This is a genomic window from Armatimonadota bacterium (genome assembly GCA_022563855.1).
Taxonomy (GTDB): Bacteria; Armatimonadota; Fimbriimonadia; order Fimbriimonadales; family Fimbriimonadaceae; genus JADFMN01.
This window is the reverse complement of record JADFMN010000002.1, coordinates 173015-388636: the sequence shown is the minus strand read 5'-3', so window position 1 is coordinate 388636 and position 215622 is coordinate 173015. Positions and strand designations below refer to the sequence as shown.

The 215622-nt window shown below is 59.4% G+C and carries 197 protein-coding genes, 2 tRNA genes and 1 other RNA gene (1 of these 200 running past the window's edge); 99 read left to right on the top strand and 101 right to left on the bottom strand.

What is annotated here, in order from left to right; genetic code table 11:
- On the bottom strand, window positions 1-1729 hold a 1729-nt coding region (locus IH944_04215), incomplete at its 3' end, for an FG-GAP repeat protein (protein ID MCH7903755.1).
- A gap of 535 nt (window positions 1730-2264) precedes the next feature.
- Between IH944_04215 and IH944_04210 the strand changes: the two genes are divergently transcribed.
- Together IH944_04210 and IH944_04205 are read left to right on the top strand one after the other, a co-directional pair.
- Complete coding sequence (locus tag IH944_04210; protein MCH7903754.1) at window positions 2265-3017, top strand: ATP-binding cassette domain-containing protein; 753 nt, start codon at window positions 2265-2267, stop codon at window positions 3015-3017.
- A complete protein-coding gene (locus IH944_04205) occupies window positions 3014-4201 on the top strand; it encodes an ABC transporter permease (protein MCH7903753.1) in 1188 nt (395 codons plus the stop codon). Before IH944_04210 ends, IH944_04205 begins: the two co-directional genes overlap by 4 nt.
- On the opposite strand, the gene fliD is transcribed toward IH944_04205, so the two are convergent.
- The 4 genes from fliD to IH944_04185 all read right to left on the bottom strand — a co-directional run bounded on the left by fliD (window position 4198) and on the right by IH944_04185 (window position 10024).
- The gene (fliD, locus tag IH944_04200) at window positions 4198-6432 is read right to left on the bottom strand and encodes a flagellar filament capping protein FliD (GenBank protein MCH7903752.1); all 2235 of its coding nucleotides are present in this window, start codon (window positions 6430-6432) and stop codon (window positions 4198-4200) included. The genes IH944_04205 and fliD overlap by 4 nt on opposite strands.
- A gap of 80 nt (window positions 6433-6512) precedes the next feature.
- On the bottom strand, window positions 6513-7385 hold the full coding sequence (locus IH944_04195) for an HDOD domain-containing protein (GenBank protein ID MCH7903751.1): 873 nt from the start codon (window positions 7383-7385) through the stop codon (window positions 6513-6515).
- A gap of 30 nt (window positions 7386-7415) precedes the next feature.
- Window positions 7416-9506 (bottom strand): chemotaxis protein CheA, encoded by a 2091-nt coding sequence (locus IH944_04190; protein ID MCH7903750.1) that lies wholly within the window; start codon window positions 9504-9506, stop codon window positions 7416-7418.
- Window positions 9507-9544: 38 nt separating this feature from the next.
- Window positions 9545-10024, bottom strand: a complete 480-nt coding sequence (locus IH944_04185) for a purine-binding chemotaxis protein CheW (protein ID MCH7903749.1) — start codon at window positions 10022-10024, stop codon at window positions 9545-9547.
- A gap of 442 nt (window positions 10025-10466) precedes the next feature.
- Between IH944_04185 and IH944_04180 the strand changes: the two genes are divergently transcribed.
- Genes IH944_04180 through IH944_04165 form a run of 4 tightly spaced genes read left to right on the top strand, consistent with a single transcriptional unit; the run spans window position 10467 to window position 15044 of the window.
- Window positions 10467-11531 carry a hypothetical protein gene (locus tag IH944_04180; GenBank protein MCH7903748.1) on the top strand — a complete coding sequence of 355 codons (1065 nt, stop codon included), beginning with the start codon at window positions 10467-10469 and terminating at the stop codon, window positions 11529-11531.
- Between the two features lie 29 nt (window positions 11532-11560).
- A complete protein-coding gene (locus tag IH944_04175) occupies window positions 11561-12703 on the top strand; it encodes a hypothetical protein (protein ID MCH7903747.1) in 1143 nt (380 codons plus the stop codon).
- Complete coding sequence (locus IH944_04170; protein ID MCH7903746.1) at window positions 12703-14082, top strand: caspase family protein; 1380 nt, start codon at window positions 12703-12705, stop codon at window positions 14080-14082. Before IH944_04175 ends, IH944_04170 begins: the two co-directional genes overlap by 1 nt.
- A gap of 23 nt (window positions 14083-14105) precedes the next feature.
- On the top strand, window positions 14106-15044 hold the full coding sequence (locus IH944_04165; GenBank protein ID MCH7903745.1) for a hypothetical protein: 939 nt from the start codon (window positions 14106-14108) through the stop codon (window positions 15042-15044).
- Here the strand turns inward: IH944_04165 and IH944_04160 are convergent.
- The 4 genes from IH944_04160 to der all read right to left on the bottom strand — a co-directional run bounded on the left by IH944_04160 (window position 14994) and on the right by der (window position 19097).
- Window positions 14994-15761: a type III pantothenate kinase gene (locus IH944_04160; GenBank protein MCH7903744.1), complete on the bottom strand. Its 768-nt coding sequence runs from the start codon at window positions 15759-15761 to the stop codon at window positions 14994-14996. The genes IH944_04165 and IH944_04160 overlap by 51 nt on opposite strands.
- A complete protein-coding gene (gene glmM / locus IH944_04155) occupies window positions 15745-17127 on the bottom strand; it encodes a phosphoglucosamine mutase (GenBank protein MCH7903743.1) in 1383 nt (460 codons plus the stop codon). Before glmM ends, IH944_04160 begins: the two co-directional genes overlap by 17 nt.
- Window positions 17124-17687: a nucleotide exchange factor GrpE gene (grpE, locus tag IH944_04150; GenBank protein ID MCH7903742.1), complete on the bottom strand. Its 564-nt coding sequence runs from the start codon at window positions 17685-17687 to the stop codon at window positions 17124-17126. The genes glmM and grpE overlap by 4 nt, the downstream gene beginning before the upstream one ends.
- Before the next feature lie 66 nt (window positions 17688-17753).
- Window positions 17754-19097: a ribosome biogenesis GTPase Der gene (der, locus tag IH944_04145; protein ID MCH7903741.1), complete on the bottom strand. Its 1344-nt coding sequence runs from the start codon at window positions 19095-19097 to the stop codon at window positions 17754-17756.
- 72 nt (window positions 19098-19169) lie between these two features.
- Between der and tgt the strand changes: the two genes are divergently transcribed.
- A complete protein-coding gene (gene tgt, locus IH944_04140) occupies window positions 19170-20264 on the top strand; it encodes a tRNA guanosine(34) transglycosylase Tgt (protein MCH7903740.1) in 1095 nt (364 codons plus the stop codon).
- A gap of 48 nt (window positions 20265-20312) precedes the next feature.
- Window positions 20313-21884, top strand: coding sequence for a dicarboxylate/amino acid:cation symporter (locus tag IH944_04135; protein MCH7903739.1), 1572 nt, complete (start codon window positions 20313-20315; stop codon window positions 21882-21884).
- A 422-nt stretch (window positions 21885-22306) separates the two neighbouring features.
- Here IH944_04135 and IH944_04130 read toward each other — a convergent pair whose 3' ends face one another.
- Genes IH944_04130 through IH944_04120 form a run of 3 tightly spaced genes read right to left on the bottom strand, consistent with a single transcriptional unit; the run spans window position 22307 to window position 24428 of the window.
- Window positions 22307-22621, bottom strand: coding sequence for an MGMT family protein (locus IH944_04130; protein MCH7903738.1), 315 nt, complete (start codon window positions 22619-22621; stop codon window positions 22307-22309).
- Window positions 22594-23757 carry an amidohydrolase family protein gene (locus IH944_04125; protein MCH7903737.1) on the bottom strand — a complete coding sequence of 388 codons (1164 nt, stop codon included), beginning with the start codon at window positions 23755-23757 and terminating at the stop codon, window positions 22594-22596. The genes IH944_04130 and IH944_04125 overlap by 28 nt, the downstream gene beginning before the upstream one ends.
- Window positions 23754-24428: a prepilin-type N-terminal cleavage/methylation domain-containing protein gene (locus tag IH944_04120; GenBank protein MCH7903736.1), complete on the bottom strand. Its 675-nt coding sequence runs from the start codon at window positions 24426-24428 to the stop codon at window positions 23754-23756. Before IH944_04120 ends, IH944_04125 begins: the two co-directional genes overlap by 4 nt.
- 219 nt (window positions 24429-24647) lie before the next feature.
- Here IH944_04120 and IH944_04115 point away from each other — a divergent pair, with 219 nt between their 5' ends.
- Window positions 24648-25589 (top strand): LCP family protein, encoded by a 942-nt coding sequence (locus tag IH944_04115; protein ID MCH7903735.1) that lies wholly within the window; start codon window positions 24648-24650, stop codon window positions 25587-25589.
- Window positions 25590-25610: 21 nt separating this feature from the next.
- On the top strand, window positions 25611-26438 hold the full coding sequence (locus tag IH944_04110) for a hypothetical protein (protein MCH7903734.1): 828 nt from the start codon (window positions 25611-25613) through the stop codon (window positions 26436-26438).
- On the opposite strand, the gene pckA is transcribed toward IH944_04110, so the two are convergent.
- Window positions 26435-27970, bottom strand: a complete 1536-nt coding sequence (pckA, locus tag IH944_04105) for a phosphoenolpyruvate carboxykinase (ATP) (GenBank protein MCH7903733.1) — start codon at window positions 27968-27970, stop codon at window positions 26435-26437. The genes IH944_04110 and pckA overlap by 4 nt on opposite strands.
- Window positions 27971-28092: 122 nt before the next feature.
- Window positions 28093-28740, bottom strand: a complete 648-nt coding sequence (locus IH944_04100; protein ID MCH7903732.1) for a phosphoribosyltransferase — start codon at window positions 28738-28740, stop codon at window positions 28093-28095.
- A 26-nt stretch (window positions 28741-28766) separates the two neighbouring features.
- Here IH944_04100 and IH944_04095 point away from each other — a divergent pair, with 26 nt between their 5' ends.
- Both IH944_04095 and aroC read left to right on the top strand, forming a co-directional pair.
- On the top strand, window positions 28767-29060 hold the full coding sequence (locus IH944_04095; GenBank protein MCH7903731.1) for a 4a-hydroxytetrahydrobiopterin dehydratase: 294 nt from the start codon (window positions 28767-28769) through the stop codon (window positions 29058-29060).
- Window positions 29061-29079: 19 nt separating this feature from the next.
- On the top strand, window positions 29080-30171 hold the full coding sequence (gene aroC, locus IH944_04090; GenBank protein ID MCH7903730.1) for a chorismate synthase: 1092 nt from the start codon (window positions 29080-29082) through the stop codon (window positions 30169-30171).
- On the opposite strand, the gene IH944_04085 is transcribed toward aroC, so the two are convergent.
- The 8 genes from IH944_04085 to IH944_04050 all read right to left on the bottom strand — a co-directional run bounded on the left by IH944_04085 (window position 30137) and on the right by IH944_04050 (window position 39598).
- Window positions 30137-31813: a ribulokinase gene (locus IH944_04085; protein MCH7903729.1), complete on the bottom strand. Its 1677-nt coding sequence runs from the start codon at window positions 31811-31813 to the stop codon at window positions 30137-30139. The two genes, aroC and IH944_04085, sit on opposite strands and share 35 nt — an antisense overlap.
- 58 nt (window positions 31814-31871) lie before the next feature.
- The gene (locus IH944_04080) at window positions 31872-33617 is read right to left on the bottom strand and encodes a hypothetical protein (GenBank protein ID MCH7903728.1); all 1746 of its coding nucleotides are present in this window, start codon (window positions 33615-33617) and stop codon (window positions 31872-31874) included.
- A 312-nt stretch (window positions 33618-33929) separates the two neighbouring features.
- A complete protein-coding gene (locus IH944_04075; GenBank protein ID MCH7903727.1) occupies window positions 33930-35639 on the bottom strand; it encodes a hypothetical protein in 1710 nt (569 codons plus the stop codon).
- Window positions 35636-36205: a prepilin-type N-terminal cleavage/methylation domain-containing protein gene (locus IH944_04070; GenBank protein ID MCH7903726.1), complete on the bottom strand. Its 570-nt coding sequence runs from the start codon at window positions 36203-36205 to the stop codon at window positions 35636-35638. Before IH944_04070 ends, IH944_04075 begins: the two co-directional genes overlap by 4 nt.
- Window positions 36202-36618: a hypothetical protein gene (locus tag IH944_04065; GenBank protein ID MCH7903725.1), complete on the bottom strand. Its 417-nt coding sequence runs from the start codon at window positions 36616-36618 to the stop codon at window positions 36202-36204. Before IH944_04065 ends, IH944_04070 begins: the two co-directional genes overlap by 4 nt.
- A gap of 290 nt (window positions 36619-36908) precedes the next feature.
- A complete protein-coding gene (locus IH944_04060; GenBank protein MCH7903724.1) occupies window positions 36909-37586 on the bottom strand; it encodes a hypothetical protein in 678 nt (225 codons plus the stop codon).
- Window positions 37583-38110, bottom strand: a complete 528-nt coding sequence (locus IH944_04055) for a sigma-70 family RNA polymerase sigma factor (protein ID MCH7903723.1) — start codon at window positions 38108-38110, stop codon at window positions 37583-37585. Before IH944_04055 ends, IH944_04060 begins: the two co-directional genes overlap by 4 nt.
- Before the next feature lie 102 nt (window positions 38111-38212).
- Window positions 38213-39598, bottom strand: a complete 1386-nt coding sequence (locus IH944_04050) for an MBL fold metallo-hydrolase (GenBank protein ID MCH7903722.1) — start codon at window positions 39596-39598, stop codon at window positions 38213-38215.
- Window positions 39599-39618: 20 nt separating this feature from the next.
- Between IH944_04050 and IH944_04045 the strand changes: the two genes are divergently transcribed.
- A complete protein-coding gene (locus IH944_04045; GenBank protein MCH7903721.1) occupies window positions 39619-40362 on the top strand; it encodes an MTAP family purine nucleoside phosphorylase in 744 nt (247 codons plus the stop codon).
- Window position 40363: 1 nt separating this feature from the next.
- Complete coding sequence (locus IH944_04040; GenBank protein ID MCH7903720.1) at window positions 40364-41257, top strand: hypothetical protein; 894 nt, start codon at window positions 40364-40366, stop codon at window positions 41255-41257.
- Here the strand turns inward: IH944_04040 and IH944_04035 are convergent.
- The 6 genes from IH944_04035 to IH944_04010 form a co-directional block, all read right to left on the bottom strand.
- Window positions 41246-41935 carry an SOS response-associated peptidase gene (locus tag IH944_04035; protein ID MCH7903719.1) on the bottom strand — a complete coding sequence of 230 codons (690 nt, stop codon included), beginning with the start codon at window positions 41933-41935 and terminating at the stop codon, window positions 41246-41248. The two genes, IH944_04040 and IH944_04035, sit on opposite strands and share 12 nt — an antisense overlap.
- Window positions 41936-42019: 84 nt before the next feature.
- Window positions 42020-42673, bottom strand: a complete 654-nt coding sequence (locus IH944_04030) for a tetratricopeptide repeat protein (protein MCH7903718.1) — start codon at window positions 42671-42673, stop codon at window positions 42020-42022.
- A gap of 75 nt (window positions 42674-42748) precedes the next feature.
- Window positions 42749-42913 (bottom strand): redoxin family protein, encoded by a 165-nt coding sequence (locus tag IH944_04025; GenBank protein ID MCH7903717.1) that lies wholly within the window; start codon window positions 42911-42913, stop codon window positions 42749-42751.
- Between the two features lie 18 nt (window positions 42914-42931).
- Window positions 42932-45187: a hypothetical protein gene (locus IH944_04020; GenBank protein MCH7903716.1), complete on the bottom strand. Its 2256-nt coding sequence runs from the start codon at window positions 45185-45187 to the stop codon at window positions 42932-42934.
- Window positions 45188-45329: 142 nt separating this feature from the next.
- Window positions 45330-47588, bottom strand: a complete 2259-nt coding sequence (locus IH944_04015) for a hypothetical protein (GenBank protein MCH7903715.1) — start codon at window positions 47586-47588, stop codon at window positions 45330-45332.
- A 38-nt stretch (window positions 47589-47626) separates the two neighbouring features.
- The gene (locus IH944_04010; protein MCH7903714.1) at window positions 47627-48895 is read right to left on the bottom strand and encodes an adenylosuccinate lyase; all 1269 of its coding nucleotides are present in this window, start codon (window positions 48893-48895) and stop codon (window positions 47627-47629) included.
- 44 nt (window positions 48896-48939) lie between these two features.
- Between IH944_04010 and IH944_04005 the strand changes: the two genes are divergently transcribed.
- Window positions 48940-49398, top strand: a complete 459-nt coding sequence (locus IH944_04005) for a DUF4870 domain-containing protein (protein ID MCH7903713.1) — start codon at window positions 48940-48942, stop codon at window positions 49396-49398.
- Here IH944_04005 and IH944_04000 read toward each other — a convergent pair.
- The 14 genes from IH944_04000 to trpD all read right to left on the bottom strand — a co-directional run bounded on the left by IH944_04000 (window position 49340) and on the right by trpD (window position 62813).
- Entirely contained in the window at window positions 49340-50596 is a 1257-nt protein-coding gene (locus IH944_04000; protein MCH7903712.1) for a hypothetical protein, read from the bottom strand. The genes IH944_04005 and IH944_04000 overlap by 59 nt on opposite strands.
- Window position 50597: 1 nt before the next feature.
- Window positions 50598-51785 carry a hypothetical protein gene (locus tag IH944_03995; GenBank protein MCH7903711.1) on the bottom strand — a complete coding sequence of 396 codons (1188 nt, stop codon included), beginning with the start codon at window positions 51783-51785 and terminating at the stop codon, window positions 50598-50600.
- Window position 51786: 1 nt separating this feature from the next.
- Window positions 51787-52992, bottom strand: coding sequence for a hypothetical protein (locus IH944_03990; GenBank protein MCH7903710.1), 1206 nt, complete (start codon window positions 52990-52992; stop codon window positions 51787-51789).
- Between the two features lie 21 nt (window positions 52993-53013).
- On the bottom strand, window positions 53014-54261 hold the full coding sequence (purD, locus tag IH944_03985; protein MCH7903709.1) for a phosphoribosylamine--glycine ligase: 1248 nt from the start codon (window positions 54259-54261) through the stop codon (window positions 53014-53016).
- Window positions 54261-54854 (bottom strand): recombination protein RecR, encoded by a 594-nt coding sequence (gene recR / locus IH944_03980; protein ID MCH7903708.1) that lies wholly within the window; start codon window positions 54852-54854, stop codon window positions 54261-54263. The genes purD and recR overlap by 1 nt, the downstream gene beginning before the upstream one ends.
- A gap of 6 nt (window positions 54855-54860) precedes the next feature.
- Window positions 54861-55193 (bottom strand): YbaB/EbfC family nucleoid-associated protein, encoded by a 333-nt coding sequence (locus tag IH944_03975; GenBank protein ID MCH7903707.1) that lies wholly within the window; start codon window positions 55191-55193, stop codon window positions 54861-54863.
- Between the two features lie 24 nt (window positions 55194-55217).
- Window positions 55218-56840, bottom strand: a complete 1623-nt coding sequence (gene dnaX / locus IH944_03970) for a DNA polymerase III subunit gamma/tau (protein ID MCH7903706.1) — start codon at window positions 56838-56840, stop codon at window positions 55218-55220.
- Window positions 56841-56857: 17 nt separating this feature from the next.
- An RNA gene (gene ffs, locus IH944_03965) (signal recognition particle sRNA small type) lies at window positions 56858-56956 on the bottom strand.
- Window positions 56957-57013: 57 nt separating this feature from the next.
- Window positions 57014-58501 carry a hypothetical protein gene (locus tag IH944_03960; GenBank protein MCH7903705.1) on the bottom strand — a complete coding sequence of 496 codons (1488 nt, stop codon included), beginning with the start codon at window positions 58499-58501 and terminating at the stop codon, window positions 57014-57016.
- A 3-nt stretch (window positions 58502-58504) separates the two neighbouring features.
- On the bottom strand, window positions 58505-59296 hold the full coding sequence (locus tag IH944_03955; GenBank protein ID MCH7903704.1) for an ABC transporter permease: 792 nt from the start codon (window positions 59294-59296) through the stop codon (window positions 58505-58507).
- On the bottom strand, window positions 59293-60261 hold the full coding sequence (locus IH944_03950) for an ABC transporter ATP-binding protein (protein ID MCH7903703.1): 969 nt from the start codon (window positions 60259-60261) through the stop codon (window positions 59293-59295). Before IH944_03950 ends, IH944_03955 begins: the two co-directional genes overlap by 4 nt.
- Window positions 60262-60433: 172 nt before the next feature.
- The gene (locus IH944_03945) at window positions 60434-61012 is read right to left on the bottom strand and encodes a phosphoribosylanthranilate isomerase (protein MCH7903702.1); all 579 of its coding nucleotides are present in this window, start codon (window positions 61010-61012) and stop codon (window positions 60434-60436) included.
- Between the two features lie 20 nt (window positions 61013-61032).
- Window positions 61033-61815 carry an indole-3-glycerol phosphate synthase TrpC gene (gene trpC / locus IH944_03940; protein MCH7903701.1) on the bottom strand — a complete coding sequence of 261 codons (783 nt, stop codon included), beginning with the start codon at window positions 61813-61815 and terminating at the stop codon, window positions 61033-61035.
- On the bottom strand, window positions 61812-62813 hold the full coding sequence (gene trpD, locus IH944_03935) for an anthranilate phosphoribosyltransferase (protein ID MCH7903700.1): 1002 nt from the start codon (window positions 62811-62813) through the stop codon (window positions 61812-61814). Before trpD ends, trpC begins: the two co-directional genes overlap by 4 nt.
- A gap of 55 nt (window positions 62814-62868) precedes the next feature.
- On the opposite strand from trpD, the gene ndhC reads away from it, so the two are divergent.
- The 6 genes from ndhC (at window position 62869) to IH944_03905 (ending at window position 67603) form a co-directional block, all read left to right on the top strand.
- Window positions 62869-63294 (top strand): NADH-quinone oxidoreductase subunit A, encoded by a 426-nt coding sequence (ndhC, locus tag IH944_03930; protein MCH7903699.1) that lies wholly within the window; start codon window positions 62869-62871, stop codon window positions 63292-63294.
- Between the two features lie 2 nt (window positions 63295-63296).
- On the top strand, window positions 63297-63899 hold the full coding sequence (locus tag IH944_03925; GenBank protein ID MCH7903698.1) for an NADH-quinone oxidoreductase subunit C: 603 nt from the start codon (window positions 63297-63299) through the stop codon (window positions 63897-63899).
- Between the two features lie 241 nt (window positions 63900-64140).
- A complete protein-coding gene (locus IH944_03920; protein ID MCH7903697.1) occupies window positions 64141-65034 on the top strand; it encodes a prepilin-type N-terminal cleavage/methylation domain-containing protein in 894 nt (297 codons plus the stop codon).
- A gap of 16 nt (window positions 65035-65050) precedes the next feature.
- Window positions 65051-65245 (top strand): hypothetical protein, encoded by a 195-nt coding sequence (locus IH944_03915; protein MCH7903696.1) that lies wholly within the window; start codon window positions 65051-65053, stop codon window positions 65243-65245.
- Window positions 65246-65397: 152 nt separating this feature from the next.
- Complete coding sequence (gene nuoD / locus IH944_03910) at window positions 65398-66615, top strand: NADH dehydrogenase (quinone) subunit D (protein ID MCH7903695.1); 1218 nt, start codon at window positions 65398-65400, stop codon at window positions 66613-66615.
- Window positions 66616-67075: 460 nt separating this feature from the next.
- On the top strand, window positions 67076-67603 hold the full coding sequence (locus IH944_03905; protein MCH7903694.1) for an NAD(P)H-dependent oxidoreductase subunit E: 528 nt from the start codon (window positions 67076-67078) through the stop codon (window positions 67601-67603).
- On the opposite strand, the gene dgt is transcribed toward IH944_03905, so the two are convergent.
- A complete protein-coding gene (dgt, locus tag IH944_03900; GenBank protein MCH7903693.1) occupies window positions 67600-68874 on the bottom strand; it encodes a dNTP triphosphohydrolase in 1275 nt (424 codons plus the stop codon). The genes IH944_03905 and dgt overlap by 4 nt on opposite strands.
- A 330-nt stretch (window positions 68875-69204) precedes the next feature.
- Here dgt and nuoF point away from each other — a divergent pair, with 330 nt between their 5' ends.
- From nuoF to IH944_03875, 5 genes are all read left to right on the top strand, one after another.
- On the top strand, window positions 69205-70533 hold the full coding sequence (gene nuoF / locus IH944_03895; protein ID MCH7903692.1) for an NADH-quinone oxidoreductase subunit NuoF: 1329 nt from the start codon (window positions 69205-69207) through the stop codon (window positions 70531-70533).
- Window positions 70534-70626: 93 nt separating this feature from the next.
- Window positions 70627-73239 carry a tetratricopeptide repeat protein gene (locus IH944_03890; GenBank protein MCH7903691.1) on the top strand — a complete coding sequence of 871 codons (2613 nt, stop codon included), beginning with the start codon at window positions 70627-70629 and terminating at the stop codon, window positions 73237-73239.
- A gap of 23 nt (window positions 73240-73262) precedes the next feature.
- Window positions 73263-73679 (top strand): hypothetical protein, encoded by a 417-nt coding sequence (locus IH944_03885; GenBank protein MCH7903690.1) that lies wholly within the window; start codon window positions 73263-73265, stop codon window positions 73677-73679.
- A 541-nt stretch (window positions 73680-74220) separates the two neighbouring features.
- On the top strand, window positions 74221-75108 hold the full coding sequence (locus tag IH944_03880; protein MCH7903689.1) for a prepilin-type N-terminal cleavage/methylation domain-containing protein: 888 nt from the start codon (window positions 74221-74223) through the stop codon (window positions 75106-75108).
- 234 nt (window positions 75109-75342) lie between these two features.
- A tRNA-Arg gene (locus tag IH944_03875) sits at window positions 75343-75418 on the top strand.
- Window positions 75419-75588: 170 nt separating this feature from the next.
- Here IH944_03875 and IH944_03870 read toward each other — a convergent pair.
- The 3 genes from IH944_03870 to IH944_03860 all read right to left on the bottom strand — a co-directional run bounded on the left by IH944_03870 (window position 75589) and on the right by IH944_03860 (window position 78639).
- Window positions 75589-75906 (bottom strand): type II secretion system protein, encoded by a 318-nt coding sequence (locus IH944_03870; protein MCH7903688.1) that lies wholly within the window; start codon window positions 75904-75906, stop codon window positions 75589-75591.
- A 245-nt stretch (window positions 75907-76151) separates the two neighbouring features.
- Entirely contained in the window at window positions 76152-76538 is a 387-nt protein-coding gene (locus IH944_03865; protein ID MCH7903687.1) for a prepilin-type N-terminal cleavage/methylation domain-containing protein, read from the bottom strand.
- 220 nt (window positions 76539-76758) lie between these two features.
- Window positions 76759-78639 (bottom strand): threonine--tRNA ligase, encoded by a 1881-nt coding sequence (locus tag IH944_03860; GenBank protein MCH7903686.1) that lies wholly within the window; start codon window positions 78637-78639, stop codon window positions 76759-76761.
- Between the two features lie 92 nt (window positions 78640-78731).
- On the opposite strand from IH944_03860, the gene IH944_03855 reads away from it, so the two are divergent.
- The 4 genes from IH944_03855 to IH944_03840 all read left to right on the top strand — a co-directional run bounded on the left by IH944_03855 (window position 78732) and on the right by IH944_03840 (window position 82891).
- Complete coding sequence (locus IH944_03855) at window positions 78732-79520, top strand: hypothetical protein (protein MCH7903685.1); 789 nt, start codon at window positions 78732-78734, stop codon at window positions 79518-79520.
- Between the two features lie 155 nt (window positions 79521-79675).
- Window positions 79676-80695 carry a hypothetical protein gene (locus tag IH944_03850; GenBank protein MCH7903684.1) on the top strand — a complete coding sequence of 340 codons (1020 nt, stop codon included), beginning with the start codon at window positions 79676-79678 and terminating at the stop codon, window positions 80693-80695.
- Window positions 80696-80937: 242 nt separating this feature from the next.
- A complete protein-coding gene (locus tag IH944_03845) occupies window positions 80938-82383 on the top strand; it encodes an MATE family efflux transporter (protein ID MCH7903683.1) in 1446 nt (481 codons plus the stop codon).
- Between the two features lie 40 nt (window positions 82384-82423).
- A complete protein-coding gene (locus IH944_03840) occupies window positions 82424-82891 on the top strand; it encodes a hypothetical protein (GenBank protein MCH7903682.1) in 468 nt (155 codons plus the stop codon).
- Here the strand turns inward: IH944_03840 and folP are convergent.
- From folP to IH944_03815, 5 genes are read right to left on the bottom strand one after another with little or no spacing between them, the layout of a single operon-like run.
- Window positions 82845-83669 carry a dihydropteroate synthase gene (folP, locus tag IH944_03835; protein MCH7903681.1) on the bottom strand — a complete coding sequence of 275 codons (825 nt, stop codon included), beginning with the start codon at window positions 83667-83669 and terminating at the stop codon, window positions 82845-82847. The two genes, IH944_03840 and folP, sit on opposite strands and share 47 nt — an antisense overlap.
- 44 nt (window positions 83670-83713) lie before the next feature.
- Window positions 83714-85057 carry an aspartate kinase gene (locus tag IH944_03830; protein ID MCH7903680.1) on the bottom strand — a complete coding sequence of 448 codons (1344 nt, stop codon included), beginning with the start codon at window positions 85055-85057 and terminating at the stop codon, window positions 83714-83716.
- Window positions 85054-85608, bottom strand: coding sequence for a hypothetical protein (locus IH944_03825; protein ID MCH7903679.1), 555 nt, complete (start codon window positions 85606-85608; stop codon window positions 85054-85056). Before IH944_03825 ends, IH944_03830 begins: the two co-directional genes overlap by 4 nt.
- 47 nt (window positions 85609-85655) lie before the next feature.
- Window positions 85656-86612 (bottom strand): aldo/keto reductase family protein, encoded by a 957-nt coding sequence (locus IH944_03820; GenBank protein ID MCH7903678.1) that lies wholly within the window; start codon window positions 86610-86612, stop codon window positions 85656-85658.
- Between the two features lie 11 nt (window positions 86613-86623).
- A complete protein-coding gene (locus IH944_03815; protein MCH7903677.1) occupies window positions 86624-88552 on the bottom strand; it encodes a hypothetical protein in 1929 nt (642 codons plus the stop codon).
- Between the two features lie 39 nt (window positions 88553-88591).
- On the opposite strand from IH944_03815, the gene IH944_03810 reads away from it, so the two are divergent.
- On the top strand, window positions 88592-89377 hold the full coding sequence (locus IH944_03810; GenBank protein MCH7903676.1) for an ABC-2 family transporter protein: 786 nt from the start codon (window positions 88592-88594) through the stop codon (window positions 89375-89377).
- Here IH944_03810 and IH944_03805 read toward each other — a convergent pair.
- The 6 genes from IH944_03805 to IH944_03780 are packed head-to-tail and all read right to left on the bottom strand — an operon-like array spanning window position 89374 to window position 97488.
- Complete coding sequence (locus IH944_03805) at window positions 89374-91623, bottom strand: LPS-assembly protein LptD (protein ID MCH7903675.1); 2250 nt, start codon at window positions 91621-91623, stop codon at window positions 89374-89376. The genes IH944_03810 and IH944_03805 overlap by 4 nt on opposite strands.
- Window positions 91620-92693, bottom strand: a complete 1074-nt coding sequence (locus IH944_03800; protein MCH7903674.1) for an LptF/LptG family permease — start codon at window positions 92691-92693, stop codon at window positions 91620-91622. Before IH944_03800 ends, IH944_03805 begins: the two co-directional genes overlap by 4 nt.
- Window positions 92690-93496: a zinc ribbon domain-containing protein gene (locus IH944_03795; protein ID MCH7903673.1), complete on the bottom strand. Its 807-nt coding sequence runs from the start codon at window positions 93494-93496 to the stop codon at window positions 92690-92692. The genes IH944_03800 and IH944_03795 overlap by 4 nt, the downstream gene beginning before the upstream one ends.
- On the bottom strand, window positions 93474-94124 hold the full coding sequence (plsY, locus tag IH944_03790) for a glycerol-3-phosphate 1-O-acyltransferase PlsY (GenBank protein MCH7903672.1): 651 nt from the start codon (window positions 94122-94124) through the stop codon (window positions 93474-93476). The genes IH944_03795 and plsY overlap by 23 nt, the downstream gene beginning before the upstream one ends.
- A complete protein-coding gene (locus IH944_03785; protein MCH7903671.1) occupies window positions 94121-96766 on the bottom strand; it encodes a hypothetical protein in 2646 nt (881 codons plus the stop codon). The genes plsY and IH944_03785 overlap by 4 nt, the downstream gene beginning before the upstream one ends.
- Window positions 96763-97488, bottom strand: coding sequence for an endonuclease III (locus IH944_03780; protein MCH7903670.1), 726 nt, complete (start codon window positions 97486-97488; stop codon window positions 96763-96765). The genes IH944_03785 and IH944_03780 overlap by 4 nt, the downstream gene beginning before the upstream one ends.
- Before the next feature lie 58 nt (window positions 97489-97546).
- On the opposite strand from IH944_03780, the gene IH944_03775 reads away from it, so the two are divergent.
- On the top strand, window positions 97547-98602 hold the full coding sequence (locus IH944_03775; GenBank protein ID MCH7903669.1) for a mannose-1-phosphate guanylyltransferase: 1056 nt from the start codon (window positions 97547-97549) through the stop codon (window positions 98600-98602).
- A 2-nt stretch (window positions 98603-98604) separates the two neighbouring features.
- Here the strand turns inward: IH944_03775 and IH944_03770 are convergent, their stop codons facing one another.
- The 3 genes from IH944_03770 to IH944_03760 all read right to left on the bottom strand — a co-directional run bounded on the left by IH944_03770 (window position 98605) and on the right by IH944_03760 (window position 100942).
- On the bottom strand, window positions 98605-99117 hold the full coding sequence (locus IH944_03770; GenBank protein MCH7903668.1) for an HAD family hydrolase: 513 nt from the start codon (window positions 99115-99117) through the stop codon (window positions 98605-98607).
- Between the two features lie 221 nt (window positions 99118-99338).
- Window positions 99339-100007 carry an exosortase-associated EpsI family protein gene (locus tag IH944_03765; protein MCH7903667.1) on the bottom strand — a complete coding sequence of 223 codons (669 nt, stop codon included), beginning with the start codon at window positions 100005-100007 and terminating at the stop codon, window positions 99339-99341.
- Entirely contained in the window at window positions 100004-100942 is a 939-nt protein-coding gene (locus IH944_03760; protein ID MCH7903666.1) for an exosortase/archaeosortase family protein, read from the bottom strand. The genes IH944_03765 and IH944_03760 overlap by 4 nt, the downstream gene beginning before the upstream one ends.
- Window positions 100943-101263: 321 nt before the next feature.
- On the opposite strand from IH944_03760, the gene gmd reads away from it, so the two are divergent.
- Genes gmd through IH944_03745 form a run of 3 tightly spaced genes read left to right on the top strand, consistent with a single transcriptional unit; the run spans window position 101264 to window position 104304 of the window.
- Window positions 101264-102358, top strand: a complete 1095-nt coding sequence (gene gmd / locus IH944_03755; protein ID MCH7903665.1) for a GDP-mannose 4,6-dehydratase — start codon at window positions 101264-101266, stop codon at window positions 102356-102358.
- Window positions 102333-103268, top strand: coding sequence for a GDP-L-fucose synthase (locus IH944_03750; GenBank protein MCH7903664.1), 936 nt, complete (start codon window positions 102333-102335; stop codon window positions 103266-103268). The genes gmd and IH944_03750 overlap by 26 nt, the downstream gene beginning before the upstream one ends.
- A 4-nt stretch (window positions 103269-103272) precedes the next feature.
- Window positions 103273-104304, top strand: coding sequence for a glycosyltransferase (locus IH944_03745; GenBank protein MCH7903663.1), 1032 nt, complete (start codon window positions 103273-103275; stop codon window positions 104302-104304).
- A 21-nt stretch (window positions 104305-104325) separates the two neighbouring features.
- Here IH944_03745 and IH944_03740 read toward each other — a convergent pair whose 3' ends face one another.
- The 6 genes from IH944_03740 to IH944_03715 form a co-directional block, all read right to left on the bottom strand.
- Window positions 104326-104814 (bottom strand): FkbM family methyltransferase, encoded by a 489-nt coding sequence (locus IH944_03740; GenBank protein ID MCH7903662.1) that lies wholly within the window; start codon window positions 104812-104814, stop codon window positions 104326-104328.
- Window positions 104815-104941: 127 nt separating this feature from the next.
- Window positions 104942-105832 carry a hypothetical protein gene (locus tag IH944_03735; GenBank protein MCH7903661.1) on the bottom strand — a complete coding sequence of 297 codons (891 nt, stop codon included), beginning with the start codon at window positions 105830-105832 and terminating at the stop codon, window positions 104942-104944.
- A 185-nt stretch (window positions 105833-106017) separates the two neighbouring features.
- On the bottom strand, window positions 106018-107526 hold the full coding sequence (locus IH944_03730) for a polysaccharide biosynthesis protein (protein MCH7903660.1): 1509 nt from the start codon (window positions 107524-107526) through the stop codon (window positions 106018-106020).
- A complete protein-coding gene (locus tag IH944_03725) occupies window positions 107519-108943 on the bottom strand; it encodes an O-antigen ligase family protein (GenBank protein ID MCH7903659.1) in 1425 nt (474 codons plus the stop codon). Before IH944_03725 ends, IH944_03730 begins: the two co-directional genes overlap by 8 nt.
- A gap of 3 nt (window positions 108944-108946) precedes the next feature.
- Entirely contained in the window at window positions 108947-109792 is an 846-nt protein-coding gene (locus tag IH944_03720; GenBank protein ID MCH7903658.1) for a glycosyltransferase family 2 protein, read from the bottom strand.
- A 15-nt stretch (window positions 109793-109807) separates the two neighbouring features.
- On the bottom strand, window positions 109808-111901 hold the full coding sequence (locus IH944_03715) for a hypothetical protein (GenBank protein MCH7903657.1): 2094 nt from the start codon (window positions 111899-111901) through the stop codon (window positions 109808-109810).
- A gap of 446 nt (window positions 111902-112347) precedes the next feature.
- Between IH944_03715 and IH944_03710 the strand changes: the two genes are divergently transcribed.
- Entirely contained in the window at window positions 112348-113214 is an 867-nt protein-coding gene (locus IH944_03710; GenBank protein MCH7903656.1) for a glycosyltransferase, read from the top strand.
- Between the two features lie 26 nt (window positions 113215-113240).
- Here the strand turns inward: IH944_03710 and IH944_03705 are convergent, their stop codons facing one another.
- Together IH944_03705 and glmS are read right to left on the bottom strand one after the other, a co-directional pair.
- On the bottom strand, window positions 113241-113918 hold the full coding sequence (locus tag IH944_03705; GenBank protein MCH7903655.1) for a sugar transferase: 678 nt from the start codon (window positions 113916-113918) through the stop codon (window positions 113241-113243).
- 164 nt (window positions 113919-114082) lie between these two features.
- Window positions 114083-115909: a glutamine--fructose-6-phosphate transaminase (isomerizing) gene (gene glmS / locus IH944_03700; protein MCH7903654.1), complete on the bottom strand. Its 1827-nt coding sequence runs from the start codon at window positions 115907-115909 to the stop codon at window positions 114083-114085.
- 58 nt (window positions 115910-115967) lie between these two features.
- Between glmS and IH944_03695 the strand changes: the two genes are divergently transcribed.
- From IH944_03695 to IH944_03665, 7 genes are all read left to right on the top strand, one after another.
- Entirely contained in the window at window positions 115968-116873 is a 906-nt protein-coding gene (locus IH944_03695) for a decaprenyl-phosphate phosphoribosyltransferase (protein MCH7903653.1), read from the top strand.
- A 29-nt stretch (window positions 116874-116902) separates the two neighbouring features.
- Window positions 116903-118213: a UDP-glucose/GDP-mannose dehydrogenase family protein gene (locus IH944_03690; protein MCH7903652.1), complete on the top strand. Its 1311-nt coding sequence runs from the start codon at window positions 116903-116905 to the stop codon at window positions 118211-118213.
- Entirely contained in the window at window positions 118210-119226 is a 1017-nt protein-coding gene (locus IH944_03685; protein MCH7903651.1) for a bifunctional oligoribonuclease/PAP phosphatase NrnA, read from the top strand. The genes IH944_03690 and IH944_03685 overlap by 4 nt, the downstream gene beginning before the upstream one ends.
- Window positions 119208-120080 carry a tRNA pseudouridine(55) synthase TruB gene (gene truB, locus IH944_03680; GenBank protein ID MCH7903650.1) on the top strand — a complete coding sequence of 291 codons (873 nt, stop codon included), beginning with the start codon at window positions 119208-119210 and terminating at the stop codon, window positions 120078-120080. The genes IH944_03685 and truB overlap by 19 nt, the downstream gene beginning before the upstream one ends.
- Window positions 120067-120540, top strand: coding sequence for a DUF2752 domain-containing protein (locus IH944_03675; GenBank protein ID MCH7903649.1), 474 nt, complete (start codon window positions 120067-120069; stop codon window positions 120538-120540). The genes truB and IH944_03675 overlap by 14 nt, the downstream gene beginning before the upstream one ends.
- A gap of 80 nt (window positions 120541-120620) precedes the next feature.
- Window positions 120621-121193, top strand: coding sequence for a hypothetical protein (locus tag IH944_03670; GenBank protein MCH7903648.1), 573 nt, complete (start codon window positions 120621-120623; stop codon window positions 121191-121193).
- Window positions 121194-121233: 40 nt separating this feature from the next.
- A complete protein-coding gene (locus IH944_03665; protein MCH7903647.1) occupies window positions 121234-122010 on the top strand; it encodes a class I SAM-dependent methyltransferase in 777 nt (258 codons plus the stop codon).
- Window positions 122011-122238: 228 nt separating this feature from the next.
- Here the strand turns inward: IH944_03665 and IH944_03660 are convergent, their stop codons facing one another.
- On the bottom strand, window positions 122239-123267 hold the full coding sequence (locus IH944_03660) for a pyridoxal-phosphate dependent enzyme (GenBank protein ID MCH7903646.1): 1029 nt from the start codon (window positions 123265-123267) through the stop codon (window positions 122239-122241).
- Window positions 123268-123359: 92 nt separating this feature from the next.
- Here IH944_03660 and IH944_03655 point away from each other — a divergent pair, with 92 nt between their 5' ends.
- The 7 genes from IH944_03655 to IH944_03625 all read left to right on the top strand — a co-directional run bounded on the left by IH944_03655 (window position 123360) and on the right by IH944_03625 (window position 129521).
- Window positions 123360-125327: a 2-oxoisovalerate dehydrogenase gene (locus tag IH944_03655; protein ID MCH7903645.1), complete on the top strand. Its 1968-nt coding sequence runs from the start codon at window positions 123360-123362 to the stop codon at window positions 125325-125327.
- A 191-nt stretch (window positions 125328-125518) separates the two neighbouring features.
- Complete coding sequence (locus IH944_03650; GenBank protein MCH7903644.1) at window positions 125519-125782, top strand: hypothetical protein; 264 nt, start codon at window positions 125519-125521, stop codon at window positions 125780-125782.
- A gap of 273 nt (window positions 125783-126055) precedes the next feature.
- Window positions 126056-126502, top strand: a complete 447-nt coding sequence (locus IH944_03645; GenBank protein MCH7903643.1) for a dTDP-4-dehydrorhamnose 3,5-epimerase family protein — start codon at window positions 126056-126058, stop codon at window positions 126500-126502.
- Window positions 126499-127527 (top strand): dTDP-glucose 4,6-dehydratase, encoded by a 1029-nt coding sequence (gene rfbB, locus IH944_03640; GenBank protein ID MCH7903642.1) that lies wholly within the window; start codon window positions 126499-126501, stop codon window positions 127525-127527. Before IH944_03645 ends, rfbB begins: the two co-directional genes overlap by 4 nt.
- A 66-nt stretch (window positions 127528-127593) precedes the next feature.
- Window positions 127594-128616: a DnaJ domain-containing protein gene (locus IH944_03635; GenBank protein ID MCH7903641.1), complete on the top strand. Its 1023-nt coding sequence runs from the start codon at window positions 127594-127596 to the stop codon at window positions 128614-128616.
- Window positions 128616-128987, top strand: coding sequence for a hypothetical protein (locus tag IH944_03630; protein MCH7903640.1), 372 nt, complete (start codon window positions 128616-128618; stop codon window positions 128985-128987). Before IH944_03635 ends, IH944_03630 begins: the two co-directional genes overlap by 1 nt.
- Before the next feature lie 33 nt (window positions 128988-129020).
- Window positions 129021-129521 (top strand): hypothetical protein, encoded by a 501-nt coding sequence (locus tag IH944_03625; protein ID MCH7903639.1) that lies wholly within the window; start codon window positions 129021-129023, stop codon window positions 129519-129521.
- Between the two features lie 389 nt (window positions 129522-129910).
- Here IH944_03625 and IH944_03620 read toward each other — a convergent pair whose 3' ends face one another.
- Window positions 129911-130690 (bottom strand): hypothetical protein, encoded by a 780-nt coding sequence (locus tag IH944_03620; GenBank protein ID MCH7903638.1) that lies wholly within the window; start codon window positions 130688-130690, stop codon window positions 129911-129913.
- An 87-nt stretch (window positions 130691-130777) separates the two neighbouring features.
- Here IH944_03620 and IH944_03615 point away from each other — a divergent pair, with 87 nt between their 5' ends.
- Window positions 130778-131812: a hypothetical protein gene (locus IH944_03615; GenBank protein MCH7903637.1), complete on the top strand. Its 1035-nt coding sequence runs from the start codon at window positions 130778-130780 to the stop codon at window positions 131810-131812.
- Between the two features lie 191 nt (window positions 131813-132003).
- Window positions 132004-132231, top strand: coding sequence for a hypothetical protein (locus IH944_03610; GenBank protein ID MCH7903636.1), 228 nt, complete (start codon window positions 132004-132006; stop codon window positions 132229-132231).
- A 213-nt stretch (window positions 132232-132444) separates the two neighbouring features.
- Here IH944_03610 and IH944_03605 read toward each other — a convergent pair whose 3' ends face one another.
- Window positions 132445-133473, bottom strand: a complete 1029-nt coding sequence (locus IH944_03605) for a hypothetical protein (protein MCH7903635.1) — start codon at window positions 133471-133473, stop codon at window positions 132445-132447.
- Window positions 133474-133926: 453 nt separating this feature from the next.
- The gene (locus IH944_03600) at window positions 133927-134565 is read right to left on the bottom strand and encodes a hypothetical protein (protein MCH7903634.1); all 639 of its coding nucleotides are present in this window, start codon (window positions 134563-134565) and stop codon (window positions 133927-133929) included.
- Between the two features lie 136 nt (window positions 134566-134701).
- Here IH944_03600 and IH944_03595 point away from each other — a divergent pair, with 136 nt between their 5' ends.
- Window positions 134702-135268, top strand: a complete 567-nt coding sequence (locus tag IH944_03595) for a DoxX family membrane protein (GenBank protein MCH7903633.1) — start codon at window positions 134702-134704, stop codon at window positions 135266-135268.
- 63 nt (window positions 135269-135331) lie between these two features.
- Complete coding sequence (gene eno / locus IH944_03590; GenBank protein MCH7903632.1) at window positions 135332-136624, top strand: phosphopyruvate hydratase; 1293 nt, start codon at window positions 135332-135334, stop codon at window positions 136622-136624.
- Here the strand turns inward: eno and IH944_03585 are convergent.
- On the bottom strand, window positions 136621-137094 hold the full coding sequence (locus tag IH944_03585; GenBank protein ID MCH7903631.1) for a DinB family protein: 474 nt from the start codon (window positions 137092-137094) through the stop codon (window positions 136621-136623). The two genes, eno and IH944_03585, sit on opposite strands and share 4 nt — an antisense overlap.
- Before the next feature lie 138 nt (window positions 137095-137232).
- On the opposite strand from IH944_03585, the gene IH944_03580 reads away from it, so the two are divergent.
- From IH944_03580 to msrB, 5 genes are all read left to right on the top strand, one after another.
- Window positions 137233-137835, top strand: coding sequence for a superoxide dismutase (locus IH944_03580; protein ID MCH7903630.1), 603 nt, complete (start codon window positions 137233-137235; stop codon window positions 137833-137835).
- Between the two features lie 110 nt (window positions 137836-137945).
- The gene (locus IH944_03575; GenBank protein ID MCH7903629.1) at window positions 137946-138446 is read left to right on the top strand and encodes an RNA polymerase sigma factor; all 501 of its coding nucleotides are present in this window, start codon (window positions 137946-137948) and stop codon (window positions 138444-138446) included.
- Window positions 138443-138739, top strand: coding sequence for a hypothetical protein (locus tag IH944_03570; protein ID MCH7903628.1), 297 nt, complete (start codon window positions 138443-138445; stop codon window positions 138737-138739). The genes IH944_03575 and IH944_03570 overlap by 4 nt, the downstream gene beginning before the upstream one ends.
- Window positions 138718-140388, top strand: coding sequence for a hypothetical protein (locus tag IH944_03565; GenBank protein MCH7903627.1), 1671 nt, complete (start codon window positions 138718-138720; stop codon window positions 140386-140388). Before IH944_03570 ends, IH944_03565 begins: the two co-directional genes overlap by 22 nt.
- A 46-nt stretch (window positions 140389-140434) precedes the next feature.
- The gene (gene msrB / locus IH944_03560; protein MCH7903626.1) at window positions 140435-140836 is read left to right on the top strand and encodes a peptide-methionine (R)-S-oxide reductase MsrB; all 402 of its coding nucleotides are present in this window, start codon (window positions 140435-140437) and stop codon (window positions 140834-140836) included.
- A gap of 150 nt (window positions 140837-140986) precedes the next feature.
- On the opposite strand, the gene IH944_03555 is transcribed toward msrB, so the two are convergent.
- Window positions 140987-141976, bottom strand: a complete 990-nt coding sequence (locus IH944_03555; GenBank protein ID MCH7903625.1) for a glycosyltransferase family 4 protein — start codon at window positions 141974-141976, stop codon at window positions 140987-140989.
- Between the two features lie 3 nt (window positions 141977-141979).
- Entirely contained in the window at window positions 141980-142927 is a 948-nt protein-coding gene (locus tag IH944_03550) for a MoxR family ATPase (GenBank protein ID MCH7903624.1), read from the bottom strand.
- A 100-nt stretch (window positions 142928-143027) separates the two neighbouring features.
- On the opposite strand from IH944_03550, the gene IH944_03545 reads away from it, so the two are divergent.
- The 13 genes from IH944_03545 (at window position 143028) to IH944_03485 (ending at window position 154818) form a co-directional block, all read left to right on the top strand.
- Window positions 143028-144209, top strand: a complete 1182-nt coding sequence (locus IH944_03545; GenBank protein ID MCH7903623.1) for a hypothetical protein — start codon at window positions 143028-143030, stop codon at window positions 144207-144209.
- Window positions 144206-144910 (top strand): hypothetical protein, encoded by a 705-nt coding sequence (locus IH944_03540; GenBank protein MCH7903622.1) that lies wholly within the window; start codon window positions 144206-144208, stop codon window positions 144908-144910. The genes IH944_03545 and IH944_03540 overlap by 4 nt, the downstream gene beginning before the upstream one ends.
- Window positions 144911-144919: 9 nt before the next feature.
- Complete coding sequence (locus tag IH944_03535) at window positions 144920-145678, top strand: hypothetical protein (GenBank protein ID MCH7903621.1); 759 nt, start codon at window positions 144920-144922, stop codon at window positions 145676-145678.
- On the top strand, window positions 145678-146298 hold the full coding sequence (locus tag IH944_03530; protein MCH7903620.1) for a hypothetical protein: 621 nt from the start codon (window positions 145678-145680) through the stop codon (window positions 146296-146298). The genes IH944_03535 and IH944_03530 overlap by 1 nt, the downstream gene beginning before the upstream one ends.
- 11 nt (window positions 146299-146309) lie before the next feature.
- On the top strand, window positions 146310-146954 hold the full coding sequence (locus IH944_03525; GenBank protein MCH7903619.1) for a hypothetical protein: 645 nt from the start codon (window positions 146310-146312) through the stop codon (window positions 146952-146954).
- Window positions 146951-148057, top strand: coding sequence for a rod shape-determining protein RodA (locus IH944_03520; protein ID MCH7903618.1), 1107 nt, complete (start codon window positions 146951-146953; stop codon window positions 148055-148057). Before IH944_03525 ends, IH944_03520 begins: the two co-directional genes overlap by 4 nt.
- A 114-nt stretch (window positions 148058-148171) precedes the next feature.
- On the top strand, window positions 148172-150373 hold the full coding sequence (locus IH944_03515; protein MCH7903617.1) for a DNA translocase FtsK 4TM domain-containing protein: 2202 nt from the start codon (window positions 148172-148174) through the stop codon (window positions 150371-150373).
- 36 nt (window positions 150374-150409) lie between these two features.
- A complete protein-coding gene (locus IH944_03510; GenBank protein ID MCH7903616.1) occupies window positions 150410-150874 on the top strand; it encodes a hypothetical protein in 465 nt (154 codons plus the stop codon).
- Complete coding sequence (locus IH944_03505; protein ID MCH7903615.1) at window positions 150871-151344, top strand: hypothetical protein; 474 nt, start codon at window positions 150871-150873, stop codon at window positions 151342-151344. Before IH944_03510 ends, IH944_03505 begins: the two co-directional genes overlap by 4 nt.
- A gap of 503 nt (window positions 151345-151847) precedes the next feature.
- On the top strand, window positions 151848-152324 hold the full coding sequence (locus IH944_03500; protein MCH7903614.1) for a hypothetical protein: 477 nt from the start codon (window positions 151848-151850) through the stop codon (window positions 152322-152324).
- A 32-nt stretch (window positions 152325-152356) separates the two neighbouring features.
- Window positions 152357-152842, top strand: coding sequence for a hypothetical protein (locus tag IH944_03495; protein ID MCH7903613.1), 486 nt, complete (start codon window positions 152357-152359; stop codon window positions 152840-152842).
- 126 nt (window positions 152843-152968) lie between these two features.
- Window positions 152969-153607: a DNA-3-methyladenine glycosylase gene (locus IH944_03490; GenBank protein ID MCH7903612.1), complete on the top strand. Its 639-nt coding sequence runs from the start codon at window positions 152969-152971 to the stop codon at window positions 153605-153607.
- The gene (locus IH944_03485) at window positions 153607-154818 is read left to right on the top strand and encodes a hypothetical protein (protein MCH7903611.1); all 1212 of its coding nucleotides are present in this window, start codon (window positions 153607-153609) and stop codon (window positions 154816-154818) included. Before IH944_03490 ends, IH944_03485 begins: the two co-directional genes overlap by 1 nt.
- A 23-nt stretch (window positions 154819-154841) precedes the next feature.
- On the opposite strand, the gene IH944_03480 is transcribed toward IH944_03485, so the two are convergent.
- From IH944_03480 to IH944_03470, 3 genes are all read right to left on the bottom strand, one after another.
- Window positions 154842-155255, bottom strand: a complete 414-nt coding sequence (locus IH944_03480; protein ID MCH7903610.1) for a YbaN family protein — start codon at window positions 155253-155255, stop codon at window positions 154842-154844.
- 129 nt (window positions 155256-155384) lie between these two features.
- The gene (locus IH944_03475) at window positions 155385-156077 is read right to left on the bottom strand and encodes an ABC transporter ATP-binding protein (GenBank protein MCH7903609.1); all 693 of its coding nucleotides are present in this window, start codon (window positions 156075-156077) and stop codon (window positions 155385-155387) included.
- 53 nt (window positions 156078-156130) lie between these two features.
- Window positions 156131-157402 carry a TolC family protein gene (locus IH944_03470; GenBank protein MCH7903608.1) on the bottom strand — a complete coding sequence of 424 codons (1272 nt, stop codon included), beginning with the start codon at window positions 157400-157402 and terminating at the stop codon, window positions 156131-156133.
- Window positions 157403-157607: 205 nt separating this feature from the next.
- On the opposite strand from IH944_03470, the gene IH944_03465 reads away from it, so the two are divergent.
- On the top strand, window positions 157608-158693 hold the full coding sequence (locus IH944_03465; protein ID MCH7903607.1) for a class I fructose-bisphosphate aldolase: 1086 nt from the start codon (window positions 157608-157610) through the stop codon (window positions 158691-158693).
- A 35-nt stretch (window positions 158694-158728) separates the two neighbouring features.
- The gene (locus IH944_03460; GenBank protein ID MCH7903606.1) at window positions 158729-160021 is read left to right on the top strand and encodes a hypothetical protein; all 1293 of its coding nucleotides are present in this window, start codon (window positions 158729-158731) and stop codon (window positions 160019-160021) included.
- A gap of 1 nt (window position 160022) precedes the next feature.
- Here the strand turns inward: IH944_03460 and IH944_03455 are convergent, their stop codons facing one another.
- Together IH944_03455 and IH944_03450 are read right to left on the bottom strand one after the other, a co-directional pair.
- A complete protein-coding gene (locus IH944_03455) occupies window positions 160023-161078 on the bottom strand; it encodes a response regulator (protein MCH7903605.1) in 1056 nt (351 codons plus the stop codon).
- 3 nt (window positions 161079-161081) lie between these two features.
- Window positions 161082-162638, bottom strand: coding sequence for a response regulator (locus IH944_03450; GenBank protein ID MCH7903604.1), 1557 nt, complete (start codon window positions 162636-162638; stop codon window positions 161082-161084).
- Between the two features lie 329 nt (window positions 162639-162967).
- Between IH944_03450 and lpdA the strand changes: the two genes are divergently transcribed.
- The 4 genes from lpdA to IH944_03430 all read left to right on the top strand — a co-directional run bounded on the left by lpdA (window position 162968) and on the right by IH944_03430 (window position 167922).
- Window positions 162968-164383: a dihydrolipoyl dehydrogenase gene (lpdA, locus tag IH944_03445; protein ID MCH7903603.1), complete on the top strand. Its 1416-nt coding sequence runs from the start codon at window positions 162968-162970 to the stop codon at window positions 164381-164383.
- A 70-nt stretch (window positions 164384-164453) separates the two neighbouring features.
- Complete coding sequence (locus IH944_03440) at window positions 164454-165437, top strand: hypothetical protein (protein ID MCH7903602.1); 984 nt, start codon at window positions 164454-164456, stop codon at window positions 165435-165437.
- Between the two features lie 552 nt (window positions 165438-165989).
- Window positions 165990-166670 carry an actin-binding WH2 domain-containing protein gene (locus tag IH944_03435; GenBank protein ID MCH7903601.1) on the top strand — a complete coding sequence of 227 codons (681 nt, stop codon included), beginning with the start codon at window positions 165990-165992 and terminating at the stop codon, window positions 166668-166670.
- A 241-nt stretch (window positions 166671-166911) separates the two neighbouring features.
- Window positions 166912-167922, top strand: coding sequence for a hypothetical protein (locus IH944_03430; GenBank protein MCH7903600.1), 1011 nt, complete (start codon window positions 166912-166914; stop codon window positions 167920-167922).
- A gap of 39 nt (window positions 167923-167961) precedes the next feature.
- On the opposite strand, the gene arsM is transcribed toward IH944_03430, so the two are convergent.
- The 4 genes from arsM to IH944_03410 form a co-directional block, all read right to left on the bottom strand.
- Window positions 167962-168696 carry an arsenite methyltransferase gene (gene arsM / locus IH944_03425; GenBank protein MCH7903599.1) on the bottom strand — a complete coding sequence of 245 codons (735 nt, stop codon included), beginning with the start codon at window positions 168694-168696 and terminating at the stop codon, window positions 167962-167964.
- A gap of 82 nt (window positions 168697-168778) precedes the next feature.
- Window positions 168779-169333, bottom strand: a complete 555-nt coding sequence (gene sigZ / locus IH944_03420; protein MCH7903598.1) for an RNA polymerase sigma factor SigZ — start codon at window positions 169331-169333, stop codon at window positions 168779-168781.
- 6 nt (window positions 169334-169339) lie between these two features.
- A complete protein-coding gene (locus IH944_03415) occupies window positions 169340-170002 on the bottom strand; it encodes a hypothetical protein (GenBank protein ID MCH7903597.1) in 663 nt (220 codons plus the stop codon).
- A 75-nt stretch (window positions 170003-170077) separates the two neighbouring features.
- Window positions 170078-170539 carry a hypothetical protein gene (locus tag IH944_03410; protein MCH7903596.1) on the bottom strand — a complete coding sequence of 154 codons (462 nt, stop codon included), beginning with the start codon at window positions 170537-170539 and terminating at the stop codon, window positions 170078-170080.
- 163 nt (window positions 170540-170702) lie between these two features.
- On the opposite strand from IH944_03410, the gene IH944_03405 reads away from it, so the two are divergent.
- The 3 genes from IH944_03405 to IH944_03395 are packed head-to-tail and all read left to right on the top strand — an operon-like array spanning window position 170703 to window position 172414.
- Window positions 170703-171014, top strand: a complete 312-nt coding sequence (locus IH944_03405) for a hypothetical protein (protein ID MCH7903595.1) — start codon at window positions 170703-170705, stop codon at window positions 171012-171014.
- A 2-nt stretch (window positions 171015-171016) separates the two neighbouring features.
- Complete coding sequence (locus tag IH944_03400; protein MCH7903594.1) at window positions 171017-171790, top strand: hypothetical protein; 774 nt, start codon at window positions 171017-171019, stop codon at window positions 171788-171790.
- Between the two features lie 39 nt (window positions 171791-171829).
- Window positions 171830-172414, top strand: coding sequence for a GNAT family N-acetyltransferase (locus IH944_03395; protein ID MCH7903593.1), 585 nt, complete (start codon window positions 171830-171832; stop codon window positions 172412-172414).
- Here IH944_03395 and IH944_03390 read toward each other — a convergent pair.
- From IH944_03390 to IH944_03375, 4 genes are all read right to left on the bottom strand, one after another.
- A complete protein-coding gene (locus IH944_03390; protein ID MCH7903592.1) occupies window positions 172411-172788 on the bottom strand; it encodes a DUF559 domain-containing protein in 378 nt (125 codons plus the stop codon). The genes IH944_03395 and IH944_03390 overlap by 4 nt on opposite strands.
- 139 nt (window positions 172789-172927) lie before the next feature.
- Window positions 172928-174997: an excinuclease ABC subunit UvrB gene (gene uvrB / locus IH944_03385; protein ID MCH7903591.1), complete on the bottom strand. Its 2070-nt coding sequence runs from the start codon at window positions 174995-174997 to the stop codon at window positions 172928-172930.
- A gap of 8 nt (window positions 174998-175005) precedes the next feature.
- Window positions 175006-175335 (bottom strand): DUF5615 family PIN-like protein, encoded by a 330-nt coding sequence (locus IH944_03380; GenBank protein MCH7903590.1) that lies wholly within the window; start codon window positions 175333-175335, stop codon window positions 175006-175008.
- Entirely contained in the window at window positions 175332-175556 is a 225-nt protein-coding gene (locus IH944_03375) for a DUF433 domain-containing protein (GenBank protein MCH7903589.1), read from the bottom strand. The genes IH944_03380 and IH944_03375 overlap by 4 nt, the downstream gene beginning before the upstream one ends.
- A 342-nt stretch (window positions 175557-175898) precedes the next feature.
- Between IH944_03375 and IH944_03370 the strand changes: the two genes are divergently transcribed.
- Together IH944_03370 and IH944_03365 are read left to right on the top strand one after the other, a co-directional pair.
- Entirely contained in the window at window positions 175899-177908 is a 2010-nt protein-coding gene (locus IH944_03370) for a hypothetical protein (protein ID MCH7903588.1), read from the top strand.
- Window positions 177909-178297: 389 nt separating this feature from the next.
- The gene (locus IH944_03365; GenBank protein MCH7903587.1) at window positions 178298-178636 is read left to right on the top strand and encodes an SRPBCC domain-containing protein; all 339 of its coding nucleotides are present in this window, start codon (window positions 178298-178300) and stop codon (window positions 178634-178636) included.
- A 752-nt stretch (window positions 178637-179388) separates the two neighbouring features.
- On the opposite strand, the gene IH944_03360 is transcribed toward IH944_03365, so the two are convergent.
- Window positions 179389-180681 carry a sulfatase gene (locus tag IH944_03360; protein MCH7903586.1) on the bottom strand — a complete coding sequence of 431 codons (1293 nt, stop codon included), beginning with the start codon at window positions 180679-180681 and terminating at the stop codon, window positions 179389-179391.
- A gap of 100 nt (window positions 180682-180781) precedes the next feature.
- Here IH944_03360 and IH944_03355 point away from each other — a divergent pair, with 100 nt between their 5' ends.
- The gene (locus IH944_03355; GenBank protein ID MCH7903585.1) at window positions 180782-181075 is read left to right on the top strand and encodes a hypothetical protein; all 294 of its coding nucleotides are present in this window, start codon (window positions 180782-180784) and stop codon (window positions 181073-181075) included.
- 36 nt (window positions 181076-181111) lie between these two features.
- Entirely contained in the window at window positions 181112-181375 is a 264-nt protein-coding gene (locus tag IH944_03350; GenBank protein MCH7903584.1) for a TlpA family protein disulfide reductase, read from the top strand.
- A gap of 154 nt (window positions 181376-181529) precedes the next feature.
- Here the strand turns inward: IH944_03350 and IH944_03345 are convergent, their stop codons facing one another.
- Window positions 181530-182024 (bottom strand): hypothetical protein, encoded by a 495-nt coding sequence (locus IH944_03345; GenBank protein MCH7903583.1) that lies wholly within the window; start codon window positions 182022-182024, stop codon window positions 181530-181532.
- A 253-nt stretch (window positions 182025-182277) separates the two neighbouring features.
- Between IH944_03345 and IH944_03340 the strand changes: the two genes are divergently transcribed.
- A complete protein-coding gene (locus IH944_03340) occupies window positions 182278-182436 on the top strand; it encodes a hypothetical protein (GenBank protein MCH7903582.1) in 159 nt (52 codons plus the stop codon).
- Between the two features lie 39 nt (window positions 182437-182475).
- Complete coding sequence (locus IH944_03335) at window positions 182476-183066, top strand: hypothetical protein (GenBank protein ID MCH7903581.1); 591 nt, start codon at window positions 182476-182478, stop codon at window positions 183064-183066.
- 291 nt (window positions 183067-183357) lie between these two features.
- Here IH944_03335 and IH944_03330 read toward each other — a convergent pair whose 3' ends face one another.
- The 4 genes from IH944_03330 to IH944_03315 all read right to left on the bottom strand — a co-directional run bounded on the left by IH944_03330 (window position 183358) and on the right by IH944_03315 (window position 186372).
- A complete protein-coding gene (locus IH944_03330; protein ID MCH7903580.1) occupies window positions 183358-183831 on the bottom strand; it encodes a hypothetical protein in 474 nt (157 codons plus the stop codon).
- Window positions 183832-183858: 27 nt separating this feature from the next.
- Entirely contained in the window at window positions 183859-184164 is a 306-nt protein-coding gene (locus tag IH944_03325) for a hypothetical protein (GenBank protein ID MCH7903579.1), read from the bottom strand.
- Window positions 184165-184394: 230 nt separating this feature from the next.
- On the bottom strand, window positions 184395-184817 hold the full coding sequence (locus IH944_03320) for a hypothetical protein (protein MCH7903578.1): 423 nt from the start codon (window positions 184815-184817) through the stop codon (window positions 184395-184397).
- A gap of 178 nt (window positions 184818-184995) precedes the next feature.
- Window positions 184996-186372, bottom strand: coding sequence for a Gfo/Idh/MocA family oxidoreductase (locus tag IH944_03315; protein MCH7903577.1), 1377 nt, complete (start codon window positions 186370-186372; stop codon window positions 184996-184998).
- Window positions 186373-186445: 73 nt separating this feature from the next.
- On the opposite strand from IH944_03315, the gene IH944_03310 reads away from it, so the two are divergent.
- Both IH944_03310 and IH944_03305 read left to right on the top strand, forming a co-directional pair.
- Window positions 186446-187312, top strand: coding sequence for a mechanosensitive ion channel (locus IH944_03310; GenBank protein MCH7903576.1), 867 nt, complete (start codon window positions 186446-186448; stop codon window positions 187310-187312).
- A 42-nt stretch (window positions 187313-187354) separates the two neighbouring features.
- Entirely contained in the window at window positions 187355-187801 is a 447-nt protein-coding gene (locus IH944_03305) for a cyclic nucleotide-binding domain-containing protein (GenBank protein MCH7903575.1), read from the top strand.
- On the opposite strand, the gene IH944_03300 is transcribed toward IH944_03305, so the two are convergent.
- Both IH944_03300 and IH944_03295 read right to left on the bottom strand, forming a co-directional pair.
- On the bottom strand, window positions 187798-188751 hold the full coding sequence (locus IH944_03300; GenBank protein ID MCH7903574.1) for a hypothetical protein: 954 nt from the start codon (window positions 188749-188751) through the stop codon (window positions 187798-187800). The two genes, IH944_03305 and IH944_03300, sit on opposite strands and share 4 nt — an antisense overlap.
- A gap of 27 nt (window positions 188752-188778) precedes the next feature.
- Window positions 188779-189456 (bottom strand): hypothetical protein, encoded by a 678-nt coding sequence (locus tag IH944_03295; protein MCH7903573.1) that lies wholly within the window; start codon window positions 189454-189456, stop codon window positions 188779-188781.
- A gap of 69 nt (window positions 189457-189525) precedes the next feature.
- Here IH944_03295 and IH944_03290 point away from each other — a divergent pair, with 69 nt between their 5' ends.
- Together IH944_03290 and IH944_03285 are read left to right on the top strand one after the other, a co-directional pair.
- Window positions 189526-191307, top strand: coding sequence for a family 10 glycosylhydrolase (locus IH944_03290; protein MCH7903572.1), 1782 nt, complete (start codon window positions 189526-189528; stop codon window positions 191305-191307).
- 532 nt (window positions 191308-191839) lie between these two features.
- The gene (locus tag IH944_03285; GenBank protein MCH7903571.1) at window positions 191840-193609 is read left to right on the top strand and encodes a protein kinase; all 1770 of its coding nucleotides are present in this window, start codon (window positions 191840-191842) and stop codon (window positions 193607-193609) included.
- On the opposite strand, the gene IH944_03280 is transcribed toward IH944_03285, so the two are convergent.
- Window positions 193606-194382 (bottom strand): SDR family oxidoreductase, encoded by a 777-nt coding sequence (locus IH944_03280; GenBank protein MCH7903570.1) that lies wholly within the window; start codon window positions 194380-194382, stop codon window positions 193606-193608. The two genes, IH944_03285 and IH944_03280, sit on opposite strands and share 4 nt — an antisense overlap.
- Window positions 194383-194475: 93 nt before the next feature.
- Here IH944_03280 and IH944_03275 point away from each other — a divergent pair, with 93 nt between their 5' ends.
- The 6 genes from IH944_03275 to IH944_03250 all read left to right on the top strand — a co-directional run bounded on the left by IH944_03275 (window position 194476) and on the right by IH944_03250 (window position 203433).
- A complete protein-coding gene (locus IH944_03275) occupies window positions 194476-196131 on the top strand; it encodes a choice-of-anchor B family protein (GenBank protein MCH7903569.1) in 1656 nt (551 codons plus the stop codon).
- Window positions 196132-196375: 244 nt separating this feature from the next.
- Window positions 196376-196463, top strand: a tRNA-Ser gene (locus tag IH944_03270).
- Between the two features lie 188 nt (window positions 196464-196651).
- Window positions 196652-197326, top strand: a complete 675-nt coding sequence (locus IH944_03265) for a sigma-70 family RNA polymerase sigma factor (protein MCH7903568.1) — start codon at window positions 196652-196654, stop codon at window positions 197324-197326.
- Window positions 197319-200477, top strand: a complete 3159-nt coding sequence (locus IH944_03260; GenBank protein ID MCH7903567.1) for a tetratricopeptide repeat protein — start codon at window positions 197319-197321, stop codon at window positions 200475-200477. Before IH944_03265 ends, IH944_03260 begins: the two co-directional genes overlap by 8 nt.
- 305 nt (window positions 200478-200782) lie before the next feature.
- Window positions 200783-201769 (top strand): PD40 domain-containing protein, encoded by a 987-nt coding sequence (locus IH944_03255; protein MCH7903566.1) that lies wholly within the window; start codon window positions 200783-200785, stop codon window positions 201767-201769.
- Window positions 201770-201864: 95 nt separating this feature from the next.
- Complete coding sequence (locus IH944_03250) at window positions 201865-203433, top strand: FG-GAP repeat protein (GenBank protein ID MCH7903565.1); 1569 nt, start codon at window positions 201865-201867, stop codon at window positions 203431-203433.
- Between the two features lie 265 nt (window positions 203434-203698).
- Here IH944_03250 and IH944_03245 read toward each other — a convergent pair whose 3' ends face one another.
- Together IH944_03245 and IH944_03240 are read right to left on the bottom strand one after the other, a co-directional pair.
- Window positions 203699-205618 (bottom strand): prolyl oligopeptidase family serine peptidase, encoded by a 1920-nt coding sequence (locus IH944_03245; GenBank protein ID MCH7903564.1) that lies wholly within the window; start codon window positions 205616-205618, stop codon window positions 203699-203701.
- 19 nt (window positions 205619-205637) lie between these two features.
- Window positions 205638-206537, bottom strand: a complete 900-nt coding sequence (locus IH944_03240) for a PD40 domain-containing protein (GenBank protein ID MCH7903563.1) — start codon at window positions 206535-206537, stop codon at window positions 205638-205640.
- 342 nt (window positions 206538-206879) lie between these two features.
- On the opposite strand from IH944_03240, the gene IH944_03235 reads away from it, so the two are divergent.
- On the top strand, window positions 206880-208556 hold the full coding sequence (locus IH944_03235) for an amidohydrolase (protein ID MCH7903562.1): 1677 nt from the start codon (window positions 206880-206882) through the stop codon (window positions 208554-208556).
- Between the two features lie 95 nt (window positions 208557-208651).
- The gene (locus IH944_03230) at window positions 208652-210163 is read left to right on the top strand and encodes a hypothetical protein (protein ID MCH7903561.1); all 1512 of its coding nucleotides are present in this window, start codon (window positions 208652-208654) and stop codon (window positions 210161-210163) included.
- A gap of 77 nt (window positions 210164-210240) precedes the next feature.
- On the opposite strand, the gene IH944_03225 is transcribed toward IH944_03230, so the two are convergent.
- Together IH944_03225 and IH944_03220 are read right to left on the bottom strand one after the other, a co-directional pair.
- Window positions 210241-213384 (bottom strand): efflux RND transporter permease subunit, encoded by a 3144-nt coding sequence (locus tag IH944_03225; protein ID MCH7903560.1) that lies wholly within the window; start codon window positions 213382-213384, stop codon window positions 210241-210243.
- A 285-nt stretch (window positions 213385-213669) separates the two neighbouring features.
- Window positions 213670-215622 carry the 3' portion of an efflux RND transporter periplasmic adaptor subunit gene (locus IH944_03220; GenBank protein MCH7903559.1) on the bottom strand. Its footprint extends 132 nt past the window's final position, so only the last 1953 of its 2085 coding nucleotides appear in the window; the start codon falls outside the window, past its right edge; its stop codon occupies window positions 213670-213672.

The window sequence follows — 215622 nt, the reverse complement described above, 5'->3', positions numbered from 1 at the left end:
CAGCTTCTTTGTAGCTGACCTTGGCCCTCATCTCCTTCGTGCCCGCCTCGATGAAGCGCTCCGGATTCGTCGTGATGCTCACCTCGACTATCGAGTCCGCCAACGTCGCGATCATGAAGTCGACCTGCTCGTAAGAGTTCGTGTCGTAGTTCCACAGCTCGATCCACTGGCCGATGTTGTTGATTTCGGCGTGCGCCTCCACTCTGAACTTCAGCTCTGTCGGCGTTTCAGTCGGAGCGGTGCCAGTGACGATGAGCTGCACTTGCCGCTCAGATTGGTTCAGCGTGATCCCCGGCAGCACCGTCATCCAGCTGTCGTCGCTCGCAAAAAGATCGCTCAGCCCGCCGCCGGTAAGAATCCCGCGGAACAGCGAGAAGCTGTCGGGCCGAATGTCGCGGTTGCCGTCGAGGAACAGCACCCATGCCGCGCCACGATCCTGGCCCCGTCGATCCCCGTCGTCGTCGTTGGGTGCCCCCACGGCCAGGTCGACAACGCCGTCGCCGTCGAGATCGCCCAACGAGGCCACCGAGTTGCCGAACAGATCGCCATTATCAAGCGTGCCAGTGAAGCCACCTTCGGTGTCGCTGATCTTCTGGTCGGACTTGACCGTGCCGTCGGTGTTGAGAAACAGCACCCACACTGCGCCACGGTTCGTGCCGCCGTCGCCATCGGTTTCCGCACCCACGGCCAAATCGCCCACGCCGTCGCCGTCGAGATCGCCCAGGAAGCCCCCCGAGCTGCCGAAGTGATCGCCATTATTCAGCGTGCCGGTGAAGCCGCCTTGAATGTCGCTGATCTTCTGGTGCGATCTGACCGTGCCGTTTGTGTTAAGAAACAGGATCCACACTGCGCCGCGGTCCGCGCCCCCGTCGTCATCGTTGATCGCCCCGACTGCAAGGTCGCCGACGCTGTCGCCGTCGAAATCGCCGAGCGAGGCCACCGAGAAGCCGAACAAATCGGCATTGTCCAGGATGCCGGTGAAGCCACCTGCAGTGTCGCTGATCTTCTGATGGAAATTGACCGTACCGTCGGTGTTGAGGAATAGCACCCACACTGCACCGCGGTCGACGCCCCCGTCGTCGTCGAACCATGCCCCCACTACCAGGTCGCCCACGCCGTCGCCGTCGAGATCACCCAGTGAGGCAACCGACCAGCCGAAGAGATCGCTATCGCCTAGGATGCCGGTGAAGCCGCCCTGGGTGGAGCTGATCTTCTGGTGCGACTTGACCGTGCCGTCGTTGTTGAGAAACAGGATCCACACCGCGCCGCGGTCGGTGCCGCCGTCGTCATCTGTGGGTGCCCCCACAGCGACGTCGCCGACGCCGTCGCCGTCGAGATCCCCCAGCGCAGACACCGAGTTGCCGAAGAGATCGCTATCATCCAGGATGCCGGTGAAGCCGCCCTGGGTATCGCTGATCTTCTGGTGTGCCCTGACCGTGGCGTTGGCATTGAGGAACAGTACCCACACTGCGCCGCGGTCGAAGCCCCCGTCGTCATCCGAACGTGCCCCCACGACCAGGTCGCCCACGTTGTCGCCGTCGAGATCGCCCAGCGAGGCCACCGACTTGCCAAACCAATCGCCATCGTCCAGGATGCCAGTGAAGCCGCCTTCGGTGTCGCTGATCTTCTGGTGCGACAGCACCCAGCCGGACTGGGCCAGAGCGCTCGCTGCGACCAGCGCGGCGAGCGCGATCGTCATTGCCCCTTTAGAAACAACGCGAGTATCCATCTTTCCTCTCCAGTACAGATTCACAGTACCGAGCATTCAAATTACCACAGACTGCAACTGTCCAAACTCGGACGCAATGCGCAATCCCGGTATTTTCACCGGGGGCGTGTCGCTCGCTGCGCTGACTCTCGTGTCTGTCTCTTGCTCATGGCTGACACACGCTGTCGCTGGGGACAGGCGAAGCGTGTAACGCGTAACGGGAAACGTGTAGCGTGTAACGAGCATGCACCCCCGAACCCCCCGAACTTCCGAACCCCCGAACCTCCGCGCTCGGCAAAGAAGAAAGCCGCCCGCGACCAGACGAGCGGCGAAGAACCAAGTGACCGAGCCGCTAGGAGCAAATACTCCTCTCCTACAGTTCCTGGTCCAACTGTACGTGATCGCAAACCGCAACCAAACGTCCTGCGGCCCGGTACAGGAACCATTTTATCGAACGGCGAAGAAAAAGCAATCCCTATCGCCGACTTTTTCTCCTAATCTAGCAATGTTGCCGTGCCACGCATCTATGACAGGCGGGGGCGGCTAAAATGGCGGCGTGGTCGAGACGATAGGTATAAGCAAGTCGTTCCGCGACGCCAAACGCGGGACGATCCAAGCGGTCGATTCTGTTTCTATCACGGCCCGGCCTGGTCGAATCTTCGGGCTCCTCGGCGTCAACGGCGCCGGCAAGACCACTCTGGTGAGGGTTCTCGCGACGCTGCTGAATGCCGATTCCGGAAGCGCGACGGTGTGCGGGCACGATATAAACAGAGAGCCCGAGGCAGTGCGAGCGTGCATCGGATTCCTATCCAGCACGGCGGCGCTGTACGGAAGGCTCACTGCGGAAGAGATGCTCCGCTATTTCGGTGGGCTGTACGGGCTGAAAGGAGAGCGGCTGGCGCAAAGGCTCGATTACGTCGTCGAGAAGCTCGCGCTCTCCGAGTTTCTCGGACAGCTGTGCGACAAGCTTTCCAGCGGCCAGAAGCAGCGGGTCTCCATCGCTCGCGCGATCTTGCACGACCCGCAAGTTCTGTTCTTCGACGAGCCGACTGTCGGCCTCGACGTCGTCACCGCGCAGACGATACTGGAGTTCATCGAAGAGTCGAGAGACAGCGGAAAGACGATCATCTTCAGCACCCACGTCATGTCCGAGGCCGAGCGTCTTTGCGACCACATCGCCATCATCCACGAAGGGCAGATTCGCGGCGAGGGAACGCTGGACGACCTGTTCTCGAAGACTGGGACAGACCGGCTTGAGGCGGCTTTCTTGCAGCTCGTCGGATACGGTGAGTCAGAGGAGGCTTCATGAGGGCGGCGCTCTGGGTGTTCCGCAAAGAAGCGCGAGAGATCATGCGCGACCGGCGCGTGATGGTCGGAGCGTTCATCACGCCGGTCTTCATCATCATCCTGTTCGTCGTTCTGGTCGGGTTCATCGAGCAGAAGGTCAAGACAAGTCCTGACCTGAGCATCGTCATCGTGGGGGAGACGGACAACCTCCTGGTTTCCGCTCTTGAAAAGGCGGAGGACGTCACCCTTAGATATGTCGATTCGGTCGACGAAGGGCGCGAGCTGTTGGCGAAAGGGAGGGCACGAGTCGTTCTCGAATTTAGCGAGCAGTTCGAGCAGGAACTGCTGACGGGCGAAGCGACCATAACCGCGCACTACGACTCCTCGGAGACCCTCTCGTCGATAGCGTTCTCGGCAATCCGGGGCATCGTCAACGAAGCGAACAAGGCCAGCGCAAAGCAAGCGCTGGAGCGGGCCGGACTGCCAGCCTCGTTGGCCGCACCGATGCAGGTCGTGCCTTCCGACATCGCTAAAGCCGAGGGGCTCGGCGGCTCGATGCTCGCCGGTCTGCTTCCGTACTTGATCGTTCTCTGGGCGTTCTACGGCGGATTCAGCACGGTAACGGACCTGGTCGCCGGCGAGAAGGAGCGCGGCACGATGGAGACGCTGCTCATCAGCCCGATTTCGAGATGGCAGGTCGCGTTCGGCAAGTTCCTGTCGCTCGCGGCTATCTGCTTCATCAGCAGCATGACCACGCTCGTGGCGATTCTCATAGTCGGCTTGATGAACTTTGAACTCACGAAGGCTGTCTTTCCGACCGGCGTGCACATCTCGGCGTCCTCGGCGCTTTCGATGCTCGCGATTCTCGTGCCTTTGGTTCTGTTCTTTGCCGCGCTGCTGATCTCGATCAGCGCCTACGCCAAGAACATCCGCGAGTCGCAGACGTACCTGACGGTCGTGAACTTCGTCGTGCTGATGCCAGTGATCTTCAGCCAGTTCATCGGCTTTACGGGCGTCGAAAACTCGGCTTGGGTCCGTTGGACTCCGATACTGAACTCAGCGATCGCTTTGAGAGAGGCGCTGCTGTCCAAGTTGACTCTCGGCCATCTGGGCAGCTCGGTGGGTGTCAGCCTTGTCTTGGCGGTTGCGATGATGGCTGTGGCGTTCTACCTGTTCAACCGAGAGCAGATCCTGTCCCGTTCTTAGTTGAAGGTGGAGAACGTAGCCAGCAGCGCCATCTGAGACTGCATCGCTGCCATGGCGGTCTCCATGGCCAGGAACTTGCGTTCGAGGTAGCCGCGACGAAGCACCAGATTGGCCCGGAACTGTGTGATGCGGTCTGCGATGTCGTCGATCTGTCCCTGAATCGCTTTGTCGGTCGTCGTCAGCAAACCACTCACCACATCTGTAAACGTCTCCAGGCCGTAAACGAGCTCTGCACCGATGCCGCGCGTCAGCGTGACTGTGCCAGCAGCGCCGGTGCTGGACCCGGTGTACTGGATTTGCAGGCCTTCGACATCCGTGTCTTCATCTCCAGTGAGATACTGTCCACTGCCGGTCGCAGCCAGGCCGCCGATCGTTCCCGCAACGTCTAGCCCGTCGGTAACCGTTCCGCCGGTGAGGCCGATGCCGCTGTTGTCCGCCGATGCGGTCTTGTCGCTGAAGACCGTAAAGTTCCCGGCTGTGCCGTACCTCTTACTCTCGATCTTCAGCATGCCGGAACCATCGACTGAAGCCACGACGAGATCCTTCAGAGTTGCGTCTGCATTGATCTGCGCTACGAGTTGGGCCTGCGTCGAGCTGATCGGAATGCTCAAGTTGAAGGAGCTGTTCCCGAACAGGTCTCCGTCGAACGTCAGCGTCTCTTGGTCGATGTTGAGACCGGTCTGCGCAACCGTGGCGACTGAATTCCCGAACGTCGCGACTTGAGTGATGTCTACGAGGTAGTTCCCAGCCTGCGACTTCGAGGTGCTCGAGATGAACAGCATGTCGTTCGACGTCGTTTCACCGACGGCCATCATCAGCTTGCGAACGCCCTCAGGATCATCTGAAATAGCTTGCTCCAGGATCGCCGTGTCGATATCGACCTTCCCGTCGTCATCGAAGGAGAAGCCGATCTGCGCCAGGTTCTTGATGTCGCCAGTTCCGACGTTGTCGAAGAGAATCGACGTCAGCCGCGATTCGACCTGGGCGGCGATCGAGTCACCGAACAGCGGGCCGCTCCGGAACGTCTCATCATCGAACTGACTGTACGTATCGAGGAAACTGATGATGTCGTTGAACGAGTTCTTCAAGTCCTCGAACGAGGATGAAATCTTCGCGACGTCCTTAGTGAGGGTCAGCGTCGCCGTCTCGGGAGTCGCTACGTCAGCCTTGATGAGCGTCAGCGTTACGCCCGGAATTACGTCTGTCACGGCGTTCTTGTAACTCGTCAGGGTGAAACCGTCCAGCGTGAATTCAGCGTCCTGCGCGACAACCAACTCGTTCGAGTCGGCTCTGTCGTACACGCCGATGGCTTCGAGCAAGCCGTCTGTGTCTGTGATGCTGGGCAGCCCGCTGTTGCCGGTGATCTCAAGCTTTTGGAACGTCTTGCCGTTCTCCTCGACCTCGACGACTATCGCAGTTGCGTTGGAGTTGACGTCGTTGTTGATACTGTTGGCGATGGTCTGCAGGCTGTCCGTCGAAAAGTCGACGGCGATAACTGCAGTTCCGATCGTGAAATTGCCTGTCGCTGTCGTGCCGGTCAGCGTCTGCAGCGTCGATGACGCGCTGCTGAATCCGTAGCTTCTTACCGAGTCCGAGTCGACCTGGTCGCGAAAGCTCGTCCCTCCAGTTTGGAAGCCGAGCGATGACAGCGCCGTGCCCGTAACGTTTGCAATCTGAATATCGCTGAAGAGACCAGAGCCTTCGGCCGTGAGCGTTAGGTACGCAGCGCCGGCGCCGCCGTCGATGAGACTCGCCGTCACTGTCGCACCAGAGGAGTTTATCTTCTGAGCAATCTGGGTGAGCGTGTCCGAAGAGACGACATCGACCGCGCGCCCGTTGATGATGAACGTGCCGCTGTATCCGAGTTCGGTGTCTACGGAGCTCTGCGCCGTGCTGGCCAGCTTGTTGGACGCTGCCAGCTTTGAGACCGTAAGATCAAAAGTGCCTGGAGCAGCAGACGACGTCGCAGACACCGTGGCGACTTCGTCGTCGCTCGAACTCGTTTTGATCGGATTGAAAGTAGCGGCGACGTTGAGCGCGCTAGCGGACGAGTTCAGGCCGATAAGATTCGACCGCAGTAGCGCGTATATGTCGAGTCGCTGCTGCAGAATAGCTTGATTCTGCTGCATCCGATTGATCGGAAAGGCCTCGATCTGCATCAACTGCGCGACGATGCTTTGCGCGTCGATGCCGCTCGCCAGGCCCGAGAATGATATGCCCGAAAGACTCATGATTCGCTACTCTGCCAGTCCTATTTTCGGAAAGTTTCGTCGTATCAACATGCTGCGAAGGCAGGATTCTGCCGTAACGGCTAGGCAATCATGCCGAGAAGCTCCTTGGCCTTCAATATCTGTTCTTGCACATCGGCTCTGACCTCGTCTTTCTCCTCATCGGTCAGGTTCAACCATTCGGCCATTTCTTGGCTCAGTTCGCCGCCGCACGACGATATCGCTGATTCGACGGCGTTGCCAACGAGTCGATCTGCACAGTGAACGCACGCAGTAACTGGCTCGTCTGTTGGTCGCTTGGGCTCCTCGTGGTTTGCAATAACCTCTTGCAGAGCGACTGGAAAATTCCACTTCTCGGCCAGTACGCCACCAATCTCAGCGTGGGTGACCCGAAGTACTCTGAGCTCTATCTCTATTAGCGGCTCGCTGCTATTCTGCGAGTGCTGCAATACCTCCATGTAAGGCGAGGTGAAGAACGTGATCAAGAAAAGCTGACCAATGTCGTGCAAGAGCCCTGAGACGAAGACTAGATCGCGAGCTTTCGGGGGCATCCCCTTACGGGCCGCGATGTGGCTCGCACACGTTGCAGTTCCAAATGACTTCTCCCAGAATTCCCTTTGCAGCGCGATCAATCTCGGGCTGTCTGATCGCAGAGCGTTGAGCACGCCAATGGATAAGACTAGGTTTCGAACCTGTTGCAGCCCAAGGAATGAAATCGCCTGGCTGATGCTCGATATCTGCTGCGGCAAACCGAAGTACGCCGAGTTGACAACTTTGAGCAGCTTCACGGTGATTGCTGCGTCCAGAGCCACGATCTCCTCGATCTGACTCGAACTCACTCCTTCACGCTCGATTGCTTCGACGACTTCAACGATGACCGTCGGAAGCGACGGTATATCAACCATCGCTTTATCGACGTAGGCCTGTAACAGCCCGTTTGACTCAAGATTAGACATTCATCTCCTTTTTCGGCTCTGCTATCTGCGTCATGACTGCGGCACGACACCGTTGACGTCCACGATCAGGGCAACGTTTCCGTCGCCGAGAATCGTCGCTCCGCTAATACCCGAGATATGGCCGCAGAACCGGCTCAGCGAGCTGATGACGACCTCTTGCTCGCCAATCAGCGAATCTACGACCAGCCCCACTCTCTGATTTGCAATTCCGACGACAACAACGTAGATCTTAGCCTCGGCAATCTCCTCCTTCTCCGATTGGCGGCACAGCGTCTCACCTAGCCGAAGCAACGGCGTCGAGACTCCGCGTATCACGATCACCTCGCACTTGTTCACGTACTGGATATCGTCTTGTGCTACGAGCAAGGTCTCGATCACGTTTCCGAGCGGCAGCACGTAAACGTTGTCCTTCACGTTGACCAGCAGCCCGCGAATGATTGCGAGCGTCAGCGGCAAGCGCAGGCGGACCGTCGTTCCAACGCCGACCGTCGATTCTAGATCGATGACTCCGCCGATCTTGTGCATGTTCGACCGGACGATGTCCATCCCGACGCCGCGACCTGACACCTCGCTGATTTCCTTCACGGTGCTGAAACCGCTTCCAAAGATGAACTGCAAACTCTCCTTGTCGCTGAGCCGCTCCGCCTGCTCCTTCGTGACGATGCCCTTTTCAACCGCGAGATTTCGGATTGCTTCGGGATCGATGCCATTGCCATCGTCGACGATCTCGATGACGATATGGTTCTCCTCGTGGCGCGCTGAAACAACGATGCGGCCTTCCTCCGGCTTGCCAGCTCTCACTCTTTCCTCTGGCGACTCCACGCCGTGATCGACGCTGTTCCTGAGGATGTGCAAGAGCGGATCGCCGATGATCTCGATCACGCTGCGGTCAAGCTCTGTATCGCCTCCAACCAACTCCAGGTGAACTTGCTTGCCCATTTTCTTGGCAAGATCGCGCACGACCCGAGGGAACCGGTTGAAAACGGTTTCGATCGGCAGCATCCGGACCTTCATGATTTGATCTTGCAGATCGCTAGTGATGCGTCCGATGTGCCCGAGCGTTTCGTTTAAATCGTCGATGTTCTGATCGGAGAACTTCTCTTTGAGATTCGATCCGATCTGCGCCATTCTCGTCCGATCGATAACCAGTTCGCCGACCAGATTCATCAAGTTGTCCAAGCGTGCGACGTCGACGCGCACCGTTTGGCCGGTGTCGCTCTTTCTGCCGCTCTGCGCATTCCCATTGCGTGGTCCAGAGGCGCTCTCTTCCGAGGTGGCAGGCGGCGGGGTTGTGCTCGCTGCGTCAGCGGGGGGAGCAGGGCTAGGAGCGCTCTCACGGGCTGCCTGGCTCGCACGAACCTGCTCCTCATCCCACGGGCACAGGTCGAGCTTCTTCACTTCGCTAATGGACGCCAGCTTGGACCGCACCTCTTCAAACGGTGCGTCGGTCTGGAACACAAGCTCGAAATCCAGTTCGAACGACTCTTCCTCGAGCAATTCCTGGTTCGGTTCGCACAGCAAGAGCTCACCTTGCTCCCGGATTATGCTGATCGCCATGAAGGCTCGGACGAACTTCATGACGCATTCGTCGTCCAGCCGGAAGTGTGCGTGATAGACCGGCGCCTCCTTCGCCGCTTCGGCGAGTGCCTCAAAGTGAACCGGGTCGATCGCCGAACAGAACGTTTCAGCCGCCTTGGCCGACTTTTTCGCACCGTGCTCGATCTGTATCGGCGGCTGCCCGTGGAACGACTGCAAGGTCAGCACGAGATCGCCGCACTCAACGCTGTCACCCTGGCCGACTCCGATTCTTTCCGCCATCTCGCCAAGAGTATCGATGCACGTCAGGAGCCCGTCCGCTATCTCGGTATCAAGATCCAGCGCATGACTTCGCAGCTGGTCCAGAACGTTCTCCATTTCGTGGGTCAATTGGGCAAAGTTCGAAAAGCCCATCGCCCGGCTGGACCCTTTGAGGGTGTGCGCGGCTCGAAAAATCACTTGCATCCGCTCGTCAGATGGATCTTCTTCTAGCTTCAGGGTCTCTTGCTCCAGTATCTCAAGCTGCTCATCCGCTTCCTGGATGAACAGGCTGAGATACTGGGACATGTCGAGTTCAGCGCTCATCGTGTTTCCTATCGTGAGTGGTCGTCGCCGGGGACAGGCTAGGCGGCCAACGCTTTGTCCAAGTCCAATAGCGTTATAAGGCGGTCATCCAGTCGCGCGACCCCATAGACGTAGTCGGACTCCTCGTCCGTGACCATCGCGGGCGTTTCCTCAATGTGCTCGGCGCTGAGGGTCACGACTTCGTTTACCTCGTCGACGATGATCCCAACGTTGCCGTTTGGGCTGTCGACGACGATGATGCGCGTTTTGTCGCTCTCCTCGACTTCTGGCAGTGCCAGCCGAACGTGCAAGTTGACGACCGGAATCGTCTTGCCTCTCAGGTTGACGAGCCCACAAATGTGAGCGTCAGTCTGAGGGATTGGCGTGATCTCCCTCATACGAATGATCTCGTTTACGCTGAAGATGTCGATCCCGTAGGATTCGTTACCCAGGCGAAATATAACGGACTGCTGATCGGATCGCCCGGCTTCGGTCTCGGCGTCCTTTTCCTTCTCTGTTACGGCTTCTGTCGTGGACATTGTAAGTACCTCGGAGTTCACTTCTCCAAGGTGATCTTCGGTCGAAGCCCCCGGCAACTTTACCGGCGAGCATAGAACTTGTTACAGATTGCGCGGTCGAGCGCCAGGTTCGGTCAGAACAAGCTGCAAAGCGGGGCTGCGACGCCACAACCGCTCGGCACCGATTCAGATACGGATTTACAGAAAAGCTACGCCTAAGGCGAGATCGCGAAGACAGATCGCCTTTCACGTCCGTCCTCAGATATGAGGCCAGGTTGCATCGACGATTTTCGCCGCTTGGCGAGCCGTCCGAAGCAACTCGCGTCGAGTCTTTTGGCAGTGGCGGCCAGTACAGATGACGCCGAATCTTCCGACGATTAGTTTGTTGTTGCCGCAGAGACGTCGAAGCAGCTCCTTTCAGTGAGATATAATTACAGGTTGATAGAAGTTGAGACAGACACCCATGAAAACTACTTTTGCCGCTTTGGCCATGCTCGTTTCAGTTTGCGCCTACGCTAATTCCACTCAAATTCAGTCCAAGAGCATACAAGCCGGAATCATTACAGTCACGTCGCCGAATGATGGGGACTATCTTGGCAAGACCAACAAGGTCAGGTTTACGATCACCGGTGCGAGCGTTCAGGTCACGGTGAAGGTGACCGCAACGCTCGATAGCAACCCTGCCATCACCGTGTCTGTTGAAGAGGAGTTTGATCCAGACGTCAACGGCGAAATCGAAGGCGACATCGACCTGAACTTCGCCAGTTCGACACCCGAAGGCGACTATACGTTGACGGTGGATGTTGACGAGCCCGGCAACACGTATAACGCGGTCCCGCCTATCTCCATTATCGTCGACGTCCGCGACCCGCTCTTTAGAAACAGCAACCCGCTTGTCGATGCGTTTGTTCGGGGAGTCGTCAATATATCGGCCGAACTGGACGAGCCGAACATCAAGGAGTGGCGCGTCCGGATCAACGGTAGCGACATCCCCAACAACAGTGGCACGACGACGGTGGTGGCCGTGGTCTGGGATACGAGCTCGATCATCGACGACGGTTCGCAGTCGATCACCATCGTCGTCGAGGACCTGGCGGGCAATAAAACGACCAAGACCATCGGAGTGACTCTGGATAGAGTTAATCCAAGCAGCACAATCCTTGCGCCGACCACCGGCAGCATCATTCGGCCGAATTCGAGAATCGCAGTCGTCATCGAAATCCTCGATCAATTCAACAATTCAGTACACAGGACCGGCATCGACGTCGAGTTGAGACGACTCGATGACAGCTATCTGGCTCGTGTCGCACGGCGAAGTATTACCCAGAGCGGAAACGCGGCTACTTGGGTAGGTAGAATCCGCCGAGGCCGCAATGTGCCAAACGAGTTCAAGATCGTCGTCAGCGTGGTCGATAAGGCGGGCAACGTCGCGATCGTGCAAGAAGTGACGGTCAGGATTACCGGTCGAGGCCGAGGGAGAGGTCGAGGGAACGGCAACTCGAATCGCGGACGCGGACGGTGGCTCTAGTTAGAAGGAAGGTAAGTGTAGGACGAAGTATGGAGTTAAACGCACGGAAGCTTTTCGCAATCACGATGGCGGTCGCGGCATTGACGGGCAACGTGAGCGCTCAAATCCCCGACCTGATGACGGCGCTCGACACAGGTGGGCGAGCTATGGGTCTCGGTGGCGGCACCTACGTAACGGATGCCAACACGTGGTCCATCAATGCGAACCCTGCGGGCTTGGGGTACATACGAACGACGACGTTCGGCATCGCGTACCGCAACCTGCCGAATTCGGTCAACGGAGTGTCCGGCGATTTTGCCGACCCGATATTCGATACCTCATTGACCGGAGGCGCCAACGCCCTGACCCATTTGGGCTACGCGGCTCCGCTGGGGAACGGCACCTTGGGAATCAGCTATACGCGGTCAGGCTTCATCCATGATCGTCGTTCGGGAACTGGCCTGGCTGACGGCGCACTGACGATTCGCAATTACAACGAATTGATGAAGGCACAAACCGATCTGTTCACGATCTCTTGGGGCAGAACGCTCGGCAACGGCACGACCAACGTGGGTTTTGGGCTCGTGGTTGCAAACCAGTACGTGAAGAACGATCTCGCGTACGACATTTTCAACGGGAACACGTTTGTGGGCTCTGTCTTGGCCGACAACACCGGCAACAGTACGGGGATCGGTGCCGTTGCGGGCGTACAGTTTTCACCTGGCGGAAGCTCCAATTCGTCGATTGGACTCAGCATACAAACGCCGATCGAACTGTCTGGGAGCAGCGTACTCGATCCGTACTACTCACGGATTCCGGGACGCGCCTCTATCGGTTTCGCAGTGCGAACTGACAGTTCGAATTCTCTGAATTACGTCTTGTACGGCCTTCAAGCCAACTACTTCTTTGGCGGCGATTCGAGCGGTATCCTTTCGCGAAAAGACCACGCTACGTACGGCGGTGGCTTCGAATACATGATGCACCGGTGGGGGGCGCAGGTTCCGATCCGGTTCGGCGTTTCGATCATTTCCGATGGCGGTGACGGTTTCAACAATCGCAACACACTCAATTTCGGCATCGGCTACAGGCCGATCGGAGGCGACTATTCGGTGGACTTGAGCTTGGCGAAGCCCGTTGACGGAAATCAAATCGACTTAGCGCTTTCGCTCACGATCATAACGGGGAGCAGATAATGAGACGCCTCCTCTGCATCCTCGCTCTGGCCAGCGCCTCCGGCCTTGCTCTAGGCCAGGCCTGGAGCGACCACTACGAGTCAGCTCTGCAGTCAGCCGGACGCGGGGACTGGACCTCCGCGCGCGAGTCGTTCCTTGCGGCGGTGGCACTGCGCCCCGAGGACCAATCGAGGCCGACGACCCTGCCAAGCCCAGTTCCGGCTCCTAAGCGTTGGCGCGATGGCTCGCCGTATTCGCCAAACTTCGGCGCGGCTTACTGCGGGTATCGACAAGGGCTCAAAGTAGCAGGCGACAACGGCCGACAGCTGCTGGCGAAGATGGGCGAAGAGTTGGAGGTGTTGTTGGCCAAAAACCAACACAGCCCGCAAACGTACTACTTCCTCACCAGGATTTACTCCGAAGTCCGCGACGTGGCTCGATTGGACGTTCTTGAAGCCACGTTCATCGCGATGCGCGATTCCTTGACCTGGAAGGTCGACACCAGCTTTGTATCTCCGGAGGAAGTCGCAGCGATCACCGCACTGACCCCGACAAAGTCCGGTGCGACCTCCGGTCGTAGTTCGCCCCCCACTCGCGTTATTTCCGCTGCTGACCTGGGAACCGGGGGCCGGGTGTCAACGAACATCGGGGCAGCGCAGCTGTCAGGGACTGAAGATACGCTTGCTGGGCGCGTTCAAGTGGTGCCGACGAAGTTTGCGCTGATCATCGGCAACTCTGAAAGCCGCATGGAGGAACACAAGTTATCTTTCGCCGGCGCAAATGCACTGCTGATCCGCGAAGCGCTCGTCCAGCACGCCGGTTATGACGAGGCGAACGTCGACATCGTCATGAACGCGACCGCCAATCAGATTCGCGTCAGCGCTGAAGCGCTTGCCGAGCGCATCGGCAACGACGGCACCGTGCTGATCTATTTCACCGGGGCCGGCTTCAATGTCGGAGGCAAGGATTACTATGCTGGCGTCGACGCCGAGTCTCCGCTGGCGACGAGCAACATGGTTGCCGTCAGCGATGTGTACGGAATGTTCTTGGCGAGGGGCGCGCGAATCTTCGCCTTCAGCGAAGCCAGCCGAAAGAAAGTCGACGGCAGGTTTTTCGGAATGGAGATTCCGATGGTGGGGGCAATTGCGCAAAGCCAAGCAACGATCGGTGGAGAAGAAGTCTTTGGAATCATCGAGGGCGGAAAGGAAATCGGCCTGTACAGCCGGGCGTTTGCCAGCATCCTTTTCGAGTTCCGATCCAACCAAGTGCCTATCACTGAATTCGCTTGGCAAGTATATAATAGTATTCGGAGTGGCGGTGTAGGAACGACGGGCGGAGGCAGCCAACAGACGCCAACGCTTCCGGTCCTCATAAATCTAGCGACTGACGCAAGATTTTAGAAGTACCGTATACTGAACCATAAATGAATCAATCAGGGCGACAAAGGGCTCCAGTGCCCCCACTGGATCCACATTCGGTGCGTGTTTTCAAGCGCTTGGCTGACGAGTTCAGCGTTCGGTATGCAGACGAATTTCTGTATCCTCACTTGCAGCGGCTGCTCGATTGCGAGAGCGAGGAGATAGACATCGACGAAATAGCGGAGAAGATCGTGACCGCACGCGCAAGCCTGGTCGTCTTCTTTTGCCACTACGCTTTCGCTAGACGAGGGAAGGATCGAGAGACGCTCGCTAATTTCGCGTTCGAAGCCCTCGGCCGCCTTCAGGGCGACCAAGAGTACTCCGCCGTGCTAGAACTCGACGGCGGCGAACAGCTTTGGGAGCACTTTGAGGCAATCTGCCAGGAGAACCGACGCAAGCCGAACGAAGCGCAGAACCGTGGATTGCTACAGGGAATGCTTGAGCTGTCCCAGGAGATTTATCGAGACAACGGCTCTGGAAGCCTCACGACCTGGCTGGTCGAACGCGTTCGGAAGACGCGGCGAATTGAGCCTTGCTTCGAGCGTATCGTCGACATCAGAGGCGTAGGACCGAAGAGCACATCGACGTTCATGCGGGACATCGTCTACATCTTCGACCTTGAGCAGTCCGTCGAACCCGCTGACAGAATCTACATCCATCCGATCGACCGCTGGCTTCGCACGATTTCTCGCTATATCGTGCCTGAGCCGAATATGGAAAAGGCGGCGGACTGGATCATCGCCGGCAAGATCAGCAAGTACTCTCGACGCGCCGGCGTGAGCGGGATCGCGTTCAATATGGGCACGACGTTCTTCGGCCAGAAGTTGGTGAAAGAGCCTGCTAGATTTGAGGAGATGCTCAAGAAGCTGGCACTCGGCGAACCGGTCGAAGAGCTAGTCGAACCCGAGCCTGTGCCAAGCGATGACGAGCCCGTCAAGAGTTAGGTTCGGCACGATTAGATCGATCGTGGGACACAGGTCTCGGAACGCCTCACAATGCCCTCCCGTGCCGATGACTTTCGCTGTGCCGCCCAGCTCATCGACCGTCCGCCGCACCAAGCTGTTCACTGCGCCCGCGTGACCGAGCATGATTCCAGACTGTAGCGAGTGCCTTGTATTCTTGCCGATTACGGTGCTCGGCGCACGCAAGTCGATCTCTGGCAACTTCGCCGTATGCGCTGCTAGCGCACCGGCCGAGACATCGACGCCTGCCAGAATCGCACCGCCCGCGTAACAGCCGGTCGCATCGACGCAGTCGATCGTCGTCGCAGTGCCGAAGTCGACGACGACGACAGGCGGATCGCTGATTTCAAGAGCCGCGATCGCGTTGGCGATGCGGTCAGCGCCGACCGCGTGTTCCGGCGAGTAATCCACCGGCAGACCGACCTGCTCCCCAGAGCTAAGCATCCGAATAGGAGCCTTGAGCCAACGCTCGGCAAACCGCTCCAGCGTGCGATCAAGAGCAGGAACGACGGACGCCGCTACCAGGCCATCCGCTTCGAACGCAACTCCGGATAGCGAGCACAAGCTGTGCATGGTCGAGCCGAATTCGTCCTCCGTGCCTTCGCGCTGCGTCTGGACTCGCCAAACGTGCTTCCAGCCTGACCCGTCGTGCAATCCGACGACGGTCTGAGTATTGCCAACGTCAATCGCCCAAAGCATGAGTGAGATCCACTTGGCTGTAGACGCTGCCGTTCAGCGCAGACTTCAGCGCGGCGACGATTCTCGATGCCTCGCTGTCCCTCAGCGCGGCGTCGTCCGCCTCGACCATTACACGTATCAACGGCTGTGTGCCGCTAGCCCGCACGACGACGCGCCCTCTGCCGGCAAGCGCCTCCTCGGCTCTACTGAGAGCGTCTACAATTTCCGGACGCGACTCCCAATCGCCGCAGTTGTCGACCGCGACGTTGATCAAGGTTTGCGGCCAATTGTCGAACGCTGCGACGTATGACGATGCTGGACGCCCCTCGCGCCGGATGACTCTCAGAAGTTCGAGCGCGGTAACGAGCCCATCTCCCGTTGGCGCGTGTTCGGAAAAAATGATGTGACCGCTCTGCTCACCGCCGATCTTGCCGCCGAGTTCGACCAATCGAGCGCCGATATGCTTGTCGCCGACCGGGGTGCGCACGAGCTGGATGCCTGAAGCGTTCAGGTACTGCTCGAAGCCCCCGTTGCTCATCACGGTGCCGACGACGACCTTTGGATCGAACCGGCTGGAATCGCCCCAGTGAACGCACCAGATCGCCATCGTCCGATCGCCGTTGATCAGCCGACCGGTCTCGTCGCAAAAGACGGCCCTGTCGGCGTCGCCGTCAAACGAGATTCCCAGGTCCGCACCGGTATCGCAGACGAGCTTCTGTACAGCTTCTGGACTCGTCGCCCCGCACTCCCGATTGATGTTCATGCCGTCAGGCTCATCTCCCAAGGTCACAACCTCGGCGCCAAGCTCTCTGAGCATCTTGGGCGCCATGGCGTAAGCGGCGCCGTTCGCGGTATCGACCGCCAGTTTCATCCCGTCCAGCCGCTCGGGCAGCAGCCCGATCAGGAACTCTGAATACGCGGCGGTCAGTTCTGCGGAGGCGTTGAGCCAACCGACGCCTCCGCCGGTCGGACACGGCAGACCGTCCGCGTCCATGAACCGTTCGATTCGCAGTTCCGCTTCTTCTGACAACTTGCGACCGTCACAGCCCATCAGCTTGATTCCGTTGTCAGGCGCAGGGTTGTGGCTGGCGCTGATCACGCCGCCCAGGCCGAACCCCTGCGTGCGGGCGACGTAACTGATGCACCCGGTAGGAACGACACCGAGCGCCTCGACGTCCACGCCGACGGCACAGAGCCCAGCTGCGAACGACGCGCCCAACATCGGCCCGCTCCTGCGCGTGTCCCTCCCGATCACAGCTCTCGGCTCACCGCCTTGCTCGAGCAGCCAGCGTCCGGCTGCGCGACCCAGTCGCATACAGAACTCGGGCGTCAGCTTTTCGTTGGCGACGCCTCGCACTCCATCGGTACCAAAATGCTCGCGCTTCACTGCTTCTTGACGACCTGAACCTTTGCCGGTCGAATCACGCGATCCAGCATTTTGTACCCCGGTTGAATTTCAGCGGCCACGGTTTCGTCTTCGTGCTCGTCCGAGTCGATCGTCGTCACCGCTTCATGCATGTTCGGGTCAAACTTTTTGCCAAGCACGTTCAACTTCTCGACGTTTACCGTCTTCAGCGCCTTGCGCAACTGCCGTTCGATCTGCTCAAAGCCCCGGCGAAGGTTTTTATCCGACGCGCCACCCTTTTGCGCTGCCAAAGCCCGCTCTAGATCGTCCAGCACTGGCAGTATCTGCTGGACCAGCGGCTCGCTCGCGAACTGAAGCGCCTGCCGATGCTGCTCGCGCAAACGCTTTTGGATGTTCTGGGCTTCGGCCATCGTCCGCAGCAGCTCGTCCTTCAAAGAGTCGCACTCGCCGGTCAGCTGCTCGATCAGCGCAACGTTCGGATCTACCGCAGGTTCCGGCTCAGCGGTCGCAGGCTCTTTAGTTTCTGCTTCGTCTGGCTTGGCGGCTTGATTACTTTCCTGTTTGGTGTCTTCTGGCAGCAAATGCCCCTCCTGAATTAGGGTTGTTCTCGGCGAAAATTGTACCTGGCCAGGCTAGTTCCGGCTCGGTCAGTCCCTTTCCCTGCTGGACCTGGTGACGAGCCTGATCGGAGTTCCAACCATAGGGTACTCCTCCCGAATCCGGTTCTCGATAAACCGCACGTACGAAAAGTGCATCAGCTCGGTATCGTTGCAGAACAGCACGAACACAGGTGGACGCTCTTCGGGCTGCGTCGCGTAGAACACCTTGACCGTGCGGCCTTTGCGCGTCAGCGGCTTCTCGTACAGCGCGTCCTGGATGATGCGGTTCAGCTTGCCGGTCGGAATGCGCGTAGACCAGTTCTCGATCGCTTTTGTTACGGCCTTCATGATGCCGTCGAGGCCGGTCTCCTCCTTGGCGCTCGTGAACCGTATGGGCACGTACGACATCTCCGGCGCCTCCTCCCTGATAATCCTGATGAAGTCTTTCTTGATGGCTGTGCGCTTGCCAAGATCGCCCGTCGGAGGCTCCACCAAGTCCCACTTGTTCACTGCGAAGACGCACGGCTTGCCCAGGTCGTGCGAGATCTTCGCCACGCGCTTGTCGCCGTCCGTCAACCCGTCTTTGCCGTCGATCAAGACCAGAGCGCAGTCCGCGCGCGCAAGAGCCCGTGTCGCGCGCAGCACCATGTAGTACTCGATGCTTCCCTGGATCTTCCCCTTCCGCCGAATCCCAGCTGTATCGATCAGCCGAAACGCCTGCCCTTTGTGTACTATGTCCATGTCGATCGCGTCGCGGGTCGTTCCCGGAATCTCGCTGACGATAACTCGATCTTCCCCCGCCAAAGCGTTCAGGATCGAAGACTTACCGACATTGGGCCGGCCGATGATCGCCAGCCGTAGCGCGGTGCTCTCCGCGTGCTCGCCGATCTTCGGCAAACCTTCGACGATAGAGGTGAGCAAGTCGTCCACGCCGCGACCGTGGATCGAGCTGATCCCGACGAGGTTCTCAAATCCGAGCGCATGGAACTCGTGTACGAGGTCCTCCCTTCCCTCGCTGTCGACCTTGTTCACGACGACTATGATCTGCCGGTCAAAACCGCGCAAACGCTCCGCCAGGTCCCAGTCTGCCGGGGCAATACCCGTGTCGGCGTCGACCATGAACAGAACGATGTCCGCGTCGCTGAGAGCAACCTCGACCTGGACGCGAATCTGCTCTACAAGAGGGTCGTCGTCCCCGAAGAGGATTCCGCCTGTATCGACTAGCTGATACTGGCGTCCGTGGTGATCGCACTCGGCGTAAAGCCGGTCCCTCGTGATCCCAGGCTTGTCGTCGATCACGGCGATGCGCCGCCCCGCCATTCGATTGAACAGCGTGCTCTTGCCGACGTTCGGGCGCCCGACGATCACGACGGTGGGGTAACTGGCGGACATCTGAGGAGTTCGGAGCGTACCTGAACCCATTTTCGGTAAAGTCCCATCGGTCATGGTGGGCGAAGACGCGCAATGGTGAAGTACGAACTGATCAAGGCAGGCGAGCAGACCAGGGCTAGGCTCGGGCGACTGCACACGCCACATGGCGCTGTCGATACACCTTGCTTCTTGCCGGTGGCGACTAGCGGCGCGGTGAAGACGATCGACTCTGGCGACGTTGAGCGTCTCGGCTTCGGCATGCTGCTCGCCAACACTTACCACCTGGAGCTTCGGCCTGGGTCGGAGAGGATCGAACGACTCGGCGGGCTTCACAAGTTCATGAGTTGGGAGCGCCCCATACTGACGGACTCCGGCGGGTACCAGGTCATGAGTCTCGCCAAGAGCCGGAAGATCAGCGACGAAGGCGTGCGGTTTCGCTCGCACCTCGACGGCAACGAGATGTTCCTGACGCCCGAGCGCGCGATTGAAATACAGGCGCGGCTTGGAGTGGACATCTGCATGGCGCTCGACGAGTGCCCGTCGCACCCGTGCGACAAATCCGAGGTTGGGCGCGCGATGGAGCGAACGCACGATTGGGCAGCTCGATGCCTTGAATCGCGATGCGACGGGCAAGCGGTTTTCGGCATCCTGCAGGGCGGCGTCCACGAAGACTTGCGGCGTCGATCCGTTGACGCAGTCTGCGCCATGGACTTCGATGGCTTCGCGATCGGCGGCGTGTCGGTCGGGGAGTCAACCGACCTGCAACGCCCGGTCGTCGAATACACCGCCCCGCTGCTGCCGCCCGACAAGGCCCGGTACTTGATGGGCGTCGGACACCCGCAAGATATCATTCACGCGGTCGCCTGCGGAATCGACATGTTCGACTGCGTACTGCCGACGAGGCTGGCGCGTCACCACTGCCTCTACACCCTTCAGGGCCGCGTGAACATCGCAGCTGCCAAGTGGGCCGACCACGACGGCCCCGTCGATCCCGATTCGGTCTTCCCTGCTACCGAACGGTACTCGGCCGCATACTTGAGGCACCTGTTCAACATCGACGAGCCGCTCGCCCAACGGCTGGCTACGTTGCACAACCTGGCGTTCTACGCCCGTCTGATGCAGGAAATCCGCCAGGCGATCGAAGAATCTTCGTGGCCTGCGCTGGTTCAGCGATATGCGAACGCCTGACCGCGCCTGGTAGGATACGTCCAGCCTCCCAGCTCACAGGAACACGGTATGCACGACAAGCGTTTTGGCCTCAAAGTCATGATCGGCATCGTCCTCGGCATCGGTCTCGGACTGGCGCTTACGCTGATCGTTCCGGTAGGCGTCCAACCCGGCGACGTCCTGCGCGCCACGCTCAGCGACGGCACGTACGTCAACGTAAAGATCACCACGGCTGCCGACGACCCCAAGGGCACGGAACCATCGACCGCGACAGTAGTAGAGGCCGAAGAGAGAGATGACTACCCGTCGTACGAGATTGCGTTTGCCAGCCCGGTAACAGTCATCGGCAAGTCGCTGGAGAACGCGCAGGCCGAGCTGAGTCGATCAGCCGGCGTAACGTTCGAGTCCGCCGAGGTCACGAAACGAGACAAGGTGGTCGTGCGGCCTGGTGCCACAGAGATCGTCTACATCGTCGGTCAAATCTTCATCCGTATGTTGAAGATGCTCGTCATCCCGCTGATCATCGCGACCGTGTTGATCGGCATCGCCAGCCTCGGGAACATCAAGAAGCTCGGACGGCTAGGCAAGCAGGCGGCGCTCTGGTACGTCGGCACGATGCTGGTCGCCGTCGCTATCGGAGTGACCTACGTCAACCTCATCAATCCGGGCGAACCGTTGATCGAAGCGTGGAGCGAAGACGCCGGCGAAATCGCGATCGCCAGCATGAGTCCAGCGGACATGATCCTCAAGACGATCCCGACGAACCCGATCGACGCGATCGCAAGGGGGGACATCGTCGCAATCCTGTTCTTCATCATCATATTCGCGCTGGCGATGCTCAAGCTCGGCAAGCGCCGCGTGGCGCCGGTGTTCAACTTCTTCGAGGGGCTGAACGACATCATATACATGCTCATCGGATGGGTGTTGACGATGGCGCCGATCGGCGTCGGCTGCCTGATCGCCGAGTCGATCGGCACGCAGGACTTCGGATATCTGGGCATCATATCGAAGGGGCTTGGACTGTTCGCTCTCACTCTCACCCTCAGCCTCGCCACCCACTTCATCTTCCTGATGATCATGGTCAAAACGGTCGGAAAATACAATCCGTTCACGTTCCTGAGGCATTTCAGTCCTGCCCTCGCGACCGCGTTCGGATCAAGCAGCTCCAGCGCGACGCTGCCGGTAACGATGACCTGCGTCGCCAAGACCGGTGTGTCCAAGCGCATCAGCAACTTCGTTCTTCCTGTCGGCGCAACGCTGAACATGGATGGCACGGCGCTTTTCGAGGCGATCGCAGTGCTGTTCTTCGCCCAAGCCTTCGGCCACAGCCTCGGCCTCGGAGGTCAGGTGACCGTTGCGCTTACGAGCATCGTGGCCGCTATGGGCGCGGCAGGGATTCCATCCGCCGGACTCGTGACGATGACCGTCGTTCTGAGCGCCGTCGGCCTTCCAGTGACGAAGATCTCGTTCCTCTGGGCGATCGACCGACCGCTCGACATGATGCGCACGGTGGTCAACATCACCGGCGACGCCGTGACCGCGCGCGTCATACAGACTTTGAATCCGGACATCAAGGCCGAAGAGGACGACCTGTACGAGCGGTACGAAGAGGTCGAGCCAGAGGCCGCTGACGACGACTAGGACTGAGGTGCGAGGTACGCGGTTCGAGGTGAGAGGTGCGAGTCCAACTGTCGGCGGCACCCTCTCCCCTTGGGGGAGAGGGTTAGGGTGAGGGGTTCAAGCTATTGAGCCAAATCCACTGAGAAATCAACCGATGAAATCGAGGTTAGCGTGCCACGGTCAGGCCCGGAGGGTTTGTCCGTGCGATTCTCAATCCCTCTCCCGGCTCATTCGGACTCCGCCAGCCGACAAAATGCCGTGGCCGGGGGAGGTTAGGAGGGGGCCGTGCCCCGGAGGGGGCGTGCCGCTCCTGCGACACCGCGCGCGTCAAGCCGCGCGAACGCAAAGCGCGGTCTCCTGAGCCTGACGAAGGACCGCGCACTCCCAAACCGGACTCTCATGCCCGCTGCGACATTTCCCAATCGACCCTTGACCCTAGACCCTTACGGCTCCCAAAAAGCCGACTGCACGATGAAATCGCCGTCGAACGCCACGCATTCGGCCTCCAAACGCGCGCGCTGATCCAGGGCCATGCGAGGATCGCGCTTGGCGATCGGCAGCTCACCGCGCTTGTTCACGACCCGCCACCACGGAACCCCGTCCTCCGGACAGCTCGCCATCCACCGCCCCACCATGAACCCGGACGCGGGATTCTCCAGCGCGCGTCCGACCGCCCCATAGCTCGCGACGCGACCAGCCGGAATCGACCGGACGACTGCCCAAAGCTGATCTAATTGCGAATGCCCGTGCTCACCCATTCGATACGATCCGGCGCACCCTCGGCGATCAAATCTCCGATATGCTCCGCGTCCTCGACAAGGATCTTGATCAGTGGAGCCGCCTGCCCGACCGCGATATCCCAGCCTTCGAGCCAGACTGACTCCGCACCCATGCATGTGGCCATTCTCCAAACCTCTTCCGGCGTCAGCGGCCCGCCTCGCTCCGCAGCAACGTCTACGGCCGCTCGCATCTCGGCGAACATGTCGATACTCCCCGAACTGGCCGCCGAGTCGAGGCCGAGGCCGACGGAAACGCCAGCGTCCAGCAGTTCGCGAACCGGCGCGCGAGGGCAGTTCAGCGCCTCGTTCGAGCGCGGGCAGTGCGCGACGGTCACGCTCGATTCGGCAATGAGGGCGACCTCGTCGTGATCAACGTCGCAGGCATGCACGAACTGTACGCCCGGCCTCATAAAGCCGAGATCCGACAATAGAGAAACCACGCGCACACCCTGTGGGTGCTCCATCCCGGCGTCGGCGCAAAGCTCGGCGATCGGTCCTCTGCCGAAGCGGAAGTAGTCGTTCTCGTGCACCGATTCCGCAACGTGGATGCTGATGCGCCCGCCGGCCTCTGCAAGAGTCTGGAGCGTCGCGGGATCGACCGACCACGGCGCGTGGGGACTCATGTGTATCTCACCCTTGAACAAGACCGCGTTCTTACGAACGTTTTCAGCGACCGCCTCCAACTTTCGCGCCGGGTCTCCTTGGTCGCCGAATGTTATCACCTCCTGAAAAATGATCCCCTCTGGACCAGACGACGCCAGCGCCTCGCCTGAAAACGGCCGGTCGGAGTGCTCGCATACAAATCCAACCCCGGTCGATCTGTTTTCGGCAGCCGCCAGCAGACAGTCTTCGCGAACAGCTTTAAGGTCCTGCCCGCGCTTCAGCCTTGTCAACGCCGCGATCCAATCAAAATAGGAACTCTCGTCGATCTGGCCGAGCAAGCCCCGGTATTCGAAGTGTGAATGCGCGTTTACGAACGCGGGCGACAAGACGTACGGCTCGGGGGCGCCGTTGTGCGGCCTCAGCTCGTCGATCGTGCCAGACTCGTCGATCACGACCTCGAGGCCGAGCTCAAGGCGTCCATCGATTACGATGCCGTACGGTCGAAGTGTCAAAGCGGTGTTGCCCAGGCCTGCTGGAGAGCGTCATACCGAACGGACCTGACGTGCATGTCGCCGTAAAGAATGTTGTACCGATAGTCGTGCAGCTTGCTTTCGACGAGCGCATTCCCATCGTCGATCATAAGCGCTGCTTTATTCGGATGCCAATGTCCGCCGCCGTCAAACAGCACATTCACCCCGGCGACATCTTCCAACTGGGTCTGGCTCAGACGCCGAAACGTGATTTCCGTCCGGTACATGTAGCTGAGGCCGTACTGCGCGTACATGGTCGGGCTCGCGGGAAACGTCATGTCCGGGTGCGTGTCGAGCACTTGCGATCCAACGTCCGATGGACATTGAAAGACCTCGTAATTTCTGAGATAGCCCTGCAAAAGCTCGTGCATCATCGGCATATCCGGAATTAGCGCCATGAAGTCGGGGTGAGCCGCCCAGATCTCCGGGTGGAGCTTGTCCGCCGCATCCACTGCGTTTGGAAACAGGTCGTCGTAGTCCGCCATGTACAGCAGGATCGCCGTGCCAACCTGCTTTAGGTTGCTCATACAGGCGGTCTGCTTGGCCGCAGCCTTGGCCCTCGCATACACGGGAAACAGGATCGCTGCCAGAATCGCGATGATCGCGATGACGACCAGCAGCTCGATCAAAGTGAACGCACGTTTTGCTCGCATGACAGGTGCTCGCATAGTGTACGCCGCAGAAACCGGCCAGGTGCCAGAATCTGGCGAAACGACTTGCTTGTCAGACCCGTCCAAGAACTGAGATGGTTCGACCGACAATCAATGTTGAACGACCCGAAAACGTAGTTCATTGAACCATCGGCTCGACTGCGGCGTTGAAGATATCGAGTTCGACCGTCGCACGTCGCAATACTACGGATTGGAAACGACTTGAAATTTAGCTGGCCAAAGAGCGACTTACCCTGGAAGGCCGTCCTGAGTTGGGCGGGCTACGGGCTGTTCGTTCTGGCGGTGCTGGTCGTTTCGATAGGCTTTGGCTGGATCAATCAGAGCCCAATAGCCAGAGAAGTTTTCCTTGGACGAGTTTTTGGCGCCAGCGAGCCGCCGGAACACGTATTCTCCGCCGGTGCCATGAACCTGCTAATCCTCGGCGTTGATGAAAACAGGAACTCGGACGGCACCGTATTAGAGAACTCTCGCGTCAGAAGCGACATGATCCTGCTCGCCAGGCTGGACTTCGAGAACAATAGAATCACGGGCGTGTCGATCCCCAGGGACACCCTCGCAACGCCGGAGGGGTACTCCACTCCGCTCAGGATCAACGCGTTCCACGCGATCGGTGGCGCGGAGCTTGCCGCAAAAGCAGTCGAGAGCTTGATCGGAGTGCGCGTCGACCGGACGATTGTCGTTAGCTACAGCGGATTCCAAAGGATCGTGGATATGCTCGGCGGGGTCGAGGTGAACGTGACGAAGGCTCTCAACTACCACGACGACGTCGGCAACTTGCACATAGAATTGGCGAAAGGCAAGCAGCTGCTGAACGGCTACGAGGCGATGGGATACGTTCGGTACCGCAAGGACAGCGATTTTCAGCGCCAGCAGAGACAAAAGCGGTTTCTCACCGCGTTTCGACAACGTGTCAAAGAGCGCTGGACGAAGATTCCGGCGCTGATAGATGAATTGCAGAAGCTGACTGGAGATGCGTTCACCGACGAAGAGCTCGCCGCTCTTTTCAACTTCGGCCACGGCCTGTCCAACGACAGTATTCGCCTCGGAACGATCCCGGTTTGGGAGGCGGAAAACTACGACCTAGTCGTTGACTCTGCGTCGCTCGAAAAGACCTTGAAGGAGTTCGAACTGCTCTCTTCTTAACGAGCGGGATGCAGGTTTTACATGATCCCGTTCAGCATCCCGAACTACGACGCTGACGAGCCGGACAGCTCAAAGAGCCGCGGTAGCGGATACACGTCCCGCAAGGACGTCAAGTGGATCGCCGTCATAATCGTCACCTTTCTCGTCATCAGCTATCCGGTATACAAGGCGTTTGCCGAGCAGAGGGACAAGCACGTCTGCTCCACATACCTCAAAGATATCGGCCAAGCTACCTTGCTTTACGCCGCACAGAACGGCGACCGGCTGCCTCCGCTGTATGCAGTCGGTAGCGGCGGCTCTCCCGCGCTGTACGACGGGCTGCCGCAGGTTTGGGCATCTGTGCTGGCCGACTACACGAACTCGAGAACTGAGTTCCGATGTCCGTCGGCGACGGACGAAGAGACGATGAAAGCCATCGACCTATCTGCGAGCGACGGGCCGATGGAGCTGACGTACGGCATGTACTCCGCGATGTCCACAAAGCAGCCCTTGCTGCTCGCTGCGACGAATGAGACGCTGCTCTTCGTCGAGACGTCAAACTATGGGGCGGGAGACACGTTCAACCCAGTTCCGTACACGACGAGTACGGGCGTCGAAGTGCCGTTTGACGCCTTTTCTGTCGCTTATAACACGGGCAACTTCGGCTTCGACTCAACGACGCAGTGGGTGACGCGACTGGCGTTTCGCGCCGCCGGAACATCTGGATACCTCGGCGCAGACGTGAAAGGCAGGCATGGGCAAGGGCTGAACATGATTTACGTAGACGGCCACCGCGGGTTGTTGCATCCGGAACAGGCAGAGGTCAAACACCTCTCGCCGGACTTGCTCGACCTGTGGCAAACGCGCTAAGAGTACTTTTCGAAGTTCTCGTCGAACATCGATTGCAGCTCTTTGGCCTTCAGATCGTAAGCATCGCCATCGGACCACGTGTTTCGCGGCATCAGAACTTCGGTCGGCACTTCGGGGCACGTCGTCGGCACGGACAGCCCAAAGATCGGATCAACCTCGTACTCGACGCTGGCCAGAGCGCCGCTGAGCGCAGCGTTGACCATGGCCCTAGTGTAGGCAAGGCTCATTCGGCTGCCGACGCCGTACGGGCCTCCCGTCCAGCCCGTGTTGACCAGCCATACGCTAGCGCGGTGCTCGGCAATCTTCTTCTTGAGCAGCTCCGCGTAGACTTTCGGCCGCAACGGCAGGAACGGCTGGCCAAAGCACGTCGAGAACGTCGCCTGCGGCTCGGTCACTCCGGCTTCGGTGCCCGCGACCTTGGCGGTGTATCCGTTCAGGAAGTGGAACATCGCCTGTTCCGGCGTCAGCTTGGAGATCGGCGGAAGAACGCCGAACGCGTCCGCGGTGAGAAAGATGATGTTCTTCGGGTGGCCGCCGACGCTCGGTAGGACAGCGCCCTCGATGTGCTCTAGCGGATAGGCGCAGCGCGTGTTCTCCGTAATCGACCCGTCGTCGTAGTCCGGCCTCTTTTGGTCGTCCAGCACGACGTTCTCCAGCACCGATCCAAACTTGATCGCGTTGTAGATCTCCGGCTCGCCCTCCTTGCTGAGCTTGATGCACTTGGCGTAGCACCCGCCTTCGAAGTTGAAGACGCCTTTGTCGGTCCAACCGTGCTCGTCGTCTCCGATCAGCCTGCGGTCCGGGTCGGCCGACAAGGTCGTCTTGCCGGTCCCCGACAGCCCGAAGAACAGCGCCGTGTCTCCGGCTTGGCCGATGTTGGCAGAGCAGTGCATGCTCATGACGCCCTTGAGCGGCAAGAGGTAGTTGAGGATCGTAAAGACGCTCTTCTTCATCTCGCCCGCGTACATCGTGCCGAGGATGACGACGGTCTTGCGTGCGAAGTCGAGGGCGATCATCGCGTCCCGCTCGACACCGTCTACTGTGCGCTTGTACGTCTCAGACCCGAGGTCGACGATCGTCCACTCAGGACTAAAGTCGGCAAGCTCTTCATCTGTGGGCCGTATCAAGAGCGACTTGATGAACAGCGCGTGATAGGCGTTCTCGACGATGATCCGAACGGCGATCCTGTGGTCTGGGTCCGCTCCGCCCCACGCGTCGACGATATAGATGTTCTTATTGGGCAAGGCACTGTTGACCTGGCCCAAGATCGTGTCGAACTCCTCTGGCGTTATCTCGGCGTTGTTGTCCCACCAGACGTTGTCTTCCGTCGACTCGTCGCGGACGACGCGCTTGTCCTTGGGAGTTCTCCCTGTGTACTTTCCCGTGTACGCGACGAGCGCTCCGCCTGCCGAGAGCACCCCGTCGCCGTTCTTGATCGCGTGCTCGACGAGCTCTGCTGTCGTTAGGTTGCGGCTGACTGACTTGGCGGCCTGGAAACCTACTTCGCCTTCGGTGACGCTGGGAGAACTCATTGCTGGATTTCCTCGTCCGGCTGCCAGGGTACGTTTCGCCTTGGCGACGCGGCGCGAATCTGGCTCACAGTATACGTTGGTCGCTGGCCTAGCTTGTGACCTCTGCCAAGATGCTCGACGGATCAGCATCGGGCGTTGCGAAACCGTTCGAGAACGTCAACGACCTCGTCGGCTTCGACAGGGCGGAAACGGCGATAGAACTGCCCTACGGCGTAGAACACGAACGGCACTGACACCGTCACGACTTCGTCCACTCCCTCCTCCCTCTCGATCCGCTTCCTGCCGACGACGGACGCGACCGGAGCCGCGAAAACGAGCTTTTGCGCCCCTCTGCCGGCGACCGCCCGCACTGCGGCCTGGGCCGTCCTGCCAGTCGCAAGCCCGTCATCGACGACGATGACGGTACGATCCGTTAGACAAGGCAGTTCGCGCCCTCCTCGAAAAAGCTCGATCTGGCTTTGCATCTCCGCGAGCGTGCGGGCCTTCTGCCTCTCCCAGTCGTCTTCGCTCAGACCAAGGCCTTTGAGCGCCTCTTCGTCGCGCACTTCGGCGCAGTGCTCGGAGACAGCGCCGATCGCGAACTCCCTTTGTTGCGGGGCTCCGACTTTCCGAGCGACCAGAACGTCGAGCTCTGCATCCAAGAACCGCGCTACCTCCGCCGCCACCGGGACTCCGCCTTTGGGCAGACCAAGCACAAGAGTCGAACGTCCTTTATACTCTTCGAGAAGTCCAGCGAGCTGTTCGCCAGCGTCGATGCGGTCTCTGAACATCCTTTGCTTGGTATCCTCTCTCCATCATGTCAGATTTGTCCTATGAAAGACTCCCCGACGATGAGATCAAAAACCGGGTCGCGCAGCTCGACGGCTGGAGCGTCGTTGACGGGATGCTGACCAAGGAGTTCTCATTCGGCTCCTATGCTGCAGGCGTCGTGTTCGGTTCGGCGGTCGGACACACAGCCGACGGGCTGAACCACCATCCGGACCTGCTGATCGGGTACCAAAAGGTCCGGGTTTCCGTGCTGACGCACGATGCCGGCGGGCTCACCAGTTACGACTTTGAGCTGGCCCGGCGCGTCGATTCTATCGCTTAGTCGGTAGACTCGAACGTGAATGTCCAGCACCTTCGGCACGGTCTTTCGCGTCACGACCTTCGGTGAGTCCCACGGTCCCGCGGTCGGGGTCGTCGTTGACGGCTGCCCGCCCCGCCTGCCGCTGGAGCTTGGTCAAATACAAGCCGAGCTGGACCGCAGGCGACCAGGGCAAAGCTCGATTACCACACAGCGCAAAGAGCTGGACGAAGTGGAGGTTCTCAGCGGACTTCTCGACGGCGTAACTCTCGGCACGCCGATCGCCATGCTGGTCCGCAACTCGGATTCACGCTCACGCGACTACGAGGAGATGCGGACCAAGTATCGACCGTCGCACGCCGACTTTACGTACGACATGAAGTACGGCGTGCGCGCTTGGTCGGGTGGCGGCCGTGCATCTGCGCGCGAGACCGTTGGCCGAGTCGCCGCTGGGGCGGTCGCCAAAGCGCTTCTCAAAAGCCGATGGGACGTGGAGGTCGTGGCGTGCGTCACCAAAGTTCACGACGTTGAGGCGACCATCGATCTTGAGACCTTGCAGCTGGCCGACGTCGAATCAACGATCGTGCGGTGTCCTGACGCGAATATTGCCGAGAGGATGATCGCCAAGATCGAAGATGTGCGAAAAAAGGGCGACTCGGTCGGAGGCATCGTGTCCTGCGTCGTTCGCGGCGTACCGGCGGGATGGGGCGAGCCGGTTTTCGACAAGCTGGAGGCGGACCTTGCGAAGGCTCTCTTGAGCATACCGGCGTGCAAGGGGTTTGAAGTCGGGAGCGGATTTGCGGGCACCGATCTGACCGGCAGCGAACACAACGACCCGTTTCGGTCGGACGACCAGGTTTCGGCGTACACGACGACCAACTTCAGCGGAGGGATCCAGGGCGGAATCAGCAACGGAATGCCGATCACGCTCCGCGCAGCGTTCAAGCCGACAGCAACGATCCTGCACGAGCAAGATACGGTGACTACCGAATTTGAGAACACTACGCTCAAGGGCCGAGGGCGGCACGACCCGTGCGTCCTGCCCCGCGCCGTGCCGATCGTCGAGGCGATGGTCGCGCTCGTGCTGGCGGATCACGGGCTCAGGCAGGACGCGATCGCTGGCGAATCTCGATGAGCCGCTTCATCACGTGGTGCAAGCTGCCTGCCGATTTCGGGCGACCGAACGCGTCGTGCAAGTCGATGTAAAGCGCATACAGCTCTCGATACGTTTCTTGCGCCGCCTCGACTGGCCGATAGATCTCGCGAGGGCTGCCCGTCATCGCCTTGATCGCCAGATCTGTGTTAGAGTGCGCACCTCCTACGACCGCTCCGAAGATCGCCGCGCCAAGCGCACATGTCTCCTGGCTGCGACTGACCTTGATCGGCCGCCCCAAGACGTCGGCGTAGATCTGCAGAACGAGCGGGTTCTTGTCAGCGATGCCGCCACACACGATCATCTGCTCAACGGGCACCCCGACTTCCTCGATCTGTTGAATGATCTTGAGCCCGCCGAACGCAGTGGACTCGATGAGCGCGCGATAGATCTGCGCCGGGGTCGTGCGCAACGTCTGGCCGACGAGGAGCCCTGTCAGAAGAGGGTCGGCAAGAACGTTCCGGTTGCCGTTGTTCCAATCGAGCGCCAGCAGACCGCTGCTGCCTGGCGTAATCTGAGCGGCGGCCTCCGTCAGATCGTCGTGCCGCATGCCACAAGACCGGGCGTACCAGTCGAACAGGTCTCCCACCGCCGCCTGGCCGGCCTCGATCCCCAGCATTCCCGGAATGACGGAGTCGTGAGCAACCCCCGCAACGCCTTCGATATCCGGGACCGATCCATCGCTCGGCCCCACGAGGATGTCGCATGAGCTAGTCCCCAGAATCTTGACCATCGTCCCTGCCACGATGCCGCTACCAACAGCGCCTGCGTGCGCATCAATGATCCCGACAGCGACCGGCGTATCTTTCGGAATCCCCGTTTCTGCTGCGCAGGCACCAGAAACTCCGCCAGCGGCTACGTCGCAAGCGAAGACACCGCCCGTCATGCTGTCGTGCAAGCGCGCGAGCCGGGGGTCGAGGCCGCTGAGGAACTCACGGTCTGGATAACCGCCCCATTGCGGATTGAACATGGCCTTGTGCCCCGCCGCGCACGCGGATCGCTTTACCGAAGCAGGAACGTCGATGCCACAAAGATGTGCGGCTATGAGGTCCGTCTCTTCCAGCCAAGTCGCGCTGGCGTCGAACACGACTGGTGAAGTCCGCGCACAGTGAAGCGCCTTGGACCAGAACCACTCGGATGAATACGCCCCACCGAACTTAGCCAAGTAAGGTCGCCCCTCAGCCATGGCGAGCGCAGTGATTTCAGCGGCCTCGGCGTGAGACGTATGGTCTTTCCACAGCCAGGCAAAGGCTGCCAAGTCGTCCGAGAACTTCGCGTCGAAACAGAGCGGCCTACACCCGGCGTCGACCGGCACTGGTGTCGATGCCGTCGCATCGAGCCCGATCCCAACGATCGCCGTAGGATTTACTCCAGACGACGCGATCGCAGCGTAAATGGCCTTGCTCGCACCTAGAAACCAATCGCGCGGGTCTTGCCGTGCGAGGTTCGGGTCATCGGAGACGAGAACGCCACCCTCACCTTGCGGGAAATCGCACGCCCCAACGCCGGCCTCCGAACCATCGTGACAGTCGACGATCAGAGCGCGGACGCTACCGGTGCCGAAGTCGAGGCCGAGGGCGAAGGAGGGGCTCGATGTCACCCTATGATCGTACCCTTGCGACATAACAGAGCGGGCTCATCCGTTGTGGAAGAGCCCGCTCCAGTCTGCGAGACGTGAAAGGCTAATCTCCTTTTCGCTCGCGCCAGTTCTTCAGCTTGATCGTGATGAACTGCACGTCACCGGGCATCCCTGGCGGCATGTTGTCCACCAGGGTCGGCACCTGCCAGATATTCGGTACGTTCTTGCCCATATCGAAGAAGTTCGCAACGAACGTTCCCAGGATGTTGTTCTGCTTCGGGCTCCTCACTGTGCCTTGCGCGTAAAAAGCTCCTGCCATCGACAGCTGCGAATCTCCATTGCCTGTGGCGAGATTCATATTTCTTCCAGCGATGATGCCGAGGCTTGTATCTGTCGGGAACACATAGCCAACCTCGGGCAAAATGTCGTTGCCGATGTACACGTCCCGGGTTACGTAAAACGTACCGGAACCAGTGTAGCGCAGTCCGGCGAGCCCGTCGATCTCGAAATTGCCATCTATCTTGATGATGCCGTTGATATCCAACCTACCAGGTGTAACATTGTTGCCGTTTCCGCTTCCAGGCATATATGTGATTGAATTGCCGTACAGATCCGGCCCGTAGGAGAACGCCTCAGTTGAGCCGTCGATTTCGTCAAGCGGGATCGTCATCGAGCGATTGTCGAGGTACAGCTTTTGGTTGTCCCAAAGCACGCCGAACTCGTCCATGAACTCAGGCGCCCACAGCCCCTCGATATACGGAAACACGATTCCTAGGTGGCCGAGATCGTAGCCGTGCCCTGAACCGTTGTCGCTGAAGACGCTGCTCGCGCCCTGGTTTCCGCCGAATCCGTCGCTGACGTAGACTCCGGCCAGCGCTCCTTTGCTGGTGCCGCCGTCGGGGTCGTAGTTCTGTCCGGCAGTCGCGGTGCCGCTGAGGCCCATCAAGCCGTGCTTGATCCTCAGGTCGGCCTCCAGGGTTTCCTGACCGTTGATGATTTGGAGCGCCGGTATCAGTGCCTCGAGCTCGACCGGCATGCCAGAGTAGTTGTTGCCGATCAAAGCGCCGCCGGACATGTTGCCGCTGAAGTCGGTGGTTGCGATCGGCGGATCGTAAAATCCGTTCCAGTTCGTGTCGTCGTAAGGCTCTGCCGAGTTCCACACGCCGTCGCCGTTCGCATCGGCCCAAGGCTCGCCTGGATCCCAGACGCCGTTGCCATTGACGTCGTCGTAAACCTCTTCGCCGTCCCACTGTCCGTTGCCGTTCAGGTCGGAGAACGGCTCACCGTCGCCGAGTATGTGAACGCCGCCGCGGATGTCGACGTTGCCCTCGATCGATCGACCGCCAGCACCGGTTCCCGCGAAGATCGCGTTGTTCCAAATCGAAACATCCTTGGTTGTGACCAGCGACCGGATGCTGGACGTCTTGCCCCTGTAAGTGGCGGTACTGGTAAACCAAGCTCGAGTCGGCACGCTCATCGGTTGCACGGTCAGGATCGCCGTGGCGCCCGGTGTAAGATCGTTCGCAAGGTCGGTCATGTCGAACGCTTCCGGATAGAAGTTGCCGTTCTCGTCCTTCACCTCTTCATAGCTCTGAGCGACCATGTACTCCATGATCGTCTGCGCGACCTGCAGCGAGAGCATGCTGCCCTTCTCGTTGGTCGACCGCTTGAGCGAGCCCATGGCCATGCCAGCGAGGCTGAGCATGAGGGTGATCGCGACGAACATCATGAGCAGCACTACGATGGACGTGACGCCGCGCCTGCGGAAGGCTCTTATGGAATGCCGCGCATGACTGCCGCTGGTCTTCGCCAGCGGGGAGCCGGACTGGTCGTGAACGTTCTGGCGCATATACATGGTTTTGGCACCTCGCGGGACTGGTAGTAGACCTGTCGGTCGGTCACCGATCCGCAGTGTCTCGTGAAGTTCCGCCAAGTGCCACGAGGGCGTGCTGCTACTCGGTTATTCCATGTATTACACGTTTCGCTTAGGTAGTCGCACCGGGGTTGACCACGGCTTTTATGCGGGATTTTCGGGATCGCTCGCGGCCTGGCACGAGCATCATGTTGGGCAGGTTGCCGTAGCAGTCAGCTGGACGGACAGGCGGGGGGGGCTGACCTCGGCTCCGTCTCCCCTTGAGCGAGGGCGACGGAGCGCAAGAGGCTAGTTGCCAGTAACCGGAACGTTGGGCACCATGCGATCGCGCCAGTTGAGTATCTTCATCGATATGAACGGCTCGTCGCCAGGCATGGCGGGCGGCATGTTCTTCGCCAGTTGGGGAACCTGGTAGATGTTGGGGACGTTCGAGCCCATGTCGAAGTAGTTGGATACGAACGTTCCGGCGATGTCGTTCTGCTTCGCGCTCCTAATCGTGCCTTGCGCGAAGAACGCGCCGACCATCGCGAGCTGCGAATCACCGCCTCCCGTTGCGAGGTTGATGTCGTGCACGGCGATCATTCCGAACGACGTGTCGGTCGGAAAGATCAGGCCAGGCAGGGGCAGCAAGCTGATGTGGACGTTGATGTCCTCGGTCGCGTAGAGCGTGCCGTTGCCTTCGTACCGGAGCTCACCGAGTTTCTTGCCGAAATCGAAGCTGCCTTCGATCTTGATGATCCCATCGATGAGGATCGTCGGCGGTGGGGTCGGAAATCCGGTAATCGGGTCGGGGGGTCCTCCGAGGGTGTACCTGAATCGGTTGCCATCGCTGTCGGAGTAGTCGAACGGGGCCGTAAATTCGTCGAAAAGGTTCACAGGCACGGTCAGGGAGTTATTATCCAGGTACAGCCCGTGCGTTGCCCAGGCGATCCCGTCTTCGTCAATGTATTCTTCTGCCCCGAGCCCTGTAATGAACGGGAATTTGAACTCCAAGTGATCAAGGTCGTACGGCTCACTGGCGCCGTTGTCGCTGAACACTGAGAGCTTCCCCAAATCGCCCGAGAAACCGTCGGTGACGAACACGCCATCCATATATCCCTTGCTCGAACCGCCGTCGGGGTCCAATGGGTCGCCGATCGTAGCAGAACCTGACAGACCGACGAGCCCGTGCCTGCCACGGAACACGGCCTGTAGGGTCTCACGTCCATTGATGACTGGCAAAGGCGGCAACATCGCCTCTATTTCGGGCGGAATCTCAAAGTAGTTGTTCCCTATGTGCGCTCCGCCTCCGAACTCGCCTGAAAACTCCGTCGAGGTGATCGGCTTGTCATAAAAACCGTTCCAGTTCGAGTCGTTGTACGGCTCGGCGGAGTTCCAGACGCCGTCGCCGTTGCTGTCGACCCAAGGCTCGCCAAAGTCCCAGACGCCGTTGCCGTTGTCGTCGCTGTACAGCTCGGCGTCGTCGCGAACGCCGTTGCCGTTGAGGTCGGAGAAGTACTCGCCCTCGCCGAGGATGTGCACGGAGCCTCGTATCTCGACGTTGCCGTTGATCACCTTGCCGCTCATCCCAGTGCCCGCGAAGATCGCGTTGTTCCACATAGAGACATCCTTCATCGCAACGAGTACTCGTACGCTCGAGTTCTTGCCGTTGTAGGTCGCGTGGCTCGTGAACCACGCTCGGCCGGGAACCCCGGTCGGCTCGACGGTGACAAATGCCACCGCTCCGGGAGTCAGCGAGTCGGCCAGGGCCGACAGATCGAACGTATCAAGAGTGAAGTCGCCGACGACGTTATTCTTTGCAAATTCATAGCTTTGACTCAACTGGTACTCCAGCGCGGCTTGTGCAATGTTGAAGGTGAGGCCGGAGTCTCTTTCGTTGGACGACCGCGTGACCGTCCCCATCGACATACCCGCCAAGCTGAGCAACAGGGTCGTCGCCACGAGCATAATCAGAAGTATCGCGATGGATGTGACGCCGCGCTTGCAGAAATTTCTCATATGCTGTTCCTTATGATCACGGTCGTCTTCATGCGGACGTAGCGCTGCTTGCCGAGCACCTGGTCCTGCGTGATAAAGTTGATCGTCAGCGCCCTTCGCGATCCGATGGTCGTCAGTTGGAACGGGGCGTAAATCTGGTTGTACTGGCTCGAGTCCGGCTCCGGATCGATCAAGACGATGTTCTCGACGAGCTCTCTATCGGCATTGCCCCCACCCCTGCTGATCAGCTGACCGTTCTCGATAACGAACCAGCGCTCGATTCCGTCCGACGTCAACGGGTCGACAATCTCGAGCTCGCCGGTGACGGGATCGGGGACGTTGGACAGGAGAGGCATGAAATACCTGACCGTGTTTCCACCATCAAGAATCTCCATGCTGTAGGCGCCCTTAAGGGAGGTCGCCACGCGCTGCATTCCAAGCGCGTTCTCCGTCGTCAGGTCGATGTCTGTCCGCGTCTGGTAGAAACTCCTCATCGTCGAAGTGTAGACGGCCATCGCACCGACGATCAAGAGACCCATGATCGTCATTCCGACCAACAATTCGACTAGTGTAAAACCTTTTCTCATCCTCTGAACGCTCCTATGACCGTTCCTGTCTGGACCGTCTGCAGCTCACCTGACTTCGACCTGTAGTCGAGCTTGATGTCGACCCTCTTCGACCCGTCTGCAAGCGTCGTGATCGTTAGGTTGCCGTTGGCGTCGTCGAGCACCTGCGCCGGACTGTACATCGAGGCCTCGTCGAGAGGTATGTGCGTGAATGAGTACGGCTGGAGGGTCTGTCCCGCGTCGATCAGGTTGAGGCTCTCGAGCACTTGGCCATTGACGTCGTCAGCACCCAGCATCTGGATGTGTTCGATCAGCCTGGTCGTCATCTGAACGGCTTTCGTTTCGTCCGAGCTCATCATTTCGCCCCGCTTGATTACGGGGTACAGAGACATGAGGGCCACTGTCGCAAGGACGAGCATGAAAATACCCAGCATCACGTCAATAAGGAGTGCTCCCGTTGTACGCCGCCTCATGAGATTCGCGCGTTCCGGTCTACGCCTATTCATTTTTCCTGGTACCTAGATTCGAACTGCTCGGTCGGGCCACGACTGGTTCGGCTGGTGATCAGCCCACATCAAATTGGATTCTCACCGCCTTATCAAGTTGGCCATTCCGCATTAGTGGCCGTCATACACCGGCAATAGGACGGGTTCTGTCGATTCCATGCGGTCGGAAGCTGGCGGCCAGCCAGGACAATTCCCCCTAGGCGAACAGAGAATCGGGATCAGCGATAGATCGGAAGACAGTTGGTCGCTGCTTGGGCAACCTGCCACCGAACGGCCTCGTCTCCGCCTGATACCTGGATCGTCAAATCCTCGTGATCGAACTCAATTTCGTCGCTAACGTAGTACAGCACGTTATTCCTGTCAAAGATCGTGCACACTCCCTTGTCCGACTTGACTCTAACGTACACATGGACGGTTTCGCCGTCCACGATGTAGTCGAAACACGCCCACTCTTTGCCGCAGTGCACGCCCTCGAAGTCTGCTACCTCGCCCAGCTCGAACGTCGGAAGATCGAGGCCGCTGACCGGAGTAGCCCACTGGACGGCCAGTTCGACGCTCGCAAAGCGCCTCACGTCACCGTCGCTCCTGCCTCCGAGCGGGCCGTTCTGCCACGCGAATAATGCCAGTACCAGCACCGCCGCGGCAACTGATCCGAACACCGCTATCTGTCGGCCAGACCATGACGCGCTGCGCCCTACGATCTCGCGCAGAATACGCCGCAATCGACTGAACGGCACCGGCTCGCGCATGCCGGCCTGCCGGATCATCCGTCTAAACGAGCGAAGCCCTTCAAGCTCCCGGCGAGCACCATCATCCTTCTTCAACATCGATTCTGCTTCCTTCATCTCTTCGGGGCTCAACAGCCCGTCATCGTACATCTGCCAGTCGATTCTCATGGATACACTCCTTCTAGCTGGCCTTCCACCGGCTGCAAACGGTTCCGCAGCATCGCGCGAGCGCGGAACAACCTCGAGCGAACGGTGCCTATCGGCACGTCCAAGGCCTCGGATGCTTCCTGGTAGGTCAGTTGCTCGACGTCGCAAAGTTGCACTACAAGCTGGTAGATATCAGGCATCTGCTTCAACTCGTCCAAGACTCGATCGGCCTCCATTTTCCAACTCAGCTCGTTCCAGACCGTGTCGTCCGGCACCTCGTACGCGTTCGGCTCGTCGAGGGACGGTTCGTGACGCTCGGATCGCAAAGTCATCAGACGCTCGTTGCGCAAGATTCGGATCAGCCAGCTCCTAAGGTGGCGACCATCGAATCGATGCCACGCCTGATACGCCTTGATCAAAGTCGTCTGCACGATATCCTCAGCCTGTTCTTGGGTCACGCCCATGCGGCGGGCAACCCGGTACAGCACGGCCAACTCACCTCGAACCGCGCGTTCAAAATCAGTGCTGTTGCCTAGGAACTGCATCAGCACATCCAAACCCGATAGACACTGTGCACCACTCTATACAAATGAAGCCCGGCGACGGAGAGTTCCCACCGGCGTACCACGACTGGGCACGATTCCAGGTCAATCCAGCTCGAAACTCTGACCGTGCCCCGGTATTTCGACCGGCCAGCCGAACTTCTCCTCTATCCTTCTTTTCAGCTCCTTTTGAACACGCAGCTCGCCGTGGACCAAGTACGTCGTTCTTGGCGGTTCTTGAATCGACTCCAGCCACCGCAGCAGCTCGCTGTAATCCGCGTGGGCCGACAGCGAGTCCAAACGCTCGATGCGCGCGTTGACTTCGACATTGTGGCCGAACAGCCTGATCTGTTTCGCACCTTCGATCAGGTCGCGCCCCCTCGTCCCCTCGGCCTGGTATCCAGTGAACAGCAACACTGTTGAAGGGTCTGGCAGGCGGATACGGAGATGATGGACGATCCTGCCTCCGCTCAGCATGCCGCTGCCGGCGATGATCACCATCGGCCCCTTCTCTTTGTTCAGCGACTTCGACATAGCTCTGTCGCGAACGAAACGAACCAGGTCTGGCTTGAGCGGCGTTTCGCCCTTCGCGAGCCGGACCTTCATCTCCTTGTCGTGATCCTCCTTGTGAGTCGCGTAGAGCAGGGTCGCCGCCGTCGCCATCGGACTATCGACGTAAATCGGAATCTTCGGAATGCGTCCTTCTTCCGTCAGCTCATGAATGTCCCATAGCAGCTCTTGCGTCCGGCCGATCGCGAAGCTCGGAACGAGCACGACCGACTTGTTCTGAACAGCTTCTATAAACAGCCTTTCCAACACCGGTTTCGCCTCTCGGTCACTGTGCAGCCGGTTGCCGTAAGTGCTCTCCATCACGAGGTAGTCGGCGGTGTAGACCGGCGAAGGATCCTTGATGATCGGCCTGTCGTACCGCCCGACGTCGCCGGACATCACGAGCAGCTTGCCGTCTGGCAGCGTGATCTCCGCGATCGCCGCGCCAAGGATGTGGCCGGCAGGCAGCAGCCGCACGGAAGCTCCGCCAGGCAGCTTCTGCGGCACGTGGTACCGAACCGGCTTCAGCAGTTTCAGCGCCCGCATAGCGTCCGCTTCTGTGAACAGCGGTTCAGCAGGTTCGTGCCGCGAAGTTCTGTGCCTGTTGTGGTACCGAGCGTCCTCTTCCTGGATGCGGCCTCCGTCGGGCAGGCTGACCTTCGCGATCGAAATAGTGCCGGGGGTCGCATAGACCGGCCCGCTATACCCTTGCCGGACGACGCGCGGCAAGAACCCCGCGTGGTCTGTGTGGGCGTGGGTCAGCACGATAGCGTCCAGGCTCGTCACATCTACGGGGAACGGCTCCCAATTCCGCGCTCTGATCTCCCTCCGCCCTTGAAAGAGGCCGCAGTCGATCAGGATCTTCTTCTTCCCCAAGGTCAGCAGGTGCCGCGAGCCTGTGACGGTCTGAGCAGCCCCGTGGAACGTGATGCTGCGCGCCATGGCCCATTATGCCGCACGGTATGATTCGTCTCGTGTTGCGCATAGACGTCGGATTGATCGGCGGGACAGGCATCGGCACCCGACTGGCCGCGTTGGACGGCACGCCTCTGCACGTACCGACCAAGTTCGGCGTAATGCGTTGCCGACTCGTCGAGCTATCTGGAGCCAGCGTCGCGGTAATCCAACGGCACAGCACAGGACACAAAGTACCGCCACACGACGTCAACTATCGCGCTCTGGCCGCCGGCGCCCAGAAGCTGGGCATTACGACCTGCCTCTCGAGCGCCGCAGTCGGATCGTTGCACGAAGAGTGGCCGGTCGGAACGCTCGCCGTCTGCACCGACTTCCTCGACTTCTCCGGGCGGACGCAGACCCTTTTCGACAGCGAAGTCGTTCACACCGACTTCACCGATCCGTTTCCGGCGAGCCGACTGCTCTTGAGCGCTTGCCAGAACTTAAAGGTCGAAGCAAAGGAGAGCGCTGTCTACGCGTGCGCCAACGGTCCGCGCTACGAAACGCCGGAGGAGATCAAGCGGTACGCGAAGCTTGGCGCGGACGTTGTCGGCATGACTGCGGCGACCGAAGCTATCGCGCTCGGCGAGGCAGGAATTGCGTACGGATGCCTGTCCGTCGTCACCAACCTTGCGGCGGGACTTAGCGCAACGCAGTTGCAGCACACAGACGTAACGAGCGCGATGGAGAGTTCCGGCGAATCGGTAACCGACGTGCTGTGCGAGGCCGCGCGGCTGGCGGCAGAGGAATAACATGGAGGTATCGCGCCGAACGCTTGTTCTTGCTCTCGCCCTGACTCCCGGGATCGGCGGCAAGTCGATCACGCGAATCATGACGCGCAACGACCTTCTTGGGCGCGGCCAGGACGAGTTTCTCAGGCTGGGAGAGGAAGCGCTGCGCGAAGAGTATCGGCTCGGCGCGAGGGCTGCGGCCGAGTGGGCCAGCAAGGCCAGCGAAAGAATCGCCGCCGCCGACCAGTTGCTCGCGAAGCTGGACGGCCACTCAGTGACGATCGTCACGGCTGCGGACGCCCATTACCCCAGGCGAATCGAGGCGATGGACAGCGATCCGCCCGGCGTGCTCTTCCTGTACGGCAACGTCAGGCTTCTGGACGCCAACACGTTCTGCGTTCTGTCGTCTCGAGGCTCGTCTGAGCAGGCGCTCAGCTTGATCGAAAAACTCACGGAGCAGGGCGTCTTGGACGCAAAGGTGCTCGTCACCGGCCACGACACGCCCGAGTATCAGCGCGCGGCAGTGGTGCCGCTGCGTTGGGGCGCGCCTCGTGTGCTAGCGCTAGACAAAGGGTTCTTCGAGGCGTTCGGCGAGGATCTGAAGGAAGAGCCGTTCCCCGCCGCACGACTCTGGAGGTACGAGTTCGATCCCACTACCGATCTGGCCGTCACGAGCATCGGCCCGGAGCAGAGCTACCACCGAAACGCGAACCGGCTGCGCGACCGGCTGGTCGCAACGCTGTCGCAGTCGCTGGACTTCGTGTGCGTGAACAAAGGCGGCAACATGGAGCGCCTGGCCAGGATCGCGCTGAAGGTCGGGCGCAAAGTCCGGGTCAGCGAGTTGGCAGAGATGCAAGACGCGCTCGCCGCCCTCGGCGCTGCGCGGTTGCCCGCGACGATCGACTCAGTCAGCTAGCCCGGTCAAAGTTTCCTGCACGGAGACCCTGGCGATGCACTCCGGCCCACTCAGCCGCAGACTGTTCATGGCCGAAGAGACAGGATACGATCTCATTTGTTCTGACGAAAACGGGGCGAGCAACCGTTGCAGTCGATCCGTATTCTTGGTAAATGAGCCGAGCCACTCGTCGTAGTGCCGTCGCTCGATGATCACTGGCATCCTGTTGTGCAACTTGCTTACCAACTCGTTCGCCGTCGTCGTGATGATGGTAAACGTCTCCAGTGCGCCGTTGACCCCCTCCCAGTACTCCCACAGACCGGCGAGCGCAAACGGGTCGCCCGAACGCATGTGAACGTAGTGCGGCTGTTTGCTGCCCTTCTTCCCCGTCCACTCGAAGAACCCGTTGCAAGGAACAAGGCATCGCCGGGCCTTGAACGCCGCCCGAAACGTAGGCTTTTCGCTCAGCGTCTCAGCCCTGGCGTTGATCATTTTGTTGCCCATCGCGGGATCCTTCGCCCAGCTCGGCACGAGCCCCCACTGTTGAAACCTGAGCGTGCGCGCACCATCGCTTCGAAGCACGATCGGCACGACGTCTGTCGGCGCTATGTTGTACTGCAGCGCAAGATCAGGCACAGCCGTAATTCCGAATTCGTCTTTGATAATCTTGCCGCTGAAGAACGCGAATCTTGCACACATACTCAAGCCTGCTGATAAAAGAGGACGGCCTCGCCTGACATTCTACTATCAGACGAGGCCGCTGGTTACGGTGATCGTGGCTCGCTAGCCGCCGCCGCGCTCTGCTGCCCGCTCGCGGGCCATCTGTTCGCGCTGCCAGCCCCAATCGATCGTCGGGTGGAACTTCTCCGGGTACTCGAGGTGCCAAATCTGCTTGCGGATCAAGTAGTTGGTAGGATCGAGCTTCAGAGCGTTCTTGATGATCGCAAGGGCCGCTTTCTTTTCGCCCTGAGCAAGCGTGCAGGAACCCAGCGCAAACATCGCGCTTGCGTTCTTCGGCAGCAGCTTGACGGCTTTTCCGAGATACGGCATGGCTTCCTTCGCGCGGTCTTGCCGCAGCAAGATCTTGCCAAGCTCAAGGTTCGCCTGTCCGTTGCTGGCGTTGGCTTTGAGCTGCTTTTTCAAGTTGGCTATTCGCGTCTTGTCATCGACCGGCTTGCTCCGTTCGCCAGCCTTGACGGGTGGACGGTCGAGGAAATCATCGACGTCCTTGATGATGTTCGACCTGTTGACGTCGAACCCGCCGAGCCACTTCTTGATGATCGTTCCAGACTCGTCGATGAGCCATCCGTTCGGAACTACCTTGAAACCCCATGCGTCGCCCATCGCGTTCTGAGGGTCTACGAGAGTTATGTACTTTGCTCCCGCACCCGCGTATAAATCCTTGACGTCAGCGATGCCGCCGACGTCCATCGCCACCGCGACAAAAACGTACTCGTCGCTGTCGTGCAGTTCGTTGAAGGTCTGCCACCCGGGCAGTTGTGCGCGGCAGCCTCACCAAGACGCCCAGTTGAACAGGACGAGCTTCTTGCCGTGGAACTGGGAGAGCGACACTGACTCTCCCTTCATGTTCAAGAGGGTCACGTCTGGAACCTGCTGTCCAGGACCGAGTTGCGCTTGACCGACTGCAATCGACGCCAACAATGCTACTACCACCATACTTCTCCTAATGCCATTCTACTCCGGCGGTTCGATTCTTTGATCGCCGCCGAACCCCATCATCATCATACTTGCGAACGGCGACTTGGCGATCAAGGCCTTGAAAGCGCTGACTTCCGCGGCGAATTCAGGCGGAAGATTGGTCAACCGCACTACGCTCGCGCCAGGTTCGAGCGAGTCATCGTTGAGCGTGCGGGTCATCACCGCTTCTTGCGACAGGTGAAACACGATCTCAAGCTTGTTCCGCACTCCGATTTTGAAACTTCCGAGTTCTGGGATTCCGATGTCCTCACCGGCCTCATCGGCCGCATCCATCATGAACTGGATGAAGGCGATCTCCTCTGCGCCGACGCTTTGGAAGAACGCCATCTCCCCGATCGCGGGATTTTCGCTGACCGCAAGTCCACCCGTTGTCACGTTGATCGTGATCGAGCCGGCACCAGGCAGGCCAGCCGGCATCACCTCCGTCGGCTCGCTGAGGTACGTCGCACCCCCACGCCCCGCCATTTGCCGAGCAAACAACCGGTCGAACGGCGTCATGGTTCGTTCTTTCGCAAGCTGTTGGAGCGGCATCAAATTGGCATCCGTGCCGTACGCCATCTTTGAGACTTGATTGCGCGCCGCTGTGCCGAGCTGGCTGAAGTTGATCGAGCCGCCACGCATTAGGCTCTGCTTGACTCCGGCGCTCAACATGCCCCAAAGCCGAAGGGTCTCCCAAAGCCCCTCGCCAGCCATCATGTTCTGTTCGGTCGGATGCCCGCTGAGATAAATCGCTTGCGCAGCGTGCGTCTTGGAGGCTTCTTCGGACATCTGGCTGGCTAGGAACGCCATGTCGTCCAGCGAGGCGTAACCTCTTGCCTTCACCCTGGAGACATAGGTTTGAACGGCGGCACGGTCTACCCGTTCGTTCAACGACTCCACCGGTCGCGCGGGCATGAGGGAGTACCAGTCGCCGTCGAGCATCGTGTCCACATCGCGAACGCCTTCTATGATCGCCAAGACGGTGCGGACGGTGGTCGTTCCTTCGGACAGCGCCAAGCGAGAGATATCAAGATCGTCCGGGACGTTCGCCACCAAGTTCCAGCCCTTCGCCTTGGCGACGGCTAGAAGGCCGTCGGATTCGGCGAACGCCAGCGGTTCGTACTGAACCGGCGACATGATCACTTGGAGCACGTCCGGCGCGATCTCGGGCAAGTCCTCTTCGAACGAGAATCGCTGAGTCGCGCGCGCGACCTTCACTGTCATGTCACGGAACGTTACTAGCGCGGTGTCGGTTTCGTCGACTTCTTCCTCACCCTCGTCTTCCTCGGCCTCGACCTCGTCGCCCGTCATCGCCGCTAATTCCTCAAAGTCGAAATATTGCGAGCCCAAGCTCATCTCTTCTGACAGCAGCACGTTTCCGTTTGCATCGAGCAGCGACAGGCTGACCGAGGTTCCCGAGAACATACCGAACATCCCCGAAGATCCTTGCTCAACTACGAGCAGCGCTTCGGCTACAGAAGCATCGATTAACTTCGGCACTTGACCGGCCGTCATCATCTCAAAGAACGCCGAGTCGATACCCATTTCGGAGAACTGATCCAGCATCGCCAGCCGTTCCTGCTCCCGTTTCTCGGCAGTGCTCCGAAACCAAGTATTGTGCTCTTCCACCAACGTGTTGAGAACTGAGTTGACCACATTGCCGGTGAGCGATCGCTGCATCCGGTTCGGCGAGGTCGAGTAAACGATCCGTTGACCCTCATCGAGAGCGGCGACGTCTGCCGCTCGCAACAGGCCGGTCAATCGCGCCACAGCCATGCTGCCGGGCGTCGACATCGGGCCATATGGGCCAAACATCATGTTCGCTCCCGTCCCGTATTCCCGTTCGCCGGCTTCCTGAAGTTGCTCTTGTATTTTCGTGATCGATTGTTGAATCGCAGCAGCTCTTTCCCGCTGAGCCTCTCGCGCCAGTCGCCGCCTTAGCGGCTGGTCCGGCCTCAGAGTTCGTCGACCGTCGCTCTCCTTCGTCCACCTGGACGAAGTGACTGTCGCGATCCGGTCGAGAAGCTCTTCGAGCGGCACATCTACAACGTGCAAGACCAGGACGTGGCTCAGGGCGTCCTTCGTGACCTCAAGCTGCTCGCCAGTTTGAGCCGCGATATCTGCGATCACCTTGTCGGCGGTCTTCGCGACGGTCGAGTACGTTACGGTCTTAGACTCGGTCTGGGCAGAGCAAACCGTGCCGATGCCAAGCGCGGCGACGGCGAACATGACGGAGAGGCCTCGAATTCTCATCTCACGTAATTCTACAACCTTTCCGGCCGGTTGGTTGCCTATCTTGGCGCGTTTCTAAGATGGTGTTCCAGGCTAAAAACTTCCTCTAGCTGCTCCACGGGTTACGCTCGTTCGGCATCACGCTACTGTTGCCAAGCTTCTCCTAATGGCCATCGTACTCCGGCGGTTTTGCCCCTTGAGCGCTACCGAACCCCATCATCAGCATTGTCACGAACGGTGACTTGGCCAGCACAGCCTTGATCGCATTGACTTCCGCGGCGAAATCAACCGGCAAATCGGTCAGCCGCACGACTCTCGCGCCAGGCTCGATCGAGTCATCGTTCAGCGAGCGAGCCATCACCGCCTCTTGTGACAGATGAAACATGATCTGCAATTTGTTCCGCGTACCGATCTTGAACGTTCCCAGATTTGAAATCCCCATATCCCTGCCAGCTTTGTCTGCTAGATCCTGCAGGAACTGAGTCGTTGCAATCTCTTCTGCGCCCACGGCTTGGAAGAAACCCATGTTGCTGGAACCGCGCTTTGCCATCACTGCGAGTCCGCCCGATGTCACGTTGATGCTGATCGAGCCCATAGCAGGAAGGCCCTCCGGCATGACCTCCGTCGGCTCGTTAAGATAGCTTGCTATGCTCTGCCCCGACATTCTGCGTGTAGCGAGCCGATCCCACATCGTCATGCCCCGCTCCTCTGCCAACTGTGCGCGCGGTATTAAGTTAGCGCCGCTGCCGTACACCATCTTTGAGACTTGATCGCGCGCCGCTGTGCCGAGCTGATTGAAGTTGAGCGACTCGCCTCGCAGCAGGCTCTGCTTGACTCCGGAGCTTAGCAAACCCCAGAATCGCAGCGTCTCCCAAAGCCCCTCGCGGCCCACACTCGTCAAGTCCATCGGATGCCCGCTGAGCCGAATTGCTTGCGCCGCGTGCGTTCTGGAAGCTTCTTCGGACATTCTGCTGGCAAGGAACGCCATGTCGTCCAGCAATGTGTAGCCTCTTGCCCGCACTCCCGAAACATACGTTTGCATCGCTGCACGGTCAAGACGTTCCGTCAACGACAAAACCGGGTTGGCGGGCACGAGGGAGTACCAATCGCCATCGAGCATCGCTTCCACGTTGCTGTCGCCTCCTATGACCTCCAAAACGGTGCCGACGGTGGTTTCCCCCTCTGCCAGCGCCAGACGTGAGAGGTCGAAGTCGTCCGGCACGTTCGCGACCAAGTTCCAACCCTTCGCCTTAGCGACGGCCAGAAGGCCGTCGGATTCAGCGAACGACAGCGGTTCGTTCTGCACTGGAGACGTGAAGATTTTGAGTACGTCCGGCGCAATCTCGGGCGGGCCGCCCTCGAACGAGAATCGCTGAATCACACGCGCGACCTGCACGGAGATATCACGGAACTTCACAGGCGCGGTGTCGGATTCGTCGACCTCTTCGTCACCCTCGCCTTCCAACTCGCCGCCCGACGTCGCCGCCGATTCATCATTGTCAAAAGATGACGAGCCCAAGCCCATCTCTTCTGACAGCAGCACGTTGCCGGTTGCATCGAGCAGCGACAGGCTGACTGAGATTCCTCCGTTCCAACCTAGTTGCCCTGGTGCACCCCGCTCAACTACGAGCAGCGCTTCGTCTACAGAAGAATCGATTAGCTTCGGTTCCTGAGCATAGATCGTCATCATGAATATCGCTGCTGCCTCCCCCGTCAGAACGAGTTTCTTCTCTATCTCAATCCTCTCTTCTTCGCGCTGCTGTGCCGTGCTGCGATGCCAGGCATTGTGCTCAGCCACCAAATTGTCGAGGATCGAGGTGACCGCGTTGCCACCGAGCGATCGCTGCATCCGGTTCGGCGAAGTCGAGTAGACGATTCGTTGACCGTTTTTGATCCCTGCGATATCCGCTGGCCGCAGTAGCACGGTCAATTTAGCCAGAGCAACGCTTCCCGGCGTCGACATCGGGCTGATTCGGCGAAACATCGTGTCCGTCCCGGCCCCGTACTCCTGTTCGCCGGCTTCCTGCAGCTGCTTCTGTATTTTCGTGATCGATTGTTGAATCGCAGCGGCTCTTTCCTGCTGAGCCTCTCGCTCAAGACGCCGCCGCAGCGGCTGGTCCGGCCTCAGAGTTCGTCGACCGTCGCTCTCCTTCGTCCACCTTGACGAAGTGACAGTCGCGATCCGGTCGAGAAGCTCGTCGAGCGGCACGTCTACGACGTGCAAGACCAGGACGTGGCGCAGAGCGTCCTTGGTTACCTCCAGCTGCTCGCCAGTTTCAGCCGCGATATCTGCGATCACTTTGTCGGCTGTCTTTGCGACGGTCGAGTACGTCACGGTCTTAGACTCGGTCTGGGCAGAGCAAACCGCCCCCAAGCCAAGGGCGCCGACGGCGAACAGGACGGAGAGGCCTCGAATTCTCATCTCACCTAATTCTACAACCTTTCCGGCCGGTTGGTCGCCTATCGTGGCGCGTTTCTAAGATGGTGTTCCAGACTGAAGACCGCCTCTAGCTGCTCCTCGTCCAGGTTCGCGCTAACCTCAGGATCCGTAGCGACGCTCGCCCTGAAGTCCTGGCCGTCCCACGCCTTTTCGGCGTTCCGCTGGGCGATTCTGTAAGCCTGTTTTCGCCCCAGGCCGCTCCGAATGAGCGCAGTCATCAGGTGCTCGCTGTAAATGAGGTCGCCCATCTTACGCATGTTCAGCTCCATGTTCTCCGGCTTCACGATCAGCCCGGACAGGATGCTCTGCACCCGCACCAGCATGAAGTGTGCGAGGTGGCACGAATCCGGCAACACGACCCGCTCGAGGCTGCTGTTGGTGAGATCGCGCTCGTGCCAAGTGGCGACGCCCTCGAGCATCGCGTGCGCGTTCGAGCGCAGCAGCCGCGACAGCCCGACGACCGTCTCGCTGCTCCACGGGTTGCGCTTGTGCGGCATTGCGCTGCTGCCGGTCTGCCCGCTTGCGAACGACTCCTGCACCTCGAGAATTTCCGTTCGCTGTAAGTTCCTCAGCTCCGTCGCGATGCGCTCCAGCCCTGCGCCGAGCAGCGCAAGAGTGTTCAAGAACAGCGCGTGCCGGTCGCGGTTGATGATCTGCGTGCTGACCGGCTCCGGTTTCAATCCCAGCGATTCGCATACGCGCTTTTCCATCTCTGGCGACACGTGCGCGTGGATACCGACCGCGCCGCTGACCTTTCCAAAAGCGACCTGCTCCCGGACGTCTTCGAGCCTTTGCACGTTGCGCTGAAGCTCCTCCCTCCACGACGCACACTTGAAGCCGAACGTGATCGGCTCGGCGTGGATGCCGTGTGTGCGACCGATCATCGGAGTGTTGGCATGCTCCTTCTCTAGTCGCTTTATCTCTGCGCCGAGATCCTTGCCCGATTTGATGAGCACGTCGCACGAGTCGCGAAGCATCATGCCGAGCGCGGTGTCGATCACGTCGTAGCTCGTGACGCCAAAGTGAATCCACCGACCGGCGGGGCCGATGCTCTCGTCGAGATTGCGAACGAACGCAGCGAGGTCGTGCCGCGTCTCCTTCTCGATTTCGTCGCACCTTTTCAGGTCGAACGCCGCGCTCTCCTTGATCTGCCGCAGGTCCTCTTCGGGGATCGTGCCATCTTCGGCGTGCGCCTCGCAGATCGCGATTTCGACCTCCATCCAGCGTGCGTACTTCGCCTTGCGGCTCCAGATTTCGGACATCGAGGGCGTCGTGTAGCGGTCGATCATCGGCACCCTTATCGTACCCCTTGGTACACTGGCGCTTGCGACCGATGGAGACGGTGAGCCCCCCGCCCGAAACAGGATTGACGCTGCCCAGGCCGAACGCGCGCGAGCGCCTCGGCGGAGCGGCGGTTCACGTCGGTGCGATCTTCGCCCCGATCCTCTTCCCAATCGGCGCTTATCTCTTTACGCGCAAGAAGGCCGTCTACGTCGCGGCGCACGCGCGGCAGTCCCTGGTCGAGACGCTCTGGCTGAACGTTTTCATCGGACTGGCGATCGCTATTTCTCTGACCTTCACGATCGTGCACGTTGTAGGCGTCTACCAAGAGGGGCTGGAAAACGTCGACTGGATCAAGGAGCTGCTCTCCGCAGGGATCAAGATGCTGATCAGCTACCTGTTGCTCCTGCTGCTCGGCTTCATCAACACGATCGTCTCGATCGGGCAGGCGATCAAGGCGTACCAAGGCGAGTGGCCGAAGTCGTGGAAGAAGAAGCACGGCTTAACATAGCGAGGTTCGGCGGCATCAGTTCGTTACTTGAAGAAGTGGAGCGCCAGTTCAGGTCGATCCTTCCTGTTCCCGGCGTGCCTTCGCTGTAAAGATCGTATTCGTCGTCAACCAACTCGTACTTGAACGGCTCTCCCGTCAGCGGGTCGATGATCGAAATCGGAACGTCCAGGTCGGCGAGTGAATCAGGGAGTTGCCCGTAAGTCCGCTTCCCGTGCGTCCACTTGTACTGAATGATCCCAGCGTGCAAAACCAGCAGCCTAAACTGTGCCCTGCGGACTAGCTCATACTTTTCTATGCGCATATTCATTGGCAGGATTGACTCGAAAACAAGTTGCGCGACCGGATCTGCCAGTTTTGCAACGGTACCGATTTGCTCCGCTATGCTCTCCCACTCAGACTCCGGCTGATCCATCATGGCCATTCGTGCATCGTAGGTCTGTGTTAATGCAAAAACGGTCTCATCCTTGATGAGCGCCCATCTAACTGCCGACATCTCCTGAAGCTGCTTTTTAAGTTCCGGCGCTATGCCGGTTAACTCCCGATTTGTGAGCAAGCCATCCATGCTAGCAATGATTCCCTCATACTCGGTGCGCAAGGCGGCGAGAAGGGGGCTCGGTCTTTCTAGTGCCCACTGCCCGAACAACTGAAGGTCTGCCGCACCTGGCAGAGCGATTCTGCCGCGGTGCTTGGACAACGAGCCCAGGGCGTTGTTCTTCCCGGCCGTGCCGATGAGATAGTGGATTACCGGGCCGGCACCTGCGACACCCTCTGAAAACGCCATGAGATCGACCGTCGTTTCGATCGCTTCGTTCGGTTGACCTTGCGAGAACTGCCACTCTGCGCGCGCGGCCAGCACGCGGCTGACAATACGGAACTGTCCGAGTTCTGGAAGTAACGTCTCGAAGTTCATCGCGTTCGGATAGTACGAGGACTTCCGGTTTCCGGTGGTGATCAACCTTGCGATATCGTGAGACTTGTCGAACACGATCTTGATGCGCGCTAGACGAGTTGATTCACCGTCGTCGATGTCGATCGCATCAACGGCCTCTCGTAAATCGCCGACGATCACTCGATCAGCCGCCATCACGTACTCTTCGTAACCGTTCCGCCCGGTCGGGTTCTGCACGATCCTGGAGTAGAGCGACTGGCTGGCTTGTTGCGGCACGACCGCCGCGAAAAGAATGATGAGCGCGGTCATGTTATTTTTTCTCCTTTGCCGACGGGTCGTCGGGATCGCTTGGGCCGATCGGCGGCATACCGGCGAGGTGGATGGGCCCATATGGGCCGAATCCCCGGCTATATAAATCGTACTTTTCTCCGAGAAGCTCGTATTCGAAGCGACCTCCCGCCACCGGGTCGAGGATCGCATCATCCTGGCCGAGCTGATCCAGGCTCGTTGGCAGTCGCCCGTGCGTCCAGTAGTACTTCGCGATGTGCGCGTGGAGACGCAGCAATCGCGCAACCGTTCGGTTTCTCAGCGTCACTCTAATGAACGCCTTTGGGAGCGCAAAACTGAACTCGTTGTAGTCTGCTGCCTCGTCCTCGATCTTCGTCAAGCGCGACGCCTCTTGCCACCACGCATCTTCTGGCAAGTCCACGACGTCCGTCGCGTCAAGAGCTCTTTGGCTTGCTAGCTCCAAGGCGAGCTTGACGTTCTCGTAGACGCGAATTCGGTCGTCCACCTCCTCGCTGCTCGGAGGTCTGCCAAGCTCGTCGGTCAGCTCCTTGATCAATTCGGAACGCTTGGCGTACAGCGATGAAATCAAACTGAGAGTACGGGCTCTGTCATTAGCATCGCTGCGAATAATGAGCGCCTTCAACGCATCGTTCGACGACTCAGGAAGGGGGACGTTAGCGAGAATATGCTCTGCTGCTGGCAGCGTAAGCTGCTGAAGATTTCTGTCCATCGGCCCAACAGCTATAGCCTGAATCGCCACACCGACCAGATTGTGGATGATGTCTGCTGAGAACCCGACCTTACCTGCCATGATGTACACGGCGACCAGCACTTCGAACGCCTTGTTCGGCTTGCCGTCAGCCATCAAGACCTCGGAGTAATTGACAAGCGCCTTGGCAGTCGCCTTAATCTGCGATAAACCCACGATTCCAAGACCTAAGTCGCTCGGATCGACATACGATACTGCATACGGTCGTGCGTTGCCGGACTGCACGGCTTCATAAACGCGAACGATGCGCGGAGTCAGTCTTCGGCGCGCACTCAGGTCGAAACTCTCGTAACCCGGTGCGATGGCATCGTAAATGCTAGCCAGCGGCTCCTGCGACAGCAGGTCCGCCGCGCGGCGGTACTCGACCATCGCGTTCAGATCGTCAGGCACGTCGCGCTGCTGCGACAGGCCAAGAACCATAAATACGATCAACGCGCTCACGCTAGTTCTCCTCCCTGACCGACGGGTCGTCCGGACTGATTGGAAAGCCGGAATTAGGGCCTCTCACGAGCGCGATCGGGCCGGAACTGCCAGTCCCTAGGCTGTACAAGTCGTACTTCTCGCCGCGTATCTCATACTTGAAGAACTCGCCTGTCAAGGGATCGGTCGCGTCAGCGTTTTGATCGAGCTGGCCAAGATCGACTGGCAGCCGCCCGTTGAGCCAGTAGTAACGCGTGATGTGCGCGTGCAGCCTTAGCAACCGCGTTATAGCCCGGTTTCGCACCAGTATTTGATAGAATTGGGATGTGAGGTTAATCTCATTGTCGTCAATGCTGTTTTCGTCGTTTGCAGAATCGGCTATCCACGATGACGCTTGCCACCATTCGCTTTCCGGCATGTCGATGACCGCCGCCAGCTCCTGAATCCGAGGATTCGGCCGCTGCAAAGCGCTCTTCATCTCTTCAAACTCACGCAACGCGGTATCGACTTCTTGACTTGTCGGGGGCCTGCCGAACTCGTCTGTCAAGTCCGTGATGAAGTCGGCCCGAGACGTGTACATAGTCGAAAGAAGCGCCAACGATTTCGCTCGGCCGTACTGAGATTCGCGGATGATGACGCTCTTCATGTCGTCGTTGTGTGATTCCGGAGGTGTGACGTTGGCCAAAATGTACTCAGCTGCCGGAAGCGACATCCTCTGTAGATTGCTGTTTATCCCCCAGCGTGATATGCTATGCATCGCATTGCCGACATAGTAAGGGAGCAAGGTCGCTGAAACCCCGATTCTGTCGGCCATGACGTCCACGTCCATCAGCACTTCAAACGCCTTGTTCGTATTGCCGTCCGCCATCAGCACCTGCGCATAACTTACAAGCGCCATGGCGACCTCCTTATAATTGGAGTAATCTGAAAAACCGCTCAAGTCTACGTTGGGGTCAAGCCTTGTCAAAGCATACGGTCGCTTGTTTCCAACCCGCACCGCACCGTGGACGCGCGCGATCCTTGGCAAAAGCATCCGGCGCGATTCCAAGTCGTAGATCTCATAGCTCCGTTGGATGCTCCGTTGGATGCTCCACAACGGTTCCTGCCTGAGAATCGCGGCCGCCTGCTGATACGCGACGATCGCGTTCAGGCCGTCGGGCACGTCGCGCTGCTGCGACAGGCCAGCCTGTGGCAAGACCAGAAGCGCGAACGCGACGCTGGCGATCATGCCTTCAGTGTATCAGAAACTTTACGCGCCGATATCGGTGCGGTACTGCCTTCCGGCGAACTGAATGTCCTCGACCGCGCGGTACGCCGTCGCCCGTGCAGATTCAATGTCCCCGCCGGTCGCCGAGACGCCTAGCACTCGTCCTCCGCTGGTGACCACGTCGTGCATCAGCAACGAGGTACCGGCATGGAACACGACGACTTCGCCGGGCAGTTCGCTCGGCACGAGCAGCTTCTTCCCCTTCGGATACTTGCCCGGATACCCCTCGCTCGCCATGACGACGGTGATCGCCGCTTCGGGCAGCACTTCGACCTCGGGCACCGGCTCACCGGCGGCCACCGCGCGCAGAGCCTCCGCGAACCCGCTGCCGAGCCGCCGCAGTATCGTCTGTGTCTCCGGGTCGCCGAACCGGACGTTGTACTCCAAGCAGAACGGTTTGCCGTCCGACACCATCAGGCCGCTGTACAGCACTCCGCGAAAGTCGATTCCGCGCTTCTTCATCGCGGCAAGCATCGGCGCGACGACGCGCTCCTCCGTCTCGTGCAGCAGACCGTTAGAAAGCCATTCCACCGGCGAGTAAGCACCCATGCCGCCGGTGTTCGGGCCGCGATCGCCGTTGAACGCCCGCTTGTAATCTTGAGCGACGGGCAAGGACCAAGAGCTGTCGCCGGATACCAGGGTCAGCAGGCTGAACTCCTTTCCGTACAGGCACTCCTCGACGACGACGGTTTCGCCGGCTGCGCCGAAAACCCGATCGACCATCGTCGCTTGCAGCGCGGCGCGCGCTTCCTCAAGCGTGTGGCAGATCGCGACGCCTTTACCGAGCGCAGCACCGCTGGCTTTGACCGCAACGCTCTTGCCCCGGTCGAACATCTTTGCTGCAAATGCGATGGCGTCATCCACGTCGGTGAAGTCGCCGTACTCGGCAGTCGGCACTCCTGCCTCGATCATCATGCGCTTGCTGAACGCCTTGGAGCCCTCGAGCACAGCCCCATCCCTGCCCGGCCCGAACGCGGCGATCCCCGCTGACCGCAGCTCGTCGGCCAGCCCGGCGATCAGCGGCCCCTCCGGGCCGATCACGACCAGGTCGACCTCGCTGCGCTTGGCAAGCTCGACAACCGCCGCGCTGTCTTCCGGCGCGACTTTCTCCACGTCGCAGGTCTCGGCGATTCCGGCGTTGCCTGGCGCGCAAAGCACCTCCGCCTCTTGGCCGAGCTTCCAGCAAAGCGCGTGTTCGCGACCGCCCGATCCGATCACCAGCACACGCATCACATCTCCCTCCGGTACTCCAAAGCGCTCAGCAGCGTCGCGCTATCGGTGTAGTCCAGCTCGCCGCCGACCGGCATGCCGTGCGCGAGCTTTGTCACCAGAATCCCGATCGGCTTGATGAGCTTCGCAAGGTACAGCGCCGTCGTGTCGCCCTCGACCGTGGGGTTGGTCGCCAAGATGACCTCTTTCACGTCGCCCTCCAACCGTTGCAGCAGCTCTCGGATTTTGAGCTGTTCTGGGCCTACGTCGTCCATTGGGCTGAGCACTCCGTGCAGCACGTGGTACACGCCGCGATACTCGTTCGTCCTCTCGATCGCCGAGATGTCCCTGGGCTCTGAGACGACGCAGATCGTCGACCGGTCGCGGCTCGGATCGCCGCACATCTCGCACTGCTCGGACTCGCTCACGTTCTGGCACGTCGCGCACAGCCGCAACTCCGATCTTGCGACGGTCAACGCTTCGGCGAATCTGCGCACGTCGTCCTCTGGCTGTCTCAGAACGTGGAACGCCAGCCTCTGCGCCGACTTCGGACCGATGCCCGGCAGCTTTTCAAATTCGGCGATCAGTTCTGCTAGCGGGCGGGCGAACAGCATGACGAATTAGAAAGGCATCATCCCTTCGGGAACGTCCGGCATGATCGCCTTCATCTTTTCGTTCCGAAGGTCAGCCGCCTTGGTGCTCCCATCGCGCACGAGGCCGACTATCAGGTCTTCGAGCGCTTCGACGTCTTCGGGGTCCAGCACCTCTTTGTCAATGCTGATCGAGAGCAGTTCGCCAGTACCGTCGAAGCTCGCTTTCACGGGCCCCTTGTCGATTTCAATGCGCTCTTCCTTCAACTCGACCTCTAGGTTTTTGGCGCGCGCCATCGCCTGCTGCGCCTGCGCCATCATCTGCTGCAAACTGTTTCCGCCAAAGTTCTTAGGTAGTTTCATCGATCCCTCCAGTCGTCACCGAATTCAGTCCTGCTGCTCGTCAGGCTTCTTTGCTTGGCCCAAAACCTCATGTCCCATCTCTCGCAATCGTTCGCCGGTCACCGGCAATTCTACCGTCGCCTGCTCAACCTCGGTCGAACGACCGGACGGCTTTGCCCGGGACACAAATTTCAGTTCGTATTTTGCGGCTGGGGTCTCGCGCCAGAACTCCAGCACCTTCTTCTGCGCGTCCAACTTCCTGTCGAAAAAGTCAGCATCAACCTTGCGATCAAATCCGACGGTAGCGACGTTGCCGTTCACCTTGATGATCTTGCTCTTCGAGAGCCTGTTGCCCGCCGACCGGTACTGGCCCATCAGCCCTTCGACCGTTGTCGCCCAAGCGGACGCAACAAGCACCATTTCATCAGACTGGCCGTTCGCGGACTCGACCGGCGGCGCGGGAGGCACCTTCGGCTGATCGCTCGTCGCCTTTTTTGGCTCGGGTTCTGACGGTTTCGCTTTCTCTGCGGGCCCTTCGACCGGCTGCTGCTTCGCCGGAGCCGCAGGCTCTTGGCCTTGCGAGCTAATACGGATCAACTCCGACTCGAGCCAAAGTCTGGGGAGGGTGACATCGCGCGCGAATCGGTGCGCCTGGGACAGCTCCGACCTGTACTTCAGGATGGCCGCTTCGCCCAGATCTGCCGACGTCGAGGCGAGGCTCGCTTCGGCGCTCGAGTCGATCGACGCCCCAACCTCCACGCCGTACAAAGCTCTTGTGAGATCGGCCAGTCGCATGAGAAGCGACTCCAGAATCGATCTTGGGTCGCGGCCAAGGCGATAGATTTGTTCAAGTTCTACTATGATTTCCTTGACATTTCGCGCCTTCATAGCCGCAAGCAACTTGTCCGTCGATTCGTCCGCGATCAGGCCGAGCTGGTCGTATACCTGCTGCAGCGTCACCTTTTCGTCGCTCGTCAGGATCGCCTGCTCGAGGAGCGTCAACGCGTCGCGAAATCCGCCGTCAGACATGCGAGCGATCGCGACGAGCGCCGACGGCTCGTACTCGATACCTTCGGCTTTGGCGACGTACTCCAGTCGGCCGGCAACTTCGGGAATGGTCCCGCGGTGAAACTCGAACCGCTGGCACCGAGAGCGCACGGTAGTCGGAACCTTGTTGAACTCCGTGGTCGCCAAAATGAACACGACGTGGGCGGGCGGCTCCTCGATCGTCTTGAGCAGCGCGTCGAACGCCTTGGGGGAGAGGTCGTGAACCTCGTCGATGATGAACACCCTGTAGCGGCACGACGACGGCATGTACTCGCTCGCCTCGACGACGCTTGTTCGCACCATCTCGACTTTCGACTCGCTCGCTGCGTCCATTTCGATGACGTCGAGGCAATTGCCGTTTGTGATCGACACACACGCCTCGCACTCGTTGCACGGCTCGGCAGCAGGACCGTTTTCGCAGTTCAATGCCTTGGCGAGGAGCCTTGCCGTGGAGGTCTTGCCCGTACCGCGAGGGCCCGTGAAGAGGTACGCGTGCGATATCTTGTTCTGCCTGATGGCGCTCTGCAGGGTCTTGACAACGTGTTCCTGCCCAATGAGGTCGGCGAACGTTTGGCTTCTGTATTTTCGGTAGAGGGCAAGATTAGACACGATGCTGTTCACGTTCGCCAAAAAAGGACAGGCGCCGGGAATGGTGCGTCGCCCAGAGTAACGACTTACCGTTGCTACCTTCCGGTCCTGGCGGAGTTCGCCGCACTGCTGTCGCGCAGTTCCCGGCGAGACGCCTTATCTTAGCATCCCGCCGGTCTCGGTCGCCTGTCCTTTTTTTACCGCGCCTACTCCGGAGTATCCGGCTCGTCGGAGTCGTCTTCTGACCTTGAGGCGCTCGGCGCGCGCAAGCCTGGGACTTGAATGATATCCGCGCTTCTATTCAACATCCCTTCCTCCCTGAAGTTCGGCGTCTGCACAACCGGCGTCTTGCGTCCCAGCGACCACTCGCCGATGCGATAGATCTGTTCGCGCGTCAGCCGCATCTGACAGAATATGACGCGCTGGTCTTCTCGTACTTGCGTGTTCAAGTAGAGTTGGTCGGTCATCCCTTCGCCGGTGAATCCGAACCTGTCCTGGATATGGTCCGGCGCGCTGCGCGGGTTATAGTAGAACTCCAGCACGTACTCGTCGCGCGTCAGCGGATACATCGTGACGTCTCGACGCATGTCGATCCGCTTGGTGAACCTCTGGTTCTTGACGTAGAGCGAATCCTGAAGGAATGTACGATCCCTGGACGGCTCGAACTCCACTTTTTCACCCTGGTTCCAAACCATTCCGCCCGGGGTCGCATGGGGGTAGTCGGCATCGCGCAGAATAAACCGAATTCGTGTTCCGACGGGAAGCACGTTCCACGTACCGCGAACCTGCAACACCTTGTGATCCGTGACGGTCACCTGGGCGCTGAAGCCGACGTCGAACGGCGGATCGGTGTCGTATCCGCCACCTTCATAGTATCCGCCTTCCCTTGCGAACCAACCTCGCTGCGCCATGCGGACCAAGAGGTTGTCGAAATTGTTCTCGTTCGTATCGCGAGCAACTCTGTGATCGCTATAGATGTCGCCCTTCATCTTCGCCTCTTCATCCAGAACGCGCCTCCTCAAGTAATACAGCGCATCCTTTATGCGCCCTGCGCGCAAATAAGCCTTGCCGAGAAGGTTGCTTCGCGCTGGCGGAATGCCGTTTACTTCGGCGTGGAAATGCGCCTCCGCCGGGCTCATACCGCTGTCCAAATACTGTTTCTCGAGTTTGTCTCTATCGTAAGTGCTCGCCTTTTCGATCAACAGCACGGCCTCGTCGTAGCCGTCATTGATCTTGTGATACCAGAGCCAACCGGTCTCGAAGAACAGTTCGTAGCTGTATTCGTTGTTCCGCGATCCCTCTTGCCCCAGGGCAAGCGCGACCGATACGTACCGGCGGTCTGAACGCTGAGCTTCGTCTGTGAAGTTGTAGGCGATGTGCCACATCCCGGTCGAGTAAACGTCGATCTGCTTCGGGTCCAACAACGTCACGATGCGGATCATCGGAAGAACCGCGTCGTATTTGCCGGTCTCGAAGTATCCGTCGGCGCGCACCCATAGAATTCCGGCGATCATCTCGCGGAAACCTGCTGCGGCCATGATCAACTGGTCGGGCGCGAGCTGACTGTAGTCGCCCTCGCTCTGAACCGCGTAGTTCTCCTTCCAGTACGGATACACGACCGCCTGCTGTAGAATCGCTTGCGCTGCGAGCAGAAGCGCGATCATCGGAAGCAATATCTTCACTTTGCTTTTCATGGCTCAGACCTCTCTGCGATCAAAGATCAAAATTCCGACGAAGAGAAGGACTAGAATGTACGTCACTCCATACGCGGTCAGGTTCACGAAGTGAGCGAGTTCACCGCGTATCACCTGGCTCGCGTTGATCGAGGAGTTCTGCACATTGAAGTTCTGGAAGTTCGGAACGACCGACGACAGCACCGTCGCCACCACCTTCATAGCCGGGTGCATAGTCGAACTGTCAGAAATGATCTCCAGAAGCGAATTGAACAGCGAGCCGAGCAGGTAAACGCCGCCAGAGAGGAAGAAGTTGACCATCGGCGCCACAAACGTCGAGAACGTCACGGCAACAGCCGAGAGCAGGCACATTTGGACGAAGAACATCAGAGGCGCTTTCGCAAGCAGCGATAACTGCTGGATATCGCTGACCCCCTGCATGATCGCGTACACGATGATCAGCGTGAACGTCATGAGCGCCATCATCAGTCCAAGCGCTCCGATCGCGCCGAGGTACTTGCCGATCACGAACTGCCAGCGCTGAACCGGTTTCGCCAGGATCGTGTAAATCGTTCGACGCTCGATCTCGTTCGGGATCATGTAGACGGTCAGAACCAGCGCGAGCACTGCGCTCGTCAGCTGGATGACGCCGAGGGTCAAACTGATCAAGACAGTCTGCTCCTGTCGCGCCGTCAGCATGTTCAGCCCCGGAGCAATGACCAAGAACAGGACGCCGATCAGGAGAATGACCAACAAGATTTTTCGCCGAATCGCCTCGCCGACCGTCGTTCTTGCGATAGCAAAGATGACCTTCAAGCCTTCACCTCGTCCCTCTCGTCTTCATCTGCTTCTTTCTCTTTCACCGCATCGGCGCTTCTTCCGAATGCGCCGCCCTTGACAAAAGACGCACCCACGGATTCTAGGAACAGATCTTCCAGCCGTCTGCGCCGCGGTATGACGCTTATGATTTTGCCGCCGGCAGAGCGCATCAGTTCGATCGCTGCGTCGGCGTCCTCGGAATCCGGCATGTCCACGATCACGCGGTTGCCGCTTACCGAAACGATCGTATCGGGAAAGTTCATCGCCTTCGCCTTCTCCTGCGCGAGCCCGCTTGCCGTGATCTCGATCCTACCGCCAGCCAGAAGCTCGTCCAACTCGCCCTGTTTGATCACGACCCCGTGGTTGATTATGGCGACGCGGTCGCAGATTCTCTCGATGTCGCTCAGTTCGTGGCTAGAGATGAACACCGTCTTGCCATCTTCCCTGAACTGCAGGATCAGGTTGCGGATGTCGATGTGCGCGATCGGATCAAGCCCGGCAGTCGGCTCGTCCAAGAACAGCAACTCGGGGTCGTTGATGAGACTTTGAGCCAAACCGATCCGTTGTTGCATGCCCCTGGAGTACTGAGCGATCGGTCGGTTCATATCATCTGCCAAATTGACCCTTTCTAAGAGCGACTTGCAAAGGTCGATGTCCTTGATGCCAAATAGCGAGGCGTAAAACGAGATGATCTCCAAGCCCGTCATGTGCTCGTAGTAGTAAGGCTTTTCCGGCAGATAGCTGAGGCGCCTGTGCGCTTCGACATCGCCGGCCACCTTGTCGAGCACGTACGCCTCACCCGAGGTCGCCCTGATGATGCCGAGAAGAATCTTGATCGTCGTCGTCTTGCCAGCGCCGTTCGGTCCTAAGAAGCCGAATATCTCGCCAGTCCTCACTTCGAGGTTCAAATTGTCGACGACATCGCGGGTTTTCCCACCGCCGACGTTATACGTTTTGGTCAAATTCTTCGTTTCTATTGCCAGGCTCAATCGGTTTCTGCCTCCGGTATAATTGCGGGTGCGAGTATACCTACAGGCAACTTGCGCGACCTGGGAGGTAACCCGCCGTATGTTTCCAACGAGTGCAGCGCAATAATCGTGCCTCGGTTCAGATACATCGCGACAATTCCCCTTGCTATTCCGAGTCGTCGGCCTCGCGAACTGCGGCCACAAATGCAGCGATCAGGTCTGCGCTCTTGATCCCAGGCTCCTCTTCCACTCCGCTGCTGACGTCGACGGCAAAGGGCCGAAGAGCGCGGACGACCGCGCCGACGTTGTCCGGCGTGAGACCGCCGGCAACGATGACCGGAAGGCTCGTCTCGTGAATGAGCCGCCTCGCAGCCTCGACGTCGATCTGCTTGCCCGTCCCGCCGTATTCGTCGGGCGAGAACGAATCGATCAGCAGCGCGTCGACAGAGGCGAGATCCGGCAAGTCTTGACCCGATCCCATTCGATAAGTCAGAACCGAGCGGCATCCCTCAGGCAGCACGTGTTGGTCTACGTCTATCGCCTGGACCGCGTCGAAGAACGGCGCGTGCTCCGCCGGCGCATACCGGCCGTAGACGCCGACCGCAAAAACGAACGGCGGGACGGTATCGGCCATCTCGCCCAGCTCTATCGCCGTGATCCTCCTGGGGCTGGTCAGCTCCATCACGAACCCGAGAGCATCCGCGCCGCACTCAATGGCGACCTCCGCGTCTGATCGACGACGCAAGCCGCAGATTTTGATCCGTGTCACCAGCCCATCACTTCCCGCACCTTCTGTGCAATGTCTGGCGCGGTGCAAAAGCTGGTGCCGATGAGGACTGCTCTCGCGCCGGCTTCCTGCGCCAGCCGGACGTCGTCGTTGTTGTTCAGCGCGCTTTCGCTGACGACCGTCGCTCGACCGGCGATCTGTGGAATCACGTCTCTCGCAATCTCGATGTTCACTTCGAACGTCTCCAAATCTCGGTTGTTGAGCCCGACCAGCTTGGCTCCGATCTCCACAGCGACGAGCGCTTCGTCCAACGAGTGAGCCTCTACCAGCGCATCCATTCCCAGCTCCCCTGCCAACAGGAGCAGTTCCTGGAGGTGCGCGCGCTCCAATGCGCTGACAATCAGCAGGACGGCGTCTGCGCCGAGGGCTCGGGCCTCGTAGACATCGTACTCGTGGATCGTGAAGTCCTTTCGCAGAGTCGGCAGGCCGGTCGCAGACCTGCAAAGCCGAACGTAGCTCGGATGGCCTTGGAAGTGCTCTACGTCGGTCAGAACGCTCAAGCAGTCCGCACCGCACAGCTTGTAAGTTTGAGCGATCTCCACAGCATCGAACGATTCCCGCAAGACGCCTTGTACCGGGCTGGCCTTCTTGACCTCGGCGATGAGGGAAACGTCGTGCTCGCTCGACAATAGTGCGTCCAAGAAACCGAGGGTCGGCGGCGCGTCGGCGGCCTGCGATCGGACCTCATCGAGCGACATGCTTGCCATGCGATCTGGAAGCCGATCTCGCTTGGATTGCAAGATGCGGTCGAGGACGTTCATGAGACAAGCCCGTCCAATGTTGCCGCTGCCGCGCCGGTTTCGATTGCCCTGCTGGCGAGCGACGCCCCCTCTTGCAGAGTGTTTGCAACGCCGGCCAGGTATAGCGCCGCGCCGGCGTTCGGCAAGGCCGCACGCGCCCGCATCGACCTGTGTTCGGTCAGCGCCTCGCGGACGGCTGCCGCAGCGTCGGCAAGCGTCTCACCCGGCGCAAGCGCTTCGAAAGGAATCGGGTCCAGTCCGAACGACTCCGGCGTCAGCTCCGTTTCGCTGACCGCTCCGTTTTCCAGCAGGCAGCCATACGTCACTCCGCACGGCGAAATCTCGTCCATCCCCTCTTCGCTGCACACGACCATCGCTTTTTTCAGCCCGAGAATCTTCAGCGCATCCGCCATCGGCGCGATGAGCGATCTGTCGTAAACGCCAACAAGCTGGCACGACGCATTGGCGGGGTTGGCCAGCGGGCCGAGCTGGTTGAACACTGTGCGTACGCCCAGGGCCTTGCGAACCGGCCCGACGAATCGCATCGCCGGATGGTGGTTGGGCGCAAACAGGAACACGATGCCCGTAGAAGCGAACTTTGCCTGCAACCGCCCCATATCGCCGGTCAGCTCGACGCCAAGCTCCTCCAGCACGTCCGCGCTGCCGCACTTGCTGGTCACCGCTCGGTTGCCGTGCTTGGCAACTTTCGCGCCTGCGGCGGCAGCGATGATCGCCGCCGTTGTCGAGAGGTTGAACGTGGGCGGCCCGCCGCCAGTGCCGCACGTATCGACGAGGTTAGGAGCGTCGTTTTCAAATACCTTTGCGTTCTGCTTCATTACCCGTGCGAACCCGGCCAGCTCCTCCGCGTCCACCCCCTTGATCCGTAGCGCGACCAGAACCCCAGCTATCTGGGACTCGTGCAATTCGCCAGCCATGATCTGGCGCATCAGATCTGCGGCTTGCTCTTGGGTCAAAGACGTGCCACCCACCAGGAGTTCCAGCGTCGCCGTGACGTCCATGCGGCTAGTTTACTTGGACACATCCGTCGCCTGAACAGCGAGGTAACATCCCGCCATGTTCGGGGCGTTCATGCCGATCCTCCTGCTGCTTGTGGCCGCCGCCGTTATCTGCGCGGCGATGGTGACCCTGAGCTGGGTTCTCGGCCCGAAGAAGCTCACTCCCTATAAGAGCTCGCCGTACGAATGCGGGGTCGAGCCGATCGGAACGGGGCAGGAGCGGATTCCGATCAAGTTCTATCTGGTAGCCATCATCTTTGTGCTCTTCGACATCGAGGTCGTGTTTCTGTGGAGCCTGATGACGGTGTTTAAGGACGCTCCGCTTGAATTCAAGGTCTTTACGGGCGTAGTGACCGCCATCTACATGGCGCTGTGGATCATCGGCGACGTGTATATCATCCGAGTGGGCGCCATCGACTGGGACGAAGAAACGACGATAGCCCTGGAGAAGGTGGCTGAACTGCCATCTGGGAGCGGATCGTAACGATGACGGGCCCTGCCGTCGGATCAGAGCGACTCGAGGCGATCAAGATTCGAGAGGCGTTCGGCGGCGCGCTCACAAAGGTCTGCGACAAGCTCGACGAGACGTACCTTTGCATCCGGCGCGAGAAGATCGCCGACGTCATCCAGTTCTTGAAGGACGATGCCGACTTGGCGTACGACTACTTCGTCGAGTGTCTCGGAGTCGATTATTTGACTTGGAAAGGCGAGCGCGACGTTGACGGGCGATTCGAGGTCGTCTACAACCTGTACTCGACGAAGAACCTGTCCAGGATCTACCTCAAAGTCGGCGTTGACGACGGCCAGTCTGTGCCGACCGCCAAGCACGTGTTCTTGGGAGCAGAGTATCCGGAAAGGGAGATTTGGGATTTGTTCGGCGTCGTTTTCGAAGGGAATCAGCACTCTGGGCGATTCCTGCTGCCCGACAACTGGAAGGGCCATCCTCTGAGGAAGGACGAGCCGCTGGGTGGCGAGGACGTGGTGTTTGCCCAAGGCACCGAAGGGCCTGCGGTCGAGGACGAATCGACTCCGCACGCCGGAGAAAGCTTCGAGGGCGAGACTGGAAGCGAGAAGATCGGCGGCCGATAAGCACCTATATCTCGGGCGAGAACGCCCTCCGCTGGCCGGTTCTCCCAGCAAAATCGCCGGGGCAGCCACAAAATCTAACACTTTTTCCAGTTAAAACTTGATTCGGTACGCATCTTGTCGTACAATGGCCGTACGGCTTCGAGCTAGTCTCGCTCGGCGTATCTGAGCGTGTACCCGTTTAGAAGCTGTGGTTCAGGCGACAAACGTCGCTTGGAGCAATTATTTGGAGAAAATTGATAATATGCGAAAGAAAGCGTTTACGCTAATTGAGCTGCTCGTCGTCATCGCTATCATTGCGATTCTCGCTGCGATTCTCTTCCCTGTGTTTGCACAGGCCAAGGAGTCCGCGAAGAATACGGCGTTGCTAAGCAACGTGAAGCAAATTGGCACGGCACATATGCTCTATGCGGCTGACTACGACGATCTTTGGTCGCCGACGATGGCATCTCACCCGATTTTGCCCATCGACCTCGGCTGGCAAGACCTCGTACAGCCCTACATGAGGAATTACGACATCGTAACTCACCCGAAGCGAGATCCCATCATTGAGGGAACTATCTACACGACGTGGCTTCGCCTGCAGGACATGGCTCTCGTTCCGCGAGCCTTCACCTCTGGCGCTTCCATTCCAGCAACTAATGGTTACTGGTTGGGCGTCCACCTCGGACAAGACGTTCGCTACACTGGCATCGCTGGCTTCGTGAACTTGGACAACTCGCGGCCTGACTGGCTGAAGAGAATCCACCATCCTTCGCTGTCCACTAGTGGCATCGAAGACGTATCTGGCACGGCCATGGTCTTTGAAGGCAACAACTGGGACGTCTGGTGGGCTGTCATGGGCACCTTTGGCGACCTCTCCGGCGGCCCGATGCGCTGGTGCGTGAAGTGGGTTCCGGTAGGCTGGAACCGCAACGGCAACGACTACGGCTGGGCTGGCCCTAACACGCTGACCCGACCGGTCGACAGGCGCGACGGCACGTGGTGCGCAGTCGCACGCGGTCGAACAACGTTCGTCGCCACCGACACATCCGCCAGATCGACTGACGTTCGCGGCTACTTTTACGAGGGCCACGAAGCGAACCAATCTGGTCGCTCTTGGAAGGTTCTGCCGGGTCTGAACCCGCACGGCTGGTAGGTCTGACTTGACGAAAATGATCCGAAAGCTACTTGTATGTTCGATGATTCTGGGCAGTTGCCTGCTGTTTGCTGGCTGTGGCTCAGACGATGCCTCTACCGATGATTCTGATGCCGATGTGCCGCAGATGGGTGACGTTGACGACGCTGCCCGACCGGGCACTGGCGTTGCGGAAGAGAGCGCTGCCGAACTGATGGAAGCAGACGAGTAATCGTTCTCGTCATAACCTACAATGACGAAGTCCCCGGTATAAAAACCGGGGACTTCATTTTGTTCGACCGTCGCAATCGCCCGTCCCCCACCTGGTCTAGTGAGACCCAACCTCTCGGGTAACCTTGCCTTGGCCTTAAGCCAAGCTGCCAAATGGAACACAAGACCTTCTTGCCGTCTACCGAAACCGTGTACGAAAGGATCGGCGAGAACACGATGGTCGTCAACCTTGGGCCCCAGCACCCGTCGACCCACGGCGTCCTCCGCATCATCTGCGAGTTGGACGGCGAGACGATCCTCAATGCTAAGTGTGTGATCGGGTATCTGCACTCCGGCATGGAGAAGGAGGGCGAGTTTCAGCAGTACCACAAATGCGTGGTCATGACCGATCGCATGGACTACCTCAATGCGAACGGCAACAACCTCGCGCACGCGCTCACGGTCGAGAAACTGCTGGGATGTGAAATCCCGAAGCGCGCCCAGTACCTTCGCGTCATTCTCACCGAGTTGAGCCGAGTGGCCAGTCACTGCGTCTGGCTCGGCACCCACGCGCTCGACCTCGGCGCCATGACCCCGTTCTTCTACATCATGCAGCAGCGCGAGATGATCCTCGACCTGTTCGAGATGTTCTCTGGGGCTCGCATGATGCCGAGTTGGATCGTTCCCGGCGGCCTGCGAGGCGACATGCCTGACGGATTCGAGAAACGTCTGAGGAAGTTCCTCAAGAAGTTCCCCAGCGAGCTTGGGCAGGTCGAGACTCTTCTGGTCGAGAATCCGATCTGGAAGCTGCGGACCCAGGGCGTCGGCGTGCTGACCGGTGAAGAAGCCCTGGCGCTGGGCTGCTCCGGCCCGATCGCCCGGGCCAGCGGCGTCCCGCTCGACATGCGCAAGTCGAACCCGTACTGCAGCTACGAAGATTTCGACTTCATGATCCCGATCGGCACGAAGGGCGACTGCTACGACAGGTTCCTGGTGCGGATCGCCGAGATGAAAGAGAGCTGCAAGATCATCCGACAGGCGATCGACGGGCTGCCCGAAGGCGGTTTCTGGACCGAAGACCGGAAAATCGCTCCTCCGCCGACGGGGGAAATCGACACCTCGATGGAGGCGGTCATCCACTTCTTCAAGCTGTACACCGAGGGGTTCCACGTGCCCGCCGGCGAGGCGTACGTCGGCATCGAGGGCTCAAAGGGAGAGCTGGGGTTCTACATCGTCAGCGATGGCGGCAACCGGCCGTACCGCTGGCACGAGCGCCCGTCCTCGTTCATGAACCTCAAGTCGCTCGAGGTCATGGCCAAGGGGCGGCTCATCGCCGATCTCATCACGATCATCGGCTCCATCGACATCGTGCTGGGCGAGATCGACCGGTAATTTTGGAGTTTCGGACTCATAACTCGGGACTTCACTGATGGAGGGTCGTCCTCCTGGGTGACCATTGCTGTCGTGCGCCTCGTTCATCGGACTAAGAGTCCGAAGGACGGGATGCGGACTAAGAGTCCGCGCTCCGATAAGCACAAACAGACCCTCCGGGCCTGACCGTGGCACACCGTTGATCTGCCCCGTCCCTCCCCAGGCCTGCTGGCCGCCGTCTGCCAAAGACTGTCGTGGCCGGGGGAGGTTAGGTTGGGGCTTGGACCTGTTTCGACTGAGAGTCCAAAGGCCAAGGCCTGACCGTGGCACGCTCCGCCGCAGGCGGTAACCGTCCCCACAGCCTACGAGCCCCCGGAGTAAACTGCTGCTCGTGAGCGACCTCACCCAACTCACCGTCACCTCCGACCGGCCGAAGGCGCCAAAGCTAGAAGACCTCAAGCTGCTGTTCAGCAAAAAGGCGATCGCCCAGCTAGACGCGATTCTGACCCACTACCCGGACAAGAAGTCGTGCATCCTCCCCGCGCTGTGGATCGCGCAGCGCGAGTACGGCGGATGGCTGCCGCCCGAAGCGATGTTGGAGGTCTCCGCCCGGCTGAAGAGGACGTTCGCCGAGGTTGAGGGCGTGGCCACGTTCTACACGATGTTCAACGTCGACCACCCGGTCGGCAGACACATGATCGAGGTCTGCACGTGCCTCACCTGCCACATGTGCGGCGCGTACAAGCTGGCATCGCACCTGAAGAAGAAGCTCGGGATAGACTTCGGCGAGACGACCGAGGACGGTGTTTTCACCCTGCACGAGGTCGAGTGCCTCGACGCCTGCGACCGCGCGCCGCTCCTGCAGGTCGGCGACCAGTACTACGGTCCGATGGACGACGCAAAGGTGGACGCGCTGCTCGACAAGCTCCGAGCGACGAAGGAATCGACGGTCGTGCAACTGGCCGACGAGGTCGTCAGAGTCCATCTGATGCCTGGTGAGAAGGGTTAGATCGTGATGACATCCATGATCGAGCCTTCCTGAAGACCCACTAATCTGCGGTACAGCGCGAGAGCTTGGCGCTCTGTTAAATTCGAAAGGAAGTCAGCGAGAACTCGACCAGGAGGGCTGCCGGACTCTAGTAGTTCTCGATGCGAAAGCGGCAGGATGATCTGTCGTTCTCTCTTCATATCGACCCAAGTCGCAGCGAGAATCTTCTTCAAGCACTGCCTTTGACCAACTTGCTGAGCGGCCAAGGCTTGATCCTCGATTACAAAGTGCCAGACGAGTTTCTTCAGAAGAGCCACCTTGAGACGTGCTCGTTCATCGATAGCCAAGAAATCCCCGTTGTTTTCGGAAGGATCCACTAACTTTGTGGACTTCAGGATGAACATTGAAATCAGGTAGGAAGACAACTGACGCATCCGAGCCCTATGCGACGCACCACCATTAAACTCTGTACTTGGCACTAGGTGGAGGTCGTCCCTCAGTTCGACTGCCGCATTCCGCAAAGCGTCTGGATCCTCATGTTTCAGTCTCTCGAAGATCGGGGCCCACTCCATTGGGTCGCGGGCAAGTCTTGCAAGGGGTATCTTGCCAGCTCGATAGAAGTCGTATACGTCGTGAATGGAGTACGCAATGTCGTCTGCCCAGTCCATTATTTCAGCCTCCACTGACCGGTTGGCAACGCCCAGGACACATTCCATTGCGTCCTCATACACCTCCTTCTCTGTCTCGTAAGCTCCATACTTGCCTATCGAGAGTGCGTTCTCCGAGCCCCCAAGCCAGGGGTACTTCACGATCGCGGCCAACGAAGCTCGAGTTAGATCAAGTCCCCCGAAATCGTCCTCACGCCTCGTTAGCCGTACAACAACTCGGAAGGACTGGGCATTGCCTTCGAATCCGTCTGTTCCCCCAGTTCGTGCGTTGACAAAACCCTCGATTGCGGATCCGCCGACGTGACCAAATGGCGGGTGTCCAAGATCGTGCGCGAGTGCCGCAGTCTCAGCGACGTCTGCATTCGGTAGGAGCTCTTTGCTAACCTCACTTGACTTGGCCAGGTGTTCCGCCATCCGGCGCGAGATCTGAGCGACTTCTAGCGTATGACTTAGACGATTGTGAAAGTGGTCTCCATCGGCAGCCGAAGCAACCTGGCTTACTCCCGATAGGCGCCGAAAGTAACCGCTGTGTAGCACCCGATCTCGATCTCTCTCAAACTGAGATCGATTGTCTTCCGGGGGGTTGCCAGTAAAGTATCTGTGCTCCCTTGGATTTTCCGCCATTGAACGAACCTCAGGCTCTCACTGATCCTATTGGAGTAGGACCAGACTGCCGTTATCGTCTCGAACTATACTGCCTTTTCGCAAGAGGTCAAGTATCGCATGAGCAATCAGATCCTCATGAAATCGATCTGACAGAGCCTGTAGCAGACCCTCCACCGTCCTCGGACCATCATCGCTGCCCAGGTTGCTCAAGACCTGTTCAAGAACTTTCTTTTTCTCCTCAAGTGCAGTTGCCAATGCCATAAGTTATGGACGCCTCCTTCCTACTGTTCGATGCTCGCCGACCGAAAGTAGGGCTCTCATCATACCGTGGGTACACTTCTCGTGCCAATGGCTGAACTGAAGCTTCTGCTCGAACACGCGCACGATCCCGCTTACGCGACCCTCGCCGGCTACAAAGCCACAGGCGGCTACAACGCCCTCGCCAAGGCCGTCGAGATAGACAGGCAAGCCGTGATCGACGAGATCAAGGCGAGCGGACTGCGAGGACGCGGAGGCGCAGGGTTCCCGGCGTGGATCAAGTGGAACGGCCTGCCAAAGGACACCGACAAGCCCCACTACGTGCTCAGCAACGCCGACGAGGGCGAGCCCGGAACCTTCAAGGACAAGGAGCTGATGGAGCGGTGCCCGTTCCAGATGATCGAGGGCATGACGATCGCGGGGTACTGCACCCTGAGCACCGTCGGATACATCTACATTCGAGCGGAGTTCATGGACGCCGCAAAGATTCTGCGCACGGCGATCGACGAGGCGTACGAGGCCGGGCTGCTGGGCAAGGACGTCTTGGGCAAAGGGTTCGACTTCGACCTGCACATCCACATGGGCGCCGGCAGCTACGAGTGCGGCGAGGAGAGCGCCATGATGAACTCACTGATGGGCGAAAGAGGCATGCCGCGGCTGAAGTTCCCGCACGGCCCGCTGCCGACCGTGGGCGGCTTGTGGAACCTGCCGACGCTCATCAACAACGTCGAGACGTTCTGCTGCGCACCGTTCATCGTCGATCGAGGCGGCGAGTGGTTCGCGAAGATGGGCGCCAGCACGCAGCGCTCGACCGGCACGAAGGTGTTCTCGGTCAGCGGCCACGTCAAGAAGCCCGGCAACTACGAGATCGAGTTTGGCACCCCACTGATCGAGCTGCTCAGCCTCGCAGGCGGCATGACGGGAGGCGAGCTGAAGGCGTGCGTGCCGGGAGGATCGTCCGTCCCGATGATCAACAAGGAAGACACGGAAAAAGCGATCCTCGGTTACGAGGAGATGGAAGAGGTCGGCTCGATGGTCGGCAGCGGCGGCTGCATCTTCCTGAACGACCAAACCTGCATCGTCAGCTTCATCTGGCGCACGGCGCGGTTCTACGCTGAGGAGTCGTGCGGCCTGTGCACCCCGTGCCGCGAGGGCACACGCTGGATGGAGCACCTGCTAGAGCGAATCATGAGAGGCGACGGGCGCAAAGGCGATAAGGAGCAGCTGCTGGAGATCTGCAGCCAGATCGACGGCCGCTCGTTCTGCGGCCTCGGCGACGCGGCGGCGTGGCCGGTCGTCGCAGCGATCAAGGTGTTCCCCGAGGAGTTCGACTACTTCATCGAGCACGGGCACAGCATGGTCGACTCGCCGATGATGCGCGAGGTCAACCCGGAGTGGGTCGTACGGGCGAGAGCTTGATGCTGTAGCATTCGATACAACCGTCTAGCGTACTTTCGAAGATCAAACCTGCCGGTTTCGCGGATAGCGGATACACTCTAAGGCGAGTATCCCATGGAGGCAGTCCGTCAGGCTTTGACGCTCCTCATGACGGACGTCGAGGGCAGCACCGCGCTCTGGGAGGCCGAGCCCGGCCCCGCATCGCAGGCAATCTCCCGCCACGACGAGATCGTGGAATCGGTCGTCGTGGCGCACGGGGGCGAGGTCTTGAAGAAGCGCGGGGAGGGGGATTCGGCCTTCTGCGTCTTCAAAATCGAGGAGGACGCTGTAGCGGCCTCTGCGGCGCTGCAGCGCGAGCTTGCGTCCGAGAACTGGCCCACCTCGAAGCCGATCCGCGTCCGGATCGCCCTGCACAGGGGCGAGGTCGAGGACCGCGACGGGGACTATTATGGCGCGACGGTGAACCGTTGCGCTCGGCTGAGGGCGGTCGCGCACGGCGGCCAGGTCGTCGTGTCGCAGGCCGTGCACGCGTGCGTTTCGGGCAAGCACTCTTTCCGCGACCACGGGCTGCACCGGTTGAAGGACCTTCTGCACCCGGAGCACATCTACGAGCTTGTCTGCTCTGAGGAGGAGTTCCCCTCCCTCCGGTCGCTGAACGCGCTCGACCACAACCTACCGATTCAGCTCACCGCGTTCATCGGCCGCAAGCAGGAGCTGCGGGAGGTTGAGGAGGCGCTGTCCGCGTCGAGGCTCGTGACGATGATCGGCGTGGGAGGCTGCGGAAAGACGAGGCTGGCGCTGCAGGCGGGCGCGCACGTCGCCGGCTACTCGACGCAGGTCGTGCGCTTCGTCTCCTTCGCGGACCTTCCGCGCTCATCAGACGTGTCTGGCGTCGTTGCACGCGGGGTGGGGGTCGACGCTCCGGACCAGACGGATCCGATCGACGCGGTCGTCGAGGCGTTCGACAAGAGAGAAGCGCTGTTCATCTTCGACAATTGCGAACACGTACTCGACTCTGCGGCGGCGGTCGCGCGGCGGCTTCTGATGGAGTGCCCGGGAGTCAAGATCCTAGCCACGAGCCGCGAAATCCTCGGTCTGAGCGGAGAACGGACTTTCATCACGAACCCGCTGGCTCTGCCGCCCGAGACCGAGCAGAACCCCGTGCAGGTGCTGCGGCACGAATCGGCCGCGCTGTTCATCGACAGGGTGCGGCAGCGCCGTGCGGACTTCGTGCTGGACTCCGGCTCGGCGCCGGTCGTGGTGCGCCTCGTGCGCGCTCTGGACGGCATTCCGCTGGCCATCGAGCAGGCGGCGGCCCGCGCCGGGACGATCGGGCTGGACGCGATCGTCGAGCGCCTCGGCAAGAAGCTGGACTTGCTGCGGTCGACGCAACGCGACGTCGAGCCGCGGCAGAGGACGGTCAGGGCGACGCTGGAGTGGAGCCACGGGCTGTTGGACGACGCCGAGCGGGAGATATTCGCGCGGATTTCGGCGTTCCAGGGCGTGTTCACGACGGCCGACGCCAGCGTGGTCTGCGGGCGGGACGCCTTGGAGGAGATGGAGTCGCTCGTGCAGAAGTGCGTCGTCACTGCCGTGCATAGCTCGAGCCACGCGATGGGGTACCGGCTGGTCGAGACGGTGAAGGAGTTTGGGCGCGAGCGGATCGAAGAGGACGCGCCGGACGCGTTCGAGCGCCATCTGGAGTGGGCTCTCGATCTGGCGGAGTGGATCGACGAGACGATCGAGGGACAGTCGTCTGCCGAGGCGTTCCAGGTGCTGGAGCGAGCGTACGAAGACCTTGTCGCCGCTCTGCGGCGGTCGATAGACGCGCTGGACGGCCGGGCGGTGCCTCTGGCGTTCGCTCTGCGCAAGCCGTGGCTGCGGCGCGGCCCGACGACGGAGGGTGTAGAGCTGATCGGCCGGGCGATCTTCGACGTCGGGCACTCGGACGAGAAGCTCGTGGCCAACGCGCACAACGCGCTCGGAGCGATGGCGATGAACGTCGGGCAGACCGAGAAGGCCCTCGAGAACCTCGGCATGGCAGCAGAACGGTTTGGCGAGCTTGGCCTGCCGACGAACGCTGCAGCATCAATCGCGAACATGGGGATTCTGCACGCCTTGAAAGGCGACTTTGAGAAGGCGAAGCCTCTGTTCGAGGCCAGCCTCGATGCATACCGCTCCGGAGGAGACACAGTCGGGGCGGCGAAGGTCGCGCTCAATTTCGGCCGTATGCTGGCAGACTCGGGCCACGACGATGACGCTGTTCCGTTCTTGGAGACGGCGCTCGCAACCTTCCAAGGGAGCGACCCGGTGCGGGAGGCGCTTGCACTCGTCAACCTCGCGGACGTCCTGCCCGAAGGCGAGCCCGTGCGGCGGCTGGGCTACTTGGAAAGGTCGTTTCGAATCCTGACGGAGTCCCCAGACCACTCTCAGATGAGCATCGGCTTGACGCAACTCGCCAGAATTGCGGTCGATTGCCGGCAGTTCACGGACGCCGCGACGCTCCTTGCGGCTGCCGAGCACTGCCTGGACCAGACTGAGGCCGAGCCTTCAAAGAGCCTGGTCGAGTCCTACGAGGAGCTGCACCGGCTGATCGGGTATGAGGTTCCCCACGAGGCTGTCGGGGCGGCGAACACCCGGGCGCGCTCCATGAACGACACCGCGCGTATGACGTACGCTACAGAACTGGCCTGCGATTTTAGGCAATACTTGGACGCACGCAAATAAAAGTCAGGACTTGAGGAAGAACAATGCCGAACGGACCAGATTCTAGCGGATACGACCCGATCGTCGGTGTACAGCCCGACAACCCAACGGACGTGATGACGTTTTCCATGTTGAAGAGGCCAAAGGGCAGTCCAAAGAACGGCTCTCCAAAACGCTGGCCCCGGTTCCCGTTTCATATCAAAATCACCCGTTACGATTTCGAGTATTGGAACGGTAGCAAGTGGGTTCCGGTCAAGCGCTCCGAAAAGCCGTTCATCGTGGATAGGAGCGTCAAGGGATCCGGCGGCAAGATCGCAGGCAACAAACAGTTCGTCATTCCGTTGGAGCCGAACGGGAAGTACAGAGGGAAGTTCCCGGCATGTATCGTGGTCAGTTTTAGGACCACAGGCCCGCGCGCAAAGCCTGTCAGGCACGTGGCCCGAGCTATCAGGTTTACGTAGCGCGGGTTCCACGCGCCAGCATCACGCACCTGAGCACGCTGACAGACGACTTGGCCGAAAGTCAGCGTCCGTCGCGGCACTTTCGGCACGACCATTGCGTCGAGTGAATCAATCTGCGCAGCAGCCCGAGCCGACCCGGCTCCGCCCGACGGATCGACCAGGCACTGCATGAATTCTAACATAGCGCCACTGATCGCGACCCTCGGCAGCCGCAGAGAAGAGGCCATGACCGATGCTCAAATCAGCGAGAAGCCAGCCGAGTAGATGGCCAGCAACGTTACGATGGCTGGTCTAAAGGAAAGAGAGCCCGTCCTGCCAAAAGATGACCTGATGGGAATGGGCCGGCAACTGCCGTGCGGTTAGGTGCTGCAAAAATTCTGATAATGGCGACGGAAAGCCCGGCGATTCTAGAGCAGCCTGCAACGCCAGCGACTCCCGGTGAATATGCCAGGAAGATCTGGCTATTCGACTCAATTCCGTCAGGTTCCCTGCAATCCGGCTCAGGCGTGACGTAGGATGCAGCAGATTGGAGAAATTTTGAATGCATAAGCTTAAAGCTTTTACCCTCATCGAGCTGCTAGTTGTGATTGCCATAATCGCGATTCTCGCAGCCATTCTTTTCCCTGTGTTCGCCCAGGCCAAATTAGCGGCCAAGAAGACGGCCGGCCTGAGCAACACCAAGCAGTATCTGACCGCGGTTCACATGTACTTGGCTGACTACGACGACCGGTTCCCTCCGGTCCAGTACAATCGCCTGTTTGACGCGAACCCGGCCAATCCTGATCAGACGATCGGCAACCTGCTTCAGCCGTACATGAGGAACTTGGACATCCTGAAGTCGCCTGGCTCCGACATCACAGCTGACCAGCGCGACCGCTCGTCGCCGTTTCCTTCCAATAGCGTAGATCCTTCGTACAGGCGAGCGCAGTTTGCGTTCAACATGGCTTTCAAGACCGACTACGGCCTCAACTTCCAGTACTACGGGAGGATGGGCCGCGACTGCCCAACCTTGGGCTTGGCCTTCTTCTCGCTGGGCACGTCGGGTTCAGCGGTTCAGAACACCGCTGCTTCCATCTTCATCGTGAACTCCATTTTTGGTCGCAACAACAACGGCGACCCAATAGGCGGCGGCAACGTGGGAGTCGACCCTCCGTGCCGATTCACCGATGGTGGACGCGACACCTTCCCGCAGTTGCCGTCTGGTTGCAACGACCTCTATACGTTGAATGGCTGGAATCCCAACAACCCGCTGGCCGCAAACGTGTTCGGCCACGCTTGGCCCTACCATAGCGAAGTCGCTAACGTAGGCTGGACTGACAGCCACGCAAGCGCGAAGCGAATCTCGGCTCTGTCGGTTGGCTGCGACGTGCAAGGCAACTGGGGCGGCACCATCTTCGATGAAGATGCGTACCTGTGGGACCTCGACTAATCAAGCTGATAAAGCAGTGACCGCGAATGCGGGAAGCGGCCAGATGGCGCTTCCCGCAACTTCTCATTACCGATCGCAAATCGCAGTAGAGATGAACGTCATGAAGAAGTCCAGTGCCGCGAGTTCCAACTAGCATTTGGAGCACAAGGGACCTGCGGCCACGCGACGCGGGGCTTGTTCTGTTTGCCGCATCGGGCAGCGAACTGCGGACTTCATGTAAGCTGGATTCGTTGCGCGGTCGTAGCTCAGTGGATAGAGCACTTGCCTCCGGAGCAAGGGGTCGCGGGTTCGAATCCCGCCGACCGTGCCAGACTAAAGCTGGCCTGCCGCAGGTAGGTCAGCCTTAGTTTCCTTGCTTGAAAGGGATGAGAAGCCTGTCCTGAGCTCGTCATCCTGAGCTTTACGAAGGACGAAGGAAATCCCGCCGACCGTACCAGAAAGCCTCGCTGAGGCTGTCGCAATCCTACGGCGCTGGACCGGCTAACGCGGGTGGTCCGAGCACTGAACGTCGGTCGCGGCGTCTCCCAGCGTATAGGTGCCGTTAGTCGGACACCTTGGGATGAACCTCAAATACACGGGAACTAGGTCGCTCATCAAAGGGGAATCGGTTGGTGCAGCGGTGGTTTCTTGGAACCAGATTGCCTTTGCATCGTCCAGCTTTTGCTGGTTAGCGAAGCAGGACGTCTCGCGTGCGTCCCGCCTAGCGCTGATGAAGGTTGGCACAGCTATGGCTAAGAGAATGCCGATGATCAGCACCACTATCATGATTTCAACAAGCGTAAAGCCAGCCCTGCGCATAGGAGAACTCCGTTATGGATATTCCACAGTGCGGCGAAGCTCCGAACTACCAGCCCTGGTGAATATCCCTGGATACGCGAATTTGACGGTGCAGAACCGCTATGAGTGGAATCACGATCGCCGCCGACCGCGGCCTCACGGTCCCAACGATGGGCGCCCGTCAGCCGGAATCGCGTTGAAGATGACTAGAGACAGAACGCGCCGGGCTACGACTTCCCCTTTTCGTCCCCGCTGCCGGTTCCGTTTCACTTGTCCTTGTCCTTGTCCTTATCCTTGTCCTTGTCCTTGCCTTTGCCGATCACCCTTGGATGGATCGAGCACGTCGAGGGAGCGGTCTGATCCGTAAGCGTGTATATGCCGTTGGTCGGACAGGTAGGGATCGACTTGATATAGGCCGGAGCCAAATCGCCCATACTTGGCACTGACGAATCGGTAGCGCCGGTCTGCATGGCCCACATCGCCGTTGCCTCATCCAGCTGGCTCTGGTTCTTCAGGCAGGCGTTTCTTTGGCTGTGGAACCGTGCCTTGGCGAACTCTGGAACGGCGATCATGAGCAGGATCGCGGTTAGCATGACCACGATCATGATCTCAACTAACGTAAAAGCACCCTTGCGCATATACACCGCTCCCATTGTTCCCTTCCACGTAGACTACACCCAGCCCCCGGCTATTGTACTGCACGGGCTGATTCTGGCAATTCAGCTTGGGAACGATCCGAAACCGTGTCCCGTCCGTTCTTCGACGTTGAGAGTCTATCGACGCACGGTATTGCTCGACCCCTTTTTTTGAAAGATTCGAACCTGCACCGCGCCCCGGCCCGAGTTCGGAACGGAGCAGTCGCCAGACTCTATCCTATAGCTGTTTTTCGATGCGTTCGAGAAAGTCGGCGAAGCTCATCGCACCGATGTCACCGTCTTCACGACACCGCACGCCGACCGTACCGCTCTCGATGTCCTTGTCGCCGACGATCAGCATGTACGGCACCTTCATCCGCGCGTTCTCACGGATCTTCTTGCCTAGCGTCTCGCGACGGTCATCTACCTCGACACGTACGTTTTGCGAGGGTCTAGCCTTGATCGGCGCAAAGTCCGCCATCTCGCCGACCGGCTCGAAGTCCGGACTGGGGTACCCCTGGAGCGCGGCGGCAATGGCCTCGGCGTAGTCGTTGTGCCTGTCGGCGATCGGCAGCACCGCTACCTGAACTGGCGCCATCCAGAACGGAAACGCGCCGGCGTAGTGCTCGGTCAGGAATCCGATCATGCGCTCCAGCGAACCGTACAGCGCCCGGTGGATCATGATCGGCCTGTGCGGTTTGCCGTCTTCGCCGATGTACTCCAGATCGAATCGCTCCGGCAGGTTGTAGTCCACCTGCACCGTGCCCATCTGCCACTCTCGCCCGAGCGCGTCCTTCACGAACAGGTCCAGCTTCGGCCCGTAGAACGCGGCCTCGCCGGGAGCGATCGTGTACTCCTCGCCGAGCTCGTCGCACGCCTGGATGATCGCCTTTTCGGCCAGCTCCCAGTTTTCAAGGTGCCCGACGTACTTCGCGTCGTCGTCGCCGCGCGTACTGACTTCGACCCGATACTCGGTGATTCCAAGCTTCTTGAGCAGCAGCTGTCTCAGGTTGACCACGCGCTTGAACTCTTCGACAAGCTGGTCCCCGCGCATGAACAGGTGGGCGTCGTCCATCGTGAATCCGCGCGCGCGCAAGATTCCGGCGACTTCCCCGCTCTGCTCGTACCGGTAGACCATCCCGAACTCGGCGTACCGGATCGGCAGGTCGCGGTATGAGCGGAGCGTCGAGGCGTACATCTCGATGTGGAACGGGCAGTTCATCGGCTTGAGGACGAACGTCTCCTTCTCCTCGTCCTCCATCAACGGGTACATCTTGTCCTTGTAGGTCTGGAGGTGGCCGGACTTCTCGAACAGCCGGCTCGAGGCGATGTGCGGCGTGGCGACAGGCAGGTATCCGCTCTTCAGCTGCTCCTGGTGCAAGAAGTTGACGAGCGTTTCGCGCAGGACCGCGCCTTTCGGCAGCCAGAGAGCTAGCCCCGGTCCGACGTTCGGGCTGAACATGAACAAGCCCAGCTCCCGGCCCAGCTTGCGGTGGTCGCGCTTCTTCGCCTCTTCCAGGAAATGCAGGTATTGGTGCAGCTCGTCCTTGCTCTCGAACGCCGTGCCGTAGATGCGCGTCAGCTGTTTTCTCGTCACGTCGCCGCGCCAGTACGCGCCAGCGATCGACATCAGCTTGAAGTGCTTGATCTGCTTGGTTGACTCGAGGTGCGGCCCGCGGCAGAGGTCGATGAACAGGCGCTCCTTGCCCTGTTTGTCCGTGGCCTTCTGCTCGTAGAACGAGACCTCCTCTCCCTCCGGAATCGTGTCGAGCAGCTCGAGCTTGTACAGGGCCGTCTCTGAGCCCTGGCCGAGCGTGCACTCTTCGAGGATGATCTTCTTCGCGTCTTCGCGGTCGCGGGCGACCCGCTTCACGATCGGCATATCGAGCTTGGCAAGCTCCTTCATACGACCCTCGATCTTCTTCAGCTCGTCCTCTTTGATAGGCTCGGGTAGGTCGATGTCGTAGTAGAAGCCGTTCTCGATCGGGGGTCCGATGGCGAGTTTTACGCCGGGATACAGCTCTGTGAGCGCCTGCGCCATGAGGTGGGCGGCAGAGTGCCGCAGCTTGTACAGCTCAGACTGTTCGTACGATTGTTCCTGCGGCAGTACTGCGCTCATGATCTGTCCATCCCAAACGACGGGAACGAATTGTTAGGCCCGAAGTATACAGGCTTGAAACCTTGAGACGGAACAGGCAGTCTAATTGTAACGTGAATCGGCGGATTTCGCTTGCTCTGCTCATCGTCCTGTGCGCCCATGCCTCGGCGGACGATATCGTGGCTGCCAGGAAGATGATGTCCGGCGCGATAGCGGAACTCAGTACCCAGCGAAAGTTCACGATGGTGTTGACGGGCACCGAACTGGACAAGGGCGTCGCGAGCCAGATTCAAATCACCGTCGCCGTGCAGTTCACCGTTGAGGGCAAGCGCCAGTTCGCCCGTGTCGAGGCGATGTCGTACCGCGATGGAACGTTGGTCCACCGCTTTGCCGGCGACGGCCAACGGCTCTGGACGTACGACGTTTTGAAGAAGGAGTACTCGAGCATCGACTACGGCGTCGTCCCGAAACCGATCCAGGGCATGAGGCACCGCCTGTTCCAGACTATGAACACGTTCGGCCGCGGGCCGTACACGCTCCTGACGCGGATACTGATGGACGCGTTTGGAGAGAACGCCACGAACGTAGGAAACATCCGCAATAAATGGGTCCCCTGGCAACCGATGGCCGAGGTCAACGTCACCGGGGAGAACATCGTCTGCACGTCTTCCGATCCGGTGGCTAGCCAGCTTGTTTATGTTCTGGAGCCCGACCCGATTTTTGGCTTCCGGCTCAAGGGGCTCGACTACTACGAGCAAGTCAAGATCGCCGGGCGATGGCGGACGCGCCGCTGGCAGGTCACGATCCGTCGAGACTACATGCCGCCCGACACGTCGTTCGGCTTCGTGGCCCCAAGGGGCGCCCGCGCAGTCTCTGTCAGCATCCCCAAGACTGGCGGGTAGCCGCGCAGCCCCGTGCAGCGCTTCAGGTAGTTAGGTGTTGGCGGTCAAAGTCCGCCCTGCGGCACCAGCAAATTACACGATTAGAGGTTCAAAAGCTTACGAGAAACTGGTGGTAGAATTGCGTTTGCCTCTTGCACTCGCTTGGTGAGAAAACAATGAATACCCTTCTAACAGTAGCCGTGGCGTTGATGGCGTTGCAGTCCGCGCCAGTCGAACAAGACGGACCGTCCTTCGAATCCGTCATCTATCTGACCAACAACGGCGGGTCGCGACCAGCTGAGCTTCGGCATGTCACTTCCCACCTCGATGTCACGTATCCCGAGTGGTGGGTAAAGTTCGACGCGAAGTACATCGTCGTGCAGGGAGAGGGCAAGACGATGCTCGTCATCGACAGAGACTTATCGTCGTTGATCAAGATAGCAGAAAACACCGCCATTCTTGAAACGCTTGCGTCGGCGTCTGGATTGACGGAAGTCGGCGAGTTGTCGAGCGAGGCGCAAGCCGCTCTTTCGACCCGGCTTGCGTTTCAAATTCCGCAATACGTCGATGAACAGGCCGGTCTACCGAAGGAAACCGCCCTACAGTTCGTGCCCCTTTTGGACATCACATTGACATCGGACGATCATCAATTCAAGATGTCCATAAGGCCGAATCTACGACCGGAACTTGAGAAGAAGTGGGGCGATCGATTCTATTCCAATCCGCTCGAACACGATCAGGAAAGAGGAGATCGAGCCGCCGAAGCTCGCAGTCCTGAGAATCGTGATCCTCTTGGGATGGCCCTAATATCCATGGCCGGGCGTGGATCGACCAGTCACCGGGCATTGCGGGAGGCGATGGAACTGTATGAGGAGTACGTCGATGGAGAGTATGTGATACTCAGGAACGCGTTTGATCGCGCCTACGAGAAGCTCGCCCAGGACTACGAAATCGTGGAAGGGCCCGGACGAGACGACGAGGTTGCCCTTAGGGACTTGTCAAGTTCAGTGAAAGGCCGTGTTCGACGGGCTCTATCCAGCCGTTGGCAGTTCTACGGGTTCAGCTCTGTCTCAGAGATGGAGGTGTTCTCGCTTGAGGCGAAGGCAGCAGGTCGCAAGCAAATCCTGATCTCAGCGCCTGTACAGGGGAAAAACGGCCAGATCCACGGCATGTCGTTCACGATCATCAGGCCGTAATCGCCCCGATGGTCGGATCGAGTGATTTACGATCCGGGGAGCGGCGACTGCGTAGCGCAGCCTGATTGATACGATTGGTCACGAAGAGGACACTGGCGAGACGGCTTGGGTTCAAACGGGAGGTCGCGTGGACACCGATTCGCACGAAAGAACAGACTGATTAGGCGATGACGATGCCAGTCCGTCGCACAGACCGCCAATATTGCTAAAATGACTGCTGGCTCATCCGCCAGGAAGAATCAGTGGCAGAATCATCAAACGCTTCAGAGGTGCCCGCGACCGGGCATGTCGAGAACTCTCTGAAGATCGTTTGGGTCTTGGCCTGGCCCGCCGTCGCGCTCAACTCGCTGCAGACCCTCAACGCGCTGCTCGACACGTTCTTCATCAGCAACGTCTCGCGCCAGGCGATGACGGCGGCCGGAGCGGCCATGCCGTTCATCTTTCTGTTCTTCTCGATCACGTTTGCGATCGGCATCGCTGCGACGGCGATCGTCAGCAGAGCGTTCGGCGCAGGTGTGATCGCCGAGTGTATCACGGCAAACCGCAAGTGCCTCTCGCTGGCGACCTACCTCGGGTTCGCGCTGTTCCTGATCGCCTGGCCGGCCTCGTTCGGCGCCGCACACGCGCTCATTCCAAAGGGCGACGTCGCCTCGCGTGTTCTGTTCATCGAGTACGCATCGATCTACATGCTCTCCCTGCCCTCTGTGTTCATCATCCAATCGCTCGCGGGATCTCTGCGCGGGATCGGTGATACGCGCAGCCCGATGGTCATCAGCGGCATCCAGATATTCCTGCACATCGCGCTGAACTTCCTGCTCATCTTGCCTGAGCGCGAGGTGTTCGGAATCACCGTGCCGGGGGCTGATCTCGGGCTCAAGGGCGCGGCGATCGGCATGGCCGTCAGTTCGTTGTGCGCAGCCGTAACCTACATAGCCTGGAGCAAACGCACGCAGCTCAAGAGCAGGTTTACGATGGCGTGGCCGGGGATGGAGTGGATCCGCAGGATCGTTCGGATCGCGGCGCCTGCGAGCATGATGGCGTTCTTCAGGGTGTCGTCGCTCATGGCGTTCGCTTTCATCCTTCGGTCACTGCCCAACAAAGACGACGCGGCGATCGCCGTCGCGGCGATCAGGCCAGGGTTCTCGATCGAGTCGTTCGCGTTCATGCCGGCGTTCGGGCTCTCCATCGCAGCGGCGACTCTCGTAGGGCAGAGCTTGGGGATGAAGCGCCCCGACCGAGCGGCCAAGCTCGGCTGGGTCGCAGCGCATCAAGCGGGAATCGTGAGCCTGACGATATCAGTGCTCCTCTTCATATTCGCGAGTCCGCTCGCGCACTTCATCATTGGAGCGCAGCAGGACGTGGCCGACGTCACCGCGAACTTCATTCGATTCGTCGCCTCGACCGAGGTGTTCTTCGCATACGGGATGGTGATGATGCGAGCGATGCAAGGCGCGGGAGACACCCGAAGGCCGATGTGGCTGTCAGTCTTCGCGCTGTGGGGCGTTCGCGTGCCCCTAGCAGCGGTGCTCGCCCTGCCGAGCATCACGATCTTCGGATTCATCACGATCCACGGCGCCAACATGGGGGCGAACGGGGCGTGGCTCAGCATGGCTGTAACACAGTTGATCCAAGGCGTTGTAGCAGTTATTCTATGGAAGAAAGGCGCGTGGAAATCACAAGAAGTGTGAACTTATTGTGGTATCACAGTACTGAGCTAGAAGGAGCACAATGAGCGGAACGCATTTACACATCGTCTTGAACCACCTGCCGGTCACGCTAGCGATGATCACGCTGCTGGTTCTAATTTTTGGCGTGTTGAGGAAAAGCGCAGATATTCAGCGGCTAGGGCTCGGCCTCATGGTTCTGCTGGCTGTCTTCGGCGCCACGGCGTTCTTCACTGGACCCGGTGCCGCTAAGTTCTACGAGGGCAACGACTTCTATCAAAGCAGAATCCAGAGGCACAGGGACAGCGCTGGCGTAGCCTGGCTGACCGGGTTGGCTGTAGGCGCGGTGGGTGTCACGTTGATCGTTTTGAGCAGGAAGTCCTCGACCGTTCCGCTGTCGTTCATGGCGATAGCGGCAGTCGTACTTTCGGCGCAGCTGTTCCTGCTCGCCAGAACTTCCAACTTGGGAGGACAGGTCACTCGTCCTATTCTTGCAGAAGACGCGGCGTCGAAGATGCTCGGGACTGACTGAGTACCGCCTCCGCAATTACGTTGGCTCTCACCGACTCCGCTACATCGTGAACGCGGAGAATCCTCGCGCCGTTGGCGACGGCCAGGACTTGCGCCGCGAGGGAGCCTTCGAGCCTCTCTCCGACCGGCGCAGGATCGGCAGCCGATCCGAGCAGCCTGCCGATGAACGATTTTCTGCTGACCCCGATCAGCACTGGGTAGCCGATCGCTACGATCTCTTCCAGGCGGTTCAGCAGTTCGAGGTTGTGTCGCAAGGTCTTGCCGAAACCGATTCCTGGGTCTATCCAGATGCGGTCTGGATCTACTCCTGCCTGTTCGGCACGGGCGATCGCCTCGGTCAGTGCATCCGCGACGTCGTCCACAACATCCTTATATCGAGGTGCGCTCTGCATCGTGCGTGGATCGCCCAGCATGTGCATCAGGCAGACGGTGCATCCCGCGTCGGCGCACACCGCCGCCATCTCACTGCTCCGAAGCGCCGTGACGTCGTTCACAACGCTCGCGCCCGCCAGCAGGCACTCGCGCGCGACCGCCGGTTTCGAGGTGTCGATCGAGAGAGCCAAGCCGTCGGCCGCCAACTGCTCAACGACGGGTAGCACGCGTCGAAGCTCCTCCTCTTCGGGTACGGGCTCCGCGCCAGGCTGGGTCGACTCTCCACCAACGTCGATCAGGTCAGCGCCTTCATCCGCCATGCGCTGGCCGTGCTCGACCGCTTGTTGAGCGCCGAGGAACTGCCCGCCATCGCTAAAGCTGTCCGGCGTGACGTTCAGAACCCCCATGATCGCGACTCGGTCGATGGGCAGTTCAAAACGCGAAACGCTACTCACTTCACCTCGACAAACTTCTCGTGCAGCATCGGCACGGCCTTTCGCAGCTCGGACTCTGGAATCAGGCAGCTCAGCGAGAATTCGGAGTCGCTGATCTGCAGCACGGGAATCTTGGCGTCGTGCAGCACCCGCAGCACGTCTCGGAACACGCCCGGCTGACGCATGTAGTCGTGCCCCACGAGCGACACCATCGTGCAACCCTCGGTGACTTCGAACGGCACCAACTTTGTCTCGCCCAACGGTTGCAGCAGCGCCTCTTGCGTCTGAGTTGCTTTGGATTCGCGGTCTCCGCGGTGGAACAAGTAGATTGCGCCTTGCGGACCGCCCAGAGGCACGACCAGGCTATCGAACAGGTCTACAACGATCGGGAACTCGCCTCGCTCTACGGCGAAGCCAATGCTCTCAGCGCTGAGGTCGATCATCCGCAGGTTCACCTCGTATTTTGCAAGCATCTCATACACCCGCGTCTTCAGCTCGACGCGATGTTCAGGCTCCACCTTTGCGAGATTGAACTGAATGTGGACGAGTTTGCCCGAGTGCGCAATACCGGTAACCCGACTGCCAGAAAAACGGTCGCCGGGCACAACCTCGGTGCCCTTCTCTTCGCTCATCGTGTTCTTAACCCAGAGCGGAATGTCGAAGCGCATGGCGATCTCCGCCGCCCGGGGGTGCAACACTTGAGCGCCCAGGTGGGCCAGTTCAGCCACCTCGTCGTACGTGACCTCCGGCAACGTCGGAGCATCGGCGACAAAGTCAGGATCTGCGGTCTTCACTCCGTCAACGTCGGTGAATATTTCGACGGCTACGGCTTTGATCGCCGCGGCAACAGCCGACGCCGTCGTATCAGATCCCCCTCGTCCGAGGGTCGTCAGCTCCGCGCCTGGCAAGCCGCCTTGCACCCACACGCCTTGAAAACCGCAGACGACGGGAGTGATCCCTCGCTTGAGCGCCTCATAAAGGCCGAGCGGGTTCACGCCGACGATGCGCGCGTTGCCGTAGACGCCGTCGGTCCTGATCCCGGCTTGGCCGCCCCGCATGGCCATGGCGTCGTGCCCTTGCGTCTTTAGCGTGTGAGCGAAAACGACCGCCGAGAGAATCTCCCCGCACGCCATGAGCAAGTCCAGTTCGCGACCGTCCGGCTCGACGGCTGAGTCGATCTCGCGCAGCATTTGAACAAGGGTGTCGGTAGCGTACGGCTGTCCGTTTCTGCCGATCGCGCTGACGACGACCACCGGCGAGAACCCTTGTTCGACGGCCGAAATCACGCGCAGGGCGGCCTGCATCCGCCGCTCGGCAGACTGCACGCTCGTGCCGCCGAACTTCATCACCTTGATCTTCATTCGACGACCTCTTTCGGAAGGCGCTCTCGGATCCGCTGCGCCAGCCGCTCGCCCGTCTTGGCGTCGGTGACGAGCAGAAGGCGGTCGTGCATGTCGCCGACGTGATCGACCTGCTCGCCGCTAGCGATCACTTCGCTCAGCACGCGCGCGATCAGCCCTTCTTCGTCCTGCATGTTGACCGCGTGCACGTGAACGACGCACCGGTCGCTGACCAGCTCGAACGAAATGCCCGCCTCCTTTAGAGCAGTTTGCAGTATTTCCTGATCGCTCTCTTCTATCAAGAAAGACATCGCACCCGGGCTCAGTTTCAGAAAGTCGACGCTGATGCCTGCGGCCTCGATCGCGTCCAAGGCGGCCAGTCTCGACTCCATGGCCGGCTCGGCCAGGCCACTCAGGTACGCGCTGGCGAGGCCGCGCCTCACCTCGACGCTGTTGATGCCGCGCGTCTTCTCGAATTCGGTCTCCCCGATCCCTCGAGAGTCCACGTCGCGGTCGCTCACGCGTTGGCGGAACGGTCTAAAGCTGCTGGTCAATTCCTTGCTTTCGGGCATTGAAATCCTTGCTTGCCTGAGAGGTTACCGCGATGCGGCTTGCTTGCTCAGGCCTCGAATCCAAGAATCTCGTCTGCTTTCTGCCACGCGTCGTCATCGACCTTCAGTTCGCTGGCCGCAGCGTTCTGCTCGATATGCTCCACTTTCGTAGCGCCTACGATCACGCTGCTGACGCCTTTTTGCCGCAGGCACCAGGCTAGCGCAAACTGTCCTACTTCTATGCCCTGCTCTTTCGTGAACGCCGCGAGCCTCTGGACTTTGGTCAGCACCTCGCTGGTGAGGAGCGCGTCCATGAACATGTTTGCCGTGTCGTCGGCCCCGCGCGACTTTGCGGGCGGAGCCTGGTCGGGCAGGTACTTCCCTGTCAACACGCCTTGAGCGAGCGGTGAGAACACGACCTGGCCCATGCCCATGCGCTCACACGCCGGCAGCACCTCGGCTTCGATCTGCCTGGTCAGCATGCTGTAGCGCGGTTGGTTCGAGACGGGCGGGGCACACCCGCACGCGCGAGCTGTGTGGCAAAGGTCGACGATCGCCCAGGCCGGCCACTCGCTGACGCCCCAGTAGAGCATTTTGCCTTGGCGGATCAAATCGTCCACGGCGCGCACCATCTCCTCCATCGGCACGGAGTCGTCGAATCGATGAAATTGAAACAGATCGACGTAATCGAGCCCAAGCCTTTTTAGCGAATTGTGTACCGACTCGTGAATGTGTTTTCTGCTCAGCCCCTGGTCGTTTGGGCGATCGCTCATCGGAAAGTAGCACTTGGTCGCTATGAAGAGATCTTCGCGCTTCATACCCGCTATGGCCTTGGCCAGAGACTTCTCTGCTTCGCCTTTGTTGTAGACGTCCGCCACATCGAAGAAGTTGATTCCAAGGTCGAAGGCGCGGTACACGAGCGCCTCGGTTGTGGAGTCTTCTTTCGATTTGCCCCGTGGCAACCACCCGCCGAGCGCGACCTCGGAGACCTTGACGCCGTACTTCCCCAGCTGCCTGTATTCCATCTGGCGACAGGTTACTCTACGATCTCGAACAGGACTGAGCGCGGGAACGTGGCGACGATCCGTAGCCGACCTGATCGGTGAGCGTCTGCGATGAGCCAGTTGAATTTGAGGTTTAGGTCGTCGAACATGAGCGCGCGATCATCCTCCGAGTAAAAAACCCCGTCACCGATGGAATCCACAAACTTCTGACCGTGGCCGACTGAATCTCCCAAGATGTTGTAATAGACGTGCGTGAACCCCAGCTCTGCCATCTTCGACGCATACTCGTCGCCGGTGCTGAGCGTCTTGTGCGGAATCAACTTTGAGTGACCTGGGTTCGCCCAGAAGTAGTCCCTGTCCAGCAAGAACCCGAACAACTCGTGATACAGCGCGATCTTCGAGTCTTCCGGCAGTTGGTTCAGCCGTTGGCTCGGCTCATAGAATAGATTCCGCTGGGCTTGGTATTCGCGTGCAGTCTGCTGACCGAAGACGACCTGCAGTTCCGCATCCGTCCGCACCGTCTTGATCATCCAGGCGGTATAGGCGGCCTGCAGAATGAACGCCGCAGCGACGATGCGCCCTGCTCCGAACTTCGCTATCGCCCCAGCGCCCAGGACGCACATCGGTATCGCGACGATCGTCATGTACCGGCTCTGCTGGCTCAGGAAGAACCACATCAGCAGCAGTAGCCCGATGGTCGCAAGCGTCAACTTCTCGCGTCGCGACATCCGGCCAGAGACCGCTGCCATCACGGCGCCGACCAACACTGCGAATCCGATGGCGCCCGTCGGCGAACCTCCTCCCTGCTCCTGCCCTGGGTTTGTGTACCGACCAGGCTGGTACGCCAGCCCGAGGATCGCGTGCCCGATGGCGAGGGGATTTCTTCCGTTTTCGCCGCGGCCAACTCCGAAAGTCTGCTGCTCGTTCTTGTAGGTCGCTTCGCGCCACTCATCCCAGTCCTCACCCCCGAGGACGCCGTAGAAGAACGGAAAAACTGGGTTGCCTGTATACACGGCGGTCTTGACGTACCACGGTGCGGCGACGAGCAAGGCGATCACCGCAATTGCGATCTTTGTCTTGACGCCGACGAACGGCTTGCGCATGAACAGTCCCGCCATGCCGACAACTGCGGCGACAGCCACAAGCACCTGAAAACCCGTGTACTTGGTGCCCAAGGCAAACCCGAGGCACAAGCCAGCCAGAATTATCGACTCCTTTCGATTCTCCTCCTTGACGATGCTCGAACACGCGTACAGGATTCCGAACGCGGCGAACAGCCCGTGAGCCACGTCGATATACGCTGTTCCGGTCTCCCACGCGACCACCGGAATCCCCGCAAAGCCGAGCGCGCACCACCACTCCGCCGATCCACCGTACCAACGCCGCGCAAGACCGAACAGCGCGATCGCGCCAAAGACGAACACCACCAGCGTAAACGCCTTTGCGCCGCTCTGACCGCCCCACATCAGCCCCCAGATGTAAAGGTTGTCGATCGACAGCGGAAAATTGCTGTGATGAATGCCCTGCACGTATTCGATCTGTCCTCCCTGCAGCCAGATCTTCGGAACGGCAAGGTGGTAGGCCAACGTGTCCCAATCCGACGCAACGCTTGGCGCAAGAACGGCGACCAGGGACAGCAGCCCGATGACGCCCACGGCGAGCGGAAAGAGCAAGCTCAATCCCGTCGGGAGCTTGAGGCGCAGCTCTTGGTGATGGCCGTTCACAAGTCCGAACACCGCAAGCGCTAGCACCAGCACGACGATGAAATAGACGCCCCAATTGAGACCGCCAGGGATCAGGCCGACGAACAGCGTCAGCAAGCCGACCGAGCCGAGACCGAGCAGGCCGCACACGCCGAAGCGCTCGGCCGGATCTAGGCTCTTCGTACAGCGATCAAGGACGAAACGGGCAGCCATCGCCGCACAGAGCGCGAAGGCCACGGTCACAAGAACGCCGAACATCTGAATGAGTATACGCGCCCGGTCGGTATCCTATCCGCAGTGATCCGGTACTGGAAAATCTACTGCGAGTTTTTCCGAAGCTCGTTCGCCAGGGAGTTGGAGTACCGGGCGAACTTCTTCGCGAAAGTTCTGCAGAACGCGGCGTGGATTCTGTTCGGGCTTCTTGTCGTGCTGGTTCTGTATCGCAACACCGACTCGGTCGCTGGCTGGGAAAAAGTTGATTCCCTGCTGCTAGTCGGAACCGGGTTCACGGTGGCTGCGGTATTCGGACTGCTGTTCCGATCTCTGCTTGAAATCCCTGGCCAGATTCGGCTCGGCCAGCTCGATTTTATTCTCACGAAGCCCGTCGACTCGCAGTTCTGGGTTTCGACGCGAAAGTTCAATTTCGATCAAGTGGGGTCGTTCGTGGCCGGAATCGCGACGATGATCTACGCAGTTCCTCGCCTGAGTGCCGCACCGGTTTTAGTCGATTGGTTCGGGTACGTCGTTCTCGTCGGGTGCTCGGTCGCAGTTTTCTACTCTCTCTGCTTATCGCTGATGTCGCTGGCGATCTGGTTTGTGCGCGTCGACAACTTGTGGGTGCTGTCCGAATCAGTGCTGGACGTCGCCCGCTTTCCGCTCGACATGTACTCTCCGGGCATCCAGCGGTTCCTGCTCTACGTCGTCCCGATCGGTTTCATCGCGACGGTCCCGGCAAGACAGCTCATCATCGGCTTTGATCCTCTGATGCTCGTGCTCGGGATCGGCTGGGCCGGTGCTTCGCTCCTGTTTGCGCGCTGGTTCTGGATGTTCGCGCTCAAGCACTACACGAGCGCAAGCTCTTAGAATCCGAAGCCGCCGCGTGACCCGACTGCCTGCCCGCGCGTCCCGAATCCGAATCCAGAACGGGTCGGGAGCGCCTTTAGTCGCAAGAACAAGCCGATCTGGCGACCGGCGCGGAATCCGACTTGATTGTCGACGATGTCCAGCACCAACTCGGCCGCGTGCAGGTCGTAGATGATCGAATAGTGCTGGGCGTCGAACCGCTTGGTAAACCCGTTGTAATTCAGCGCAACCGCAAACGTAGTCTTACCGATCCGCAACCCTTCAAAAACCAAGTTGGCAGATGCCCACTGCGATCGCCGTGCGTCGTACCTCGCGCCCATCGCGAACTGCGCTCTGCCCGCCGTAAACTCTGCATTCAGCCTGACGTTGCTCCAGACCCGGTTGATCGTGTCGTACGAGGAGGTTAAGTTGATGCGCAGAGGGCCGCGTTCCGTTCGGCGCGCACCACCTGCGTTCCACTCGGTTTGAACGGAGATGAACTGCCACGGCGTTCTACCGCGGAACCCTCGCAGAACGTCGTAGCCGGTGCGAACGCTGAGCTGCAGTTTTGCGGTGGGCCTGGCGGTAACGTCGAGCCCGAGCGCATCGGATCGGCCCGATCTGTCTATGCTCAGCGGCGTGAACCCAAACGCGCGCAAGTACCGGTACGACAGGTTCACCGTCGACTCCCGACCCGGCTGAGAACTTCCCACTTGGTAGCTCCAGCGCGCACCGTAGTCGATAACGTATTGGGCGGTGTCGTTGCTGTACAGCCCTTGCTTGAATCGCCCGTTGAGCTGCAGCTGAGACTTCCTTCGCCCGCCGAGGGTTTTCGTTGCTTTCAGATCGAAGTTGATGCGCGTAACGGTGCTCGATGTAGCCGGGTCGAGCAGCTCTCCGATGGAGAACTCCGTCGTGAACGCAAGCACCCGGGCGAAGTCGGGACCGATTAGACGCCGCGCATCCGAGCGCAGCGTCAGCATTGGAGTGCGGTCGGTCGCGTTGAAGAAGTTGGACGAGTCTCCGATCGGCACGCTCCGCTGATAGATCAGATCGGCGTCGAACAATCGGAAGCTAGAGCGCACGTTGAACCTGAGGTCCAACCGCTCAGACTTCGTGCCCTGGCCGACTATCGGATTGCTCTCGGAGCGAGCCAAGTTTGCGTCAAAGCTCGTGGTTATGGTGCTTCCGCGCCCGCCGAATCTGCGCTGGTCGGAGAGCCGAAAGCTCTCTGACACGGACTTCGACGTCTTGCGGTCGCTGCTCACGCGGAACCAGCTTAGGCGGGACGAACCGGTGCCCCACGGCAGCATGAACTGGGCGCGCGTATTCCAAATGCTCGTTCCGGGCGCGGTGAGGTAGTTCTGCTGCTCGAACCGCGAGTTGAACGTCAGACTTCCACCGAATACATCCTGTCGGTGGCTGCCGGTCAGCACCGTACTCGGTCGCTGGCCGATCAGCGTGTACGCCGTGAATTTGCCGTCCAGAGTCGCGTTTTCATAGTTGTAGTCGAATCCGACGCCCGTGCCCAGGCGAGACATGTAATCAAGCCTCGTATCGAAGTAGTCGTCGCCATTGAGAAGTGTGCTCCATCTGGTCTTCACGTAGTACCCTTCGTCAGGGCTCTGTCCGACGTCGGGGAGGTAGCGCGTGCCGTTCTCGACGAGCGGAACGACCAGGAACGGAATGGAGAAGATCGTGTGTCCTAGGATGACCAGCTTAACGTTGCGTAGAGCAGCGTTCTTTCCCGGACGAATTCTCGTTGATTCGGCTGTGAATAGAAAATGCGGAATCTCTTTGTCGCAAGTCGTCAGCGCGCCCTCTCTGGTCTCGAACAGACTTGCCCTGCCCGACCCGCTTACAGATGAGAGAAAGATGTCCTCGACGGTCTCTCCCTGTAGCCGGTCCGGACCCAGCGTCGCGCGCCCGTCTTCAAATCTGAACGTATCGTCCTTGAAGTTGATGACCACAACGCTGCCGAACACCTCGGCGTCGTGGCCGATGATTCGCGCGCTTCCTTCGAGCCGAAAAACCTGCGTTACCTTGTCGCCAATAACTCGATCTCCGTACAGGTCGTACCCCTTGAACTGCGCATGAACGTTGCCGGTCAACTCGATTTCGTCACCCTCGAACCGGGCAGTGTCGGCGTGGATCAACTTGAACTCCTGCCGCGCATCCGGTTTGGGCGGCGGTAGTTGGGACGGCGTCTGAGCGCCAGCCAGCGGGATCAGAGCCACGGCCGCAGCCAGCGGCCAAATCCGCGTCACTCGATCCTCCACAGCACAACCGCCGCAACTGCCGCAAAAATGACGTTGGGAAGCCACGCGGACGGCCCGGGCGGAAGCCAGCCGTTGCGTCCCACGATCTCGGTCGCCACGATGTGGATGTTGTAGTACGCCATTACGAGGACCATGCTGACGATCAGACCGACGAACGGGCCGGAGCGGACGAGCGCTAGAGCCATGATCGCCGAGCTCAAGGCGAACACCAGACACGAAAAGGGCAGACTGAACTTGACGTGGTAGGCGACTTCCAGCAAGGTCGTGTCCCCGTGGCTGCGCTTGCGGTCCTGTATCGCCTCCTTGAGGTCCGCCGCCGTCTCTTCCTCCGGCATCGGCGCAATGAACATGTCGGCAATCCTGATCCGCTCGTTGATCGTTACTACGTCTTCGGTCTTGATCGAAACAAGCTCGCCGCCGCTGAAAAACCGGATCAGAGGACTCTGGAAGTACCAGACGCCATCGTCATAGCTGCCCTCGTCCGCTGAAAACACGACAGACTCCCCTGCACGAGGTCGCTCGATCAACAAGATGTCATTGAGCAGGATTCTGCCGTCTGCGGTGCGCTGCACCGATCCGAAACTCGCCGACTTGCCATCTAGGCTCAGCATCACGTTGGAGCGAAATATCGGCCCCGGCCCGAGCACAGACGCCTGATTCCTCACCTGGCGGTATTTCAGCGCCGCTGGTGGAATGAGTTTTTCGACGATGAGGTAGTTTGCAACCGCGGCGAGCGAGCCCATCAAAACCACAGGCAAGAGCAACCGCCGCAGCGAGATTCCTGCGGCTCGCATCGCGGTAACCTCCGACTCTCTCGCCATGCGAGAGATCGCCAGCGCGACCCCGATCGCCGTTCCTGCGGGGAGCGTCATGCTCAGCCAATGCGGCATTCTGAACATCACCATCTGTATAACTGCCAACTTAGGCAAGTTGGACACATCGAAGTTCTTAAAGATTGAAATGAATTCGTTCGCCATGAACAGCAGCGCGATGATCACCGTGCCGACCAGCATCGGCCCGATCATCTCCTTCAGCATGTACCTGTCCAGGCGTTTCATCTGGCTTCAGCCCCTTTTCGGAACGCCCGAACCAAGACGAATGCGCACAGTGCAACCTCTCCCATGATGATCGCAATCCGTCCGCCAGGTGCGATCTGCGGCCAGTTCGCGACGTAAGGAATCCCGACGAAGACCACCAAACCGCAAACCCACGCCGCGAGCAACTTCCTTCCCAACGACCTGCTCAGCCATTTTCCGCGAGCGTACTCCGTAAGATAGCTCGAGCGACATCTCCCGCAGTACACGGCTCCTGGCTGATTCACATGCCCGCACTCGAGGCACGGCAGTGAGCTGGCCTCATTCCTGGCCTCAGCAGCCCGGCGCCAGCCGCCAACCGTGCGCCGCTCCGCCTCGAATCCTCGCTCCGGAAAACCGTCCAGCGCATCTTCCGCGATTGCGACTGCCTGCCACAGGTACCCGCGGGCGTACAGTCCCTCCGCCATCCTGTACTTTGCTGAAGGGTTGTCCGGCTTTACCGAGAGCATTCTGTAAGCAGCCTCAATCTGTTCGACGTCCATCTGCGCAAACCTGCGCTTATTCAGATGACGTCTCATGATGGGGATTGCGATCACCGATCCGAAAAGAGCAACGGTTCCAAGCAGCGCAAAAAGAGGTGTTGGAGCTGTGTGCAAAGTGTACATAAGCGCAAAGGCAGATCCAATTCCTAGCACGCCGAACAGCGGCTCCACGTCGCCCATGACTGACCACGAGATGAAAGTGAATATCCATATCGCTATCGGGACGGCAGCAACGCAGGTGAGTCCGCCCGACTGCATCAGGTCATTGATTTCCGCTAAGATCATCGTCCTCCCGTTTCCGCTCTGCGTTGTCTTTCTTGCCGAATGGTTTCAGATCAAGCTTTGGTTCTTCACCTTTCATGAGTCGTTTGATATTGCTCCTATGCCTGATGAATACATAGACAACGAGCGGCACGAACACAACAAAGAATTCAGTTGATTCGCGTAGAATTACGGCTGATATGAGAACGACTAAAGCTCCAATTAGGCTGCTAATACTGACAATTCTGGAAATGGCGAATAGAACCAAGAACGCACCGTATCCGTACAGCGCCACGAACGGAGCAACACCGACCAGAACTCCTAAGCTCGTTGCGATACCTTTACCTCCACGAAATCTAAGAAAGGGGCTAAGTGTGTGTCCAAGCACGGCGGCGACTCCTGCGCCCAGCCCGTGTCTAGGGTCATCCAGTATTTGCATCGCAACGTATGCCGGCACTGCACCTTTCGCGATGTCAAGAAAGAACACGAGCAGGCCGAGCCACGGGCCGAGGGCTCGAGCGACGTTTGATGCGCCTGGATTCTTGCTGCCGAACGTAAGGAGGTCGACGCCGCGCATCCGAGCGATGATCACTCCAAACGGAAGCGCGCCTATCAAATAAGCTCCCAAGTAAACGAGTGCGATGTTTATCATTGAAACAGGCGCGTCACACTGTCTTCAAACACGGATCGAACAGCCTGTCGGCAACGCGCATCCTGAGCCAAGACCTCATTCCCATCAGGCAAATCCGTGACCGATGCAAGCTTCCGCAGTTTATCAGGGTTTTCCGGAAGAATTTCGTCGTTAAAACCTAAAAGCGCAAGGCGCATTCGCAGACGCGTGAAAAACCGCCATGCGTCAAGCATCGCGTCCAATTCGACCGCGTTGAAAACACCCAGCGATGCCAGTGCCCTCAGGCGGCTCTCAACTGACAGGAGAGACGGGTCGGCGGCCTTCGACTCGAACCTCATCCAGTTCAGCTGGGCCGTCCAAACGAGGTCGTCGACGCCGCCTGCGCCAAGCTTGATGTGCCTGTTCCTGTACCTCACCGGAATTCGCTCGTTCTCGATGCGAGACTTCATCTTCATCAGCGCCTCAAGTCGGGCGTTGCTCAGCCCGTCGCCGTAGGCAGCTCGACGCACGTGGTCCAGCGCCTCCGTTTCTCCGTACAGCAGACGGGATCTACCCAGCGCGAAACGCTCCCATGGCTCCATGGCGTCAGCCGCGTAACCCTCAAGCCCGCTGAACGAGCTGACCAGCCTGCCTGATCTGCCCTCTGGACGAAGACGGACGTCAATCTCCAGCGGCGCGCCCTGCTGCCTCAGTTCCTGCAGCAGCGAAAGCAACCGCTGGGCTGAGCGCTCCATGTGAGCTGCGTCCGTGTCGTCGGCTCTCAAGAAAAGCAGATCGACGTCTGAGTGCAGCGCCATCTCCCCCGAAGCGAAGCTGCCGAGGGCAACGACCGAAAACTCAAGCTCCTCGTGCTCGAACAGCGTGGTCAGCGCGGCGTCTATCAGCGCGGCTGACGAATCTCCGTACGAGAACGACGAGTCGAACGCCCAGCGGGTCGCAACGCGCAGCCAACCCCTGCGGACAGCGATTGCGAACGCCTCGTTCGAGAAATGACGCTTCAGCGGTTCAAACCTCTCCCCAGCGTCGAACGGCTCAAGGATTTCGCCTGTTATGACCTGCTCGGTGACGCTTGACAGCCGGCGAAGTTCGGGCACGAGAGCTGGCGCGTTCTGTACGATGAACTGCACCCTCTGCAAGCTCGACTCGTTCTCTAGTAGGCTGGCGTAAAAAGCGTCGCCGCCGACCAGTCCATCGAACCATCCGAGCGCCGTTTCGGCAGCCTCGCCGATACGTTCTGCGACGCTCGATCGATCAGCGTGTTCGGGAGCGTCTGGCGCTAGGATCGACAGATACCAGAATCGCATCTGCGAGCGAACCGTGTTCAAGGCAGATTCGAATCCTGCCGCCGTCGAAAACCCCATCCTTCGGCCGAGGTGCGCGCGTTCAGACGCGTCGTCCGGCAGAGAGTGAGTCTGCAAATCGCCGACCAACTGCGTCCGATGCTCGACCTGCCGCAGAAACACGTACCCGGAGCGCAGCTCGCGCGCAGCGCGCAGCTCCAACACGCTTGCTTTGGCAAGCTCGTCTATCGCATCCAACGTCGGTGCGACCCGAACCGACTCGTGCTTCTGGCCGGACAGCATCTGCAGAATCTGAACCAGAAACTCGACGTCGCGGATTCCGCCCGAACCGAGCTTGATGTCGTTCGGCGACACGCCCTCTTCCATCCTGAGACGCATCTTCAACAGATCTTCAATGACCCACTCTCCGCGAGCTTCCTGGAAGACGACGCGCGTCCGCAGCTCATGCCAACGTCGGGCGATATCGCTTTCGGTCTTGAGCACCCTGCTTCGTATCATCGCAAGGTGCTCCCAAGGCTCCGCGTACTGTTCGTAGTACCGCTCGAACGCCTGCATTCTGCAGACAAGCGCGCCGTCCGAGCCGAACGGTCGCAGCCGCATATCGACGCGGTACAGCGAGCCCCTGCCCATCGGGTCCGAAACGGCTCGAAGAAGTACCTCGCCAAACCGCTGGGCGTGCCGCTCCAACTCGTCATCGGCATCGTCTCGCAGAACTAACGCAAGATCGACATCGGAAGAGAGGTTTAGCTCACGGCCGCCAAGCTTGCCGAACGCAACTATCTCGACTGGGCACGCGAAGTCGAGGCCTTTCTCGCTGGCGAACTCAGCCCATACAAGATCACGAACCGCCACCAGCAGCCCTTCGGCGACGGCAGAGATCGCAAGCCAAACATCCGGCTCGGGCCAAAGGCCGCCGAGGTCCGCCACGGCAATTCGCAGGTTCCACTCCTGCTTGATCAGCCTGAGCCGATCTAGACGATGGCTGTGCGAACTGGTGCTTGCGAACAGGCGATCCGCCTGAGACAGGACCGTTTCGACAGTCGGCCTTTCCGACAGCAGCTGCGGCTCGAGGACGAAGTTGGAGAACTCTGGATTCTGCGCGAGTACGTCGCCAATTTTATGACTGGCGCCGAGTAGCGTAACGATGAGCTGGCTCAGCTCGGGCGCACCCAGAAGAGCGTCGAGCAGCACGGTCGCATTGCTGGACGCGGTCAGCCAGCGCTCCAGTTGCTTCAGCGCGAGATCTGGATCGGAGGCGCCTGCTAGAGCTTCCGCCAGCCAGCCCCGTGCGTCGCGCAGCGTGAGTTCAGAAATCCGCGCAAACGCACGATCTGCAGCCTCCGGGTCAGCGAATCCTCTCACTTCCGTTTGCCCGTCGCCTTCTTCATAAACGTCGCTGCCGAGGGGCAGATGTCGTTGAGCGGGCACTCCCGGCAAAGCGGGTTGCGAGCTTTGCAAATCTTCCTGCCGTGCGTTATGAGAGTCGTGTGATACCGAAACGCGTCATCGGGCGGCACCAAATCGAGAAGGAGGTCGTGGGCCTTGTCCGCCGTACAGGACTTCGGCAACATGCCGATCCGCTGGGAAACGCGAAAGATGTGCGTGTCAACCGGGATCGCGCCCATTTTGAAGCTGAAGCAGAGGACGATCGACGCCGTCTTCGGGCCGACCCCCGGCAGCTCCATCAACCAGTCGCGGGCCTCCAGCATCGAGAGGCTTTGGAGATGGTCGATCGAATAGCTACCGGTACGGCGGCGGATTTCCACAAGCGCCCTGACGATGCTCTTTGACTTCTGGTTCGCCAGCCCTGCCTGCCTGATGATTGGAGCGACGCCTTCTGGCCCCACATCGACAACGCCCTGCCAATCGGGAAACTCCTCCTTCAACCGAGCGAACGCCGGAAAGCTGTTCGCGTCGGAGGTGTGCTGGCTGAGAATGCAGCACACCAGTTCGTCCATCGGTGAGAAGCGGCTGGCGTACGGCGTCTTTCCGTATACGTTCTCCAATCTGGTCAGCAACTCATCCAGCTCACGCAGGGATTTTCGCTTGCGCACGTTCCTTCGCTTCGGTTTCGTCGCCGCCATCCCGCTAAGGATACTCTGGGAACCAGGCGCTGACCGATTGCAATGGTAGTCTGATGACATGAGCTTCCATCGGGTAGCGGTCGTGATGGCGGGCGGATCGGGCGAGCGATTCTGGCCGGTCTCAACTCCGGACAGGCCAAAGCAGTTCCTCAATCTCTCGTCGGCAGATCGCAGCCTGCTCCAAGACGCCGTCCAACGGCTGCAGACGAACTTCGCCAACGATGACATCTTCATCGCCACGACCGGGAGATTGGTCGAAGCCTCTCGCGCTGAGTGCCCAGCAGTGCCGGCAAGAAACGTCTTCGGCGAGCCGACCAAGCGCAACACCGCTGGAGCGCTCATCTGGTCGGCTGCAAATCTCATGGCGCGGTTTCCCGATAGCTGGCAAGAGGTGACGATGGCCGTCGTGACCGCCGATCACCGGATCGCCCCAGCGGACAAATTCCTGTCCGTCGTGGGTTCGGCCATGGATCTTGCAGAGAACTTGCGAGGCCTCGTTACGATCGGAATTGCACCGACCCGGCCGGAAACAGGGTACGGCTACATCGAGCGCGGCGATCCTGTCGGACAGGGCTTCCTCGCCGTTAGATTCACTGAAAAGCCCGACGCAGAGACCGCAGTGCGGTTCTTGAAGAGCGGCCAGTACTACTGGAATTCGGGAATGTTCTTCTGGACAGTGCAGGCGTTCATCGACCAGCTCGAAGAGGCCGGAGTCGTTACGCGAGAGTTCGTCAAGCAGCTCGCGGCCGCGATTTCTAGCGAGAGCGAAGAGGCCGCAGAGCTGTTCTCACAAGTCAAGTCCGAATCGATCGACTACGCGCTGATGGAAAGGTCAGAACGCGTGTACGTCGTCGAATCTGCATTTGAGTGGGACGACCTTGGAGCTTGGGACGCACTGACCAGAAGTTTGCCGCTCGACGACTCCGGAAACGCCATCGTTGGCACAGCGAGAGTCGTCGAGTCAGAGGGTTGCGCGGTGTACAACGACATGGAAGGCGTCGAAGTCTGCCTATTGGGTTGCGACGACCTGGCAGTGGTCGCCGCGAACGGTAAGATTCTGGTCGTCCCAATGCCAAGGGCGCAAGATGTGCGTAAGTTAGTCGAGAAAACTTAGACTCAACCGCGGATATGGCTGGCTATTATGGATTCGATGTCGCCTGACTCAAACAGGCTGTACTCGATCCCAAAGGCGATAGCTGCCCCCAGGTCCGATTCCCGATCACCGATCAGAAACGACTTGGCTTTGTCCAGGGAGAACTCAAGCTCGGCTCGCTCCAGCATGCCTGTTCCGGGCTTGCGCGCTGGGCAAAGCAAGCGATACGGACCCGGCTCCCCGTCCGGGTGGTGAGGGCAGTAGTAAACCGCGTCGATCAAAGCCCCTTCCCTGTCGGCTTCGTCCAACATCCAGCGGCTCAGCGACAGAAAATCTTCTTCGGTGTAGTATCCGCGTCCGATCCCCGACTGATTGGTGACGAAGATGACGGCGTAGTTCGCATCGTTGAGAGCCCGAATCGCGGGCAGGATGCCGGGAGTCCATTCAAAGTCCTCGGGCAAGTGGACGTATCCGCGATCCGTGTTCACAACGCCGTCTCGATCCAGGAAGGCAGCAGGACGCAGCTCCGACGACAGCAAGACGTCAGATGGCTGAGTATCGGGGCAACCTAGCCTAATGCGCTCGTACTCAAACATGGCTTGCGGCGGTTCAAAACAACTCAACGCCGCCTATGCACACGACGGATCAGACACGCGCTATGATTCGTGCGAGCGATTCACCCGGAGATGTCCGACCACGAGCCAACGTCTTCGCTGTTGTACGTCGTGACGTACAAAACTCTCCCCATTTCCGGCGCCTAAAAGTAGCCGTTGCTCGCTTCGTTTGCAGCGTCCAAGTACGCGGCAATGAAATTCTTCAAGTCACTTAGTAGTGCGTCCGAATCTGGGTTGTTGTGCTGCGGAATGATCCTGTAGAAGACCCCGTCCAGGTTCCCTCCTCCTTTGAGTTGCTCGATGAACATGCCGATCTTGAGTTCGTTCGTTGATTTGTAGAATTTGCCCTGACCCCGATAGAGGAACGCTGCCAATTTCCCCCTGCCTGTCGGCCCGTCCATGTCCGTGATGGTCATGTACGCTAGCCCTCGCGTTTCGGTCTCAACAGAGTCGACCCACTGGGTGTTCAAGGCCCAACCCTGGACCGAAAAACAGACTCGCGGATCGTGGAAGCTGTCCTTGCTCTTACTCGCGATCAAGACGACATCGTACGATTCGCCGGTTTTTTCGTTCACATAAACTTTGGCGACGATGCCGTAGGGCTCTAACGTGTCATAGGCTACTTTAGCCATCTTATAGCTATAGTCGGGATTCTCCTCACCGGCCAACATCTTGAAGCCCTCTACCTGCCTAGGGCTGTTATCGACCATCCACTGCTCGTCTATCGAGTCCCCCTCATCTACTTTGCTAAACGCCATGAAGACTCCTGCGGCGAGCAGCACACCGAGCGCAGCCGCAGCTCTCCTTTTCATTCTTTCCATCCTAATAACCTCGCAAACTTGAATATGATGAAGAAGCACACGATCAGCGTGATGTATCCGCTGTAGTCGTGGAACGCGAACCCCGCCGCACTCCCCCGTTCCTCCCCGACGATCCCGATCAGCGCGATCCTCAGACCGTTGATGAACAGGCACAGCGGCAGTACGGCTGCGGCCATCAGCCCGTTCGCCCACCACTTCAAACGAGCAATCAGCATGAAGAACACAGTGAACGCCGTCACGGCAACGACAAGCTTTAAGCCGCTGCAAGGAACAGCGATCGAAAGCTCGAAGTGATCCAACAACAGGGTTGTCGCATCGTGCTGGAACACCTTGTATCCGAATACATTCAGCAAATGATAAGACACGGTCGTCGAATACACTTGAAGCGGATTCGTGTAGTTATTGATTACCCCCGTCCAAACTGGAAGAGCAAACAACAGGTACAGAATCGAGGGCGATAGCGCGAGCATCCACCTTAGGCCCGCGATGAACCAGACAAGAGACAGCAGACCAAGGATGAGGGCGTATGAACGGATCAACAGTATGTCGGCCACGTTCGCGGCCCACAGAATCCACAACATAGCAAGGAACGGTACGATAGCGATCCAACCTGGACGGACGGGCGTGTCCTTTATCTGGGGCCAGCGTTGATAGATGATGTAGCCCGCGATGAACGGCACGAGGACGCCGTGCGAATAGTATCCATCCCCAGACCTGAACTCCCAAGTGCCCAGCCCGAGCCAAATGTATGGAAGCTGACTGAAAAGAGCCCAGAAAACGAACCCCAAGACGAGACATGCGGCGATGGTCAGGCCAAGCCACGTGCGGTCGCAAGTTCTTAGAAACTCAATGCTCTTGTCGAGCACAGAGCGACCATCGACGGCTCCGTCGCCTGCTGGTTCAGAATCTGAGATCTGCTGACTCATCGTACGCTTCCGCCACCCAAGTATACTGGACTTCGAACCGCAGGAATCGTACCAACTTGGACCGTGCTAGCAAATATAACGGGGTTGCGCAGCCGGTTCTTGACAATCTCCTGACGAGCTTGGGAAACGCCTACGCGCAACTGAGATGCTTCTGCTCCAAACTGCAGGACGAATTCCGGAGTTCGATCCTGTCGCACCAAGTCGGCTCGCCAAGGTGCAACTTGCGCAGCCGAATCCCACGCCGCGCTGGTTCGATTGCCCTGATCGCTGCTCTGGTACAATCGAACCTGGCGCGGGCCTACCAGAGGGAAACCAATTCAGATGAAAACGGCGCTCATTACCGGCATCACCGGGCAGGACGGTGCGTACCTCGCTGAGTTCCTTCTGGCGAAGGGGTACGAGGTGCATGGAATCAAGCGAAGAGCATCGTCGTTCAACACGCAGCGCATCGACCACCTATTTCACGATCAGCACGAACAGGGACTGCCGCTTTCGTTGCATTACGGAGACCTCACGGACGGCGTCTCTCTGATTCGCGTGCTTGAGCAGACAAAGCCGGACGAGATTTACAACCTGGGTGCGCAGAGCCACGTCAAGGTGAGCTTTGACCAGCCCCACTACACCGCTATGACGGACGGGCTGGGAACGCTCAGCGTCCTGGAAGCGATACGCATACTCGGCCTGACGGACTCTGTGAAGTTCTATCAGGCATCGACAAGCGAGCTTTTCGGACTAGTGCAGGAGACTCCGCAAACGGAGACAACCCCGTTCTATCCCAGGAGTCCGTACGGCGTCGCAAAGCTGTACGCCCATTGGATCACAGTGAACTATCGCGAAGCCTACGGTATGTTCGCTTGCAACGGCATACTCTTCAATCACGAGTCACCGATCCGTGGCGAAACGTTCGTCACACGCAAGATCACGCGAGCAGCCGCACGCATCGCCGTCGGACTGCAAGATCACCTCTACCTGGGCAATCTGAACGCCATGCGCGACTGGGGCCACGCGCGGGATTTCGTCGAAGGCATGTGGCTGATTGTGCAGCAGGACAAGCCTGGTGATTTCGTTCTGGCGACGGGCGAGCAACACTCGGTCCGTGAATTTGTGGAGATCTCTTTCGCGCGCCTCGGAACGACTATCGAGTGGAGCGGTGAAGGCGAGTCCGAACAGGGATTGAATCAAAAAACAGGTAAGGCGATCGTGTCGATCGACCCAAGATACTATCGTCCGGCGGAAGTCGAAGCGCTCTTGGGCGACGCATCCAAAGCGCGTGAGGTTCTCGGTTGGGCGCCCAAAGTCACGTTCGAGGAGTTGGTGCAAGAGATGGTTGATTCGGATCTGGAGCTTGCCAAGCGAGACAAACTTGTGGCGGAGGAGGGATTTAAGCTGTATGCCAGCGCTGAAGACCGGCAATAGGGTTTATCTCGCAGGCCACCGCGGATTAGTCGGGTCGGCGATCCTAAGAGCCCTTGAAGAGCAAGAACGCTTCGAGATCGTCACAAGAACCCACCAAGAGCTCGATCTTTTGAACCAACGCGATACGTATTCCTTCCTGGCGGAGGTCGAGCCAGACACCGTGATCGTCGCCGCAGCAAAGGTCGGCGGCATCCACGCCAACAACAGCCAACCCGCCGAGTTCATTAGCCAAAACCTGATCATCCAAAGCAACTTGATCGAAGGGTCGCATCGAGCCGATGTTCAGAATCTGCTGTTCCTCGGAAGCAGCTGCATCTACCCGCGCGAGGCGCCGCAGCCGATGCCCGAGGCAGCCTTGCTCACCGGCCCGCCGGAGCCGACGAACGCGGCGTACGCGGTCGCAAAGATCGCCGGGCTGTACCTGTGCGACGCGATCAGCAAGCAGTACGGGCGCAACTACTTCACGGTCATGCCGCCGAACGTCTTCGGCCCCGGTGACAGCTTCCACCCCGAGCACTCGCACGTGATCGCCGCGCTCATCCGCCGGTTCCACGAGCACCTGCCGAACAAGACCGTCACGTGCTGGGGGACGGGGTCGCCGAAGCGAGAGTTCTTGCACTCCGACGAACTGGCCGACGCCTGCCTCTTCATGCTGGGACGCGAGAAGGTCGAAGGGCACGTCAACGTCGGGACCGGCACGTCGATCACGATCAGCGAGTTGGCAGAGACGATCCAGCGCATCACGGGGCACACGGGCGAGATCGAGTGGGACACGTCCATGCCCGACGGATTTCCGGAAAAGACGTTGGACGTGTCGAGGCTGCGCTGCATGGGGTGGCAGGCGAAGAGGCCGTTCGAAGACGGCCTGCGCGAGGCATACGAGTGGTTCAAGGCGAACGTGAGCGAGTAGCGTCTTGAAGGTACTGGCATTCCCCAAGGACGTCAAAGAGTCGAACCCTTACACGGCGCTGCTGTACGCAGGGGTCGAGAAGCTTGGGGTGGAGGTCGCAGAGTTCGAGCTGGACGGATGTGCCGAGGCGGCCGCCGACGTCTTTCACGTCCACTGGCCGGAGTCGTTCCTGAACCGCCGCAACCCCGTGGTCGTGCTCCGGAGCTACGACCGGTGGATGAAGTGCCTCCGCGCTCTGGCGGCAGGCGGCGCAAAGATCGTTTGGACCGCCCACAACCTGCATACGCACGAGCGCAGGCACGAGCTCTTGCAACGAAAATTCTGGAAGGAGTTCACGGCGATGTTGAGCGGTTGCATCTGCCTCTCACATGAGGCAAGGCGGCTCGTCGAGGCGCGGTTTTCGGACATGGTCTGCCCGATCGAGACCGTGCCGCACGGGCACTACCGCGAGGCGTATCCGAACACGGCCTCAAGGGCCGATGCGCGCGAAGCGCTTGGCCTAGGCCAAGACGAGTTCGTCATCGTCCACGTTGGATTCATTCGCGGCTACAAGAGCGTGCCGGAGCTGGCACGCGCCTTCAAGGAGACTCCGGGCGACCTGCGGCTCGTTGTCGCGGGCGAGCCGTATCCGGACGCCTTGAGAAAGGAGGTTGAAAGCGCGGTCTCGGGCGACCCCCGCATCCTGTCGAAGTTCCAGCGCGTGCCAGACGAGGAGTTGCAGAATTATTTCCGGGCCACCGACCTCGCCGTCTTCCCCTACAAGAACATTCTCAACTCCGGGTCCGCGCTCATGGCGCTCTCGTTCGACGTTCCGGTGCTGGTGCCGGGCATCGGCTCGATGCCGGAGCTAAAGCAGACGATCGGCGAGGACTGGGTTATGACCTACCAGGGCGAGATCAGCTCGGCGCACCTTCAGGCCGCCGTCCGTTGGGCGAAGAGCACGCCCCGCCCCCAGACGGCCCCGCTCGACGCCCTCGATTGGGACGTCCTCGCCAAGAAGACAGTCGACTTCTACGACAGCCTGCTCCAAGCTTGAGGCCACAGGCCCGGTCAAGGCTCAAGCCTGCAAGAAACTGTACTCTTCGCCGGAATCTGTGATGTAGACAAGGTCGTAACCCGCGCCCCTTAAAGCCTCCACGGCTGCCTTCGTCTTGGGAAGGCCAATGCTCTCGAACCTGTGGTGAAATTCAACGAGCAGCTGCCTCGGCCGCACCGTTGACTCGACCAAGTCGTCGATCACTGCGTACTCCGCCCCCTCCACGTCCATCTTCATCAGGTCGATGTGCTCGTGCCCAATCTCGCGCATGATCGTCTCAAGTCTCTTGACCGGTACGGTGATCGCCCGCGACGCCGTCGACGGACGCTCAAGGATCGTGTGGGAGATGTGGTCGGGATTCTCGGGCGGGCTGAAAGTCACGTCGCCGTCGACGTCAGCGATGCCGTACTCGTGCATGACGAAGCCTTCGGGGAGCTTCTGGCGCTTCACCCACTCGATCGACTTCGGAGTCGGGTCGAACGCCTGGACCGTAAGGCCGAACCGCTCCATAGCAACACTTCGATCGATCTTTACATTGACGTCACGGCCTAACGCAATTCTTGAGGAACCTCCAGACCCTCGGCCCCAGCGCGCGCTTCACAGCACCCAGGACTCTCGCTCGCATCGACCGCACCCCTCAGTACTTCCCCGCATTTCTGTGAATCATCGCAGTCAACACTATCTTAGCGCGTCTTGCGAATGTCAGCCTGTCGCCCGTTCCGGACGTCCTTCCAAGCCTCTTGCCGCTGACCCGCATCAAGCGCCTCACCTCGCGCCAGTACTTGAGATCGAATGCCGCGTGAGCTGAGTGATAGATGAACGGCCTGATCGATCTCGCGGGGTCGTCGCCCTTCACGAACGAGCATTCGCCGTGCAGGACGTCGAGCCGGACCCGGCTCTTGAGCAAGTATGGCGTGCGGGAGAGCTGCATAGAGTCTGGGAACACGTGGCCGATTTCCGTCTCGGCCATGGCGAGACTGATGCAGACCTCGTCGACCACATGCCCGCGGTTCCGCTCCAGCCCGATAGAGTCGTAGTCCGCCGCCAGCTCCATGATCTTTGCGATCAGCTCTCTGGCCGCGTCAGTCCGTTCGTAGTACAGAAACCCCCCGCTGAACTTGGGCACCTGCTTCAGTCCCCGACGCTTCATGACCGAGGTCATGTCGCCGTACCACTGGACGTCGGAAAGCCAAGTCCCTTGCACAGCGAAGTCCTTTCCCCTGCAGGCCTCGAGCACCGGCTCGATCGGCCTGATCGCCAGGGAGTCACCGTCGATGAAGAGAATCCTGTCGAACTCGGTGTGGTCGAGTGCGCAGAGCTTGATGAAAAAATGTTCGTAATCCTTTGGCGGAGGAAGCACGACGTCGTACAGGCGCTTCAACTCAGGATCGTCGCTGTCCGTCACGACGACCTTCTGGGCGGTGCAGAAGTTGAGGTCTAGAGACAGGGCCAGCGCCTTCGCCATCGTAAGGTACCTCGGATGGCCGGTGGCAAAGGTGAGGACGGCTACGTCGGTCGGCCTACTCACAGTTGCTCCCTAATCCGACCCCGCCCCTTCGGCCTGTGTACAACAAGTGCAGACTCCTGTACCGCATCGAGCACGCACAGCCTTGGCAAAGGCTGTGCGCTTTTCGCGACCGATACATTACTCTTCTCATCAAACGAGCCTGTCATCAACACAATAGCACACGGTTTGGCTACCCCCTTGCAGATTTAGGCGCCGGCCTTACCTCCGCCTCGGGGCACAAAGTTGCGAATCCTGGCCTTGATGGACTCGGGGATTGAGGCGAGCTGCAACAAGTCCACGACGTAGAAGAACGCAACCATGAAGAACGGAAGCACAATGAGTGCCAACCACGGAGTGGAGACGATCCGGTCGGTCTGGCAGAACCAATATCCCAGCGCGGAGAAGACGACTGCGATTCCCATCGTCCCTGCAAGCTTGCTGATCCACGGCCAGAACGAGATGTCGGGCACGACGAATCGCCAAATGTACCAGGTCACCGGCACGAAGAGCACAAGCGCGATCAAGAGTCGGATGGACGCGGCACCGATCACCCCGTAGGTAATGATCGCCGGATAAGTAAGAGCCAAGACCAAGGCCGCCGTCACCAACGTCACTAACGTAATCTTCTTCGGCGCACCGGAAGCAAGCATCGTCATCACGAGGCTCGCGCTATAGGACTCGAACGCCCGGAACATGCCCAGAACCAGCATGACGATCGCCATCTCTGGCACGTACTTGTCCTGCAGCCAGATCTGGAGCAGTGGGCCGCCGAAGGCACAAGGAATGAAGAGAATCCCGCAGCCAACCATGAGCGTGATCCTCGACCCGCGGTCGACCAGCTCCGCGAAGTTCCTCTTCCCCTCCATATGGGCCTTTGTCAGGTCCGGGAGCAAGGTTTGATGGAGCGGCAGAGCCTCGCTCGCGACCTCCGAATACCGTGCGGCGTTCGTGTAGCCCGTAAGCTTGGCCGGACCGAGGATGCTCGTGATTAATATCCTGTCGAACGTGCCCATCGAGACGCTGCACAGCTTTGCTGGGTAGAGCCGCGCGCCAAACCCAAAGCAGTACTTGAACGCCTCCTTGTCGAACCACTGACGTCCCTCCGCCCTGCGCGCTTGACCGAGGCCACGGTACAGATTGAAAAGATAGACGACGCCATACCCGGCGGAATAACCAGCCAAATATGCCTCCGGACGCCGAAGCCAAAGGGTCAGCCCGAGGCCTGTCAGCCCGGATATGAGGAACTGCGAACCGTTCGCCATCGCGACGTACTTGAACTGGCGGGTGGCCTGAAAGTAGACCATGCTGCTCATGTACAGGTATTGCGAGGAGAACACGACCGCACCGGCCAAGAACAGCGAACCGTAAGCTGTGTCTCCAGGAAGGTTGGGCACGACGACGAACTGCCCAAGGGCCGCGAACACTCCGAACCCGACGGCCGCATGCGACAGAAGGATCAGGACGTGCATCCGGTACAGGGTGAAGCCTCGTTCGCGGTCGTCCGAGTCGAACGCCCGCGTCATGAGCCGCTGGATGCCGATGTCGTAGCCGATGTCGATCAGCGACACCCATCGGCTAATGGCGATCAGAAAGTAGCAGGCGCCCAGCAGGTCTCCACCCAGCACGTCCCACACGATCGGCACGCTGATAAACTGGACAGCGACCCCGATAAACCGCGCCGCGCCAAGGCGAAGCGTGTTCTTGGTCTTACTCATTGCTGGCGGCGGTCACCGTCGCCTGACGCCCATCGATCGCATCAGGCGGGCCTCCGCTCTTCTTCGGCGAACGCCCGATGGATGGACGGGACGGCAGGGCAGCACCGATCAGTATGAAATAGAGCATTCCCGACGATATGTTTGTGTACAGGTTGTTGAAGTACATCCCGTATCCGAACAGTAGTGTGACGATCACAGCAGTGAGCGCGAACGCTTGGTCGATCGGTTGCGCGGTGCGGCGCAAGAGGAGCTTGATCGAGCTGAATACAGCCGCTATGACCGTCATGATGAGCAAGGCCAACGCTGGCAGACCTCCGAACGCCAGCGCGACGAGGTAGCCGTTGTCCATGATATAGCCTGACGACCAGAGGCCTGTGACGAATGTCCTGACACCGATAAAGTCAGGCTCCACACCGACTCCGAACCAAGGGCGCTCTGCATAGATGTGCCAAGCCTGCGGCCAAAGCACGTCGGTCCGCCAATCGAACGTTGACGTGTCGCCGGAAAACATGTAGTCGAATCTGTCTCCACCTTTCAATATCAACAGGACCAGCGCGAGGGTGCCGAGGACTACGTACGGCATGGCGGACATGCGATGTTTGCGGACGAAGAACACGACCAACGAGATCATCACGATCGCGATGACGACCAGCATGCTGCGCACCTGGGCCATGAACATGATCCCCGTAAGGAGGATGATCGTTGCAATCTCGAGACCGGTCAGCTTTCGAGAGTAGAGCGCCGACGCGATCATGCCGATCCCGATCAAGCAGTAGGAGGACTGCAGAACTAAGCCGCCAAAGATGCCTGAGGCGCGGATGCCGCCCTGCCCGGCCCAGTCAGTGATGTCCTGGAACGCGATCATCAAGTTCGCATACGCGATCGCCGGGCCAAAGCCCAAGAACTGGAGTATGGCTACGAACGCAGAAACTATGGCGAGCCCAACGACCAATCGCTTGAGCAGAACGCGGACGTGGGGGGCGAAGTAGGTCAGCATCGACCCCTGTATGAAGCAGAGCAGAAACGACATCAGCGAATAGTCGGGCGCACTGAAGTCCAAGCTCCGGCTCAACTGTATCTGCGACACAACGCTCGAAACGGTGAACCATATCTGAACCAGGCTCATCAGGATTATCGCCGCCGGAAGCCGCAATGGCGCGAGGTTTCTCAGCAGGGCAACCATGATCCAAGCCACGAGGCTGAACATGAAATACTTGTTCAAGTTGCCGACATTGACTCCAACGGCGTACCCAATCGGCGAGGCTAGAAACATGCTGATGATTACGATGCCGATGTTCAGCAGGCCCCAGGCGACCATCGCCCGCTCTGATAACGCCCGTTGGGCGGCGTGGAGCCGAGCAGACGGACTCATGGCTGCCATCGTTTCTCGCTCGGAGCTACCGACCAACGCCTGCATCTGCTACACCATCCTCCGCGCTCTAAAGCTCTGGATCACGCACTTCCAAAAATACCGCTGCAGAACAGGCCAGTGCGCCTTCCTGAAGTAGGGAACTGAGTCCGGCCAAGGTGTGAACTCCGCTGCCAGCAAGAAAGCGTAGGAGCGGAAAGCACGCTTCTGCTCACTGCTGACGAACGGCCACCCACTGAACAGGTCAGACAAGTTCTGTTCGATCGATTCTGTTTTGCGCGAGACGCCGGATTCGCTCAACCGATAGTTCGTGTACGACTTGCTGATCGTTCTCGCCGGACCGCACTCGAAAGCGCAACGCAACCAGAAGTCGACGTCCTGAAACTTCTGCAGCTTCTCATTGAATCCGTTGACGCGCCAGTAGTTCTCCTTCGTGACCGAGAAGCTAGAGCCGCCCGCCCAAGCCTGGTGGCTGAGAAACGTCTGCCACTCGACTTCGCCGTCGAAGTCCTTTCCGCCCCTCCAATACGCTGGCGATCCGTCGAGCTTTCGCGGCGTCGACCGGTCTGTGACAAAGCTGCCATCGAACTCCTTATGGACCGCGAGGTGAGACTCAACCTTGCCAGCCTCCCACCAGTCATCGGCGTCGAGAAAGAAGAAGAGATCGCCTGCAGCGACCCGGGCGCCTTGATTGCGAGCGACCGATCCGTTGGCCTTCGGCAAGTCCAGCACCACGGCTCCTTCCTCTTCCGAAACTGCTAGCGTGCGATCGGTGCAGCCATCGCAGGCGACAATGACCTCCACCATCCGAGGCTGCTGCTCCCTCGCGGAGCGGATCGCTCGCGCAACCGTGGATTCGGCGTTGTAGGCCGGGATTATCACCGAGTAGGAAGGCAATTCTTTAACCTCGGATCAATCTTGGCGTCGAATCGCAGTCGTCCGCGTGAACGGCTCACTGTCCTTGGCCGCGTCAGACAGAATGAGCTTCACGGATTTGGCTCCGGCTTGCTCTAGGATGTCAAACGCGATGGGAACAGAGCTGAACTCGTTCGTCCGGGCCGAGACCGATAGGCAGACCTCATCAACGAGGGATGCAAACGCTGAAGCGTCGGCCAGCGTGTCGGCCGGTGCGACGGAAATGATGACGTAGTCCGCGTCTGCTTTGATCGCGTCTAACACACGCTCTAGCGAAGACATCCCGGCATCGATGAAGCGATCCGTGCTCACGCCGATGGGTAACAACCGCAAGTTCTCGATACGGGTGTCTGTGATCATGCCAGCAGGGTCTCCACCGCCGAGCGCGTCGGAGATACCGTTGCTATCGGCAGCATCAAATCCGATCGTCAGAATCTGTCTCGTTCTCTCGGCGTCGACGAGCAGTACTCGCTTTCCGCTGTGCGCAAGAGTGATCGCGAATTGCACAGCGCCCACGGCGCTGCTGCCCGATGTGCCGATTCCTGTGAACAGAATCGTCCTGCACTCGCCGGTCGACTTGGCCAAGTAGCCGAAAGCCATGTTTCTGAAGCTTTCAGCGGGCTGCGCCGAGCCGCCGTCTAGAGCCTTGACAAATGAGCTGCGGCTGGTGCCACTCAACGCCGGTGTGCTGGCGACTACTGTCAGTCCCGTTAGGTCGGCGAGCTGCGTCGAGGTGTATATTCGAGGGCGCATCGACTCGAGCGCAAAGCTGGCGATGAGCCCGATGCTTGCTCCGGCGATGAAACCGATGAACGTCAGCTTGAGCAGATCGGGTGCGACCGGATCGGTCTGGTCGGCCACCTCTCGAGTCACGTTTGCCTGTCGCAATACGACAGCCGCCTTCGGACCGGTCTCCCGCCGATTCCGCAAGTCCTCAAGCTGCACCTTCAATCTACTGTAGCTCCCGTCGAAGATGAGGAGGTCGCGCTGCAGCTTCATCAAGTGCACCTGCTTATCAGGCATCAGGACTATCTCTTCGTTCCGTTCGCCGAGCAACTTCTCCAACATCGCCCGGCGGCCGGTCGTCTGTGCGCGCGCCGCTAGAGAGAGGGCCAGTTCTTGCTCCAAAACCTGCTTCTGAGGATTCTTTCGGCCTTTCCTGTACTGGTCGGTCCAATCCTGCGCTTTTGCGGCATCGAGCCGACCCTGAATGTCTGTGATAGCGTCGTCGTTTTCTTGGACTTTCGGATTCGTCGCCGTGTAGCGACTAAGAAGGAAAACTCGCTGCTGCATGAGCCCGGCTAACTGTGCTTCATACGTCCCGATCAGAGGTCTTTCAACGTCAAATCCTGGGTCATACATCTCGTCGGGAAGTTGGTCGATCTGAAAGATTAGGCTTTCAATCTTCGCGTCATAACCTTCCATAGTGGCCTGCGAAGTATCCATGCTCGACTCAATCGATGCCGCCAAGTCTTCAACCACCGAATTCTTCTTGGCCATTTCTGCGACACCGATGCTCGACTTGTATTCGGCGAACGCCGCTTCTGCGTCGGTCAATTCGTCGGATGTCGCTTCGATCTTCGCCTGGAGATACGAGATCGCCTGGCTCACCGCTTCCCCGGCGGCCCGTCTCCGTGTATCGTTGTACGATTCTGCCACGGCGTTCGCCATCTTCGCGGCCAGCAGCGGGTCGTGCATCCTCACCTGCAACTGCACGATGCCAGCGCCTTGCTCGACCTGATTCGATGACCGGGCGCTGATCACGTCGAACATCTTGTAGTAGTGCTCCCAATCGTCCAGCAACGATCGGTCTCCTTCCTCCTCCGAGACAACCCTGAGCGCCTCGTAAAAGACGGCCTCGGAATTGAGCAGCTGCCGCTCTGTGAGCAAGGTCGAGGGCCTACTCCGTTGAATGATCTCCCTGACGTCCTCCGTCATGGTCGATGCGGACCGCTGGGTGTCGATCGGGGTTCCCAGCAGCATCTCAACACGGCCCTCGTAGATCGGTCGGCTGACGATTTTTATAGTTACGCCGACCGCCAGGCCGACGAGGGCCATGATTATCGTGCGCGTGACATGGACTTTATACATTTTTCAATCTGGCCTCTAAGCCGTTACCTTGCTGTCTCCTACCAATTATAGCTGTTGATCGATGGCCCAGCCTCATCGAGCCGATACAATCGGACTACCTGCCGTGCAATCCAGCCATCGCTTAGTACAGACCGAATTCCAGCAGGAATCGTGCCGGTTCCAAGGCTAACCTGCCTTTTATCCCAGTATTGGGCAACCGTGCTGTTTCAGGTTGCTAAGCGCCCGAAAACCAGCGTGATCGTCCCCCTTAACATCCGATGTGCCTGCCCGGGGCAGACGCTGCAGTCGATATTGAACTGCGGCTACCCCGAAACGAGCCGATCGTCGTGGACGGTGGAAGCACAGATTCGAGCACAGAAGCCATCCGCAAGCACAGCTCAAACGACCAGCCGTCGCCCCTCGATCAGCCGGCGTCTCGGCATCTACCTTGAAGTAGAATCGACAGCATGACAGCGCAGCCATCGCCGCAGATCGTGGCGGTCATCCCAACGCACAATGAGCTCGAAGAGCTGCGCCGCGTCATCGAATCGATCGAGGCAGAAGACCACCCTTCGCTGTGCATCGTCGTCGTCAATGCGGGCGCTCCCTTGCCGGAGGACTTATGCTTGCGAGTGCGGGAATTGCGGGTCGACGACCAGCACTATTGGGCCGCAAGCGCGCAAGCGGGATTCGACGAGTGCAAGAGGATTGAGCCAGAGTACGTCTACTTGACAAACGCGGATACCTGCGTTCTGCCAGGCACGATAAACCGTCTAGCCCAGTACTTGAGCGGCCAAACGAACACGATTGCCTGTGGCGCGGCGTACCTGGAGACGGATGAAGGCGTCAACCTACTTTACTCCCATCAAATCGCGATGGGTTTTCTGCTGTACGGCAAGCTGATTCGTCCGTGGAGATTGCAAGAGGAAGCACCGGCAGAACCGTTTGAAATCGAACTCACGGGCGGACAGTGCGTACTGATGCGCCTGGAAGTGGTGCAGCGTTACTCCATCGACGCGGTACGGTTCCCGCAAACTGGCGGCGACCACGACCTTTGGCTGAACGTTCGGAAGGACGGCTACCGGCTGATGCTGGTCCCGCAAGCAGGCGTCGTCAACACGCGAATCCTGAGCGCGCAGCACGCAAAGGGCTTCATCGGCAGAATCGGGACGCTCGCTCGGCGAATGACATCGGAGTACGCGCCGGAGAGCTGGAGAATCATGTGGAGGCTGCGCAGAAAACACCTCAGCTTGCCGCTCGCGCTGCTGTCAACCGTCATCAGCTTCGCCGTGCGCTGGACGATCGGCTTGCCAAAGATGCTGCGGCGCACTTGATGTCCGCTGCAACGGGGGCCTTCGCGCTAGTACGCGCCTTCACCCTTGATGACGGCGAACGGCGTCAGGAAGAGAATCTTGAGGTCGATCCAGAAGTTCATGTCTTCCAGGTACTTGTGGTCCAGCTTCATCCACTCGTCGAACGACAGGTTGCTCCGTCCGCTGATCTGCCAGTAGCAAGTCATGCCGGGGCGAACTCGCAGCCGGTCAAGCGCATACTTATCGTATTTCTCGACTTCGTGAGGAAGAGGAGGACGAGGGCCGACCAAGCTCATATTGCCGCGCAGCACGTTGAACAGCTGCGGCAATTCGTCAAGGCTGGTATGGCGAAGGAACCTGCCTAGGGGCGTTACGCGCGGATCGCGTTCGATTTTGAAGATCGGACCGTCCTTCTCGTTCTGCGCCTGAATCTTTTGCAACTCTTGATCGGCGTCGGTGCGCATCGATCTGAACTTATGGAACGAGAACTCCTTGCCGAGCAGCCCGACTCTGCGCGAGGTATAGAACACCGGCCCACGGCTCGTGAGCTTGACGAGCAGGGCGATCAGCAGAAACAGGGGTGCGACTAGGACGAGAAGGGTGAAAGAGCCCCCTATGTCCAGGATTCGCTTTCGCTTGGTGTACGTGTACGGGTACGCCTTCAACATTCGGGCTGAAGGTTTGCTGACCATCGTTTGGCCAGTCGCCGTATTCGTAGTCGCCATTAATTCGATCCAACGTTGTACAAAGCAAGTCGCTCTGCAAATCAAGAGGTCCGTGCGCACGGTCCGTGTAGATTCTATCATACGAACCGGGCGGTCCTGGCCTGCTTAGCTTCAAAGATCGCGCCAACGCCCGCTAAGTTCCCGTTTACAGCATTTCTACCGGCTTATTCGACGGTTACGGACTTCGCGAGGTTCCGCGGCTGGTCGATATCGCATCCGCGGTGCTTCGCCATGTAGTACGCGAACAACTGCATGGGGATGATCGTGAGCAAGGCGTTCAGGTACGGGTTGCCAGCCTGTGGCACCGTCAGCAGTTGGTCCGGAACCCCGGCCAACGTCTGATCGTCGTTGGTCGTGACGGCGAGCGTGAACCCGCCACGAGCCTGAACCTCGCGGATGTTGCTCGCAAGCTTGTCCCGCACGTCCGAATCGCTCCCACCGAAAACCGCGAGCACGCCCTTTTCGACCAGCGCCAAGGGCCCATGCTTCATCTCGCCTGCCGGACACTCCTGCGTCGGGATGTAAGCGATCTCTTTCAGCTTGAGCGCCGCCTCCAGGGCAACGCTCGCGTCTGCGTTGCGCCCCAAGAAGAACACGAGATCTGAATCGTGGAACCGCTCGGCAAGACCGTCGATCTCGGCCTCCATTTCCAACGCCTCTTGCAGGTGGTCCGGCAACTGTTTGAGTTGCTTCACGGCCTTTCGCGTGTCGACGCCCGGCATCTGTCGCACCTGCGCGATGTAAAGGGCGAGCAGGTACAGGACGATCACCTGCGCTGTGTACGCCTTGGTGCTGGCGACGGAGATCTCCGGCCCGGCCTGCGTCAGCAAAACCTTGTCGCTCTCCCGGGCGATGCTGGAGCCGACGACGTTGACGATCCCCAGGGTGCGGATGCGACGGGCTTTGCAAAGCCTCAGCGCTGCGAGGCTGTCGGCGGTCTCTCCAGATTGGCTCACGAATATCGCGAGCGAGCGCGGCGAGAGCAACGGGTCGCCGTACCGAAACTCGCTCGAGTAGAACACGTCGGTCGGCAGCCGCAGCATCTTTTCAAACATATACTTTGCCGCCAGCCCGGCGTGGTATGCGGTGCCGCACGCGATGATGTTGATCCTATCGATGTCTTGGATGACGTGATCGCTGAAAACAGATTCCAGAACCACTTGATCGGTCTCGGTAAGGCGGCCCGCGAGACATTGGCGCGCGACGTCCGGCTGCTCGAGAATCTCCTTCAGCATGAAATGGTCGTGCCCGCCCTTCTCTGCGTCCGCGATATCCCAGTCGACGTCCATGGGCTCGACCTCGACCTCCTTGCCGCGCCGGTCGAGAAACCTAACCTCGTCCTTCGTCAGCACGACAACCTGCTCGTTCCCGACAACCACGACGCGCCGCGTATAAGGAATCAGCGCGGGTATGTCGCTTGCCAGCAGGTTTTCTCCGTCGCCGAGGCCCACGATCAAGGGGCTGGCGCTGCGCGCGGCGACGATTTTCTCCGGCTCCCTGGCCGCGACGACCACGAGCGCGAAAGCGCCGCGCAGCTTCTCGGAAGCTCTGAGCACGGCCTGCTCCAGCGAAACCCCTTCTTGATACTCCAGGCCGATCACGTGGGCTGCGACTTCGGTGTCGGTCTCCGAGTGGAAGCTGTGCCCTTCTCGGACCAGAGCCTCTTTCAGTTCCAGGTAGTTCTCGATGATCCCGTTGTGGATGACGGCGACCTCGCCCTCCTGGTCGTAGTGCGGGTGGGCGTTGAGATCGGTCGGAGCGCCGTGGGTGGCCCATCGGGAGTGGGCGATCGCAGCGTTCGTCTCTGCGAACCCGTCGGAGAACTGTTCCAACAGCTCCGACAGTTTCCCGGCCCGCTTGACCGTATGCAGCCCTCCGTTCAGGTACGCGACGCCTGCGCTGTCGTACCCGCGGTACTCAAGCCGCTTCAACTGGCCCAGAACAACGTTCAGGGCGTTGAGCGGGCCGACGTATCCTGCGATTCCGCACATCGGGAATCAGTTTGGCACAGCGGCTGTTAGGCGTCATGTAGATATACTCAACTTAGCTGTGAGACTCCCTGCCAGCCTTAGACTGCTACGCCCGAAGCAGTGGATCAAGAACCTGCTCGTTTTCGCGGCGCTGATCTTCGCGCAGGCGTACGACGATCCTGGCAACGTCATGCTCGCTGTGTGGGCGTTTGTCGCGTTCTGCCTGATCAGCTCCGCTGTGTACTCGATCAACGACGTCTTGGATGCCGATCGGGACAAGCTGCATCCTACGAAGCGCGCCAGGCCGATCGCGAGCGGCGAGCTTAGTCCGGGAAAGGGCATAGCGATCTCAGTGATCTGTTTGACCCTCGGCGGCGCGGTCGCAATTTTCGTCGGCCCCTCGTTTTCAGTCGTGCTGTTCTCCTACCTCGCGCTGCAGTTCCTGTACAACTTGAAGCTGAAGAGCATGCCAGTGCTCGACGTTTTCACAGTGAGCGCAGGCTTCGTTTTTCGAGCCGTGGCCGGCGCGTTCGCCATCGGCGTGCCGATCTCCGGTTGGCTGCTGTTCTGCACGGGCACTCTCGCGCTTCTTCTGGCATCGTCGAAGCGTCGGCACGAGTTCCACACTCAGGGCGAGGCGCGCGCCGACACCAGGGCTGCCCTTAGCGAATATACAGGTCCGTTTCTCGACACGATGGTGCTGTTCGCGGCCTCACTCTCCACGATCTCATACGGCATCTACGCGATCGAGAGTCCGAAGGCTATCGAGCATCCGCTGCTTCTGCTCACGATCCCGATCGTCGCGTACGGCGTGCTCCGGTATCTGTTCCTCGTCTTCGTAAAGAGCGAAGGAGGCGAGCCGGAGACCATCGTACTGAGCGATGCGCACATGATCTCTGTACTGATCCTTTTTATCGCAACGGTGTTCTTCGCGTTCAGCGGCGTGGACATTCCGATTCTCACGGTGCCGACCGGCTCTATGTGACGGTCCCAGGTAGGTAGGCTGTGCGCCGAATGAAGGTTTCTGTCGTCGGAACGGGCTACGTCGGGCTGGTCACGGGCGTCGTCCTCGCTGATCTTGGAAACGACGTCGTGTGCGTCGACAAAGACCGAGAGAAGGTCGCTGGTCTGCAGCGAGGCGAGTCCCCCATATTCGAGCCGGGGATCGAGGAGCTGCTCAAGCGGACGATAGCTGCAAAGACGTTTACGGCGACAACCTCCATCCGTGAGGCCGTGTTGCACGCGGAGGTCGTGTTCATCGCCGTCGGCACGCCCAGCGGCCCCGGCGGAGAGCCGGATCTGACAGCCGTCAAGCAGGTCGCCAAGGAGATCGGACAGAGCATCGAAAAACCGACGGTCGTCGTCAACAAGTCCACAGTCCCGGTCGGCTCGGGCGACATGGTCGAGCGCATCATCCTAGAACAAGGCGTTGACCCAGAACTCGTGACAATCGTGAGCAATCCTGAGTTCCTTCGCGAGGGGTCTGCGATATCTGACACGATGCATCCCGACCGAATCATCATCGGTGCGCGAAATCGTGCTGCGGCCGAAAAGCTCATCGAGCTTTACGAGCCGCTCAGCGCCCCGGTCATGGTCACCGATGTCAACAGCGCCGAGATGATCAAGTACGCCAGCAACAGCTATCTGGCCACCAAGATCAGCTTCATCAACGCGATCAGCAGACTGTGCGAAGAGTGTGGCGCGGACGTGGCGGAAGTAGCGCGCGGGATTGGACTGGACAAACGGATCGGCACTCAGTTCTTGCGGGCGGGCTTGGGATGGGGCGGCAGCTGCTTTCCGAAGGACGTCGACGGAATGATCTCGATTGCCGCAGGCCTCGGCTACGACTTTGACCTGCTGAAAGCGACCAAGGAGATCAACGCTGCCCAAGTGCCGCGGTTCATGCGAAGGCTGAAGAGCGAGCTTGGCGGATTTGAGGGAAAAACCGTCGCGATCTTGGGGTTGTCGTTCAAACCAAACACGAACGACGTTCGGGACGCCAAATCATTGGAAGTAATCGACTGCCTGTTCGATGGCGGAGCAAAGATTCGGGCGTACGATCCGGTCGCCATGCCAGCAGTTCACGCCCAATATCCTGCAGTCGTGATGAGGAGCGACGCGTACGACGCAGCCGACGGTGCGGACGCCTTGATCTTGGTCACCGAGTGGAAGGAGTTCCGGCAGCTCGACCTTGGTAGAATCGCCGATAAGATGCGAGGCAGGATTTTGTTCGACGGACGCCGCGTTTTCAGTCGTGAAGCCGCTGAAAGCGCAGGGCTTCGGTACTCGACTATCGGAGTGACCGCGATCGACGAGGAGAGTTGAGCATCAGCACGAACAACGATCCTGAGACGTCCTCGCCTGCGCAGATCAGCGGGCTGTATCCACAGTTCGTTGATGAGATCACGCGTGCGAACGGAGTGTTGGTCTCGACGCACTTGAACCCGGATGGCGACGCGATCGGCGCTGCCCTGTTCGTGTCGCTCTTCCTGGAAGCGCTCGACATCCGGCACGAGGTGATCTGTCACGACCCAGCGCCTTACAACTTGCAGTTTCTACCGGGCGTCTCCGAGATCAAACGCCTGCCCGACGCCGACCGGTTTGAGCTAGCGATCGTCTTAGACCTTGAGTCGCTCGATCGCCTAGGAAGCTGTCGCGAGGCCGTCGAGCGCTGCGACCGCTCCATCGTGATCGATCATCACATCCCGGTCGATGCGCCCGGGAATCTACGCATCGTTTCGATCGGCCACCCAGCTACATGCTCGATCCTGTTCGACTTGGTATTCGGCAGCGAAACGACGATCACGCCCGACATGGCCAACTGCCTGCTCACGGGTCTCCTGACCGACACCGGCAACTTCCGTTATCCGAACACCGACGCCCACGCGCTGGCGACAGCCGGTCATCTGCTCGAGTTGGGCGCTAACCTGGCGCAAATCACAGAAGCGGTGTACATGACGCGAGAGCGACCAGCGTTCGACCTGCACGGGTACGCGCTGACCAACGCGAAAACCGCCTGCGACGGCCAGATCATGTGGTGCCTGCTGCCGGTAGCGGCGTTCGAGAAGTTCGGGGCGAACGAACAGCACAGCGAGGGCATCGTCAACGACTTGCTCGCCGTGAAGGGTGTCAGGGTCGCTATCGTGCTGCGCGAAGCCAAGCCGGGCAAGATTCGCGGCAGCCTGCGGTCGCTCGGGGACATCGACGTTGCGGAAGTCGCACGAGGGTTCAGCGGAGGCGGACATGCGAACGCAGCCGGAGTGTCGTTCACCGGATCCATCGAAGATGCAGAGTCGAAACTCATCGAAGCTCTCAGCAAATGCTTGGCGCACTGCTAATTGACAAGCCGAAAGGGATCACGTCGCACGACGTCATTCGGGTTCTGCGAAAGAAGTTCGACACACGCCGGATCGGTCATTCGGGCACGCTCGACCCGCTGGCCACCGGTCTTCTGGTTGTGATGGTCGGCCCCGCGACGCGACTGCTCCAGTACCTACAGCTAGAACCGAAGGGCTACGAGTACACGGTTCGATTCGGACAAGAGACAGACACCCAAGACTCTGAGGGCGAAGTGATCCAAGAGCGGCCCGTCCCGTCCGATCTTGGGGCTGCGATCGAAGGCGCTATGCCCCCGTTTATCGGGCGCATTCAGCAGACGCCGCCGATGTTCAGCGCCGTCAAGAAGGACGGAAGGCCGCTGTACGCTTACGCGCGGGCTGGCGAGGTGGTAGATCGGCCAGCGAGAGAGGTCGTGATCCACGAACTGGACTTGACGTCGGTGGACGCTCCGCACGCGACGTTCCGCACGGTGTGCGAGGGCGGCACGTACGTTCGGACGCTGGCGAACGATCTAGGCGAAGCGATCGGGTGCGGCGCCCACGTCACCGAGCTTCGACGAACTCGCGTAGGACGGTTCAGCGCGGAAGACGCCGTGCCGCTAGACGACGTGACGCCCAACGACCTTTTGCCAGTGGAAGACGCCCTCGACCCAATGGAGAAAATCCAAGTGTCCACGGATCAAGAGAGCGCGCTTCGGTGCGGACAGAGCGTGCCGATCTCCGATAGGCCGGACGGAGAGTTGGTCGCGATGCTCGACGAGTCGGGGAACCTAATCTGCATCGCCCGCATTCGCGACAACGAGGCACACCCGGAGTGCGTAATGCCTAAGGAGAACGGTGATGGTGACGTTTGACGAAGGCTGGCCGAAGGCGCGACTGAGAGGTCAGCTCGTGTGGTTCTTGGCCTGGGTCGCCGTGACTGTCATCGGGATGATCCTGACCCCCAATGACACCGGCCACGGTACGCACTCACAGCTCGGGCTTCCGCCGTGCGGAAGTGTGCTGGCGTTCGGTCGTCCGTGCCCTGGCTGCGGCATGACGACCAGCGTCTCGGCTCTCGTGCACCTCGACGTCACCAGCGCGATGAAAGCCCACCCGCTTGGGCCTTTCATGTACGCGCTGTTCACTGCGTCGGCGTTCGCATCGCTGTACGGGTTTGTGCGCGGAAGGCGGCTCAATACCGACAGCGTCGCGTTCAACCGCTTTATGTGGGCCTTAGCCATTGCCTTTCTTGCGTTCGGCATCGCGCGCTTCGCGCTAACCGAGTACTCCCCGGAAGACGTGCCTTGGCCCACTTTTATAAAGTTCGGCTAGCGACGAGGGGTTACTCTGTCCTCAGTTTCTTCCTCGAATGCACGCGCTTTGCGGCTGCAAACGTCTCATAATGTGTGAGCATGGACGAGAAGCGACGGCTGTTGAAAAAGCGCATCTGGTACTCGGTGTTGGCTGTGTTCGGAGTCTTGGTGATTGTTATGGGCGGGCTGCTTCTCGATGTATATCTTGATTTCAAGAGGGAGGGATTCCTCGACAAGCAGGAGCAGAAAACCTATGACGGCACCAGCATCGACAACATGCGCGCGCTGCACGGTGCATTGATGCTGTACTACGCGGACGAAGGGGCGATGCCGCTGGCATCTGGCTGGATGGACGCTGCGGAGAAGTACGTCCACACGGCAGACTTACTCGAGGGCGAAGCGCTCAAGAAGTTTGTCAACCCGAATCTCCCCGCTGGATCCGGCGTGTTCGGATACGCCATGAACTCTGTGCTGAGCCAAGTCTACATCGATGAAGTAGAAGACCCCGGAAACACCGTGATGATCTTCGACAGCGCCGACACGAGCTGGAACGCTCACGGTTCGCCGAGCGAAATGGCGCCGTCCCCCGAGCTGCCCGGAGGGAACAGGGCAATAACGGTCGAGGGCGCCATCGTCAAGCTCTCCGATCCGATCGAGGACGGGCCAAACTGATCGGATATAATCCAGCCGCGCTGAAGTTACCCGCGCAGCCATGAAGGCCGTTCTCAAATTTATCCTGAAAGTCCTGCCGACGCACACGCGCCTGAGCCTTCTCCAACACGTCCGATGGCTGCGTCTGCGGCGGGAGGCGCGACCCTATCTCGGTGAGGGCTCGGAGTGCGCGTGCTGCGGGCAGCACTGGCGGGAGTTCGTGCCCGCAGGCGATCCGATCCGTCAGGGCGAGCAGTGCCTGCGCTGCGGCGCAGGATCGCGTCAACGTCTCATGTCCCTGTACCTGACCAGAGAGATCGGCAAGCTTCCGAGGGTTCGGCTCCTTCACTTTGCTCCCGAAATCTCCCTGACAAGGCGCATTGTCGCTCTGCCGGGCGTCGACTACCTGTCCATCGACATCAGCCCCGATGTGGCTCTCAGGCAGGGTGACATCACTGACCTTCCGCTCGGTGACGACGAGTTCGATGCGGTGATCTGCTCGCACGTCCTGGAACACGTCCTGGACGACGCCAAGGCGATGTGCGAGATGTTCAGAGTGATGAAGCCCGGCGGCACTGCGTACGTCATGGTTCCGCGAGACATGGATCTCGAGAAGACGTATGAAGACGAGACGATCGTCACGCCCGAGGCGAGGTATCGGGCGTTCGGCCAAGACGACCATGTAAGAATGTACGGCCGAGATTTCGTCGACAGGCTGCAGGCCGCGGGTTTCTCGGTGCGCGAACTCAGCACCTCGGACATCGCAGACCCCGCGAACTGCAGCAAGTTCGGCTTGGTCGAGGACACGATATTCGTATGCACGAAGCCTGAGTCCTAGACGAGAAGGAACGGAAAAGCGAAAAAAGCGCTGCCTCCCCTGGTCCAACCGCAGCGTCACGATCTTTGGAGGCGCCAACGCGAGCTGTAGCGCCCACGGTTCGCAGAGCGAAATGGCGCCGTCGCCCGAGCTTCCAGGAGGAAACAGAGCAATAACAGTCGAAGGCGCTGTCGTGCGTCTAAGCGATCTAATAGAGAACGATTAGCGACGCGGGGCGACGGTGCGAAACTACTCTGTTGCAAAGAGGGTCGGCAGGCCGCCCGTATGCCAAAACAGCACTCGCCCGGAGATCTCCTTCTTCCTGGCCAAGTCCAACAGCCCCGCGAACGCCTTGCTCGTGTAGACGGGATCCAGCAGTACTCCCTCCTTCTGATGCAGGTAGGTCATCGCCGCCTGGCCCTCGTCGCTGGCGACACCGTAACCGGGGCCGTAGTACTCCATCCGGAAGTCGAAATCGCTGGGCGTCATCTTTAGGTTCCCGCCTACGATTGAATCGAGGCCTTGCGCTAGTTCGGCCATCACGTCAACCAGCCCCGGATCTGGGTCGCAGGATATCCCGATCAGGTGCGACGGGTGGCCATGATAAAAATAGCCCAGCCCGGCGTGTGTCCCTCCGCTGCTCGAAGGCGTCACGACGTAGTCGAACGGCTCCGTACACTGTTCGTCCGCCTCTTGTCCGGCCCTGAAATACGCATAGGCGCCAAGCGGGGTGCTTCCGCCGTTCGGCAGGCGCATCACCCTCTTCCCCTTCGCCTCAAACTCCGCGACGATATCTGTGACGTGCTGCTTCAGGACGTCGAAGCTGTCATCCTCGAATATCCGCATCTCCAGGCCGAACATCTCGTCCAGCACGCGGTTTCCGCCTTCGGAGACCTTCTTGCCCACCGGCTTTCCGGCGGCGGCAACGTACGGTAGCCTCATCGTCGCGCCGACGCAGTGAATGCCGAACATCGAACACGCGCACGAAAGCTGACGCAGGTAATTCGATTGGGTCGAGCCGCCCGAAACGATCACGTCGACGTCTTGCGCCAGCGCATCCGCCATCAGGTATTCGAGCTTGCGGCCCTTGTTCCCCCCTCCGGCGAATCCGGTGAGGTCGTCCCGCTTGATCCACAGATCGATCCCCAGATCCTCCGAGGCGCGCGGGAGACGGTGCATCTGGGTTGGGGCTGCGATCAACGGAACGCGAACCGGCAACGACATGCGGGCGATATTACCGACTCTCGCGATCTGGTCCCGCACGCGGTATCTAGGCATCCAAGCATGACAATGCGGAGTAGTCAGATATACTGCCAGAACGCATTCGGGCCTCTGGGCCTGATTCTAGGTTCAACGAGGAACTACTATCTATGTCTGCCATTCCAGAGGCCGCTACGTCCACTAAACTCGATTTCTTGCGCCTGATGATGCTTTGCCGCGAAGGCGACCGCCGCGAAGGCATACTGCTGCGCCAGAGCAGAGGTTGGTTCCAGGTCAGCGGTTCCGGGCACGAGGCCATCGGCGCGCTCGCGCTGCACTTGAACGACGGCGACTGGCTGTACCCCTACTACCGCGACCGGGCGCTCATGCTGGCTCGCGGCATTTCGAACTACGACATGGCACTCGCCTACTACGCCAAGCGCGACTCAAGCTCTGGCGGCCGCCAGATGCCGGGCCACTTCAGCGACGACAAGCTCAACGTGATGAGCGTCTGCACTCCGACCGGCGGCGGGCTGATTCCGGCGACTGGCACAGCGTGGGGGTTCCAGCTCCGCGGCGAGGACAACGTCGTCATTGCGACGCTTGGCGACGCTGCGAGCAGGCAGGGCGAGTTTTTCGAAGCGTTCGCGTTCGCCGTGCAAGAGCAACTGCCGGTCATCTTCGTGATCGAAGACAACAAGTACGGCATCTCGACGCCGACCGAGAAGTTCCTCCCGATGAACATCGGAGGGATCATCGCCGAGGACTACCTGGTCAAGGTCGATGCGCGGTACTTCGACAACGTGTACACCGAGGGCGCGAAGGCGATTGAAAAGGCGCGCTCCGGCGGCGGTCCGACGCTGTTCTGGTTCGACATCGACCGCCTCGCCTCACACACCTCGTCTGACGACCAGCGCGTTTACCGGGCAAAGGGCGAACTCGAAGAAATGCTCGCGCGCGACCCGATCGTGCTGTTGCGCGACCAGCTGATCGAGGCCGGCGAGCTGACGATGGAGCAGTTCGAGCAGACGCAGGAGAAGCTCGTCAAAGAGGTCGACGAAGAATACCTGCGCGCCGAAAAGCAAGAAGACCCGATCGCCGAAGAGGTCATGCACCACTGCTGGGGCGACGATGTGGAACCGATGGCCCCGCCGATCGAAACCGGCCCGATGACGATGGTCGACGCGATCAACAGGACGTTCCACAAGGCGCTCGCCGACGACCCGAACGTCATCTTCTTCGGCGAAGACATCGAGGACCCGAAGGGCGGGGTCTTCAAAATTACGGAAGGGCTCAGCGACACGTATCCGAAGCAAGTTTTCAATTCGCCGCTCGCCGAAGCGACGATCATGGGCGTCGCCGTCGGGCTCGCCAGCATGGGTCTCAAGCCGGTGTTCGAGCTGCAGTTCATCGACTTTATCTGCCCAGGCTGGAACCAGATCGTCACCAACATCAGCACGCAGCGGTGGCGTACGTTCGGCAAGTGGAAGACCCCGATGGTCGTTTACGCACCGTGCGGCGCGTATCTTCCGGGCGGCTCGATTTGGCACAGCCAGTCGAACGAGGGATGGCTCGCGCACGTTCCGGGCCTGAAGGTCGTAGTCCCCGCGACCCCGCAAGACGCGGCCGGACTTTTCTGGACCGCGATCCACTGCGACGATCCCGTCTTCGTTTTGATCCCCAAACACATCTTCCGCAAGCGCGTCGACGTAACGAGAATCGAGCCGGTGCCGTTCGGCAAGGCGCGCCTCGTGCAAGAAGGTTCGGACGTTACGATCGTCACTTGGGGCAACACGCTTGAGCTCGCCGACGAAGCCGCGCAGAAGTTGAGCGGCGAAGTCAGCGTCGAGATCATCGACCTGCGATCATTGGTGCCGTGCGACTACGAGGCGATCACCGCCTCCCTCGAGAAGACCGGCCGCCTCGTCGTGATCCAAGAGGACACGAAAACCTGCGGCTTCGGCCAGTCGGTGATCAGCGAGATGACCAGCGACCCGGAGAAGTTCAACCTCTTCCTCGCCTCGCCGCAACTAGTCTCGCGCGACGACGTGCACATCGGCTTCAACCCGATCTACGAGTACGCCGCGCTGCCCAGCACCGACGACGTGGTCCAAGCCATCCGCACGACGATGGAGTAATTTCGGAGTGCGCGAACGCGTTCGCGCTTTTCATCGCGTCGGCTTGACGACGCATTCGGTCCCCTCTCCCCATGCCTGGGGAGAGGGCTAGGGTGAGGGAGCAAACACTGAAAGTCCTTTCCGGTTAAAGGAACGAAGCAAAACAAAAAACCTAGGCATGCCAAAATCTCCTTCATGGAGAATTCAAGTCGATGAAGTTCATTGGCGTACCGGGCAAGGTCATCGAGGAGATAGGGCCAATCACCGAAATTGACAAGGGGTTCTTCGGTGGAGTCGAAAGGCTGTATGTACTCTGGGTTGAGAACAATGGCAAGAATCAAGTCATCCTGTACAGAATCACCCGTGCATTGCTCGGTGCGAGTTGCACCTGGACAACGATACCTCTGGAGTCGCTGCCCCGCCTTTGTGAAGCTGTGGACAAGATGAGGGAGCGGTACGACTCGCTGGCGATCTGAAGCGATCTATTTACACGGCTATCGAGCGCAGATCGCGAGGACGCTCGCCCTCCCGTCCGGCGACAGCTGTTCCCTCTCCCCTTGAGGGAGAGGGTTAGGGTGAGGGGTTCAGACAAGCGATAGTCCTTTCCAATTAGAAAAGGCACCACGACGATGGAGTAACGCCCACGTTCCCCCTCTTCCATTCTTGCGAAGCGAAATGGAGGAGGGGGTTAGGGGGTGGAGGATCGCAGCCCGCAGGTACAATCCACCCCGAATTCCGAAGGAAAACCGATGATTCCAGGCGTTGTCATCAGAGAGCTGAACCGATTCACCGACGAGCGCGGATGGCTGATGGAGCTGTTCCGCGACGACGAGCTGCCCGAGGGGTTCGAGCCGACGATGGGCTACCTCAGCATGACAAAACCCGGCGTCGCGAGAGGACCGCACGAGCACGTCCACCAGACCGACGGGTTTGTTTTTTTGAACGGCCAGTACGAGCTGTACCTGTGGGAGAACCGCGAAGGCCACGAAGAGAAGTTTGAAACCCACAAGGTCGGAGCGGAGAATCCTTGCCTGGTTTTCGTCCCGCCGGGAGTGGTGCACGCCTATCGCAACGTTGGAACCGAGGAGGCGTTCGTCCTGAACTTCCCCGACAAGCTTTACGCGGGCTGGGGCAAGAAAGAGCCGGTCGATGAGATCCGGCACGAGGACTTCGACTCGAAATTCAAACTGCCATGAAGCTTCTCGTCACAGGCGCCGCCGGTTTCATAGGCTCCAACTTCGTGCGTCTCGTCTTCCGCGAGCTGGATGGCGTCGAGGTCGTTGTGTTGGATTCGCTTGCTTATTCCGGCAACCGTTCGACGATGGCGGATTTCTCTTCGGACGATCGGTTCAAGTTTTATCACGGTCAGATCCAAGATCAGGCGATGGTCGACAAGATCGTGAGCGAAGAGAAGATCACGCACATCGTGAACTTCGCCGCCGAGAGCCACAACGACCGCTCGCTGCTCGACAACCACAGCTTCATCATGACGAACACCTACGGCGTGAACGTCATCCTCGAAGCCGCGCGGAAGTTCGATGTCGAACGGGTCCTTCAAGTCAGCACCGACGAGGTGTACGGATCGATCGCCGAAGGCCAGTTCACCGAGGAGTCGCCGATCGAGCCGAACACGCCGTACAGCGCCGCGAAAGCGGGCGGTGACCTGCTCTGCCGCGCGCACTTCATCACCCACAAGACGCCCGTGATCGTCACGCACGGCGGCAACACCTACGGCCCCTACCACTACCCCGAGAAGATCGTGCCGTTCTTCGTCACGCGCCTGATCGACCGCAAAAAAGTGCCGCTCTACGGCGAAGGAACACAGGTCCGCGAATGGATCCACGTCATGGACCACTGCACGGGGATTCTGACTGCCTTGCTCAAGGGTGTTCCCGGCGAGGTTTACAACGTCGGCGACGTCAACGAACGCAAGAACATCGAGATCGTTTCGATTTTGTTGGATGAATTAGGCCTCGACGATTCGTACATCAAACGAATCCCCGACCCCCGCAAAGGCGCCCACGACGCGCGCTACTCGATGTCGAACACGAAGCTAAAATCCCTCGGCTGGTCGCCGCAGGTGCCGTTCGAAACCGGCCTCCGCGCAACCGTCCAATGGTTCGTCCAGAACGAACCGTGGTGGCGCGAAATCCAATCCGACCCCCTCTACCAAGAGTTCATCACCGAGTTCTACGGACGAAGCCTTGGCGAAGATCTGTAGCGAGCTGAACTCAACTGCCTTCTTCTTGTGGTACCTTCGAGATGAAAGATCGGAGGAGAACCGAGAATGAACGTTGATTGGTCGCTACGGGTTTTGTCCCTAGAGCGAGGCTGCACTGAGGAGGAGGCAAAGTCTGCTTTCAGGCGCGAGGCTTTAAAATGGCATCCCGATAAGTATGCGTCTGCTGACTCAGCAGTCAAAGACGATGCGCTCGAACAGATGCAGCGAGTGAATCAAGCGTACGACCTTTTGCAAGACTATGAGCCATGGACATGGGCAAACTGGGGTGTAGCCGCAAGCGGTCACGAGTTTGACGAAACCGATTCACACCGCGAAGACTATAAAGAGGAAACACACGCATCTTACGATGATGTCGAGGAAGAAGCGCCTCAGAGTGAAGATGAGGACGTTTTTGCGGCATCTCAGGTAGATGAAGCGACTGATCGCCAGTGGACCAGTGATCAGCCAGTGGTTAGCAAGTCATGGTTCGGGATGATCCCCGTTTCCGTCAAGGCGTTTGTCTGCACGATCGGTGTGATCTTCATCGGCGTCGCAGTAGCAAACCGTGAAGGATCTGCACCCGTTGCATCCTTCGGTAGTGACAGTTCATATGGCCGGGATTCCTCACGAAACTTTAGCGGCTTTCTTCCTGATTCCACCAGTGAAACGCTAAATGCTAATAGATCACCAGGATCATCGGGCAGTTTTCGAGAGACGCCTCCTCCTTTCAAGATTCCAACATCACAACCTGACGATACCGACCTCCCGGAGTCTCGAAGTCAAGAGATCTATGAAGCAACATCCAGTGATGAGTCGTCAGCCGTATCTACCAAAGGAAACGCAGCCTCGCAGAAGCAAAGGAATGATGTAGAGGTCGCCGAGCCGGAGATCCCACGCAACGTACCTAGCGGCTACTTCACTCTCGGCTCAACCGAGGATGATGTCTTAGCCGTCCAAGGCACGCCATCGCGGATCACACGCTCCGGCAACAGGAAGACCTTTCACTATGGGGCCTCTGAGGTTAAGTTTCAAGACGGTCGAGTCGTAGACTATGAGAACTACGGCAGGCTGAAAATCAAGATTGGCTGATGAATGCGTTACGATCGTACTTCCGTAACTTGAGCATCAAGAGCGGACTACCACTCCTGAATATCGTCGCTATCATCATGCTGGTGGTCGCCATTTACGGCGATCCTCCTTACGGCTTCTTCCTTGCACTCAAATGGGTCGTTGTCGGAGCCTGTGCCCTCAACGCGTGGCAACTGTTCAACCAAATCCCCGGACTCATCGCGCTGGCCTGGCTGCTCATCGCGAGCGCTGCAGTGCAGGCACTAGGGAGTATGGATCGCTCTGATTGGCCGCCGTTCAATTGGGCGAGCGCAATCCTGCTTTCGGTCTCTGGATGCGCGCTACTGTTCTTGGCCGAGACCGAGAAGAAGTCAAACAATAAAGGAGGATAGGTAACTTACTCACAGAGGCCTCATACTATCGACATGAAGCAGCACTGGGGAATCATACTAACGCTTGTAGTAGCGGCAATATCAGCCCTGTGGTTAGTCAGTTCATTTGACTACGATCCAAGCAACCCCGGGCCCCATGTCGCAGTGTTCGGCATTGTATGGGCCGTCGTGACGTACGTCTTGAGTGCAGCGAAAGAGAGAAAAGCACGGCTCATTGAGCAAAGAAAGAAGGACTACGGCGCGTTTCTTTGCCTTCTGACAAAGAAACCTGAACTGCGGTCGCCTGAAGAGGAAGACACCCTACGGAAGTATAGAATCCAACTACTGCTAACTGGCTCTGTAGAAGTCGTCAAGGCAGTAAACAGCCTGATGAGAGCTAGTCAAGAGGGGCCGTACAAGACAGAAATGCTCTCACTCGTAAAGCAAATGCGCAACGAGTGCGGCATAACGGAAAAAATCGCCGATGGCGAAGCTTATTTTTGTATCACGAAACTAGAGCTGCCAGGGGATCCCCGCGCGCAAAGTGGAGCTTAAAGGGTGCGTGCACCTAGCCCGTTCCTTTCCATGCACGAAATGCGCTGGTGCTTTATCGAGAACAACTGTGGGCCTACTGTAAACCACGTTTCCGGCGGAGGGGACGGTGAGGGGCGCGGGGGTGCGGAGCCGGGGTTCGAGGTTGCGAACGGGCTGTTCGGGAGTGGCTTTGGGCCTCCAAGACTGGAGGTCGGCCCTTCCGAAGGAGTGGAACGCCCCATTTTAGGTTTAAAATCACGGGAATGGAGCGACTGGACCGGGAAATGGGTGAGCTGGTCAGAAGTCTGGTTCAGCTAGACCCAGGAACCGCTGGGCCAGTCCGAGGGATGAACGGTCCAGCCCCAGGAGAAACGCGACCAGGCAGACGGCCATAGAAATCCGGCTCACAGCTATCCGCCCGTTCTCGGGTCAGGCATTTCTTCGAACGAGTTGACGTCGAGCCAGCGGTCGTCCTCGTTCTCCGGAAACTCAAACCGGCTGACCAACTCCTCGCTAGAAGACTCGCCCAAGAACCTAAGGGTAGAAATTATCACTTCCCCGTCTCCCATGTCTTGCTCCAGCCTTAGCTCGGTCAAGGTTCTGCGGTCGAAATCCTCTCCGTCGAACTTTGCGCTGATCCGCAGACGCTTGTCGCCTTCACTTATCATGATCTCACGCTCCGACTCGTATGTCATCGCCAAGGCAGGCCACCTGACGAGGAATCCTAGATCAAATCCGCCGAGCATACGCATCCAAAACCCCTCTGCATCAACAACGTTTCCAAAGAACGTGTGACCCTTGGAGTACCGTTCGCCAAAGTACATGTCTCTCATAGAGAGGTCTGGAGCCTCCTCTCCTTCTTCTGTCACGATCATCAACATGGTGTCGTAACCCGAGCCGTCCGCAAGATTCCAGCCCATAAGATCGAACTTGTCTTCTCCAAAACCGATTTCAAGGACGCCAAGATCCCCGGCACTGATCACCGAGAGCACAGCCTTATCTCCGTTCGCTTCAAACGCAAACTCCCTGACCGTCACGGAGACGGTCGGCTCGACATTCGGTGTAGCGACTGACTCAGTCTGCTCGCTTTCGCAGGCCGTTCCTGTAACGACGAGAACCAGCAACACGATTGCCACAACCATGTGAACACTTCGATCCCCCGTACCCAAGAAACATGTTCTTCGAATCATCGTCTTCCCTCCTCCTTCATTATCCCTCAGATCTGCGAATGTTGGTGCCTCGGCAACTTACGAACAGCCGTATGCGTAGCAACCAGAGTGGCAAGACGGGTCTGGGTCGCAGTCATCGCGTCGCTCGCTGCGTTCGCCGTTGGGCATCCGGGCGACGGGGTCGTGGTCGACAAGAACGGCGACGTCTACTTCGTCGCGATGGATCCGATCGAAGGGCCAGGGCATTACGCCGCCGTATTCAAGGTAACCGGACGACACGAAGAAAAACTCGTCTACAAGTCGCAGTACCAAAGCAGCAACCTGCACCTGACTCTCGGGCTGGACGGGCACCTGTATATCGCAGAGCGCAACTACCTGGGGCTGCGCGACGGGGAGGACGCTTTCCTCACCCGCATCCACCGACTGGCCCGAGACGGCACGACGACCCTGATGCACGGCGAAAGGAGCGGGCGCAGACCTTACGGCGGAGGCGCCTATCTTGTAGACCTCGATGGAACAATCGTCTTCGCGGACGGCAAAGACCTCAAGCGGCTCTCAGTAAACGGAAAGGAAACGACCCTGACCGCGATCGCGGGCGACAAGAGAATCGACAAGCTCGCGTGGGGGCCAGATGGAGAAGTCTACGTGCTGGCCAGCACGAGCGTCTTCGTGTACGAGACCGACGGATCGACCCGTGAACTGACCAGTGGGCTGCGCGACTTCCCTTTCAAACAGGAAGTGATGAAGGGGAGCACGATCAAGTTCGACATGGCTGTCGCACAGGACGGTCGCGTGTTCATCGCCGACTGGAACCACCGCCGCGTGCTCGAAGTTTCACCCAACGGCGTCATCACGACACACCTGAAGTCGGAGTTTCCGTGGGCGCCGGAGGGCCTCGCCTATCGGGACGGCGTCCTCACCGTGTTCGAAAGCACGGGCATTAGTGACAGAGGGATACTTCCCCGCATCCGCACGGTCGACGCGGATGGCCAGTTCTCGACGATCTATGAGTTCGAGCTGGATGCTCCAACGAAGGACAGATCGTCGGGCAGAGTCACAACGTCGATCTTCGTCGTCGTGTTCGGCATCGTGGTCGCCGCAGCATACAAAGTCTCGACAATGCGACGACGCGGATCTCACTGAGACCGGCTCTTCCAAGCCCTGGGGAGAACGGCCGGACAGGGCCTAGGTGAGCTGGACCCGGGAACGGGTGAGCTAGTCCGGGGTCTGGTTCCGCTAGACTCAGGAACCGCTGGGCCAGCCCAAGGGATGAACGGTCCAGCCCCAGGAGAAACCCGTCCCAGCGACAAGGGTATGGTCGTCCTACTATGGCTATGAAACGCATCACAGTGATCAGCATCCTTGCGGCCAGCGTGCTATTCCTGCTCGGCCTCGTCCTTGGCCAGTTCCTGAATCCCTCTCCGGCGCAGGCGAGCGAAGGCGAATTCGTCGGCATCTCTTGCGGCTCTACTACGACTGGAATCATTTACAGATGTTATGGCATTCGTACCGACGGCACCACAAAGATGGTAATAGGGAGTAACACTTCGATTCCTCGGTAGAAAGAAGGATAAGGACGCTGCCGAGACCACACAAAGTCGCGGCAACTCTCGGTAAGCCGTGTCCGTACGACCTAAGGTCGAACGACGGATCTGGCTCGTACTCAGCGCCTCGCTCGCAGTGCTCGCCGTAGTTGCTGGCAAGGACAACTTCTCTCTAACGTCCACAGAACGATAGAGCTCGCCTGCCGTGACGAACAGCCTGCGAACCACTGGTCAGGCACGACGCCTTGTCAGCCTGTGTAGCAAACGATTTGCGCCCCTAGCACACGTCTTCAGATACCGAAGCAATTTCGATGATATGGATTCCTCAATCCCATATGACCGAGCAAAGTTCTTCGCAGTAAGCTTCAAAGTAGAATCCACTTCTCTGAATGATCGAAATACTTTCAGAAAGCCTGCTTTCTTTTCGGCAGGCAAATGCCACATAACTAAGTCGCATTCACTTCCATCAATATTGTAATAAGCGGATCTATCCGTCCATATCCTTTTGACGTACTTGTTTGCCGTATACGGCTGATAGCCGAGAGTATGATAAACATAACTTAAAAGATGGGCTTCCTCGTTGAATTTTGCACGGCCTTCACGATGTCTCTCTAAAGACGTCAAATAAGCTTTGCGCCCCATGTCCGCAATTATAGATATCTCGCTACCACGACAACATATAAGCTCTCCCCCAGAGTATACAAAGTCGTCGACTGGAAATCCACTGTTCATTTCTTTAGATATCTCCAGCAATTCCACACGAGTCAAGCCATTTATATCATGATTCCGGCTGTAGTCGATAGAATACAGCAACGCCTTGTGAGACTCTATATCATTCATTAACTCATTACTTATGGCTTCATTGAAAATAATATCGCTGTCTAGAATGAATATATTATCACTGCCACCAACTTCTTCCTTTAGTTGGTCTAGCACGTCAAGTACGATAAATTGTGTGTTCCAAGCATGATAATAGTCGGACGGTGATTTGGTAATACTTTGAAGTTTGATCACCTCAATGTTATACTGGCTACTCAGTTTATCTAAACTTATTCCATCTATTGTTCTCGGCGGACTCTTGTTGACGAAGAGAATATGGCGCGCGTTTGGATTGAGCCTCGCACTGCTTTCAAATAGCAGGAAAACACATCTCCAATAATAGTCTTGGGTTCTTTGAGTTCCGGATTCTTTGCCGACTTGGGCGTGAAGAATGCTTTCGTTGATAGGTGAACAGTACATCCAAGTAACAATAACATTCATGTGTGTTTGCCTTCTTCGACTCTTTTGAAAAGCCTGATTGTCGTCAAAGTCGCAACCTGCAGTTACAGGGCCTTCGTTGACTTGATCGTACCTTTTCCGAAGGCACCTGTCAAGGCTGTTTCGATTGGCATGGAGCAGGGCAAATAGGCCAATTACATCAGGCCTAGCGATCTCCTGCTCATGTTCGACACGTCCTAGTGCTCTAGATAACAGTTTCGTTTTGATCCGGGCATCGAGAAACCTAGTGGGCTGGAGAATTGAATCGCTCCCCTCCGCGCCACTGTTGTTCTGATGCCCGCGGTTCACAACATTGCGCCGACCACAGTTCAAGGCACCCAAGCAACCCGTCCCTGTTCGCCAGAGACCACGATCAAGAAGAATTTCCGTGGCCGGGGGAGGGATTTAGATGCCTCGGCGGTACGGAGCAGAGCGACAAGATCGAGGCAATAAAGGCTACTCCTCAGACGCCGTCGGCCCTCCGATCCTCAGCTCCCACTGGTAGTAGAAGTACACCGCTGCGGCGATCGCGATCACGGCGAGCGACTTCAGCAGAGTGCTCGCCACCATCTCGCCGAGAAACGCCTGTTGGACGATGGAGATCAATCGCGTCAGCATCACGACGAACGCCACAAACAGCGTCAGGTAGGTCATCAACCGCCGCGCCCCGGACGCCCGCCGCGCCGCGTCGGTCGCATAGGCGCGCAGGTGCGAGCGCGCCAGGCCCAGATAGATCGGCAGCGCGACGATCGCCATCGCGACGTACCAGAAAAGCTCTTCGCGCCCGACGGTCCATTCGTTTCCCTCCGGGCTGGGCACGAGGTACTCGATCAGAGCGATCGCCAAGCCCCCCAGCGCGATCGCGCTCATGTACATAGCGACGAACGTGGCCAGATACAGGAACGCCTCTTTCGCGGTCCCGAACTGCTTCGCCCGTGGCACCGGCACAGCAAAAGACACGTCGGAGTACTGTTGCAGGGCGGCATCGACCTCGTCGCCGGTCCAGCCCGCCGCATCGAGCGCCCTCCTGATCTCATCCCGACTGCACCCCTCCTTGAGACTCTCGTGGACAAATGACGTCAGTTCGCTCATCATAGACACTCCCGGATTCTCTCCGTGGATCAACCGATATGATACGACATATCCTCAGCCCCTCATAGTTTCAGACGAAAGAACAGTTAGAACCTTTACTAAGCTCTATCTTGACGTATTCTTACACTATTGTTGCCAAATGCAAGGAGCGTACGCGGCACTCCGGCCGCACCCTTGTCGCGTTGTCAAGAGAATCTCGAATCGACTGGGGGCTCTGCTCGTCATCGAAGTACAGGACACTATGACGACGAACGAGACGCAGAGCAACGCTGCAGGCTGGGCCTGGGCGACCTTCACGGTTCGCTGGGTGGTGGGCCTCATCTTCTTCATGGCCGGCTGGTGGAAGTGCTTTGACCTCGGCCCGATCACCCATGCGCAGCGCATGTTCGTCGAGAGCTTCGCCGACACCTGGATTCCGACCTGGCTGCTCTGGCCGATCGGGACTTCGATCCCGGTCGTCGAGCTTGTCGCCGGCGCCGCGATCTGCCTCGGATTCCGCAAGCGCGAAGCGTCCGTCCTGCTCGGGCTGGTCCTCATCGTGGTCACCTACGGCCATCTGCTCCATGAGCCGCTCTTCAACGTCACCGGCCACATCTTCCCGCGGCTCGTGCTGCTCGTGTTCGCCTGGGTCGTCCCGCCACACCTCGACGTGATCTCGGTCGACCACTGGCTTGAGAAGAGGAGGCTCAGCAAACAGACAGCCTGACCCTCGGTCGCTTTCCCGGGTCTTCCTTGTTTCCCGACAGCCGCCCCTGATATGCTGGCAGCGATGCCCAACATCATCGACGTCGCCGCCCGTGAGATCCTCGACAGCCGTGGAAACCCGACCATCGAGGTAGACGTCGCTCTCGACGATGGCTCGTTCGGACGCGCGTCGGTGCCTAGCGGCGCTAGCACTGGCCAGTTCGAGGCGGTCGAACTTCGCGACGGCGACAAGGCGCGGTACGCCGGAAAAGGCGTGCTGAACGCCGTCGAGCACGTCAACGAGAAGATCGGCCCGGCGCTGCTCGACTTCGAGGCGCTCGACCAAGAGGAGCTGGACGGTTTCCTGATCGAAATGGACGGCACGCCGAACAAGGCGAACCTCGGCGCGAACGCGATCCTCGGCGTCTCGCTGGCGGTAGCAAAGGCTGCTGCGCAGTCGTCGGGACTTCCCCTCTACCGATACGTCGGCGGCACGAGCGCGTTCACCCTGCCGGTGCCGATGATGAACGTGCTGAACGGCGGCCAGCACGCCGACTCCAACGTCGATTTCCAGGAGTTCATGATCCTGCCGGTGGGAGCAAACAGCTTCAGCGAGGCCTTGCGCATGGGAACCGAGGTGTTCCACGTTCTGAAGTCCGTACTGAAGAAGAAGGGCCTCGGCACGAGCGTCGGCGACGAGGGCGGTTTCGCGCCGAACCTCGACTCGCAGGACCACGCGTTCGACTATCTGATCGAGGCGATCCAACAGGCTGGCTACGAGCCGGGGAAAGACCTCTGGCTCGCCATCGACCCTGCGGCGTCCGAGTTCTACGAAGACGGTCATTACGTCTACAAGAACGGTGACAAGAAGACCGGCGCGCAGCAGGTCGAGTACCTGGCGCAGCTCAGCGAGAAGTACCCGATCATCAGCATCGAGGACGGTTGCGACGAGGAGGACTGGGACGCCTGGAAGGCGCTCACCGACGCCATCGGCGACCGGGTGCAGATCGTCGGCGACGACCTGTTCGTCACCAACGTCGAGCGATTGACGCGCGGAATCGAGAGCGGTACGGCCAACTCGATCCTCATCAAGGTGAATCAGATCGGCACGCTGACAGAGACGCTAGCCGCCGTAGACCTCGCGACTAGAAACGGCTACACGAGCGTCATGTCGCACCGATCCGGCGAGACCGAGGACACGACCATCGCGCATCTCGCCGTCGCGACGAACTGCGGACAGATCAAGACCGGCGCGCCCAATCGCACCGACCGCGTCGCGAAGTACAACGAACTGTTGCGAATAGAAGAGTTGCTCGGACCGAGCGCGGAGTACGCCGGGCCAAGAGCGTTCGGAAAGATCGCCAGCCGGTTCGCTTAGCTGATCGTCGCGACCTCGTTGGCGAAGTAGCAAGAAAGCTGTTCAAGGTGGTACATGTCGTGCGCGAGGATATCCACCATGTACCCGTGAATCGTTATCTCGCCGCGCACTGGATGGATAAACGTCTTTTCCCAATCCGCGTCATCGAGCCGAGCCAAGTACTCCATCGTCGTCTGGCGCCGAGACTCAAAAACCTCCGCTTCGTGAAAGACGTCTTTGTCGCCGTAGTGGTGGACCACAGCCCGCTCACCTGGGTCCTCATCTGGCACGTCGCGCCCTGGCCGCATGTTCGCCACGCGGACGCGATCGAGCACGACCTGCTCCCAGTCGGCGATGTGCGCGACGACCTCGCGAGGAGTGAAGCGATCCGATTCCGGTCTGTCATCGAGCCTTTCAGTAGGGAAAACGCGTAAGAACCGTTCAACAATCTTAGGGCTCGAACAGAGGGCCGAAATCAGATGTTCCCGCATGTACTTAGATTACTACGGAAATCGCTGAAATCGGAAGAGCGATTCCAAAACTTCTTCAAAAACCTGAATCAGCACTTTTCTGGACGGCTTGCCCAGGTCTAGCGCCAATCACCCCTGCCGACCGGATATGCTTGCCGCATGGAACCAAAACTCGTAGCTGTGCCCGACGCCCTCCCGGAGAAGGTGTACAACACGGAATCGGCTGGTATCAGTCGAGCGACCCACGACGCGCACCTCGGCTTGTGGAAGGGGTACGCGAACAAGACGAACGAGATCAGGACGCTGCTGGCCAAAGCGGGCGCCGGCGAGGGAGCGAACCAGATTTACAGCAACATGCGCGCCCTGAAGGTGAACTACGCGTTCGCGTACGGCGGGTACATCAACCACAAGGTCTACTTCAACACCATCGGGGGCTCTGGCGGCCCAGCGACGGGCGACGTCGCAACGCTGATCAACGAGGCGTACGGGTCGTTCGAGAACTGGGTCGAGGACTTGAAGGCCACCGGAATGGCGGCCCGAGGCTGGGCGTTCCTTGCCTATGACCATGAGGAGCAGAAGGTCCACAACTACATCGGCGACTCGCAGGACACCTTCCCGACCTGGAACCACACGCTCCTGCTGGGCTTGGACGTCTACGAGCACGCGTACTACCTCGACTTCCAAACCGCGCGACCGAAATACATCGAGGCGTTCCTCCAGGTCGTAGATTGGGACGCCGTGAACGCCAGGGTTCCCAAATAGAGGCAGGTCGCAAGCAAGACGGAAGTCGCCCACTTTGATACGAGGGCGACTTTTTTCCTGCCTCAATGAAGAATTCCCGCCGCTGCCGTGTCCTATCATCAGAGGCAGGCATGGAGGAGCAGGTTATCCGAGGCTGTGGCAGCAAGGCGGATACAGATTCGCAAGCGGTGCGGGCGATCGAGCTGTACCGCGACCGGGTGTACCGCCTCGCGCTGGCCATAGTCAGCGACCCGGAGCTCGCTGAGGACGTCGCCCAAGATACTCTGGCCCGCGCCTTCCGAGACCGCCGGCAGCTCCGTGACCGCTCAGCGGTCGAAGCGTGGCTCCGCCGGATCACAGTACGCCAGGCCTTGAACGCCTGCCGAACCAGGCGCTCGACCAGAGTTGATATTGAGCCGCCGGACGAAACGGACAACGCACTCAACCTCGCGGTGCGAGAGGCGCTCGCGCAACTCAAGCCGAAGCACTCCGCCGTTCTTGCTTTGGCGATGTACGAGGGCCTGACCCACCGCGAGATCTCCGACGCTCTGGACATCCCCGAGGGCACGGTCGCCTCGCGCATCCACGCGGCCAAGGCTGCCTTCAAGCAGATTTGGGAGGACGAACAGTGAGACCGCCTTCTGAAGAAGCCCTGCGCGAGTACTTCGAATCGTTGCGCGACACATCTGTTCCGGAGTCGATCGAGTTACGAATCGAAAAGCCGATCCGCGACGCGACGGTCGGCGCGGCGGCTGGAGTCCTTCTCTTGCTCTTCCTCATCGGCCTCGGCACCGAGATCGAAGTGCCCGAAAACGCAGCGCCGATCATCGGCGCGGACGCCTACGCGCAACTTCAACGCACCGAACCAGTCCGACGACCTCAGGACACGTCCCAGGGAGAGGCATGGAAAACAGGACTCGCATAAACTGGATCGCCCTGTCAGCGGGGTTCGCCCTCGCCCTCGTGCTTGCCGTTCCGCTGCTGCCGTCGACGAGGTGGATCGCCGCCGCCTCATATAGACAGATCACAAGCCAAGGTGACATCTGGAGCATCGGCCCGCACCGCGTCACGGGTGAAGACGCCGACGCGGAGCTTGCTCGCATCCTTCTCGTTCGCGACGTCAAGAAAAGGCACGACCTGCTGACCGACTTTGTCGACAGCACAGCACCCAGAGCGGACGCGTTGGCACATTGGAGCCGATTCTCCTTCTCGTTGTCTCCGCAGTACGGTCACGCAGACAGGATCAAAGATTTGGACTTCGCGGAGGTGGTCATCCCGTACGCGCAATTGGGTGCGTCCCTCGAGCCGAACAACGCCTACTGGCCGCTCGTAGAAGCAGCGAATTGGGCGCTGGCCGACGACTTAGAGGCAGTAGCAAAGGCGTTGCATCGCGCCAAGAACTGCACCACTTATAACGACTACGCGCTTGACGAAGCCGAGCTGATTATTGAGCAGTTGCGGAAAGCGGATCGCTTACTGACGAAGACGGAGGAACTTGTGGTCTATTCGTCGATCGTCCTCCCCCATTACGCGCTCTTCAAGAACGTGGCCGTATGGTTGCCCGAGGACGCGATAACCGCTAGGGGGGACATCGCCATAACATCTGTCACCATGTCAAGGAACGCGGACACGGCGATCTTGCACCTGGTCAGCCTATCAATCGTCCGCACCGCATTCCTCCCCGACTACAGGCTTGGAGAAAAGCCCAGCGAACTAGAGTGGCTCGCTGCCCGCGATCTGCTTCTGCAAGATCGTCCAGAAGACTTGACGGCGCTCACCGCCGCGAAGAACCTTGCCGCAGGAGTCGTGCCTCGGACGTTGTTCGCCGACGACCAGGGCGTCTGGAACCTAGCACTCGGCGGCCTATATGTTCGTATGTTCGTCAACGCAGTTCTCTGGCTTGCCGTCTCCACGGTTGTGGTCTTCTTGGCGCCGCTGCTCGCGCGGCTCGGCGAGTACCCTTGGGTCGCCCGATTCGCGCCGTTCGCAGGCTTCCTGATCTTGGGCTGGATCGTCGCCACAAAGCGGGTTGATGCCTCCGATTATATGCTGCTATGGGACTGGCGAATACCTGAAATCACCGTCATCGGGCTCCTGCTGGGCATCGCGGCAATATTCGAGAAATACACGAAGGTCGTACGATGGATCTGTTTCGCATTGAGCGTAATCGTCTTCGTGCTCGCCGTTCGCGTCCCAGTGCTCCTGCTGCCGCTGGCCGTTATCTGGGGAACGTTCGTATTCTCCTGGAGAAAGCCTGACAAATGGCCAATGGTAGTCGCTAGCGCTGTGGCGCCGTGTCTGCTGACTCTGCCGATTATCATCTACTACGGTGCTAGCGCCGAGCCTGGGGTTTGGGGACTGCTCGTGCTGCTGGCAATCCTCGCAGTTCCGGTCGCCTGGAACGCAAACGTCGTCGCGAGAAAGGGCCAGTGGGCGGCCATTTCGATTCTAGTCCCATGCGTGCTCCTCATAGTCTTGATTCGGATGAACTTGGTCGCCGACGCGTCTGCAGGACTCATGCTCGATCACGAATTCCGGCAGGTAGAACTGCTTCGAGAAGCTCTTGCGCCCTGATAGAAGCTGCGGCAGATGTGGCAGAATCCGCTAAGAAGCAACAGCCATGTCAGAGCAAGAGACAGTAAAGACAGACGACGAGTGGCGCGAGCAGCTCGACCCGGTGCGTTACCACGTATTGCGCGAGTCGGGCACGGAGGCGGCTTTCACCGGCGAGTACTGGAACCACACGGGCGACGGCGTCTACTCGTGCGCGGGGTGCGGGGTCAAGCTGTTCGATTCGAAGACGAAGTTCGACTCCGGCTGCGGCTGGCCAAGCTTCTACGAAAATGTCGCGGAGACGATCGAGTTCCTCGAAGACCGGAGCACCGGCAGCTTGCGGACAGAGGTGCGGTGCAAGGCGTGCGGAGGGCATTTGGGGCACGTGTTCGACGATGCCCCACAGACGCCGACCGGCAAGCGGTTCTGTATCAACTCAGCGTCGATAGAATTCGACGAACGACAGTAGTTGGGGCGAAAATTGAGGGGATAGTGGGAGGAGCATCCGTGCTCCGTCCTCCGTTACCACCGATCCGTGGTGACTGCCACTATCAGAACTGTAGACGACCGGAACGATCGATAGCAACAGACCTAGGGACTTATTTTCAACTTTTTTCCACTACTTGCCCAAAATCTGTCGATAGCGAGAGGCGTGCTTGGCAGCACAATCCTTGATGTCGAACTGCTTGGCGGCGCGCTCTTTCCCCAGTTCGCGAAGCCGGTCTAGCTGCTCCGAATCCCCCAGCAACCGCTCTATTTCCGCTGCAAGATCACTGTCTTCAGAGTACACGGCGGACTCCGACTCCTTCCCGTACATCTCCGGCAGTCCGCCAGTACCTTTCAGCAGCACCGGCACGCCCTGATGCATCGCCTCGAGCGCCGTATAGCTAAACCCGGCCCTCGTGCTCGGCACAACCACAAGGTCGGCGGCGGCCATCGCAACTTGCTGGCTGAACAGTTCGTGCGTGACCGTCGCCCGATCGCCAGCGGCCGCGACGAGGCTATCTTCGAGCGGCCCTTGACCCGAGAGGATGAGCCTGAAGTTCTTGGGGAGCGAGTGCACGGCAGCGATGAGAGATTCAAAGCCGCGCTCCTCGACGAACCGCCCGGCGGCGACAATCAGAATCTCGTCGTCGGATACGCCGTACATCCCTCGGCTTTCCTGCCTATCCAAAACTCGCGTGTTGGCGCGAATACCGGGCGGGATGACCTCGAGGTTGAGCGCGAACGCTTCTGCGAGTTTATTGCGAACGGCGTGGCTGGAGCAGAGCCCGATTCTGGCGGTGTTCAGTCGTTTGACCAGCTCGACGTGAGTCGTGCGCGGCATGTCGTACGCCGTGTAGACCCACGGTTCGCTGACGTAGAACGCCGCACTGCACGCCCAGGCCGTTCGATAGCCGAACGCGTGCACGATATCAAATCCGCGCGCTGCAGCTTTGAGTACTTTGCCGACCTCTCGATCGACGCGCCAGCCGGTCTTGTTCGGAATCCAGTCGTCGGCGTCGTCCACGACGGCCTCGACGTCTTCATCGTGCAGAGCGTCCGCGAGCAAATTTGTGTAGGTGGCGATCCCACCGAACTCCTGCCTTCGCAGGATCAAAACTCGCATCGATTACCTCGGAACGACTTGGGCATCGACGAGCTTAGTCAGAACCTGATCGACGGTCATTCCTTCCAGCTCTACCTCCGGACGAATCAGCACGCGGTGTCGCATGACCGGCAGTGCCAGCTCCTTGACGTCGTCCGGTATGACGAAATCGCGGTTCCGCATCGCCGCAAGCGCTTTTGAGCCAGCGACCAGCGCTAGTCCTGCGCGCGGGCTGGCGCCGATTAACACATCGTTGCTTGACCGCGTTGCGCTAACGATCTCGTAGATGTAGGAGAAGATCTTGTCCTCGATCCTCACGGCGTCGCATTCGCGCCGCAGCTCCTTCAGCTCTTCCACGCCGAACACCTGCTCCAGCCCCACGTCTTCGAGGGTCTGCGATCTAAATCCGGCATGGAATCTGCGCAAGAGCGTCTGCTCTTGATCTGGCAGCGGATAGTCGAGCAGCACCTTGAGCAAGAAGCGATCCTGTTGCGCCTCTGGCAGCGGGTACGTACCCTCGAAGTCGATCGGATTCTGCGTTGCGAAGACGATGAACGGAAACGGAAGGTCCATCGTATCGCCGTCGATCGTCACCCTTCGCTCTTCCATCGCTTCGAGCAGGGCGGCCTGCGTCTTGGGCGGCGTGCGGTTGATCTCGTCGGCCAGCAGCACGGAGGTGAAGATCGGCCCCTTTCGCAGCTTGAACTCGACTCGCTTTTGATCGAACACGTTGGTACCGATCACGTCGCTCGGCATTAGGTCCGGCGTGAATTGAATTCTCTTGAACTCGAGCCCCAGCACATATGCGAGGGTGCGGACAAGAAGCGTCTTTGCCAGCCCCGGCACGCCCTCCAGGAGAACATGGCCGTCGGCTAGGAAGGCGATCAGTACGTAATCGACAGCCCGCTCCTGCCCAACAACTGCCTTTCCTACCTGCTCGCGCACGCTCGCCGCCGCCGCCGCAACCTTCATCGCGCAAATCGTACCCCGACTCCGTCCGGGAACCTACGCCAGCGGTACAATGTTCATCACTTGTAGTCGCCACGTGCTGTCGTCGCAGGTTTCCCGCCCGATGAAAATCCGCCCTGCCGTCAAGGTTTCGCTAATCGTCCTCGTTAGCCTCGTAGCCATTTGGGGGGCGTGCGAGGGGGTCGTTTCGTACAAGCTTCGCGGATACACGCTGAAGAGCGTGACGCCGGGTCGGATCAACATCATCGCCATCGCTCCCGAGGCCGGGTACAAGATAATCGTGGCCAATCAGATCGCGAAGTTGGTGGAGATCGAAGGCTCAGACCTGGAAGGCGATTGGTCGGACCCAAGCTCCGAGACCTTGGCAAACGCGCCCCGGCTACCACTTATGGAACTGCTTCTGACGCTGCAAGGCGACGAGGTAGCGCTCGGCGGCCTGATCGAGCGGCTCAACGGAATCAACGAATCAGACCTGCCCACGAGAGAGGTCATTTGGACGGCGGACGACATCGAAAAGGCGCTTTCTGGCGACCAAGATTTGGAGGCCAGGCTGATTTCTAATTTGAACGTCGATCTAGATGGAATCCCGATCGGCAGCATCGACATGGACGCGATACTGGACGGGATCGTCATCGAGCTGCCGATCCAGATGGACATCCCGATTGGCGGAAAGACGCGAACGATGACCGGTGTCATCAAGGTGCCGTATCGCCCGAAGTTCTGCCGCGATTACGAAGAGAGGATTCGCTTAAAATTCGATCCCACGGACAGCTACTTGGAGGGCCAGTACAGGGAAGAGGTCGATGAGTACCTGGATTCGGAGGACCATGAAATCGTTCGGTTCTCACTCGAATCCCGCATCTCAAGCGACCGGCGAGAGTTCCTCAAGCTCAAGCCGTACCAGGTATTGCGCAACACTCAGGTCTTGGTCAACGAAAGCCATGTGCTCTCGGCAAGTTTCAAGACGTATCCTGCAGGCAGAAATACGTGGCTCAGCAATATCGCGATTGAACTGACAGACGAGGGCCGCATGCAGCTGTGGAAGTACAGCCACGACAACAAGAAGCCCGATCGGATCGACAACTTTTGGAATCTATTTAGACCCAAGCATCGACCGCCGAAGGGGTTTCAACTGCTGTTCATAGTCGAGTCCATCGCCATCGCAGCGCCGGAGATCACGTCGGACCTGTGGGAGCGCAAGATTTTGATCGAGGGGGTACCCTCGAAGGAACTGGTCGAAAACGCCGTCAATTTGCTGAACGAAGCCGTTCGAAATCGCAAATGAAAACGAAACTATACTCACTGATTCCGCTACTGACCCTTGTCTTCGCCGCGCCGCTGGCCGGCTGTGGCAAGAAAGATGGTTATGAGTCCAAACGGATCGCTAAAGTTGCCGTACTCACGATTGAAGAAGCGAACAGCCTGCCGATCATGCCGCTAGCCAAGGGCAATCAGTGGGTCTACAGCGTAACTGTCGGAAACCAGAGGATCGAAACCGAACTGATCGTGCAGGATGTTCGGCAGGACTCCGGCGCGACATTGGCGACGATCGGTGTTGCATCGACCGGCTCCCTGTCACAGACATCTGACTGGAAGCTCGATGCGAGCGGACTGTATCAGCTTACAGCCGGAGCTGAAGGCGAGCTGTTCGTGCCGCCGCAGCTGCTTGTAAAGCTCCCCATCATAATTGGCGACGAGTACGAGCAGGATTGCAATGGTCGCTGGCCAACGGGCGGATCTGGCGATTTTCAAGTGAAGAGCCGCGTCGTCGGCGTGCAAGAGGTCGATACTGGCGTCGGTCGTCTGTCCGCCATTGCAATCGAGTCGCTCACGACATGGGAGAACGAAGGGATCCAGTACGGTGCTACAGGAATGACCTGGTGGGTCCCTGGCATCGGGTTCGTCAGACAGCGACAGGAGATTGCGCTCCCGAGCGGAAACTTCGTAGCAACGTACCGACTGCAAAGTCATTCGTTAAAGAATTAGAGGTATCAGTTGAAAATCAAACTCTTTGTGCTGTGTGTGCTAGTTTCGCTGGCAGGAATTTCCTGCAACAAAAACGATGCGTCAGCAGCCACAGACGGGCAGGACAAAGGCGGCGCGGTAACAGTCGACGCACCGCTCCCAGACACTAAAGACATCGATCCCAGTCTGATAACCGAGGCCGTCGCATACCTGGGTCTGTTGAGCGATGCCGAGAAGACGTACAACGTCTGGACGCACGCTGAGGACGAGCCGGAGCCCGGTTCGGAGCGCGTTACATACCTCGGCTTGGTCGATGGAAGTCCGCGATTTGCAGTACGCAGAAAGGGCGCGCTGAAGCTCTTGGGAGACGAGGTCGTCGAGCTGCGAACTGACGGAGTTTATTACGTCTCAATGGACCTCGGTACGCTGAAAGCTCCTGCGCTACAGCTACCGAGCGCAATCGGTGTGGGTTCGACATGGAAAAGCGACATGACGATTATGCTCGAGGGCGAGGAGATAGAGTCTTCGACAATCTTGGATTGCAGAGCAACAAGATTCGAATCGACAACGGTCGAGGCTGGCACTTACACGACGTTGGTCGTTCAGGTCGATGCTGGGGAGGCTCAGCAACCTAAGGCGCGCAACTTGACGATCCACTACGCAAAAGGGGTGAGTATCGTACGGCTCGAGCTGACGGGCGTGAACAAGCAAGGTGCGCCGATCTATTTTCGCGTAGAGCTGATCGACGACGGCACCCGAAAACCACCGAAGAAGGAGCGTGAAGAGTAATGTTCGGCATCCTAGCGATCGCTCTGTTCGCGACGCAAACGAGCGCTGCGCTCGACGTGTCCGAGTACTTCCCCCTAGAGTTGGGCTCGACTTGGCGATACCTCGGAGTATCGTCAGATGTCAAGATGCACTTTACGAGCACAGTTCAAGAACCTGTTGACTTCGACGGAGTGATCGCAATTCCGATCGTGACGGTTTTCGACGTTTCGACGACTGAAAAGAACTACTATTCCGTGACGGCACGCTCCGTCGACGTCGTTAGCTTTTCCGAATACGAGAAGCTTCCGGCGCCCTACACGATCTTGCAGAGCCCCGACGTCGGTGAGAAATGGTCCGTTCGCGCGAAGACCCGCGTGTTGGGCGTGTTCGCAGATTTGAGTCTGATCGGAAAGGTGAAGCGGCTCAGGTCAAGGAGGTTTGACGGCAAGTCCGTAGACGTCCTGGAAGTAACGCTCGAGGGAACCATCGTAGAAGTGGGCGGCATACTCACAGAGATGAAACAGGTAGCGGTCTACGGCAAGGGCATCGGTCTCATGGAGATGAAGCAAACGTCCAAGACTGGATCCATGACCACGACGTTGAAGTTAACTCTGGAAGAGTATCTTCCCGGCAAGTCTTGAGTCGCAAATCTATGAATCGCTCTTTGATCTTAGGTGCAGTCGCGGTGTCGCTCAGTGTGATCGTCATCAGCCGTTGCAGCCAATCGGTCAAGACAATCGCTTCTGGCAGCGGCGCCAAATATGCGAAAGTGAGCGACCTCAATTTGGCGCAGGCGCCGTACGACGAGGCCAACATCATTATTGCGGGAATCGTGATGCCTGCGTCACTGACCGCGCGGCACGGAAAGGGCACAGTCGAATTCGTGCTTAAGTTGACCGACGAGTATGAGATTGACATCGAGTACTACCAGTACGACGATAAGTCCTTCCGATTCGCAGGAACACCAGATGAGTCGTATGAACCGGCCATCCCGCTGGCTCGATTTCCTTTCACGGTGGGCGACGCATGGAGTTGGAAGGGGGAGTCGACATTTGCTGGAAAGACGCGGGATGCGACGGCGACGGTAACGACAGGGACTGAAACGCTCAATCTCGCCGGCGGGCATTATGAGACGATCGTCATCACGATTGAACTGAGCACCGACGTCGATTCAGCGGAGCCGGCCGTGCGCAAAATGAAGTTCTGGGTCGCACCGAAGCATGGAATTGTGAGGCGCGAGTTCGATTTCGATGTTGCGAGAGAGCCAAGGCCTATCGATCAAGACGATGGGCCATGAGCCGCTCGGTCGAAGCGAGACGCCCTTTCGCACCTGGTGACACAGGCCTCAGACCTGCGGTAGACCCCTGGCTCATTATCTCTGCGGCGATCCTAGTCGTTATCGGTCTGACTGCGCTTTTCAGCATCGATGACGCTGGCTCAAGCGGCTTCTTCCCACGACAGCTGATTTTGGCAACTATCGGGTTGATCCCATTCTTCGTCTTCTGGCGGGTGAACCCGGCCGTGTGGCATAAGGCGTCGTGGATTCTGTACGCCGTGAACCTGCTGCTGCTCATGGCGGTCCTTGTAATCGGAGCGAGTTCCGGTGGTTCGCAGCGTTGGCTGGGCATCGGACCGATTCAGTTCCAACCGAGCGAACTGAGCAAGCTCCTCTTAGCCCTGACCCTTGCCAGCTTCTACGCGAACCGGTTCGAATCCGTGAAGAAACTGTGGGTCTTCGCCCTGTCGTTCCTGCACGTGCTGCCACCGATGCTGCTTGTGTTCAAACAGCCGCACCTGGGCGGCGTGATGACGCTAATCGCGATCTGGCTGATCATCAGTATCGTCGCAGGCGTTCCATGGAAGTACTTCGTCGTGCTTTTCGTCGGATCGATCACGCTTGGGCTGGTCACTTGGAACGCGCCGGGGGTACTGATGGATTACCAACGCGAGCGCGTCATCGGCTTCATCCGACCGGATCCGCAAGTCAGCGGATACCAACAGCACAGAGCGCTCATTGCAATTGCAGGCGGAAAGGTCACGGGCGAGGGGTACTTGCGCGGGGGTCAAAAAGCCGGTGGCTACATCCCTGAACAACAGACCGACTTTATACTGACCGTCATCGGAGAGGAGGGCGGTTTAATCGGCTGTCTCATCACGCTTTCCGTGTTCGGCCTGTTCTTCTACAGCGCATGGCGAGTCGCCTTTCTTGCGCCCACCTTGTTCACGCGATTGGCCGCTTCGGGGGTGCTGGGCTACCTCGTGTTCCACACGTTCGTAAACCTCGGCATGAATCTGGCGCTGATGCCGGTAGTGGGTCTGTGGCTGCCGTTCATCAGCTACGGCGGGTCTGCGCTGTGGCTTTGTATGGCTTCCCTGGGCCTTCTCGCCTCAATCAGGTAGGCAGGCCCCGCGAGACCCTGGAAACCAGCGATATTGCAACACTCGACCCTGCAAACCTGTAGAAACGGATATACTATAGGCTGCGACCCAAGGATGGGTGCGTAAGACAGCAGGATGCCGACGACCTCAACACGCTCCTCAAAGAGCGCCGCCGTACGGAAAATAGAAGCCGATACGCCACATCGGACCTACGATGCGACGGGCATCGGTCTCCTCGCGATTTCAGCTATCGTCTTCGTCGCGCTTTGGGCTGGCAACGGCGGCTTACTGGGCGACTCGCTCGCCACCTTCTTCCGAACGCTTTTTGGCACGGGCGCCTGGGCGGTTCCTCTTGCGCTCGCGATCGCCGGGGTTGCGTTCTTGGCTGGGAAAGTGTCCGTTGGAACCGCTCGAATTTCCTGGGGCGCGTCGCTCATGTTCCTGGGTTGTGTCGGTGCGATAGCCCGCCCGATATCAAACGACTTCTTCGACCCAGAGACGGTGCAGGCCACAGGAGGTTACATCGGCGCGACCGTTGCGTGGGGTTTGCACCGCCTGCTCGCCGGCGGCAGCACGATCGGCATCGTCGCGCTGCTCTTGATCGGTTTCGTCCTCTGTTTGGACGCTCCGCTGCGCACGATCTTTGCGAGCGTCAAAAACAGGATCGCCAGTCGCGCCGGAAAGGATTCAGTGCCGAAGTCGATGTCTGGGCGCAAGGCTCGCAAGAAACGAGCTGAGATCGTTAGTCGCGAAGCTGCGGAATCTGAGGAGGAAACACAGAGCGTCATCGCAATACCGAAACCGAAGAAGGCGAAGAAGCATGCTGTCGTCGAGATGTCGGGGGGTTCCGCAGGGCCGAAGGCTGGCTATACGCTGCCTCCGCTATCGCTTCTTGAAGACGTACAGCCTGCCGGCAAGAAGTCCCCGAAGGAGATTCAGGTGAACATCGAAACGCTCGAAGCCACGCTCGAGCAGTTCGGCATCGATGCCACCGTTTCAGAGGTCGCGACCGGGCCGACGATCACCAGGTTTGAAATCCAGGTAGGCCCCGGAGTGCGCGTGAACCGGATCACCGGGCTCGCCGACAACATCGCCATGAACCTCGCTGCGAGCCATGTTCGGGTCGAGGCGCCGATCCCCGGCAAGAACGCGATAGGCGTCGAAGTTCCGACCAAACACCGAAGCATCGTCAGCCTAAAGGAGATGGCAGAGAGCTTGGAGTTCCACGATCAAAAGTCCAAGCTCACACTCGCCTTGGGAAAGGACGTTTCCGGCGTGGAAGTGTATACGGACCTTGCGCGCATGCCGCATCTGCTGATCGGCGGCTCCACGAACAGCGGCAAGTCGATCTGTCTGATGGGCATCATCATGTCGCTGATCCTCCAGCACTCGCCGAAGGAGCTGCGGCTGGTCATGATCGATCCGAAGCGGGTCGAGCTAACGGTATTTGAAGGGCTTCCCCACCTCATGTGCCCGATCGTGACGAGCGCCAAGGAAGCGCCGGGCACTTTGCGCGCGGTCTGGCGAGAGATGGATCGACGGTACGACACGTTCAGCGAGCGCGGCGTGAGGAACATCGAAGGCTGGAACTCCGCGGTCGGCGAGGACGAGAAGATGCCGTACATCGTCGTGATCATCGACGAACTGGCCGACCTGATGATGCAGGCCGCCGCCGATGTCGAGACGTGCATCTGTCGGCTGGCGCAGCTCGCGCGCGCGACCGGCATTCATCTCGTCATCGCAACGCAGCGGCCGAGCGTCGACGTCATCACCGGCACGATCAAGGCGAACGTCAGCTCGCGCATCGCTTTCGCAATGGCTTCGCAGATCGACTCGCGCACGATCATCGACCAACCGGGCGCCGAAAAGCTCATCGGTCGCGGCGACATGCTCTTCCTGCCGATCGACGCCGCCAAACCGAAGCGAATCCAAGGTTGCTACACCAGCGAAAAGGAGATGAGGGCGGTCTGCGACCATTGGCGGGCGCAGGAGAAACCGCAGTACGTTCTGACCCCGGTCAAGTTCGCAATCGAAGAGAAGGAGGGCAGGATGCGCCAGCAGGAGGACGAAGATCCGCTCTGGGAAGAGGCTGTGCGCTGGGTCGTCGACCGCAAGCAGGCATCGACCTCGATGATGCAGCGCAAGTTCTCGATCGGCTTCCAACGCGCCTCGCGCCTGCTGGACATGATGGAAGAGCGCAACATCGTCGGCAAACGAGACGGCCCGCGCCCGCGCGAAGTCCTGCTCGACTTCGGCCAGGTCGAAGTGATGTTCACCCCTGGGGCAGAGCTCGCACCCGTACCTGACGGCGAGTTGCTTGAGTGGGACGAAGCGTAATACCTGTGCTACTCTGTTAGCGTAGGTGTTGGATTGATGAAGGGTATCGACTGGGGCCGTATCATGGCCCGTCTACTTGCTGTTGCGCTGTTTGCAGCTTTCATAGGAAGACTGACAGGGATGATTAGCATGATCGATTCTCCCGACTATCGCGTTCCCACGTGGCCTGCAGCAGTTTACGCAGTGGCGTTGCTCACGATCTGCGTCCTCTTGTGGATAGGGGCCGTCTACCTCGTTCCGCCGTCCGCAAAGGTAGAAATCAACGGCGCGCCGGACAGCGTTTTTGCGGCACGCGCCATCGTGATGTGCGCTGGCCTGTGGTTCCTCGTATTCTATGGCGGTAAAGCTACCGCCTCGATTTTCTACATCGCTACGAGAACTGGTGCGGAATGGCACTGGTTTGCTATCAATCCGACGTTCATTCTCTACGTCGTAGCAGCTCTCCTCGGCGGTGCCCTGATCATATTCCCGTCGGTCATCCTCGGCAGGACTCAGAAGTGAACTTCTATGCCCTGACGTTCGCCATGATTCGAGCCCTCGCGATCTATATGCTCTTTCGTTCGCTGGGCGTTTTGGATACGTACCCGATGCACGAGTTATCCGCGATGCTCCACGATATAGAGCCGGACGTTTATCGGAACGCTCTCCTGATCAAGTTCAACTGCCAGTTGCTCGTCGCTGGAGTGCTTTGGATCTTCGCGAGCAACATCGCATCTGCGATTTTCACGGTTAACGCCACTGCGAAGATCGTCGGGTTCAGGATCGCTGCTGTGTTTCTTGCCGCACGGGCTCTTGGAGTGTTGCCGGCGTACGCATACTTTGAGACCAAAGTCGGCGAGCTGTACAGAGACCGATGGATGGAATTTGACGGGGCTGGAGAGGTCGTCTTCGCCGCCGCCATCAGCATCGTCGTCGCTGCCGTGCTGTTCCACGAGGCACTAGGAATCAAGAAGATCGGCAGCGAGCCGTAGCTAAGCCGTTACTTGCTCTGATTGTCCGTGTCCCGCTTGGAGGGTTGCACGTCCTCCATTGGGAAGTAGCCGCATGCATTAGCTTGCGCGCTCGCCACGCGCTCCGAATTGATATCACTGCCCAACGAGTCCGGACACAACCTAATGGATGCGCCTACATCGATTTCGGGCGCACTGTGCAAAACCGGCGGTATGTTAGATGCGAAAGCCGAGGTCGCCCAGGAGAACGACCCTCCATAGGGAATCCCAAGTTCCGAGTTCCGAGTCCCGAGGACAAACCCGAACCAATCCGAACAAACCCCCGAACGCCAACCGCTCGGCGGGCCAAATGGCTGCGGACCAGGGTGCGGACCAAACGTCCCCGCGAAGTCCTGCTGGATGTCGGACAGGTCGAAGTGATGTTCACCACTTCAGAAGAGCTAGCGCCCGTTCCGGACGGCGAAGTGCTCGAATGGGACGAAGCGTAACAACCTATGCTAACCTTCTAGCGTGGTGTTGTTACTGTGAAGGGTATCGACTGGGGCCGTATTGCCGCAAGAATGACTGCTGCGATCATTTTCACGAGAGCGCTTGACTACGCGTTCCAAGCTGCCCAAACGTATGCTCTATCAAAACGATTCGACACCAGCGGATATCCGGAGCTAGACGTAATCCGCATCGTTATCGCAATTTCGTTGTTCCTGATGTCGATTGCGCTTTGGGTTTTCAGTGCCAAGTTCGCGCCTAGCTCAGATTCTGAACGCGAAGTTGAAGCCGATCCTGAAATAGTCGTGATCGCTATCGTAGCAGGAGGCGGAACATTGCTTTTCCTGCGCTACTTTTCTCACGCAGTCTTCTCAGCAATCAGCCAATCTTCGATCAGCAACTTTAACTTAAAACAAGTACTCGAAGTGCATGTAGTTTACGGCTTGCTACTTTCATTGGCAGGCGTATTGATGGTTGTGTATGCGCGCAGGGTGTCAGGGTGGCTGACACGATGAGATTGAATGTCCTTCTTCGTGCAATCATTCGGATGCTCGCCGCTCTATCGGTTGTGGCTGCAGTCGGCCTAACGTCGACGAGTTTCCTGGGATTCGTCAATCCTGAAGGAATCTCGTTTGCGGCTAGGGATACGGCAGCGTATTGGTACATGGTCGGTTGTCTGTCCCTAGCCGGCATTCTCTGGGTACTGACTGACGACCTCTGCCGATGGCTCATTAGCGGTACTACTCGTCCATTAGCCGCAGGAATTCGAATAGCCGCGTTTATCACTGCCGCAGCATCTGTCGGATCAGTGCTGGCCAGCGTCTGCCTCCTGCTCTTCCCAATCGACCCTCAATCTCACATTTTCTATTGGCTCGGTTCTGCAAGTGTATCAGCAGAAAGGCAGATAGCGGTTATTGCATTCTTCGCCGTGAGTGTCGCGACAATCTTCGCTGCCCCGAAGATTGACGAACTGATCGCCAAGGGTGACTTTATGAGAGAAGAAAGACTGAAAATGAAGTCCGGTAGGTCGTAGGAGGTTGCTTGTGCCACAGTCAGGCCCGAAGGGTCTGTCCGTGTTCTAAATTGAGGGTGGCATGTGCGGCTCGTGAGGACGCTCGCCCTCCCTAAGATGTGTCAGTCAGATACACTCGAAACTCCCATGTCGCCAGGCGAGCTCCGGCAGTTCCTGACAAAGTCGCACGTCACCGATTGCGCGAAGCGATTGCTGGGCTGTGAGATCGTCGCCCCGGACTGCAGAATCAGAATCGTCGAGGCAGAGGCGTACGGCGGATCGGAAGACCCGAACAGCCACGCGCACAGGGGCGTGACTCCGAGGAACAGCGTGATGTTCGGCCCCGCCGGACACGCGTACGTGTACTTCAACTACGGGATGCACTGGCTGTTCAACGTCACGTGCCAGCCAGATGGCGTGCCGGGCGCGGTGCTGATTCGCGCTGCGACGGTCGTGACCGGCGAAGGCAAGATTCGGCAGCGCCGGCCTAAGGCGAAGACGGACAAAGACCTCCTCTCCGGCCCAGGAAAAATCGGCGCTGCGCTAGCCGTGACGGGCGAACACACGGGAATCGATCTTCTCGACGAAAGCTCCAGCCACTATCTCGTCGCCGAGGCTCCAGTCAAGGGCGTCCTGACGGGGCCGAGGGTCGGCCTTCCAGGCGGCATCGACCACGGGATGATGTGGCGGTTCATAGACGAGGAGCGCGCAGACTGGGCGTCGGCACCGCCCATCCAGCCATACTCTGCAAGAGTTGGATATGTGAGCCCAGCCCGGAAAGAGTGATGATGACTCGACTACAGCTTATGGTTGCGGTGCTGATCGCCGGTTGCGTTTCGTTCGGCAGCTCGCAGACGCCGCCGGCAGAGGGAAACCGCGCCTCGTCTGAAGGGGAAAGCACCCTGACCGCGATCGCTCAGACTTTCGACCTTGCAATGATGATCGACTTGCCGGAGAGAGTACACGGGTTCGAGATCAAGAAAGAGGCGGGCGCGAGGTGGACGCTGGCGGTGTTGTCAGCCAGCCTGGATCGGCAGTGGATCGAGATTGACGGCGTCCAGCTCATGACCCGACCGGAGCGCAAATTCAAGAGCCGACTGGACACTGGTCGCCGGGACACAATGGATTTGCTCCGCTCGCTCACAGATGACGAACTGCGGCGAGCCGTCGATGGAACCCTGACGATCGGCGAGCTACCCCAGGAAAAGCAGGCCCAATTGCTGCGGAACGCGTTGAACTGGAGGGGTTCGAAGACAACGTCGTTTAACCCCTACCCGCGCGAGACGCTTGAGGCGTTCCTTGAAACTGCAGGAACGACGCTGCTCAGGCTTGACTCGCTCGCTAAGTTCACTGTCACGTTGAAAGATGGGCGCACAACGGATTCGTACGATTGGATGGCCCCGGCGAAAAAAGGTTACCCCGAGGATCCTGCCCGTGGATTGCCGTCCACACAACCAGACGTGACCCACGCCGTTCACGGGCGCGCGCTGGACTACGGCACCGGGAAAGTGGTCACGGTTGGCGAACTGCTCATTGCCGCTAACAAGACGTTCGATCAAAGCTTCCGTATAGACGGCAGGGTTCTTGATGCGCGCGTGTTCGTGAGCGGCTCCTACGACCTGGATACTTTCCAATCCACGATCGACGTCCTGCTGCACTTGCGCCAGTTGCGTCGGGCGACCGATCAAGCCGGAAGCCTCGATGACGACATCAAGGAACTGGCCAAGCGGTTGGCCAGAATCTCGGACATTGAGTTGGTCAGGCTCCCAGAGCGCGTTGCCATGCATGACATCGTCGAGGCGTACCCGACAATTTTCAAACTGCTTCAACGAAGATTCGGACTGGCAGACTACGATCTGTTGAAAGCTAGCCAGGGGTTTGTGCTGTCGATGTTTCCGGGATACACTCAAACGATCGGGACGCGAACGTTCACTCTCGATGGGAAACAGTACACGACCAGAGAGCTGAGACGGCTACAAGTGGGCATTGCGTTCTAGGGAGCACGTGCGCCGCAGGTATCCTACGCGATCAATCGGTGAGGATCGGTCGGCGTTGAGCTAGCGCTCGATGGCGCAGCCGTCTTGCGACTGATGATGTACCAGGTCGCCCAGGCACACGCCCCAACGATCGCCAGGGTCGCCCACACGTTGCCGATCATGAAGATCGACGCGCCAGCGAAAACCCACATCGTCGTGACGGCGATCACTTTCGTTCTCCGCTTGATCGCCTTGTTCTGCTCCCAGTCCATCAGCGTCGGCCCGAACACCTTGTTTTTCAAGAGCCAAGCCTCCCAACGGGCGCTGCCCTTCTTGAAGCAGTACAGGGCCAAGATCATGAAGATCGTCGTCGGCAATCCGGGAAGAAACACGCCGACGAAACCTATTCCTACGAGGATGAGGCCGAGGGCTGTGAATGCTAAGCGTCCGATCTTCATGAGTCTTGCTTATAATCATCGTCTCAAGCGCCGTAAAACGCGATGACCTAGGTGACGATGGCTTGACTGCTCTGATGACAAAGCTGCGAAAGCGTACGACAGCCGGACAGGATTATCCCCATGGCCAGCTCACGCGACGGTCTCTTCTTCCGGCAGTCCAGCGAGGGTATCCATGGCGCTGGTCGGGCTCTCTACGAGCGTATCCGACTCGATTCGCCCGTCTTTAAACCGAATGATTCGCTTGCAGTGCCCGGCTATATCCGCCTCGTGCGTGACCACTACGATCGTCTTCCCCTGGTCGTTTAATTCTTGGAACAGCGCCATGATCTCGGCCGATGTGCGGGTGTCGAGGTTTCCCGTCGGTTCGTCGGCAAAGATTATCAGCGGGTCGTTGACGATCGCCCGCGCGATCGCCACCCGCTGCTGCTCACCGCCCGACAGTTCGCCCGGCCTGTGTTTGATGCGAGACGTAAGTCCGACCCTTTCAATAGCAGCCTTGGCCCGTTCAGTTCGATTGTTAACGCTGGCGTACAGCAGCGGTAGCTCGACATTCTTCAGCGCGGTCGTCCTCGGCAAGAGGTTGAAGGACTGAAACACGAACCCGATGTACCGGTTGCGCATCTCCGCGAGTTCGTTCTCCGTCGCGCCCTTGACCGATATGCCGTCGACGAACACCTCGCCGCTCGTTGCGCGATCAAGAAATCCGGCCATGTTCATGAACGTGGACTTGCCGGAACCGGACGGGCCCATGATGGCAACGAAATCGCCTCTCATGATCTTCAGGCTAACGTCTCGGAGAGCGTGCACGACCATATCGCCCATGACGTAGTCCTTGCACAGGTTCCTGGTCTCGCTGACGACTTGCTGCTGGTCGCTCACTGCGATTCCTCTCCTGGCATTCCTCGCCCGGTCGCCAGTCGGAGCTGGACCTGCGAAATAAGCGTGTCGTAATACGCTTCGATGTAATTCGACTCGGCTGTCGTCAGGCTCACCTGAGCCGTCAGCAGCTCGATCAGTTCTGACGCCCCTGCCTTGCGGGATTCGAACACCGCTTGATAGTTAATGAGCGCAGCCTCCAGCGCGAGCTTCGACGCCCCCAGCCGATCGATGTTCTGATCGAACTCCTTGTACGATGATTCGATCTCAGCTACTACGTTGCGCTCAGCCTGGGTCAGCAGCTCCTCGGTCGCTTCCATTCCCAATTTGCTGGCGCGCAGAGCCTCCCGGGAGCGCTGGCCGTCGAACAGCGGGAACGACGCCTGGAGAATGAGGAACGACTGGTCGAACGGGTCTGGGGAGAACGCCCGTACGTGCCGCGCATCGAGGCTCCAAGTAACGCCGGTCAGAACCCGCGCCAGCCGAACGCTCGACCGAGCAGCCGCCACGTCCTTTCTTCGAGACATCAGATCAGCGCGGTTCGCCAGGCCGAACTCGATCTCGTCGACAAGGCCCGTGGCAAAACGCTCGACCTCGGATGGATCTGTGCTTTGCAGAGACGGCAGCTGCTGGTCTCTTGGAATGCCCACGATCGCCTTCAACTCCGCTCGGGAAGTCGTGACGCGATTGCGCGCAGCCAGCTCGGTCGCCTTCGCGTTCAGCGCGTCCGCCTTGGCCTGCAACGTGTCCTTCCTCGCCGACGCGCCAGCCTCGACGAACGCCTCGGTCTGCTTTAGAATCCCTTCCGCCCTCTCCAACTGCGCGTTCCTGACCTGCAACAGCTCGTCGGCGCGAAGAGCGTCGTAAAAGCTGCGATGCACGTCGAACAGCGTTGTTCGGAGCGTGCGCAGTGCGTTGAACTCACTTGAGTCTCTCGAGGCAGTAGCGCGACTGTAGTTCGCGCTGCGCTCTCCGCTGTCGACGATCTGCCAATTGGCGGTGAGCATCGCGGCGGAGGTCACCGAGTCGAACGCTCCGACAGACGGGCCGGTGTAGGCGTTCAGCCGATTCGTGTCGTACTGGAAGCTCGGAATGACCGTCGGCCAGTACGCCGAGCCCGCGATGAGGGCGTTCGATCTAGCCGCCTGGTAGTTCAGGAACGCCGCCCTGACTACGCCGTTGTTCGCCCTTGCCAGCGCTAGAGCCATCTCAACCGTCAGCTCCTGGCCAGCTTCAACGTTCGACTGGCCAGCGCTGAGGCTGGCCGCCATTGCCAAGGGCACGATTAAAAGTCGCATTAAGAAACGCACAGACACATCCTCCGGGTGGCCCACACCATCCCACAGTAGCTACCAGGCGAACCGCGTCGGACGTTGCAGATTCGAGGGAAATTGGGCAATCTGAGCGAACGCCCTGGTTGAAGGAGCGCATCGTGCCAAAATACGGGTGGAGCCCAGACGCCAACCGGAGTAAACAATGGCCACGATTTCAACTGCTGGCAAGTCAAGTGTCGAGGCGATCTTGGGGGCGGACGCTGCCGACCTCTTAACGCACCGCTGCAAAACGATCGATAAGAGTTCTCTGCACCTGCCCGGGCCGGATTTCATCAATCAGGTCGTTGCCGCTAGCGACCGAAACAACCAGACCCTTCGCAGCTTTGCGCAACTCTTCGACCATGGCCGCCTGGCCGGGACGGGGTACCTGAGCATCCTGCCTGTCGATCAAGGGATCGAGCACAGCGCCGGCGCCAGCTTCGCACCCAACCCCGAGTACTTCGATCCGGAGAACTTGGTTCGGCTGGCGATGGAAGGCGGCTGCAACGCGATCGCGTCGACTCTGGGCGTGCTGGGATCGGTGTCGAGAAAGTACGCGCACAGGATTCCGTTCATCGTCAAGCTCAACCACAACGAGTTGATGACGTACCCGAACGACTTCGACCAGATCATGTTCGCGCAAGTAGAGCAAGCCTGGGACATGGGCGCGGTCGCAGTCGGAGCGACCATCTACTTCGGGTCACAGGAATCGGGGAGGCAGATCGTGGACGTGAGTCAGGCGTTCGCCATGGCGCACGAACTCGGCATGGTGACTGTGCTCTGGTGCTACCTGCGCAACAGCGCGTTCAAGAAGGACAAAGACTATCACGGGGCGGCTGACATGACCGGGCAGGCGAACCACCTCGGCGTCACGATCGAGGCTGACATCATCAAACAGAAGCTGCCCGACTGCAACGCAGGATTCAAGGCGCTGAACACCGGCGATTCCAGCTACGGCAAGCTCGACGAACGGATTTACACGGAGCTGACGACCGACCACCCAATCGATTTGACGCGCTACCAACTCGCTAACTGCTACATGGGTCGCGCGGGGATGATCAACTCGGGTGGGGCCAGCGGAAGCAACGACCTTCAAGACGCGGTCATGACCGCGGTCATCAACAAGCGGGCTGGCGGCATGGGGCTCATCTCCGGGCGAAAGGCGTTCCAGAAGCCGATGGCGGAAGGCGTGCAGTTGCTGAACGCGATCCAGGACGTGTATCTGTGCGAAGACGTCACGATCGCTTAGCAACCTGACTGTCCGCAAACCGGTAGTATCTTGCAGTGAAGGGAATCGCACTGTTCGCGAGCGTCGTATTTGTCGTTGTCGGCTGCTCCAGCCCGAAGTCGGGCGCATCGGCCGCCTCCGACCCATACGTCCGTGCGAAGGCGCTCGGGCTCTACACAGACCTGACCTACCTCAGCCAGCGCTCCGTCCCGGAAGGTACGGACGCGGCTCCGCTGTACGAGGAGTTCGGATTTAACTACACTTGGGAGACGAGGAATCCGCTGCTCGAGTACTTGAGGGGTGAATCCGACCGAGACGCAGTAGCGACGATTCTTGACGGCCTGGACTTCCCCGGTGTCGAGAAGATCGCCTCGCGCCCTAACTTTGTGCTGAACCGCGACTGGTCGAAGACAATGGAATGGCTCTTGCCAGAAATCAGCCAATCGAGAGACATGACGAGAGCGTTGTGCGCCCGTGCCCTCTACCGCGTGCAGGATGGCCGAACAAGCGAGGCAGCACACGACTTCCGCCGCATTGCGACCCTGCAAGAACACATGAGCCAGTACGGCATGTCTCTCTCACAACTGACGCGCATTTCGAACCTTGCGATCGTCGCAATAACAACTGAGCAGATCGCGAATGAGCTTGTCAGCCAGCCAGAAGAGCTACAGCTGATCTTGGACGAGCTCGCCGCGATCGCCGAGCCAGAGGACTTTGACACGATCCGCAGCGAGATCGCATTTGCGATAAGCTCATTCCGCTACGTCAGAAGAGGCGACATGAGCCTGGATACTTTCACAGATACGTCGCTGAGCGGATCGATTACTCCCCCAAACCCGTTCGATGTCGCCAGGATCGAGTCGCACGGCGACGATATCGAGCGTTACCTCGTAAGCCTCTTTGTCCGCTGCGCAGAGGTATGGCAAGATCGAGAACAGCTCGCTGCGACATACCAAGACATCCAAGACGAGCTTGGAGCCAAAGGTTCGGGCTACGGGGAAACGCTGGCGAAGATCGTCGCACTGGTCGTTCTGCCCTTTCTGGACAGTCATCAGGAAGTAGAGGATAAACAGCGCGCTCACCTCAGATCGATGAGCATCGGTGTCGCCGCGACGATCATGAGGGCGCGCAACGGAGAATGGCCCACGCTCGCCGAGGCCGCAGAGTACGGGGGCACTTCGTTGGACGACCCGTTTGGAAAGCGCTTGCGCTACAAAGCGGATGGGGCGAGGCTGCTCGTCTACTCTGTCGGCCCGGACGGCATAGACGGAGATGGGGCGAGGCGCCACACTGGTCAGACGGGCCGGGACGCGTTCGACACTGCGGTCTTCGAGGTCATCGTCCGCTAGACTAGACCAACATCTCTTCGGCGAATTTGCCGACTACGCGGCTGAACGCGTCTGCCACGCGAGGATCGAAGTGTGTGCCAGAGAGCCTCCTGATTTCTTTGACTGCATCCTCGCGCGACCAGGCGTTTTTGTAAGGTCGGTCGTGGGTGAGCGCGTCGAAAACGTCGGCCACCGCTACGATTCGCCCCACGATAGGAATCTCCTCGCCAACAACCCGGTTGGGATACCCGGTCCCGTCCCACTTTTCATGGTGGGTGCCCGCTATGGTCGCGGCGAGTCGCATCAGATTGGAGCTGCTGCCAGCAAGCAGGCCGACGCCGATCTTGACGTGCGATTTCACCACGTCCATCTCGTCATCGCTGAGCTTGCCGCGCTTGAGCAGGATGCTGTCAGGAATCCCGATCTTTCCGATATCGTGAAGCGGCGCTGCTCGACGGATCATCTCGACTTCCTCGCGGCTCATGCCGAGCTCATCGGCGATGAACGCTGACAGCACGCCGACGCGCAAAGTGTGCTCCCCAGTGGTGTCGTCCCGATACTCCGATGCGCGCGCGAGGCGCCACAAGGAGTCCTCCGTCGCTCTGGACAGCTCTAAAGTTCTCTCCTGGACCTTCGCCTCGAGGTCGAGGCTGTGCCGCTCCAGCTCGAGGTACAGCTGCCTCGTGCGAAGGAAATTGCGCACGCGCAAGGCGATCTCAACCGCGTCGCCGGGTTTCGCGAGAAAATCGTTCGCCCCCATGTCCAGCGCCTTCTGACGGGTCTCCCGGTTCACGTCAGCCGTGAACACCAGGATCGGAATCTGGTTCCAGGCCGGGTGCCGCTCGCGAATCTCCTGCAGCAGCGAAAAGCCGTCGCGCCCCGGCATGTGGAGATCGAGAATGACGATGTCTGGGGTTGTCTCAGTCATCATTTCGATGACCTGGTTAGGGTCGCCGATGCAGACGATGTTGTTAAAACCCGCCTCCATCAGAAACCGCTCCAGGAGCAATCTGTTCGTCGCCTCGTCGTCGATGACGAAGACGCACATGCTCTTCAGACTGTCTGGAACATTGATCATGCGCTAAGTCGGTTGCAACTGCGCCTCGATCGCACGCAGCAATTCAGAGACGACGATCGGCTTGGTAAGGTACTGGTCTGCTCCGGAATCAAGGAACTTCTTGATCTGTTTCTCCGCCGCATCCGCGCTGATCACGATGATCGCCGTCTCTGTCAAAGACCGCTCGGCCCGAAGCTTCTCGATCAGTCCGGTGCCGGATACGTCCGGAAGGTTCACGTCCAGCAGGATCACGTCTGGACGCTCAGTCAAGGCAAGTTCGAGGCCTAGAACCCCGGTCATAGCCACTTGAAGTTTGCAACTGCTATGGCGCTGGAAGATCGTCTCGATCAGTCGAATGTTCAGCTCGTCATCTTCGATCAACAGGATCTTCGTTGCTGCCGGCTCACCGTCGAAGTAGAGCTGCTCTAGACGCGTCTCATCGTCGTCCTTGAACGCCGATGTGCCATCTATGCATCTTAGACCGAGCGTAAACGTTGAACCTGTACCCTCCACCGAATCGACCTCAAGCGTTCCATCCATCGCGTTCACGAGCCGCGAGGAGATGGCGAGGCTAAGGCCGGTGCCGGCATCTGAGCTAGAGTCTGAGCCAAGTCGTTCAAACGGTGTGAACAGCTTCGCGACTTTGTCCGCGGGAATGCCGACGCCGGTGTCAGAGATCGACAGTTTGTAGGTTCCGGAAAGGTCGACCTCGCCACTGATCTTGACTGTGCCTTCCAGCTTGTTGTACTTTACGGCGTTTTCCAAGATCGTGATCAGCACTTGTCGCAGTCTCCGCCGGTCAGCCGCGACGTAGATGCCCTTGAGCGAATCAACCCCAACGTCGATCCGCACTGCGCGCTCGTGGGCCAACGGTTTTATGGCGTCCGTAACCTCTTGAATCGCAGTGCTGAGCAACACGGGCTCGGCTCGCAGGTCCAGCGTTTGCGACTCGATCTTACCGAGATCCACGACTCCATCGATGAGCGACAGCAGATAGCTCCCCGCACGACGAATCTTCTCGACGAAGTCCCGCTGACGGTCGGTCGCAGCCTCCATCTCCAACACTTGTGCAAACCCGAGCATCGTATTGAGCCGAGTGCGGAACTCCCTGCCGACCTGCGCCAACAACCTGCTCTTCTCAAGGTTGGCCTCGTCCGCCTGAAGACGCGCCTGTTCGCAGGCCAGTTCGAGTTGGCGTCGCTCCGTCAGGTCCTCAACCGTTCCGGCGAAACCGATAAACTCCTCTCCGTTGAAGATGGGGGCTGCGCGAAGGCAGCATGCTATAGCAGCGCCGTCTCCTATGGAACCGTCGAACTCTACGGCGAACGGTTTGCGAGCTGCCAAACCGTCTTGAATGGCTGTGCTGACCGATGCTCGGTCTTCGGGGGTGAGGTTTGCCATCCAATCGTGGCCGTCCAGATCGTCCAGACGCACTCCTAGCATGCCCGAGAACACGTCGTCGACTTTGATGAACTGCCCGTCTGAATCCATCACGAAGGAGCCGAGTGCTGAACCCTCGCCGAACCTCACGTGCAACCCACGGGCTGCGCTATCGCCGCCAACGTCGTCAGGACACTTCATATCCACCGCCTTTGATCGGTGCTGAAAACAAGGTTGCCGCAAGACCGCGCCTCACGACTTGACGGCAACAATCCGGCTGGCCCAAACATCATCCGGCGTTCCTCGGATACACCGGACGGAATTATACTGCTTCCATGATCGAATCCAAGATTGCTTTGTCCGCAGAAAGCCAAGAATTACGTCGATCAAGTCTCTGGCAGGGCTGGGCACGTCGGTAGATTCGTGGCACCCCCACAGGTAACATGGCGCAGTTCAAACGCCTACTGTCCGATCGCATTCACTAGCCTTGACACATCGTTCACTAGGCACCAAAACACAGCAGGAACCTCATGGCCAAAGACAACTTTGACGCAGACATCATCGTGATCGGAGCTGGCCCCGGCGGATACGTCGCCGCCATCCGCGCCGCCCAACTCGGCGCAAGCGTGACCGTCGTCGAGAAGGAGTATCTCGGAGGTACCTGCCTGAACTGGGGGTGCATCCCGAGCAAGGTGATGATCGCGGGCGTCGAGCGCCTCAACGACGTCAAGAACGCCGCCAAGCTCGGCGTGATCGTGAAGGGCGAGGTCGAGATCGACTTCCAGGCTTACTCCGACCGGCGCGACAAGATCGTCGAAACCCTGCGCAGCGGCGTCGGGTTCCTCTTCAAGAAGAACAAGATCACACACGTCGAAGGGTTCGCGAAGTTCATCGACGGCAACACCGTCGAGGTCGAGAAGGATGGCAAGAAGACGAAGCTTCGCGCCAAGAACTTCATCCTGGCGATGGGGTCGAGCGTCATCATTCTCAAGATCCCGGGGCTGAAGGGCGGCCGCGACGAAGGAATCTGGACCAGCGACGACGCTGTCACCGCGCCCTACGTGCCGAAGAGCATGCTCGTGCTCGGCGGCGGGGCGGTCGGGGTCGAGTTCGGCTACGTCTTCAACGGGCTCGGCACAGAGGTGACGATCGTGGAGATGCTGCCGAGCCTCATCCCGATGATGGACGCCGACCTCGGCAAGGAGCTGACCAAGCTCATGGCCCGCCAGGGCAACACCGTCAAGGTCAGCGCCTCGCTCGACAAGGTCGTGAAGACCAAGAAGGGCTGGAAGTGCCACGTCACCGCCGACGGCAAGACCGAGGTGACCGAGGTCGAGGTGATCCTGCTCGGCGTCGGGCGCAAGGCGTGCACCGACGGCATGGACCTCGAGAAGATCGGCGTGAAGCTGCACAAGGGCGGCGTCGAGGTCGTCGACGACACGCTGAAGACGCACGCGCCGAACGTCTATGCGATCGGCGACGTCACCGGACGCATCCAGCTCGCGCACGTCGCCAGCGCCGAAGGCATCCGGGTGGCGACCAACATCGTCAAAGGCGAAAGCCGCGAGATGGAGTACAACGCCGTGCCGAACTGCGTCTACACCGTCCCCGAGGTCGCTTCAGTCGGCCTGACCGAGGAGGAGGCAAGGACCAAGGGGTTCGACGTTACGATCGGCAAATCCAACTTCCGCACGCTCGGCAAAGCGATGGCCAGCGCACACATCGACGGATTCGTCAAGGTCGTTTGCGACAAGAAGTACGGCGAGGTTCTTGGCGTCCACATGATCGGCTCGCACGTCACCGACATGATCCACGAGGGCGTCGCCGCGATCAAGCTCGAAGCGACGCTCGACTACATGGCCGAGATGATCCACGCCCACCCGACGATGAGCGAGGCCGTGCTGGAGGCGTTCGAAGACGCCCACGGCCTGGCGATTCACAAATGAACTCGCAGAAACTCTAAACCGTCCCCTATACTGTAAACACATAGCGACGGGGGCAATCAGGAGCAAGACGATGAGATCAATTATTGACGGAAAGAAAGTCGCCGTTATCGCAGCCATTTCGATCATTTTCCTAGGAACGCTTGTGTCGGTTGTTCTCATGAACGGCACGGAAGAGGACGACTTGGCAGTGAAAACGAGCGCAGACAGGCCGGTGGACATCACTGACGAATTAACGACAACGCTGATCGAGCAAGAACTGCGCAGCGCATGGTTCGACCCGACCCGCGACGACCTTACGGAGCCCGGAAAGCCTGCCGAATGGGACGGTATAGTCGCGAAAATGCGCGAGGCCATCAATGGCCGCGAGTGGAGCCTTGCCGCCAACTATGTTGCGGCCTTGGAAGACATGCTCCCAAATCCGATGCCCGACGAGTACCCTTGGAACTTGGACACGAAGGAGTCGTTCCAGTCAGCGCGCGCGGAGCTGCTGTTCTTTGCAGGACAGACGGACTACAGCGAAGAGATATGCAAGTCCGTCTCAAAGCGGCTTGAGTCCGAGGAGTCTTACTGGGGAGGTTCTTATGCAGTGGAGGATGCCGAGATGCTGCTCGCCAGGATCAGCGCCAGGCGCGGCGACTACTCCGAGGCACTCGAACTCCTCGATAAATCGGCGAACGCGAGTTGGAGCGGCTGCGGAAACTGTGAAGAAGGCGAGGAAATATGGAACTCGCCGATCAAGCAGGTCTGGCAGGCAGCACTGCTCCCGAAGGCGGACGCTGTTCGCGCCCTCCAGTCAATTAGGCTGGGCGACATTCTGCTCACCGAGTCCAGCCTGAATGGAGACACAACAGACTGGCAGCGAGATCACGCTTGGGCCGAAGCATCCTTTGCCCTCGCGGAGATCGCGATCAGAGAGGGCGACGAAGCGCGAGCAAGGCACTTTTTGGAGCAAGCGGCATCATCGAATATTGAGTCTTGCGAGGCTCGGAAACTGGCGATTGTCTGGCTTCCCCTCTATGCGACTTCGGCGGAAGTTTCTCTGACACCACAGTAAGGAGTTGTCCGCTAGACCTGGCCATTGGCGTTCGAGGAGACCCACGGCACGGCGATCCACAAGTGAGGGCAGAGTACTGAGTGCCGGGTGCTGAGTGCAGACGGTCCCCTCTCCCCTTGAGAGGAGGGTCCGCCAAAGAACTCTCCGGTGGAGAGTTCGACGCGGATGGGTGAGGGGTCCAATCAATGAAAGTCCTTTCCGCTTAATTTGCGATTGACGGGCGCATGTGTGGCATGGTTGTCTCGATGCCCGTGCGGGGCAGCCATGTAGCTTCGGTGCTCATCATGACTCTAGACTCGAAGTCAAGTGGAATCTCCCAACAACAGGCTGTGCTGGACAGCACCCTCCACACTTCGAGTGTGGAGGGAGGAGGGTCCCTTCCGATTTGCCTTCCGCCGTCGGCACCCCGTTGGGAAAGACGAAAGGACTTCGTCAGTTCACCCCCTCTCCCTAACCCTCCCCCTCGGAGGAGGGAGGGAACCGGTCTCCAAGTACTGGCGATGCTGGGAACGCATCGAAATTTATCCGTGTTAGGTAGGGTGGTGTAAAACTATGGTGGATCTAGGGGCTCCTTTTCGAATTCTCCAGGACAGGGCAGGCTTCTTTGACGAAGTCAAGAACGTCGAGAACCTGTGGCAGAGGAACCTGTCGCTTCTTCTGTCCGCTTCCCTGTACTTCGCGATTTACGGCGCGCTCATGGGCGGGTACTCCGGCTGGGGGCAAGCCCTCAGCGCAGCGGTCAAGCTGCCCATCCTCTACGTGCTGACGGCCGCGATCTGTCTGCCGGCGCTGTACGTCCTCAACCTGCTCTTCGGGGCGAAGCAGAACCTCGCCCAACACGTGATGGTCATCCTGGGCACCCTCGCCATAACCGGCGTGCTTCTTCTCGGCTTCGCGCCTATCACGGCGTTCTTTCTGATGACCGCGGATCACTACCAGTTCTTCAAGCTGCTAAACGTCTCGATACTCGCTGCGACCGCTCTGTTCGGCGTGACGTTCTTCCATCGGGGGATGCTCGCGCTCACCGATCAGGACGCGGGCGACAAGAAGGCGCGCAGGCGTATCTTGATCCTTTGGATCTTCCTTTTCGCGTTCGTCGGCAGCCAACTCGGCTGGACTGTGCGGCCTTTCTTCGGAGCGCCCGACCTGCCGTTTGAAATCATCCGCGAGGTCGGCGGGAACTTCTACGTCAACGTACTCGAGGCGATCGGCGAGGTGTTCGGTTTCAACTAGGCTCGCGCGAGACGACAAGCGAAACGGTGCTGGAGGCGCTTCGGGCAGAAGAGATCCATAGATAATTGCTGAACAGACTGAACCCTGCCGTATACTACAGGCACACACTTCTAGGATTGAGATACCGGACTAGGACATGAGAAACGGGCACGTAAGAAGGAAAGTCGTTGTCGGAATTGCACTGTGTGCCTGTATCCTGGGTGTGGCTGCGTTTGGCTGCCAACGACAACGTCCTGATATCTTGGCAAAGCGCGAATACGAGGGTGAGCGCCCAGTCAAAGTCGATGACAAGCCAGAGGGCCTACAGTACGCCGCACACCAAAGCAGGGGATTCGAAGAGAACATTGAAGACCTCAGCAAATGGCTGGCGGACGAAGTTCTCGCATCCGGTGATTCACATATTGAGACCGGCCGCAGCAGGAAGGTCAAGACCGATTTCGAAAACGCAGTGAGATCAGTCCGATGGGACGACAACGGCTATTACGTGACACCCGACGGCTGGGACCAACAGTTTGCCCTGATCCGTAGAGCGGTCAGCGACCACGAATGGGAAGAAGCCGAAGTGATCGCCAAGAAGTTAGAGGAAATGCTCCCAACGCCGCTGCCTCAAACGTACCCCTGGGACTGGGACACAGTGCAACAGTTTCAGGCGGGCAGAGCGCAGTTGCTGTTCTTTGCGGGCAAGATCGAAGAGAGCAGGGATTTGTGCCTTGAGATCGTCGAATGGATGGAGTCAGCTCGAAATCCGAAGGACGGTCCTATCTACTTTTGGGGGGGTCGGAACTCCATCGCTCTGGTGGATACTCAAAACCTTCTTTCCCGGATCTATGCCTTCGAGGGAGAGTTCGCAAAGTCCGCAGCGGCTCTTCAAGCTTCGCAGGGCGCCTACCGGTCGGGTTGCGGCAACTGCAGTGAGGCAGAAGAAGTCCGGGCCTCGCCGGTCCAGCAGGTCCTCAGCGCTTGCTCGCTGCCAGATAACGAGTCTGTTCAAGCACTCGCCCGTATTCGCTCGGGCGACATCGACATTGTTACGACCGTGCTGTGCGAATCGGATCCTAAATACCAAGTTGAGCACGCGTGGACAGAAGCAACCTTGGCGCTCGCGTGGTATGCAAATAGAATCGGGGATCAGGAGACAGCGGTACTGTTCCTAGAGCAAGTTGTGCACAGCAAGTCGTCTTGCGCGGCGAAGAATATCGCTCACGTCTGGCTTGAAAACGGCATCCTTCGTGCTACCGGCGGTTCAAGCTAGCTACACGAAGGACGTTGTTGCTCCGAAGTAAGAGGTTACCTACGGCTTGACGGCCTCGATGCTGGCGGAGACGACGTGCTGCGTCTCGCCGCACCAGGAGTCGTTCGCTGGCGTGATCTTGATCTGCGTAAACCCCGACTGCGACAACAGCCCTTCGATCTGCTCGCGGTTGATCGCTCCGGCGATGCAGGCCGAATATAGTCTGCGGTCGTCTTTCAGTTCTTTTGGCAGCGGCGCGATCGCGATCAGGTCGTAGATCGCCAGCCGGCCTCCGGGTTTCAGCACGCGAAGCGCTTCGTCGAACACGCGGGATTTATCGGGCGACAGGTTGATGACGCAGTTCGACATCACGACGTCTGCGGTGTCGTCGGCGACAGGCAAGTTCTCGATCTCGCCAAGACGGAACTCGACGTTGTTCGCCTCAGCTCGAACGGCGTTTTCGCGAGCCTTCGATACCATCTCCGGGGTCATGTCCACGCCGATCACGCGGCCAGTTTCGCCGACAGCGCGCGCCGCCAGAAAGCAGTCGAAGCCGCCCCCGCTGCCCAGGTCGATTACTGTCTCGCCGGGTTTGAGCGATGCGATCGCCTGTGGGTTGCCGCATCCAAGTCCCAAATCGGCGCCGTCGGGCACAGACGCCCTGTCGTCGGCCGTGTACCCCATGCCGTCTGGACTGCAGCAACTCGAATCGCAGCACGCTCCTCCGTCCGTTGCGATATTCGCGTAGTCCTCGCGCACGTTCCGTCTGATCTTGTCTTTTTCTACTGTTGACATATTGGTTCTCCTGGCTCAGGCGGTTCGCCGTTGCCGGTCTTGCCCTTGTTGACGGAGCGCGCCCTGAATGGACGCAGGAGTCCTAGCACTCTTCGCAATCACACGGCTCGCGGCGCTCGTAGCCGATCACCGTCCCGCGCGAATCGAACTCGAACTCGCAGCAGTCGAGCAGCATCTCCTTGATCTTGGCGCGCCCTCTTTGGACACGGGACCTCGCGCCGGAGGGGGACAGCCCGAGCTTTTTCGCCAGATCGACCTGGCTCATGCCCTCGATCTCCGACAGCATGACCGCCTCGCGGTACGGCTCCGGCAACTGTTCGACAAACGGGAGGACGCACTCGGCCAGCGCCTCTTGCTCACTTCTGTCCGCTTGGTCGTCCGCTGCAACGAACGATTGTGCCAACTCACTGGATTTTTTCTCGCTGCGGTAGTGGTCGATGATCGCGTTCCGCGCAATCTGGTAGAGCCACGCCTTCAGGCTGTCCTCCTCCTTGAGAGTCCCGATGCGAGCGTGGACTCGCACGAACACTTCCTGCAACAGGTCCTCAGCGACACTCGCGTCGTTGACGCGCCCGAGGATGAATCCGTGCACCGCTGCTCGGTGCCTCTTCCAGACTTGCTCGGTGCGGTCTGACATCAAGCCCTACTGGCGTGTGAACGTCATCTTGAACTTCACCCCCATCTCTTCTTGTTTGAACGTGAGAATGAGAACTTTGCCGTCATCTGAAATCACGAACACCATGTCTTCATCGCCCTGCATCGCGTTCGCACTCGCAGCATCTTGGATCACGATCGTGATCTCAGTGCCGTCTTCGCTCAAGCTCCATGTCCCGTCAATCGAGTCGGACGCTCCGCCCGTTGAATCCACCAACGTGCAGACTCCGTCCTTCTTCAGTTCCATGGTCATCTTCCGGCTCATCATCTCCGCGATCGCATCGTCCGGGTCTTCGCCCGCCGCCTCCGCAAAAGACCTGATCATGTCGAGCATCTCTTGCGGAAATTCCATCTCGCCGTCATATACGCCTACGTACCTGTCCTCGGTGCTGACTGCTACCTGTTCGCTCTCGTCACTCTCGCCGACAGGCTCTTCGCCACCGTCATCACCAACTGTTTCGTTCTCTATGTCGTCATCGACTACAGGTACGACCATCTCGTCAGGCTTGCCCAGGTCGACTTTGGTGTCAATTTTTTCCTCGACGCTGGCAGAACTTCCCTGTTCCTCTTTCTTGACGACAGCGTTGTCATCAGGCTGATTGCAGGCAACCAGAATCGCAGAAACGGCCAGAGCAATACAGATGTTTTTCATGTTCTTGGATTCCTTGCACGCAGAGTATACGGACTCCGACCCCTTCCCCTGCTCGACGAACCGGCTTTCCGGTCGCTACTGGCGCGTGTACGTAATCTTCATTCTGAATTGATTGTCTTCTGAGGTGAGGACTTTGCCATCGTCTGATACTGCGTACACCAAGGCATCAGTGTAGCCTGGCATCATGTCTTCCATCGCTGCAGAGCCTTCGGTTTCCTCCATCTTGATCGAAATCTCAGTACCCTCGTCGTTCACGCTCCACGTTAGTTTTTCCGTCTTCTGCACCCCTGCAAACTCCGACGTAATAATACAAATGCCGCCCTTCTTTAGCTCCATCGACGATGTCGCGTTCTGCATATTCGCGATTATCTCGTCAGCGTTTTCGCCGGCCATTGCTGCGCTCGCCCTCAAAATATCGAGCACTTCCTGCGATATTTCCGTGTCACCGTCGTACGTACCGATAAACTTGGCCTCAGGGCCGCCGCAGGCAACAAGTAACGCCGCACAGGCGACGATCACAATAAAGAGTTGTTTCATGTTCTTGATTTCCTTACGCAGAGAGTATACGATCTTGAGCGCTGTTCGTTGCTCGGCGATCCAGCGAGTCGACCCTGGCCCAATGGTTGGAGGTTCGAGCCTACATCGGAAAAGTGCGAACAGTTGATGGAACCGAGGAGATCGGAGCGAACTTGTAGGTGGTGTGGCAACGAAAGAGCGACTGCAAGTGACGATCTATAAGTTCACTGGCTGGCAGGGATTCTTCAAGATCCCTGAGAGCTGGTGCCGCGAGTGCGACCTGCTCGTGCGCGCTACCGAGCGTGTGGCAGAGACGGCTGGCACCGACATGACGCTCGAGGTCAAGCCGTGGTTCCTGTGGTTCTGGAAGCCTCTGTTCCGCTTCGGAGCGTGGAAGGCGCCGATTCTCGTCGTCGACGGCCGAATGGTTTCACAGGGGATCGTGCCGGAAGACGGTAAGATCGCTGACGCGCTCAGCAAAGCGCGGCCTTGCTGAAAATGGACTTCAAGAAGCACTGGATGCTGTTCGGGATTCGGCTGGCGAAGCTGTTCCCTTTTCTTCACCGCTCGAAGATGGCGATCGGCGACGCGATGATCCTTTCGTGCACTCTCACCATGCCGAAAACCCTCGACGGCGGCGACTGGCCAGAAGGGAAAATCCCGCTCTTGGTCATGTTCCGCGCGCCCAAAGACATGAACCCCAAAAGCGAGCTTTGGATCGCCCCGCCAAGAAAGGACGGAGGCAAGCCAGATAGGTCGCAGTACACGAAATCGCCTCTTGATCCGATGCCTCTTTTTAGTGGAGCCGCGTATATTTTCATCACCGACAACTTCGACCAACGGCTGTACTACATCGTCCGCTGCACAGACGGGGACAAGGTCGTCGAGGCGGATCCGATCATCAGCAAGATCGACGTCGGCCCGAGCGGCTTCTCGATGGAGTTCGCCCAAACTGACGGCGCAACGCCGGTCAACTTCAACTGGGCGCCCGCACCGAATCCGGACCACTGGATCCACTTTCTGGTCGTCAGCCAGGGGAACGAGCTTTACACGGGGATTTATACGCGCAGGACTGAGTGGGAGTACGGCGAGTTCGGCGACCTGCCGTACTACATCCACGATCCGATGACGACGAAGCCGCTGCAAGCTGGCCAAGAGTACGACCTGATGTACCACGCGGTCGACAACGACGGCTGGGTGTCGATGTCGTGCATGCGCTCGTTCCGCGTCCGGAGCACGGCGAGCGCGGAGCGCGGGCACTCGTCATCCTAGTTCAAACCTGGGTCGGTTCCGGATATCATGGCCGGTACGGTGACTATCTGCCCGACTTTGACGACCGACCGGCTCGTCCTCCGTGAGCTGCACGAAGAGGACAGAGCCGTCGTCCAAGCGTACTGGGCCGACGAGCGGTTCCTCGCTTTCTACCCCCCGGACCGCCTCTCGCCAGAATACTGCGACGAGACGATCGACTCCGCTCTCACTGCGCTAGCGGAGTTCCCGCGCATGGGGCATCATTGGGCGATCACTTTGAACGGCGAGACGGTCGGCCTCATCCGCCTCGAACTCTCCAAGCGAAACTCGACCGGCGACATCGGCTACGAGCTAGCTCCGGACCACTGGGGCAACGGCTACGCGACCGAGGCGTTACAAGAGGTCGTCCGATTCGGCTTCGAAGAGCTGGAGCTCCACCGCCTCTGCGCCTGGGCGTACGACCGGAACAAGGCCTCGCAGCGGGTGCTCCTAAAGGCAGGCTTCACACACGAGGGAGCCATGCGCAAAAAGTGCAGCTGGGGCGACGACTGGGTGGACGACCTCATCTATGGGTTGCTCGTCGACGAGTGGATCACTAGTTCCCCCTCCTCCATTCTTGCGCAGCGAAATGGAGGAGGGGGCTAGGGGGTGGAGGAACCGTCGGATTCGCTCAAACGAGTTCGGCGCTTGCGCAAGTCGCTCGCCAGGCGTCCGCTCCGCCTTTCGCACAGCCGCTGAATCCTCTCAATCCACCTTAGCCGTAGGATGCGTGTTTCTTCAAAGAGATCTAAGCTCGTAATCCGCAAAGTCTCGATACCCCTCGATCTCAGAAACGCATCGCGCGCGGCATCTAGTTCTTGGCGCTGTAGGTGTTGCTCGCCATCGACCTCAACGCACAGGGCAGCCTCTGCGCAATAGAAATCAAGTACGTATGGCCCGATCGGCACTTGACGGCGAAAGGAGAATCCGGTTCTTTTCTTTCGAATCCCCTCCCAAAGCACGTCTTCGCTTGCAGACATATTCTTACGCAAAGACCTTGCCTTCGATCGAGCCTCTCGACTTGTGTTCTTACTCTTTTTCCGCGTTGCTCTCCGACCTCCATCCCCCAACCCCTTCCTCCATTTCGCCCTGCGGCCAAGAATGGAGGAAGGGGAGCGCCTACCTTCGCCGACGACCTGGCAGCTTCCGCTTCTCTACCCCGATACGTCCGTCGCTGACGCCGAGCGTCCTGCGCAGCTCGGAGATCTCGTCGCGGACGGCGGCGGCTCGCTCGAACTCCATCTCCTTCGCCAGCTCCTTCATCCGCTTCTCGAGCTGACCGATCACTATCGGTATGTCCTCGACCCGTATCGGCTGGTCGGGGTCGAGCGCCCCCTGCACGTCCGCGTTGTACTGCGACCGAATCTCCGCTACCGCTTGGTATGACCGCACGGTATCGCGCACTTCCTTCTTCACCGTCTGCGGCTCGATCCCATGCTCGTCGTTGTACTTCTGCTGAATCTCGCGCCGACGGTTGGTCTCTTCGATCGCCCTCTGCATCGAGCCGGTCATCTCGTCCGCGTAAAGGATCACCTCGCTGCCGATGTTCCTCGCCGCGCGGCCCATCGTCTGGATCAGCGAGGTATCCGACCGCAGGAAACCCTCCTTGTCCGCGTCCAGGATCGCCACCAAAGTCACTTCCGGCAGGTCGAGCCCCTCGCGCAAAAGGTTGACGCCGACCACGACGTCGTACACACCCAGCCGCAGGTCGCGCAGGATTTCAGGCCGGTCCAAAGAATGGACTTCGCTGTGGATATAGTTAACTTTAACGCCTAAATCCTCTAGATATCCGGTCAGGTCTTCGGCCATCCTCTTCGTCAGTGTCGTGACCAGCGTACGCTCGTTACGATCGGCTCGCTTCTGAATCTCGCCGATCAGATCGTCGATCTGCCCCATCGTCGGACGAACCGAGATGTCCGGATCGACGACGTATGTCGGTCTGATGATCTGCTCGACCCGCTGCGCCTCGTTCTCCGCCTCGAACGGCCCCGGCGTCGCCGAAACGAACACCATCTGCGGAACGCGCTGCAAGAACTCTTCGAATTGCAGAGGCCGATTGTCCAAAGCCGAAGGCAGACGGAACCCGTAGTCCACGAGCACCGACTTCCGCTGCCGGTCGCCGTTGTACATCGCCCTGATCTGCGGCAGTGTCGCGTGCGACTCGTCGATGAAAACGATCGCGTCCTTCGGGAGGAAGTCGAGCAAAGTGTACGGCGGCTGGCCCGGCTTGCGACCGTCGAAGTACCGCGAGTAGTTCTCGATTCCGTTGCAGTAACCGATCTCGCGGATCATCTCAAGGTCGAAGTCCGTGCGCTGCTTCAGCCGCTGCGCTTCCAGCAACTTCCCTTCGCTCTCAAAATACGCGACCTGTATGTCGCGCTCCTTGTTGATCTGCTCGAGCACGGTGTCTAGCCGCTCCCACGGCGTCACGTAGTGCGTCGCTGGGAACACGCTGCACTTCGTGGGCTCGTCGATCACCTCCATCGTCAGCGGATCGATCAGTCTTATCCTTTCAACGGTATCGCCGAAAAACTCGACCCGCGTCACGATCTCCTCGTCCTTGGGCTGTATCTCCAGCAGGTCTCCCTTCACACGGAAAGTCCCGCGCGAAAGAACGGTGTCGTTGCGCACGAACTGCATGATGATCAGCTTCTTCAAAGCCTCATCGAATACGAACTCTTGTCCCTTTTCAAAGGTGATAGCCTGGTCCAAGTACTCGTCTGGAGAGCCAAGTCCATAAATGCAAGAAACACTAGCGATGACGATCACGTCGCGCCGCTGCAGAAGCGCCTGGGTCGCCGCGTGGCGCAACCGCTCGATCTCCTCGTTCACGCTGGCGTCCTTCTCGATGTAGAGGTCGCTTCCAGGCACATAAGCCTCGGGCTGATAGTAGTCGTAGTAGCTGATGAAATACTGCACCGAGTTCTCTGGGAAGAACGCGCGGAACTCCTGGCACAGCTGCGCGGCGAGGGTCTTGTTGTGCGCGAACACCAGCGCCGGCCGCTGCGTCTGCTGGATGACGCTCGCCATCGTGTACGTCTTGCCGGTGCCGGTTGCGCCCAGCAGGGTTTGGTATCTGTAACCGTTGTCCAGCCCCTCGCACAGCTGCGCGATCGCCTTCGCCTGGTCGCCCTTCGGCGAGAAGTCTTGCGAAAGCTGGAAAGCAGAGTCGTACTGGACGATGGACATCTTTATCTCTACGGTATCACAAGAACAACTTCATCTGACTCGCTTAAGGCCTCAAGGCTAGCCAGCGAATTCCTCAACAGCAAATGCAGGCCGGAGACGTTGCAGTTCCCTAGTCGAATCCAAACGACCTTTGCCCCTTGAAAGAGAGTCAGGGCAAGCTCTGCATGGTCAGAGTCCTTAGTGGCAACGACATGACCGTTGTCAATGGCGTACTGCTGAACGTCCCGATCCGTTGCGCCGCCCAGCCCGACTTGCGCAGCGTGGACACTCCCCGGATACAGGTCTTCGAGCAACCGGCATAGACTCGCTGGGAGGTTTTCGTCGAACAGAAATGTCATGGGGCGCCGTGCGAAATCTTGCGCTCACGGTCCGCGGCGAATGCGAAGCAGGCTCGTACGCTCTCCTCACTCAGTTGCGAAAACTCCCTGAGCAGTTCTTCCACCGACATTCCACCGGCAAGATAGTCGAAGACGTCAAACACGGTGATCCGCGTCCCCTTCACGCACGGCTTTCCAGCACGCACTTCCGGGTCGATCGTAATGTGATCCCTATACTCCATCTGCACCTCTATTGTACGACGCTAAGCCAGGCAAAATCACCGACAACCATCATAACGGAGCGTCTAATGTCGGGCTTCATACTGGACGACGAACATATACACATCAGTTTACTGCGTCGTCTCTCCATCCGGCGTGTACGACGCGATCTGCGGCTGGGACTAGACAATTCGTCTCTTGCCCTTAGACGCTCGACCCTCGCACTCGGCACTCCGCACCGCGACGGCGAACGGCGCGATAGCCCGTGAGCATCCGGCCCGGGCCGCCGATTACGCTTCGCTCTCTGGCATGGACAGAGCGACGCCCTCCATTACTCCTGTATAATCGAGATCAGGAGGCGGGAGATGCTTGCTGCGATACTGATTGGTGCGACGCTCGGGGGTGAGCCGACCGTCACGTTCACCCACCCTTGCGCCCATTCGTCGGTCATCCTCAGGGCGCTCGGCGAGGAGATCGGCATGACGCTGCGGCCGCGCGGCACGGTGGACAAGGACTACTTCCTCGTTCGGTTCGACGATCTTCCGGTAGAAGAAGCGCTCGATCGCATCGCAGAGACGTTGAACGCGACTTGGATCGGCGAGGGCAAAGTCCGTTACCTCGACAGGACCGACGAGGACCTTCGCGAAGAGCTCGAGACCGTATTTCAGATCATCGACAAGTTCCTGGAGGACAATCCACTCGGGCCGTACCCGACGGTCCAAGAGCTCGTCCCTCAACTCGCCGGCATCGACAACCTCGAGTACACCAGAGAAGCTGACCGAGAAAAGTACATCAGCCTGGGCGAGTTTTCCCCGCTCAGGCGGGCTCTCATCAGGGTGCTGAAGTCGTTCTCAAAGGACGACATCTTCAAGATGTCCGCGCAGGATGATCTCGAATACTTCGCTCGGCCTTTCGAATTGGAAAGGCCGTTTACGAAACCGATGGTCGCTGCGCTCCATGACATGCTCGATGAGTACGAAGTGCTGCAAGAAGCTGCCGAACGAGCTGGCGTCCCCCAAGGGAAGCAGTACCTCCCCGGCTTCCTCAAACTTGTTGAGCCGGGAAAACTGGAGAACGCTAACTTTGGCTTTGTCGTTGAGCTGGCTGACTACGGTTTCACAGTCCGCCTATTGGCCAGTCCTGTCGATTCCTGGATCGGAATCGAGTCGATTAAGGATAGCCTGCGGCAGTACCGCAAGCCCCCCTATCCAGAACTCGAAGGAACCAATGTGCCGTACGTCGGGAGACCGGAACACCTCGCGTTCTTCAAGTCACTATTGATGAGGGAGTACCCTCAACCCTCGAATACATTCAACGAGTTGCCGAAGTGGACGCAAACAGCGCTCCTAGACCTAGAACGGTACGAGCCGCTAGGGATGCACCAGTCAGACGTGCTGCTCCAGCTCGCCGAGCTAAAGGGCTGGGACATGGTCGCGCTCCTGGATGACGGAGAGCTCATACCTCTCTTCTCTGACGATCAAGCCAAGGACCTTCGTGAGGAGATCGACTTGATACTCTGGTTGCACGACATCAATCTCGATGAAGACTCCCTCTTCGTGTCGATCTCGCCGCAGTTGCCGAAGCGCACGCGCCAGGGCCGGTGGGACCGACGGACAATCTCGCAGGCGATTCGACGGAGCAAGAGCTTCAACTGGTTCGATCTCGAAGCCGAAGCAATGCTCGTTGGGACATACCCTGGCGGGCTCAGCGTATCAGGTATCGAGGATACTCTTACAAACCTGTTTGAGAACCGACTTGCTGGACTAGCGCCGAGGGATCTGCCGGGAGGTTTGTTGGCACTCTACGCCTCGCTACCTGAGACATTCCGTCAGGAAGCAAGGCTCGGCCCGGTCAAGGCACCCGCTGCCACCATGGACGAAAACGTTCGCAACCTTGTTCGATCTGCGCTAGGTTGGGGCTGGTTCCGCGAAGAGGGGTTTGTCAGCCGTTACGCCGATCGAGAATGGTCTGCATACGTTTTTTCCGGCGACATCCGTGTTCCCGAACAGTACTACTCTGGTCCAATTCCGCTGGACGTTCTGATCGAACTGAACCATGAGACAAGACACTCGTTTATTGCCGAGCCTCTTAAGCTAGACCGAGGCGGAATACTCGTCTCGGGACTGATCAGCGTAGACCAATTCGCCAGCGCGTTTCTATCGGCGCAAGAGAGCGGCTCAAAGCTCGACTATTTGCGCGTGATGGTAGTTCCAAGCGAAAAGCTGACGATAAAAATCTCCTTGCCTGGTCTGGAATACGGTACTTCCTACGTCACATCCGGCGCCGCGCTGACCGGCGGCTTCGTGACCCACAACCGGTTGCCACCTGCGTTGCGAACCGAATTGCGACAAGCTATCGCGCGACAGGGTGGCTAGAGTCCCGAGTCCCGAGTCCCGAGTCCCGAGTCCCGAGGACAAATCCAAACCAACCCGGACCAAGCCGAACCTCCGAACTCCCGAACTCCCGCCTAAGGTATCACTTACCCATCAAATTCGACCTGACCCCGGACCACCCGGTCACCGACGCCGAGTGCAAGAAGCAGACCGGCAAGACGCTCGAGCAGTGGTTCGCGTGGATCGACGAGAAGTGGCCCGAGTGGCCGAAGCGCCGCGTCGTCGTCTACACGATCTACGAGGAGGAGTGCAAGGACATCTGGTGGGCGACGACCATCGGAGTCGAGTACGAGCGCCACATCGACGTCAAGAAGAAGGACGGGCTGTACGAGGGGTACTCGATCTGCTCGACCAAGACGTTCAACACGCCGATGTCGAAGGTGTACGACGCCTGGACCAAGATGGACCAGATGAAGAAGTGGATGGACGACGCCGGCGGCAAGATGTCAGAAGGTGACACGGTTACTTCCGGTGGAAAGCGAAAGTACGAAGTCCTGCGGCTAAGAAAGGACAAAGACCTGCGGTTCGACTTCCACGATCCGGAGTTCTCCGCCGTCACGCGGATCGACGTGATGCTGGAGGACAAAGGCAAAGGAAAGTCCGGTATCAACGTCCACCACAAGCGGCTGCAGACCCGCGAAGAAGCCGACGGCTCGCGCAAGACCTGGGCCGAGGCGATGACGCGGCTCAAGAAGCTGATTGAAGGGTAGGGGGGTTCGGATTGGTTCGGATTGGTTCGGGTTGGTTCGGGTTTGTTCGGGTTAGTTCGGGTTTGCCCCCTGACCCTTGACCCTGCAAACTGGAACCTGCTTTCGGAATTTCAGATGCCGAAACTCGAGACTCTGGACTTCCCCATGGAGGGTCGTCCTCCTGGGCGACCTTGGCTTTCGAGGGCGACGGACTTGTAGCGGAGAGCGCGAGGCCTACTCTGCCCCCTCCTAACCTCCCCCGACCACGGCTACGGCCAGCCAGCGGCCTAGAATGTTTGAGGGCCGGGGGAGGGAATTAAAGTCGCCACGCGCCCAAGACCTGGGCTGCGGCTGAAGGAGCTGATTGAAGGGTAGGGGGGTTCGGGGGTTCGTGGGTTCGGGGTTGTTCGGGTTCGTTGAATTGCCCTCACCCTCGGCCAGACCGTCGGCGCAGCGGAGGGCAAGCGTCTTTGGGAGTGCGCGGACACGTCCGCGCTTTTCGTCGCGGCGGAGAAAGCGCTCTGCTCCAGCGGGACTCTTCGGCTACCACTACGGAAAGCTCCGACTCGTCGGAGCACTCCCAAAGAACTCCTGCGGACGGTGCATCGCGGCAAGGGGGCCGTACCGTAGGGTCTCGCTCGGGCGGAACCTCCATCCCCCAACCCCTCCCTCGATCTGCTCAGGACGGGCTTTCCTCCTCCACTCCGCTTCGCTCCGAGCAAGAGGAAGGGGGCTTCTATCCCTCCACACTGCGAGTGTGGAGGGATGAGAAGCTAGTCCCAGAACGTACCTTCATCTTCCACCGAATCGTCCTGAAACTCGATCATTTTCAGCAGCTGCTGGACGATGTCGGGGTGCTTGTCGGCCAAGTTCCACTGCTCGCCCGGGTCGATCTCGATGTTGAAGAGCAGCGGTTCCTTGCCCTTGAACTGAGCAGGCGTCGCGTTGCTTTTCATCTTCACCTTCAGCTTCCAAGGGCCGTAGCGCACTGCGAACAGCTTCTTACCGCCCGAGTCCATGTAGAAGATTGGCCGATCCGGAAACTCCTCCGAGCCGCGCAGCAGAGAGACGATCGACCGCCCGTCGATCACGCGATCGCTGGGCAAAGCCGCGCCGCTCAGCTCGGCAGCGGTCGGCAGCAAGTCCAGCACCGAGGCCGGAACCATATTCTTGCGGTTCGCTGGCACCACCCCCGGCCACCAAGCGACGCACGGCACGTGCATCCCGCCCTCCCAAGTCGTTCCCTTGCCGTCGCGAAACATCCCCGCAGAGCCACCGTCTTGCTTGAACGGCAGCCACGGCCCGTTGTCGCTCGTGAAAATCACGAGCGTTCTGTCGCTGATCCCCAGCCGCCGCACTTCGTTGACGATCTGGCCGACGCTCCAGTCGATCTCCTCGATCACGTCACCGTACTTCCCCCTGCGCGACGTCTCGACAAAATCCTCGCCAGGGTGCAGCGGAATGTGCGGCATCGAGAACGGCAGGTAGAGGAAGAACGGCCGGTCGCTGTTTCGCCGCACGAAGTCGACGGCGTGCTCCGTGTACCGCTTCCAGATGGTCTTCTGATCCGGTTTGAATTCAACGACGCGATAACCCTTGTAACGCTCATGGCCAGGAACGACCGGGCCTTCCAACAGTGGAATCGGCGGAACGTTCGACCCTATCATGTCGTTGCTGTAAGGCAGCCCGAAATACTCGTCGAAACCGTGCGACAGCGGCAGGCGATTCGTAGCGTAACCGTTGTTCTCGTTCGGCACGCCGAGGTGCCACTTGCCGAAGATCGCCGTGGCATACCCCTGCTCGCGCAAAAGCTCGGCGACAGTGATCTCGCGTTCGTGGATTCCCTTGCGGGATTTCGGGAACAGAACTGCAGCTTCGTCGATGCCGGACCGACGCGGTTCGCGACCGGTCAGCAGCGCGTAACGGCTCGGCGTACACACCGGCGCACCGCTGTAGAACTGCGTGAAAACCATCCCCTCAGCAGCAAGACGGTCCAAGTGCGGCGTGCGGATAGTCGGATGGCCGGTGAAGCCAAAGTCCGCATACCCCGCGTCGTCTGCGAACAGCACGATGATGTTCGGTCGCTCGATGAGGGCGGGCACGACCATCGCGCTTGCTACTAAACACGCCAACATAACTCGATATTACCGATATACTGAAGCTGTTATGTTGAGCAAAACATTGGCTCTAGCTGTCGCGCTCTTTGCATGTACCGCCTTCCTTTCGGACGACGGTCTGAAAAGAGAGCGCGGCGGCGAGAAAGACGCGGCAAAAGATGCAATGGAGGGCAAAGCGCCCCCCAAGCTTGATATGGAGAAGTGGATGAACGTGCCGAGATCAGACTCGCCCAGTTCGCCGTGGGGTTCGTGGTTGTGGCAAAAACGCGAGGAATCGACGGTGCCGACGTGGGAGTCCATGAAGGGCAAAGTCATCATTCTCGACTTCTGGGCTTACTGGTGAGGCCCCTGCAGAGCTTCAGTTCCGAAGCTTAACGAACTGCACAAAAAGTACGCGGACAAAGGGCTCGTCATTATCGGCGTCCACAGCGACCCCGATACTGACAAGGGCATCGAGTCTGTCATTAACGACGGCATGAAGTACCCAGTCGCGTTCGACGGCGGCAAGCTGATGAAGGCGCTCAACTGTGACTCCTTCCCGGACTACGTCGTTATCGACAAGAAGGGCACGGTGCGCGTAGTCGATCTCGCAAACACAGAGGTCGAAACCGCGATCAAGATGATGCTGGCTGAAAAAGCCTGAACCACGCTCGAATAAATGCGAAGGCCGGCGGCGATAGCCGTCGGCCAACTTTCTGCCGAGCCGTCGCGGGTCCGACCGCGCGGCCGACAACGTCCTACAATCAACCCGGATTTGCCGGGAAGCTATTGAAACTTGCCAAAGCAAGCTGAACAGCTCAGGACCGGCCGCTGCGCAGGAACTTCACCAAGAGCGCACAGCCGAGAATCAAGATTATCAGCCCGAGCGGACCAAACCTTGGTCCGGCTCTCATCAGCGGGGCAATGATCACGAACAGCGAGACCATAAGAATCATGATCAGGAAGCGACTGCGCGGTTTTCGACCGCGCCGGTAGCTCCACGGCGTGCAACAGTCGAACGCCGACCAAGAATCCTCGCTCGGATCAGCGTGAGCGCGGAGTTCGGCGTTCTCCTGCTCCAGCGCTTCAAGTCTCTCTCTTAGCTGCTCGGATGAATCAGCGGTGCGGATGTCGGACAGCATCCGCCCGACAACCGACGGTTCGACGTGCAGCGCCTCGGCGACATCCTTCACCGTAGCCTGGCCGTCGCCGCCGGACTGCCCTTCGCCATAACGTTCGATGATCGCCTGGACCTCGTCCTCGCTCAACGGCTCATCAGAACCGTACGCCCGGTGCTCAAATTCGTGTTCCACTGGAAAAGCAGCTCCCTCCACATCGGATGTTACGCTGATTACGCAAGTTGCGTGGCAAAGAAGGCCTGGGACCTTGTGACCCCAAGCGGAACTAACTCAGCCAGCAGTTATTCGGATCGTTATGGCCCGGCACCGCAAGACGAGTGATGATGTTGGGCACGTTGCCCCAGCCATAATAGCGGCACACGGGTGGTTCCCATTCCACGCGGTGCGGACAGCGTCCTAAGATCGGGCCGACGAACACGAGGAATCTATGATACTAACAACTATGATCGCGACGGCTATGATTGTCCACGTGCAAAGTGCTCAGACGGATGGTTCGGACGAGTTGCGCGACGCGGCCAGTTTTGCGAAGGACTTCAACGATGCCGTTGGCAAGCCGCGCGTGGTAGCGATAATCGCACCGACTTGAGGGGCTTGCATCCACGGCGCCAGTGTGGTGCGGGATGACTTGGCCAAGAAGTATGCCGATGAGAATATCGCGTTCTTCATTGTCTATCTTCCGATGCTTCGCACGGACAACAGAGACGCAGCCGTCGAGCGACTGAAAGATTGGGACGACGACCGCTTCATGTTTTACTGGGACGGCGATCGCGAGATCGCTCAAGCTTTCGGCAAGACGCTGGAGATGCCCGCCCGACATCCGGTGGCTTGGGACATATACTTCCTTTTCAACCGCGAGGCAAAGTGGAAGGACAATGCGCCAATGCCCGACTACTGGATGCACCAGCTCGGCCTTTACGGCCGGGACGAGAGACTGCTGAACGGCGAAAAGCTGCACAAGGAACTGGGCAAAATTCTAAATGACAGGAAGAGAATCCAATTGTTGACGGCGGAGGGCTGTCCCAATGCGCCGCTCATGCTCAAGAACTTGGAGGCAGCGCTCAAGAATCTTGGCCTGGAGAATCAGTACACTTTGGTAGATGTATCGCAGCTGCCGGTAGACGATCCTAGTATCGGATACGGGACGCCGACGGTGCTGGTCGCGGGCGTCGATCTCATGGGTATGGCGAAGCCGCCAGTCCCCGGATTTCCTGGCTGACGAGCCTATTTAGACGGAGTTCCGTCTAGCGAGACAATCGCCGCGAAGCTGAAGAATCTGCTCAAATCCAAGTGACGCGGCAGCGCAAGCATAGGGAAAGCCCACTGGCTGATCGGCCCGTGGGCTCTCTCGGTTCAAGGCAAATTTAAATGTCCCCACCAGACACCGGGCAAGGGGAGAGCAAATCCCGGGACGATGGAGACATTAATAATGTACACGATTGTTCCGGCTCTGTCAAGAAGCCAAGGCGATTCCTAGCAAAAAGATAGGCCGTCCGGCATGGCTAGCGGGTCAATGCCCGCCCGGGAACTCGGCTTTGAACTCTCGCACAGCCTTTGGCCCGGCTAGTTCAAGCCCCTTCATGAACGCGGTGGCGTCGCGAATTCGGTAGTCCAGTCGCTCGACTCGAAACGGTGCAACCCGCTCTCCGGACTCGCGCCGCTCGCTGAGATCAAGAAAGTACAGAATCGCGTTCCGAATAGAGTGCGCATCGGTCCAGTCCGACTTGTAGACGGGTATTCCAGCGCCATTGACGATCCAGGCCATGTTCGGCATAGAGCCGTATGCCCGGTGGCACGCCCCGTCCAGCGAATCGACGAGAATCTGTCGGGTCACCCCCTGCTTGTCGCGAAGATCCCGTGCATGCAGAAACTTCTGCTGCATGGATGTAAGGTGTGGATAATGTTCGCCGGGGTGCGCCTCGTTCGTGTACAGAAAGACGGAGCCCACGTTCTGATCCGAGAACTCTGCCGCCAGCTGATCCATGGATGACGCCGCCATCCCGCAGTACGGTCACGTGAAGCTCCCGAACTCGACGACCAGAAAGTCGTGCTTCATCCACGTCTCTTTGAAACTTGTCTCGGACTCATCAAGGCGCCAGAGCTTGTGGTCCGTCGCGGGCGTTCCGAGACGCGGACTCTCGGCGAACCGCATCCACGGCCCAAACTTTTCGCGCACGAACGAATCGTAATTGTATCGCTGGATCAGATCGGCATCGGGCATGTCAGTAGATACGTTGTACCCCGGAACTTTCGCACAGTTAACCTCGTGCCCGAGCATCTTCTGAATCGCTCGCTCACCTATTGCGCCACCAGACACCGTCGATCACGCAATGCGCCGATTCTTGCGTCATTGCGTGCCGATTCCTCTCGTCTCGCGCACTGCGTAGATCGCGTACGCAGGATTACAAAACGTCGCTGACTCGCGTCAATTACAGAGCGCACTCATCAAGTTTTTTGATGAAACATCCGAGAACAATGTGTTGCAACTGCAACATGCAATAGAAAAGCGTGCAACTGTTTTGCTTAGATTCAACGCTTTTTACACCTTCACCTCGTCCTTTTCTGTGCGGAAGCGTATTGCATGATGCAATGCTTCTCGGAGGTAGACCAAAACATGGCCATGAAGAGAGCGACTAAGAAAAAGGTCGCAAAAAGAAAACCGGCGGCAAGAAAATCCGCGCCCAAACGGGCGACGAAGAAACGAACCGTCGCAAAAAGAACAAAAGCAAGAAAGAAGACCACGGCCAGAAAGCCCGCAGCTAAAAAAGCTGTGCGCAGAAAGGCCACGACGAAGAAGAAGACTACTGCCAGGAAGGCAGCGCCGAAGCGAATGAAGCGCAAGACCACAGCTCGAAAGAGCGTGAGGCGCGCAGCCCCGAAGCGGAAGATGGCGGCGAAGAAACGCGCAGCCCCGAAGCGGAAGATGGCGGCGAAGAAACGCGCAGCCCCGAAGCGCAAGCGAACGGTCAAGAGAAAGACAACCGCGAGGAAGTCTCGAACGTCTAGTGCAAAGATGAAAATCGCTGCACGGTCAGTGCGCAGAAAGAGCAGAGCTGCCGGGAGGAAACGAAGATAACTCTGTAGGAAAGTCTCAACGCTGATAATTCGGCGCGCCCTCGGACTCTTGAGGGCGCGCCTTCTTCATGCGCTACGGCTCGATAACGAGCGGCTTGACGCTGCGCCAGTTTCCGCGCGTAAAATCAGGCACGTCGATCGAACCCCCGCGATTGGCCACAGACCATTCGCTCAACGGCGAGATCACAGACCACGACGCTGCGTCGTAAACGTCTTGATCGATCGGAAGGCCGTTGCGAAGACAGTAGACGATGCGCCAAAGCATCACGAAATCCATCCCGCCGTGCCCGCCTGCTTCGCGAGCTGCATCGCCTACCTCCGTCCAAATCGGGTGTTCGTACTTCTCGTAGAACTTGCCAAGTTCGTCATCGCTGTCCCACGCACCAGTTCCGTTGCTGATCCCGTCGATCGCACACCGGTTCGGATAGCTTGCCCAAGCGCCCTTCGTGCCCTGAATGAAGTTCAATCGCGTGTAAGGCCGCGGCAACTGTTCGTCCCACTGAATCATGATCGTCCGACCGTTGACCGTTCGGACAATCGACGTGTTGATGTCGCCGCAGACAAACGAGCCTTGGTTCCATTTGTGGTCGTCAGAAAAATTCTCCTTCGCATAGATTGAACGGACGCGAGAATTGCAGCCGACCGACGATAGATGGTCCATCCGGTCGCCGCGGTTAATACCCATGTACTGACAGATCGGCCCGAGCCCGTGAGTCGGATACAGGTTTCCGTTTCGCTTCATGTAGTGGATGGTTCGCCAACTCCCCGTCCCGCGAATCACGCTGTGCATCTGACTGCGCAAATCGTGAATGTAGGCGGCCTCCCCATGCAGCAACTCGCCGAACACACCCAAACGACACATGTTCAAACAGAGCAGCTCCTCCCTGCCGTAGCAAACGTTCTCCATCATCATGCAGTGGCGCTGCGTTCGCTCTGAAGTATCGACGAGCTTCCAACAGTCCTCGACCGTTGTCGCAGCAGGGACTTCTGTGAAGGCGTGCTTACCCGACTCCATCGCGTCGACGCACATCGGGACGTGCCACTCCCACGGCGTTGCGATGATGACGATGTCGATGTCGTCGCGATCGAGCATCTTTCGATACTCGTACTCGCCGCCGGCGTAGACGTCCGGCGCGGACCGGCCAGCATCGACGACGCGCTTGGCGCTCCGATCTGCGAGATCTTGGTAAACATCGCAGATCGCCTTCACCTCTACGCCCTCCATCAAGAGCATCTGTCCGACGTGACCGGAGCCGCGTGCGCCCACTCCGATGAACCCAACTCGGACCGTCTCCAGCGCCGGCGCCCGGAAGCCTGCCACCGACTTTCCTTGAGATCGAGGGGTCTTGAACGGGGTACTGCCGGGTTCGAGCGTCTTGGCGGATCCTCCGAGGGCAGTGAGTCCGGCCGCACCGGCAGCTTTCAAGAAATCACGTCGTTTCATAGCCATTGACCTTCACCCCGATTATAACCGGACGCGCAAGTTCGGCACAGACGACATCTTCCGCGATACAATTGGGCTTGTGCTCGAATACCTGCAGACCTGGCTCGACTGGCTGAATCGCCCGCTGCTAACCCTCGGTGATGCGCAGATCACCGGCCTGGGAATCCTCCTGCTGCTGGTCGCCCCGATCTTGGTCATCGTTCTGGCGGGGCTCCTTCGGCGGTTGATGATCCGTATGCTCAAAAAGCAGGATCGAATCGACTCCGGGGTACGAAACGCGATCGTCTCGCTCAGCTATTACAGCTTTCTTGTGCTTGGGATGGCGGTGACGCTCGACTCGGTGGGGTTCGATATGACGAGCCTCGCCGTGTTCGGCGGCGGCTTGGGAATTGGGCTCGGCATCGGATTGCAGGACGTCGCGCGCAATTTCATCAGCGGGCTCGTGCTTCTCGTAGCCAGGCCCGTCCGGCCGGGCGACCGCGTGGAAATCGAGGGGCTGGAAGGAAACGTCGAACACATCGGGACGTATTCGACCCGCATTCAGACGGTTCAAGATGCCACCGTGATCGTGCCAAACTCCGAGCTGACCAACACTCGCATCATCAACTGGACGCACAACGCCGCTCGCCGGATGCTGTTCGTACCAGTGGGCGTCCACTACGAATCCGATCTTGATCTCGTCCAGAAGCTCATGCTGGAGGCGGCCGGCCGATGCCCTGACATAGCTGAAAGACCATTGCCCGAGGTGTTTTTGACGCAGTTCGGAGACAGCAGCATCGACTTTGAGATAGCTGTTTGGACCGAAACCCAGGTTTTCCGACCCAAACGCCTGCTCAGCCAGTACAACGTGCAGATCGTCAAGCTTTTCCAGGAAAACGGCGTCGTCATACCGTATCCGCAGCGAGACGTCCACATCATCCCAGACCCCAAAGCGAGTTTGGAGTAAAGTTATGGGGCTACGGTCAGTTCTGTAGCGACGGAGACAGTTATGGTCGAATTACCGCAAGCGTTACGCGACAACTACCTATTTCGTGGTCTTTCCAGCACGCACATCGATGAGATCTTGGCGATCACGACGATTCAGACTTTCGAGGGCGGAGATACGATCGTCCGCCAGTTCGATCGCAACACGGACCTCATGATCATGCTGAAAGGACTCGCGTATATCAAGACGTTCGGCGGCGACACGATCGCCGAGGTTGGGCCGGGAACCGTGCTGGGCGAGGTATCGCTCATCGACGAAGAGCCGCGGTCGGCTACCGTCGTGAGCAGCGGCGACAGCGAGATGGCCGTGATCGAGTCGCAATCGTTGAAGAACCTGATGAGGCACGATCTCGGAATGCGGTGCGTCATGATGGAGAATCTAGCGCGACTGATCTGCCAGCGTCTGCGGACCGCCAACGTGCAACTGGACGGCGTTCTGGCGCGGTCCTAGCCTTGCGGGTCGAACACGGCCCTTAGCACGACCGGGCCGAGCGCGGCCGCCGGGCTGTACAGCGTCCAGAATATTTCTCCGGACACTAAGTCGTATTCGCCGTTGGTCTCTACGAGACGGCCCGGGCCAGTGACGGATGATGCAATGCTGACGGTCGTGTTATCGCTCTCTTCCCCTTCCATCATCATCTCCGGATCAATGTCGCTGGGATCTCCCGTCGGGACGTTTTCGCCGAACGTCTCCATAACGTTCGACTCCTTCATGATCGCTCGCGCGACCGCTAGCCGCTCGACCGACGAAGCGCGGGATGCGAATCGCTCTTCAAGAATCCTGAGCAGCTCCTCCCCCGCCCGCTTCATTAGTTTCTTCTCTGCGCTTTTCATGCTCAAAATGAACGCTGGCATGAGCGGGTCCGATGGGCCGAACACGACGTGCCACATCGCCTTCGTCAGTTCCGTGCCGACGGCCAGAGTGTCCTCTTCAGTGCCGCCGATCGCCTGAAGATGCGTACCAAGCCCTTCGAGTTCGTCTGCTTTGAATTCAGGAGGATCTGGATACTCACCGATCCACTCATACGTCTCCGTGTACTCGATGTACCCGTTCGACAACGTTCGAACGCTGACAGAGCATCGCAGGAACGGTTCATCGCCGGACAAAAGCTCGAAGTCGTGGTCGATCGATTCGCCTGCCGCGAAGGAGCGCGTTGCCGTCAGCGTGACAGCGCCTTCGGCGTCTTCCACCGACACATCCCACATGTCCTCGTCGGTCAACCGCAGTCGCTCACCGGGGTCAGTCGGTTCCGCGTCCGGCATCATGTCCATGCTCGGCAGGGAGATCGTGATCGTTCGGTCGAACGAGCCGTCGGCGTGGACGACCGAGTCCGATCCGACTTCCCCACAGCCGCTGACGATGAGTCCTGCCAGTATCCAAATCGGCGCACGCTTCAACATGCGCTCATTTTAGCGAATCAGGGGGACTTACTTCTTTTCGTTGGCCTGCCAGACCACTTCGCCGTCCTTCAAGAACTGAAGACTCTGTTCACCGAACAACGCGACTCCGACCTTGCCAGATCGATCGAAAAGGTTGATCGCGCCCCCGTTCTTTGCCGACAACAGCTCCAGCGACTTTTTGCCCGCTGCGCCGAACAGCTGGATTCCGCTCGTCGACGATCCGGCTGATATCGAGACGCCAAGAGCCGAACCAGAGTTCATGAGCGACAGACTGCTGGACACGCCGTCTGCTCGCAGAAACGCTGACCGCTGTCCTTGGCCAGTCGCGCGAACGTAAGATTCGCCGGACGCCGCCGCGAGCATGACGTTGGCGGAACCGCTCCTTGAGCCGATCTCGAACGACGTTCCGCTGCCGGAAGCAGACAGCCTCGCATAGCTGTTCGGGCCAGCTGCAAAGACTATCGACGCGTTTCCGTTGCGGTCTAGAAGCGAAAAGGTCGCGTTGCCCGCCTGCTGCCCCATCGCTGCAATGACGCGCCCGGTTTCGTCCACGAATAACAGCCCTTGCCGCGGGACAATAATCAGGTCTTGTGACCGAATCTGCTGCGCGCTGGCCAGAATCGGTGGCCGGGACGCGAAGTACCCACCTGCAAACGCCGAAACCACGCACGCCGCCAACAACACCACAAACTGCCGAATGTTCATCTTCATGTTCCTCGCAAAGTTGGACGTCGCAGCCTAGCAAGATGTTTGCCCTTATGGTAAAAGCCCAGCATGATCTCGACGATCGTCCTCGGCGCGCTGGTTGCCGTTGCGGCGCCTCAGGGTGTTCCGGGCAGCCGGTTCGAGTACGCGTCGCCGTTCCCCTCGCTTCCCTGGACGAAAATCCAATCGCGCCTCGCGCGGTTCGGCGTTGCTCAGGAGTTCGCCGCGCGCGAAGGCGTTCAGGGCCGTGTGCTCTGGATAGACGGCACGGGAAACTTGGAGCGTTGCAACACCGGGGAGAAGGTGGCCTCGCTGATGGCGAAGATCGCCGCGGTCGGTTTCAACACCGTTGTGTACGACGTCAAACCGATCGTCGGTCGTACGCTGTACCCTAGCAAGCTTGCGCCGAAGATGACCGAGTGGAAGGGGCAGAGCATGCCGGCGGATTTCGACGCGCTCGGTGCGATGCTGCTAGAAGCGCATAAGAACGGCCTGAGCTTTTTCGTCAGCCTCAACGCGTTCAGCGAGGGGCACAGCTACGCGCAGCGCGATTCTGGCAAGCCTGGGACACAGTTCGGCGATCCAGGCTGGGGTTACGAGCATCCTGACCTGCAATCGGTGCGGTACTCGGCGCACCCTCTCGTCGCAGCGTTTACGGGAGACATGGTCCGCCTCAGCAAAGAGCGCAACGAGTGGAGCGACGGTGCGGATCTCGCTTTCGTTACCGGCACATCGATCTCGCCGACAGCGCAGCTCTACGCGCTCCTCGATTCGAGCGGGCGCGTCGTTTCTTTGAGCGAAGAGTATCCGAGCGCAGTCGGCACCGTGCTAGCTGCGAGAGGAGAAGGAATTGCGTTTTTGCGGCTATACGCGCAGCCGGGGATGTCGCTACGGCTCGATTCCGTTGCGCGATTTCTACGCTCTGGCCAAGAGCAGAACCAGATTCCGCTGATGATGAATCCCCATCTGGACGCTGTGCGAGAGAGGGCGCTGAGCTTCGTCGAAGAGGTGCTACAGAACTACGACGTCGACGGATTGCTGCTCGACGACCGTCTGCGTTTCGGGGGCATCGACTCGGATTTCAGCGACGAGGCTCGGCTCGCTTTTGAAAAGTACGTCGGGCGCGAAGTCGCCTGGCCGGATGACGCGTACAAGGTGACGTACAACTGGAACCTTTCGACCGGGATCGAGCCCGGGCCGCTGTTCGACGCGTGGCTGACGTTTCGCGCGCGAACGATGGCCGACTGGGTGGCGGATGCGCGAAAGACTGTGGACCGCGTTCGGCCGGGGACGAAGTTTGGCGTCTACGCAGGGGCATGGTACGGCGCTTATGCGAGTTACGGCAGCAACTACGGCTCCGACCGGCTTTCGGCGGGGTTCCCCTTCCTGACGAGGCACTACCGCGACACCGGGTTTGCGGGGTCGCTCGACGTCTTGATCACCGGTTGCTACTACCCCGTGCCGACGACCTTCGCCGCAATGCGGAGGGGCAAGCCCGTTGGAAGAACTGTCGAGGCCGGCGGCATCATCAGCAACCGCGTAGCGCGCAGCCAGTGCTGGACGTATGCGGGCATCATGCTCTCGGATTATCGCGGCAGCACGGCAGATCTGCAAGCGGCTTTGCAGGCAGCCGCAGCCACGACGCAGGGCGTCATGGTGTTCGATCTCTCCCACAACATGGACGACTACTGGGATGTGTTCGCGACCGCGTTCAAGCAGCCGAAGCGCGCGCCGCACGAGATCTCTGGTTTGCTCGACGCCGTCCGAAAGCGCCGCGCCTTACTGGACGCATCAGGAGTCCAAGACCCCCCGTTCCCGTTCTTCGTCGGCGCCCCGCTGGCTGGATTTTAGCAACACGGGGTTGGCACGAAGCTATAGCCCTGAGCGGTCAGCCGTTGTAGGCGCATGCTTTAGCTTGCAAGCTTGCATCTGATCAAAGCCTGCGAGCGCGACCTAAAGGACGTGGCCACATCGCGCGCACAACCCGATCGCGCACCGGCCCCCACCTAACCTCCCCCGGCCACGAACGCCAGCCGTGAATACCAGGCCGCAGGCCGGGGGAGGGATTCCAAGCCGTGTGCCACTAGCCAAGGACGGCTCTGATGTCGCGAGACGAAGGCCGTCTCCTCAACCGCGCTCCTTTCCTTCGATCAGCTCAGGTCAGGCTCGCTCAGGATGGGGTAGAGGTGACTGGCCGTGAAACTCTTACCACTTACCGTGTACCTCGCACGGAATCAGCGAACGGCGCGGAAGCCCGTGAGCCAACGGCGCATCGTCGCAAAGCAAGTGTCAGCAAAGCGCGAGTCAGTGCAACGCCAGACGCCCCCAGGACCGTCCTATAACACGAACCCACTAAAAACAGCCTACAATAGAAGCAGAGAGCATGAGCCAAAGCCCTCCAACCACGCTCGGCGGATACCAGATCATCCGCGAGATCGCACGCTCGAACGACATCGTCTACGAAGCGTACGATCCGCAGATCAAACGTCGGGTCGCGCTCAAGGAGCTCGTGGTGCCGCGCGGCGCCAGCGAGCAGCAGCGCGAAGACCGCATCAAACGGTTCGAGCGAGAGGCCCGCGCTGCCGGATCGCTGATCCACCCGCACATCGTGACGGTGTACGAGGTCGGAACCGAGGGCAACAAGCACTTCATCGCGATGGAGTTCCTCACCGGCAAGAACCTCCGGAAGGAGGTCGACAAGCTCGGAACCATCGAGCCGAAGCGAGCCGTCGAGATCATTCTGGACATACTGGACGCGCTGAGCTTCGCGCACGAGAACGGAATCATCCACCGCGACATCAAGCCCGACAACGTTCAACTGCTCGACGACGGACTGGTCAAGCTGACCGACTTCGGCATCGCGCGGTTGACGTTCGAGCCGAACATCACGCTCGACGGCCAGGTGTTCGGAACGCCGAGCTACATGTCGCCTGAACAGATCAACGGTGGCGAGATCGACGCGCGCACGGACGTTTTCTCGGTCGGGGTGGTTCTGTATGAAATGGTCGCCGGCAAGAAGCCGTTCATCGGCGACAGCGTTGTCAGCATCACGTACGCGATCATGAACAGCCAGGCGGATCAGCCGGCACAGGCGAACTACGCGCTCTGGCAAGTGATCGAACAGGCCATTCAGAAAACGCCGGACTTGCGTTTCAAAAGCGCGGGAGCAATGGCCGAAGCGCTCAAACAGGTCTTGCCGACGTTCGAGCCGGGCGCGGTCGTGCTCGATCCGATCCGTCCTGGCTTTGCCCCGCCGATCGGTCAGGTCATTGCCGGCCCGCCTCCGGTGCACAATCCGTTCGGGCCTGGCCAGCCACCGATCACGGCGCCGTACCAGCCGGGCGTCGGCCCGGTGCCGTACCAAACGGGCGTTGGCCCCCCACCTGCTGGGCCGTACAGTCAGGCGACGCAAGCGGTACCCGGCTACCAACCGTACAATCCGACGCCGCTGCCGATCTACTATCCGCCGCCCCCACGGCAACCGCTGATCAAGCCCGAAACGAAGAGGGCGATCGTCAAGACTCTGATCGCCGTGATCTTGGTCGGAATTGTGTTCTTCGGGATCGTGATGCTGCTGAGAACCGCCCAAAACGCAGAAGTAGGCACCATTTTCCCCGGTGCGGAAACACCGCGAGAGTCGACTCCCACCGGCCTCGACCGCAGCACGAACAGCCCGATCTCTCCGCCTTCGGGCGGCGAGGCGAGCATCGGCACTCAACCGTCCGCCGAAAGCAGTGTGCGTCCGCCGTCGGGCGATACAGATTCTTTGGACGGAATCTCTCAACTTCAGCCAGTTGTTCCGCCGCCCGATTCCGTCTCGCCGGAGTCCTGGCCCGATCTGGAGGCCGCTATGCGCCAAGGAGAGCAAGCGATACTGCAAGCAAAGCAGACAACGTCGCTACTGATTCGCCGATCGCTTTGGACCGAAGCGGACGAGGCGTTCTCGACGGCGATTCAGCAGGCAAACGGCGAGCAGGCGAACGGCCTCCGCGATCGCGCAGTCAACGCTTTCCTGAACGCCGCGATCGACTTGCGCAACGCCGGAAACACATCCGCTGCACGTGATGCGCTCAGGCATGCCAAAGGGTACACGAGCGAAAACTCGAACCTGCGCAGTCAGATCGACGCGATCATCGACGAACTTGGCGGCTAGCCGGGACCTCGCACCAGTCCGCCGTCAACCAGCAGATTGACGCCCGAAATGTAGGCAGCTCGCTCCGAGCACAAGAACGCCACGGCAGCGCCGATCTCCGACGGATCCGCCAGGCGCTTGACCGGAATCGCCTCCGCTTGCTGGCGCAGCATCTCCTCCTCGGTCGAACCGCTCTGCTCCGCCCGGATTTGCGCCAGATGTCGCTGCCGATCCGTCAGCGTGTGACCAGGGAGCACACAGTTCGCGGTGATTCCGTGCTGTCCAAGCTCTGCGGCCTGCAGTCGCGTCAGCGCCGACAGCCCAGCTCGCAAAGTCGAGGAGATCGGCAGGATCGCCAGCGGCTCCTTGGCAACGATGCTAGAGATGTGGACGATGCGCCCCCACCCGCCAGCCATCATCGCTGGAGTCACTAGGCGGGTCATGCGAACGACGCTCATCAAGGTCGAGTCGATGCCTTCCCTCCACTGATCGTCCGTCAGCGACGTCCACTCTCCCGCCGGCGGGCCACCACTGTTGGAAACTAGTATTTCTACCGGCCCGAGTTGCGCGACCGTCTCCTCGTGCCACCGTTCCAAGTCGTCGGCGCTCGATACGTCGCACACTGTCCCGATGCTGCCTGGAACCCCATTCAGAGCCGAATCGAGCCTGTCTCGCCCCCTAGCGCACAGCGAAACGCGGCAACCCTCGGCGGCCAGTTCCTTTGCGACCGCAAGCCCGATCCCCTTGCTCGAAGCCGCGACCATAGCAATTTTGCCAGCAATGCCGAATTCCATTGATGCGATTATTGCACCGGTGAAAGGCGGGCATGATATAATTGCTTTTTGCCGGTTTGCTTTTCGCTTTGATCTTTCTCGGAGAGTCTTGAAATGAACAGATTTATTATTGTGCCTTTGTGCCTGGCGTTTGCGATCTTCTGGTTTGAGTCGACGACGGCAACAGACTTCGATCCGACCGCCGGCGATCAAAGACGTTCGTCAGACAAGAGCGGGAATCAGGGTGAATCCATTTCCGGCTTCATGTTCGACTCCTTCAACGTTGCGCTGTTCGCGCAAATCAGCTTGGCCGCGTTTGCTGCAAATTCTGGCAATGACTGCTGGGGGTATGTTTCCCCTTCCGGACGCGAATATGCGCTGATGGGACTGAACAACAAGGTGGCGTTCGTCGAGGTGACGAACCCCGTTGCGCCCAACTGGTTCGCCAGCATCGGTCACGGAAGCAGCTCCTGGTGCGACATCAAAGTGTATCGAGATCACTGTTACATCGTGACAGAAGGGACGGCATCAGGCATTCAAGTCGTCGACCTTTCGCAGATCGACAGCGGCGTAGTGAGGCTCGTGAGGACGATCGTCCCAGGTGAGCACACGCACAACATAGCGCTCGATACCGACAGCGGTTTTCTGTACACCTGTATATCGAGCCACGGTTCCGGGACAACCGAGTGCTTCGACCTCACGAACCCATCCAACCCGGTGCAAGTCGGCGCCGCATCGCTGACCGGCTCGGATCGCATGCACGACTCGCAGATCGTAACGTTTTTCTCCGGACCGTACGCCGGTCGCCAGATTCTATACGGCGCAAGCGAAGGCAGAGGCGTGATTATCTGGGACGTAACGAACAAGAACGCACCGTTCAGGGTGTCAAGGACTACGTACTCGAACGTCGCGTACACGCATCAGTGCTGGCTCAGCGCAGATCGCAATCTGCTTTACGTCGACGACGAATTAGACAATATACCGCGAACCCTCGTCTTCGACGTCAGCGATATCAACAGCCCGGTCTTGGTCAACACGTTTACGAGCGGCCAGCCCTCGATCGACCATAACCTGTACCTGAAGGGCGGGTTCATTTTTGAGTCGAATTACACGAGCGGCCTACGGATATTCGACGCGAACGACGATCCAGTGAATCCCGTCGAGACCGGCTGGTTCGATACGTATCCTGAAAACAACAATCCCTCGTTCAGCGGCAGCTGGAGCAACTTTCCGTTCTTCCCGAGCGGCACGATTATCGTCAGCGATATGAATCGCGGGCTGTTCGTGCTCGACGCGAGCGCGGCAACCCTTCGCAACGCGCCTGTGTCGAGTTTTAACGTTGTTCGCGGTGTCTTGAAATCAGGGAATCTAGCCTCGCTAGACGAGATTGACGGCGACTTTCTCATGATTGCGGCGGGGCCCACCGTTAATCCGTCCGAGTCGCCGATTAACGTTGAGTTTACGGGGGCTGCGCCCTGGGACCACGCATCCAAACTGGCGTTTTCTGTGACGGGGCTTGGCGACACCGTCGGGCTGGCTTATAAGCTCTTTGCATTCGATTGGGACGCAGCGAGCTACGTCCTAGTCGGGACTGGAACGGTGACAACCTCGTTGGTCACGATCGAAACAGTGCTGCCAGACGCGGATCGGTTCATCCAGTCTGGAACGAAGTTCATGAAGGCCAAGATGGAGGTGATGCAGGTTGGCCCCGCGTCACACTTCCCGTGGCAGTTCAGCTTCGATCAGGTCGTCTGGAAGATCAACCCGTAAAATCGCCTCGTCTTCGTCTGCGTGCTATCGCGCAATGTAGCCGCATCCTTTAGGTTGCGTCTGGCTCGCGCAATGTAGCCGCATCCTTTAGGTTGCGTGCTCGCGCCAAAGCCTGCGGCTAAATCCCCGGAACGAGGGCGTGGGCCTGCCTGTTTTGGAGCCAAAACTCTTGACATACTTTTTGCCACCTTTCGTAGTCGGCTCTGGTACCCGACCACGGCTTGCGCTGGTATTCTCCAGGTTCGGAGAGATGGCAGAGTGGTCGAATGCGGCGGTCTTGAAAACCGTTGAGGCGCAAGTCTCCGGGGGTTCGAATCCCTCTCTCTCCGCCATATCGAATCCCCCCCTTCCTTCAGCTCAACCATTTGTGCAACCTGTGCCCTGAGCAGGCAGCACGGTGCTCTCTCACTAAAGAGGCTGGTAACTCACGCCTGAACGGTAATCTCAGCGACGGTTTTCGCCGGGATGCACATGAACCGGCGACTTCAACGTTCGAGAGCTGTGACAGATCCGTTCAGGCGTGAGCCTGATCGGATGGTTCTTGGGCATTGCCAGAGGGAACGAACGGCTGATGACGAGCGGGACAGCGACGGCTACGATCGACGATGCGAGGGTCATCTCTCGCATAGCCGAACGTGACGAGGCCGCAGTCGAGCTGTTCTACCGCTCCCACGCCGAGGCTGTCTTTAGGTTCGTTTACCCTCGACTCGACAGACAGTATGAAGACGCCCAGGAAGTGACCCAGGAAGTGTTCCTCTCCGCGATCAAGCTCGCGCCCTCGTACGATGGGTCCTGCTCTGCGCAGACCTGGCTCTACGGCATCGCAAAGCTCCGCGTCACGGACCGCATTCGTTCACGATCGCGGAAGAAGCGGATCCCAGAATCCAAAACCAGCTCACTCAACGAAGAGGCCGCACAGACGATTCAAGAGTACAGGGACGGGCTGCTGTCGCCAGAGGACGTGCTAGACCGAATCGACACCGAACTCCTCGTCGACCACATGCTTTGCAAGCTCAACGACAAGGAGCGCGAAGCACTTCTTCTCAAGTACGGAGACGAACTGAGCATCAGAGAGATCGCGCACATCCTCGATCGGTCGGAGATGGCCGTCGAGAGCATTCTGACGAGGGCCAAGAGAAAGGCCCGAGACGCACACGTACTTCTACAAATGAACCGGGAGGGCAGACATGGCTAACGAACGAATTCAGCATTTAAGAGAGTTGTTGCTGCAGCTCCTCCGTGGACCGGTGGACAGCATGGCCGGGATGTTCCGGGGTGACACAGCCGCCATGTTCGACGATGCTCTTCCCGAGATCGTGCGCCTGCGGTATTACGGCGAGGTGCCTGAGCTTGTCGAAGAGCACAAGCTCGCGACGATCGCAATCCTTCAGAAGGCAGTCGCGCTCGAAGGCGCTGGGCCAGGTGGAACGGTTTGGGGCAGCCCAGGATTCGGATGGGACAATGCGATCGGCTTCTTGAGGCGGAACAAGGCCGCAGCGTTTGGAGCGGCGCTCGCCGTAGTCGTCGCGATCGTGCTACTCGTCTTCGGACAGTCGTGGTTCGCCGGACAGCCCGACAAGATCATCGTCGATACAGAGAAGCCAGCTCCTGAAGTGGTAGTGCCGGGCGAGACTGGTCCCGAAGTACCGTCCGAGCTCGTTCCGGATGAAGAAGATCGGACCGCGCCCGACGAGCCGGGCCTGCTCGCGGTCAAGCCGCTGAAGGTGGGTGAGATCGTCGCCGTCGTGGGTCGGCCGATCCTCGCTGGGCCTGGCGCTCCCGGCGACGAGACAGCTTTGCCGAACATGGCCGTTTACGAGGGCATGACGCTCGAGACCGGCGACGCCGACATGCTCGAGATTCTGTTCGAGGACGGCTCCTCGCTGGCGATCGCTTACAACACGCGGATCACTGTCACCGACCTGCCCGACGGGTCTGGAGTTCCGGCGGCACGAAGGTTCCGGCAGGACACTGGAACGGTGTGGGCGAAAGTCGCCCAGCTAGAGGCTGGCGAGACGTTCGAGATCGAGACGCCGGTCGCTACCGCCGTGGCGTTCGGCACTGAGTTCGGACTTGAGCTTCGCAAGGTTGCAAATCCGGACGCTGGAGAGGGCAATGAGTTCGTGCCGAACGAGGGGCTGGAGGCGGTTCTCACCGTCCGCTCCGGCCGGGTCGCGTTCTTCAACGATTTCGGGCGGGTGGAAGCGACCGAGATGACGGAGTCCGTGGCGACTGCGAAATCCGCACCGTCGGAGCCGAAGAGGCTACCGACGTTAAAGCGATATACGATTGACATTGGCAGCAACCGAAGGCAAGTGGTTTATCGCACCGAGCAACTGGGACAGCACAAAGCCTCACGCCGCTACGTGTTCCCGTGCGGGCGCGTGGGGATGACTGTGGCGACCTTGCCCGGAGGGGAAGTTCGCATCGTTGCGGTCTACCACGATTCGGCGGCACGAGAGGCGGGCTTGAGGGTGGGAGACGATATCGTCGCGATGGACGGAGCGCCGATACACTCTGCTGAGACGGTGCGTCTCGCGATCTACCGAGGGCCGGGAAGGCGGATCGGCTTGACGGTCGATCGCAAAGGCGAAACGTTCGAAGCCTCAATGGTGGCCGTGCTGGGGGATCCGCCTCAGCCGAGCGTGCCGAGCGGCCTTGCCGATCGCCTGAAGGAGGCCACTTGGCCGGCAATGTCCGGCGAGACCGACTCGTCCTTGCGGATGCTCCGGGCGCTCGCGGCCGATCTGCCGCACGCGTCGGTCTACAACAACCTCGGCGTCGTCTATGAGACGCAGGACGAGATGGGGATGGCGATACGGAGGTACCAGGCTGCGGTGCGACTCGATCCGAAGGTCTCGCTCTATCGCTATAACTTGGGCCTGGCGCTTAAGAAGATCGGCAACTTTGAAAGGTCCGTCGAAGAGCTGGAGAAGGCCGTCGAGCTCGATCGCGGGTTCCACGATGCAGCACTCCAGCTCTCGCACGCCTACGCTCTGGTCGATCGCTTCGCAGATGCGCTCGCCGTGCTGGAAGCGGCCCAAGCGCGCCGTCCGACTTGTAATCATGTATGGCTCAGGATGAGCCAGGTTCTCAGCAGGTCCGGCAGGCACGAGGAAGCTCGCGACGCGGTGACGATCGCGATCGAGCTGGATCCTGACAGTGCGCAGGCCTATAACGAGCTAGGCCTTACATTGCTCAGTGAAGGTCGGCTCGACGAAGTGGAGGCTGCGTTCCGCAAGGCGACCGAGCTCGATCCGACTGATTCGGTCTCACACAAAAACCTCGGAAAGGCCTTGAAGGATTCAGGCCGACTTGAAGAGGCGGAGACCGTGTATCGCAAAGCGATCGAGCTCGACCCGAGCAACCCGGGCCCGCACAACGGTCTCGGAATCGCTTTAATGGATTTAGGCCGACTTGAAGAAGCCGAGACCGAGTATCGAAAGGCGATCGAGCTGGATCCGCAGAACGCGAGCGCGCATTCCAACCTCGGAATCCGCTTCAAGCGTGCGGGCCGTTTCGAAGAGGCGGAGGCGATGATGAGGAAGGCGATCGAGCTGGATCCGGAGAACGCGAAAGCGCAGCAGAACCTTGGAGTCGTCTTGTATCTTACGGGCCGTATGGAGGAAGCGGAGGCCATGTACCGTAAGGCGATCGCGCTCCATCCAAAATACGTGACAGCACATGTGAACCTTGCGCTGCTGCTCGGATCGATGGGCCGGTTTCAGGAGTCCATGGCCGAGTACGTAATGGCCCTCGAGGCCGATCCGAAGAACCCGTACTTATATGCCGCCTTCGGCTGGAGCCTGATCGAAAACCACAGGTGGGAAGAGGCCGTGAAGACGCTTCGCAGATCCATCGAGATAGATCCGAACGGGCCATCTTCGGCCAACGTGCGGCAAAACCTGGGCTACGTCTTAATCCTCTCAGGCAACCTCGATCAAGCGGAAAGCGTGCTCACGGAAGCTCGCAGACTCAAGCCCGAAGACCTCGAAGCGTCGGTGAATTGGGCGTTGTTGCTCGCCTACAAGGGGATCGATCTTGACGACGCCCTCGAGCGGGCCAAGAAGGGTGCACAGCAGCCGGACGCTCATGCGTTTTATTGGGAGGTCCTCGGCTTCGTACACTTCAAGCGGGGTGAATTCGACGAGGCCATTGAGCCGCTTGAAAAAGCCGCCGAGGGGTGGGGCAAGTCGTATCTGGCGGCGGACGCGCTCGTCGTGCTCGGAATGGTCTACGAAGAGAAGGGCGACGCCTCTTCGGCAAAGGACGCCTATCACCGCGCACTCTCTATCGAGCAAGGCAACAAAGAGGCCGCCGAGGCCTTGAAACGGCTCGGCGGCTAAGCGTCAGTAGCCTGTCTCTCGCGGAGCTGACTCTCGCCGATGGCTGTCTATCGCTACGCTGTCTCTCGCTGTGTTGCATGAATCAGGCACAAGAGTCAGGAACGAGCGACAGGCTCCAGCCAAGAGTCAGCCCCGCGAGCGACAGCCGGCCAGCGGGAGATTTTCGCCGGGTTCTTTGCTCATCGGCGACTTCCATATCCAGGAGCGCGTCCAACACGCGCTCTCGAGGAACATCGGCCCCGCATGTCCGTGAGAGTGCGTGCGAGCCGGGCGCGTAAGACCCCTAACTCTCACGGACGGAGGATATGAACGAGATGAGATCAAAGATGATGAGCTGCAAAAGAGGGCTCGCGAAGACCGGCGGCACGACTTGGATACTAGTCACGCTGGCGTGTCTCCTTTTCACGGCGGCCGCGTTTGGTCAAGGCAAAGGCAAAGGCGGTGGCGGCGGGGGAAAAGAGAGTCCGCCCGCGGACCCAGCGATCGCGGTCAAGCAGACAGGCACCGTCAGTAAGCTGATGGTCATGAACGACGACGGCTCGAACAAGACCGCGGTGTTCACGGAAGTCAAGTTCAGGGTGTTCCCGGGCCTTCCATCCTGGTCGCCAGGGGCAGACAGCATCGCATTTACCCGCTCGATTGGCAGCCAGCACTTTGAGCTGTGGCGGATTGACGTCACCGTCGTTGACGGCGTGCCGCAGGGCAGCAACCTCACCAAGCTGTTCGACGACGCGGTGACTCACGCTTGGTCGCCGCTAGGCAACGAGATCGCGTTTGCCGAGGGGTTCACTGCGAATCCTCCCTCCTCGCTCTTCGCCATTCCTGCTGGTGGCGGCACCCCTGGTGAGCTGTATTCAGCACCCGAGGGACACGTGGTGTTCTGGCCGGCCTGGAGCCCGGACGGCACGCGGCTCGCGTTTGTGGAGCTTGACGCAGAGCGCGCGAAGTCGATAAGGATTCTGGACTTAGCCTGGGGAACGGTCGTCACGACCGGCTTTGCGCTGGGCGCGGAGTACGATATCGATTTTCTCGATTGGGCACGCACCCAGGACAAGCTTGCGTTCAATGTGACACGGAGGGACGGGAGTGAGCCGAGGGTCGTGTTTACGCTGGATATCACCACTGGGGAGCTCGTGCGGGTCGCCGAAGGTCGCGCTCCCACCTGGTCGCCCGACGATACCCGGCTGGCCTATAACGATAAGCACGGCAACCTGGTGTCGGTGGACCTGGCGACCGGAGACATAACCAAAATCTCAAAGAGCGCGGGTCGGCCTGACTGGCGGCGGTTCTAGGGCCCGCTAGAGGCGGAGCGGAGACGCAACCGGTCACGACTGGCAACGATGAGGGCTGTTCGATGGCGGCTCTGCGCAACAGATTGGAGAGGACAATGAGACGAAATAGGAACACACTGGCAATGGGATCGGTTTTGGCGGTCGCGACACTATTCGCGGCAGGGGCGCACGCCCAGACGACGCTGTACACGTTCAACGGCGACTCGGCCGGTGACTTCTTCGGCCGTTCCGTGAGCGGAGCGGGCGACGTGAACGGCGACGGCATCCCGGACTTCATCGTGGGGGCGTTTGCTGACGACACGGTCAACGGCACCGACTCCGGGAGCGCGAGGGTGTTTTCCGGCTTCGACGGGTCGGTCCTGTACACGTTCATCGGCGACTCTGCATTCGACGCCTTCGGCTGGTCGGTGAGCGGCGCAGGCGACGTGAACGGCGACGGCTTCGCGGACCTCATCGTGGGGGCGCAACTTGACGACAACAATGGTGACAGGTCCGGGAGCGCACGGGTGTTCTCCGGCTTCGACGGCTCGATCCTGTACACGTTCAACGGCGACGGGGCGGTCGACAGTCTTGGCGAGTCCGTGAGCGGAGCGGGCGACGTCAACGGCGACGGCTTCGCGGACCTCATCGTAGGAGCGCACGGTGACGACAACAACGGCACCAACTCCGGGAGCGCGCGGGTGTTCTCCGGCTTCGACGGCTCGATCCTCTATACGTTCAACGGCGACTCGGCCGGCGACTTCTTCGGCGAGGTCGTGAGCGGCGCTGGCGACGTGGACGGCGACGGTGTCCCGGACTTCATCGTAGGGACGCCGCGTGACGACAACAACGGCACTCACTCCGGGAGCGCACGGGTGTTCTCCGGCTTCGACGGCTCGGTCCTGTACACGTTCAACGGCGATTCGGCAGGCGACCGGTTCGGCGTCTCGGTGAGCGGAGCGGGCGACGTCAACAACGACGGCTTCGCCGACCTCATCGTCGGGGCGCATGCTGACGATAACAACGGCACCAACTCTGGGAGCGCACGCGTGTTCTCCGGCTTCAACGGGTCGGTCCTGTACATGTTCGACGGCGACTCGGCAGGCGACCAGTTCGGCACCTGGGTGAGCGGCGCGGGCGACGTGGACGGCGACGGCATCCCGGACCTCATCGTAGGAGCGCATACTGACGACAACAACGGCACCGACTCCGGGAGCGCGCGGGTGTTCTCCGGGGCCGACGGCTCGATCCTGTACACGCTCGACGGCGACTCGGCAGGCGACTTCTTCGGCGTTTCGGTCAGCATCGCGGGCGACGTGGACGGCGACGGCTTCGCCGACCTCATCGTAGGCGCGCCAAGAGACGACAACAACGGCACTGACTCCGGCAGCGCGCGCGTCATCGTTAGCGATACGACACCGCTGATACTGATCGAGAACCTCATGGAGGACGTGGTCGTTCTGAACCTGAGCAGAGGCATCGAGAACAGCCTGGACGCCAAGCTCGACAGGGTGCTGACCGCGCTGGAGGAGGCGCGCAGGAACAGCGAGCAGGTCGCTGTAAACGTCCTGGAGGCGTTCATCAACGCCGTCCAGGCCCAGAGCGGCAACCACATCCCGGTAGCGGACGCGGACGATCTCATCGCAAAGGCCCAAGCGATCATCGACTTGCTGACAGCTCCATAAGACGGCGGCTGACTATCACGCCGAATGCACAATGCCTCGAGGGGCGGCCCCCGGCCGCCCCTCGAGGCACGACACTTTGCACGACACGAACTACCCCCTAACTCAGGGTTACTCACCCGTAACTGGCAGGTTTCTACCAAAGGGCACGTTCAAACAGGTGGAGAACTCCCTCTCTCTCCGCCAATTTTCTCCATGAGTCCGGTGGGGCCTTCTAGTCCCAGGCCTTCCGATGTCGGCGCATGATGTGGGCAAGCACCGTGAGCGGTCACCTTGGAATCGTCTTCGCAGGTTCCCGACCGAATCGTTGCTCAAGAACCTGCAGCAGGTCCGGCTCCTCCTCTCCTCGGAACGACCAGACGGCCTTGTCGCCCAGCAGGGACCTCAGGTGTGAGAGCGGCGCGGAGTATGCGGCCCTCGGCTGGATCGAGTAGGTCGGCACTTCTTCCTCGAAGCACTCCGCATAATCACGGACGCTGAGCAGTCCAGCGACGAACTCGATGCGTGGCTCCATCAGTCCGGCGAAGAGCGCAATCTGCGCCCCGCACGGCCCCCGGCCGACGACCGCCACGCGCGGGGAGAACTGGAGCGCCGCCTCTGCCGCCCTCGCTGCATCCCAGCCCATCGCAAACGGATCCGCGGTTCCGAGGTAAGCCATCAGCCTCGGGTCGAGCCCCTGGAGCTCGCCGAAACCGCGCACGTCGATGAGGAGGCACGCGTATCCGGCGGCGACCAGGCGCTCCACCGAAAACTCCTGTTGTGCGACGACCTTCCCTTTTTCCGCAACCAGCACGACAGCGGCTTTTGGTTCTCCTTCCGGCAAGTACAGCACACCTGGAATTGTCAGCCCCGGCTCCGACTCGAAGGTCATGTAAAGTTTGGAACCGTTTCGCTCGATGATCTTGGTGTTGAGCGGCGTGCGCTCTGGCAGCCCCCCGTTCAGCTCTGCGACCTGTGCGAACGAGATCGGTCTTGCACCAGCGAGCTTCGCCTTTGCGATGTCTTGCATCGTCGCTAGGCCGCTTGGAGGATCCGGTAGGCACAGCAGTTCCCGCGAGTCTTTCGGTTCGGTCTCGAACTCCGGCTCCTTCACCGGCGATCCGTCGCCGACGCCTCGGAGATGCTCGTCAAAAAAGCCGAGCGCCAGCTCACGCATTGCGCGGTTGTAGTCGTGGGGGCCGTCGAACAGCTTCCACCGCGCGTCCGCTTCTGCTCCGAAGAGCGACCAAGATTCTTTCAGTTTTTCGCCAGTGCGCCGCGTTCCTTCCGGTGGGAACTCGCGGTCTTCTTGCGCTCCTATGATAAGCACTGGCGCGGGCGCGCGTATGGCGAGAACGTCCGAACGGTCGCCGACCTGCAGCGTCGCCGGGACGTGGTTACAGAGGCAGCCGTTGACCGGGTTCACCTCCATGCTCGTCGCGTACACCACCGGCACCGCGCATCCGAAACGGTCGTCCGCAGCGAACGCGTAGACGGTGGCCAGCCCGCCACCCGACGCACCGGTGATCCCAACGCGCGACATGTCTGCATCAGGACGCGTCTCGAGATAATCAAGCGCCCGCATGAGGTCCCAAACGTAGATGGCGGTCGCGTTGGACGAGCCGAGGATCAGGCGCAGATCGTGGTGGGTGCCGGCCCATCGCCGTTCGATCGGCGCGTCCCCCTCGAAACTGGAGCCCGGCGAGTCGACGACCATCGCCAAGTACCCGTGCAGTGCCTGAGCAATCGCCCTTTTTTGCACCACAGGCTCCGCCTTTTTGTGACGCCAATGGCCGTGCGGGTTGACGATCACCGGGAATTTCTTCTCGTCGCTTCCTTCCGGCACGTAAAGGTGCGCCGTGACCGGAAAGTTTGGCCGGCTTTCAAAGACGATCTTCTCGATGCGGTATCCGTCCCGCTTGATGACGCCTGTGACGCGCGCGTTGAGCGGAGTGCGCGGAGGCAGCGGATCGAGCCCGAGTCCTCGCATGAGTTCTTCTCTTCGCCGCTCTCTCTCCTTCTCAAATTCTTCTAGGCTTCCCGGCGTCGGCTGCGAGGCTGCCGCTTTTACCTTCTTCGCAAGAAACGAGCGCATGATCTCCGGCCCCCGCCCACCCAGCACAGAATTATCGCTGCGCTGCTGTGGGCCGTCGTCGTGCAACGACGGCACCGCCGAACCGACAACGAGCAGTGCAAGTTGACCAATCATTGTTCCCTACTATCCTGGCTCACTTCTTCTTTTTCTGCAGGAGCGGGAAGGAGGGAAAGCTGTCCCAGAAATCGCCGTGCGTCAGGTTTGTCTGCCCTCTGCCGTCCACGTTCATGACGTATATGTCGAATCCGCGGCGGCTGGAGCCAAACACTATCTTCAACCCGTCCGGGCTGAACACGGGAGCAGAATCTTCCGACTCGTCGTTAGTCAGGTTCGTCTGCCCTGTGCCGTCCGCGTTCATGATGAAGATCTCTCGGTCGCCTAGCCGCCGGGACGTAAACGCGATCTTCGACCCGTCAGGGCTGAACGCAGGCTCGCCATCGCTGGTCGAGTCGTTCGTCAGGTTCGTTTGCCCTGTGCCGTCCGCGTTCATGACGTAGACCTCACTGTTGCCGTCGCGGTCGGTGCTGAACGCGATCTTCATCCCGTCTGGGCTGAACGCCGGGGAGCCATCGTTAGCCGTGTTGTTCGTCAGACGCGTCACTCCCGTTCCGTCCACGTTCATGACGTAGATCTCAGTGTTGCCGTCTCGGTCGGACCTGAACGCGATCTTAGATCCGTCCGGGCTGAACGCAGGGGAGGCATCGCTGGCCGGATTGTTCGAAAGGTTCGTCTGCCCAGAGCCGTCGGCGTTCATGACGTAGATCTCATTGTTGACGTCGCGGCTGGATGTGAACGCGATCTTCGATCCGTCCGGGCTGAACGCAGGAGCGAAATCGGAAACTACGTTGTTCGTAAGGTTTGTCTGCTCAGAGCCGTCGGCGTTCATGACGTAGATCTCGTAGTCGCCGTCGCGATTGGAGACAAACGCGATCTTGGTTCCCTCATCGTCACTGGCACTGCCATCTCGACGACTGTCGCCCTGCAACAAAGGGGCCGCCACTACGGCTGCAAGCAATGCACATAGCTTTTGCATTATTCTGTCCTCTCCTGCACGACAGTTTGCACGATTCGAGCTATCCCCTGTCTCGACGTTACTAACCTGTAACTGCCTTGTTTCTACGGAGCCACGGGTTCAAACAGGTTGCGCGATCGCACTCTCCCGTGCACTGAGAACCAGCCCGCCCGCTCACGTCCGGGGCAGTCTGGGTGATAACGACGGGTAAAACTCGGTTCGAAGTCCAGTTGCGACACTTTAACAGCACGGCGGGGCCCCATGACCAATTCTATGAATCTCAAAGTCCGTATGCGAAACGCTCTCAGTCTCATCGTGCTCTTCGCCCTCGCGACCTCTTGCGCCCGCGAAGAGTCAACACCCATGGCAGAACAAGCCGACCTAGTGCTCACCAACGCGACGGTGTGGACGGTGGACGACGCTCAGCCACACGCCGAGGCGGTCGCGATCGCCGGCGGTCGCATCATCGCCGTGGGTAACACCGCCGATGTCATGCTCCACAAAGGTCCGGACACGCAGGTGATAGACCTCGATGGCGCGTTCGTGCTGCCAGGCTTCAACGACAACCACATCCACTTCGGATCTGCCGCGTCGTTCCACGAATTCAACATCATGCGAGCGAGCACACAAGAGGAGTTCGTCGCACGCATGCAGGCCGCGGTGGATGGGCTTCAAGATGGCGAGTGGATCACAGGAGGCTTCTGGGGCGCGTACGACCAGTGGGCGTTCGGCAGTTCCGGGGGCGAGCAAAAGAAACCGTTCACGCCGGACATGAAGCTCGTCGAGGAGATCACCAAGGACCACCCTGTCTTCATCCGGAAGTTCGACAGCAGTGAGTTCGCGGTAAACGAACGCGCGCTTGCTGCGATCGAGATCGGCCCCGCCGACCTCAAGAACAACGGCATAGCGTTTGTCCGCAATGACGCGGGCGAGTTCACAGGAATCATTCGTGGGGACCGCAGCACGATCATGGGACTGTTCGGTTCCGTCATCCCAAAGGTCTCGCACGAGCGGAGATTGCAGCAAAGCCGACAAGCTCTCCGTCTCATCGCAGAGGCCGGTGTCACGAACGTCAGCGACATGTCCGACTGGGCGCAGCTCGATATCTTCCGCGAACTGCACGAGGCCGGCGAGCTGACGACCCGCATCCACTTCCGCCCACAGATGGAGGACTGGCCGAAGCTCGAAGAGATGGGCGCAGCAATCGGCTCTGGCGACGCGTGGATACGACTGGGCGCCGTCAAGAGCCACATCGACGGAATCATGGGCACCAGCAGCGCCCGTTTCTTCGAACCGTACGACAGCGACCCGACGACGCGCGGTGGCTGGCGCAAGCTCGTGGTGGACGAGAACGGCGAGTTTGCTGAAGGCCAGTTCCTCGCCTATATGCTCAAGGCCGACGCCGCTGGCCTGCAGCTCTCGGTCCACGCCATCGGGGACGAGGCAAACCACCTTTTGCTCAACTACCTGGAAGAACTCATCGAGCAGAACGGGCCAAAGGAAAGACGGTTCCGGCTTGTTCACGCCCAGGTCATAGCGGAAGCAGACTTTGAGCGGCTCGGCCCGCTCGACATCGTCGCGGAGGTCCAGCCGTACCACCTCTCCGACGACATGCGCTGGATGGAGGAGCGTATCGGCACGGAGCGCTGCCGCGGCGCATACGCCTTCAAGTCGATCGTCGAGAGCGGCGCGACACTCAGCTTCGGCACCGACTGGCCCGGCACATCGGCAGCGGAGTACCCCATCAGCCCGATGCTCGGCCTCTACGCCGCAGTAACGCGCCAGACCGTCACCGGCGATCCGCCGGACGGCTGGTTCCCCGAGCAGCGCATCACCATCGAGCAGGCGATCCGGGCTTATACCCTCAATTCCGCATACGCGAACTTTGAAGCGGACACAAAGGGCTCGATCGAGGTCGGCAAATTCGCCGACATCACAGTGCTCGACCGGAACCTCCTGGAGATCGAGCCGCGCGAGTATCTCGAGACAAGCGTGCTATATACGATCGTCAATGGCAAGATCGTCTATGAGCCAGACTGACCGAAGGAAACATGGTCACAGCACTCGTCAGCCTGCTTGCGACAATCGCAGTTCCGCAATCCGCCGAACACGACGCGGCACTGTTCCGCACGGCAATGGGCAACGGTGTCCTGGCAAACGAGGGGTTTCGGCGGTGCCGCAACTACGTCGATGGCTGGCTGAAACTGGCTGATTCGTACACCGGCCTCATCCCTAGAAACCGGAGCGACAGGTACTGGAACCCGCAGGACTCGGCCGCAGACAACTACCCGTTCATGGTGCTCACCGCGTCACTGCTCGACCATGAGATGTTCGAAGGTCGCATGAAGGAGATGCTCGATACAGAGATCAAACTGACTTCCCGCGTCGACCGTCTCCCCGACGCATACTCGTTCACGTACAGAGGCTTCTTGACCAACGCACCAAACCTCGACAGGATCATGTTCGGCTCTTCCGAGTACGTCAAGGACGGACTCCTCCCACTGACCGAGTGGCTAGGCCAAAGCCCTTGGTACGACCGGATGATCGGGATCATCGACGACATGTGGAAGCACGCCCCGGTCGAAACACCGTTCGGGAAAATCGTTTCCACGAACGTCGAGGTCAATGGCGAGATGCTCCAGACCCTCTCGCGGGTCTACTGGATGACCGGGGAGCAGAAGTACCTAGATTGGGCGGTCCGTCTTGGCGACTACTACCTCCTCGGCGACCACCACCCGACGAAGGACTTCACGAACCTCCGGCTGCGCGACCATGGATGCGAGATCGTCTCCGGGCTGTGCGAACTTTATGCGGCAGTCAGCTTTGCCCGGCCTGAGAAGAAGCGGGCTTACCAGAAGCCGGTCCACGACATGCTAGACCGCATCCTCGAGGTCGGGAGGAACGATCTTGGCCTGTTCTACAACGCGATCAACCCTCAGACGGGCGAGGTCACGGGGCGGGGCGTCGCCGACACCTGGGGGTACACGTTCAACGGCTTTTACACCGTCTATCTGATCGACAAGACCGAGGCGTATCGTGAAGCCACGCGCAAAGCGCTCTCCTGCTTGAACGCGAACTACCGAGGGTTCGCCTGGGAGGGGTCCAGCTCCGACGGATACGCCGACTCCATCGAGAGCGCCTTGAACCTCTACAACCGCGAGCAAATTCCATCGGTGCCAGAGTGGCTGGACAGCGAAACGAAGGTCATGTGGGCCAAGCAACAAGAGGACGGCGTGATCGCGGGCTGGCACGGCGACGGCAACTTCGCCCGCACGACGATCATGTACTGCCTGTGGAAGACCAAGGGCGTCACGATCCGCCCGTGGCGCGAGGACGTCGTGTTCGGGGCAGTGCAGAGGGACGGTGAGCTTTGGCTGACCATGGAAGCAGGAACCGACTGGAGCGGAACGGTCGTCTTTGACGCGCCACGCCATAAGACGAACATGGGGCTGCCGATCGACTGGCCCAGGATCAACCAGTTCCCAGAATGGTTTACAGTGGAGAGCGACAAGGAGTACGTTTTGAGAGACGCTGATCTCGGCACCAAGAACGTGTACTCCGGCCGGCAACTGCACGAAGGTATCCACATAGAGCTGGCGGCCAGCGAACAACGGCGGATCCACATTCGACAGCTACCCACGGACTAAGAGCCGCGCTTTGCAAGAGAACTGCCAGGCACTGGTTAGCCCATTTTTATCTGTAGTTACCACGGTCCGAATCGACCCTACACCGTCGGCAGCGGCGCGGTGATGTCCTCTTCTTCGGCAGGCGCGCCGGGCACGTAGTTCTCCCACTCCTTGCGTCCGAAGCGCAGGAAGAGCGCAGGCGTTACGACTTGGCTCAGGACCGTAGACGTGAACAGGCCGCCGAGAATCACGACCGCCATCGGCTGCTGGATCTCCTTGCCCGTCTGGCCAACTGCCAGCGCAAGCGGAAGCAGTCCGAGCGACGCGGTCAACGCCGTCATCAGAACAGGGGACAGCCGCTCCAAGGTGCCGCGGACGATCATCTTCACACCGAACGTCTCGCCCTCATGCTCCATCAGGTGGATGTAGTGCGAGACCATCAGAATGCCGTTGCGGGACGCGATTCCGAAGACCGTGATGAACCCGACCATCGATGCGATCGACAGCGTCCCCCCCATCAAGAAGATCGCGACCACGCCTCCGACGAGCGCGAGCGGCAGGTTGACCATCACCTGAAGAGCTGATCGCGTGGACTTGAACGCGACGTAAAGCACAAGGAAGACGCCGATGATCGAGAAGACCCCGAGTGCGAGCAACCGCTTCGAAGCCGACTGCTGGCTCTCGAACTGTCCACCGTATTGGATGAAGTACCCCTCGTCAAGTACGACGTTCTGCGCGACCTTCGACTGGACCTCTTTGATCACGCTGTTGAGGTCTCGACCCTCGGTGTTCGCCTGGATCACGATCCGCCGCCGGACGTTTTCCCGGTAGACCGTATTGGCCCCTGTGCTCTCCTTGATTGTTGCGACCTGGCCGATCGGAATCTTCGCTCCGCCTGGGGTGTCGATCAGCGTTGATTTTATCGCGTTGAGATCGGTGCGGCTCTCCTCGTCATACCAAACGACAAGGTCGTATGTGCGCTGGCCAAGCAGAATCTGAGACACGACACGTCCGTTGAAGGCGGTCTCCAGCGATTCAGCGATCTCACCGACGGTGAGCCCATAGCGGGCGGCTTCCTTCCTGTCGATGTCGATTCTGATCTGCGGCACTTCGACCTGGGGCTCGATGGACAGGTCCGTGATCCCCTCTACGGTCGCCATCTGGTCTCGGATCTCCGCGGCCTTTTGGCGCAGGACGTCCAGGTCGTCGCCGAACACTTTGACTGCGATCTGTGAGCGAACGCCCGAAAGCAGGTGGTCGATCCTGTGCGAGATCGGTTGGCCGACGTTGATCGCCACTCCCGGAAAATCGGCCAAGTGCATCCTGATATCCGCCGCCAGCGCGTCCTTGTTACCGCCCTCGACCCTCGGCTCGACCTCGATCTCGCTGTTGTTGACGCCCTCGGCGTGATCGTCGAGCTCGGCCCGGCCCGTGCGCCGTCCGGTCGACTTAATCTCCGGGATGCTCAGCAAGACCTCTTCGATCCTCTTGCCAATACGGTTGCTCTCCTCAAGGGACGTCCCAGGCGCCATCCTCGCGTTGATCGTGAAGGTTCCCTCATTGAAGGGCGGCAAGAACTCTTTGCCCATCACGCTGAATAGACCGGCTGCGATCGCGACCAATAGGAAGGCGGCCCCGATGACGAATGCCGATCTCTGCAACGCCCACTGGACAACTACCTTGTTGATCTTTTTCAAGAAGACTACGAGGAATGACTCCTTCGCCTCGAGCACCTTCGACTTAGCGAGCATATAGGCGCACATCGCCGGTGTGACGGTCAGGCTCACAATCATCGACGCGGCGAGCGCGACCACGTACGCCAGAGCCAGAGGCAAGAAGATCTTCCCCTCGACCCCTTCCAGCGCGAACAGCGGTATGAACACCACGAAGATGATCACTGTCGCGTAGACGATCGAGTTCCTGACCTCCCTCGAGGCATGGTAAACCACGCTCAGCGGCGAGTGTGGTTTGGCGCTTTGGCGGTTTTCGCGCAGACGACGAAATACGTTTTCAACGCCGACGACGCTGTCGTCGACCAGTTCACCGATCGCAACGGCAAGCCCGCCGAGCGTCATCGTATTGATCGTGAGCCCGAACGCGTCCATGACGATGGCCGCCGATACGAACGACAGGGGGATCGCGACGAGCGAGATCACCGTGGTCCTGAAATTGAGCAGGAAAACGAAGAGGATGATCGTTACGAGGATCGCTCCGTCTCGCATCGCCTCCGTCACGTTGTCGATGGCCGCGTTGATGAACCGCTCTTGCCGGAACACGTGGCTGTCGATCTTTACGTCCTCTGGAAGGGATTCTTGCAACTCAGCGAGCGCTTCGTCCACCGCCTTCGTCAGCTCGACGGTGTTCGCCCCTGGCTGTTTTTGGATGCTGAGGATGACGGCTGGCTTCGCGTTCACGCTGGCGTCGCCTCGGAGGATTCCGTGCCCTAGCTGCACGTCCGCGACCTGACCGACGAGCACAGGCACCCCGTCGTGGGCCGCCACGACGGAGTTTCGGATGTCCTCCAGATTCGTCACGCGCCCGACGATGCGGATCAGCGACTCTGTGTCGGACTGCAGAAAGAACCCGCCGGCAGAGTTCTGGTTAGACTGCTCGACGGCCTCCGTCAGCTCTTTGAGGGTGACGCCGTACTGCTTCAGGCGCGACGGATTGGTCAGGACTTGGTACTGCTGGGTGCCGCCGCCGATCACCGTCACCTGAGCTATCCCCGGAACAGACAGAAGGCGCAGCCTGACGACATAGTCGGCTAGCGAGCGGACCTCATACGGTTCCCGCACGCCCCCTTCGCTCGTCATGCCGATCAGCATGATCTCGCCCATGATCGAAGAGATCGGGCCCATGACCGGCGTGATCCCCTCTGGCAGCTTCTCCGCCGCGAGAGATAGCTTTTCGTTGACGATCTGTCGGTCTTGATAGATGTCGGTTCCCCAGTCGAACTCGACAAATACGAGCGACAGCCCGATGCCGGATGCGGACCGCACTCTTTGCACGCCGGTGGCGCCGTTGACCAGCGTCTCTAGCGGAAACGTGACCAGCGCCTCGACCTCTTCGGGAGCCAGACCCGGAGCCTCGGTGAATATCGTCACCGTCGGCCGGTTGAGGTCCGGCAGTACGTCAACCGGCATGTCCGGTATGAGCTTCGCCCCGTAGACAAGAAGCAGGGCGGCGGCGCACAGCACCAGCAATCGGTTCTTGATTGAGAAGGCGATGATGCGGTTGAACATAGGCGGTCTAACTTTGCGACTGGCTTACGAAGCAACGGGTTCGGGCCGAGGAACGAGGAGAACCCGTAGCACGGGCGTCTCGCCCGTGAGTGGCACGGACATCCTGGCCGTGCGTGCCCCCGGGCCTGCACCGGGAATCCCTCCGCAGACCTTGCTCCCTGGCGCGTTCCTTCGGGCAAGATGCCCGAACCACACATGGGCTGGAAGCCCATGCCACGTGCGTCATAGGCCACAGCCCCGCGCCACGAACCACGCTCGTCCTACAAAGTAACGCTCGAACTTTCATCACGGTTTTCCGATGGACTTGAGCTGGTATGCGCCGCTCGTTACGACTAGCTCCCCCGGCTCGATGCCCGACTTGATCTCGGTGCGTCCCATCGCGCTATCTCCAACGGCGACCTCGCGGCGCTCATACACGTCGCCGTTCTTGACGTAGACCACGAACATGCCAGCGTCCTTTTGGACCGCCTCATCCGGGACGGTGATGGCCTGCGCCACGCCACTGACGAACAGCGCACGAACGAACATTCCAGGCCGCAAGAGTCCATCGGGGTTCGGGACGGCGACGCGGACGCGAATAGCGCGGGTCTCTGGATTCACGATTGCGGCTATGTAGCTGACTCTGCCTTCGAAGATTCGGTCGGGCACTGCGTCCGTTGTGATCTGCGCCTGCATATCGACCCGAACCCGTGGCAGATCGATCTCAAAGACGTCACCCTCGACCCAAACGACGGAAGGGTTCAGGATCTCGAAGAGCGCGTTTTCGGTTCCGACGGTCTCGCCGACATTGGCCTCCCGCTCCGTGACCACTCCATCGATCGGGGCTCTCAACCGCAACAGGTTTCCATCACCGGGGGCGACGCCGAAGGCACCAAGGCCAGAGCGCGCAATCGTCGCGGCAACGCGGGCGCTGTCGACGTTCGCCTGTGCTTGATCGAGGTCGAGCCGCGCCATGTCCAGCGCGGTTTCGACGGCGATCAGCTCCTTACGGTCCAGAACGTTCGTCCTGGCGAGCTCCTGCTGGCGCTTCAATGAAACATCGGCCAAATCCGCCCGCGATTGGGCTTGCGCTAGTCGAGCCTTGTCCAGTTCGACTTCAAGCTGTGCCGCTTCAAGCTCCGCTTTGGAACGGATCCCTTCGTCGAACAACTCCTGCAACCGAGCCAGCGCCTTAGTGTGCGAAGCGAGGTCCGCTCTTGCAGAAGCTAGTTCGGAATCGGCCTCTGCCTTTTGTGCGAGCGCCGTTTGCACGGGCGCTTCGGAGAACACTCCTGCTGCGGCAAGCTCCTGCTGTTGCGACAACTGGCGCTCCGCTACCGCAACCATGGCTACTGCCTGTCGGTGCGCTGACTCGACGGCTGTCAAGTTCGCTGTTGCAGCTGCGTAAGCCCCCTGGGCGTCCGCGATCTCCGACGACTCGACCAGTGCGAGAACTTGGCCGGCCACCACTCGGTCACCGACGTTGGCAAGCACAGACCGAAGCTTGCCGGCCGCTCGACTGGTGATCGTGACGACGTTTGCCGGGTTAGGATGTATCGAGCCGGTCACGGCAAGCCCCGACTTCAGATCGCTGCGCTCGACCTTTTCGGTCTTGATTCCCAGCACCATGGCCTGCTCTTCGGTCAGCGTGAGGCGATTTGGATCGAACGGCGTCGGAAAGAGCACCTTGATCTCGATCCTCACGCGGTAGTCGCCGACCATCTTTTCGATGCTGGTCGTTCCCAAGTCCCCGAACCCGACTTTCAGGTCGGCGTAGACGGTTCCGGGGGCGCTCTCGGCCGCGTCATGGCCCGCGTGGGCACTAGTGGAACTCGGCAAGAGGGACAGCGCGATCAACACGGCCCCCGCTCCAGCGGCGATACCGCGCTTACCGCGTGCGCTGAGCTTGCCGAATGCAAACGCAGCGGCCAGAGCGGCCAACAGGACCAGTCCTGCCGCCCAAAGTCGCCAGCCCGACAAAAACGCAGTGCTCTCCGGCACGCCCGCGACTATGACGGGGGTCACGAAATCAAACCCCGGCGAGTCCTCGGGAGTGATGTACCAGTGAAACTCGTACGGCCCGTTCGCATCGAGCCACACCTCAACGGAGTACCTTCCCGAAACTTCTGCTTCCTCTAACGGCCCGCCACTAAAGAGCTCGCCGTCCCTGTTGATGTCGAGACGAACCTCAGCCCCTACGAGCGGTACTTCGCCTCCTGCCAAGGCGTCGAACTTGCTCGTGTCAACAATCTTGATGTC

What these genes read in the sequence shown, in the direction of transcription:
- IH944_03860 (MCH7903686.1), bottom strand. Translation starts at nt 78,639, where the DNA reads ATGAGCGCAGTACTGCCGCAGGAACAATCGTACGAACAGTCTGAGCTG.
- IH944_04205 (MCH7903753.1), top strand. Translation starts at nt 3,014, where the DNA reads ATGAGGGCGGCGCTCTGGGTGTTCCGCAAAGAAGCGCGAGAGATCATG.
- IH944_04005 (MCH7903713.1), top strand. Translation starts at nt 48,940, where the DNA reads ATGGAGACGGTGAGCCCCCCGCCCGAAACAGGATTGACGCTGCCCAGG.
- IH944_03925 (MCH7903698.1), top strand. Translation starts at nt 63,297, where the DNA reads ATGACGGGCCCTGCCGTCGGATCAGAGCGACTCGAGGCGATCAAGATT.
- IH944_03655 (MCH7903645.1), top strand. Translation starts at nt 123,360, where the DNA reads ATGTCTGCCATTCCAGAGGCCGCTACGTCCACTAAACTCGATTTCTTG.
- IH944_03820 (MCH7903678.1), bottom strand. Translation starts at nt 86,612, where the DNA reads ATGGAATACAGGCAGCTGGGGAAGTACGGCGTCAAGGTCTCCGAGGTC.
- IH944_04110 (MCH7903734.1), top strand. Translation starts at nt 25,611, where the DNA reads ATGATCCCGTTCAGCATCCCGAACTACGACGCTGACGAGCCGGACAGC.
- IH944_03645 (MCH7903643.1), top strand. Translation starts at nt 126,056, where the DNA reads ATGATTCCAGGCGTTGTCATCAGAGAGCTGAACCGATTCACCGACGAG.
- IH944_03815 (MCH7903677.1), bottom strand. Translation starts at nt 88,552, where the DNA reads ATGTTCGGCGTTCTTGTGACCGTGGCCTTCGCGCTCTGTGCGGCGATG.
- IH944_03990 (MCH7903710.1), bottom strand. Translation starts at nt 52,992, where the DNA reads ATGATCGCCAGCGTCGCGTTCGCGCTTCTGGTCTTGCCACAGGCTGGC.
- IH944_03370 (MCH7903588.1), top strand. Translation starts at nt 175,899, where the DNA reads ATGCTTGCTGCGATACTGATTGGTGCGACGCTCGGGGGTGAGCCGACC.
- purD (MCH7903709.1), bottom strand. Translation starts at nt 54,261, where the DNA reads ATGCGTGTGCTGGTGATCGGATCGGGCGGTCGCGAACACGCGCTTTGC.
- IH944_03915 (MCH7903696.1), top strand. Translation starts at nt 65,051, where the DNA reads ATGATCCGAAAGCTACTTGTATGTTCGATGATTCTGGGCAGTTGCCTG.
- IH944_03245 (MCH7903564.1), bottom strand. Translation starts at nt 205,618, where the DNA reads ATGATTGGTCAACTTGCACTGCTCGTTGTCGGTTCGGCGGTGCCGTCG.
- IH944_03315 (MCH7903577.1), bottom strand. Translation starts at nt 186,372, where the DNA reads ATGGCTATGAAACGACGTGATTTCTTGAAAGCTGCCGGTGCGGCCGGA.
- IH944_03530 (MCH7903620.1), top strand. Translation starts at nt 145,678, where the DNA reads ATGTTCGGCATCCTAGCGATCGCTCTGTTCGCGACGCAAACGAGCGCT.
- IH944_03650 (MCH7903644.1), top strand. Translation starts at nt 125,519, where the DNA reads ATGAAGTTCATTGGCGTACCGGGCAAGGTCATCGAGGAGATAGGGCCA.
- IH944_03975 (MCH7903707.1), bottom strand. Translation starts at nt 55,193, where the DNA reads ATGAAACTACCTAAGAACTTTGGCGGAAACAGTTTGCAGCAGATGATG.
- IH944_03710 (MCH7903656.1), top strand. Translation starts at nt 112,348, where the DNA reads ATGACAGCGCAGCCATCGCCGCAGATCGTGGCGGTCATCCCAACGCAC.
- IH944_03545 (MCH7903623.1), top strand. Translation starts at nt 143,028, where the DNA reads ATGAAAATCCGCCCTGCCGTCAAGGTTTCGCTAATCGTCCTCGTTAGC.
- glmS (MCH7903654.1), bottom strand. Translation starts at nt 115,909, where the DNA reads ATGTGCGGAATCGCAGGATACGTCGGCCCGCTCAACGCCCTGAACGTT.
- IH944_03870 (MCH7903688.1), bottom strand. Translation starts at nt 75,906, where the DNA reads ATGCGCAGGGCTGGCTTTACGCTTGTTGAAATCATGATAGTGGTGCTG.
- IH944_03255 (MCH7903566.1), top strand. Translation starts at nt 200,783, where the DNA reads ATGAACGAGATGAGATCAAAGATGATGAGCTGCAAAAGAGGGCTCGCG.
- IH944_03635 (MCH7903641.1), top strand. Translation starts at nt 127,594, where the DNA reads ATGAACGTTGATTGGTCGCTACGGGTTTTGTCCCTAGAGCGAGGCTGC.
- eno (MCH7903632.1), top strand. Translation starts at nt 135,332, where the DNA reads ATGCCCAACATCATCGACGTCGCCGCCCGTGAGATCCTCGACAGCCGT.
- IH944_04010 (MCH7903714.1), bottom strand. Translation starts at nt 48,895, where the DNA reads ATGATCGACCGCTACACGACGCCCTCGATGTCCGAAATCTGGAGCCGC.
- IH944_04015 (MCH7903715.1), bottom strand. Translation starts at nt 47,588, where the DNA reads ATGAGAATTCGAGGCCTCTCCGTCCTGTTCGCCGTCGGCGCCCTTGGC.
- IH944_04180 (MCH7903748.1), top strand. Translation starts at nt 10,467, where the DNA reads ATGAAAACTACTTTTGCCGCTTTGGCCATGCTCGTTTCAGTTTGCGCC.
- IH944_03415 (MCH7903597.1), bottom strand. Translation starts at nt 170,002, where the DNA reads ATGAAAAACATCTGTATTGCTCTGGCCGTTTCTGCGATTCTGGTTGCC.
- folP (MCH7903681.1), bottom strand. Translation starts at nt 83,669, where the DNA reads ATGGGGGTTCTGAACGTCACGCCGGACAGCTTTAGCGATGGCGGGCAG.
- IH944_04120 (MCH7903736.1), bottom strand. Translation starts at nt 24,428, where the DNA reads ATGCGAGCAAAACGTGCGTTCACTTTGATCGAGCTGCTGGTCGTCATC.
- IH944_03885 (MCH7903690.1), top strand. Translation starts at nt 73,263, where the DNA reads ATGCCGAACGGACCAGATTCTAGCGGATACGACCCGATCGTCGGTGTA.
- IH944_03540 (MCH7903622.1), top strand. Translation starts at nt 144,206, where the DNA reads ATGAAAACGAAACTATACTCACTGATTCCGCTACTGACCCTTGTCTTC.
- IH944_03825 (MCH7903679.1), bottom strand. Translation starts at nt 85,608, where the DNA reads ATGCCCGAAAGCAAGGAATTGACCAGCAGCTTTAGACCGTTCCGCCAA.
- IH944_03400 (MCH7903594.1), top strand. Translation starts at nt 171,017, where the DNA reads ATGGACTTCAAGAAGCACTGGATGCTGTTCGGGATTCGGCTGGCGAAG.
- IH944_04080 (MCH7903728.1), bottom strand. Translation starts at nt 33,617, where the DNA reads ATGCGCCAGAACGTTCACGACCAGTCCGGCTCCCCGCTGGCGAAGACC.
- IH944_03690 (MCH7903652.1), top strand. Translation starts at nt 116,903, where the DNA reads ATGAAGGTTTCTGTCGTCGGAACGGGCTACGTCGGGCTGGTCACGGGC.
- IH944_03670 (MCH7903648.1), top strand. Translation starts at nt 120,621, where the DNA reads ATGGACGAGAAGCGACGGCTGTTGAAAAAGCGCATCTGGTACTCGGTG.
- IH944_03800 (MCH7903674.1), bottom strand. Translation starts at nt 92,693, where the DNA reads ATGAAACGCCTGGACAGGTACATGCTGAAGGAGATGATCGGGCCGATG.
- IH944_03410 (MCH7903596.1), bottom strand. Translation starts at nt 170,539, where the DNA reads ATGAAACAACTCTTTATTGTGATCGTCGCCTGTGCGGCGTTACTTGTT.
- nuoF (MCH7903692.1), top strand. Translation starts at nt 69,205, where the DNA reads ATGGCTGAACTGAAGCTTCTGCTCGAACACGCGCACGATCCCGCTTAC.
- IH944_03880 (MCH7903689.1), top strand. Translation starts at nt 74,221, where the DNA reads ATGCATAAGCTTAAAGCTTTTACCCTCATCGAGCTGCTAGTTGTGATT.
- IH944_03760 (MCH7903666.1), bottom strand. Translation starts at nt 100,942, where the DNA reads ATGAGTCAGCAGATCTCAGATTCTGAACCAGCAGGCGACGGAGCCGTC.
- IH944_03240 (MCH7903563.1), bottom strand. Translation starts at nt 206,537, where the DNA reads ATGCAAAAGCTATGTGCATTGCTTGCAGCCGTAGTGGCGGCCCCTTTG.
- IH944_04095 (MCH7903731.1), top strand. Translation starts at nt 28,767, where the DNA reads ATGTCAGATTTGTCCTATGAAAGACTCCCCGACGATGAGATCAAAAAC.
- der (MCH7903741.1), bottom strand. Translation starts at nt 19,097, where the DNA reads ATGTCCGCCAGTTACCCCACCGTCGTGATCGTCGGGCGCCCGAACGTC.
- IH944_03275 (MCH7903569.1), top strand. Translation starts at nt 194,476, where the DNA reads ATGAACAGATTTATTATTGTGCCTTTGTGCCTGGCGTTTGCGATCTTC.
- IH944_04160 (MCH7903744.1), bottom strand. Translation starts at nt 15,761, where the DNA reads ATGCTTTGGGCGATTGACGTTGGCAATACTCAGACCGTCGTCGGATTG.
- IH944_03550 (MCH7903624.1), bottom strand. Translation starts at nt 142,927, where the DNA reads ATGAAGGTTGCGGCGGCGGCGGCGAGCGTGCGCGAGCAGGTAGGAAAG.
- IH944_03520 (MCH7903618.1), top strand. Translation starts at nt 146,951, where the DNA reads ATGAGCCGCTCGGTCGAAGCGAGACGCCCTTTCGCACCTGGTGACACA.
- IH944_04175 (MCH7903747.1), top strand. Translation starts at nt 11,561, where the DNA reads ATGGAGTTAAACGCACGGAAGCTTTTCGCAATCACGATGGCGGTCGCG.
- IH944_03610 (MCH7903636.1), top strand. Translation starts at nt 132,004, where the DNA reads ATGAAACGCATCACAGTGATCAGCATCCTTGCGGCCAGCGTGCTATTC.
- IH944_03435 (MCH7903601.1), top strand. Translation starts at nt 165,990, where the DNA reads ATGGTGGATCTAGGGGCTCCTTTTCGAATTCTCCAGGACAGGGCAGGC.
- IH944_03605 (MCH7903635.1), bottom strand. Translation starts at nt 133,473, where the DNA reads ATGAATGTTATTGTTACTTGGATGTACTGTTCACCTATCAACGAAAGC.
- IH944_03380 (MCH7903590.1), bottom strand. Translation starts at nt 175,335, where the DNA reads ATGACATTTCTGTTCGACGAAAACCTCCCAGCGAGTCTATGCCGGTTG.
- IH944_03375 (MCH7903589.1), bottom strand. Translation starts at nt 175,556, where the DNA reads ATGGAGTATAGGGATCACATTACGATCGACCCGGAAGTGCGTGCTGGA.
- IH944_04045 (MCH7903721.1), top strand. Translation starts at nt 39,619, where the DNA reads ATGATTCGTCTCGTGTTGCGCATAGACGTCGGATTGATCGGCGGGACA.
- IH944_03725 (MCH7903659.1), bottom strand. Translation starts at nt 108,943, where the DNA reads ATGCAGGCGTTGGTCGGTAGCTCCGAGCGAGAAACGATGGCAGCCATG.
- IH944_03630 (MCH7903640.1), top strand. Translation starts at nt 128,616, where the DNA reads ATGAATGCGTTACGATCGTACTTCCGTAACTTGAGCATCAAGAGCGGA.
- IH944_03465 (MCH7903607.1), top strand. Translation starts at nt 157,608, where the DNA reads ATGGCCACGATTTCAACTGCTGGCAAGTCAAGTGTCGAGGCGATCTTG.
- IH944_03565 (MCH7903627.1), top strand. Translation starts at nt 138,718, where the DNA reads ATGGAAAACAGGACTCGCATAAACTGGATCGCCCTGTCAGCGGGGTTC.
- IH944_03225 (MCH7903560.1), bottom strand. Translation starts at nt 213,384, where the DNA reads ATGTTCAACCGCATCATCGCCTTCTCAATCAAGAACCGATTGCTGGTG.
- IH944_04060 (MCH7903724.1), bottom strand. Translation starts at nt 37,586, where the DNA reads ATGAGAATCGACTGGCAGATGTACGATGACGGGCTGTTGAGCCCCGAA.
- IH944_03830 (MCH7903680.1), bottom strand. Translation starts at nt 85,057, where the DNA reads ATGAAGATCAAGGTGATGAAGTTCGGCGGCACGAGCGTGCAGTCTGCC.
- IH944_03765 (MCH7903667.1), bottom strand. Translation starts at nt 100,007, where the DNA reads ATGAAAAGGAGAGCTGCGGCTGCGCTCGGTGTGCTGCTCGCCGCAGGA.
- IH944_03440 (MCH7903602.1), top strand. Translation starts at nt 164,454, where the DNA reads ATGAGATCAATTATTGACGGAAAGAAAGTCGCCGTTATCGCAGCCATT.
- IH944_03620 (MCH7903638.1), bottom strand. Translation starts at nt 130,690, where the DNA reads ATGATTCGAAGAACATGTTTCTTGGGTACGGGGGATCGAAGTGTTCAC.
- IH944_03470 (MCH7903608.1), bottom strand. Translation starts at nt 157,402, where the DNA reads ATGGCGGCCAGCCTCAGCGCTGGCCAGTCGAACGTTGAAGCTGGCCAG.
- IH944_04065 (MCH7903725.1), bottom strand. Translation starts at nt 36,618, where the DNA reads ATGCTGGGTATTTTCATGCTCGTCCTTGCGACAGTGGCCCTCATGTCT.
- IH944_04135 (MCH7903739.1), top strand. Translation starts at nt 20,313, where the DNA reads ATGCACGACAAGCGTTTTGGCCTCAAAGTCATGATCGGCATCGTCCTC.
- IH944_03920 (MCH7903697.1), top strand. Translation starts at nt 64,141, where the DNA reads ATGCGAAAGAAAGCGTTTACGCTAATTGAGCTGCTCGTCGTCATCGCT.
- IH944_04130 (MCH7903738.1), bottom strand. Translation starts at nt 22,621, where the DNA reads ATGGGTGAGCACGGGCATTCGCAATTAGATCAGCTTTGGGCAGTCGTC.
- IH944_03840 (MCH7903682.1), top strand. Translation starts at nt 82,424, where the DNA reads ATGAGCGGAACGCATTTACACATCGTCTTGAACCACCTGCCGGTCACG.
- IH944_03455 (MCH7903605.1), bottom strand. Translation starts at nt 161,078, where the DNA reads ATGATCAATGTTCCAGACAGTCTGAAGAGCATGTGCGTCTTCGTCATC.
- IH944_03525 (MCH7903619.1), top strand. Translation starts at nt 146,310, where the DNA reads ATGAATCGCTCTTTGATCTTAGGTGCAGTCGCGGTGTCGCTCAGTGTG.
- IH944_03280 (MCH7903570.1), bottom strand. Translation starts at nt 194,382, where the DNA reads ATGGAATTCGGCATTGCTGGCAAAATTGCTATGGTCGCGGCTTCGAGC.
- IH944_04075 (MCH7903727.1), bottom strand. Translation starts at nt 35,639, where the DNA reads ATGAGAAATTTCTGCAAGCGCGGCGTCACATCCATCGCGATACTTCTG.
- IH944_04185 (MCH7903749.1), bottom strand. Translation starts at nt 10,024, where the DNA reads ATGTCCACGACAGAAGCCGTAACAGAGAAGGAAAAGGACGCCGAGACC.
- IH944_03475 (MCH7903609.1), bottom strand. Translation starts at nt 156,077, where the DNA reads ATGGGCGATATGGTCGTGCACGCTCTCCGAGACGTTAGCCTGAAGATC.
- sigZ (MCH7903598.1), bottom strand. Translation starts at nt 169,333, where the DNA reads ATGTCAGACCGCACCGAGCAAGTCTGGAAGAGGCACCGAGCAGCGGTG.
- tgt (MCH7903740.1), top strand. Translation starts at nt 19,170, where the DNA reads ATGGTGAAGTACGAACTGATCAAGGCAGGCGAGCAGACCAGGGCTAGG.
- IH944_04025 (MCH7903717.1), bottom strand. Translation starts at nt 42,913, where the DNA reads ATGGTGGTAGTAGCATTGTTGGCGTCGATTGCAGTCGGTCAAGCGCAA.
- IH944_03865 (MCH7903687.1), bottom strand. Translation starts at nt 76,538, where the DNA reads ATGGGAGCGGTGTATATGCGCAAGGGTGCTTTTACGTTAGTTGAGATC.
- IH944_03485 (MCH7903611.1), top strand. Translation starts at nt 153,607, where the DNA reads ATGATGACTCGACTACAGCTTATGGTTGCGGTGCTGATCGCCGGTTGC.
- plsY (MCH7903672.1), bottom strand. Translation starts at nt 94,124, where the DNA reads ATGATAAACATCGCACTCGTTTACTTGGGAGCTTATTTGATAGGCGCG.
- IH944_04195 (MCH7903751.1), bottom strand. Translation starts at nt 7,385, where the DNA reads ATGTCTAATCTTGAGTCAAACGGGCTGTTACAGGCCTACGTCGATAAA.
- msrB (MCH7903626.1), top strand. Translation starts at nt 140,435, where the DNA reads ATGTCAGAGCAAGAGACAGTAAAGACAGACGACGAGTGGCGCGAGCAG.
- fliD (MCH7903752.1), bottom strand. Translation starts at nt 6,432, where the DNA reads ATGAGTCTTTCGGGCATATCATTCTCGGGCCTGGCGAGCGGCATCGAC.
- IH944_03390 (MCH7903592.1), bottom strand. Translation starts at nt 172,788, where the DNA reads ATGTCTGCAAGCGAAGACGTGCTTTGGGAGGGGATTCGAAAGAAAAGA.
- IH944_04055 (MCH7903723.1), bottom strand. Translation starts at nt 38,110, where the DNA reads ATGCAGTTCCTAGGCAACAGCACTGATTTTGAACGCGCGGTTCGAGGT.
- IH944_03300 (MCH7903574.1), bottom strand. Translation starts at nt 188,751, where the DNA reads ATGTTGAAGCGTGCGCCGATTTGGATACTGGCAGGACTCATCGTCAGC.
- IH944_03330 (MCH7903580.1), bottom strand. Translation starts at nt 183,831, where the DNA reads ATGGATCAGCTGGCGGCAGAGTTCTCGGATCAGAACGTGGGCTCCGTC.
- IH944_03780 (MCH7903670.1), bottom strand. Translation starts at nt 97,488, where the DNA reads ATGGCGGCGACGAAACCGAAGCGAAGGAACGTGCGCAAGCGAAAATCC.
- IH944_03580 (MCH7903630.1), top strand. Translation starts at nt 137,233, where the DNA reads ATGGAACCAAAACTCGTAGCTGTGCCCGACGCCCTCCCGGAGAAGGTG.
- trpD (MCH7903700.1), bottom strand. Translation starts at nt 62,813, where the DNA reads ATGGACGTCACGGCGACGCTGGAACTCCTGGTGGGTGGCACGTCTTTG.
- IH944_04100 (MCH7903732.1), bottom strand. Translation starts at nt 28,740, where the DNA reads ATGTTCAGAGACCGCATCGACGCTGGCGAACAGCTCGCTGGACTTCTC.
- pckA (MCH7903733.1), bottom strand. Translation starts at nt 27,970, where the DNA reads ATGAGTTCTCCCAGCGTCACCGAAGGCGAAGTAGGTTTCCAGGCCGCC.
- IH944_03450 (MCH7903604.1), bottom strand. Translation starts at nt 162,638, where the DNA reads ATGAAGTGTCCTGACGACGTTGGCGGCGATAGCGCAGCCCGTGGGTTG.
- IH944_03285 (MCH7903571.1), top strand. Translation starts at nt 191,840, where the DNA reads ATGAGCCAAAGCCCTCCAACCACGCTCGGCGGATACCAGATCATCCGC.
- lpdA (MCH7903603.1), top strand. Translation starts at nt 162,968, where the DNA reads ATGGCCAAAGACAACTTTGACGCAGACATCATCGTGATCGGAGCTGGC.
- IH944_03355 (MCH7903585.1), top strand. Translation starts at nt 180,782, where the DNA reads ATGTTGAGCAAAACATTGGCTCTAGCTGTCGCGCTCTTTGCATGTACC.
- IH944_03305 (MCH7903575.1), top strand. Translation starts at nt 187,355, where the DNA reads ATGGTCGAATTACCGCAAGCGTTACGCGACAACTACCTATTTCGTGGT.
- IH944_03295 (MCH7903573.1), bottom strand. Translation starts at nt 189,456, where the DNA reads ATGAACATTCGGCAGTTTGTGGTGTTGTTGGCGGCGTGCGTGGTTTCG.
- IH944_03960 (MCH7903705.1), bottom strand. Translation starts at nt 58,501, where the DNA reads ATGAAAAGCAAAGTGAAGATATTGCTTCCGATGATCGCGCTTCTGCTC.
- uvrB (MCH7903591.1), bottom strand. Translation starts at nt 174,997, where the DNA reads ATGTCCATCGTCCAGTACGACTCTGCTTTCCAGCTTTCGCAAGACTTC.
- IH944_03510 (MCH7903616.1), top strand. Translation starts at nt 150,410, where the DNA reads ATGAAGGGTATCGACTGGGGCCGTATCATGGCCCGTCTACTTGCTGTT.
- IH944_04170 (MCH7903746.1), top strand. Translation starts at nt 12,703, where the DNA reads ATGAGACGCCTCCTCTGCATCCTCGCTCTGGCCAGCGCCTCCGGCCTT.
- IH944_03730 (MCH7903660.1), bottom strand. Translation starts at nt 107,526, where the DNA reads ATGAGTAAGACCAAGAACACGCTTCGCCTTGGCGCGGCGCGGTTTATC.
- rfbB (MCH7903642.1), top strand. Translation starts at nt 126,499, where the DNA reads ATGAAGCTTCTCGTCACAGGCGCCGCCGGTTTCATAGGCTCCAACTTC.
- IH944_04190 (MCH7903750.1), bottom strand. Translation starts at nt 9,506, where the DNA reads ATGAGCGCTGAACTCGACATGTCCCAGTATCTCAGCCTGTTCATCCAG.
- IH944_03715 (MCH7903657.1), bottom strand. Translation starts at nt 111,901, where the DNA reads ATGTATAAAGTCCATGTCACGCGCACGATAATCATGGCCCTCGTCGGC.
- IH944_03665 (MCH7903647.1), top strand. Translation starts at nt 121,234, where the DNA reads ATGAAGGCCGTTCTCAAATTTATCCTGAAAGTCCTGCCGACGCACACG.
- IH944_03290 (MCH7903572.1), top strand. Translation starts at nt 189,526, where the DNA reads ATGATCTCGACGATCGTCCTCGGCGCGCTGGTTGCCGTTGCGGCGCCT.
- IH944_04050 (MCH7903722.1), bottom strand. Translation starts at nt 39,598, where the DNA reads ATGGCGCGCAGCATCACGTTCCACGGGGCTGCTCAGACCGTCACAGGC.
- IH944_03365 (MCH7903587.1), top strand. Translation starts at nt 178,298, where the DNA reads ATGTCGAAGGTGTACGACGCCTGGACCAAGATGGACCAGATGAAGAAG.
- IH944_03250 (MCH7903565.1), top strand. Translation starts at nt 201,865, where the DNA reads ATGAGACGAAATAGGAACACACTGGCAATGGGATCGGTTTTGGCGGTC.
- IH944_03230 (MCH7903561.1), top strand. Translation starts at nt 208,652, where the DNA reads ATGGGCAACGGTGTCCTGGCAAACGAGGGGTTTCGGCGGTGCCGCAAC.
- IH944_03575 (MCH7903629.1), top strand. Translation starts at nt 137,946, where the DNA reads ATGGAGGAGCAGGTTATCCGAGGCTGTGGCAGCAAGGCGGATACAGAT.
- IH944_03600 (MCH7903634.1), bottom strand. Translation starts at nt 134,565, where the DNA reads ATGATGAGCGAACTGACGTCATTTGTCCACGAGAGTCTCAAGGAGGGG.
- nuoD (MCH7903695.1), top strand. Translation starts at nt 65,398, where the DNA reads ATGGAACACAAGACCTTCTTGCCGTCTACCGAAACCGTGTACGAAAGG.
- IH944_03495 (MCH7903613.1), top strand. Translation starts at nt 152,357, where the DNA reads ATGCTCGCCGCTCTATCGGTTGTGGCTGCAGTCGGCCTAACGTCGACG.
- IH944_03850 (MCH7903684.1), top strand. Translation starts at nt 79,676, where the DNA reads ATGAATACCCTTCTAACAGTAGCCGTGGCGTTGATGGCGTTGCAGTCC.
- IH944_03585 (MCH7903631.1), bottom strand. Translation starts at nt 137,094, where the DNA reads ATGCGGGAACATCTGATTTCGGCCCTCTGTTCGAGCCCTAAGATTGTT.
- IH944_04000 (MCH7903712.1), bottom strand. Translation starts at nt 50,596, where the DNA reads ATGACCGCGCTCATCATTCTTTTCGCGGCGGTCGTGCCGCAACAAGCC.
- IH944_04020 (MCH7903716.1), bottom strand. Translation starts at nt 45,187, where the DNA reads ATGAGAATTCGAGGCCTCTCCGTCATGTTCGCCGTCGCCGCGCTTGGC.
- IH944_03740 (MCH7903662.1), bottom strand. Translation starts at nt 104,814, where the DNA reads ATGGAGCGGTTCGGCCTTACGGTCCAGGCGTTCGACCCGACTCCGAAG.
- IH944_04070 (MCH7903726.1), bottom strand. Translation starts at nt 36,205, where the DNA reads ATGAGAAAAGGTTTTACACTAGTCGAATTGTTGGTCGGAATGACGATC.
- IH944_03795 (MCH7903673.1), bottom strand. Translation starts at nt 93,496, where the DNA reads ATGATCTTAGCGGAAATCAATGACCTGATGCAGTCGGGCGGACTCACC.
- IH944_03490 (MCH7903612.1), top strand. Translation starts at nt 152,969, where the DNA reads ATGTCGCCAGGCGAGCTCCGGCAGTTCCTGACAAAGTCGCACGTCACC.
- IH944_03555 (MCH7903625.1), bottom strand. Translation starts at nt 141,976, where the DNA reads ATGCGAGTTTTGATCCTGCGAAGGCAGGAGTTCGGTGGGATCGCCACC.
- ndhC (MCH7903699.1), top strand. Translation starts at nt 62,869, where the DNA reads ATGTTCGGGGCGTTCATGCCGATCCTCCTGCTGCTTGTGGCCGCCGCC.
- IH944_03675 (MCH7903649.1), top strand. Translation starts at nt 120,067, where the DNA reads ATGGTGACGTTTGACGAAGGCTGGCCGAAGGCGCGACTGAGAGGTCAG.
- IH944_03515 (MCH7903617.1), top strand. Translation starts at nt 148,172, where the DNA reads ATGCCGACGACCTCAACACGCTCCTCAAAGAGCGCCGCCGTACGGAAA.
- IH944_04040 (MCH7903720.1), top strand. Translation starts at nt 40,364, where the DNA reads ATGGAGGTATCGCGCCGAACGCTTGTTCTTGCTCTCGCCCTGACTCCC.
- IH944_03625 (MCH7903639.1), top strand. Translation starts at nt 129,021, where the DNA reads ATGAAGCAGCACTGGGGAATCATACTAACGCTTGTAGTAGCGGCAATA.
- truB (MCH7903650.1), top strand. Translation starts at nt 119,208, where the DNA reads ATGCTTGGCGCACTGCTAATTGACAAGCCGAAAGGGATCACGTCGCAC.
- IH944_03480 (MCH7903610.1), bottom strand. Translation starts at nt 155,255, where the DNA reads ATGAAGATCGGACGCTTAGCATTCACAGCCCTCGGCCTCATCCTCGTA.
- recR (MCH7903708.1), bottom strand. Translation starts at nt 54,854, where the DNA reads ATGCTGTTCGCCCGCCCGCTAGCAGAACTGATCGCCGAATTTGAAAAG.
- IH944_03595 (MCH7903633.1), top strand. Translation starts at nt 134,702, where the DNA reads ATGCAAGGAGCGTACGCGGCACTCCGGCCGCACCCTTGTCGCGTTGTC.
- arsM (MCH7903599.1), bottom strand. Translation starts at nt 168,696, where the DNA reads ATGTCAACAGTAGAAAAAGACAAGATCAGACGGAACGTGCGCGAGGAC.
- IH944_03750 (MCH7903664.1), top strand. Translation starts at nt 102,333, where the DNA reads ATGCCAGCGCTGAAGACCGGCAATAGGGTTTATCTCGCAGGCCACCGC.
- IH944_03235 (MCH7903562.1), top strand. Translation starts at nt 206,880, where the DNA reads ATGGCAGAACAAGCCGACCTAGTGCTCACCAACGCGACGGTGTGGACG.
- IH944_04085 (MCH7903729.1), bottom strand. Translation starts at nt 31,813, where the DNA reads ATGTCGCAAGGGTACGATCATAGGGTGACATCGAGCCCCTCCTTCGCC.
- IH944_03705 (MCH7903655.1), bottom strand. Translation starts at nt 113,918, where the DNA reads ATGGCGACTACGAATACGGCGACTGGCCAAACGATGGTCAGCAAACCT.
- dgt (MCH7903693.1), bottom strand. Translation starts at nt 68,874, where the DNA reads ATGGCGGAAAATCCAAGGGAGCACAGATACTTTACTGGCAACCCCCCG.
- IH944_03660 (MCH7903646.1), bottom strand. Translation starts at nt 123,267, where the DNA reads ATGCCTAGATACCGCGTGCGGGACCAGATCGCGAGAGTCGGTAATATC.
- IH944_03890 (MCH7903691.1), top strand. Translation starts at nt 70,627, where the DNA reads ATGGAGGCAGTCCGTCAGGCTTTGACGCTCCTCATGACGGACGTCGAG.
- gmd (MCH7903665.1), top strand. Translation starts at nt 101,264, where the DNA reads ATGAAAACGGCGCTCATTACCGGCATCACCGGGCAGGACGGTGCGTAC.
- IH944_03775 (MCH7903669.1), top strand. Translation starts at nt 97,547, where the DNA reads ATGAGCTTCCATCGGGTAGCGGTCGTGATGGCGGGCGGATCGGGCGAG.
- IH944_03340 (MCH7903582.1), top strand. Translation starts at nt 182,278, where the DNA reads ATGATACTAACAACTATGATCGCGACGGCTATGATTGTCCACGTGCAA.
- IH944_03260 (MCH7903567.1), top strand. Translation starts at nt 197,319, where the DNA reads ATGGCTAACGAACGAATTCAGCATTTAAGAGAGTTGTTGCTGCAGCTC.
- trpC (MCH7903701.1), bottom strand. Translation starts at nt 61,815, where the DNA reads ATGAACGTCCTCGACCGCATCTTGCAATCCAAGCGAGATCGGCTTCCA.
- IH944_04165 (MCH7903745.1), top strand. Translation starts at nt 14,106, where the DNA reads ATGAATCAATCAGGGCGACAAAGGGCTCCAGTGCCCCCACTGGATCCA.
- IH944_04035 (MCH7903719.1), bottom strand. Translation starts at nt 41,935, where the DNA reads ATGTGTGCAAGATTCGCGTTCTTCAGCGGCAAGATTATCAAAGACGAA.
- aroC (MCH7903730.1), top strand. Translation starts at nt 29,080, where the DNA reads ATGTCCAGCACCTTCGGCACGGTCTTTCGCGTCACGACCTTCGGTGAG.